Annotated in this window: 202 protein-coding genes, 14 tRNA genes and 3 pseudogenes; 127 read left to right on the top strand and 92 right to left on the bottom strand. The window is 66.5% G+C overall.

Annotation, left to right across the window (positions count from 1 at the left end):
• The 8 genes and pseudogenes from ABE463_RS06605 to ABE463_RS06570 form a co-directional block, all read right to left on the bottom strand.
• Positions 1–125 (bottom strand): annotated as a pseudogene (locus tag ABE463_RS06605) (IS3 family transposase); the annotation flags it as partial.
• A 114-nt stretch (positions 126–239) separates the two neighbouring features.
• Positions 240–1,118: a translation elongation factor Ts gene (gene tsf, locus ABE463_RS06600; protein WP_088433310.1), complete on the bottom strand. Its 879-nt coding sequence runs from the start codon at positions 1,116–1,118 to the stop codon at positions 240–242.
• Between the two features lie 127 nt (positions 1,119–1,245).
• The gene (gene rpsB / locus ABE463_RS06595) at positions 1,246–2,100 is read right to left on the bottom strand and encodes a 30S ribosomal protein S2 (RefSeq protein ID WP_346467597.1); all 855 of its coding nucleotides are present in this window, start codon (positions 2,098–2,100) and stop codon (positions 1,246–1,248) included.
• Between the two features lie 213 nt (positions 2,101–2,313).
• Positions 2,314–2,985 (bottom strand): fimbria/pilus periplasmic chaperone, encoded by a 672-nt coding sequence (locus tag ABE463_RS06590; protein ID WP_346467596.1) that lies wholly within the window; start codon positions 2,983–2,985, stop codon positions 2,314–2,316.
• A 382-nt stretch (positions 2,986–3,367) separates the two neighbouring features.
• Entirely contained in the window at positions 3,368–4,432 is a 1,065-nt protein-coding gene (locus ABE463_RS06585) for a spore coat U domain-containing protein (protein ID WP_346467595.1), read from the bottom strand.
• The gene (locus tag ABE463_RS06580; RefSeq protein WP_346467594.1) at positions 4,429–6,771 is read right to left on the bottom strand and encodes a fimbria/pilus outer membrane usher protein; all 2,343 of its coding nucleotides are present in this window, start codon (positions 6,769–6,771) and stop codon (positions 4,429–4,431) included. The genes ABE463_RS06585 and ABE463_RS06580 overlap by 4 nt, the downstream gene beginning before the upstream one ends.
• A 7-nt stretch (positions 6,772–6,778) precedes the next feature.
• Positions 6,779–7,525 (bottom strand): molecular chaperone, encoded by a 747-nt coding sequence (locus ABE463_RS06575; protein WP_259260153.1) that lies wholly within the window; start codon positions 7,523–7,525, stop codon positions 6,779–6,781.
• Positions 7,526–7,533: 8 nt separating this feature from the next.
• Complete coding sequence (locus ABE463_RS06570; protein ID WP_259260154.1) at positions 7,534–8,058, bottom strand: spore coat U domain-containing protein; 525 nt, start codon at positions 8,056–8,058, stop codon at positions 7,534–7,536.
• Positions 8,059–8,323: 265 nt separating this feature from the next.
• Between ABE463_RS06570 and map the strand changes: the two genes are divergently transcribed.
• The 6 genes from map to dapE are packed head-to-tail and all read left to right on the top strand — an operon-like array spanning position 8,324 to position 15,217.
• Positions 8,324–9,097, top strand: coding sequence for a type I methionyl aminopeptidase (gene map, locus ABE463_RS06565; RefSeq protein ID WP_123728774.1), 774 nt, complete (start codon positions 8,324–8,326; stop codon positions 9,095–9,097).
• Between the two features lie 2 nt (positions 9,098–9,099).
• On the top strand, positions 9,100–11,739 hold the full coding sequence (locus tag ABE463_RS06560; RefSeq protein ID WP_259260155.1) for a [protein-PII] uridylyltransferase: 2,640 nt from the start codon (positions 9,100–9,102) through the stop codon (positions 11,737–11,739).
• Entirely contained in the window at positions 11,739–12,818 is a 1,080-nt protein-coding gene (gene dapD / locus ABE463_RS06555) for a 2,3,4,5-tetrahydropyridine-2,6-dicarboxylate N-succinyltransferase (RefSeq protein WP_346467593.1), read from the top strand. Before ABE463_RS06560 ends, dapD begins: the two co-directional genes overlap by 1 nt.
• The gene (locus tag ABE463_RS06550; RefSeq protein WP_346467608.1) at positions 12,815–13,687 is read left to right on the top strand and encodes a hypothetical protein; all 873 of its coding nucleotides are present in this window, start codon (positions 12,815–12,817) and stop codon (positions 13,685–13,687) included. The genes dapD and ABE463_RS06550 overlap by 4 nt, the downstream gene beginning before the upstream one ends.
• 43 nt (positions 13,688–13,730) lie before the next feature.
• A complete protein-coding gene (locus ABE463_RS06545; RefSeq protein ID WP_346467607.1) occupies positions 13,731–14,093 on the top strand; it encodes an arsenate reductase in 363 nt (120 codons plus the stop codon).
• Entirely contained in the window at positions 14,090–15,217 is a 1,128-nt protein-coding gene (dapE, locus tag ABE463_RS06540; protein WP_346467592.1) for a succinyl-diaminopimelate desuccinylase, read from the top strand. The genes ABE463_RS06545 and dapE overlap by 4 nt, the downstream gene beginning before the upstream one ends.
• A gap of 35 nt (positions 15,218–15,252) precedes the next feature.
• On the opposite strand, the gene ABE463_RS06535 is transcribed toward dapE, so the two are convergent.
• Both ABE463_RS06535 and ABE463_RS06530 read right to left on the bottom strand, forming a co-directional pair.
• On the bottom strand, positions 15,253–15,936 hold the full coding sequence (locus ABE463_RS06535) for a pentapeptide repeat-containing protein (RefSeq protein WP_346467591.1): 684 nt from the start codon (positions 15,934–15,936) through the stop codon (positions 15,253–15,255).
• A 135-nt stretch (positions 15,937–16,071) separates the two neighbouring features.
• Positions 16,072–16,950, bottom strand: coding sequence for a tetratricopeptide repeat protein (locus tag ABE463_RS06530; protein ID WP_346467590.1), 879 nt, complete (start codon positions 16,948–16,950; stop codon positions 16,072–16,074).
• Between the two features lie 368 nt (positions 16,951–17,318).
• Here ABE463_RS06530 and asnB point away from each other — a divergent pair, with 368 nt between their 5' ends.
• Positions 17,319–19,010 (top strand): asparagine synthase B, encoded by a 1,692-nt coding sequence (asnB, locus tag ABE463_RS06525; protein WP_259260161.1) that lies wholly within the window; start codon positions 17,319–17,321, stop codon positions 19,008–19,010.
• Between the two features lie 89 nt (positions 19,011–19,099).
• The gene (locus ABE463_RS06520) at positions 19,100–20,482 is read left to right on the top strand and encodes a cation:proton antiporter (protein ID WP_346467589.1); all 1,383 of its coding nucleotides are present in this window, start codon (positions 19,100–19,102) and stop codon (positions 20,480–20,482) included.
• Between the two features lie 16 nt (positions 20,483–20,498).
• On the opposite strand, the gene ABE463_RS06515 is transcribed toward ABE463_RS06520, so the two are convergent.
• The gene (locus ABE463_RS06515; protein ID WP_346467588.1) at positions 20,499–22,841 is read right to left on the bottom strand and encodes a penicillin acylase family protein; all 2,343 of its coding nucleotides are present in this window, start codon (positions 22,839–22,841) and stop codon (positions 20,499–20,501) included.
• A gap of 154 nt (positions 22,842–22,995) precedes the next feature.
• Between ABE463_RS06515 and bfr the strand changes: the two genes are divergently transcribed.
• Positions 22,996–23,484, top strand: a complete 489-nt coding sequence (gene bfr, locus ABE463_RS06510) for a bacterioferritin (RefSeq protein ID WP_121041522.1) — start codon at positions 22,996–22,998, stop codon at positions 23,482–23,484.
• Between the two features lie 617 nt (positions 23,485–24,101).
• On the opposite strand, the gene parC is transcribed toward bfr, so the two are convergent.
• Together parC and ABE463_RS06500 are read right to left on the bottom strand one after the other, a co-directional pair.
• Complete coding sequence (gene parC / locus ABE463_RS06505; RefSeq protein ID WP_121041523.1) at positions 24,102–26,345, bottom strand: DNA topoisomerase IV subunit A; 2,244 nt, start codon at positions 26,343–26,345, stop codon at positions 24,102–24,104.
• 58 nt (positions 26,346–26,403) lie between these two features.
• On the bottom strand, positions 26,404–27,282 hold the full coding sequence (locus tag ABE463_RS06500; protein ID WP_346467587.1) for a helix-turn-helix transcriptional regulator: 879 nt from the start codon (positions 27,280–27,282) through the stop codon (positions 26,404–26,406).
• 143 nt (positions 27,283–27,425) lie between these two features.
• Between ABE463_RS06500 and ABE463_RS06495 the strand changes: the two genes are divergently transcribed.
• The 4 genes from ABE463_RS06495 to ABE463_RS06480 are packed head-to-tail and all read left to right on the top strand — an operon-like array spanning position 27,426 to position 32,131.
• Entirely contained in the window at positions 27,426–27,869 is a 444-nt protein-coding gene (locus ABE463_RS06495; RefSeq protein ID WP_346467586.1) for a MarR family transcriptional regulator, read from the top strand.
• A gap of 5 nt (positions 27,870–27,874) precedes the next feature.
• Positions 27,875–29,359 carry an efflux transporter outer membrane subunit gene (locus ABE463_RS06490; protein ID WP_346467585.1) on the top strand — a complete coding sequence of 495 codons (1,485 nt, stop codon included), beginning with the start codon at positions 27,875–27,877 and terminating at the stop codon, positions 29,357–29,359.
• 11 nt (positions 29,360–29,370) lie between these two features.
• On the top strand, positions 29,371–30,552 hold the full coding sequence (gene emrA, locus ABE463_RS06485) for a multidrug efflux MFS transporter periplasmic adaptor subunit EmrA (protein ID WP_123728786.1): 1,182 nt from the start codon (positions 29,371–29,373) through the stop codon (positions 30,550–30,552).
• A gap of 7 nt (positions 30,553–30,559) precedes the next feature.
• A complete protein-coding gene (locus ABE463_RS06480; RefSeq protein ID WP_121041533.1) occupies positions 30,560–32,131 on the top strand; it encodes a DHA2 family efflux MFS transporter permease subunit in 1,572 nt (523 codons plus the stop codon).
• A gap of 109 nt (positions 32,132–32,240) precedes the next feature.
• On the opposite strand, the gene ABE463_RS06475 is transcribed toward ABE463_RS06480, so the two are convergent.
• The 3 genes from ABE463_RS06475 to ABE463_RS06465 all read right to left on the bottom strand — a co-directional run bounded on the left by ABE463_RS06475 (position 32,241) and on the right by ABE463_RS06465 (position 32,895).
• Positions 32,241–32,327: transfer RNA gene (locus ABE463_RS06475), tRNA-Leu, on the bottom strand.
• A gap of 214 nt (positions 32,328–32,541) precedes the next feature.
• Positions 32,542–32,628 (bottom strand) — tRNA-Leu (locus ABE463_RS06470).
• A 180-nt stretch (positions 32,629–32,808) separates the two neighbouring features.
• A tRNA-Leu gene (locus tag ABE463_RS06465) sits at positions 32,809–32,895 on the bottom strand.
• A 250-nt stretch (positions 32,896–33,145) separates the two neighbouring features.
• On the opposite strand from ABE463_RS06465, the gene rnr reads away from it, so the two are divergent.
• The 3 genes from rnr to rlmB all read left to right on the top strand — a co-directional run bounded on the left by rnr (position 33,146) and on the right by rlmB (position 36,891).
• Positions 33,146–35,491 (top strand): ribonuclease R, encoded by a 2,346-nt coding sequence (gene rnr, locus ABE463_RS06460; RefSeq protein ID WP_259260430.1) that lies wholly within the window; start codon positions 33,146–33,148, stop codon positions 35,489–35,491.
• A gap of 79 nt (positions 35,492–35,570) precedes the next feature.
• Positions 35,571–36,047, top strand: a complete 477-nt coding sequence (locus tag ABE463_RS06455; RefSeq protein WP_346467584.1) for a GFA family protein — start codon at positions 35,571–35,573, stop codon at positions 36,045–36,047.
• 97 nt (positions 36,048–36,144) lie between these two features.
• Positions 36,145–36,891: a 23S rRNA (guanosine(2251)-2'-O)-methyltransferase RlmB gene (gene rlmB, locus ABE463_RS06450; protein ID WP_019184367.1), complete on the top strand. Its 747-nt coding sequence runs from the start codon at positions 36,145–36,147 to the stop codon at positions 36,889–36,891.
• 118 nt (positions 36,892–37,009) lie between these two features.
• Here the strand turns inward: rlmB and ABE463_RS06445 are convergent, their stop codons facing one another.
• Genes ABE463_RS06445 through ABE463_RS06435 form a run of 3 tightly spaced genes read right to left on the bottom strand, consistent with a single transcriptional unit; the run spans position 37,010 to position 41,669 of the window.
• Positions 37,010–38,449, bottom strand: coding sequence for a TolC family protein (locus ABE463_RS06445; RefSeq protein WP_346467583.1), 1,440 nt, complete (start codon positions 38,447–38,449; stop codon positions 37,010–37,012).
• Entirely contained in the window at positions 38,446–40,416 is a 1,971-nt protein-coding gene (locus ABE463_RS06440; RefSeq protein ID WP_121041543.1) for a MacB family efflux pump subunit, read from the bottom strand. The genes ABE463_RS06445 and ABE463_RS06440 overlap by 4 nt, the downstream gene beginning before the upstream one ends.
• Positions 40,413–41,669, bottom strand: a complete 1,257-nt coding sequence (locus tag ABE463_RS06435) for an efflux RND transporter periplasmic adaptor subunit (RefSeq protein WP_346467582.1) — start codon at positions 41,667–41,669, stop codon at positions 40,413–40,415. Before ABE463_RS06435 ends, ABE463_RS06440 begins: the two co-directional genes overlap by 4 nt.
• Before the next feature lie 172 nt (positions 41,670–41,841).
• Here ABE463_RS06435 and ABE463_RS06430 point away from each other — a divergent pair, with 172 nt between their 5' ends.
• The 3 genes from ABE463_RS06430 to ABE463_RS06420 all read left to right on the top strand — a co-directional run bounded on the left by ABE463_RS06430 (position 41,842) and on the right by ABE463_RS06420 (position 47,166).
• The gene (locus tag ABE463_RS06430; protein WP_123728792.1) at positions 41,842–42,570 is read left to right on the top strand and encodes a response regulator transcription factor; all 729 of its coding nucleotides are present in this window, start codon (positions 41,842–41,844) and stop codon (positions 42,568–42,570) included.
• The gene (locus tag ABE463_RS06425; RefSeq protein WP_346467581.1) at positions 42,567–43,985 is read left to right on the top strand and encodes an ATP-binding protein; all 1,419 of its coding nucleotides are present in this window, start codon (positions 42,567–42,569) and stop codon (positions 43,983–43,985) included. Before ABE463_RS06430 ends, ABE463_RS06425 begins: the two co-directional genes overlap by 4 nt.
• A gap of 208 nt (positions 43,986–44,193) precedes the next feature.
• Positions 44,194–47,166 (top strand): two-component regulator propeller domain-containing protein, encoded by a 2,973-nt coding sequence (locus ABE463_RS06420; RefSeq protein WP_346467580.1) that lies wholly within the window; start codon positions 44,194–44,196, stop codon positions 47,164–47,166.
• Between the two features lie 6 nt (positions 47,167–47,172).
• Here the strand turns inward: ABE463_RS06420 and rnt are convergent, their stop codons facing one another.
• The 15 genes from rnt to ABE463_RS06345 form a co-directional block, all read right to left on the bottom strand.
• Positions 47,173–47,760, bottom strand: a complete 588-nt coding sequence (gene rnt, locus ABE463_RS06415; RefSeq protein WP_121042195.1) for a ribonuclease T — start codon at positions 47,758–47,760, stop codon at positions 47,173–47,175.
• A 123-nt stretch (positions 47,761–47,883) separates the two neighbouring features.
• Positions 47,884–48,639: a putative DNA-binding domain-containing protein gene (locus ABE463_RS06410; RefSeq protein ID WP_346467579.1), complete on the bottom strand. Its 756-nt coding sequence runs from the start codon at positions 48,637–48,639 to the stop codon at positions 47,884–47,886.
• Positions 48,632–49,504, bottom strand: coding sequence for a DUF692 domain-containing protein (locus tag ABE463_RS06405; protein WP_346467578.1), 873 nt, complete (start codon positions 49,502–49,504; stop codon positions 48,632–48,634). The genes ABE463_RS06410 and ABE463_RS06405 overlap by 8 nt, the downstream gene beginning before the upstream one ends.
• A complete protein-coding gene (locus tag ABE463_RS06400) occupies positions 49,491–49,865 on the bottom strand; it encodes a hypothetical protein (protein WP_346467577.1) in 375 nt (124 codons plus the stop codon). Before ABE463_RS06400 ends, ABE463_RS06405 begins: the two co-directional genes overlap by 14 nt.
• A 368-nt stretch (positions 49,866–50,233) precedes the next feature.
• Positions 50,234–50,941: a phosphate signaling complex protein PhoU gene (gene phoU, locus ABE463_RS06395; RefSeq protein ID WP_070471813.1), complete on the bottom strand. Its 708-nt coding sequence runs from the start codon at positions 50,939–50,941 to the stop codon at positions 50,234–50,236.
• 30 nt (positions 50,942–50,971) lie between these two features.
• A complete protein-coding gene (pstB, locus tag ABE463_RS06390) occupies positions 50,972–51,802 on the bottom strand; it encodes a phosphate ABC transporter ATP-binding protein PstB (protein ID WP_070471812.1) in 831 nt (276 codons plus the stop codon).
• A gap of 19 nt (positions 51,803–51,821) precedes the next feature.
• Positions 51,822–52,688, bottom strand: coding sequence for a phosphate ABC transporter permease PstA (gene pstA / locus ABE463_RS06385; RefSeq protein ID WP_313211691.1), 867 nt, complete (start codon positions 52,686–52,688; stop codon positions 51,822–51,824).
• Positions 52,688–53,656 carry a phosphate ABC transporter permease subunit PstC gene (pstC, locus tag ABE463_RS06380; protein WP_121041561.1) on the bottom strand — a complete coding sequence of 323 codons (969 nt, stop codon included), beginning with the start codon at positions 53,654–53,656 and terminating at the stop codon, positions 52,688–52,690. The genes pstA and pstC overlap by 1 nt, the downstream gene beginning before the upstream one ends.
• Before the next feature lie 87 nt (positions 53,657–53,743).
• Positions 53,744–54,835 (bottom strand): phosphate ABC transporter substrate-binding protein PstS, encoded by a 1,092-nt coding sequence (gene pstS, locus ABE463_RS06375; RefSeq protein WP_259260177.1) that lies wholly within the window; start codon positions 54,833–54,835, stop codon positions 53,744–53,746.
• Between the two features lie 281 nt (positions 54,836–55,116).
• On the bottom strand, positions 55,117–56,136 hold the full coding sequence (gene pstS / locus ABE463_RS06370; RefSeq protein ID WP_070471808.1) for a phosphate ABC transporter substrate-binding protein PstS: 1,020 nt from the start codon (positions 56,134–56,136) through the stop codon (positions 55,117–55,119).
• Between the two features lie 123 nt (positions 56,137–56,259).
• On the bottom strand, positions 56,260–57,039 hold the full coding sequence (locus ABE463_RS06365) for a hypothetical protein (protein WP_346467576.1): 780 nt from the start codon (positions 57,037–57,039) through the stop codon (positions 56,260–56,262).
• 104 nt (positions 57,040–57,143) lie between these two features.
• Positions 57,144–58,355, bottom strand: coding sequence for an OprO/OprP family phosphate-selective porin (locus ABE463_RS06360; RefSeq protein ID WP_346467575.1), 1,212 nt, complete (start codon positions 58,353–58,355; stop codon positions 57,144–57,146).
• A gap of 180 nt (positions 58,356–58,535) precedes the next feature.
• Positions 58,536–59,210 carry an endonuclease III gene (nth, locus tag ABE463_RS06355; RefSeq protein ID WP_346467574.1) on the bottom strand — a complete coding sequence of 225 codons (675 nt, stop codon included), beginning with the start codon at positions 59,208–59,210 and terminating at the stop codon, positions 58,536–58,538.
• Positions 59,210–59,572: a hypothetical protein gene (locus tag ABE463_RS06350; RefSeq protein WP_313217762.1), complete on the bottom strand. Its 363-nt coding sequence runs from the start codon at positions 59,570–59,572 to the stop codon at positions 59,210–59,212. The genes nth and ABE463_RS06350 overlap by 1 nt, the downstream gene beginning before the upstream one ends.
• Before the next feature lie 3 nt (positions 59,573–59,575).
• Complete coding sequence (locus ABE463_RS06345; protein ID WP_346467573.1) at positions 59,576–60,358, bottom strand: enoyl-CoA hydratase-related protein; 783 nt, start codon at positions 60,356–60,358, stop codon at positions 59,576–59,578.
• A 168-nt stretch (positions 60,359–60,526) separates the two neighbouring features.
• On the opposite strand from ABE463_RS06345, the gene ABE463_RS06340 reads away from it, so the two are divergent.
• The 3 genes from ABE463_RS06340 to ABE463_RS06330 all read left to right on the top strand — a co-directional run bounded on the left by ABE463_RS06340 (position 60,527) and on the right by ABE463_RS06330 (position 63,006).
• Positions 60,527–61,228, top strand: a complete 702-nt coding sequence (locus tag ABE463_RS06340; protein WP_019185884.1) for an FKBP-type peptidyl-prolyl cis-trans isomerase — start codon at positions 60,527–60,529, stop codon at positions 61,226–61,228.
• Positions 61,229–61,315: 87 nt separating this feature from the next.
• The gene (locus tag ABE463_RS06335) at positions 61,316–62,119 is read left to right on the top strand and encodes a CoA pyrophosphatase (RefSeq protein WP_346467572.1); all 804 of its coding nucleotides are present in this window, start codon (positions 61,316–61,318) and stop codon (positions 62,117–62,119) included.
• Entirely contained in the window at positions 62,116–63,006 is an 891-nt protein-coding gene (locus ABE463_RS06330; RefSeq protein WP_346467571.1) for a sulfurtransferase, read from the top strand. The genes ABE463_RS06335 and ABE463_RS06330 overlap by 4 nt, the downstream gene beginning before the upstream one ends.
• Before the next feature lie 3 nt (positions 63,007–63,009).
• Here ABE463_RS06330 and ABE463_RS06325 read toward each other — a convergent pair whose 3' ends face one another.
• Positions 63,010–63,579, bottom strand: coding sequence for an N-acetylmuramoyl-L-alanine amidase (locus ABE463_RS06325; RefSeq protein ID WP_346467570.1), 570 nt, complete (start codon positions 63,577–63,579; stop codon positions 63,010–63,012).
• A 57-nt stretch (positions 63,580–63,636) separates the two neighbouring features.
• Here ABE463_RS06325 and ABE463_RS06320 point away from each other — a divergent pair, with 57 nt between their 5' ends.
• From ABE463_RS06320 to ABE463_RS06310, 3 genes are all read left to right on the top strand, one after another.
• Complete coding sequence (locus ABE463_RS06320; protein ID WP_346467569.1) at positions 63,637–64,164, top strand: hypothetical protein; 528 nt, start codon at positions 63,637–63,639, stop codon at positions 64,162–64,164.
• A gap of 107 nt (positions 64,165–64,271) precedes the next feature.
• Positions 64,272–66,416, top strand: a complete 2,145-nt coding sequence (gene rlmKL / locus ABE463_RS06315; protein WP_123729701.1) for a bifunctional 23S rRNA (guanine(2069)-N(7))-methyltransferase RlmK/23S rRNA (guanine(2445)-N(2))-methyltransferase RlmL — start codon at positions 64,272–64,274, stop codon at positions 66,414–66,416.
• 16 nt (positions 66,417–66,432) lie between these two features.
• Positions 66,433–66,969 carry a GNAT family protein gene (locus tag ABE463_RS06310; protein ID WP_346467568.1) on the top strand — a complete coding sequence of 179 codons (537 nt, stop codon included), beginning with the start codon at positions 66,433–66,435 and terminating at the stop codon, positions 66,967–66,969.
• 36 nt (positions 66,970–67,005) lie between these two features.
• On the opposite strand, the gene ABE463_RS06305 is transcribed toward ABE463_RS06310, so the two are convergent.
• The 4 genes from ABE463_RS06305 to ABE463_RS06290 all read right to left on the bottom strand — a co-directional run bounded on the left by ABE463_RS06305 (position 67,006) and on the right by ABE463_RS06290 (position 71,625).
• Positions 67,006–67,341, bottom strand: a complete 336-nt coding sequence (locus ABE463_RS06305; RefSeq protein WP_259260188.1) for a DUF3325 domain-containing protein — start codon at positions 67,339–67,341, stop codon at positions 67,006–67,008.
• The gene (locus ABE463_RS06300; RefSeq protein ID WP_346467567.1) at positions 67,338–68,954 is read right to left on the bottom strand and encodes a PepSY-associated TM helix domain-containing protein; all 1,617 of its coding nucleotides are present in this window, start codon (positions 68,952–68,954) and stop codon (positions 67,338–67,340) included. The genes ABE463_RS06305 and ABE463_RS06300 overlap by 4 nt, the downstream gene beginning before the upstream one ends.
• Positions 68,951–69,310 (bottom strand): DUF3649 domain-containing protein, encoded by a 360-nt coding sequence (locus tag ABE463_RS06295; protein WP_259260190.1) that lies wholly within the window; start codon positions 69,308–69,310, stop codon positions 68,951–68,953. Before ABE463_RS06295 ends, ABE463_RS06300 begins: the two co-directional genes overlap by 4 nt.
• Positions 69,311–69,393: 83 nt before the next feature.
• Positions 69,394–71,625: a TonB-dependent siderophore receptor gene (locus ABE463_RS06290; RefSeq protein ID WP_346467566.1), complete on the bottom strand. Its 2,232-nt coding sequence runs from the start codon at positions 71,623–71,625 to the stop codon at positions 69,394–69,396.
• A 393-nt stretch (positions 71,626–72,018) separates the two neighbouring features.
• On the opposite strand from ABE463_RS06290, the gene ABE463_RS06285 reads away from it, so the two are divergent.
• Complete coding sequence (locus ABE463_RS06285; RefSeq protein WP_346467606.1) at positions 72,019–74,379, top strand: TonB-dependent receptor; 2,361 nt, start codon at positions 72,019–72,021, stop codon at positions 74,377–74,379.
• Positions 74,379–75,674, top strand: coding sequence for an aminotransferase class V-fold PLP-dependent enzyme (locus ABE463_RS06280; protein ID WP_346467565.1), 1,296 nt, complete (start codon positions 74,379–74,381; stop codon positions 75,672–75,674). Before ABE463_RS06285 ends, ABE463_RS06280 begins: the two co-directional genes overlap by 1 nt.
• A 63-nt stretch (positions 75,675–75,737) precedes the next feature.
• Here the strand turns inward: ABE463_RS06280 and ABE463_RS06275 are convergent, their stop codons facing one another.
• The 3 genes from ABE463_RS06275 to ABE463_RS06265 all read right to left on the bottom strand — a co-directional run bounded on the left by ABE463_RS06275 (position 75,738) and on the right by ABE463_RS06265 (position 79,420).
• A complete protein-coding gene (locus tag ABE463_RS06275; protein WP_346467564.1) occupies positions 75,738–77,030 on the bottom strand; it encodes a DUF445 family protein in 1,293 nt (430 codons plus the stop codon).
• A gap of 67 nt (positions 77,031–77,097) precedes the next feature.
• Entirely contained in the window at positions 77,098–77,988 is an 891-nt protein-coding gene (locus ABE463_RS06270) for a plasmid replication/partition related protein (protein ID WP_346467563.1), read from the bottom strand.
• A 79-nt stretch (positions 77,989–78,067) separates the two neighbouring features.
• Positions 78,068–79,420 (bottom strand): aspartate aminotransferase family protein, encoded by a 1,353-nt coding sequence (locus ABE463_RS06265; RefSeq protein ID WP_346467562.1) that lies wholly within the window; start codon positions 79,418–79,420, stop codon positions 78,068–78,070.
• 114 nt (positions 79,421–79,534) lie between these two features.
• Between ABE463_RS06265 and ABE463_RS06260 the strand changes: the two genes are divergently transcribed.
• The gene (locus tag ABE463_RS06260) at positions 79,535–81,037 is read left to right on the top strand and encodes an aldehyde dehydrogenase (protein WP_346467561.1); all 1,503 of its coding nucleotides are present in this window, start codon (positions 79,535–79,537) and stop codon (positions 81,035–81,037) included.
• Between the two features lie 6 nt (positions 81,038–81,043).
• On the opposite strand, the gene ABE463_RS06255 is transcribed toward ABE463_RS06260, so the two are convergent.
• Positions 81,044–81,676 (bottom strand): hypothetical protein, encoded by a 633-nt coding sequence (locus tag ABE463_RS06255; RefSeq protein WP_346467560.1) that lies wholly within the window; start codon positions 81,674–81,676, stop codon positions 81,044–81,046.
• 173 nt (positions 81,677–81,849) lie between these two features.
• Between ABE463_RS06255 and ABE463_RS06250 the strand changes: the two genes are divergently transcribed.
• Positions 81,850–83,127, top strand: coding sequence for an MFS transporter (locus ABE463_RS06250; RefSeq protein WP_346467559.1), 1,278 nt, complete (start codon positions 81,850–81,852; stop codon positions 83,125–83,127).
• Here the strand turns inward: ABE463_RS06250 and ABE463_RS06245 are convergent, their stop codons facing one another.
• Together ABE463_RS06245 and ABE463_RS06240 are read right to left on the bottom strand one after the other, a co-directional pair.
• Positions 83,128–83,589: a bacteriohemerythrin gene (locus tag ABE463_RS06245; protein ID WP_259260204.1), complete on the bottom strand. Its 462-nt coding sequence runs from the start codon at positions 83,587–83,589 to the stop codon at positions 83,128–83,130.
• 70 nt (positions 83,590–83,659) lie between these two features.
• Positions 83,660–85,006 (bottom strand): diguanylate cyclase, encoded by a 1,347-nt coding sequence (locus ABE463_RS06240; protein ID WP_346467558.1) that lies wholly within the window; start codon positions 85,004–85,006, stop codon positions 83,660–83,662.
• 226 nt (positions 85,007–85,232) lie between these two features.
• On the opposite strand from ABE463_RS06240, the gene ABE463_RS06235 reads away from it, so the two are divergent.
• A complete protein-coding gene (locus ABE463_RS06235) occupies positions 85,233–85,670 on the top strand; it encodes a hypothetical protein (protein ID WP_346467557.1) in 438 nt (145 codons plus the stop codon).
• A 150-nt stretch (positions 85,671–85,820) separates the two neighbouring features.
• Here the strand turns inward: ABE463_RS06235 and ABE463_RS06230 are convergent, their stop codons facing one another.
• Together ABE463_RS06230 and ABE463_RS06225 are read right to left on the bottom strand one after the other, a co-directional pair.
• On the bottom strand, positions 85,821–87,398 hold the full coding sequence (locus ABE463_RS06230) for an MASE1 domain-containing protein (protein ID WP_346467556.1): 1,578 nt from the start codon (positions 87,396–87,398) through the stop codon (positions 85,821–85,823).
• A 415-nt stretch (positions 87,399–87,813) separates the two neighbouring features.
• Entirely contained in the window at positions 87,814–89,100 is a 1,287-nt protein-coding gene (locus ABE463_RS06225) for an FAD-binding oxidoreductase (RefSeq protein ID WP_346467555.1), read from the bottom strand.
• Between the two features lie 195 nt (positions 89,101–89,295).
• Here ABE463_RS06225 and ABE463_RS06220 point away from each other — a divergent pair, with 195 nt between their 5' ends.
• From ABE463_RS06220 to ABE463_RS06190, 7 genes are all read left to right on the top strand, one after another.
• Positions 89,296–89,676, top strand: coding sequence for a gamma-glutamyl-gamma-aminobutyrate hydrolase family protein (locus ABE463_RS06220; protein ID WP_346467554.1), 381 nt, complete (start codon positions 89,296–89,298; stop codon positions 89,674–89,676).
• Positions 89,673–91,070 (top strand): glutamine synthetase family protein, encoded by a 1,398-nt coding sequence (locus tag ABE463_RS06215; protein WP_121041625.1) that lies wholly within the window; start codon positions 89,673–89,675, stop codon positions 91,068–91,070. Before ABE463_RS06220 ends, ABE463_RS06215 begins: the two co-directional genes overlap by 4 nt.
• Positions 91,071–91,201: 131 nt before the next feature.
• On the top strand, positions 91,202–92,308 hold the full coding sequence (locus ABE463_RS06210) for a polyamine ABC transporter substrate-binding protein (RefSeq protein ID WP_346467553.1): 1,107 nt from the start codon (positions 91,202–91,204) through the stop codon (positions 92,306–92,308).
• A 122-nt stretch (positions 92,309–92,430) separates the two neighbouring features.
• Positions 92,431–93,564 (top strand): polyamine ABC transporter ATP-binding protein, encoded by a 1,134-nt coding sequence (gene potA, locus ABE463_RS06205; RefSeq protein WP_070426989.1) that lies wholly within the window; start codon positions 92,431–92,433, stop codon positions 93,562–93,564.
• Positions 93,561–94,472, top strand: a complete 912-nt coding sequence (locus ABE463_RS06200; RefSeq protein ID WP_259260210.1) for an ABC transporter permease subunit — start codon at positions 93,561–93,563, stop codon at positions 94,470–94,472. The genes potA and ABE463_RS06200 overlap by 4 nt, the downstream gene beginning before the upstream one ends.
• Entirely contained in the window at positions 94,469–95,314 is an 846-nt protein-coding gene (locus ABE463_RS06195; protein WP_121041633.1) for an ABC transporter permease subunit, read from the top strand. The genes ABE463_RS06200 and ABE463_RS06195 overlap by 4 nt, the downstream gene beginning before the upstream one ends.
• A 75-nt stretch (positions 95,315–95,389) precedes the next feature.
• Positions 95,390–96,754 carry an NAD-dependent succinate-semialdehyde dehydrogenase gene (locus ABE463_RS06190; RefSeq protein WP_346467552.1) on the top strand — a complete coding sequence of 455 codons (1,365 nt, stop codon included), beginning with the start codon at positions 95,390–95,392 and terminating at the stop codon, positions 96,752–96,754.
• Positions 96,755–96,890: 136 nt separating this feature from the next.
• Here the strand turns inward: ABE463_RS06190 and ABE463_RS06185 are convergent, their stop codons facing one another.
• From ABE463_RS06185 to miaB, 8 genes are all read right to left on the bottom strand, one after another.
• Complete coding sequence (locus ABE463_RS06185) at positions 96,891–97,889, bottom strand: magnesium and cobalt transport protein CorA (RefSeq protein WP_176989565.1); 999 nt, start codon at positions 97,887–97,889, stop codon at positions 96,891–96,893.
• A 15-nt stretch (positions 97,890–97,904) separates the two neighbouring features.
• Complete coding sequence (locus ABE463_RS06180; protein WP_346467551.1) at positions 97,905–99,164, bottom strand: DUF4105 domain-containing protein; 1,260 nt, start codon at positions 99,162–99,164, stop codon at positions 97,905–97,907.
• 8 nt (positions 99,165–99,172) lie between these two features.
• Positions 99,173–100,054, bottom strand: a complete 882-nt coding sequence (locus ABE463_RS06175; protein ID WP_123728832.1) for a transporter associated domain-containing protein — start codon at positions 100,052–100,054, stop codon at positions 99,173–99,175.
• A gap of 65 nt (positions 100,055–100,119) precedes the next feature.
• Positions 100,120–100,719, bottom strand: a complete 600-nt coding sequence (locus ABE463_RS06170) for a hypothetical protein (protein ID WP_346467550.1) — start codon at positions 100,717–100,719, stop codon at positions 100,120–100,122.
• 82 nt (positions 100,720–100,801) lie between these two features.
• Entirely contained in the window at positions 100,802–101,488 is a 687-nt protein-coding gene (locus tag ABE463_RS06165) for a hypothetical protein (protein WP_346467549.1), read from the bottom strand.
• A 55-nt stretch (positions 101,489–101,543) separates the two neighbouring features.
• Positions 101,544–102,029 carry an rRNA maturation RNase YbeY gene (ybeY, locus tag ABE463_RS06160; protein ID WP_019185849.1) on the bottom strand — a complete coding sequence of 162 codons (486 nt, stop codon included), beginning with the start codon at positions 102,027–102,029 and terminating at the stop codon, positions 101,544–101,546.
• A complete protein-coding gene (locus ABE463_RS06155; protein WP_088433024.1) occupies positions 102,026–103,012 on the bottom strand; it encodes a PhoH family protein in 987 nt (328 codons plus the stop codon). Before ABE463_RS06155 ends, ybeY begins: the two co-directional genes overlap by 4 nt.
• Before the next feature lie 237 nt (positions 103,013–103,249).
• Positions 103,250–104,713: a tRNA (N6-isopentenyl adenosine(37)-C2)-methylthiotransferase MiaB gene (gene miaB / locus ABE463_RS06150; RefSeq protein ID WP_346467548.1), complete on the bottom strand. Its 1,464-nt coding sequence runs from the start codon at positions 104,711–104,713 to the stop codon at positions 103,250–103,252.
• Positions 104,714–104,832: 119 nt separating this feature from the next.
• On the opposite strand from miaB, the gene ABE463_RS06145 reads away from it, so the two are divergent.
• From ABE463_RS06145 to ABE463_RS06120, 6 genes are all read left to right on the top strand, one after another.
• Positions 104,833–105,798: a lytic transglycosylase domain-containing protein gene (locus ABE463_RS06145; RefSeq protein ID WP_346467547.1), complete on the top strand. Its 966-nt coding sequence runs from the start codon at positions 104,833–104,835 to the stop codon at positions 105,796–105,798.
• A gap of 171 nt (positions 105,799–105,969) precedes the next feature.
• Entirely contained in the window at positions 105,970–106,590 is a 621-nt protein-coding gene (gene petA, locus ABE463_RS06140) for a ubiquinol-cytochrome c reductase iron-sulfur subunit (RefSeq protein ID WP_070426998.1), read from the top strand.
• A 2-nt stretch (positions 106,591–106,592) separates the two neighbouring features.
• Positions 106,593–107,852 carry a cytochrome bc complex cytochrome b subunit gene (locus ABE463_RS06135; protein ID WP_123728838.1) on the top strand — a complete coding sequence of 420 codons (1,260 nt, stop codon included), beginning with the start codon at positions 106,593–106,595 and terminating at the stop codon, positions 107,850–107,852.
• Between the two features lie 37 nt (positions 107,853–107,889).
• The gene (locus ABE463_RS06130; RefSeq protein WP_346467605.1) at positions 107,890–108,591 is read left to right on the top strand and encodes a cytochrome c1; all 702 of its coding nucleotides are present in this window, start codon (positions 107,890–107,892) and stop codon (positions 108,589–108,591) included.
• Between the two features lie 160 nt (positions 108,592–108,751).
• Positions 108,752–109,387, top strand: a complete 636-nt coding sequence (locus ABE463_RS06125; protein ID WP_019186262.1) for a glutathione S-transferase N-terminal domain-containing protein — start codon at positions 108,752–108,754, stop codon at positions 109,385–109,387.
• 151 nt (positions 109,388–109,538) lie between these two features.
• Complete coding sequence (locus tag ABE463_RS06120) at positions 109,539–109,982, top strand: ClpXP protease specificity-enhancing factor (RefSeq protein WP_121041657.1); 444 nt, start codon at positions 109,539–109,541, stop codon at positions 109,980–109,982.
• 32 nt (positions 109,983–110,014) lie between these two features.
• On the opposite strand, the gene ABE463_RS06115 is transcribed toward ABE463_RS06120, so the two are convergent.
• The 4 genes from ABE463_RS06115 to ABE463_RS06100 form a co-directional block, all read right to left on the bottom strand.
• The gene (locus tag ABE463_RS06115) at positions 110,015–110,371 is read right to left on the bottom strand and encodes a DUF3301 domain-containing protein (RefSeq protein ID WP_019186192.1); all 357 of its coding nucleotides are present in this window, start codon (positions 110,369–110,371) and stop codon (positions 110,015–110,017) included.
• 84 nt (positions 110,372–110,455) lie between these two features.
• On the bottom strand, positions 110,456–111,436 hold the full coding sequence (locus tag ABE463_RS06110) for a DUF2272 domain-containing protein (protein WP_346467546.1): 981 nt from the start codon (positions 111,434–111,436) through the stop codon (positions 110,456–110,458).
• 97 nt (positions 111,437–111,533) lie between these two features.
• Complete coding sequence (gene nadC / locus ABE463_RS06105; protein WP_346467545.1) at positions 111,534–112,391, bottom strand: carboxylating nicotinate-nucleotide diphosphorylase; 858 nt, start codon at positions 112,389–112,391, stop codon at positions 111,534–111,536.
• Positions 112,388–112,657 (bottom strand): Trm112 family protein, encoded by a 270-nt coding sequence (locus tag ABE463_RS06100; RefSeq protein WP_019186189.1) that lies wholly within the window; start codon positions 112,655–112,657, stop codon positions 112,388–112,390. The genes nadC and ABE463_RS06100 overlap by 4 nt, the downstream gene beginning before the upstream one ends.
• Before the next feature lie 59 nt (positions 112,658–112,716).
• Here ABE463_RS06100 and purE point away from each other — a divergent pair, with 59 nt between their 5' ends.
• Positions 112,717–113,220, top strand: a complete 504-nt coding sequence (gene purE, locus ABE463_RS06095; RefSeq protein ID WP_019186188.1) for a 5-(carboxyamino)imidazole ribonucleotide mutase — start codon at positions 112,717–112,719, stop codon at positions 113,218–113,220.
• Positions 113,217–114,341, top strand: a pseudogene (locus ABE463_RS06090) (5-(carboxyamino)imidazole ribonucleotide synthase); the annotation flags it as partial. The gene purE and the pseudogene ABE463_RS06090, both read left to right, overlap by 4 nt.
• A 93-nt stretch (positions 114,342–114,434) precedes the next feature.
• Here ABE463_RS06090 and ABE463_RS06085 read toward each other — a convergent pair.
• Positions 114,435–115,016, bottom strand: coding sequence for a Fe-Mn family superoxide dismutase (locus ABE463_RS06085; protein WP_346467604.1), 582 nt, complete (start codon positions 115,014–115,016; stop codon positions 114,435–114,437).
• Between the two features lie 162 nt (positions 115,017–115,178).
• On the opposite strand from ABE463_RS06085, the gene grxD reads away from it, so the two are divergent.
• From grxD to ABE463_RS06030, 11 genes are all read left to right on the top strand, one after another.
• Positions 115,179–115,499 carry a Grx4 family monothiol glutaredoxin gene (gene grxD / locus ABE463_RS06080; RefSeq protein WP_019186185.1) on the top strand — a complete coding sequence of 107 codons (321 nt, stop codon included), beginning with the start codon at positions 115,179–115,181 and terminating at the stop codon, positions 115,497–115,499.
• Complete coding sequence (locus ABE463_RS06075; protein WP_346467544.1) at positions 115,496–116,236, top strand: SDR family NAD(P)-dependent oxidoreductase; 741 nt, start codon at positions 115,496–115,498, stop codon at positions 116,234–116,236. The genes grxD and ABE463_RS06075 overlap by 4 nt, the downstream gene beginning before the upstream one ends.
• Before the next feature lie 383 nt (positions 116,237–116,619).
• Positions 116,620–119,871, top strand: a complete 3,252-nt coding sequence (locus ABE463_RS06070) for a carboxypeptidase regulatory-like domain-containing protein (protein ID WP_346467543.1) — start codon at positions 116,620–116,622, stop codon at positions 119,869–119,871.
• Positions 119,872–120,143: 272 nt separating this feature from the next.
• On the top strand, positions 120,144–121,532 hold the full coding sequence (gene ppnN / locus ABE463_RS06065; RefSeq protein ID WP_026070247.1) for a nucleotide 5'-monophosphate nucleosidase PpnN: 1,389 nt from the start codon (positions 120,144–120,146) through the stop codon (positions 121,530–121,532).
• Between the two features lie 105 nt (positions 121,533–121,637).
• Positions 121,638–122,210 carry a Tfp pilus assembly protein FimT/FimU gene (locus ABE463_RS06060; protein ID WP_346467542.1) on the top strand — a complete coding sequence of 191 codons (573 nt, stop codon included), beginning with the start codon at positions 121,638–121,640 and terminating at the stop codon, positions 122,208–122,210.
• Positions 122,201–122,671 carry a type IV pilus modification protein PilV gene (pilV, locus tag ABE463_RS06055; protein WP_346467541.1) on the top strand — a complete coding sequence of 157 codons (471 nt, stop codon included), beginning with the start codon at positions 122,201–122,203 and terminating at the stop codon, positions 122,669–122,671. The genes ABE463_RS06060 and pilV overlap by 10 nt, the downstream gene beginning before the upstream one ends.
• Positions 122,671–123,861: a PilW family protein gene (locus tag ABE463_RS06050; RefSeq protein ID WP_346467540.1), complete on the top strand. Its 1,191-nt coding sequence runs from the start codon at positions 122,671–122,673 to the stop codon at positions 123,859–123,861. The genes pilV and ABE463_RS06050 overlap by 1 nt, the downstream gene beginning before the upstream one ends.
• A gap of 7 nt (positions 123,862–123,868) precedes the next feature.
• A complete protein-coding gene (locus ABE463_RS06045) occupies positions 123,869–124,354 on the top strand; it encodes a PilX N-terminal domain-containing pilus assembly protein (RefSeq protein WP_259260239.1) in 486 nt (161 codons plus the stop codon).
• On the top strand, positions 124,351–128,934 hold the full coding sequence (locus ABE463_RS06040) for a PilC/PilY family type IV pilus protein (RefSeq protein WP_346467539.1): 4,584 nt from the start codon (positions 124,351–124,353) through the stop codon (positions 128,932–128,934). The genes ABE463_RS06045 and ABE463_RS06040 overlap by 4 nt, the downstream gene beginning before the upstream one ends.
• Positions 128,935–128,957: 23 nt before the next feature.
• Positions 128,958–129,374, top strand: coding sequence for a type IV pilin protein (locus tag ABE463_RS06035; RefSeq protein ID WP_259260242.1), 417 nt, complete (start codon positions 128,958–128,960; stop codon positions 129,372–129,374).
• Between the two features lie 70 nt (positions 129,375–129,444).
• Positions 129,445–129,521: transfer RNA gene (locus ABE463_RS06030), tRNA-Asn, on the top strand.
• A gap of 71 nt (positions 129,522–129,592) precedes the next feature.
• Here ABE463_RS06030 and ABE463_RS06025 read toward each other — a convergent pair.
• Positions 129,593–130,084 carry a GspH/FimT family pseudopilin gene (locus ABE463_RS06025; RefSeq protein WP_346467538.1) on the bottom strand — a complete coding sequence of 164 codons (492 nt, stop codon included), beginning with the start codon at positions 130,082–130,084 and terminating at the stop codon, positions 129,593–129,595.
• A gap of 198 nt (positions 130,085–130,282) precedes the next feature.
• On the opposite strand from ABE463_RS06025, the gene uvrB reads away from it, so the two are divergent.
• From uvrB to ABE463_RS05965, 12 genes are all read left to right on the top strand, one after another.
• Positions 130,283–132,313, top strand: a complete 2,031-nt coding sequence (gene uvrB / locus ABE463_RS06020; RefSeq protein WP_313211232.1) for an excinuclease ABC subunit UvrB — start codon at positions 130,283–130,285, stop codon at positions 132,311–132,313.
• Positions 132,314–132,420: 107 nt separating this feature from the next.
• A tRNA-Val gene (locus ABE463_RS06015) sits at positions 132,421–132,495 on the top strand.
• Between the two features lie 152 nt (positions 132,496–132,647).
• Complete coding sequence (locus ABE463_RS06010) at positions 132,648–135,056, top strand: DNA internalization-related competence protein ComEC/Rec2 (protein WP_346467537.1); 2,409 nt, start codon at positions 132,648–132,650, stop codon at positions 135,054–135,056.
• Between the two features lie 3 nt (positions 135,057–135,059).
• The gene (locus ABE463_RS06005) at positions 135,060–135,734 is read left to right on the top strand and encodes a MotA/TolQ/ExbB proton channel family protein (RefSeq protein WP_123728863.1); all 675 of its coding nucleotides are present in this window, start codon (positions 135,060–135,062) and stop codon (positions 135,732–135,734) included.
• A 3-nt stretch (positions 135,735–135,737) separates the two neighbouring features.
• The gene (locus tag ABE463_RS06000) at positions 135,738–136,160 is read left to right on the top strand and encodes a biopolymer transporter ExbD (protein ID WP_019183376.1); all 423 of its coding nucleotides are present in this window, start codon (positions 135,738–135,740) and stop codon (positions 136,158–136,160) included.
• A complete protein-coding gene (gene msbA / locus ABE463_RS05995; RefSeq protein ID WP_259260250.1) occupies positions 136,157–137,905 on the top strand; it encodes a lipid A export permease/ATP-binding protein MsbA in 1,749 nt (582 codons plus the stop codon). The genes ABE463_RS06000 and msbA overlap by 4 nt, the downstream gene beginning before the upstream one ends.
• On the top strand, positions 137,905–138,927 hold the full coding sequence (gene lpxK, locus ABE463_RS05990; protein ID WP_346467536.1) for a tetraacyldisaccharide 4'-kinase: 1,023 nt from the start codon (positions 137,905–137,907) through the stop codon (positions 138,925–138,927). The genes msbA and lpxK overlap by 1 nt, the downstream gene beginning before the upstream one ends.
• Before the next feature lie 66 nt (positions 138,928–138,993).
• A complete protein-coding gene (gene kdsB, locus ABE463_RS05985; protein ID WP_121041692.1) occupies positions 138,994–139,767 on the top strand; it encodes a 3-deoxy-manno-octulosonate cytidylyltransferase in 774 nt (257 codons plus the stop codon).
• 46 nt (positions 139,768–139,813) lie between these two features.
• A complete protein-coding gene (locus ABE463_RS05980; RefSeq protein ID WP_346467535.1) occupies positions 139,814–141,229 on the top strand; it encodes a hypothetical protein in 1,416 nt (471 codons plus the stop codon).
• Positions 141,226–143,073, top strand: a complete 1,848-nt coding sequence (uvrC, locus tag ABE463_RS05975) for an excinuclease ABC subunit UvrC (protein WP_121041696.1) — start codon at positions 141,226–141,228, stop codon at positions 143,071–143,073. Before ABE463_RS05980 ends, uvrC begins: the two co-directional genes overlap by 4 nt.
• 9 nt (positions 143,074–143,082) lie before the next feature.
• Positions 143,083–143,706 carry a CDP-diacylglycerol--glycerol-3-phosphate 3-phosphatidyltransferase gene (gene pgsA / locus ABE463_RS05970; protein ID WP_123728870.1) on the top strand — a complete coding sequence of 208 codons (624 nt, stop codon included), beginning with the start codon at positions 143,083–143,085 and terminating at the stop codon, positions 143,704–143,706.
• Between the two features lie 46 nt (positions 143,707–143,752).
• Positions 143,753–143,828: transfer RNA gene (locus ABE463_RS05965), tRNA-Gly, on the top strand.
• A gap of 90 nt (positions 143,829–143,918) precedes the next feature.
• Here ABE463_RS05965 and ABE463_RS05960 read toward each other — a convergent pair.
• Positions 143,919–144,272, bottom strand: coding sequence for a hypothetical protein (locus ABE463_RS05960; RefSeq protein WP_346467534.1), 354 nt, complete (start codon positions 144,270–144,272; stop codon positions 143,919–143,921).
• A gap of 205 nt (positions 144,273–144,477) precedes the next feature.
• On the opposite strand from ABE463_RS05960, the gene ABE463_RS05955 reads away from it, so the two are divergent.
• From ABE463_RS05955 to ABE463_RS05925, 7 genes and pseudogenes are all read left to right on the top strand, one after another.
• A tRNA-Gly gene (locus ABE463_RS05955) sits at positions 144,478–144,553 on the top strand.
• A gap of 146 nt (positions 144,554–144,699) precedes the next feature.
• A tRNA-Gly gene (locus ABE463_RS05950) sits at positions 144,700–144,775 on the top strand.
• Positions 144,776–144,852: 77 nt separating this feature from the next.
• Positions 144,853–144,926, top strand: a tRNA-Cys gene (locus tag ABE463_RS05945).
• A 126-nt stretch (positions 144,927–145,052) separates the two neighbouring features.
• Positions 145,053–146,558: pseudogene (locus tag ABE463_RS05940) on the top strand (ATPase domain-containing protein); the annotation flags it as partial.
• A gap of 13 nt (positions 146,559–146,571) precedes the next feature.
• Complete coding sequence (locus tag ABE463_RS05935) at positions 146,572–148,605, top strand: ATP-binding protein (protein WP_346467533.1); 2,034 nt, start codon at positions 146,572–146,574, stop codon at positions 148,603–148,605.
• A 151-nt stretch (positions 148,606–148,756) separates the two neighbouring features.
• Positions 148,757–149,215, top strand: coding sequence for a BLUF domain-containing protein (locus ABE463_RS05930; protein ID WP_346467532.1), 459 nt, complete (start codon positions 148,757–148,759; stop codon positions 149,213–149,215).
• 209 nt (positions 149,216–149,424) lie between these two features.
• Positions 149,425–149,673, top strand: a complete 249-nt coding sequence (locus ABE463_RS05925) for a hypothetical protein (protein WP_123728874.1) — start codon at positions 149,425–149,427, stop codon at positions 149,671–149,673.
• Between the two features lie 51 nt (positions 149,674–149,724).
• Here ABE463_RS05925 and ABE463_RS05920 read toward each other — a convergent pair whose 3' ends face one another.
• Together ABE463_RS05920 and ABE463_RS05915 are read right to left on the bottom strand one after the other, a co-directional pair.
• Complete coding sequence (locus ABE463_RS05920) at positions 149,725–150,747, bottom strand: 4Fe-4S dicluster domain-containing protein (RefSeq protein WP_346467531.1); 1,023 nt, start codon at positions 150,745–150,747, stop codon at positions 149,725–149,727.
• 68 nt (positions 150,748–150,815) lie between these two features.
• A complete protein-coding gene (locus ABE463_RS05915; RefSeq protein WP_259260261.1) occupies positions 150,816–151,109 on the bottom strand; it encodes a hypothetical protein in 294 nt (97 codons plus the stop codon).
• A gap of 182 nt (positions 151,110–151,291) precedes the next feature.
• Between ABE463_RS05915 and ABE463_RS05910 the strand changes: the two genes are divergently transcribed.
• The 9 genes from ABE463_RS05910 (at position 151,292) to ABE463_RS05870 (ending at position 161,649) form a co-directional block, all read left to right on the top strand.
• Positions 151,292–151,735, top strand: a complete 444-nt coding sequence (locus ABE463_RS05910) for a group III truncated hemoglobin (RefSeq protein WP_346467530.1) — start codon at positions 151,292–151,294, stop codon at positions 151,733–151,735.
• Positions 151,736–151,779: 44 nt separating this feature from the next.
• Complete coding sequence (gene hemN, locus ABE463_RS05905) at positions 151,780–153,189, top strand: oxygen-independent coproporphyrinogen III oxidase (RefSeq protein WP_346467529.1); 1,410 nt, start codon at positions 151,780–151,782, stop codon at positions 153,187–153,189.
• 64 nt (positions 153,190–153,253) lie between these two features.
• Positions 153,254–153,340, top strand: a tRNA-Leu gene (locus ABE463_RS05900).
• Positions 153,341–153,892: 552 nt separating this feature from the next.
• A complete protein-coding gene (locus ABE463_RS05895; protein ID WP_346467528.1) occupies positions 153,893–156,142 on the top strand; it encodes a methyl-accepting chemotaxis protein in 2,250 nt (749 codons plus the stop codon).
• 166 nt (positions 156,143–156,308) lie between these two features.
• Positions 156,309–157,364 carry a TraB/GumN family protein gene (locus ABE463_RS05890; protein ID WP_346467527.1) on the top strand — a complete coding sequence of 352 codons (1,056 nt, stop codon included), beginning with the start codon at positions 156,309–156,311 and terminating at the stop codon, positions 157,362–157,364.
• A gap of 107 nt (positions 157,365–157,471) precedes the next feature.
• Positions 157,472–157,927, top strand: coding sequence for a BLUF domain-containing protein (locus tag ABE463_RS05885; RefSeq protein WP_346467526.1), 456 nt, complete (start codon positions 157,472–157,474; stop codon positions 157,925–157,927).
• 305 nt (positions 157,928–158,232) lie between these two features.
• On the top strand, positions 158,233–159,519 hold the full coding sequence (locus ABE463_RS05880) for a nucleotide sugar dehydrogenase (RefSeq protein WP_346467524.1): 1,287 nt from the start codon (positions 158,233–158,235) through the stop codon (positions 159,517–159,519).
• Between the two features lie 31 nt (positions 159,520–159,550).
• On the top strand, positions 159,551–161,173 hold the full coding sequence (locus ABE463_RS05875) for an FMN-binding glutamate synthase family protein (RefSeq protein WP_346467523.1): 1,623 nt from the start codon (positions 159,551–159,553) through the stop codon (positions 161,171–161,173).
• Positions 161,170–161,649, top strand: coding sequence for a GNAT family N-acetyltransferase (locus ABE463_RS05870; RefSeq protein WP_346467522.1), 480 nt, complete (start codon positions 161,170–161,172; stop codon positions 161,647–161,649). The genes ABE463_RS05875 and ABE463_RS05870 overlap by 4 nt, the downstream gene beginning before the upstream one ends.
• Before the next feature lie 28 nt (positions 161,650–161,677).
• Here the strand turns inward: ABE463_RS05870 and ABE463_RS05865 are convergent, their stop codons facing one another.
• Positions 161,678–162,928 carry a TIGR03862 family flavoprotein gene (locus ABE463_RS05865; RefSeq protein ID WP_259260269.1) on the bottom strand — a complete coding sequence of 417 codons (1,251 nt, stop codon included), beginning with the start codon at positions 162,926–162,928 and terminating at the stop codon, positions 161,678–161,680.
• A gap of 10 nt (positions 162,929–162,938) precedes the next feature.
• Positions 162,939–163,379 carry an FKBP-type peptidyl-prolyl cis-trans isomerase gene (locus ABE463_RS05860; protein WP_259260270.1) on the bottom strand — a complete coding sequence of 147 codons (441 nt, stop codon included), beginning with the start codon at positions 163,377–163,379 and terminating at the stop codon, positions 162,939–162,941.
• A 67-nt stretch (positions 163,380–163,446) separates the two neighbouring features.
• On the opposite strand from ABE463_RS05860, the gene ABE463_RS05855 reads away from it, so the two are divergent.
• The 4 genes from ABE463_RS05855 (at position 163,447) to ABE463_RS05840 (ending at position 166,352) form a co-directional block, all read left to right on the top strand.
• On the top strand, positions 163,447–163,812 hold the full coding sequence (locus ABE463_RS05855; protein ID WP_346467521.1) for a DUF6164 family protein: 366 nt from the start codon (positions 163,447–163,449) through the stop codon (positions 163,810–163,812).
• Between the two features lie 49 nt (positions 163,813–163,861).
• On the top strand, positions 163,862–164,614 hold the full coding sequence (locus tag ABE463_RS05850; protein ID WP_346467520.1) for a sulfurtransferase: 753 nt from the start codon (positions 163,862–163,864) through the stop codon (positions 164,612–164,614).
• Positions 164,615–164,752: 138 nt separating this feature from the next.
• Positions 164,753–165,745 (top strand): LLM class flavin-dependent oxidoreductase, encoded by a 993-nt coding sequence (locus tag ABE463_RS05845; protein ID WP_259260273.1) that lies wholly within the window; start codon positions 164,753–164,755, stop codon positions 165,743–165,745.
• 97 nt (positions 165,746–165,842) lie between these two features.
• Positions 165,843–166,352: a pyridoxamine 5'-phosphate oxidase family protein gene (locus ABE463_RS05840; protein ID WP_259260274.1), complete on the top strand. Its 510-nt coding sequence runs from the start codon at positions 165,843–165,845 to the stop codon at positions 166,350–166,352.
• 151 nt (positions 166,353–166,503) lie between these two features.
• Here the strand turns inward: ABE463_RS05840 and ABE463_RS05835 are convergent, their stop codons facing one another.
• Together ABE463_RS05835 and ABE463_RS05830 are read right to left on the bottom strand one after the other, a co-directional pair.
• Entirely contained in the window at positions 166,504–167,163 is a 660-nt protein-coding gene (locus ABE463_RS05835) for an exopolysaccharide biosynthesis protein (RefSeq protein ID WP_346467519.1), read from the bottom strand.
• Positions 167,147–168,457 (bottom strand): hemolysin family protein, encoded by a 1,311-nt coding sequence (locus ABE463_RS05830; protein ID WP_123728891.1) that lies wholly within the window; start codon positions 168,455–168,457, stop codon positions 167,147–167,149. Before ABE463_RS05830 ends, ABE463_RS05835 begins: the two co-directional genes overlap by 17 nt.
• Before the next feature lie 282 nt (positions 168,458–168,739).
• On the opposite strand from ABE463_RS05830, the gene ABE463_RS05825 reads away from it, so the two are divergent.
• Together ABE463_RS05825 and ABE463_RS05820 are read left to right on the top strand one after the other, a co-directional pair.
• Positions 168,740–169,366 carry a DUF47 family protein gene (locus ABE463_RS05825; protein ID WP_121041743.1) on the top strand — a complete coding sequence of 209 codons (627 nt, stop codon included), beginning with the start codon at positions 168,740–168,742 and terminating at the stop codon, positions 169,364–169,366.
• Between the two features lie 13 nt (positions 169,367–169,379).
• The gene (locus ABE463_RS05820) at positions 169,380–170,501 is read left to right on the top strand and encodes an inorganic phosphate transporter (protein WP_259260276.1); all 1,122 of its coding nucleotides are present in this window, start codon (positions 169,380–169,382) and stop codon (positions 170,499–170,501) included.
• 105 nt (positions 170,502–170,606) lie between these two features.
• On the opposite strand, the gene ABE463_RS05815 is transcribed toward ABE463_RS05820, so the two are convergent.
• From ABE463_RS05815 to parE, 3 genes are all read right to left on the bottom strand, one after another.
• A complete protein-coding gene (locus tag ABE463_RS05815) occupies positions 170,607–171,179 on the bottom strand; it encodes a GNAT family protein (RefSeq protein ID WP_346467518.1) in 573 nt (190 codons plus the stop codon).
• Between the two features lie 41 nt (positions 171,180–171,220).
• Positions 171,221–171,664, bottom strand: a complete 444-nt coding sequence (locus tag ABE463_RS05810; RefSeq protein WP_346467517.1) for an acetyltransferase — start codon at positions 171,662–171,664, stop codon at positions 171,221–171,223.
• A gap of 107 nt (positions 171,665–171,771) precedes the next feature.
• Positions 171,772–173,661 (bottom strand): DNA topoisomerase IV subunit B, encoded by a 1,890-nt coding sequence (parE, locus tag ABE463_RS05805; protein WP_123728894.1) that lies wholly within the window; start codon positions 173,659–173,661, stop codon positions 171,772–171,774.
• A gap of 163 nt (positions 173,662–173,824) precedes the next feature.
• Between parE and ABE463_RS05800 the strand changes: the two genes are divergently transcribed.
• The 9 genes from ABE463_RS05800 (at position 173,825) to truD (ending at position 181,539) form a co-directional block, all read left to right on the top strand.
• Complete coding sequence (locus ABE463_RS05800; protein WP_088433184.1) at positions 173,825–174,064, top strand: hypothetical protein; 240 nt, start codon at positions 173,825–173,827, stop codon at positions 174,062–174,064.
• A 518-nt stretch (positions 174,065–174,582) separates the two neighbouring features.
• On the top strand, positions 174,583–176,247 hold the full coding sequence (locus ABE463_RS05795) for a CTP synthase (protein ID WP_346467516.1): 1,665 nt from the start codon (positions 174,583–174,585) through the stop codon (positions 176,245–176,247).
• Positions 176,248–176,314: 67 nt separating this feature from the next.
• A complete protein-coding gene (kdsA, locus tag ABE463_RS05790; protein ID WP_088433181.1) occupies positions 176,315–177,145 on the top strand; it encodes a 3-deoxy-8-phosphooctulonate synthase in 831 nt (276 codons plus the stop codon).
• Positions 177,142–177,558 carry a hypothetical protein gene (locus tag ABE463_RS05785; RefSeq protein WP_260232178.1) on the top strand — a complete coding sequence of 139 codons (417 nt, stop codon included), beginning with the start codon at positions 177,142–177,144 and terminating at the stop codon, positions 177,556–177,558. Before kdsA ends, ABE463_RS05785 begins: the two co-directional genes overlap by 4 nt.
• Before the next feature lie 69 nt (positions 177,559–177,627).
• Complete coding sequence (eno, locus tag ABE463_RS05780) at positions 177,628–178,914, top strand: phosphopyruvate hydratase (RefSeq protein WP_121041757.1); 1,287 nt, start codon at positions 177,628–177,630, stop codon at positions 178,912–178,914.
• A 4-nt stretch (positions 178,915–178,918) separates the two neighbouring features.
• Positions 178,919–179,269, top strand: coding sequence for a cell division protein FtsB (ftsB, locus tag ABE463_RS05775; protein ID WP_265310090.1), 351 nt, complete (start codon positions 178,919–178,921; stop codon positions 179,267–179,269).
• Positions 179,266–179,964 (top strand): 2-C-methyl-D-erythritol 4-phosphate cytidylyltransferase, encoded by a 699-nt coding sequence (gene ispD, locus ABE463_RS05770; RefSeq protein ID WP_265310175.1) that lies wholly within the window; start codon positions 179,266–179,268, stop codon positions 179,962–179,964. Before ftsB ends, ispD begins: the two co-directional genes overlap by 4 nt.
• A 37-nt stretch (positions 179,965–180,001) precedes the next feature.
• Positions 180,002–180,499, top strand: coding sequence for a 2-C-methyl-D-erythritol 2,4-cyclodiphosphate synthase (ispF, locus tag ABE463_RS05765; RefSeq protein WP_265310089.1), 498 nt, complete (start codon positions 180,002–180,004; stop codon positions 180,497–180,499).
• Positions 180,496–181,539: a tRNA pseudouridine(13) synthase TruD gene (truD, locus tag ABE463_RS05760; RefSeq protein ID WP_346467515.1), complete on the top strand. Its 1,044-nt coding sequence runs from the start codon at positions 180,496–180,498 to the stop codon at positions 181,537–181,539. The genes ispF and truD overlap by 4 nt, the downstream gene beginning before the upstream one ends.
• Before the next feature lie 29 nt (positions 181,540–181,568).
• Here truD and ABE463_RS05755 read toward each other — a convergent pair whose 3' ends face one another.
• Entirely contained in the window at positions 181,569–182,108 is a 540-nt protein-coding gene (locus ABE463_RS05755; protein ID WP_123728901.1) for a Smr/MutS family protein, read from the bottom strand.
• 186 nt (positions 182,109–182,294) lie between these two features.
• On the opposite strand from ABE463_RS05755, the gene surE reads away from it, so the two are divergent.
• Genes surE through ABE463_RS05735 form a run of 4 tightly spaced genes read left to right on the top strand, consistent with a single transcriptional unit; the run spans position 182,295 to position 185,161 of the window.
• On the top strand, positions 182,295–183,074 hold the full coding sequence (surE, locus tag ABE463_RS05750; RefSeq protein ID WP_123728902.1) for a 5'/3'-nucleotidase SurE: 780 nt from the start codon (positions 182,295–182,297) through the stop codon (positions 183,072–183,074).
• Positions 183,071–183,748: a protein-L-isoaspartate(D-aspartate) O-methyltransferase gene (locus ABE463_RS05745; protein ID WP_123728903.1), complete on the top strand. Its 678-nt coding sequence runs from the start codon at positions 183,071–183,073 to the stop codon at positions 183,746–183,748. The genes surE and ABE463_RS05745 overlap by 4 nt, the downstream gene beginning before the upstream one ends.
• Positions 183,749–183,767: 19 nt before the next feature.
• Positions 183,768–184,382 (top strand): YqaA family protein, encoded by a 615-nt coding sequence (locus tag ABE463_RS05740; RefSeq protein ID WP_259260287.1) that lies wholly within the window; start codon positions 183,768–183,770, stop codon positions 184,380–184,382.
• Positions 184,379–185,161, top strand: a complete 783-nt coding sequence (locus tag ABE463_RS05735) for a peptidoglycan DD-metalloendopeptidase family protein (protein ID WP_346467514.1) — start codon at positions 184,379–184,381, stop codon at positions 185,159–185,161. Before ABE463_RS05740 ends, ABE463_RS05735 begins: the two co-directional genes overlap by 4 nt.
• Before the next feature lie 52 nt (positions 185,162–185,213).
• On the opposite strand, the gene ABE463_RS05730 is transcribed toward ABE463_RS05735, so the two are convergent.
• Together ABE463_RS05730 and yhbY are read right to left on the bottom strand one after the other, a co-directional pair.
• Complete coding sequence (locus ABE463_RS05730) at positions 185,214–185,588, bottom strand: Mth938-like domain-containing protein (protein WP_123728906.1); 375 nt, start codon at positions 185,586–185,588, stop codon at positions 185,214–185,216.
• A 13-nt stretch (positions 185,589–185,601) separates the two neighbouring features.
• Positions 185,602–185,907 (bottom strand): ribosome assembly RNA-binding protein YhbY, encoded by a 306-nt coding sequence (gene yhbY / locus ABE463_RS05725; protein ID WP_123728907.1) that lies wholly within the window; start codon positions 185,905–185,907, stop codon positions 185,602–185,604.
• 65 nt (positions 185,908–185,972) lie between these two features.
• Here yhbY and rlmE point away from each other — a divergent pair, with 65 nt between their 5' ends.
• The 16 genes from rlmE to ABE463_RS05645 all read left to right on the top strand — a co-directional run bounded on the left by rlmE (position 185,973) and on the right by ABE463_RS05645 (position 201,444).
• On the top strand, positions 185,973–186,605 hold the full coding sequence (rlmE, locus tag ABE463_RS05720) for a 23S rRNA (uridine(2552)-2'-O)-methyltransferase RlmE (protein ID WP_123728908.1): 633 nt from the start codon (positions 185,973–185,975) through the stop codon (positions 186,603–186,605).
• 53 nt (positions 186,606–186,658) lie between these two features.
• Entirely contained in the window at positions 186,659–188,602 is a 1,944-nt protein-coding gene (gene ftsH, locus ABE463_RS05715; protein WP_184997060.1) for an ATP-dependent zinc metalloprotease FtsH, read from the top strand.
• A 100-nt stretch (positions 188,603–188,702) separates the two neighbouring features.
• On the top strand, positions 188,703–188,888 hold the full coding sequence (locus ABE463_RS05710; RefSeq protein ID WP_123728910.1) for a hypothetical protein: 186 nt from the start codon (positions 188,703–188,705) through the stop codon (positions 188,886–188,888).
• Between the two features lie 119 nt (positions 188,889–189,007).
• Complete coding sequence (locus ABE463_RS05705; protein ID WP_346467513.1) at positions 189,008–189,499, top strand: hypothetical protein; 492 nt, start codon at positions 189,008–189,010, stop codon at positions 189,497–189,499.
• A gap of 57 nt (positions 189,500–189,556) precedes the next feature.
• Positions 189,557–190,456: a dihydropteroate synthase gene (gene folP, locus ABE463_RS05700; RefSeq protein WP_346467512.1), complete on the top strand. Its 900-nt coding sequence runs from the start codon at positions 189,557–189,559 to the stop codon at positions 190,454–190,456.
• Positions 190,456–191,409, top strand: coding sequence for a tRNA (adenosine(37)-N6)-dimethylallyltransferase MiaA (gene miaA, locus ABE463_RS05695; protein ID WP_346467511.1), 954 nt, complete (start codon positions 190,456–190,458; stop codon positions 191,407–191,409). Before folP ends, miaA begins: the two co-directional genes overlap by 1 nt.
• A 107-nt stretch (positions 191,410–191,516) precedes the next feature.
• A complete protein-coding gene (gene hfq / locus ABE463_RS05690; RefSeq protein WP_123728913.1) occupies positions 191,517–191,798 on the top strand; it encodes an RNA chaperone Hfq in 282 nt (93 codons plus the stop codon).
• Between the two features lie 26 nt (positions 191,799–191,824).
• Entirely contained in the window at positions 191,825–193,135 is a 1,311-nt protein-coding gene (hflX, locus tag ABE463_RS05685) for a ribosome rescue GTPase HflX (protein ID WP_259260294.1), read from the top strand.
• Between the two features lie 84 nt (positions 193,136–193,219).
• Positions 193,220–193,714, top strand: a complete 495-nt coding sequence (locus ABE463_RS05680; RefSeq protein WP_019183317.1) for a CinA family protein — start codon at positions 193,220–193,222, stop codon at positions 193,712–193,714.
• Between the two features lie 36 nt (positions 193,715–193,750).
• Complete coding sequence (gene ubiB, locus ABE463_RS05675; protein WP_346467510.1) at positions 193,751–195,430, top strand: 2-polyprenylphenol 6-hydroxylase; 1,680 nt, start codon at positions 193,751–193,753, stop codon at positions 195,428–195,430.
• Positions 195,431–195,667: 237 nt separating this feature from the next.
• Positions 195,668–196,318 (top strand): transcriptional repressor LexA, encoded by a 651-nt coding sequence (gene lexA, locus ABE463_RS05670; protein ID WP_121041795.1) that lies wholly within the window; start codon positions 195,668–195,670, stop codon positions 196,316–196,318.
• A 204-nt stretch (positions 196,319–196,522) separates the two neighbouring features.
• Entirely contained in the window at positions 196,523–197,563 is a 1,041-nt protein-coding gene (gene recA, locus ABE463_RS05665) for a recombinase RecA (RefSeq protein ID WP_123728917.1), read from the top strand.
• Positions 197,564–197,673: 110 nt separating this feature from the next.
• On the top strand, positions 197,674–198,165 hold the full coding sequence (gene recX, locus ABE463_RS05660; RefSeq protein ID WP_123728918.1) for a recombination regulator RecX: 492 nt from the start codon (positions 197,674–197,676) through the stop codon (positions 198,163–198,165).
• A gap of 107 nt (positions 198,166–198,272) precedes the next feature.
• Positions 198,273–200,921 (top strand): alanine--tRNA ligase, encoded by a 2,649-nt coding sequence (gene alaS, locus ABE463_RS05655; RefSeq protein ID WP_346467509.1) that lies wholly within the window; start codon positions 198,273–198,275, stop codon positions 200,919–200,921.
• 145 nt (positions 200,922–201,066) lie between these two features.
• Positions 201,067–201,270 (top strand): carbon storage regulator CsrA, encoded by a 204-nt coding sequence (csrA, locus tag ABE463_RS05650; protein ID WP_019183311.1) that lies wholly within the window; start codon positions 201,067–201,069, stop codon positions 201,268–201,270.
• Between the two features lie 81 nt (positions 201,271–201,351).
• A tRNA-Ser gene (locus tag ABE463_RS05645) sits at positions 201,352–201,444 on the top strand.
• 58 nt (positions 201,445–201,502) lie between these two features.
• Here the strand turns inward: ABE463_RS05645 and ABE463_RS05640 are convergent.
• Positions 201,503–201,880, bottom strand: coding sequence for a VOC family protein (locus ABE463_RS05640; RefSeq protein ID WP_346467508.1), 378 nt, complete (start codon positions 201,878–201,880; stop codon positions 201,503–201,505).
• 167 nt (positions 201,881–202,047) lie between these two features.
• Here ABE463_RS05640 and ABE463_RS05635 point away from each other — a divergent pair, with 167 nt between their 5' ends.
• From ABE463_RS05635 to ABE463_RS05625, 3 genes are all read left to right on the top strand, one after another.
• Positions 202,048–202,749: an ankyrin repeat domain-containing protein gene (locus ABE463_RS05635; RefSeq protein WP_346467603.1), complete on the top strand. Its 702-nt coding sequence runs from the start codon at positions 202,048–202,050 to the stop codon at positions 202,747–202,749.
• Positions 202,750–202,862: 113 nt separating this feature from the next.
• The gene (locus ABE463_RS05630) at positions 202,863–204,011 is read left to right on the top strand and encodes an aldo/keto reductase (RefSeq protein WP_346467507.1); all 1,149 of its coding nucleotides are present in this window, start codon (positions 202,863–202,865) and stop codon (positions 204,009–204,011) included.
• A 292-nt stretch (positions 204,012–204,303) separates the two neighbouring features.
• Positions 204,304–206,442: a TonB-dependent siderophore receptor gene (locus ABE463_RS05625; RefSeq protein ID WP_346467602.1), complete on the top strand. Its 2,139-nt coding sequence runs from the start codon at positions 204,304–204,306 to the stop codon at positions 206,440–206,442.
• A 57-nt stretch (positions 206,443–206,499) separates the two neighbouring features.
• Here ABE463_RS05625 and ABE463_RS05620 read toward each other — a convergent pair whose 3' ends face one another.
• Complete coding sequence (locus ABE463_RS05620; protein ID WP_346467506.1) at positions 206,500–207,201, bottom strand: pirin family protein; 702 nt, start codon at positions 207,199–207,201, stop codon at positions 206,500–206,502.
• Between the two features lie 140 nt (positions 207,202–207,341).
• On the opposite strand from ABE463_RS05620, the gene ABE463_RS05615 reads away from it, so the two are divergent.
• Positions 207,342–208,268: a LysR family transcriptional regulator gene (locus ABE463_RS05615; protein WP_346467505.1), complete on the top strand. Its 927-nt coding sequence runs from the start codon at positions 207,342–207,344 to the stop codon at positions 208,266–208,268.
• Positions 208,269–208,391: 123 nt separating this feature from the next.
• Positions 208,392–209,537 carry an alpha/beta fold hydrolase gene (locus ABE463_RS05610; protein WP_346467504.1) on the top strand — a complete coding sequence of 382 codons (1,146 nt, stop codon included), beginning with the start codon at positions 208,392–208,394 and terminating at the stop codon, positions 209,535–209,537.
• A gap of 145 nt (positions 209,538–209,682) precedes the next feature.
• On the opposite strand, the gene ABE463_RS05605 is transcribed toward ABE463_RS05610, so the two are convergent.
• The 10 genes from ABE463_RS05605 to ABE463_RS05560 form a co-directional block, all read right to left on the bottom strand.
• Positions 209,683–209,759, bottom strand: a tRNA-Arg gene (locus tag ABE463_RS05605).
• An 82-nt stretch (positions 209,760–209,841) separates the two neighbouring features.
• Positions 209,842–209,918, bottom strand: a tRNA-Arg gene (locus tag ABE463_RS05600).
• A gap of 54 nt (positions 209,919–209,972) precedes the next feature.
• A tRNA-Arg gene (locus ABE463_RS05595) sits at positions 209,973–210,049 on the bottom strand.
• A gap of 62 nt (positions 210,050–210,111) precedes the next feature.
• Positions 210,112–210,951 (bottom strand): alpha/beta fold hydrolase, encoded by an 840-nt coding sequence (locus ABE463_RS05590; protein WP_346467503.1) that lies wholly within the window; start codon positions 210,949–210,951, stop codon positions 210,112–210,114.
• Positions 210,948–211,757 (bottom strand): bifunctional hydroxymethylpyrimidine kinase/phosphomethylpyrimidine kinase, encoded by an 810-nt coding sequence (gene thiD, locus ABE463_RS05585; protein WP_259260308.1) that lies wholly within the window; start codon positions 211,755–211,757, stop codon positions 210,948–210,950. Before thiD ends, ABE463_RS05590 begins: the two co-directional genes overlap by 4 nt.
• Positions 211,758–211,800: 43 nt before the next feature.
• A complete protein-coding gene (locus ABE463_RS05580; protein WP_346467502.1) occupies positions 211,801–212,472 on the bottom strand; it encodes a YoaK family protein in 672 nt (223 codons plus the stop codon).
• Between the two features lie 30 nt (positions 212,473–212,502).
• Positions 212,503–212,982, bottom strand: a complete 480-nt coding sequence (locus tag ABE463_RS05575; protein ID WP_346467601.1) for a hypothetical protein — start codon at positions 212,980–212,982, stop codon at positions 212,503–212,505.
• Positions 212,983–213,005: 23 nt separating this feature from the next.
• The gene (locus ABE463_RS05570) at positions 213,006–214,403 is read right to left on the bottom strand and encodes a PhoH family protein (RefSeq protein ID WP_123728929.1); all 1,398 of its coding nucleotides are present in this window, start codon (positions 214,401–214,403) and stop codon (positions 213,006–213,008) included.
• Positions 214,404–214,484: 81 nt separating this feature from the next.
• A complete protein-coding gene (locus ABE463_RS05565; RefSeq protein ID WP_152151540.1) occupies positions 214,485–214,964 on the bottom strand; it encodes a peroxiredoxin in 480 nt (159 codons plus the stop codon).
• 78 nt (positions 214,965–215,042) lie between these two features.
• Complete coding sequence (locus tag ABE463_RS05560) at positions 215,043–215,603, bottom strand: glycine cleavage system protein R (protein ID WP_019183297.1); 561 nt, start codon at positions 215,601–215,603, stop codon at positions 215,043–215,045.
• A gap of 164 nt (positions 215,604–215,767) precedes the next feature.
• Here ABE463_RS05560 and dapA point away from each other — a divergent pair, with 164 nt between their 5' ends.
• Positions 215,768–216,661, top strand: coding sequence for a 4-hydroxy-tetrahydrodipicolinate synthase (dapA, locus tag ABE463_RS05555; RefSeq protein ID WP_123729709.1), 894 nt, complete (start codon positions 215,768–215,770; stop codon positions 216,659–216,661).
• 26 nt (positions 216,662–216,687) lie between these two features.
• A complete protein-coding gene (locus ABE463_RS05550) occupies positions 216,688–217,215 on the top strand; it encodes a hypothetical protein (RefSeq protein ID WP_123728931.1) in 528 nt (175 codons plus the stop codon).
• Between the two features lie 70 nt (positions 217,216–217,285).
• Here the strand turns inward: ABE463_RS05550 and fdxA are convergent, their stop codons facing one another.
• From fdxA to ABE463_RS05520, 6 genes are all read right to left on the bottom strand, one after another.
• Positions 217,286–217,609, bottom strand: coding sequence for a ferredoxin FdxA (gene fdxA, locus ABE463_RS05545; protein WP_123728932.1), 324 nt, complete (start codon positions 217,607–217,609; stop codon positions 217,286–217,288).
• Between the two features lie 66 nt (positions 217,610–217,675).
• The gene (locus ABE463_RS05540; protein WP_346467501.1) at positions 217,676–218,554 is read right to left on the bottom strand and encodes a 2-dehydro-3-deoxygalactonokinase; all 879 of its coding nucleotides are present in this window, start codon (positions 218,552–218,554) and stop codon (positions 217,676–217,678) included.
• Positions 218,551–219,456, bottom strand: a complete 906-nt coding sequence (locus ABE463_RS05535; protein ID WP_346467500.1) for an SMP-30/gluconolactonase/LRE family protein — start codon at positions 219,454–219,456, stop codon at positions 218,551–218,553. The genes ABE463_RS05540 and ABE463_RS05535 overlap by 4 nt, the downstream gene beginning before the upstream one ends.
• A gap of 6 nt (positions 219,457–219,462) precedes the next feature.
• Positions 219,463–220,611, bottom strand: a complete 1,149-nt coding sequence (dgoD, locus tag ABE463_RS05530) for a galactonate dehydratase (RefSeq protein WP_123728935.1) — start codon at positions 220,609–220,611, stop codon at positions 219,463–219,465.
• Positions 220,608–221,228 (bottom strand): 2-dehydro-3-deoxy-6-phosphogalactonate aldolase, encoded by a 621-nt coding sequence (locus tag ABE463_RS05525; RefSeq protein ID WP_123728936.1) that lies wholly within the window; start codon positions 221,226–221,228, stop codon positions 220,608–220,610. Before ABE463_RS05525 ends, dgoD begins: the two co-directional genes overlap by 4 nt.
• Before the next feature lie 2 nt (positions 221,229–221,230).
• Positions 221,231–221,980, bottom strand: a complete 750-nt coding sequence (locus ABE463_RS05520) for an SDR family oxidoreductase (RefSeq protein ID WP_346467499.1) — start codon at positions 221,978–221,980, stop codon at positions 221,231–221,233.
• A gap of 241 nt (positions 221,981–222,221) precedes the next feature.
• On the opposite strand from ABE463_RS05520, the gene ABE463_RS05515 reads away from it, so the two are divergent.
• Positions 222,222–223,184 carry a LysR substrate-binding domain-containing protein gene (locus tag ABE463_RS05515; protein WP_259260318.1) on the top strand — a complete coding sequence of 321 codons (963 nt, stop codon included), beginning with the start codon at positions 222,222–222,224 and terminating at the stop codon, positions 223,182–223,184.
• The last annotated feature ends 77 nt before the right edge of the window (positions 223,185–223,261 follow it).

The following is a 223,261-nucleotide window of genomic DNA, read 5'->3' as shown; positions in this document are numbered from 1 at the left end:
CCTTGGATCCCGTATCGCTCCTGGGCCTTTTTGTAGGTCAGTTCCCCGCGCTCGACCTGGTCGACCACCGACAATTTGAAGGCCAGCGAGTAATCCCGCTGGCTGCGCCTGGGTGTTGAATCCATTGAACATTCCTCTTCCTGTGGGAAAAGGTGTCAACTCAATTCAGGACGGGTCAGGCAAAAAAAAGAAGCCGCGGAATCCGCGGCTTCTTTCGTACCACATTCGAGCGGTGAGGATCAGGCCAGGCCGGCCTGCTTCATCACTTCGGCGGCGTAGTCTTCCACCACCTTCTCGATGCCTTCGCCGACCGCCAGGCGCTGGAAGCCGACCACGTCGGCACCGGCGGCCTTCAGGACCTGCTCGACCGACTGGTTGGTGTCCAGCACGTACGGCTGGCCGTACAGGGTCACTTCGTTGACGATCTTGGCGATCTTGCCGCTGATGATCTTTTCCAGGATATCGGCCGGCTTGGACTTGTCCTTGTCGGACATCTTGGCCAGTTCGATTTCCTTTTCCTTGGCAACGAACTCGGCCGGCACATCGGCGGCCTTGTTGTGCGGCGGGTTCATGGCAGCCACGTGCATGGCCAGGCCACGGGCCAGCTCTTCGTTGCCGCCGGCCAGCTCGACCAGCACGCCGATGCGGCCGCCGTGCACGTAGGCAGCGACGTTGTTGGTCGATTCCAGGCGCACGATGCGACGCACGTCGACCTTCTCGCCGACCTTGGCGATGACGGCAGCGCGGGCTTCTTCGATCGTCTCGCCGGACGGCAGCTTGGCGGCCTTCAGGGTGTCGATGTCGGCAGCGCCCGAGCTCAGCGCGGTGGCGGCAACGGCCTTGGTGAAGTCCAGGAAGTTGCTGTCCTTGGCGACGAAGTCGGTTTCGGAGTTGACTTCGACCAGCACGGCCTTGCCGCCGTCCTGGGCCGCCACGATGATGCCTTCGGCAGCCACGCGGTCAGCCTTCTTGTCGGCCTTGGCCAGGCCGGACTTGCGCAGCCATTCGGCCGAGGCGTCGATGTTGCCGCCGTTTTCGACGAGTGCCTTCTTGCACTCCATCATGCCGGCGCCAGTGCGCTCGCGCAGTTCCTTGACCAGGGAAGCAGTGATTTCCACGGGATTTCCTCACGAAAGAAAGGGGTTGGGCCGGCATGGTGGCCGGCCCGTGTGACAGGTGTCCTGTCGTCGCGCCATCGGCAGCGGACAGGAACGGTGGGCGCGCTGCGCCCACCGTGGGCCTGGATCAGGCCTGGGCTTCGCCAGCGGCCGGAGCATCGGCAGCCGGGGCTTCAGCAGCCGGAGCGGCAGCAGCCGGAGCAGCAGCCTTCTTGGCCGGAGCGCGGCGGGCCGGCTTGGCTTCTTCGGTGGCAGCAGCGTCGGCGAACTCTTCTTCACGGACGGTGGCAGCGTGCGGAGCAGCCGCCTTGCCTTCCAGCACGGCGTCGGCAGCGGCGCGGGCGTACAGCTGCACAGCGCGGATGGCGTCGTCGTTGCCCGGGATCGCGTAATCGACCAGTTCCGGGTTGTAGTTGGTATCGACGACCGCGATCACCGGGATGCCGAGCTTCTTGGCTTCCTTGATGGCGATGTCTTCGTGGCCGATATCGATGACGAAGATCGCGTCGGGCAGACGGTTCATGTCCTTGATGCCGCCCAGCGAGGCTTCCAGCTTGTCGCGCTCGCGACGCAGGCCCAGCACTTCGTGCTTGACCAGCTTGTCGAAGCTGCCGTCGGTCTCACCGGCTTCCAGTTCCTTCAGGCGGGCAACCGACTGCTTCACGGTACGGAAGTTGGTCAGGGTGCCGCCCAGCCACCGCTGGTTCATGAAGGGCATGCCGCAACGCTCGGCTTCTTCACGGATCGACTCGCGGGCGCTGCGCTTGGTGCCCAGGAACAGGATGGTGCCGCGCTTCTGCGCAACGCTGGAAATGAAGTTCATCGCGTCATTGAAGAGCGGAACGGTCTTTTCCAGGTTGATGATGTGGATCTTGCCGCGAGCGCCGAAGATGTACTGGCCCATCTTGGGGTTCCAGTAACGGGTCTGGTGGCCGAAATGGACGCCGGCTTCCAGCATCTGACGCATGGTGACCTGGGGCATTGCAGTAACTCCTGATAGGGAACCGGCCGCCACGGGTAATAGTTGGGCGGTCCGCCGCAAGGCGGGTGGTTCCGGGGTTTGGCTTCCCTGTCGCTTCCGTGACCGAACTCCTTGCGGAGCACCCCGGCACGGATATGGGCGGCAGGTGTGGATTCACCGGTGACGTCCGGTGTTGACGTGTTTCACGCGAAAGGACGCGGGAAATCCAGTCGATTATAGCCCGGCCTGGACCGGCGCTGCAATCTCGGGCACCGCGCCGGGCAGGGCGGCCTCTGCTGCGTGGTCCAGGCGGGCCCTGAAACGGCCGCCGGCATAACCATCCGGGCGGGCCGGCAGGGCCCAGCTGCGGTGGCTGTGGGGCAGCACGTAGCCCGCCAGCCCATCGATCAAGGGCTGGCGCCGCCCGTGCTCATCCACGAACACCAGGTCAGCCAGGTGCGCGTGGGCGTCACCGTCATTATAGAGGCGCAGCCGGGGAAGGGCCGGGCTGCCTTCAGCAATGACGCGCAGGCGGGAGGTCGGGGGCGTGCCGGTGGCCGGCTCCAGGAAGACCGGCAGTGAGTAGCGGGGCTGCGCTGGGGCCGCGCCGGGCACGGGGGTGAGAATCAGTCGGTAGCCCTGCTGGGCATCGCGCGGTGCCGCGCCCAGCCGGACGACCCGCAGGCGCTGGCGCCGGCCAGCTGGGATAGCTAGGTGCGCCGGACTGACCGCCACCTCGGTGGCTGGCAGCAGGTGCTCTTCGTCACCCTGCTGGGTCCAGCGATACAGGCGGGCCTGTCCCGTCCACGCGGTCGGCTCGGGATTGTCCAGCCACAGCGCTGCATGCGCAGGGCCGGCCGGAACGGAGACACTGACCGGCCGGATATCCAGCGCGTATGCGGGCAAGGTGCATGCGCCTGCCAACAGGGCAGCCAGCAGCCGGCGCATCAGTAGGTCACGGTGATGGTGGCCGACGGTGCTCCAGTGGCACCGCCGATTGGCGGGCTCAGCGCCGCGACGTGTGCAGGCACGGGATGGTCGCCATCGCTGCGCTGCCGGGCCGGTTGACAGGCGGCGTCGCGCGCTCCGGCAGCGTGGCAATCGGCCATTATCCGTACGCCGATGCGCAGGGCGCCGGTGCCCGGCTGAGCGGCAGCGGGCGCCGTGGCGCAGGAAGCCAGCAGGCAGGCGAGGACGAGAGCGGGCGGTCGCGCGGGCATCGAACATCGGACGGCAGGGGATGCGACCGTTAGCGGCCAGGAGGGCGGGCTCTTGAGTGCCTGGCCCCTCAATAGGTGATGGTCACCGTGATCAGGTCGCTGTAGCTGCCTTGGGCAGGAATCGCCCCGGTCGTCGGTGGGGCCCGGCCGTAGACGGTGAGCGTCTGCGCGCTCCCGGTGCCGGTGCCGGCCTGGGTGTCGGTGTTGATTGTGTTGCCCCAGCGCTGCGAGCGCGCTGCGTCGCGGTACAACTCGTAGGGGATGTAGTACGCGCTGCTGTCCGGCGCGGTGAAGCGCATGCGCCGGACGTTGCCCAGCGCGTTCTGTCCGTTGCTCAGGCCGATGTTGTAGGCGGTGCGGTTGATGCAGGTCAGGCGGATCGTCGAGGTGCGATCGAGGTTGGCGGTGATCGCGCCGGCGTTGCTGCCGAAATCCATGTCGGTGGTGACGTAGGTGCTGCACTGGGGCAGCACGGTGGCGCTGGTGGTGAAGGTGAACGCATTGGTGGCGCTTTTGGTGCCCGTAACGCCGCTGGCGGCATTGCAGGTCGCCGGTGTTGGCGAGGTCAGGGCCAATCGCTCGTTGTAGGCGTACTGAAGGTTGACGTTGGCGCCGGCGTAGCTGCTGGAAAACGTACCCGCCGACAAGGTCTGGGCGGCCGGGATGCGTCCATACAGGGTCACGGTGGTGCTTCCCGAGCCGCCCAGCAAGGGGACCGCGTAGGTCAGATCCGCCACCACTGCAGCCGGGGTCCCCGCCGGTGCCAGGCCCCATGGCGTGGTGCGGTTGGGATTGCTGTAGAGCTGGTAGGCCAGCGTGTCACCGTTGCCTTGTGGTGGCGCGGCGCTGATCGCCATGCTCCGGCTCGGCAGCAGGGTGGTGCCGGTGGTGCCGGTCCCCAGCCCGATGCACATGCGTACCGATGCGGTGGCCAACAGGCTCAGCGCGGCGGTGGAACAGGTGATGGTGATGGTGATGCTGGCATCGGTGACGCCGGTTGCACCGTTGGTGATGGTGCCAAAGGGCAATGTGGTCGGTGCGCTGGCCGTGCAGGTGGTGTCCGCGCGTGCGACGTCGCTGCCCAGCAGCGCGATCAGAAACAGACCCGCCGACAGTAGTGCGCGCAGGCTCATCGGCCGGTACCTGGCAGGCAGCGCAGTGGCCCAATGCGCTGCGGGCCGGTGCTGTTCACGCGCTGCATGCTGAGGGTGACGCTGCAGCGGCCCTGGGGGGTGTCCACCTGCAGTTGGCTGCCGTTGGCCACATCCTCCATGTAGGCCTGGCCGTCGTAGCCGACAGTGACCTTGCGTCCGTCGGGCAGATGCACGTTGCTGCCCACTGCGACCGGGCGATCCTGCCCATCGTGCAGGATCACGTTCAGCGCCCGGGTGCGGCGCAGCCCGAAGCTGACCCCGGTGCCGGCGCTCTGTCGTGGCGTCACCCAGGTATCCACGCGGTCGGCGCGCATGTCCGCCGGCAGATCCAGCGTATCGATGGAGAGCCGGTTGCGCTGCCAGGACAGCAAGGGGGTCACCAGCAGCAGACCGTTCTTGTCGGTGCTGCCGATCAGCCGGTTTTCCAGGCGTACCGGAATGCCAGCGTACCCATCGGTGGAGACCACGGCGAAGGCATCGGGTACCTCGCGTGCGGCAAATACGTGTCCGCCCATCCAGACCACGCTGCCACTGGCGCTGGCGTAGCCGTAATCGAGATCACCCTGGCGCGCGTACCCCATCGAGTAGCGCCCGACCCGGTTGAGCCAGCCGAGTTCGGCCAGTCCGCCGGCACCGTCGTCACCGCCGCGCGCCTGCACCCGCCAACCATAGCCGCCCTGGCTGCCGTCGCCCGGCACGGGCTGGGACAGATCGGCGACATACGTCAGCCGATCGCCGTTGCGCTGCGCCGACAGGCTGCTCTGCCGGTTGCGCCCCAGGGCGGCCGAGACCGACAGATAGACGCTGCGGTCTTCGCTGTCGGCCAGGTTCTGGTTGAACGACAGGTAGGCCGACCAGCGATCGCCGAAGCTGCGCGACCAGAACAGGCTGGCGTAGCGGTTGTCCTCGCCGTCCGGGTAGCGCAGCCGCAGATAGCTGGCGCTGAGCGAGCCGGCGCGCTGCAGGTTCATGCCCAACGTGGCCTGTTCGCTGATGTCCGGAGGCAGGGTGTCCTGCAGTGCGCCCAGGTCACGGTAGGTGCCATGGGTCCGCCGGGTCAGCAGGTTGATGTTGAAGCGGCGGTTGTTCCAGCTGTAGCCCACGGCGTATTGGCCTCCCTGCAGACCATCGACCCGGCTGTGCGCATAGGCGGCGTTGACCACCCCGGCGCCGCCCAGCAACCACCAGCCCCCGGCGCCGCCATTGATCACGCCGCCACCGCCTTCCACGTGTGCCTCGGCGGTGAACCGGTCGCTGGCGCCATAGCGCCAGGTGGCGCTGCCGATCACCGGCGTTTCGTAGGCGAACGAGCGCAGGCCGTAGTCCTTCCGCATCCGGCCCACGCCGGCCGACCAGTCGGACAGGCCCTTGGCCAGCAGCTGCTGGGTGCCGTAGAAGGCAAAGTCCAGTGTCTGCATCCGGCCGAACGCATCGGTGATCACCACCTGTGCGTTGCCGGTGCCGTTGATGCCGGGCTGTGCGGCCAATTGGAAGGGGCCGATCGGCACCTCGCCGTTGTACTGGCGCAGGCCGTCCACATACAGCTCCACGTTGGACGGGACGACCGCTTCGCCCAGGAAGGTGGGGGTGGGGGTCAGGACGCGGTAAGGCTGCAGGGCATAGTTGCGGCCGATCTGCACACCGCCCATGCGGACCGGCCGACTCCAGTCGACAAAGCCACTGTAGAAATCGCCCACGGTCAGCGACACGGCCGATGCCGGAAAATCCAGGCGCCACGCGGTGTCCAGACGCACGCTCTCCCCGCGCCACTGCCGATCGGCGGGATCCTGGTAGGTACGCAGCAGCGAGCTGGTCTCCAGGACGCCTTCGCCCAGCCCGAACAGACGCAGTTCGTTGGTCAGGGCAAGGTTGCCGCCGCGCTCGTTGTGGCTGCCGTAGACGTCATAGTTGAGCACCATGCCGGGCGAGGCGGCCGCTGCCGGTGCAATGTCGGCCTCCCGTTCGAGCCGGGTGGTGGGCAGCGACAACTGCTCCAGCGGCACCTCCAGTGCCAGCGTCTGCAGCGCCGCGTCATAGCGCACGACCACCCCGCTGAGGTGCTCCAGCGCGACCGGCTCCTCGCCGCGGGCAGAAAAGCCGAGTTGGCGCAGCGTGGTGCCGGAGGCCATCAGCCGGCCCTGCAGTTCGGTGAAGGGCAGCAGTCCGCGCGGGGTCTGGTTGAGCGTCACCTCCAGGTACAGGGTCTGCGCGGCGGTCAGTGGCGTCGGCGGCGGCAGCATCGCATCGCCCGAGGCGCCAATGTCCGCATCGGCTGCCATCGCGGCGCACGGGGTCAGCGTCGCAAGCAGCATCCGCATGCAGGCCTCAGCGAGCCGGCGGCGCGGCAGGCAGTGGCGTCTGGGCCGACTCGCCATTGATCTTTGCCGAGAACGTGGCGCCCGCCAGGCGGGCGGCCGGAACGTCCAGTGGCCATCGCATGGTCTGTCCGCCAAGGACGTAACCGAGCAGGCCGGGATGGATGATCTGCGGGCGGTTGGCCGGGCCCAGGCCGATATCGGCCAGCTGCGCGTAACTGCTGCCGCTGTTGTGCACCTCCAGGGCCGGTCGCCCGTCATCCAGGCGTGTCAGGCGCGCCTGCAGGGTGTGTTGGAGCGGGGCATCCTTATCGGGTTGCACGAACACCGGCATCGAATAGCGCAGCACGAACTGCATGCCACTACGGCGCGGATCCACCGTGGGCAGCTCATCGACGATCACCCGGTAGGCGCGTTGCGAGGCGGGCGGGGTCGGTTCGCTGCGGACCACCCGGATCAGCTGCTGCTGGCCGGCAGCCAGCGACTGCATCGGGGGGCTCACCTGGAGATCGGTGGTGGGCAGCAGTTGGTCCTGGCCGGCGTCCTGGCGCCACTCGAAGACCCGCACCTGCACCTGTACGGGCGTGGTGCCGCTGTTGGTCAGCCAGAGCGCATCGGCATTCTGCCGCGGCGTCAGCTGCAGTGAGGTCGGGGCGACCTGCAGACTCGCGGCAGTGGCGCTCCCCATCAGCAGCCACAGCCAACCCAGCACCGCACACCCGAGCCGCCCAGGGCGACGCCCTGCGGAAATCGGCATGGCGGTCCTCAATAGGTGATGGTGGCGGTGATCGTGTCCTGATAGTTGCCCGCAGCGGCGTTGTTGACGCTGGGGTTGGCGATCTGGCCATAGACATTCAATGTCTGTGCCAGGCCTGTGCCGATGCCGGCCGTCGTATTGGTGCCAGCGGTGGCCCCCCACACATCGGTGTGCCCCGCATCGCGATAGAGCTGATAGCCCACGAAATTGTTGGCGGTCACGCTGGCGTCGGTGTTCTTCATGCGCCGGGTGGTCACGTCATTGGCGGTGCCCGCGTTGGAGCCGGCATTGAGTGCCACCGTGTAGGGGGTCAGGGCGGAGCACTGCGCGGTGATCGTGCCCTGCGCATTGGACGGGGTAGTCGCGGTAGACAGCGCCGAGCCGAAGTCCACGTCGGTCGCGGCGGCCGCGGTGATCGTGCAGGCCTTGGTGATGATCACCTTCACATTGAAGGTCGTGGTATCAGCCGCGAAGGCCGGGGTGGCGAGGCCGGTCAGGGCCAAGGTGAGCAGGGAAGGGCGGAAAAATCGCATGGGCATGCTCCTTGGACAAAAGTCCTTGCTGAACAACACGATGCTGCCGGACAGTGAAATCGTCTTCACTCTTTTATAGGTTCGGTCTTGTTTGGAGGCCGTGAGATTTGACGGAATCAATGGCCGTTTTCGGCACAAAGTCGCGTTCTGAGACGTTGGTCGCAGTTGTTCAGGGACCTGGCTGTGGGAGCCCGCCCAAACCGCGGCTGTCAGCGTTCCACCCGATCCCGTTCAGATTGGCCCCGGATCGGCGATAATGGCTCCCATGAGCGTGAATCTGAAAACCCCCGAGGAAATCGAACTGATGCGCATCGCAGGCCGTCTGGCCAGCGAAGTGCTCGACGTCGTCACCCCCCACGTCAAACCGGGCGTGACGACCGAAGAGCTGGACCGCATCTGCCACGACCACATCATCAATGTGCAGAAGGCGACGCCGGCCAATGTCGGTTACCGCGGCTTCCCGAAGACGGTCTGCACGTCGGTCAACAACGTGATCTGCCACGGCATCCCCAGCGAAGCCAAGGTCCTCAAGGACGGCGACATCGTCAACATCGATGTGACCGTGATCAAGGACGGCTGGCACGGCGATACCAGCCGCATGTACTACGTCGGCACGCCGTCGGTCATGGCCAAGCGCCTGGTCGATGCGACCTACGAAGCCATGTGGCGGGGCATCCGCGCGGTCAAGCCGGGCGCGACGCTGGGCGATATCGGCCATGCGATCCAGAGCTATGCCGAAGCCGAGCGCTTCAGCGTGGTACGCGAGTACTGCGGCCATGGCATCGGCAAGGTCTACCACGACGAACCGCAGGTGGTGCATTACGGCCGCCCCGGCCAAGGCCTGGTGCTGCAGCCCGGCATGACCTTCACCATCGAGCCGATGATCAACGAGGGCACCCGCTACAACAAGGTGCTTCCGGACGGCTGGACCGTGGTCACCAAAGACCGCAAGTTGTCGGCGCAGTGGGAGCACATGGTCGCGGTCACCGAGACCGGCGTCGACGTGCTGACCCTCTCGCCCGGCGAATCGCAGGTCTGAGCATGCTGCCGGCGAGCCCGATGCTGGACGCGCCGGCCGATTCCGTCGCCGACCCGGACTGGGCGGCGTTGGCGCGCCAGTCGCTGCAACAGACCGACGCGCGGCTGTACCGCCGCTTCGACCAGAACGACAATATCGAACGCCTGCTCGCCCTGCGCGCGCGGGCGGCCGATCACCTGATCCGGCTGGCCTGGCAGCGCTGCCTGCCCGCCGGTTCGGGGATGGCGCTGTTCGCGGTGGGCGGCTACGGGCGCGGTGAGTTGTTCCCGCGCTCGGATATCGACGTGCTGGTGCTGGGCACGCCCGAGCAGCAGCGCCGGCACGAGTCCGGGCTGGCGCGTTTCTTCGCCCTGCTGTGGGATTGCGGCCTGCCGGTCAGCCACGCGGTGCGTTCGCCGGCCGAATGCACCCAGGCCAGCGCCGACCAGACGGTGCTCACCGCGCTGATCGAGTCGCGCCCGGTGGTCGCCGATGACGCCGCGCGTCAGGCACTGAAGGCGGCGGTGAACGTGGAGGGCCTGTGGCCGCCACGCGAATTCTTCCTCGCCAAGCGCGAAGAGCTGCTGGCACGCCATCAGCGTTTTGGCGACACCGCCGACAATCTTGAGCCGGACATCAAGGACGGCCCCGGCGGGCTGCGCGATCTCAATACGCTGGGCTGGATGGCGCTGCGGGCGTTCGGCGTGCGCGACCTGGAAGCGCTGGTCGGCCTCGGCCACCTCGGCCCGGATGAAGCGGCCGCGCTCAAACGCGAACGGTGTGCGCTGGCGCGGCTGCGTTTCGGCCTGCACCTGGTCGCCAACCGGCCGGAAGAACGCCTGCGGTTCGATTACCAGAAGACACTGGCCGCCCGCTTGGGGTTCGAAGACGACATCGAAAGCCTGGCCGTGGAAAAGATGATGCAGGGGTTCTACCGCAGCGCCACCGTGGTGCGGCGGATCAGCGACCGCCTGCTGCAGCGCTTTGAAGAACAGTTTGATGGCGAAGCAGTCCCAGAACCGGTCAGCGTCGGTTTCTCGCTGCGCCGTGGCTATCTGGCTGCCAACGATCCGGCTTGGCCCCAGGGTGATATCGAACAGGTGTTCGCGCTGTTCTCCAGCTGGGCCTACAACCCGGATGTGCGCGGCCTGCACTCGCTGACCGCGCGCGCGCTGGCCGAATCGCTTCCGGAGCTGGCGGCGTACACCGACGCCAGCGCTGCGGCGCGTGAGCAGTTTCTGGCGCTGCTGCGCAGCCCGCGCGCGGTCGATACCCTGGCGCGGATGGCACGCCTGGGCGTGCTCGGCCAGTGGATCCCCGCGTTCGCGCAGGTCTCCGGGCGCATGCAGTTCGATCTGTTCCATGTCTACACCGTGGACCAGCACACGCTGATGGTGCTGCGGAACATCGGCCTGTTCGCCAGCAGCCGCGCCGATGAGCGCTTCTCGATCGCGCATGAAGTCTGGCCGCGCCTGCGCAAGCCGGAACTACTGCTGCTGGCAGGCCTGTTCCATGACATCGCCAAGGGCCGCGGCGGCGATCACTCCGAACTTGGTGCGGTGGACGCCCGCGAATTCTGCCAGGCGCTGGCGCTGAGCAGTTCCGATACGGAGCTGGTGGCCTGGCTGGTCGAGCAGCATCTGCGCATGTCGGTCACTGCGCAGAAGCAGGACATCTCCGATCCGGACGTGATCCATCGCTTCGCCACCCTGGTGGCCAGCCGCGACCGGCTCGACTACCTCTATCTGCTGACCTGCGCCGACATCGCCGGGACCAGCCCCAAGCTGTGGAATGCGTGGAAGGACCGTTTGCTGGCCGACCTGTATTTCGCCGCGCGGCGCGCGCTGCGCGACGGGCTGGAGAACCAGATGCCGGCCGCCGAACGTGTCGCCGAAGCGCGCGAATCGGTGCGCCAGCTGGTGCGCGAGCGCGGCTACGACGACGCGACGATCGAGCGCCAGTTCACCGTGATGCCCGATGAGAGCTTCATCCGGCTGCGGCCCGAACAGCTTGCCTGGCAGGCCGCCGCGCTGGTGCCGATCAAGCAGGGCAAGACCCTGGTCAAGGTGCGCCGGATCACCCCGGACGACCACGCGCTGGAAGTGTTCGTGCACTCGCCGGATCGCGATGGCCTGTTCGCCGCGATCGTGATGACGCTGGACCGCAAGGGCTACGGCATCCATCGCGCGCGCGTGCTGGACGGCCCGGTCGATACCATCTTCGATACGTTTGAAGTGACCCCGGCCGACAGCTTCGCCGATGGCGATGCGCTGCGCCTGGAGGCCGGCCTGCGTGAGGCGCTGGCCGGCGATCTAACCCGGCTGCGCCCGTCGCGCCGCGTCATTCCGCGCCAGCTGCGGCACTTCCGTTTCGCCCCGCGCATCGAGTTCCGCGATGTCACCGATGGTGACACCACCAGCACCCGTTTCAGCCTCGTCGCCCCCGACCGCCCCGGCCTGCTGGCCGACGTGGCGTTCGTGCTGCGCAACCAGCGGCTGCGCGTGCATGATGCGCGCATCGCCACCTTCGGCGAGCGCGCCGAAGACATGTTCGTGATCAGCGATGAGCATGATCACGCCCTGACCGAATCCGCCAGGCAGCAGCTGCAAGACGCGATGCTTGCCTGCCTGGACCCTGATCGAAACGCCGGAGACCCCCACTGATGGCCACCAAGCCTGCCAAGAAGACCGCCGCGAAGACCGCGGCGGCCAAGACCCCTGCTGCCGCGCCTGCGGCGAAGAAGACCGCTGCCGCAGCGAAAAAGTCGGCACCGGCAGTGAAGAAGGCCGCCGTGAAAAAGGCACCGGCCCGCAAGGTGGCAGCCACCCCGGCCGAGAGCGCCGCCAAGCGCAGTGCCAGCCGGGATGCCACCATCGCGCGCAAGTCGCTGCGCAAGCCGGCCACGCCGGGTGTGGAAGAACTTAAGTTCGGCATCGAGAGCGCGTTCGAGCGCCGTGCCACGCTGACCCTGCATGAGATCGAAGGCTCGACCAAGCCGCTGGTCGGCCGCGTCATCGACGGCCTGGAAACCGGTGAATTCCGCGTTGCCGAGCCCGATGGCCACGGTGGCTGGAAGGTCAACGAATGGCTGAAGAAGGCCGTGCTGTTGTACTTCCGCGTCAACGACATGGCCGTGGTCGATGCGCGCCCGGCGCCGTTCTGGGACAAAGTCGAATCGCGTTTTGCCGGCTTCGATGAAGCCAAGTTCCGTCGCGCCGGCGTGCGCGTGGTGCCCGGTGCGATCGCGCGTCGTGGCAGCTACTTCGGCAAGGACGTGGTGCTGATGCCGAGCTTCACCAACATCGGCGCCTACGTGGGCGAGGGCACCATGGTCGACACCTGGGCCACGGTGGGTTCGTGCGCGCAGATCGGCAAGCACTGCCACCTGTCCGGCGGCGCCGGTGTCGGTGGCGTGCTGGAGCCGCTGCAGGCCAGCCCGACCATCATTGAAGACCATTGCTTCATCGGTGCGCGTTCGGAAGTGGTGGAAGGCTTCGTGGTCGGCCATCACAGCGTGATCGGCATGGGCGTGTTCCTTGGCCAGAGCACGCGCGTGTACAACCGCGCCACCGGCGAGATCAGCTACGGTTCGGTACCGCCGTACAGCGTGGTGGTGTCCGGCCAGCTGCCGTCCAAGGACGGCTCGCACTCGCTGTACTGCGCCGTGATCGTCAAGCAGGTCGATGCCAAGACCCGCAGTAAGACCAGCGTCAACGAGCTGCTGCGCGGCCTGGCCGACTGAGCACCCCGCAGCCCGCGCTGGCGCAGGCGGCGCGCTACCGGCACCCGTTCGCGGGGTGGCCGGGACGCGCGCTGCAGCGTCTGCTCGGCTGCGCGCACCTGACCGCCGCCCGGCGTGCGCCGACCCGCGTGCTTCCGGTGCCGGCGTTGGTCAGTGATGTGCGTGAGGTGGTGTACCTGAGCTGGTGGGTGGACGTGCGTCATGCTCCGCCGCCGCCGCCCGGGCATCGCCTGTTCGAGCATGACGGGCGCACGCCCTACACGATCCTGACCTACCGCCACGGCCATTTCGGGCCGGCGCTGGCGGGGCCGTTGCGTGGCCTGTTTCCGTCGCCGCTGCAGAGCAACTGGCGCTGGTATGTGGTGCCGGACGATGCAGCGGCCGGGTCCGACACGCCGCGGGTCCTGTTTGATCGCAACGTAATCGACAGCGTGGCGCACGCGGTGGGTGCACGGCTGTGGAGCGATGCCATGCAACCGCATCTGGCCGCGCGTTTCGAGCATGCCGTGGATGCCGATGGTGGGCACACCGTGATCGAGCCAGGGCAGCGAAGTGCGCCCGCACTGCAGGCGCAGGTGCGTCCGGCAACGGCCTTGGCGGCGCTGTGGGCGGCCGGGGCGTTCACCGATGCAGCGCAGGCCATGACCTTTCTGGCCTGTCAGGAGGCCGCGTTCGCGGTCGCCCCGGAGGGTCGGTTGGCCCTGACCCATATCGATCTGCCGATCACCCAGGCCGAGCTGCAGCCGCTGCGGCTGGAGGGGGCGGTGTCCTGCCCGCACCTGGCCGCGATGGGCGTCGATCTGGCCGATGCGTTCTGTTTCCGGGTGCCGCAGGTGCCGTTCCGGGTCGTGTCCGAACGCCTGTTGTGACATCCTCATGGCGTCCTTCCTGATCGATGCTGCACGCCGCGCCATGACCACCACTCTGTACGGATTGAAGAACTGCGACACCTGCAAGAAAGCCACCAAGTGGCTGGACCGTTTCCAGGTGCCGTACACCTTCGTCGACTACCGCGACCACACGCCGACGCCGGAGACCCTGATCGACTGGGCCGGCCAGGCCGGTGGCTTTCCTGCGTTGATCAACAGATCCTCCACCACGTGGCGGCAACTGCCGGAGAACCGCAAAGCGGCCGACTCCGAGGCCGAATGGAAGCTCCTGCTGCGCGAGTACCCGCAGCTGATCAAGCGCCCGGTGGTGGTGAGCGCCGATGGCGTGATGACCCAGGGCTTCTCGGACAACGGCTTCAAGCAGCGGTTCGGAGTGGGCGCGTGAACGACGTCGTTGCCTTGACCTGCGACCTGATCGCGCGCGCCTCGGTCACGCCCGAGGATGCCGGCTGCCAGGCACTGCTGGCCGGCCGTCTCGAGCGTGCGGGCTTCCACTGCGAACACCTGCGCCTGGGCGAGGTCGACAACCTGTGGGCCACACACGGGCAGGGCGCGCCGGTGCTGGTGCTGCTCGGGCATACCGATGTGGTGCCGACCGGCCCGGTCTCGGCATGGACCAGTGATCCGTTCGATCCGCAGATCCGTGATGGCGTGCTGTACGGGCGTGGCGCGGCCGATATGAAAGGCAGTGTGGCTGCCTTCGTGGTGGCCGCCGAGCAGTTCGTGGCCGCCCATCCGGACCATCCCGGCACCTTGGCCGTGCTGCTGACCAGTGACGAGGAAGGCGATGCCATCGACGGTGTGCGTCGCGTCGCCGATATCTTCCGCGAGCGCGGCCAGGCCATCGACTGGTGCATCACCGGTGAGCCGTCCTCCACGGCCGTGCTCGGTGATCTGCTGCGCGTCGGTCGCCGCGGCAGCCTCTCGGCCACGCTGACGGTGAAGGGCGTGCAGGGCCATGTCGCGTATCCGGACAAGGCGCGCAATCCGATCCATCTGGCGGCCGCCGCGCTGGCCGAATTGACCGCGCGGCACTGGGATGACGGTTTTGAGAGCTTCCCGCCGACCAGCCTGCAGATCTCCAACATCCATGCCGGCACCGGTGCCAACAATGTGATTCCCGGCGAGCTGCAGGTGTTGTTCAATCTGCGCTACAACCCGCACTGGAATGCGCCGGCGCTGGAGCAGGAGATCGCCGCGCTGCTGCAGCGTCATGCGCTCGAGTACACGCTCAAGTGGCATCGCAGTGGCGAGCCGTTCTACACCCCGGAAGGCACGCTGCGCCGTGTCGCGCGTGACGTGCTCGGTGAGTTTGCCGGTGCGCCGCCGGAAGAGAGCACCGGCGGTGGCACCTCCGATGCGCGCTTCATCGCGCCACTGGGTGCGCAGTGCATCGAAGTGGGGCCGGTCAATGCGAGCATCCACCAGGTCGACGAGAACGTACGCGTCGCGGATCTGGAAGCGCTGCCGGCGTTGTACCAGCGGTTGATCGAGCGTCTGTTGGCCTGATGCGCAGGCTGCGCCGACCGTTGGTCGGTTCGCCCTTACGCCACGATCAACCCGAACGACGCCAAGGCGGCCGCTGCCTGGCGCTGTGAAATCACGGCCTTCTTGAACAGCTTGGCGTCCATCACCTGGAGCCCGCTGATGTCGGTGCCGCGCAGGTCGGCGCCTTCAAACCGCGTCAGCCGCGTCTGTGCGTTGCGCAGGCTGCCGCCGTTGAACACCGCATCGCGGAAATCGCAGCCGGACAGCTCGGCCTCGGAGAAATCCATGCCCTCCAGCTGCGCCTTGCGGAACGACATCCCGCGCAGGTCCGCACTGACCAGCAGGCAATCGCGGAATTCCAGCGCCCAGCCGGTCACTTCCTGCAGGTGCGCGCCGGTCAGCTTGCAGTCCTGGAACTGCACCGACGACAGCGTCGCGCGGCGCCAGTGGCTGTTGTTGAGATCGCAGTGCGAGAAGCGTGCATCGCTGAGCAGGGCCGAACTGAAATCGCACTGGCTGCCGCGGCACTTCGTCCACTGGCTTTCTTCCAGCGAGGCCGCCAACCAGCTCGTGCCTGTCACCGAGCACTGGTTGAACTGGAACCCATCCATGTCCAGCCGCGAGAAGTCGCCGTGATCGAACGTGCAGCTCTCGAAGATGGCCGCCCGCGGGTGCGCGGCGATGATGGCCTGCATGCGCTCGCGGGTGAGGGTTTCATCGCGGAAAGTGGCGGTGTTCATGCGGTCATTCTGGATGATGGGCGGCGCAGGCGGCAGTCTTGAAGGCAGCGGCGGAGTGTGTACAGCGTCACCGGCGCGCATGCCGCTGTTCGATCCGGCTCCACCGGATCGGGCGGAAATTTCGGGTATCCGGCGTCAGTCGAACGTCCAGAACGGCGCTTTGATCCGCTCGCGCCAATAGGTTTCGCCAGCCAGGTAGAACTTCTGCGCATAGGCCTTGGCAAACCAACCGGCGGCCGCGTCCAGATCACGCGTCACACCGGCGCGGCCGCGGCCGAGCAGCAGACCGCTGAAATACTGGCCATACACGTTGTCCTGGTCGGCCGAACGCCGATACCAGCGCAGCGCCTCGATACCATCGCGCGGCAGGCCCATACCCAGTTCGTACATCGCACCCAGATCCACCTGGGCATCGGCATCGCCCCGCTGCGCACGCCGCTGGAGGTCGACGACCAGCGGATGCAGAGTGCCATCCGGCTGCGCGGCGATTGCCTGCGGCAGCCGCGAGGATTCGGACGGCATGTGGTGGTAGATCGTCGCGCGCAGGTCCCAGCGCAGCGCGCTGGCCGTGTCACCGCGTTCGCGATGGAACTTGGCCAGCATCAGCATCGCCATCGGGTTGCCGTGCTCGGCGGCATCGCGGTACCAGCGTTCGGCCTTGCGTGGTGAGGCGCGCAGCGCAGTGCCCTGGAGGATCTTCGGGCCGGTGCCATGCAGCAGCTCACCGTGGGTCCAGATCCGGCCCAAGGCCTCTTCGGCCTGGGGGTTGTGGAAGCTCCACGGGGTGACCGCGGCGGCACGCTCGTACCAGGTCACGGCGCGTGGGTCGTTGAAGGTCTCGTAGGTCCTGGCGGCCTCCCAGGCACTGTCGAAGCGACCATCGGCCGCCTTGGCCTCGACCGACTGCACGATGCTCGCAGGCGTCCGTGATGGGGCGCTGCTGCAGGCGACGAGAGCGAAGGCGAGGGCGATGCCGCCCAAGCGTGAAGCGATGCGTCCAATGCGAGGGGTCATGCCAGCCAAGGTGTACAGAAGGGCGGTGATTATCGCCCGGCCCCGAAGCGCGGGGTTGTCCGCGGCGGTCGGTTTGGTTGCCATCGCAACAGTTGCACCGCCGCCCAAACCCGGTTACGGTCGGTCCATGTCCTCGTTCCCGGCCACCGCTGTCAGCAATACCAACCGCACTAATCTGCGCGCGAATAATCGTGCGCGGCCGATGCGGGACTGCGACCAGGGCTAGTACAAGCAACACGCCCGGACCCCAGAAAACCCGCATCGACCGATGCGGGTTTTTTTGTGGCCCGGGTTTACCCCTTCCGGGCCTAGGTGGCCGGTCGAATGCCTGCAATACGTGTATTCCCCCATCATCAGGAGCTGTTCCCATGTGTTCGATTTTCGGTATTTTCGGCCTCCAGGCGGGCGACGACCTCGCCGCATTGCGCCGCCACGCGCTGGACCTCTCGCAGCGCCAGCGCCATCGCGGCCCGGACTGGAGCGGGGTGTACGTCGATGACGGCGCCATCCTGGTCCACGAGCGCCTTGCCATCGTCGATCCCGCCGGTGGTTCACAGCCACTGCTCTCCGAAGACGGCGGCCTGGCGCTGGCGGTCAACGGTGAGATCTACAACCACCGCGAGCTGAAGGCCGAGCTGGCCCAGCCGTACGCCTTCCAGACCGGCTCGGACTGCGAGGTGATCAACGCCCTCTACCGCGAAGACAGCCCGGCCTCGTTCCTGAACCGCCTCAACGGCATCTTCGCCTTCGCGCTGTGGGACCGCGCCGAGCAGCGCGTGCTGATCGCCCGTGATCCGATCGGCGTGGTGCCGCTGTACTGGGGCCACGACAAGGACGGCCGCCTGGTGGTGGCCTCCGAACTGAAGTCGCTGGTGGACATCTGCGCCGACGCCGCGCAGTTCCCGCCGGGGCACTGGTACGACAGCGCCACCGACACGCTCACCCGTTACTACGAGCGTCCGTGGCGCGACTACGACGCAGTCGAAGGCGTGGAGGCGGACCGCGTCGAACTGCGTGAGGCGTTCGAGCGTGCGGTGCACCGCCAGCTGATGACCGACGTGCCCTACGGTGTACTGCTGTCCGGCGGTCTGGATTCGTCGCTGGTCGCAGCCGTCGCCGCGCGCTATGCCCGCCACCGTGTCGAAGATGGCGATCAGAGTGAAGCCTGGTGGCCGCGCCTGCACTCCTTCGCGATCGGCCTGAAGGGCTCGCCCGATCTGGCGGCCGCCGCCATCGCGGCCGAAGCCCTGGGCACCGTGCACCACGGTTTCGAGTACACCTTCGAAGAGGGGCTGGATGCGCTGCCGGAAGTGATCCGCCACGTGGAAACCTACGATGTCACCACCATCCGCGCCTCTACGCCGATGTTCCTGCTGGCGCGCCGGATCAAGGCGATGGGCGTGAAAATGGTGCTGTCCGGTGAGGGCAGCGACGAAATCTTCGGTGGCTACCTGTACTTCCACAAGGCGCCGAACGCGCGTGAGTTCCATGAGGAGCTGGTGCGCAAGCTCGATGCACTCAACAACTACGATTGCCTGCGCGCCAACAAGTCGATGATGGCGTGGGGGGTGGAGCCGCGCGTGCCGTTCCTGGATCGCGAGTTCCTCGATGTGGCCATGCGCATCGATGCCAAGCACAAGATGGTCGGGCAGGGCCCTGCCGGAACGCGACGTATCGAGAAGGCGGTGCTGCGCGAAGCCTTCGAAGGCTACCTGCCGGACTCGATCCTGTGGCGCCAGAAGGAGCAGTTCAGCGATGGCGTCGGCTATGGCTGGATCGACGGGCTCAAGGCACATGCCGAGGCCCAGGTCAGTGACCGCGTGATGGCCGCGGCGGACAAGCGTTTCGTGCACAACCCGCCGCAGACCAAGGAGGCCTACTTCTACCGCCACGTCTTCGAGCAGTACTTCCCGACCCAGGCGGCGGCGGAGACCGTACCGGGTGGCAAGTCCATCGCATGCTCCTCGCCAGCGGCGATCGCGTGGGATGCCAGCTTTGCCGCGATGGCCGATCCCTCCGGGCGCGCCATCGCCGGCGTACACGAACAGGCACTGGCCTGATCGGATGCGCCACACCGCCGCGTCTTCCGCGGTGGTGTGGCGACGCGTGCAGCCCGTAGAATCGCCCCTTCAATCGATGGGGATCGGTCATGGACTCTGACACCACCGGCATGCGCCGCAGCGGGCTGGCCTGGCGCTATCTGGGCTGGGTTGCGCTGCCGCTGCTGATCGGCCTGGGCCTGGCGCGGTTTGCCGGCCCGGCCGTGACCGCACAGGTGGCCCGTGCCGAGTCGTCGCTGGGGGCCGACTGGGCCGCGCATCTGCATGCGCCGCTCGGTCTGTTCCTGCTGCAGTTGCTGGTGTTGCTGATGGTCGCCAAGGGCGCGGGCTGGGTGTTCCGTCGCCTGGGCCAGCCGGGGGTGATCGGTGAGATGGCGGCCGGCCTGATGATGGGGCCGCTGGTGCTGGGCGCCGTGTTGCCGCAGGTACATGGCGTGCTGTTCCCTGCAGCCTCGCTCGGTTCGCTCGGTCTGCTCAGCCAGCTCGGCGTGCTGATGTTCCTGCTGGTGGCCGGTGCGGAGCTGGATCTGGGCGGGCTGCGGGGGCGACGTCGTTTTGCCTTCGTGGTCAGCCATGCGGGCATCGCGGTGCCCTTCGTGCTGGGCGTGCTGCTCGCGATCTGGCTCTACGGTGCGCACGCGCCGCCGGGCGTGGGCTTCACCGGCTTCGCGTTGTTCGTGGGTATTTCATTGAGCATCACCGCCTTCCCGGTGCTGCTGCGCATTCTGGCCGACCGGGGCATGACCGGCACGCCGCTGGGCCAGACCGCGATCGCCTGTGCCGCGCTCGGTGATGCCACCGCATGGTGCCTGCTGGCCCTGATCGTGGCGGCTGCGCAATCGCAGGGCTGGGTGCCCGCGACGATCAACCTGGTCTGTGTGGTCGCCTTCGTCGCGCTGATGCTGGGCGTGGTGCGCCCGTGGTTCTCGCGGTTGGTGATCGCCCCGGGCCAGGAAGGGCGCTGGCTGCTGATCATGCTGTTGATGGCGCTGGGCTGCGCGCTGGTCACCGAGATGCTGGGCATCCACGCCCTGTTCGGTGCCTTCGCGGCCGGCGTGGCGGTCTCCGGCAACGCCACCCTGCGGCATACCGTGGCCGAGCGCGTCGAGCCGTTCGCGGTCACCTTGCTGCTGCCGCTGTTCTTCGCCATGACCGGCCTGCGCATGCGCGCCGATGCCCTGCAGGCCAGCGACCTGGTGCTGTGCCTGATCGTGATCGTGGTGGCCACGCTGGGCAAGCTGATCGGCACCTGGAGCGCAGCGCGCAGTGCCGGCATGGGCAATCATGAAGCCTGGAAGCTGGGCGCCCTGATGAACACCCGCGGCCTGATGGAGCTGATCGTGCTCAACCTGGGCTACGAGCTGGGCTTCCTCGGCGACCGCCTGTTTGCCGTGCTGGTGATCATGGCCCTGGTGACCACGGCCATGACCGGGCCGCTGCTGAATGCGATGGAGCGGTGGAAGCGGCAGTAGGGCGTTGACCCCGTGATCATTCCACGGGGACCAGCGTCAGCGTGTACGCGGTCTTGCCCGGCAGGAACGGGGTGGGTGTTCCCTGCACCCAAGCGTCGTGTCCTGCGCCCCAGAACGGTGACAACGGGTGACCGCTCTGCCCACCGGGCATGTGGATCAATCCCTCGGCTTCGTGGCCGGGCGAGACCACCATCCGCTGCGACGCCCCGAACGCGGGCCCCTGCACGCGGGGCATGTCGCGGTCGCCGGGCAACGGATCGCCAGGCATGCACAGCCATCGTCGGGCGACGTTGGGCAGGGCGCGACTGACCGGGTGACAGATCGAGGCGGTGTTGCGTTCGCCCCACGTACGCGCGTCCAGCGGTCCCTGACTGCTCAGGTCTGCCTCCAGCGCCTTGGCGGTATCGGTCAACAGCGCATTCCAGCTGGCATACGGGGGCGGCAGCAGATGCGCCGGCCGCTCGTTCACCAATGGCCACAACACGCCTTCGAACTGCCCCAGCCGCGGCTCCAGATACGCGTCCCCGAGCTGTGCTTTCGCTGGCGCGAGCAGGCCTTCGCCAACGCGATCGATCAGCATGCCGCGGAAACCGCGGGTGATCCGGTAGCTGACCGAATCGACGGCCGCATGGCCTTCCCATTGCCGGGTTGCGACCTCAAGTCGCTGCAGGGCAGGGTCGTGGCTGGCGGTGACGACCTCGCGCAGCAGGTGCCACCAGCGCGTGAGCAACAGGGCGCGATCGTCGAGCTGGATCGCCAGCAGGTCGGCTTCGGTGAAGCGCTCCTTCGCCATCAGGCCATCGCGGATCTGCCGGCCGCGCGCACCGAGGTCGTAGCCCCCGTTCCCGGCGATGGCCAGCGCGTCCCCTTCGAGCACGCGGCCGTTGGCGGTCCAGAGCCGATGCGTGGGTGGATCGATCAATGCGGGCGCGCCATCGCTGCGGATCGCCCACGGCGTGCAGCTCGCGGGCGCCGTGATCGTGTTGCCGTCTGGCGGGCAGCCCGCAGCGCGGTCCGGGCGTGTGCCGATCAACCGCCAGGCGATGCGTCCGTTACGGTCGGCGATGACCAGATTCTGCGCGGGAATACCGCTGCGGTCGGCTACCTGGAACGCCTGGTCAAGATCCCTTGCGCGCGCCATCTCGGCAAAGTCCAGACGGACCGCACCGGGAAGCTGCGCCGTCCAGCGCAGTGCCTCGCCACTGCCGTCCGGCCGTTCGTGGAGTATCGGACCCCAGGCGGTCTCGCGCACGCGCAGCGTCACCGGCGCTTGACCGGCGACGCGGATACGCTCTTCATGCGTGGTGATGCCTTGGGCATCGGCGGGTACGCTGCGGAAATCGGCGGTGTCGATGTAACTGTTGGTGAAGCCCCAGGCAACGTGTCCGTTGCTGCCGACGACGATGGCCGGCAGGCCGGGCAGCGAGAAGCCGCTGACATCGACGCGCCCGTCGGGCGCCTGCGGATCGGGATAGCGCAGCCGTACCCGGAACCAGAGATTCGGCGCGCGCAGTCCCAGGTGCATGTCGTCGGCGACGATGGCGCGGCCGTCCGTGGTCAGTGCACCGGACACGGCGAAGTTGTTGCTGCCCAGCACGTCCGGGTCCAGATGACCGGCGGCGGCACCGGTCGCCTGCGCCGCATCGAGCCGTCGGAGATCGAGCGCCGTGGCGTCCGGTAGCGGTGCGTTGCCGCGCGCCCCGCCAAACAGGGGGGCATCCCATTCGCTGCCCTCGTGGCTGAGCAACGCATAGAGCGCCGGTGGCACCACCGCGCGGATCCGCGCCATCGCCAGTTCGTTCTGATTGGTGGGGTCCTGCAGGTCGGCATACATCGCCAGCCCGGTCAGCACGCTGTCTTCGGTCCGCCACGGTGCGGGCGTCTGGCGCAGCAGCAGATAGGGCCAAGGCCGTACCCGAAGCTCCGCGACGCCTTGGTTGATGCCGTCCACATACGCCTGCAGGGCAGCGGCGCTGCTGCCCGTGGCAATGTCCAGATGGGCCTTGGTGCGCGCCCGCAGTCTGTGCAGGCGCATGCGCTTGTCCATCTCGATCGCCGCCGGGCCGAACAGCTCGGCGAGCTCGCCAGCGGCAGTACGACGCATCAAGTCCATCTCGAAGTAGCGCTCCTGCGCATGCACCAGACCCAGCGCCCGCATCGCATCGGCCTGGGTTCCGGCCTCGATGGTGACCACGCCCACTGCGTCACGGGTGATGCTCACCGGCGCCGCCAAGCCGGTCATGGCCTGTTCGCCTTCCAGGCGGGGCAGGCTGCCACGCAGCAGCCACCAGACCATGAAGACCGTCGCCAGCGTCAGTATCAGCACTCCCCAGACCAACCGCTTCAGCCAATGCCGCATCCTGCGCGTCCCCCTGTAGGTGTGGTTCGATTGTAGGGGAGGCGTGAAAGCCCTGTGCACGCCGAACGAAGCGCAACTGCAACTGATTCCGATTAGATCACCGGAATTCCAGATAGGGCACCATGCGCGCATTGATTCATCAGGAGCACCCCCCATGAAAGGCAACCCGGACGTCATCGCCTGCTTGAAGGAGCTGCTGCGCGGCGAGTTGGCCGCGCGCGACCAGTACTTCATCCATTCGCGCCGCTACGAAGACCAGGGCCTGTTCGCGCTCTATGAGCGCCTCAACCACGAGATGGAAGAAGAGACCCAGCACGCCGACGCGCTGCTGCGCCGCATCCTCTTCCTCGGCGGCGACCCGGACATGCGCCCGCATGTGTTCGAGCCCGGCGTGACCGTGGAAGAGATGCTGCAGAAGGACCTGGAGACCGAGTACAGCGTCCGCGACAACCTGGCCGCCGGCATGAAGCTGTGCGAACAGCACCAGGACTATGTCAGCCGCGACATGCTGCTGGTGCAGTTGAAGGACACCGAAGAAGACCACGCCTGGTGGCTGGAGCAGCAGCTGGGCCTGATCAAGCGCATCGGCCTGGCGCTGTACCAGACCAGCAAGATGGATGCGAAGGGCACGGCTGCGCACTGAGTGCGGCTTCGGGTTCCGCACGCCAGCCAGCCTTCGCCAGCCAGCTGCTGAACCCTCGTCCGCCCGCCAGCCTCTGCCAGCCAGCCGACGTTGAGACGACCAGAAAGGCCGGGGAAGCCCGGCCTTTTCTGTGGGCAAAAAGGTTCTCCCTCCGTCCGCGTGGCAAGCCTGAAGCGCTCTGAACCTTTCAGTCGCGGCCGCAGGTGGGTCGAGCGCTGGGCCGCGATGCCCTTGCCGGCGAATGTCCCCCGGCGTCGGCCTGCGGCCGCCACCTCCTCCTTTATTTCGCCCACAAGGGCATCGCGACCCACGTATAGAGACCACCGGCGCTTCACAGCAATGCCCGATGTTACGCCTGCGCGCCGCGAGCCGAGCCCCGTAGCGGCCGGCAGGCTCCTGGGCAAAATCAAGGAGGAGGACGTCGCCGTCAGGCGGCGGCCGGGGGACATTTGCCGAGGGGCCTGCCGGTCGCTACGGGGCGCCTCACGGTCGCGGCAGACCCGAGCGGAGACACCGCCAGATCCAACATGCACGGCAGGCGCTCCCTTCGTTGGGAAAAGAACAAAAAAACGGCCGGGTTTCCCCGGCCGTTCCGATTCACGTCAACACCGCGACGCTTACTCCACCGCCAGCCCTTCCACCTTCTGCCAGCCACGCGGCAGCAGATGGCCACGGGTCGCGCGGGTGCCCAGGTAGGTGTCCAGATCCTTGAACGACAGGTTCATCGTGCGCTGGCCGCTGCGCACCAGCAGCGTGTTGCCCGGCGCTACCGATACCACCGCGACCACGCGCTCCGTGGCGAGCTTGGCCTTGGGGATGTCGATGATCTTGTTGCCCTTGCCCTTGTCCAGTTCCGGCAGGTCGCTGGCCGCGATCGCCAGCAGGTTGCCCGAGCTGGTCACGGCCACGATGCGGTCCGTCTCCGGATTGGCGACCACGGCCGGGGTCAGCACCTTGGAGCCGGAGGTCAAGTTGAGCATCGCCTTGCCGGCCTTGTTGCGGCCGGTGAGGTTCTCGAAGCGGGTCACGAAGCCGTAGCCGTGCGTGGACGCCAGCACAAAGCGCGTGTTGTTCTCGCCGCTGGCCAGCGTCATGAAGGCGCTGCCCGGCGCCGGCGAGAAGCGACCGGTCAGCGGTTCGCCGTTGCCACGGGCCGAGGGCAGGGTATGGATCAGGGTCGAATAGGCCCGGCCCTCGCTGTCCAGGAACGCCACCTGCTGCGTGCTGCGTGCGCGCACCGAACCGAGCAGCGCATCGCCATCACGGTAGGACAGGGTGGACGGGTCCATGTCGTGGCCCTTGGCCGCACGGATCCAGCCCTTCTCCGAGAGCACCACCGTCATCGGCTCGCTCGGCACCAGCTCGGTTTCATCGATGGCCTGCGCCGCGCCACGCTGCACCAGCGGCGAACGACGGTCATCGCCGAACTTCTTGGCATCGGCCACCAGCTCATCGCGGATCAGCTTCTTCAGCTTGGCCTTGCTCTCCAGGATGCCGACGATCTTGTCGCGTTCCTTGGCCAGCTCGTCCTGCTCGCCGCGGATCTTCATCTCTTCCAGGCGGGCCAGCTGCTTCAGCTTGGTTTCCAGGATGTACTCGGCCTGTTCCTCGCTCAGCGCGAAGCGCGCGATCAGCGCCGGCTTGGCTTCGTCCTCGGTGCGGATGATGTGGATCACTTCATCCAGGTTGAGGAAGGCGATCAGCAAGCCATCCAACATGTGCAGGCGGCGCTCGACCTTCTGCAGGCGATGGTTGAGGCGGCGGGTCACGGTGGTGCTGCGGAACTGCAGCCACTCGCTGAGCAGGGTCTTGAGGTTCTTGACCTGCGGGCGGCCGTCCAGGCCGATCACATTGAGATTGACTCGGTAGCTGCGCTCCAGATCGGTGGTGGCGAACAGGTGGCCCATCAGCTGCTCGGCGTCCACGCGGTTGGAGCGCGGCACCAGCACCACGCGTACCGGGTTGGCGTGGTCGGACTCATCGCGGATGTCCTCCAGCCACGGCAGCTTCTTGGCGCGCATCTGCGCGGCGATCTGCTCGATCACCTTCGACGGCGACACCTGGAACGGCAGCGCGTTGACCACGATGTTGCCGTTCTCCTTCAGGAAGGTGGAACGCGCCCGCACGCTGCCGTAGCCGGTCTCGTACATGGTGCGCAGATCGGCGATCGGGGTGATGATCTCGGCGAAGCTCGGGTAGTCCGGGCCTTTCACGTGCTCGCACAGGTCGGTGACCGTCGCATCGGGATCGTCGAGCAGGTGCAGCAGGGCGCTGACGATCTCGTTGAGGTTGTGCGGCGGCACGTCGGTGGCCATGCCCACGGCGATGCCGGTGGTGCCGTTGAGCAACAGGTGCGGCAGGCGCGCCGGCATCCAGGTCGGCTCTTCCAGCGTGCCATCGAAGTTCGGGGTCCAGTCGGTGGTGCCCTGGTTGATCTCGCCCAGCAGCACTTCGGCGATCGGGGTCAGCTTGGACTCGGTGTAGCGCATCGCTGCGAACGACTTGGGATCATCGGTCGAGCCGAAGTTGCCCTGGCCTTCGATCAGCGGGTAGCGGTACGAGAACGGCTGGGCCATCAGCACCAGCGCTTCGTAGCAGGCGCTGTCGCCATGCGGGTGGTACTTGCCGATCACGTCACCGACGGTACGCGCGGACTTCTTCGGCTTGGAGGACGCGTTCAGACCCAGCTCGCTCATCGCGTAGATGATGCGGCGCTGCACCGGCTTGAGGCCGTCGCCGAGGAACGGCAGTGCGCGGTCGAGCACCACGTACATCGAATAGTCCAGGTACGCCCGTTCGGCGTACTCGCGCAGGGGCAGCTGTTCAAAGCCGTGGAACGCGGGGCGGGCAAGATCGGTCATGCGGGATTGTTACCTGTGGCAAGGGACGGCGACGGCTGTCGCCCTCGCAGGCGGATGATTATCCGGATGCGGCCGGGGATGCCAAGCCGCGTGATGGGTTCAGGGGGTGTCCGCTGCGCGCCAGATAGCGCCCGGGCGGGCTGCCGAAGTGGCGGCGGAAGACAGTAACGAAGGCGCTGGGGCTGCTGAACCCCAGTTCGTGCGCGATATCGGACACGCTCTGGCCATCGGACAGCCGGCGCAGCCCCTCGGCCAGCCGGGCCTGCTGGCGCCATTGCGCGAAGCTGAGCGTGGTTTCATCGCGGAAGTGCCGGGTCAGTGTACGCGGCGACAGCCCGGCCCACCGGGCCCATTGCTCCAGGCTGCGGCCGTCGGCCGGGTCGGCGATCAGCTGCGAGGCGATCCGCAGCAGGCGCCGGTCCTGCGGCATCGGCAGGTGCATGCGCTGGCGCGGCGCATTGCGGATCTCGTCTAGCAGGACCTCGATCATGTGCTGCTGGCGCAGGCTCGGCTCGGCCGCGGGCACCCACGCGGTGACGCGCAGCGCGAGCGCCTGCAGGAGATCGGAAATGGCCAGCACGCAGGGTTCGTCGGGCAGATCGCAGGCCATCGGCGCGCTCACGATCACGCCCCAGCCACGCAGCGGCCCGCAGATATCCACCGTATGCGGCTCGCCCGGTGGCATCCATCCGGCACAGCCCGGTGGCAGCGACCAGGTGCCGTGGCGGGTGCGGGTGGTCAGCAGCCCGGCCTCCACGCAGATCAGCTGGGCGCGTCGGTGCTGGTGCCAGTCGATCTCGCGTTCCAGCCCCTTGGGGCTCTCGATGCGGAAGCCGAGCACGCCCAGTCCGTCATCCCGCTCGAACCAGTCCAGGACCTGGTTGCGGATCATCTGGGTGGCCTCGGTTTCCAGCGCTGGCCTGAAAGTGTTATCCATTGTCCAAATTGTAATACCCGGCCAGTGGCGGGCGCCATTAAGGTAGCGACCTCCCCATTGTTCTGATTGCTGCAACACAGCATTTGGTTCCAGATTGAATATTTCTATTGAGAAATATATTTTTTGGAAGAGAATGCTCACCCATGATCTGCCCTGATGCCCATCCCCCCAGCTTCGGACTCCTGCTGCGCCAAGTGCGCGATGGCCTGGTCCGTCAGCTAGACACGTCGATGGCCGAGGAAAACCTCGGTATTGGCTTTACCCACTATCTCGGCCTGAAGGTGCTCGCGGCGCGTGCCCCGTGCACCGCCAACGAGTTGGCCCAGGCCCTGGACCAGGTGCCCAGCGCGGTCACCCGCCTGCTGGACAAGCTGGAAGCCCTGGAATGCGTGCGGCGCGAGCCACATGCCCAGGACCGGCGGGCACTGCAGATCGTGCTGACCGAGCCGGGCCGCCAGTTGTGGGCCCGCCTCAAACAGCGGGGCGACCAGACCATCGACGACGCCATGCGTGATCTGTCTGCGGACGAACGCGCGCAGCTGCTTTCCCTCATGACCCGTGTACGCGACTCACTGGTAACGCCATGACTTCCATGTTTGAACGTTCTTATTCACTGCGCCCGCTGCGGCCGGTGCTGGTCTCCGCGCTGGCGCTTGCGCTGGCCGCGTGTGCCAGCAGCCGCGGCCTGGAGCCGCAGGGCCGCCTGCTCGATGCCGATAGCCTGCAGGCCCAGCGCACCCTGGCCGGCAACGGTCTGAGCCAGCCCGGCTGGCCGGCCACGGACTGGTGGCGCGCGCTGGGCGATCCCCAACTGGACGCCTTGATCGCTGAAGGCCTGCAGCGCAATCCCGGGCTGGACGCGGCCGATGCACGCCTGCGCCAGGCGCGTGCCCAGATCGGCACCGCCCGCGCCGACCGCCTGCCCAGCGTGTCCGCCTCCGGTGGCTACACCGGCGTACGCTTGCCCGAATCGATGGTCGGCGACGAACTCGGCGGCAGCTACGCCGGCAGCGGCCAGGCCTACCTGAGCTTCAGCTACGGCATCGACCTGTGGGGTGGCAAGCGCGCCGCCTGGGAAGCGGCGGTGGACAGCGGCCACGCCGCCGAAGTGGACGCCCAGGCCGCACGCCTGAATCTCTCGGCTGCCATCGCCGAGGCGTATGCGCAGCTCGGTTACGCGTGGACGCTGCATGACGTGGCCAGCGAAGAACTGGCCCGCTCGCAGAAGACGCTGGACCTGACCCGTCAGCGGCGTGCCGCCGGCATCGACAGCGACCTGCAGACCCGTCAGGCCGAAGCCCGTATTCCGGCCGCGCAGCAACAACAGCAGGCCGCGCAGCAGCAGATCGACGAAGCCCGTACCGCGCTCGCTGCGCTGGTCGGGCAGGGCCCGGACCGGGGCCTGCAGATCGCGCGCCCGCAGGTGTTGAACCCGCTGGCCCTGCAGCTGCCCGGCGTACTGCCGAGCGAACTGCTCGGCCGCCGCCCGGACATCGTCGCCGCGCGCTGGCGGGTGGAAGCGGCCAATCGCGAGATCCACGCGGCCAAGGCCGCGTTCTACCCCAGCCTCAACCTGACCGCCCTCGGCGGCGTGGTCTCCAGTGAAGTGGACCAGCTGCTCAAGAGTGGCTCGACGTTCGCTTTCCTCGGCCCGGCACTGAGCCTGCCGATCTTCGACGGTGGCCGCCTGCGCGCCAACCTGGGCAAGACCGACGCGCAGTACGACCTGGCCGTGGCCGATTACAACCAGTCCGTGCTCAACGCGCTGCGCGATGTCGCCGACCAGGTCAACGCGGTGCGCTCGCTGGCCGACCAGGCCAGTGCCCAGGCCCAGGCCGTCAGCACCGCACGTGCCGCCCATGACCTGGCCGAGCAGCGCTACCGCGCCGGCATCGGCAGCTACCTGGATGTGCTCAGCGTCGAAGAGCAGTTGCTGGTCTCCCAGCAGCGGCTGGCCGAACTGCAATCGCGTCAGATCCTTGTTTCGGTCCGCCTGAGCCAGGCGTTGGGCGGTGGTTTCACCCCGACCAGCGATGCCGCCACGGTCGCCGCCACCCCCGAATCCTCGCATTCCTGAGAGTCATCCCCATGAGTCAGACCTCCGCCCCCGCTGCCGAGAAGGCAGCTCCCTCCCGTCGCGGCAAGCTGCTGCGCGGCCTGCTGGTCATCGTCGTGCTGCTGCTGGCCGCGCTGGCCCTGTGGTACTTCATGTTCGGCCGCTGGTTCGAAGAAACCGACGATGCGTACGTGCAGGGCAACCAGGTCCAGATCACCCCGCTGATCAGCGGCACCGTGGTCGGGATCAACGCCGATGACGGCATGCGCGTCGAGCGCGGCCAGTTGCTGGTCCAGCTGGACCCGGCCGACACCGAAGTGGCCCTGCAGCAGGCCGAAGCCAACCTCGCCAAGACGGTCCGCCAGGTGCGCGGTCTGTACCGCAGCGTGGAAGGTGCCCAGGCCGAATTGAACGCGCGCCAGGTCACCCTCAAGCGCGTGCGCGAGGACTTCAACCGTCGTAAGGATCTGGCCAGCAGCGGCGCGATCTCCAATGAAGAACTGGCGCACGCCCGCACCGAACTGGCGGCTGCCGAAGCCGCCGTGGCCGGTTCGCGCGAGACCTTCGAGCAGAGCAACGCGCTGGTCGATGACACCGTGATCGCCACCCAGCCGGACGTGCAGGCCGCTGCCGCGCAGCTGCGCCAGGCCTACCTCAACAATGCCCGTGCCGGCATCGTCGCGCCGGTCACCGGTTACGTGGCGCGTCGTTCGGTGCAGGTCGGCCAGCGCGTGCAGCCGGGCAATGCCCTGATGGCCGTGGTGCCGACCGAGCAGATGTGGGTGGAAGCGAACTTCAAGGAAACCCAGCTGCGCCACATGCGCCTGGGCCAGGAAGTGGAGCTGCGTTCGGACCTGTACGGCGGCGATGTGACCTACAAGGGCCGCATCGACAGCCTCGGTCTGGGCACCGGTTCGGCGTTCTCGCTGCTGCCGGCGCAGAACGCCAGCGGCAACTGGATCAAGATCGTGCAGCGCGTGCCGGTGCGTATCGCCATTGATGCCAAGCAGCTGGCCGAGCATCCGCTGCGCATCGGTCTGTCGATCAAGGCCGAAGTCAGCCTGCGCGACCAGAAGGGCACCGTGCTGCCGACCGACATCGCCAAGGGCCAGGTGTTCGATACCGACGTCTACGCCAAGCAGCTGCACAGCGCTGACGATGTGATCCACCAGATCATCCAGCGCAACCTGCCGCAGCAGGGCAAGGCGAGCTGAGGCCACCATGTCCGCACAAGCTCCCGCCGCACCGGGCGCCCCCGCGGCCCCGGGCACGGCCTTTCGGCCGGCCAACGTCGCCCTGTGCACCGCAGGCCTGGCGATGGCCTCGTTCATGCAGGTCCTGGACACCACCATCGCCAACGTCTCGTTGCCGACCATCGCCGGTAATCTCGGCGCCAGTTCGCAGCAGGCCACCTGGGTCATCACCTCGTTCGCGGTCAGCACCGCCATCGCGCTGCCACTGACCGGCTACCTCAGCCGGCGCTTCGGCGAGACCAAGCTGTTCGTGTGGGCCACGTTGGCCTTTACATTGGCCTCGCTGCTGTGCGGCCTGGCCCAGAGCATGGGCATGCTGGTCGTCTCACGTGCGATCCAGGGTTTCGTTGCCGGCCCGATGTACCCGATCACGCAGAGCCTGCTGGTCTCGCTCTATCCGCGTGAGAAGCGCGGCCAAGCGCTGGCGTTGCTGGCCATGATCACCGTGGTCGCGCCGATCGCCGGCCCGATCCTCGGTGGCTGGATCACCGACAACTACAGTTGGGAATGGATCTTCCTGATCAACGTGCCACTGGGCATCTTCGCCGCGCTGGTGGTGGGCAACCAGCTCAAGGGGCGCCCGGAACAGATCGAAAAGCCGAAGATGGATTACGTCGGCCTGATCACCCTGGTGATCGGCGTGGGCGCGCTGCAGCTGGTGCTCGATCTGGGCAACGACGAAGACTGGTTCAGTTCGACCAAGATCGTCGTGCTGGCCTGTGTGTCGGTGGTGGCGCTGGCGGTGTTCCTGATCTGGGAACTGACCGACAAGGATCCCATCGTCGATCTGCGCCTGTTCCGGCACCGCAACTTCCGTGCCGGGACGCTGGCGATGGTGGTGGCCTACGCGGCGTTCTTCAGCGTGGCGCTGCTGATTCCGCAATGGCTGCAGCGTGACATGGGCTACACCGCGATCTGGGCCGGTCTGGCGACCGCACCGATCGGTGTGTTGCCGGTGATCATGACGCCGTTCGTGGGCAAGTACGCCTCGCGGTTCGACATGCGCATGCTGGCCACGATCGCCTTCATCTTCCTGTCGTTCACCAGCTTCCTGCGCTCGGGCTTCAACCTGCAGGTGGACTTCGGCCATGTGGCCGGCATCCAGCTGATCATGGGTATCGGCGTGGCGTTGTTCTTCATGCCGGTGCTGCAGATCCTGCTGTCGGATCTGGACGGTCGCGAGATCGCAGCCGGTTCCGGTCTTGCCACCTTCCTGCGGACGCTGGGCGGCAGCTTCGCCGCCTCGCTGACCACGTGGTTGTGGGCACGCCGTACCCAGGAGCACCACGCGCATCTGACCGAGCACATCTCCGGCTACACCCCGGGCATGCAGGACCAGGTGACCGCGATGGGGCAGGGCGACCTGCAGCATGGCGCGGCGGCGCTCAACAACATGATCAACCACCAGGCCTCGCAGATGGGCTTCAACGACATCTTCTTCCTGCTAGGCTGGATCTTCCTGGCCATCATCGCCTTCCTGTGGCTGGCCAAGCCGCCGTTCGGTGCAGGGGCGGGCGCTGCCTCGGCCGGTGGGCATTGAAATGCTTGCGGTGAGCTGAAACGAAAAAACCCCGCTGAAAGGCGGGGTTTTTTTCGATGCCCGGAAACGAAAAAACCCGCTTGCGCGGGTTTGATCATTTTCTGAGTCATGGTGCCCAGGAGAGGACTCGAACCTCCACGAAGTTGCCCCCGCTAGCACCTGAAGCTAGTGCGTCTACCAATTCCGCCACCTGGGCGACTCAGGAGGAGAATTCTGCGGGAGAACGGTGATCGTGTCAACAGGATCGCGTGGGAAATTTTTCGTCAGTCGTCAGTCGTCAGTCGCCGCGTCATCGTCGTGTTGATGCCACGCACCTCGTGCGTTACGCCCTACGCAGGGCAGAGCCGCGCATTGACGAACCGCAGAAACGAAAAAACCCGCTTGCGCGGGTTTGATCATTTTCTGAGTCATGGTGCCCAGGAGAGGACTCGAACCTCCACGAAGTTGCCCCCGCTAGCACCTGAAGCTAGTGCGTCTACCAATTCCGCCACCTGGGCGACTCAGGAGGGGAATTCTGCGGGAGAACCGCGAATGTGTCAACAGGATGTCGCAGGAATTTTTGTTCGTCGCTCGATGCAGCGTCATCGCCCACGGTGACGCGCGAATCGTGCGTGGCGGATGCAGGGCGCCAGAAACGAAAAAACCCGCTTGCGCGGGTTTGATCATTTTCTGAGTCATGGTGCCCAGGAGAGGACTCGAACCTCCACGAAGTTGCCCCCGCTAGCACCTGAAGCTAGTGCGTCTACCAATTCCGCCACCTGGGCGACTCAGGGGGCGAATTCTGGGCATGTCCCGGCGGGTTGTCAACGGTTTTGTGAAATTTCTTCACAATCCTGCACAGGAGCGCCGCTGACCGGTTCTGCACACGCGCAGCGGTTACTATTGAGGTCAATGAAACCAAAGAAACCGACCCAGGGCGCGAAAGCCCCCAAGTCCCCGGCGCCCAAGAAGGCAGCCGGTCCGTCGGGCAAGCCCCGCGCTGCCGCCAAGAAAGCCGGCAAGCTGCCCCCCTGGATGCCCGAATCCCTGAACACCGCTGAGCCGCCGCGTGGCAACAAGCGCGGCCCCAAGCCTGCGCATGCCGGGCCGATCCCGACCCGCCGCCGCCCGCATCCGACCCCGCTCGACGGTGAGGTCCAGGTCGACCCCTTCGCCGCCCGCGAGGCCGAGCGCTATGCGCAGCCGATCGCCAGCCGTGAGGCGATCCTGCAGCTGCTTGACCGCTGCGATGGCCCACAGACCGCCGAAGAGATCGCCATCCACCTCGGCCTGACCGAGCCGGACCGTGCCGATGCCCTGGGCAAGCGCCTGGGCGCGATGTGCCGTGACGGCCAGCTGGTGCAGAACCGCCGTGGCGGTTTCGCGCCGCTGCAGGCGGTCAACCTGATCACCGGCGTGGTGATCGCCAACCCGGAAGGGTTCGGCTTCCTGCGCCCGGTCGAAGGTGGCGACGATCTGTTCCTGCCGCCGTTCGAAATGCGCAAGGTGCTGCATGGTGACCGCGTACTGGTCAACGTGACCGGCATCGATCGTCGTGGCCGTCGCGAGGCGAGCATCTCGCGTGTGCTCGAGCGTGGCATGAGCCGCCTGATCGGCCGCTTCAGCGTCGAGTTCGGCATCAACTACGTGGTGCCCGACGACAAGCGCGTGCAGCGCAACGTGCAGATCCCGCCCGACCAGACCGGCGATGCCCGCGATGGCCAGCTGGTGGTCTGCGAGCTGACCCAGGCGCCGGACACCCGCCGCCCGCCGATCGGCCGCATCATCGCCGTACTCGGCGACAAGCTGACGGCCTCGCTGGTGGTGGAAACCGCCATCCACGGCCACGAGCTGCCGTTCGAGTTCCCGGCTGAAGTGTTGGCTGAAGCCACCGCCGTGCCGATGGTGGTCACACCCGAACAGATCGGCCACCGCGAAGACCTGCGCAATACGCCGCTGGTCACCATCGATGGTGAGGACGCCAAGGACTTCGACGACGCGGTCTACTGCGAACCCAATGCCGAAGGCTTCCGCCTGGTCGTGGCGATCGCCGACGTCTCCAATTACGTGCGTCCCGGTACGCCGCTGGACAATGAAGCGCAGAAGCGCGCGACCTCGGTCTACTTCCCCGGGTTCGTGGTGCCGATGCTGCCGGAGACGCTGTCCAACGGCATCTGCTCGCTGATGCCCAAGGTCGACCGCATGTGCTTCGTCTGCGACATGCAGGTGAACCGCGAAGGCGAGGTCATCCATTCGCGCTTCTACGAAGCGGTAATGAACTCGCACGCGCGCCTGACCTATAACCAGGTCTGGGAAGCGGTGGGCGAGAACGACCCGGCCGCGCGCAAGGCGATCGGTCCGCTGATGCCGCAGGTGGATCGCCTGTACCAGCTGTATCACGTGCTGGCCAAGGCGCGTAACCGCCGCGGTGCGATCGAGTTTGAAACCTCCGAAGTGCGTTTCGTGCTGGACAACACCGGCGAAGTCACGCAGGCCGGGATGATGGTGCGCAACGATGCGCACAAGCTGATCGAAGAATGCATGATCGCGGCCAACGTGCAGGCGGCGCGCTACCTGCTGGCCAAGCAGGTGCCGGCGCCGTTCCGTGACCATGAGCGTCCGCCGGAATCCAAGTACGCCGATCTGCTCGAGTTCCTGAAGGAATTCAAGCTGAGCCTGCCGCCGTGGTCGAAGGTGCAGCCGGCCGATTTCACCAAGCTGCTGAAGAAAGTGCGCGATCGCCCGGACGCAGCGCTGCTGGAATCGGTGCTGCTGCGCAGCCAGAGCCTGGCGGTGTACTCGCCGGACAACTTGGGCCACTTCGGCCTGGCGCTGGATGCGTACGCTCACTTCACCTCGCCGATCCGTCGCTACCCCGATCTGCTGGTGCACCGTGCGATCAAGCACGCGCTCAGTGGAGCCGCGCCGGAGAAGTTCACCTATTCGCCGCGTGAGATGGCTGCGCTGGCCCTGCAGTGCTCCGAGCGTGCACGCCGTGCCGATGAAGCCGAGCGTGAAGTGGACGAGCGTTACCGCGCCGCATGGATGGAAAAGCACGTCGGTGGCCAGTTCGAGGGCGTGATCAGTGGCGTGACCAGCTTCGGCCTGTTCGTGGAATTGGACGAATCCAAGGTCAACGGCCTGGTCCACGTCACTCAGCTGCCGCACGACTATTACCAGTTCGACGCGGTGCGCAAAACGCTCAACGGCGAACGCCGCGGCAAGATCTACCGCCTCGGTGACCGCGTGCGGATCCTGGTGCTCAAGGCCAGCATGGAAGAGCGCAAGATCGACTTCCGCCTGGTGGAAGAGAAGGACGATTCGCTGCCCGAACTGCCGCCGCGCGGCCAGCCGGCCAAGCGCCAGAAGCAGAAGTACTGATCGTCGCGTACCGGCCCACGGCCGGTACGCGGCAGGTGCCGACCGTTGGTGGGCACACGGATCCCACCGGAGCGATCCCATGCAGGCCCTCCCTGAATACAGCGGTGGTTGCCAGTGCGGCGCGATCCGCTTCCACGTGGTCGGTGCGCTGACCCACAGCTCGATCTGCCATTGCCGGATGTGCCAGAAGGCCTTCGGCGCGTATTACGCCCCCCTGGTGTCGGTGCGTGGCAGCGAGTTCCGCTGGACCCGCGGCGAGCCCCGGCGTTTCCAATCCTCCAACATGGTCAAGCGCGGCTTCTGCGCCGACTGTGGCACCCCGTTGACCTACGAAGCTCCGGATGGCGTGGCGGTCGCGGCCGGCGCCTTCGACGAACCGGCCCGCCTGCCGCCGACGATCCAGTACGGGATCGAGGCCAAGCTCCCGTTTGTGGATGTCCTGGGTTCGCTCAGCGCGCTGCGCAGCGAAGAGGACGCCGAGGCCGGCGACTTCCTGCTGCATATCGTCTCCCACCAGCACCCGGACCACGACACCGCGGAGTGGCCACCGGGCTGAAGGCGGTCTGTGAACGCCCCCCGTGAACGCCCGCCAGGGCAGGGTGGGCCTCGATGCTCTACCATTACCAACCCCTTTACCGGTCCCGCCCCCCGCAATGAGCAAGCAAAGCCAGTGGATCGTCGGCGTCAACGCCGTCGCCTCTTCGATCGAGAATGATGCCGAGAACGTCCGCGAGGTCCTCATCGAGGCCGGTGCGAAGAACCCGCGTCTGACCGAGATCGAGGAAAACGCACGCCGCAAGGGCATCGACGTGCGCAAGGTGAACACCCAGGCGCTGGACGGTGTGGGCGGTTCGGTGCGTCACCAGGGCGTGGCCGCGCGCTACCAGGCCGCACGGACCTGGGGCGAGAACGAGCTGGAAGGGCTGGTCGAAGCGGCCGAGGGCAAGGCCCTTCTGCTGATTCTTGACGAGGTCCAGGACCCGCACAACCTCGGCGCCTGCCTGCGCAGCGCGGCGGCAGCCGGTGCCACGGCGGTGATCATTCCCAAGGACAAGTCGGCCTCGGTCAATGCGACCGTGCGCAAGACCTCGGCCGGCGCGGCCGACCGTATCCCGGTGGTGCAGGTGACCAACCTATCGCGCTGCCTGAAGGACCTGCAGAAGCTGGGCGTGTGGATCTACGGCCTGGCCGGTGAAGCCACCGAGTCGTTGTACGCGATCGACCTCAAGGGCAACGTGGCGCTGGTACTGGGCGGTGAAGCCGACGGCCTGCGCCGCCTGACCCGCGAAAACTGCGATGGCCTGGTCAAGATTCCGATGCCGGGCGATATCGAGAGCCTGAACGTCTCCGTCGCCACCGGCGTGAGCCTGTTCGAAGCAGTGCGTCAGCGCGGGCTGTAAGCCTAAGCCGCGCGCTTGCCCCGAGGGTAGAGCCACGCCATGCGTGGCTGAGCGGCGTCGGATCCAGAGGCAGCCACGCACGGCGTGGCTCCACCTGTGATGCGCCTGGCGCGGGGGATCACCCCGCGCTGCCGCCCAGCGCCTTGAACAACGTCACATCGTTGATCAACTGCCGCTGGCGCACGGAGGCCAGTGACAGCTCGGCATCGCGCCGGGTCTGCTGCGCTTCCAGCCAGGTGCGCAGGTCGGTGGCGCCGACCCGGTAGCGCACTTCATACATCCGCTCGATCTCCACCGCTTCGTCGTAGGACGCCTGCGAGGCCGCCACCTGGGTGGCGAACTGGGTGCGCGCCGACAAGGCGTTGTCCACTTCCGACAGCGCGGTGTACAGCGTGCGGCGGAACCCGTTGGCCGCGATCTGGTAATCGGTGCCGGCCAGGCGGGTGTTCAACTGGGCCTGGCGCACATTGAGGAACGGCAGCGACAGCCCCGCGCCCAAGGTGGCGACCGGATTCTTCAGTACGTCCGATAGCGAGGTGGCGCCGGTGCCGATGCTGCCGGTCAGGCTCAGCGCCGGGTAGTACTGGGTGGCGGTGACCTTGATGGTCTTCAGGCTGTTGCGCAGGCGCAGCTCGGCGGCGCGCAGGTCCGGGCGGCGGCCGAGCAGATCGGCCGGCAGGCCTTCGGCCACGACCGGACTGCCCGCGCGCTGCAGCTGCTGCGGCTCATCGGCCAGGGCCAGCGGCTGCCCATCCAGCAGCACCGTCAGGGCATTGCGCGCGGCGACACGCTGCTGCTCCAGTGCACTCTGCGCGGCACGCTGCGCTTCCAGGCTCTGTACGGCCTGGCGTACTTCCAGGCGCGAGACCGCACCGGCATCGAAGCGCGCCTGGACCAGCTCGCGAGTGCGCTCCAGGCGCTCCAGATTGGCCTGGCCGGCGGTAATCGACTGGTTGAGGAAGGCCAGCGTCCAGTACTGCGTGGCCACGTCGCTGATCACCAGCAGCGCGGTGTTCTGCAGGTCTTCCTGGCTGGCCTGGGCTTCCCACTGCGCGATGTCACGCTGGGTGCGCAGGCGGCCCCAGAGATCGATCTCCCACTGCAGGGACACGCCGGCCGAGCTGCCGCGGTTCCAGTCCGCGCGCTGGTCGATGGGGCGGCTGCCGCTGCTGCTGACGCTGCCCGAGGGCTGCGGCCAGAGCGCGTTGTCGGCCAGACCGGCCTGAAGGCGCGCGCGCTGCACCGCCAACCCGGCCGAGACCAGGTCGGTGTTGGCGGCCAGGGCGCGATCGATCACGCGGTCCAGCCCGGTGTCGTCGAACTGGGTCCACCAGGCATCGCTGCGGACATCGGCGGCAGCCGCATGCGGCTGCTCCCTCACCGCCTCGGTGGGCGTGTTCAAGGTGGCATCGCCACGACCATAGGTGGCCGGTACTGCCGGCGCCTCGACCTGGTAGCGACCGGTGCTGACGCAGGCCGACAGGGCCAGTGCGGTCACGCAGGCCAGGGCCAGTGGACGCAGCGAAGTGGGGTGCAGCAGAGCAGGAGAAATCTTCATTCGCGCGCCAGCGCCTCCACGGGATCAAGTTGGGCGGCATTGCGGGCCGGCAGGAAACCAAACGCCACGCCGATCAGGCTGGAGCAGGCAAAGGCGGCCACGATGGATGCGGTCGAGAACAGCATCTGGAAGTCCGGCGCGAATCTGCCGAACAGCCAGCCGACCACCAGCGACAGGCCGACGCCGAGCAGGCCGCCGAGCAGGCAGACCAGCACCGCCTCGATCAGGAACTGCTGGCGGATATCGCTCTGCCGCGCGCCCACGGCCATGCGCACGCCGATTTCGCGGGTGCGCTCGGTCACCGAGACCAGCATGATGTTCATCACGCCGATGCCGCCGACCAGCAGCGCGATCGCGGCGATGGCGCTGATCAGCAGGGTCATGCTGCGAGTGGTCTGTTCAATGGTCTGGCGGATTTCAGCGCTGTTGCTGAGGAAGAAATCCTCGGTGCCGTGGCGCATGATCAACAGCTTGGAAATGGCTGCTTCGGCAGCATCCATCGGGGTCGCATCATCCACCCGCACCGTGATGCCGGACACGTGACTCTGGCCGAGCATGCGCGACATCACCGTGGTGTAAGGCACCCACACGCTCAGGCTGGTGCTGCCGCCAAATCCAAATCCTGGCCGCTGGGCGACGCCGATCACGCGTACTGGAACATTCCCGAGCAGGATCACCTGGCCGATTGGATCTTCGCCATTGGGGAAAAACTGGGTGCGGGTGTTCTCGTCGATCAGTGCCACCTGTGCCAGCCGCGTGACCGCGTCGCGGTCGAAGAAGCTGCCGGCGAGCAGCTTGACGCCCTTGACCCGGAAGAACTGCTCGCCGACGCCGCTCACCTGGGCCGTGGCCGACTGGTTGCGGTAGCGGGCGGTCACCGAGGAGGAGACGCTGGGTGTCGCGCTGTCGACGTAACTCTGGTTGGCCAGCGCATCGGCATCACTGGCCTTGAGGGTCTGCACGCGCGCCGAACGCATGTCGCCGAATCCGCGACCGGAATACACATCGATCGTGTTGGTGCCGAGCGAACCAATGGTCTGCAGGATCTGCTGCTGCGAGCCGTTACCCAACGCCACCACCGAGACCACCGAGGCGATGCCGATGATGATGCCGAGCATGGTCAGGAAGGTGCGCAGGCGATGGGCATTCATGGCCAGCAGGGCCATCCGGAACGCTTCGGTGAAGCGGTCGCGGGCGGCACGCCAGCTGTGGCCCTTGCTCGCGGCCACGGTTGGCTGGCGCTGTGCGCGATAGCTCGGCGCCGCTGGATTGGCGCGGTCGGCGATGATCTCGCCATCGCGGATTTCGATGATGCGCTGGGCGTGCTGGGCCACGCTCATGTCGTGGGTGACGATGATGATGGTGTGCCCCTCGGCATGCAGTTCGCCCAGGATGCCCATCACTTCCTCACCGGATTTCGTGTCCAGTGCGCCGGTCGGCTCATCGGCGAGGATCACCTCGCCACCGTTCATCAGCGCCCGTGCGATCGAGACACGTTGCTGCTGGCCGCCGGAGAGCTGGCCGGGGGTGTGGTTCATGCGGTCGCCCAGACCAAGCCGCTGCAGCAGCTCTTCGGCACGCGCGGTGCGCACCGGGCCGGGACTGCCGGCATACACCGCCGGTACCGCGACATTGCCGCGCGCATCCAGATCGCCGAGCAGGTGGTAGCGCTGGAAGATGAACCCGAAATGTTCACGACGCAGCTCGGCCAGGTCATCCGGTTCCATGCGGCCGGTCTCGCGGCCGGCGACCTGGTAGCTGCCGCGCGTCGGCCGGTCCAGGCAGCCGAGGATGTTCATCAAGGTGGACTTGCCCGAGCCGGACTGGCCGACGATGGCGACCATCTCACCGGCAGCGATGTCCAGATTGACGTCGCGCAGCACCGCGATGGTGTCATCGCCCGCCGGGAATTCCCTGCGCAGGTCGCGCAGCCGCAGCAGCGGCGTGCCCGTCGAGGCCGCGCTCATCGGCGCGGTCCGCCCATGCCGGGGCCGCTGATCCGCACGGCGCCACCGCGGCTGCCGCCGCCTGCGCCCTGTGCACCACCGCCTTCGCCGACGATGACCTTGTCACCCTCTTCCAGGCCGGACAGGACTTCGGCGTTGGCACCGTTGTTGATGCCGATCTTGACCTTGCGCGGGGCCGGCATGCCGTCGGCACCGGCCACGCGCACCAGATACTGCCCATCGCGACTCTTCGGGCCGAGCGCCACGGCGGGAATGAGCAGCACATTCTTGGCCTGCTTGAGCATCATCGAGACCTGGGCGGTCATGTCGATGCGCAGGGTGCCGTCCGGGTTTTCCACATCGAACAGCGCGTTGTAGTACACCGCGGTGGTGGTGGAGGAGTCGCTGGTGGTGGAATCCTTCTTGACGATGGTGGCCGGGGCCGGGTTGATCTGGCGCAGCGTGGCGTGATATTTGCGGTCTGGATCGCCCAGCGTGGTGAAGTACACCGGCATGCCCGCCCGGATCTTGACCACGTCTGCTTCGGACACATCGGCATTGACCGTGACCAGATCAAGGCGGGCGAGCATCACGATGGTCGGTGCGGTCTGGTTGGCGTTGACGGTGCGCCCTTCTTCGGTGACCACCGCGACCACGGTGCCGTCCATCGGCGCGATGATGCGGGTATAGGCGAGATTGGCGCGGGCCGTGCCCAATTCGGTTTCGCGCCCCTTGATCTGTGCGTCGAAGGACTGGATCTGGGCACGGGCGGTCTTGAGCTTGGCATCGGCCGCATCGAACTCGGCGCGCGAGGTGGCTTCGGCCGCCAGCATCTGCTGCTGGCGTGCGAACTCGAGCTCGGCTTCGCGCAGGCTGGCCTGCTGGACCGCGCGTTGTGCCTTGACCTGGTCCAGCGAGGCCTGGGCATTGAGCACCTGGTTCTGCTGGGTGGTGGCGTCGATCTCAGCGATCAGATCGCCCTCTTTGACGGTATCGCCGAGTTGGACCTTCAGCGACGTGACCTGGCCGGAAGCCTGCGCACCGACGCTGACCAGCTTGTAGGCGTCGATCACGCCGGTGGCTTCCACCGTCTGTTCGATGTCGCCGCGGCTGACCGGCGTGGTCGCCAGGGTGGGCGCGGCCGGCTTGCGCAGCATCCATGCCACAATCGCGGCGATCAGGGCGAGCACCACAAGCAACAGCAGGAGGCGAGCACGGCGGGTTCTGGGCAAACGGGGCTTCACGATGATCGTCAACTCGGCAGGCCGGTGCATCGGCGTTGTCAGCATTGTGAAGATCGTTCACCGCCGGCTCAATGCTCGCCGTGTACCAAGATGTATCCCTGCGGTGCTCAACACGTTTCGTTGTGTATCTGCATCACCCTTTGAAACAGACGTACGCAAACCAGGAGATGCGGTTCAGCTCCCGACAGGGGATGATCACCGCATGGAGACTGCCAACAGCATGCACAGACTGCTGATCGTCGATGACGACAACGATATCCGCCAGCTGCTCGCCGAGCAGCTTGGCCGCGCCGGTTACCTGGTGAGCACGGCCGGCGACGGCAATGGCATGCGCCAGCTGCTGGAGCGCGAGCACGTCGACCTGATCGTGCTCGACCTCAACCTGCCGCGCGAAGACGGCCTGACCCTGTGCCGCGACCTGCGCGCGCGCTCAAGCACGCCGGTGATCATGTTGACCGCGCGCAGCGAGCCGATCGATCGCGTGCTGGGCCTGGAAATGGGCGCCGACGACTACCTGGCCAAGCCGTTCGAACCGCGCGAGCTGCTCGCCCGCATCCGCAACGTGCTGCGTCGCACCGAAGCGTTGCCAGCCAATCTGGAGCCGCTGGCGATCCGGCGTGCACGCTTCTCCAGCTGGATCTTCGATCTCGAACACCGCCACCTGGTCGATCCCGATGGGCGCGTGGTGGTGTTGTCCGGCGCCGAGTTCCGGCTGCTGCGGGTGTTCGTCGGGCATGCCAACAAGGTGCTGTCGCGCGAGCAGCTGGTCTCGCTGAGCAGCGGCCGCAACTACGAATCGCAGGATCGCGCCATCGATCTGCAGGTCAGCCGCCTGCGCAACAAGCTGGCCGATGATGGCGGCAGCGATGGCCTGATCAAAACCGTGCGCAACGAAGGCTATGTGCTTGCTGCGGCAGTCACCTTGGAATGAAACGCCTGCGCCACTTCTTTTCCTCGATGGTGGGGCGGCTGTTCGTCATTCTGCTGCTGGGCATGAGCGTGGCCGCGGTCGGTGCGACCATGCTGGCCAGCACCAAGCGCCAGCAGGAGTTCGAACGGCAGAACCTCAACCGCATCGCTGATCGCCTGCAGGGCTTCGTGAACCTGCTCGACGGCAATCCGGAACTGCGCGAGCGCCTGCTCAGCAGCGGCGGGCCGAGCGTGCGACAGTTGCCGGAAGGCGCGCGGATTGGGCGACCGGATGCGGCGTTGATGGAAATCCTCGATGACCGCCCGGGCCCCGTCGCCAGCAGCCAGGTCGCCTTCACCTCGTTCCGGTCCTGCCTGCCGCGCCTGCCGGAGCTGCTGCCGCCGCCCCCGCGCGACAAAGACAAAATGCGGCATCCGCCGCGCGAACGCGACCCGGCCTTCATCCCGCCCAAGTGCCGCGTGGTGACCCTGCAGCTGACCGACGGCACGCCGCTGCGGCTGGCGCTGGATTCCCCTGCGGTGGCGCACAACGGTGTGCTCGCCGTCGACCCGCTGTTCCTGACCCTGCTGGTGATCGCGATCGCGATCCTGGCGTATATCGTGGCGCGCATGGCCAGCGCCCCGCTGCAGCGGTTGGCCGATGCCGCCGCGGCGTTGGGCGATGACCTGCAGGGTGCGCCGATGCCGGTGACCGGCCCGTTCGAAGTCCGCCGGGCTGCGGAGGCGTTCAACGCCATGCAGAAGCGCCTGCAGCGCCATCTTGGTGAGCGCACCCAGATGCTGGCGGCGATCACCCATGATCTGCAGACCCCGGTCACCCGGCTGCGGCTGCGGCTGGAGAACGTCACCGACGAGGCCCTGCGTGAGCGCTTGATCGGTGACCTCGGTGCGATGCAGGCGTTGATCCGTGAAGGGCTGGAGCTGGCCCGCAGCGCCGAGAGCGCCGAGCAGCGCGCCGCGCTGGACCTGGATTCGCTGCTGGAGAGCATCGTCGAAGATGCCGCCGAAGCCGGTGCCGATGTCCACTTCGAGCAGCCCAGTGGTGCGGTGCTGATGTTGCGGCCGCTGGCCATGCATCGCCTGTTCTCCAACCTCGTCGACAACGCGGTGATGTACGGGCAGACCGCCCGGGTCCGGGTCGAGCAGGCTGGTCAGGATGTGGAGGTACGCATCCGCGACAGCGGCCCCGGCTTGGCCGAGGACGAGCTCGAAGCGGTGTTCGACCCGTTCGTGCGGCTGGAGACCTCGCGCTCGCGCCAGACCGGCGGTGCCGGGCTGGGGCTGACCATCGCCCGGGCGCTGGCCGAAAAGGACGGGGCGACGCTCCACCTGCGCAACCATCCCCACGGGGGGCTGGAGGCGATCGTGCGCTGGTCCTCACCGGCACGCGCCGCGGCGGGGCCGCGCGGGGGCTGAGTCCAGCCCCCCAAGACGCCCGGTTTTGCCTACTATGGGCGTCTCTTTCCAGCGTCTCCCCCATGAGAGCGTACGACTCTGCCAGCCATCGCGCTGGTGCACGGCCGTTCCCCCCATGCGCACGGCGCCTGCCCAAGGCTGCTCCACACGGATGAGCGAGCGGGGGGGCAGGATCCGGTGGCGGCCGGTACAACTGAACGACTCCGGCATGCCAACCCTGCAGGCGGTAGCGCTGTGGCTGTTGCTGCTGTGCGTGCTGCCATGGTCGCTGGCGGCGCAGGATGGCCCGCCGCCGCTGCGCGATTACGCCATCGACGTGTGGACCTCGCGCAACGGGCTGCCGCACAACTCCCTGCGCGATATCGCGCAGACCCCGGAGGGCCACCTGTGGTTTGCCACCTGGGAGGGGCTGGTCCGCTACAACGGCCTGGACTTCACCGTGTTCGACCGCAGCACCACCCCGGGCCTGCGCGACAACGGGGTCGGGGCGTTGCTGGTGGACCGCAGTGGCGGCTTGTGGATCAGTGATTCGCGCGGCAACGTGACCCGCCGGAGTGCGGATGGCCGCTGGCAGGTGTGGGAACACCGCGCCGACACACCGCAGGTGCTGATCCAGGCCATGCAGATGGACAGCCATGGGCGCCTGTGGCTGCTGTACGAAGGCAAGGGGATTGCGAGTCTGGGCCCGGACGGCACCTTCGACTACCAAGCGCCACCGGCCGACGTACCGTTGGCGATGAGCTTCACCAAGCTGGTCGTGGATGCCCAGGACCGGGTCTGGGTCGGCACCCTGGATGGCCTGGTGGTGCGCGACAGCGATGGGGTCCTGCGCCGGGCGCCGGAAAGCTTCGGGCTGGGCCGTGGGCTGGTCTGGCCCTATCGTGCGCCGGATGGCGTGATGTGGGTGGTGGCCAGCGAGCGCATCTACCGCATGCAGGATGGCGTGCCGTTGCTGCAGCATCGCCTGCCCGGCGCGACCCACATCACCGCCATGCTGCAGGACCGCCACGGCGACCTGTGGCTGGGGACCGAAAACCAGGGCCTGCTGCGGCTGTCGCGGCACGGGCTGGAGCGGCTGCCGGCCGGGCTGTCCTTGCCCGGCGGGCGCGTGGTCAGCCTGCGCGAAGATGCCGAAGGCAGCATCTGGGTGGGTGCCAACGGCGGCCTGTATCGCCTGCGCGAAACCCTGTTCAGCAGCTACACCGAACGCGACGGGCTCAGTGGCGATTACGTCCGCACTGTCTTCGAGGATCGCCAACGGCAGCTCTGGATCGGCAGTGCGCGCGGGCTGGATCGCCGCGATGCCCAGGGAAACTTCAGTCCGGTGCCGCTGCGCAACAACGTCGGCAAGAGCCCCTCGGTGCTGAGCCTGGCCCAGGACCGCGACGGTGATCTATGGGTCGGCACCTTCGGCGATGGCATCTTCCGGGTCGGCGAGAACGGGCAACCGCGGCGGACGTACGGCAGCGCCGACGGCCTGCTCGGCGGCAACATCCGCGCGATCAGCATCGACCGTGACGGAGTGATCTGGGCGGGCACCCAGAAGGGCGTGGTCCGCATCGTCGCCGACAGGGCCGAGCCGGTGGCCTTTCCCGGCATGCCCACCGGGCTGACCACCGCGCTGGCGCACGATGCCCAGGGCGCCCTGTGGATCGGCACCATCGAGGGCATCCGCGTGTTGCGCGGCAACCGCGTGCAGGCGATCGATCTGGAGGCACTGGGGGGTGGCCGCAGCGTGTTCGGGTTCCAGCAGATCGGCGATGCGATGTGGGTCAGCACCGATCGCGGCCTGTACCGCTACCAGGAAGGCAAGCTGGCACGGGTCGGCCTGGAGCAGGGCATGCCGGTGGATACGGTCTTCCAGCTGATTCCCGATCGCGTGGGCAACGTCTGGATCAGCAGCAACCGCGGCGTACTGCGGACCGACATGGCCATGCTCAACGCCGTCGCCGACGGGCGTGCCGCACGGGTCGAGGTCGAGCATTACAACGAGATCGACGGCATGGCCAACTCACAGGCCAACGGCAGTTCCGGCCCCTCGGCGATCCTGCGCCAGGACGGCACCTTCTGGGTGGTCACGGCCGGCGGGCTGAGCACGGTCGATCCACTGCGCCTGCAGCGTTTCCGTGAGCGCCTGGCACCACCGGCGGTGATCGAGACCGTGCTTGTCGATGGCGCCCCGCTGCACTGGCAGGGCAGCAACCACAACACCATCCCGGGCGGGCGACGCCTGAGCGTGAGCTATGTGGGGCTGAGTTACCTGCTCTCCGAGCGCATCCGCTACCGCACCCGCCTGGAAGGGCTGGACAAGGGCTGGGTCGAGCGGGGGCAGCAGCGCAGTGTTGAGTTCATCGGCCTGCCGCCGGGCGAGTACACCCTGCATGTGTCGGCCGCCCATCCCGGTGGCGCCTGGAGCGACAGCGAAGCGGTCTGGGCGTTCACGGTGGAGCCGTTCCTGTGGCAACGACACAGCGTGCAGCTGATCGCCGCGCTGCTGTTGCTGGCCGGGCTGGTCGCGCTGTACCGGTATCTGATCAACCGCTACAAGGCCAGCAACGTGCGGCTGGCGCGCCTGGTGCAGGAAGCCACGCTGGATCTGCAGACCCAGACGGTCAACCTGCAGGCACTGAATCAGGAAAAGACCGAACTGGCCGATCGTCTGGCGGTGCAGGCCGAGGCGTTCGAGCGCCAGGCCCGCGAAGACGCGCTGACCGGGCTGCCGAATCGACGTGCCTTCGATGAAGCGTTGGCGCGCGATTTCGCCCGTTCGCAGCGCAGCCGCCACCCGTTGTGCCTGGTGGTGCTGGACATCGATCACTTCAAGGAAGTGAACGACCAGCACAGCCATTCGGTGGGCGATGTGGTGCTGGTGGAGGTAGCGCGGCTGCTGGCCTCGGCCTGCCGCGACTCGGACATGCCCGCACGTACAGGCGGCGAAGAGTTCGCGCTGCTGCTCAACGATACCCGCCTGGATGAAGCGGCCCAGGTCTGCGCGCGGCTGCGCGGGCTGTTCCATGATCATCCCGACTGGGCCGGTATCCCCGACCTGAAGGTCACCTTCAGTGCCGGTCTGGTCGAACTGGACGCTGCTGACCGCACCCCGATGCTGCTCTACCAGCGCGCCGATCGCGCGCTGTACCGCGCCAAGAGCGAAGGGCGTGATAGAACCGCTATCGGGTGATGCCCCTCAGGGGCGCGGCCAGCTGTTGGCGACCTTGCAGAACAGCTTTGCGGTCTGCTCGGTGTCGTACACCGCGCTGTGCGCTTCATCGGCATCCCAGCCCAGCCCGGCGGCGGTGGCGGCGCGTGCCAGAACGGTCTGCCCATAGGCGATGCCGCCCAAGGTGACGGTGTCGAAGACACTGAAGGGGTGGAACGGGTTGCGCTTGTGGCCGGTACGGTTGACCGCGGCATTGACGAAGCCCAGGTCGAAGTGGGCGTTGTGCCCGACCAGGATCGCGCGCTGGCAACCGTACTTCTTCATCGCCGCCCGGATCGGGGTGAAGATGTGGTCCAGCGCATCGCGCTCGACCTTGGCCAGCCGGAACGGGTGATCCAGGATGATCCCCGTGATCTCAAGCGATTTCGGATCGATCTCCAGGCCTTCGGCCGGCACCACGTGGGCGCTGGCGGTCTGGCCGGGATAGAGCAGGCCGTTCTCGTCCATCTCGATCGGAACGGCGGCGATCTCCAGCAGGGCGTGGCGATCAGAATCGAATCCACCGGTCTCCACGTCCACCGCCACCGGCAGGAAGCCGCGGAAGCGTGTTGCCATCAAGCGCTGGGCAGCAGCGGGCAGTGCGTCGGCAGCAGCCGGCACGTCGGAGCGGGGGAGGTCGTCAGTCATCGCCCCAGTTTAGCAGAGCGACCTGTACGCCCCCGCTGTCAGGTCGCGCGGTCAGGTCGCGGGCGCGGCGGGCCCGATCACGCCGTTGTCGTGGAACTGGCGCAGCAGGGCGGCGCCGGGCAGGTGCAAGGCATCGGCCGCCATGCCGTGCGCCTGCGCAAGCTGCTGCAGGTAAGCGGCCCCGGTACTGCCGGGGTGCTGGCCGATCAGATCCAGCAACTGCGCGGCCATCGGGCTGATCGCGGCGAAGCGGACCTGCCCATCAGGGTCGCGCCGGACCAGCAGCCCGGTCGGCTCCGGGGCCGGCTGCGAGGGCGCGTCATCGGTGCCGAGCCGATGCACCGGCCAGTGATAGAGCAGTGGCCAGGCCAGGGGGGAGCGCTGCAGCGCTGCGTGCATCGGGTCCAGGCTGGGCGAGGGCGGCAGGGGGGACGCGTCCAACTGGTAGAGGGCCGTTTCCACCCACTCGTAATGGGCCAGTTCGGCCAGCGCCGGATGCGGCAGCGTGGCCTGGTGCTGCAGCCACTGCACGAACTCGGCGGCCAGTTCGGTGAACAACGGGGTCTGCGCCGGGTGCGCTGCCAAGAACCGCCGGATGAGCGCAGACCACGCTGCCTCGCCAAGCAGGCGCACGCAGACCGGGAAGCCGTTGCCGAGCAGCCCGAGCACGTTGTTGAACACCAACCGCTGGTAGATGCCCAGCCGGCGTGGGTCCATGCCATCGGGTGCGGCGATATGGTCCGGGTCGCGCAGATGCGCGGTGAACGCTCTCTGCTGTGCGTGCAGGCGCGCTGGGACCTCAGTCATGTCCGTTCCCGGCATGAGCGGCCATCAGCTGGCGGATGTGCTGCAGTTCGCCGCGCAGCTCGGCATACGGCGGGAAATTGAAATCACGTTCCAGCAGCGTGGGGCGCGCACCGATGCGCGCATAGGTGCGGGCGAGCAGGTCCCAGACCGGATCGATCACCGCGCTGCCGTGGGTGTCGATCTTCAGATCGGGCGCCTCGTCCAGATGGCCGGCCACATGCAGGCACACGATGCGCGCGGCCGGCAGCCCGGCGATGAACGCATCGGCGTCGTAGCCGTGGTTACAGGCGTTGACGTAGACGTTGTTGACGTCCAGCAGCAGATCGCAATCGGCCTCTGCCAGCACGGCATTGGTGAAGGCCAGCTCGTCCATGGCCGGTTCCGGGGCGAGGTAGTAGGAGACGTTCTCCACTGCGATGCGCCGACCCAGCAGGTCCTGCACGCGGGCGATGCGTGATGCGGTATGGCGTACGGCCTCGTCGGTGAAGGGAATCGGCAGGAGATCGTAGAGGTGACCTTCATCGCTGCAGTAACTCAGGTGTTCGCTGTACAGCGGCACGTGGTGCCGCGCCAGGAAGCGTCCTACCTGTTCCAGCAGCACCGTATCCAGCGGCGCGGTGCTGCCCAGCGAGAGCGACAGCCCATGGCAGGTGAGCGGGTGGCGCGTAGCCAGTTCGGCGAGTGCGTCGCCGGCCGGCCCACCGATACCGATCCAGTTTTCCGGCGCGCATTCGAGGAAGTCGATATCGCCGGTGGGCGCGTCGCGCAGGTCCTGCAGCAGGGCGCGGCGCAAACCCAGTCCGGTCGCCGCCGCAGGCAGCGGCGACCGGACCGGGCCAGCGGCGAGCGCGTCAGTGCTTGGCACCGCACTTGCCTTCGCCGCATTTGCCTTCCGCCGTCTTCTTGTCGCCAGCGGTCGTTGCCTTGGTGCCAGCAGCCTTGCCCTTGTCGGCGCCGCACTTGCCTTCCCCACACTTGCCTTCGGCGGCCTTGGCGCCGGCAGTTGCGGCCTTGTCGCCCGCCTTGGTGCCGGCCTTGTCGCCATGCGCACCGCACTTGCCTTCGCCACACTTGCCTTCGGCCGCCTTGGTCGCCGCCTGGCCGGCCACCAGGTAGCCCTGGGCCAGCTCGGTCATGCTCAATGCGGACGCCGAGGCGGTGACGCCCAGGCCCGCGGCCAGCGCGGTGGCCGCCAACAACGACAGCGATCGGGTGGGTGTGCTCATCGTGTGGATCTCCTTGAAATGGGCGGGTGCCGGTTATGGCTGCGTGGGCAGGTGCGGCCATGGTGGCCCGGCCCGGCGCATCGAATCCTCACACAGGATTCAACGTTTCGTGAAGTGCAGCGCCGCATTCCTCAGCGGCAAGTGGGTCGGGCGCTGGGCCGCGATGCCCTTGCCGGCGAATGTCCCCCGGCGTCGGCCTGCGGACATTTGCCGAGGGGCCTGCCGGCCGCTTCGGGGCCCTACCGCTCGCGCCAAGGCTCGAACGGAGACACCTGCAGCGCCCTCACCGCGCCAGGACTTTCCAGCCACAAAAAGAAAACCGCCACCCGAAGGCAGCGGCGTTTGCTTTCCGTTATTGAAGCACGCGCTCAGACGTGATCGGTACTGCTCGTCTCGTCGCGCTTCTCGCGCGGCGGCAGCGCCTGCTCGCCATGCACCAGGAACCACACGTTCTCGGCGATGTTGGTCGCATGGTCGCCCACGCGCTCCAGGTTCTTGGCCATGAACAACAGGTGCGTGCACGGGGTGATGTTGCGCGGGTCTTCCATCATGTACGTCAGCAGCTCGCGGAACAGCGCGGTGTACTGCGCGTCCAGACGGGCGTCATCGTCGCGTAGCTCCAGCGCTGCGGCGGCGTCGTTGTCGCGGTAGGCCTCGATCGCACGGCGCACCTGCTGTGCGGCCAGCCGGCCCAGGGCGCGCAGGCCTTGGATCTGCGGCAGCGGCGGCACCTTGCTCAGCGCAATCGAGCGCTTGGCCACGTTGGCCGCGTAATCGCCAATGCGTTCGATATCGGCCGGGATGCGCAGGCCGGCCAGGATCTCGCGCAGGTCGCGTGCCATCGGCCCGCGCAGCGCCAGGCGCATCACGTCGTGGCTGATGTGCTGCTCAAGCTGATCGATGGCTTCATCGTTGGCGATGATGCGCTGGGCGGCGTTCTCGTCGCGCTTCTCGATGACGTCCATGGACGCCTCCAGCTGCGCGACCGCCATCTCGCCCATGCGCACGATCTCGGCGACCAGGCGCTGCTGTTCTTCGTCGTAGCTTTTGACGATGTGGTCGTTGGGAATGCTCATGCGGTTCTATCCAGGGTTCGTGGGCCGGAATCAGCCGAAGCGGCCGGTGATGTAGTCTTCGGTCTGCTGCTTGTTGGGCTGCGAGAAGATCACTTCGGTGCGGTCGTGTTCGATCAGGTCGCCCAGATACATGAAGGCGGTGTAATCGGACACACGCGCGGCCTGCTGCATGTTGTGGGTCACGATCACGATGGTGTAATCGTGCTTGAGCTCTTCGACCAGCTGCTCGATGCGGCTGGTGGAGATCGGGTCCAGCGCCGAGGTCGGCTCGTCGAGCAGCAGCACGTCCGGGCGCAGGGCCACGGCGCGCGCGATGCACAGGCGCTGCTGCTGGCCACCAGACAGGCCCAGCGCGCTCTGGTTGAGCTTGTCCTTCACCTCGTCCCACAGCGCGCCTTGGCGCAGGGCCTGCTCGACGCGATCGGTCATCTCCGACTTGGAGAGCTTTTCGTGGTGACGGATGCCGTAGGCCACGTTCTCGAAGATGGTCATCGGGAACGGCACCGGCTTCTGGAACACCATGCCGACCTTGCTGCGCAGGCGGTTCATCGGGTACTTCGGCGAGAGGATGTTCTCGCCGTCCAGCATCACTTCACCGCGCGCTTCCAGCTTGGGGTACAGCGCGTAGATGCGATTGAAGATGCGCAGCAGCGTGGACTTGCCGCAGCCGGAGGGACCGATCAGCGCGGTGACACGCTTTTCCGGAATCTCCAGGTCGATGCCCTTCAGCGCGTGGAACTTGTCGTAGTAGAAATCCAGCCCACGTGCGGCCAGCTTGATCGGCGCCGGGGTCTGCAGGCTTTCATGCGAGGCCGGGACCACGATGCGCTGCATCGGCACGGCGTTGGAGAGATCGTTCATGGCGATGTCCGTGGAAAGGTCAGTCATGGGAGATACGGTTGCGCAGCAGGATGCCGCGCGCGGAAAGGCTGACCAGCAGCACGAACACGGTCAGCACCAGCGCGCCGGCCCAGGCCAGCACCTGCCAGGATTCGTACGGGCTGCCGGCGAACTGGTTCATCACCACCGGCACCGACGCCATCGGCTGGAACACGTTGCTGTTCCAGTACTGGTTGCCGAAGGCGGTGAACAGCAGCGGGGCGGTTTCACCGGAGATGCGGGCCAGTGCCAGCAGGATGCCGGTCACGATGCCGGCGGCGGCGCTGCGGTACAGCACCTGCACCGTCACCTTCCACTGCGGGATGCCCAGCGACAGGGCCGCTTCACGCATCTGCGAAGGCACCAGGCGCAGCATTTCATCGGTGGTACGCACCACTACCGGCAGCACGATGAAGGCCAGCGAGAGCGCACCGGCGAAGGCCGAGAACTGGCCACCGGTCTGCATCACGTACAGCGTGTAGACGAACAGGCCCAGCACGATCGACGGCGCCGAGAGCAGGATGTCGTTGACGAAGCGGACCACCGTGCCGGTCTTGCGGAAGTTGCCGTACTCGGCCAGCCAGGTGCCGGCCAACACGCCGAGCGGCGTTCCGATGGCGATGGCCAGGCCGCACATCACCGCGCTGCCGAAGAAGGCATTGGCCAGGCCACCTTCCTGCATCGGCGGCGGGGTCATCTTGGTGAACAGATCCAGATTGATGCCGGCCAGGCCCTTGGAGGCCAGCGTCCACAGGATCCAGCCGAGGAAGAACAGGCCGAACAGTGCGGTCAGGCAGGACATCAGCAGCGCGACCACGTTGACGATGCGGCGGCGCAGGTACAGCGGTTGGGCGTTGGCGGTGGACATCAGTTGCCCTCCTTGCGGGCCAGGCGCATCAGCATCAGGCGGGCGATCGCCAGCACCACGAAGGTCACCAGGAACAGCACGAAGCCGAGCAGCAGCAGCGCCGAGCGGTAGGTTTCGGTGGCTTCGCCGAAGTCGTTGGCGATCAGGGCGGCAATGGTGGTGCCCGGTTCAAGCAGCGACGGCGACAGGCGCACGCTGTTGCCGATCACGAAGGCCACCGCCATGGTTTCACCCAGGGCGCGGCCGAGGCCGAGGAAGATGCCGCCGATCACCGCCGAGCGGGTGTAGGGCAGCACGATGTCCCAGCTCACTTCCCACTTGGTGGAACCCAGCGCATACGCCGATTCCTTCAGGCGGGTCGGCACGGTCAGGAACACTTCGCGCATCACCGAGGAGATGAAGGGGATCACCATGATCGCCAGCACGAAGCCGGCGGTGAGCACGCCGATGCCCAGCGGCGGACCCTGGAACAGCGGGCCGATGATGGGCAGCGTGCCCAGGTGATCGTTGAGGAACGGGGTGACGTACTCGGTCATCACCGGCACCAGGACGAACAGGCCCCACATGCCGTAGATGATCGAGGGGATACCGGCCAGCAGTTCGATGGCGGTACCGACCGGGCCACGCAGCCAGCGCGGGGCGACCTCGGTCAGGAAGAAGGCGATACCGAAGCTCACCGGCACCGCGATGACCATCGCGATCAGGGCCGTGACCAGGGTGCCGTAGATCGGTGCGAGTGCACCGAACTTGTTCTCCACCGGATTCCATTCGGAGGAGTAGAAGAAGCTCAGGCCCTGCTCCTGCAGGGCATGGCGACCGCCCCACAGCATCGAGAGCGCGGCGCAGGCCAGGGCGACCAGCACCAGGATGACGGTGGCGATCAGGACCCAGCGGAACAGTTTGTCGTTGCGGGCATCACGCAGGTCGCGGAGGGACGGTGCGGGAACAGGCTGGGCGATGGCATTCATGGCTGAGGCGGGGGCCCGAGTGGTGGTTCGGCAGGGTGGTGCGGCGAGGAAAGCGGGCCTGCGCTGTGCACAGGCCCGCTGTCTGGCTTACTTGAACTCGCTGGTCCAGTAGGCTTCGATCTGGGTGACCAGCTCGGCCGGCAGCGGCACGTAGTGCAGTTCGTTGGCCTGGGTCTGGCCCTTCTCGAAGGCCCACTTGAAGAACGCCAGGGTGTCCTTGCTGCGCTGCGCATCCTTGGGCTGCTTGTGCATCAGCATGAAGTTGGTGGCGGTGATCGGCCATGCCTGGTCGCCCGGGGCATTGGTGATGACCAGGTTGAAGTCCTTGGCGCTGGCCCAGTCGGCGCTGGCGGCTGCCGCGGCGAAGGTTTCCGCGCTCGGCTGCACCCAGTTGCCGGCGGCGTTCTGCATCGAGGCGTACGGCATGCCGTTCTGCAGCGCGTAGGCCAATTCGACGTAGCCGATCGAGCCCTTGATCTGCTTCACGTACGAGGCCACGCCTTCATTGCCCTTGCCACCCACGCCGTCCGGCCACTGCACCGAGGTGCCTTCGCCGACCTTGCTCTTCCAGTCCGGGCTGACCTTGGACAGGTAGTTGGAGAAGTTGAAGGTGGTACCCGAGCCGTCCGAACGGTGGACCAGGGTGATCTTGCCGTCCGGCAGTGTGACGCCCGGGTTGGCGGCGACGATGGCCGGGTCGTTCCAGGTCTTGACCTTGCCCAGGAAGATATCGGCCAGCAGCGCGCCGCTCAGGCGCAGCTTGCCGGCTTCCAGGCCGTCGATGTTGACCACCGGCACCACGCCGCCGATCGCCGACGGGAACTGGCCGAGGCCGGCCTGGGCCAGCTCTTCGCTGCTCAGCGGCTTGTCGGAGGAACCGAAGTCAACGGTACCGGCCTTGATCTGGGCGATGCCGCCACCCGAACCGATCGACTGGTAGTTGATCTTGGCGCCGGTGGCGGTGTTGTAGTCGGCCGACCACTTGGACACCAGCGGGAAGATGAAGGACGCACCGGCGCCGGAAATCTCGGCGGTCAGGCGGTCGCCAGCGGCCGGGGCAGCGGCAGGCGCGTCGGTGGCCGGCGCGGCGGCCTGGCCTTCAGCGCCCGGCTTGCAGGCGGAAAGACCCAGCGCGATGGCCAGGGAAAGGGCGGCGATGCTGGCCGTGTGCAGTTTCATGCGTCACTCCATAGCGGGATAAGGGCCGGGCTTTCCGGCGACGCGACTATGAAATGATGTTTTTGTTACAGCTTGATGACGCCGTGACCGAGCGCACGCAAAGCCTTGCGGCACAAGGGCCGGGTATTCTGCGGCAGGCAACAAAAAGGCGCGGAACCTTGCGGTCCGCGCCCGATGGCGCCGGAAGGGGAGAGAGGTCCCTCCGGCGCCATTGCTTCGTTGTGCGTACCGACCAAGGGTCGGTACCTACCGCCAGCTCACCACCGTGGGTGGTGGCTTCCTCAATACTTCAGGTTCTGCGACCAGTAGGTCTCGATCTGCTTGACCAGGGTGTCCGGCAGCGGAACGTAGTCGAGCTGCTTGGCCTGGGCATCGCCGCTCTTGTAGATCCAGCGGAAGAATTCCTGGGTGGCCTTGGCGTTGGCGACGTTCTTGGGCTGCTTGCGGACCAGGATGAAGTTGGTGGCGGTGATCGGCCACGCATCGGCGCCCGGGGCGTTGGTCATGACCAGGTAGAAGTCCTTCGCGCTGGCCCAGTCGGCGCTGGCGGCAGCGGCGGCGAAGGAGGTGTCGCTCGGCAGCACGATCTTGCCCGAGGCGTTCTTCATCGCAGCGTAGGACATCTTGTTCTGCAGCGCGTAGGACAGTTCGACGTAGCCGATGCCGCCCTTGATCTGCTTCACGTAGGCGGCAACGCCTTCGTTGCCCTTGCCGCCGATGCCGACCGGCCACTGGACCGAGGTGCCTTCACCGACCTTGGTCTTCCACTCCGGGTTGACCTTGGAGAGGTAGTTGACGAAGTTGAAGGTGGTGCCCGAACCGTCCGAGCGGTGCACGACGGTGATCTTGCCGTCCGGCAGCTTCACGCCCGGGTTCAGCGCGGCGATCGCCGGGTCGTTCCAGGTCTTGATCTTGCCGAGAAAGATGTTGCCCAGGGTCGGGCCATCGAGCTTCAGCGCGCCCGGGGCGATGCCGGCCACGTTGATCACCGGGACCACGCCGCCGATGACCGACGGGAACTGCGCCAGACCGGCCGCAGCCAGTTCTTCCGGCTTCAGCGGGGCATCGGAGGAGCCGAAATCAACGGTCGCGGCCTTGATCTGGGCGATACCACCACCGGAACCGATGGACTGGTAGTTGACCTTCTTGCCGGTGGCGGTGCTGTAGTCGGCCGACCACTTGGACATGACCGGGTAGATGAACGAGGCGCCCGCGCCGGTCACATCGGCGGCGTTGGCGGCGAACACGGACGACGCGGCGAGGACGGCAACGGCGGCGCGCGACTTGAAGGCGTGGATCACGGGGTGGCTCCTGGGATGGATGAAGGTGCGGGGTGTCCCGCCCGGTGCTCATTCCATAACGGTTCGATGACAGCGCAGCGACTGTCATATGACCACCTCGTGACACGCTTTCTGGGCACGGTGTCACAGCGGCTGCAGCGCCTCCGGGACCGCGTAGCGGCGGCCGTCGAAGCGCAGCACACGGCGCTCGCCGTCCACCGGCGTGTCCTGGTCGCGGCAGGTGTCGCCGTCCATCCAGCTGTGCGTGGTGACCCGGCGTTCGCGCAGGATGAGGTCGGCCAAGCCGTGTCTGCCCTTGGATCCAACGGCGACGGTGCGCGTTACGTCGGTGGATTCACCCGCGCAGCGCGTATCCCACTCGGCCTGGAAACGACGCAGCACCATCGGTGGGCCGAGCGTGCGCAGCGTGTCTGCCTGCACCGCCAGCAGATGCAACTGTTCTTCGCTGAACGGATTGGGCCCGGAGCCATTGCGCCGCTGCACACGCAGGCCGAAGGCGAGGGTGTCCGGCGCAAGCTGGTAGCGCGCGGTATCCAGGTGCATGCCGTCGAAGAAGATCGCATCGCTGTCGAGTGCGCCGGACAACACCGTCCATGCGCGCGTTGCGAGGGTGTCGGTATCGATCACCAGCACCTCCACGTCGCCATCGCGGGCGTCGTTGTCGCCGCCGTCGCGCCAGACCGGTGTGGCCACCAGGGTCAGCTCGGGGCGTGCCGGCCATCGACGGCAGACGCTGGCGGCGGTGTCGCGGGTGTAGCCGGCGCGGTCGGGCAGCACGTCGGGCGCTCGGACCGTGTACGCCTCCTGCGCCGCCGCCTGGGCGTCATGGCAGTCCTGCGCCTGGGCGGGCAGGGCGGCGGCACTGCACGCGACGGCCAGCAACAGCGAGAGTGCGATACGCATCGGGTTCCATCCATGGGGCAAAGGGCGCACAGCATACCGGCGCGCGGGCACGAAAAAAGGCGCAGCCGAAGCTGCGCCTTTGTGTCACACGCGTGTTGCAGGGCTTACCAGAAGAACTGCAGGCGCGCTTCGAGGATGTTCGGGTCGTCGTTGACGAACGTGCGCGCGGTCGAACTGTACTTCTTGCTGTCCACCATCACGTAGTTCAGCGCGAACTTGGTGTTGGAGCGCCAGTAGTAGTTCACGCCCACGGTCCAGATGTCCATCTTGCCGCCCAGCACACCATCGACGATCGGCGGGCGACCGGCCACCGGGTTCGCCGACAGGTTGCCGTCGTTGAGGTCCATGTGGTCGTAACGCGCACCCAGCTGCCACATGCCGCGGCCCGGCTCGTCCGGCAGGCCGGTGGTCGGGGTGCCGCCCTTGTAGCCCCAGGTCTCGCCGGTGATGTTCCACAGGCCGCTGACGTAGTAACCGTCGCTGCTGTAGTTGTCATGGGAGTAACGCTTGGCCTTGCTGGTGTAGTACTCGGCCTGGGCCTTGAACGGGCCGCCGATGTACATCGCTTCGGCGCCGATCGTGCTGACGCGGTCGGTATCGACCAGGTTGCCGCTGTCGACCAGGCGCACGGTGGCCAGATCCGCATTCGGGCGGGCACGCACGCGCAGGGTGTCGGCGTCGGTGTCGTAGTCGACGTAGCTCAGGCCGAAGTGCAGGACCTGGCCCTTCTCATTGATCGGAGCCCAGGTGCCACGCGCGCCGTAGCCGCTGCCGTGGGCGAGGTTGCGGGTCAGTTCGCGGCCGAAGGCGCTGGCGGTGACGGACCAGTTGTTGTCACCGATGCTGTACGCACCACCGAGGCGGCGGGCCACGGCGTAGGTGTTGGTGACCGCAGCCTTGGAGATGAAGTCGTTGTTCTTGGTGCTGGACAGTTCTTCCAGGCTGTTGGGCTGCTTGAACTGGCCGAACTGCACGAAGTGGTTGGCATTGCCGGACAGCTTGTACTTCAGGTTGGTGTCCAGGAACTTGTCGGCCTTGGCGTCGTAGCCCACCACCCATTCCACATTGCCCGGGCCCTTGCCCTTGAGCACCAGCTCGGCGCGGCGCAGCTCGAATTCGCTGTTCTTGCCGTTGCCGGCGTCACCGCCGTTGAGGTCGGCCACATCGTTGTCGAACCAGTTGCCGTCAGCCTGGACCAGGCCTTCGAACGTGATTTCCGAACCGCCGATCACATCGATGGCCACTTCAGCGTGAGCGGCCGGAACGAACAGCGCAGCCGCCACGGCCGCAGTAAGAAGTTGGCGATGCAGTTTCATGGAAGGAGCCTTGCAGGCAGGTGGGAAGATGCTGCGCAGGCTAATTAGTGAAGATTGCGTAAATGTGACAGTTTCGGACAAACCGTCATCGCCCGTATCCCAAGCGGCGTCAGGGGCTGCTATTGATGCCCGGCGCAGATGACCGCCGGGTTGCGTCCATATGGCAGTCGCGGCCCCCGTTCAGGCGGCGGTCTTTTCCTTGAAACGGCACAGGTCGCGGATGACGCATTGCGGGCAGTCCGGTTTGCGTGCCTTGCACACGTAACGGCCATGCAGGATCAGCCAGTGATGCGCGTCGAGCAGGAACTCGGCCGGGATCACCTTGATCAGCAGATCCTCCACCGCACGCACATCCTTGCCCGGCGCCAGACCGGTGCGGTTGGAGACGCGGAAGATGTGCGTGTCCACCGCCATCACCGGCTCGCCGAAGGCCGTGTTGAGCACGACATTGGCAGTCTTGCGGCCGACACCGGGCAGCGCCTCGAGTGCCGCACGATCACGCGGCACCTCGCCGCCGTGCTGTTCCACCAGCATCGCGCAGGCCGCAATCACGTTCTTCGCTTTCGCGTTGTACAGGCCGATGGTGGCGATGTACTTCTTCAAGCCGTCCTCACCAAGCGCAAGGATCGCCTGCGGGGTATTGGCGACCGGGAACAGTTTGCGCGTGGCCTTGTTGACGCCGACATCCGTGGCCTGCGCCGACAATGTGACCGCCACCAGCAGCTCGAACGGCGAGCTGTACTCCAGTTCGGTCCTGGGGTGCGGGTTGAGTTCGCGCAGGCGCGTGAACATTTCGATCACGTCGGCCTTGGGCATGCGCGCGGTGCGTGCGGCGGTTTTCTTCATCGTGGCCATCAGGATGTACGGCCCGCGGCCTTGGCCTTGGCGCGCGCGAGGATCGCGGCAGCGGCCGAGGGCAGGGCGGGTTTCTGGATCTCGGGTGTGGGGGGCGGTGCGCGGCGTGCATCGCGCTCGGCGGCGCGGCGCGCGAGCCGTTGCTGGCGCTGGCGGTAGCGCTCGCGTGCGGCCCAGGCGCGCTGCAATTGCTGCTGTGCGTGCTGAAGCCGCTGTGGAAGATCGGGATGATCGGGACGCAGCGCTTCGTCGCCCGGCTGCGGGACGTAGTCCATCAACCCGGCCGCCAGCGCAGCATCCCATTGATCGTCGAGGACGAGTGCCAGCAACTGTGCCGGCGAAGCGGTATCGGAAGGCGACATGGCTCAGCGGTTCTGGAACACCGGCGGCCGGCGCGCCAGGAACGCGCTGGTGCCTTCGCGCATGTCCTCGGTGGCGAACAACAGGCCGAACTGCACGCTCTCGTACTCCAGCCCCTCGCCGAGCGGACACTCGCCGCCGATATGGATCGCATCGAGGATGCCGCGCAGCGCGAGAGGCGCGGCCGAGGCCAATTGCGACGCCAGTGCCTGGACGCGGGCATCCAGCTCCGCAGCCGGGACCACCTCATTGACGATGCCCAATTGCGCGGCACGCGCGGCAGTGATCGGGGCGCCCAGCAGGCACAGCTCCAGCGCGGCGGCGCGGCCGCACAGGCGCAGCAGCCGCTGGCTGCCACCGAAGCCGGGCATCAAGCCCAGATTGATCTCCGGTTGCCCCACCTTGGCGGTCTCGGAGGCCACCCGCAGGTGGCAGGCCATGGCCAGCTCCAGCCCGCCGCCCAGCGCAAAACCGTTGATCTTGCCGATCACCGGCTTGGGCATGCGCGCGATGCGGCGCATCAAGCGCTGGCCCAGCAACGAGAAATCACGACCCTGAACCGCGCTGAGGCCGTTCATTTCAGCGATGTCCGCCCCGGCCACGAAGGCTCTGGGGCCTGCGCCGGTCAGCACAACCACCCGCACGGCCGGGTCGGCGGCTGCCGCGGAGAACGCGGTATCAAGGGCTTCCAGGGTCGCCCGGTTGAGGGCGTTGAGTTTGTCCGGGCGGTTGACCGTCACGGTGCGCACAGCCGCATCGTCCATAATCGAGATAAGGGCGTCGGCCACGGCAGGACTCCTGAAAACGTTAAAAAAAAGTGATTGTTGAACTCTTGAAACGAAGTCAGGTCAGAGCCTGCGTCGTTAGTGGCGGTTCAACGTTGCGGCGGCTATCCTAACCCGTCGCCTCAGGGCGGCCCAACGCGTCCTGAGTTACCACCCCTGGAGAAAAGTTTGATGAAGTTGCGTTCTATCGCGGTCGCCGTCGCGGCCCTGGCCCTGACGGGCAATGCCTTCGCCCAGGACACCTCGTCCGAAAAGGGCAAGCTGAGCTATTACTTCGGTTACGACTACGGTAACAACCTGGCTGAACTCACCGCACGCGGCGAGCAGCTGGACATCAACTCGGTGGTGAAGGGCCTGCAGGATGCCTACGCCAAGAAGCAGCCGTCGATCACGGCCGAGCAGTTGAAGCCCGCCGTCGAAGCCTTCCAGAAGCGTGAGCAGGGTCGTGCGCAGGCCGCCAAGGCCGAGTACGACAAGGCTGCCGCCGAAAACAAGACCAAGAGCACCCAGTTCCTGGCCGCCAACAAGGCCAAGGCCGGCGTGCAGTCGCTTCCGAGCGGCGTGCAGTACCGCGTGATCGAAGCCGGCAAGGGCGCCAAGCCGACCCAGGCCAGCACCGTGCAGCTGGAAGTGGCCGGTCCGTACCCGTTCGGCACCCGTCCGGCCGAAGCACGTCCGGCGCAGCAGATTCCGGGCATCAAGGTCAGCGAAGTCGAAATGAAGGCCATGCGTGAAGCCCTGCTGCAGATGCCGGCCGGCTCCAAGTGGGAAGTGACGCTGCCGCCGGATCAGGCCTATGGTGCCGATCCGCGCACGCCGTTCCCGCCGAACGTCGCGGTGCAGTTCGAAATCAAGCTCGTCAGCGTCAAGTAATTTCTGCAACATCAAGAACGCGCCGGTGGAAACACCGGCGCGTTTTTTGTTTCCGTGCAATCGCGGTACTGTTGACCGGTGCAATCGATGGAACACTCCCCGCATGCCGTGCCCACTCCCTGCATCGGAATCTGCGCGCTGGACCGCGCCGATGTCTGCACGGGTTGCCTGCGCACCGTGGATGAAATCACCCGCTGGCGAACCATGAGCCGACCCGAACAACATCACGTCATGCAGCACACGCTGCCCCTGCGCGAACAACTGCGGCAATCGCTGCGCGGCTCGCTGGCCGAACACAAGCGCCTGCTGCGCGCGCTGCATCCGCTGGACCAGCCGCCGCCCGGTGATGGCTGGAACCGGAGTGAACTGATCGACCTGTTACCGCCCGGTCCGCCGGTTGAAGCGGCCGTCCTGGCCGGCATCATTCCGCGCGAGGGCGGCGCCCAGGTGCTGCTGACCCGGCGCACCGACACGTTGCGTCATCACGGTGGGCAGGTCGGTTTTCCCGGTGGCCGCAGGGAGCCGGAGGACCGCGATGCCGTCGCGGCCGCGATCCGCGAGAGCGATGAGGAAATTGCTCTCAAACCGGACCAGGTGCAGGTATTGGGGTATCTGGATCCGTTCGTGACGATTACTGGTTATCGGGTCATGCCGGTGGTGGCCGTGATCGATCCCGCCTTCGTGGCCGTGCCCGAGCCGGGCGAGGTCGCGGAAGTGTTCGAAGTGCCATTGTCCTACCTGATGGATCCAGCCAACCTGCACCATGTCGAGATCGACCACCGCGGTCGCATCCGCCACGTGCTCGAATACGGCTGGCCCGGGCAGCGGATCTGGGGTGCGACCGCCGCCATTCTCTACAACCTGCGTCGCCGCCTGGAGCAGACCGCATGACCACGCCGTTGATCGATGTCACCACCCTCGCACAGGCGTTGGACGACGGCGCGACGCGCCTCATGGATGCACGTGCGACGGCCAGTGCCGTCCCCACGCTACGGGTGGTGGATGCGCGCTTCTCGTTGGCCGATCCGCAGTCCGGTGCGGCGTTGTATGCACAGGGCCATCTGCCCGGTGCGCTGTACGTCGATCTCAACCGGGATCTGTCCGATCTTGGCCGCACCGGCCATGGCCGTCATCCGCTGCCGGACAGCGATGCGTTCGCCGCGCGCCTGGGTGCGTGGGGCATCGGGCCGCAGACCGATGTCGTGATCTACGACGCCGGCGACGGCAGCATGGCGGCCGCGCGTCTGTGGTGGCTGCTGCGGCTGATCGGGCATGCACAGGTACGCGTTCTCGATGGCGGATTTGCGGCGTGGCAGGCCGCCGGTCTGCCGGTCACCGCAGCGCTGCCGCAGGTGACGGCATTGCCGCCGTACCCGGGGCAGTTCGACCGCAGTCAGATCGCCTCGGTCGAGGAGGTACAGGCACGTCTCAAGCACGCGCCGGGCTGGCTGATCGATGCGCGGGCGGGCGAGCGTTTCCGGGGCGAAGTGGAACCCTTGGATCCGGTCGCCGGCCACGTGCCTGGCGCGGTGAATCGGCCGTTCGCGTTGAACGTGCATGAGGGACGGTTGCGCCCTGCGGAGGATCTGCGCGCCGCGCTGCAGCCGCTGATCGGCACGCACGCTCCGGACGAGGTCGTGCTGATGTGCGGCTCGGGCGTGACCGCCTGCCATCTGCTGCTGGCGATGGAAGCCGCCGGGCTGGAAGGGGCGCGGATCTATGCGGATTCGTGGAGCGGCTGGGTCAGCGACGCTTCGCGTCCTGTCGCAACCGGCTGATCATCACCCACGCAGTTCCTGCAACGGCACCGCCGCCAGCACGCGTGGCCACGGGAACATCGGACCGGGATCACGCTTGCGCGGCACCCGCCGCTCCGGATCATCGCTGGCCACTTCCTCGCGCGTATCCAGCCACTCATGCCCGGCGATATGTGCCAACGCGGGCAGCCTCCCGCACAGGTGTTGCAGCAGGTCGATCAGCGCCGCGATCTGCGCATCCGGGTAGGGCTCGTCCATCGCCTGGTGGCGGGAATCCCACCAGTGTGGGTAGCGCCCGGTGTTGACCAGTTCGATGCCGATCGAGCGCGGGTTATAGCCACTGACCTGATGGGCGACGCGGTCCACGGACACGTACTGCACGATGCGCCCATCGCGGTCGATGTAGTAATGGCCACTGTTGCCGGTGCCGCTGTCATACAGCACGCGCTCGCCGTACTCGCGTGCCATCGCAAGGTCCGGCAGTTCGGTGCAGTGGATGACCACCAGATCAATCTCGTCGTGCGTGCGGGGCAGCAGCCTGTCCTGGTAGGGCAGGGGCTGTGCATCGATGGCGGGCGGGGCGCGGTCGGGCATGCGGCGATGCTAGCATTCGGGCATGAACGCTCCTATCGATTTCCGCGCGGTATGCGCATGAGCCGCGGCCACTGCATCCTCTCCCATGGCTTTGAAAGCGGCCCGGACGCCATCAAGGTGACCGCCCTGGCCGAGGTGGCCGAGCGCCTGGGCTGGACCCACGAGCGCCCGGATTACACCGACCTGGACGCCCAGCGCGAGGTCAGCAGCCTGGGCGATGTTCGTGCCCGCCTGCTGCGCCTGGTCACCCTGGCCACCGCCCGTGCCGCGCAGGGCCCGGTGGTGCTGGCCGGTTCCAGCCTGGGCTCGTACATCTCGGCCATCGCCTCGCTGCAGGTGCCGGTCCAGGGCCTGTTCCTGATGGTGCCGCCCACCCGCATGGGGCCGATGCCGGCGCTGGATGCCGCCCGCGTGCCGACCAGCGTGGTGCATGCCTGGCACGACGAGCTGATCCCGCCGGCCGAGGTGATCGCCTGGGCCCAGGCCCGCTCGGCCCGCCTGCTGATGGTGGACGACGGGCACCGCCTGACCGATCACGTGGAGGCCTCGAGCCGAGCCTTCGAGGAACTGCTGGCCTCGCTGTAACCGGGCGTTCCAGCCCACCTCACGTACAATGGCCCCCCGGACCCCGTGCCCGGCTGCTTGCCGTGCCCGTGGGCACCCCCTCTCCGCTGACCTGCGATACCGATTCCGTGAAATTCTTTGTTTCCTGCGCCAAGGGCCTGGAGTATCTGCTCGCCGACGAACTGTTGGCGCTCGGCCTGGACAAGGCCACCGCCACCATTTCCGGCGTCAACGCCGAGGGCGAGCTGGCGCAGGCGCAGCGCGTGGTGCTGTGGTCGCGCCTGGCCAGCCGGGTGCTGTGGCCGCTGGCCGAGTTCGAGTGCCCGGACGAGGGATCGCTCTACCAGGGCGTGTCGGCGATGGCGTGGGAGCAGCACATCAGCCCCGAGCTGACCCTCTCGGTGGACGCGCATGTGTCCGGTACCGAGATCACGCACGCGCGCTTCGCCGCGCAGCGGGTCAAGGACGGCGTGGTCGACAGCCTGCGCGCGCAGGGCCTGGAGCGGCCGTCGGTGAACGTGGAGTTTCCGGACGTGCGCATCAACCTGTCGCTGCGCAAGGGCCGGGCCACGATCTCGATCGATCTCGGCGGTGGCCCGATGCACCGCCGCGGCTGGCGCATGGCGCAGAACGAAGCGCCGCTGAAGGAAAACCTGGCCGCTGCCGTGCTGCTGCGCGCCAACTGGCCGAAGATCCACAGTGAAGGCGGTGGTCTGCTCGACCCGATGTGCGGCAGCGGCACGCTGCTGATCGAAGGTGCGCTGATGGCCGCCGACGTCGCCCCGGGCCTGCAGCGCCACGGCAGCATCCCACCAAGCCGCTGGTTGGGCTTTGACCGCGAGAGCTGGAACACCCTGATGGCCGAAGCGCGCACGCGCGAAGAAGCCGGCCGCGGTGCGCTCAAACAGGTCATCCACGGCAGCGATATCGACCCGCATGCGATCCGCGCGGCCAAGGAAAATGCCGAGACCGCCGGCGTCTCGCACGCGATCTGGTTCGGGGTGCGCGACGTGGCCGATGTGCAGGTGCCCCTGCAGGAAACCGGCTGCGTGGTCTGCAACCCGCCGTACGACGAGCGCCTGGCCGCCGATGCCCTGCTGTACCGCCGCCTGGGCGACGCGCTCAAGCGCGCGGTGCCGCAGTGGCGTGCCAGCCTGCTGTGCGGCAGCGCCGACCTGGCTTTCGCTACCGGCCTGCGCGCCAACAAGAAGTACCAGCTGTTCAACGGTGCCATCGAGTGCGCGCTGATCGTCTGCGACCCGATCGCGGTGCCGCAGCGCGAGAACACCGGTCAGCCGCGCGAGCTGAGCGAAGGCGCGCAGATGGTGGCCAACCGCCTGCGCAAGAACATCAAGAAGTTCAAAACGTGGCGGACGCGCGAGAGCATCACCTGCTACCGCGTTTACGATGCCGATCTGCCCGAGTACGCGGCCGCCATCGATGTCTATGAGGAAGACGGCGGTGCCCGCCGCACGTTCCTGCATGTGCAGGAATACGCGGCCCCGGCGACCATTCCGGACGTGGATGTGCGTCGCCGCCGCAACGAGCTGCTCTCGGCCGCGCGCGAGGTCTTCCAGGTGCCGGCCGAGCAGGTCGCGCTGAAGTCACGCGAGCGTGGCAAGGGCGGCAGCAAGTACGGCCGTTTCGAGCAGCGCGGCGAGTTCGTGCTGGTCCGCGAGAACGATGCGCTGTTGCGTGTGAACCTGTTCGATTATCTGGACACCGGGCTGTTCCTGGACCACCGTCCGCTGCGCTGGCACATGGCGCAGGAAGCGCAGGGCAAGCGCTTCCTCAACCTGTTCTGCTACACCGGTGTCGCCTCGGTGCAGGCCGCCGTGGCCGGTGCCGCGACCACCACCAGCGTGGATCTGTCCGGCACCTATCTGCAGTGGTGCGCCGACAACCTCGCGTTGAACGGCAAGGGCGGCAGCCAGCACCAGCTGATCCAGGCCGATGCGCTGGCGTGGCTGGAAGCTGAACGTCACCGCTTTGACGTGATCTTCTGCGATCCGCCGACGTTCTCCAACTCCGCCCGCGCCGATGACTTCGACATCCAGCGCGAACACGTGCGCCTGCTGCGTGCGGCCGTGGCGCGCTTGAGCCCGGAAGGCGTGCTGTATTTCTCCAACAACTTCCGCCGCTTCAAGCTGGACGATGAAGCGATCAAGGAATTCGCGGAGTGCAAGGAGATTTCGCCCGAGACCATCGGGGCGGACTTCGAACGCAACCCGCGCATCCACCGCGCGTGGGAACTGCGCCGCTACGGCGCCTGACCGGACGGGGGCTGACATGGACGACAGCCCGCTCCACGCCGACGGGCTGCTGCTGCGGCCGTTCGAGGATGCCGACGCCGCCTCCTTTGCGGCGGCGGTGCGTGAATCGGCCGAGGGCATGCGGCGCTGGATGCCGTGGAGCTCGGTCGACTACCGCGTCGAGCAGGCGCTGCAATGGTTCCAGGCCTGCCGGGACGGCTGGGCGGCAGGCACGGCCTGCGAATACGGAATCTTCGACCAGGACACGGCCGCCTTCGTCGGCGGCGCGGGATTGAACAAGATCCAGCACCACCCCCGGTTCTGCAACCTGGGCTACTGGGTGCGGCAGTCGTGCCGTGGCCAGGGTGTGGCGCCCCGCGTCGTGCAGGCGCTGGCTGCCCAGGCGTTCGGGCCGCTGGGCCTGCATCGGGTGGAGATCGTCGTGGCCGTGGGCAATGAGGCCAGCGAACGGGTGGCGGTGAAGGCCGGCGCCCTGCGTGAAAGCGTGGCGCGCAACCGATTGGTCATCGACGGCCGTCCTGTTGCCGCGCATATGTTTTCACTGGTGCCCTGATCGGCGATCGCGATGCGGCTGCGCGTGGCTGCTCCCTCAGCGCGCGACGAGCGCCACCGCCAGCCCCACCACCGGCAACGCCCATGCCAGCGGCGCGATCCAGCGCGGGCGGTACGGGTACAGCCCGAACGCGATCAGCACGCCGCTGATCGTCAGCGCACCCAGCCACAGCACCGGGCCGATCGCCCAGCCGTGGTCCATCACGCACAGCGCGAACGTGACGGTCAGCAACGTCCACCCCACCCAGCGCCACACCCGCATGCGCGATGCGCTGGCGCCGGCTTTGCCGTGCAGGTCCAGCTGGTGCTTGTCCATGGCCAGCGACAACGCCGTGAACGCGGAGAAGGTCAGCGTGATTGCGAGCAGCATCATGCCGTCGCCCCCGCAGCAGCGGCCTGCTGGCGGCGCTTCTTCTCGGCCGCACTCAGCGGTGGCTGCCAGCGCTGCATGCGATGACCGCAGTAGGCCAGCATCGCGCCGAACGCGAGCATGGTCAGATCGAACCCGGCCAGCACCCAGTCACCGGTGCGCAGGGTGACGCCCAGATGCGCATGCGTGGTGACTGCATTGACCACGGGAATCAACGCAAACAGCGCGCCGCCCAGGTACAGCTGCCACGTCCACATCATCCGCTTGGGCCAGAGGAAACCGGCCAGCAACGCGGCGGCCCAGGCGTAGAAGAACGCATTGACCTCGGCGGAGGAGCGCTCGGCCATCTGTACCGGCAGCAGACGGTTGGCCAGGAAGTAGGTGGCGAAGGCGATCGGCAGGCCGGCCACCGCGCCGATGTTGAGCGCATCGACCAGGCGCAGGCCGAAGCCGGTCTTGCCGGACTTGGCATGCTTGGGTCGTTCCTTCACCGCCCACAGCACCACGCCGCTGGCGACCATCAGGCAGCCAATCAGACCGGACAGGAAGAACAGCGCACGCAGGCCCCAATCGGCGAACCGCGCCAGGTGCAGGCCGTACATCACGCCGCGGGTCTGGGTGGCGCCGCCCGAGGCCGGGCTGGCCTCGAGCAACTGGCCGGTGATCGCGTTGAAGCGCAGCGACGGGGTATCCACCGACAGGCGCTTTCCATCGCGCTGGGTGATGTCCACGATCGCGTTCGCCGCGCCCGGGTGGTACATGGTGAAGCCAGCCACATCCGCACCCTTCCATTCGGCGCGCGCGCTGTCGAGCAACTGCTGGATCGGCAGCGGCGTGGCGCGTCCTTCAGCCGGGGTGTCGATCTCGGCCAGGCGCGCGAAGGCCTCGCTGAAGAACGCCTCCTCATCCTTGGGATAGGCCACGCTCACGCCCCATGGCAGGTACATGAACATCAACGTGACGATGCCGGTGTAGGTGATCATCGCGTGGTACGGCAGCGCCATCACCGCGCTGACGTTGTGGAAATCCAGCCACGACCGCAGGCCCTTCTCCGGCCGGAAGGTGAAGAAGTCCTTGAAGATCTTCTTGTGCGTGATCACGCCGGTGATGATCGCCACCAGCATGAACATCGCGCAGAAGCCGACCAGATAACGCGCCCAGTACACCGGGATGTAGTGCAGGTCGAAATGCAGGCGATAGAAGAAGTCCCCGCCGCGGGTTTCGCGCGCGGCGATTTCCTCGCCGGTGTTCGGATCGACGGTGGCATCGCCGAAGCGGCCACCGCCGCGCCGGCGGCGCTCGCCTTCCACCGGCGGCTTGACCATCGATTCGGGGTTGCGCCAGAACATGCGCATCGCCGGGTTGCGCGGGTCGGGCAGGGTGACGTTCCAGCTCTCGGCCTGCGGCGCCTTGTGCTGCAGGAAGGTCAGGGCGCGCTCGGCCGCCACGTCGGCGGTCACGCTGCTGCGCGGCAGCTCCGGGCGCATCCAGCGGCTGATTTCCTCGCGGTAATAGCTGGCCGTGCCGGCCATGAAAATCAGCAGCAGCAGCCAGCCGACCAGCAGGCCGGTCCAGGTGTGCAGCCAGGCCATCGACTGGCGGAATCCGTTCTTCATGCGACCCCCTGCAGCAGGCGGGTGCCGATCCAGAACAGCGCGGTCGGGATCAGGATGCCGACCCACGCGCGCAGCGCGGTACGGGTAGCGAACGCCCACAGCGCCGCGCAGGCGCACAGCACGATCGCCACCAGCATGCCGGTCAGCACCGCTTGCCCGCGCGCGATCGGCAGCGCGACCGCGAAGAACATCGAGCAGGTCGCGGCCAGCGCGTAGCCGCCGAAGATCGCGGCGAGCGAGCGTGACAGGACACCCAGCCAGGGGCGGGTGAAGAAGGAACCAAGACGGTTGAACCTGGCGCTGGCGTGCGGCGTGCTGTCCACGGAAACCTGCTGATCGATCGGGGAAACGGGCATCACCGGCCGCAGCCGGTGATGAATGATAGTGGCCATCCCTGGCCGTGTTCACTGCGCGTCGCAGTGGTCCCTTGGAGCCGGTGTCAGAGCTTCCAGCGCAGGTTCAACATCACATTGCGCGGTTCGCCCCAGTACACGCCGTTGTAGAAACCGACGTTGCCGAAGTATTTCTTGTCGAGCAGGTTGTTGACGTTGAGCTGCGCGGAGAAATTGTCATTGAAGCGGTAACCGGCGAACACATTGACCAGGTAGAACGCGTCCTGGCTCATCACCGCCGATTCGGTACGGCCGCTGGTCGCGTAGTCGGCGCGCGGCTTGGTGCTGTTGCGGTAGATCCGGCTCTGCCAGGTCACGCCGCCGCCCAGCGAGAGGCGGTTCCACTCACCGCTCGGGCGCCAGCTGGTGTTGAGGCGGAACGTGTCCACCGGGTTGGCGGTGTTCTGCGCCACGCCGGCCTGGTTGCGGATGGTGGTGTGCGCGAACCCGGCCGACAGGTTCCAGTTCTCGGTCAGGCTGCCCTGGGCTTCCAGTTCCCAGCCCTTGACCTTGTTGCCCTTGCCGGTGGACCGGTAGGCACTGCCGCCATCGGGCAGCGAGGCGGCCGGCACTGAATCGTCGAGTTCGGCGACATTGTCCTTCTCGCCCTTGAACACGGCGGCGGAGGTGTTCAGGCGGCCACCGAAGAATTCACCCTTCAGACCGGCCTCCCACATGTCGCCGACTACCGGCTCCAGGTAATCGTTGTTCTTGTCGCGGTAGTCCTGCGGCTGGAAGATATCGGTGTAGCTGGCATAGGCGCTGAACTGCCTGCTGAAGTCGTAGACCAGGCCGAAATAGGGCGTCAGCGAATCGTCCGGCTTGTAGCCGCCGCGGGTGGTGCCGGTGCGGTTGCCGGCCGCATCGTTGGTGTAGCGCCAGCTGCGGGTCTCCCAGCTGCCATAGCGCGCGCCGAGCACGGCCAGCAACGGATCGGCCAGCTGCAGGCGGGCGGCCACGTAGGCGGCTTTCTGCGTCAGCTCGTTCTCCGAGGCCAGCCAGTCATGCCGGGTGAGCGGCAACGGGGCGACGTCACCGGTCCAGGTGCGCCAGTCCGGTACCACGTCGTAGCCCGGCGGCTGCGTGAATTCCGAGGCAGGCGATTCGCCCTTGCGAACCGACTGACCGAGGCCGAACACCAGCTCATGCTCGCGGCCGAACAGCTGGAACGGGCCGCTGGCGTTGAGGTCGAACACGTTCATTTCGCTGCGTTCGGCGAAATGCGAGAGGTAGGCGCGCACACCGGTACCATCCGGCGCCGGATAGCCCTGCGCGCCGTACCAGACGTCACCATCGGTGTTGCGCTTGGCCTGGGTCGCGCTGGCCTTCAACGACCAGCCATTGCCGAGCTGCTGCTCCAGACGCATGAAGGTGGTCTTTTCCACGATCGGCCAGCTGCTCCAGCTTGCCGACAGGTTGGTCGAGCGCGGCAGGTTGGCCGGCGTGCCGTCCGGGCCCCAGTACGGCACGACGCCCCAGGTCACGCCCTTGGTTTCCGGCGACTGGTAGTCATAGCCGACTTCGAACAGGGTGCTGTCGGTCAGGTCGGCCTGCACGATGCCGTAGAACACATCCTTGTCCAGACGGTACACATCGCGGAAGGAATCGCTCTGCTGCTTGGCGGCGACGAAGCGCGCGCGCACGCGGCCATCCAGCGCGACCGGGCCGCCGATGTCCGCTTCCAGGCGCTGGTTGCCCCAGCGACCCAGGGTCAGGCCGGCGCTCATCGCCATCTCCTGGGTCGGGCGCTTGCGGACCATGTTGATGGTGCCCGACGGGTCACCGGCACCGGTGGTCAGGCCGGTCGCGCCGCGGACCACTTCGATGCGCTCGTAGATCGCGCTGTCGGTGTTGGTCTTGAGCGAGCCACCAAACGTGTTGAGCATCCCGTCGATCTGGAAATTGGTGATGCTGTAGCCACGTGAGATGTAGTTGATGCGCTCCGAATCGGTGACCGATACATGCACGCCGGTGACCTGGCCCATCACATCGGACAACGCGTACAGGCCCATGTCGTCCAGGCGCTGGCGGGTCAGCACGGTGACCGACTGCGGGGTGTGGCGCAGCGACAGGTTCAACTTGGTGGCGGTGCTGGCCTGCTTGACGGTATACGAGTTGGGAATCTCGCCATCGGCGGTCACCTTGATCGTGTCCAGCGTGGTCGCATCATTCGGCGCGGCCTCGGCGAAGGCGGGCAGTGCCGGCCCGGCGAGGGCGGCGACAAGCGCGATGGCCAACAACGATGGCCGGGACAACGGTGACGCGGACGAACGGGACATGGCAACACTTCCAGTGTGAGAAAACGGCAGCACGCACGCGCAGCGACGCTGCCGGAGGCAGCAGGGCAGGCAAGGCAGAGCGGATCAGGGGGTGTACACGGGGCGTTGCGCGGGGAAGGCGTGGTGCATCCGGGCGCTGGTTGGCTAGGCGTACAGCCGATCAGTGAATGATAGTCATTATCATTTCGTTAGACAAGCGCCAAGTCGGTGTCCGCAGCGGGTAAACGCCGTGCGCTGGCGTATGTGGGGCAGGCGATAAGACCGTCGCCTGGGTGTCACTGCGGGGCAATATCGCGTCAACAGACTGTGAGGATGTCGTGACACGCCGTCACGGCATCCCTCATCTGTTCGTTTGCGGAGTCGTCAGTGAATCGTTGTGTGCTTGCTGTAGCGGTGTTGTCCGTCCTTACCTTCGCCACGGCCGCCGATGCGCGTGCCGAGGCCGCCCCGGCAGGGACTGCCGCGGCCCCCGCCACCCTGGACACGATGATCGTCACCGGCACGCGCGGCAGCAACCGCACGCAGTTCGACACGCTGGCCCCGGTGGACGTGTTCTCGCAGGAAGAGATCCAGGCGATCGAATCCTCCGACCTCAACGACGTGCTGGCCCAGCTGGTGCCTTCCTTCGTGGTCCAGCGCATGCCAATGAACGACGGCTTGGTGTTCGTGCGGCCGGCCACGCTGCGCGGCCTTTCGCCGGATCAGACGCTGGTGCTGGTCAACGGCCGCCGCTTCCATCGTTCGGCACTGTTGGGCGCGCGCGGTGCGCAGGGCCCGGACCTGGCGCAGATTCCGGTGCATGCGATCCAGCGCATCGAAGTGCTGCGCGATGGCGCGTCGGCGCAGTACGGCTCGGACGCCATCGCCGGGGTGATCAACATCATCCTGGATGACCGCGTCGGCGGGGAACTGTCGGTGGGCCTGTCCGAATACAGCGAAGGCGACGGGACCGGTCGCAAGATCGGCGGCCGCCACGGTTTCGCGCTGGGTGACAAGGGCAGCCTGTCGCTGTTCGCGGACTGGGACAAATCCGATGCGACCTCGCGCAGCCGCCAGCGCGCCGATGCGATCGCCTTCCAGAACGCCCATCCGGATCTGGTCGTGCCCGATCCGGTGCAGCGCTGGGGCCAGCCGGACCTGGAAAACCGCCATTTCGGCTTCAACCTCACCCTGGCCTTGAACGACAGCGTCGATCTCTACGGTTTCGGTCTGTACGGTCACAGCGAGGGCGTCAGTGATTTCAACTGGCGCAATCCCGATGGCACTGCCTCGGTCTACAACCGCAGCCGCGTGTTCCCCGGCTGGGATGCGCGCAACCTGTACCCGACCGGTTTCAGCCCGAAATACGGCAACGAACAGGACGACCTGCAGGGCGTACTCGGTCTGCGCGGCTACTGGGGCGAACGCTGGCGCTGGGATGTGAGCGGCTCCTACGGGCGCAACCGCATCGACTACACGCTGGGCAATTCGATCAACGCCTCGCTCGGTCCGGACAGCCCTACCTCGTTCTACCTCGGCCGCCTTTCGCAGGAGGAGAAGAACCTCAACGCGGATATCGTCTACTCGCTGCCGGTCAGCGCGCTGGCCGCACCGATCAACATCGCCTTCGGTGCGGAAACGCGTGAGGAAACCTACGGGGTGGATGCCGGCGATCCGGCCTCCTATGCGATCGGCCCCGGAGCGGTGACCGGCCTGGCCGGGGGCGCCAACGGTGCGCCGGGCTTCAGCGCGGCCAATGCCGGTCGCTGGAGCCAGCGCAGCCGCGCGGCGTACATCGATGTCGAAGCCCCGTTGACCGCCCGCTGGACCGTCGGCGCGGCGACCCGTTACGAGCACTTCTCGGCCTTCGGCGAGAGCGTGGACGGCAAGCTCTCCAGCCGCTTCGAGTTCACTCCGGCCCTGGCCGTGCGCGGTTCGCTTTCCACCGGCTTCCGTGCGCCCACGCCGGGTCAGCTGTACACGCAGAGCACCCAGCAGGGCCTGGATACCGTGACCTTGCAGGTGTTCACCACTGGCCGCCTCGCGCCCAGCGATCCGCTGGCGATCCAGCTCGGCGCCCAACCGCTCAAGCCGGAGCAATCGCGCACCGCCTCGCTCGGCCTGACCTGGAAGAACGACCTGGGCTTCTCCGGCTCGGTGGACCTGTACGACATCAAGGTCACCGACCGTTTCAGCCAGTCCGCCGCGTTCGCGGTGCCGGCCGGCGTGCCCAATCCACTGGCATATACCTCGGTGAGCTTCTACACCAACGATTTCGACACCACCACGCGCGGTGTGGATGTGGTGGCCAGCCACACCACCGCACTCGGCGCGGGCCGGCTGAGCACCACGCTGGGCTACAACTACAACCAGACCCAGGTGGACAGCGGTGCCACCGGCGTGGCCACCAATGACAGCCAGCGCCGCATCTTCGAAGAGCGCCTGCCGCGGCAGAAGGCCACGCTGAGCAGCACGTATGCGTGGGGTCGCTTCAGCGTACTTGGCAAGCTGCGATACTACGGGGCATGGACAGACTCTTCGGGCAATGCCACCGGCGATATCTTCCAGCGCTTCGGGGCGATGAGCTTCGTCGATCTGGCGGTGAGCTGGAACGTCACCGAGCAGCAGACGCTGCGGATCGGCGCGGACAACCTGTTCAACCGCTATCCGGACGAGGCCAGCTTCCAGGCCAGCCGTGGCCTGATCTACTCGCGGAACGCGCCGTATGACACCGACGGGCGCAACCTCTACGCCGAATACCGGATCCGCTACTGATGGACCGGCAACGACGCTCTCTTCTGCGTGGCGCACTGGCGCTGCCAGTCGCCGCGGCACTGTCCGGTGCGACCGCCATGGGCGCTGAGCCGATGGCCCTGCCGGCAGTGGGCACGCGCACGCCGGCCGAGCTTGCGGCCGACGAAACCTGGTGGGCCCAGGTGCGCGCGCTGTACGACCTCACCGACGAGGTCGTGATGCTGGACAACGGCTACTGGGGCGCGATGGCGCGCCCGGTGCTGCAGGCCTACCAGCAGGCCACCGCCACGGTGAATGCCGGTAACGCCTGGTTCGGGCGGCTCGCGTTTCCACCGCTGTTTGAACAGGCCCGCGTCCGTCTGGCGCAGGTGCTGGGCGTGGAGACCGACGAGATCGTGCTCACCCGCGGTGCCACCGAGGCGATGCAGGTGTTGATCGGCAGCTACCGCGGGCTGTCGCCGGGCGATGCGGTGATGTACGCCGACACCGACTACGACAGCATGATCAGCGCGATGCAGTGGCTGCAGGCGCGGCGCGGCGTGCAGCCGGTGGCGATCACGCTGCCTGAGCCATTCGACCATGACAGCATCGTGGAGACCTACCGCCGCGCGCTGGCGGCCAACCCGCGCGTACGCCTGCTCCTGCTGACCCACGTCAACCACCGCAACGGCATGCTGCTGCCGGTGGCCGAGATCGCCGCGCTGGCCAGGGCGGCCGGCGTGGAGGTGGTACTCGACGCCGCGCACGGCATTGGCCAGGTGGACACGCCGCTGCGCGCGTTGGGCGTGGATTTCATCGGGATCAACCTGCACAAGTGGATCGGCGCGCCGGTCGGTGTCGGGGCGGTATATGTCCGCCGCGGGCGGGTGCGTGACCTGGATCCGTACATGGGGGAGCAGGACCACGACGACATCCGCACCCGCGTGCACACCGGCACGGTCAATTTCGCCGCTTACATGGCGCTGCCGGCCGCACTGGAGCTGCACGAGCGTATCGGCGTGGCCAACAAGCGGGCGCGCCTGCTGCGCCTGCGCAATCAATGGATGGACGCGTTGCGCGGCGACGCGCGCATCCAGCTGCTCGGCTCGGACGACCCGCGCCTGTCCAGTGCGATCACCTCGTTCCGGCTGCGTGGGCAGACCACGATGCGCGACAACACCGCCACCTCGCAGCGGATGGTGAAGCAGTCCGGCGTGTTCGTGGTGCCGCGCGAAGGGCTGGCCTCGGGCGCCTGCCTGCGGGTGACGCCGGGCATCTTCAGCACGCCGGCGCAGATGGACGCACTGGTGGCGGCGGTACGCGCGGTCGCCGGCTGACGTACCCAACGACGCTGGCGGTGTTTCCGCCAGCGTCGCCAGTCGATGCCAGCGGTTATCGCGCTACCAGTGGAACCACACCGTCAGCGCGTGCAGGATCACGCCGATCAGGCCACCGACCAGCGTGCCGTTGAAGCGGATGAACTGCAGGTCGCGGCCAACGCTCAGTTCCAGCTGCTCGACCAGATGGCGTTCGTCCCAGCTTTTGACGGTCTGTGCGATGTGCTCGGTCACGCCGCTGCGCAGCCGCGTGGTCAGGCGCTCGGCACCGTCCATCAGGTGCTGGTTGAGCGCTTCGCGCAGCGACGGGTCGGCCTGCAGCGCCTCACCCACCGAGGCCAGGCTGCGGCGCAGATGGCCGGCCAGTACGGAGTCCTCGCTGGCCAGGTCGGCTCGCAGGCTGGCATGGATGCGCGCCCACAGGCCCTGCACGTACTCCTGCACGGCCGGGTGGTCGATCACCTGCTGCTTGAGCTGTTCCACCTTCTCGGCCAGGGCCGGGTCTTCGCGCAGCCGCTGGATGTAATCGCTCAGCCAGGTTTCGTAATCGCGCCGCAGCGGATGCTCGGGCTGGGCCAGGATCTGCTGCAGTTCTTCCAGCACCGCATGCGCCAGGCGCTCGGCGAGGGTGTCGCCGATCTCATCGATCGGTTTGACCCAGTTGACCGTGCTGGCCAGCTTGGGCCACTCGCGCTGGATGTAGCCCACGATCAACGTGGACGCGCGATCTTTGACCTTCTCGTTGCCCAGCCATTCGCTGATCCGGGTCAGGCCTTCGTCCAGCACGCGCTGGTGGCGGTTGTCGGCGGTGAGCAGGCCGAGCAGTTCCCCCGCGGTGGCCGCCGCATTCCACTGCCGCAGCTGCTGGATCACAAAGCCCTGGATGCTGCGCCGGACGGCGGCCTCATCCAGGAAGTCCAGCGCCTGCAGTGCCCAGCCGCGCGCCATGTCGGCCAGCATACGGGCCCGGGCGGGTTCAGCCAGCCAACTGCCCAGGCGGCTGGCCGGATCGAACACCTGCAGCCGGGCCAGCAGCGCCTTCGGTTCCAGGAACTGGTCGCGCACGAACAGCGCCAGGCTGTCGGCAATGCGGTCCTTGCTGCGCGGGATGATCGCGGTATGCGGGATGGGCAGGCCGAGCGGCCGACGGAACAGGGCCACCACCGCGAACCAGTCGGCCAGCGCGCCGACTGCGGCAGCCTCGCAGAAGGCCGAGACCCAGGCCCAGATGCCGCGTTCGCCGTGCCAGTGGCTGACCGCGAAGCCGGCCAGCATCGCCACCAGCATGGCCAGGGCGATCAGTTTGAGCCGACGCAGCTGGGCGCGGCGCGGGTCGGGAGGGGAGGTGGGCGTCATTGCGGCAGTTTAACGACCCCGGCATGAGCAACAGGTAGTGCCGGCCAGCGGCCGGCACTACACCGGATCAGGCGTCGGCCATCCCGCTGTCCGCCACCTGCTTGCGCAGCGCGGCCAGCTGCTGGCGCAGGGTGTCGTTTTCCAGGGTCAGCGCGATGATGCGCTGGCGCAGCTCGGCCGGGCCTTCGCCCAGTGCGTTGAGCGCATCGGCGATCTCGGCGGCGCGGCTGGGGTCGACCTCGGCGTCGCCATCGGCACTGTGCAGTACCTCCTGGGCGGGCTTGCGCGGCTTGCGCTTGGATTCGCGCACGCGCTTGGCGGCCTGCTTGAGCTCGTCCTTGCCGGCGGCGGCCGCGGCGCGCTGTTCCTCTTCCGGCAGATCGGCCACGGCGGCCGCGGCACTGATCGAGATCACCCCGGTCTTGACCGCCTCCACCAGCTCCGGTGCGGCCTGCTTGTGGATGCGCTCGATCATCGTCACCTGGCTGCTGCTCAGGCGGGCTTCGCGGGCCATGTCGGCGCGGCTGACCTTCGGCGCGGCCGCCCACGGCGGGCTGTCCTCGTCACCGGCATCGGCCGGGCCGCTGATCTCGCCGTCGCTTTCTTTCTGCAACTGGGCCTGATCGGCGCGGTGGCGCTCGGCCAGGATGTCGCGCTTGCGCAGCGCCAGCACGCCGCGCTGGAAATCGGAGACGCTGCGGCGGCCCAGGTGCTGTTCGATCATCCACAGGTGGACGTCGTCCATCGACTGGAAGCGGGTGTTCTGGATCGTCTGGAACGGCAGGCCGTGCTTCTGGCAGATGCCGTAGCGGTTGTGGCCGTCCACCAGCACCTCGCCCCACAGCACCAGTGCGTCGCGGCAGCCTTCGGCCAGGATGCTGCGCTCCAGCGCGTCGTGCTCGTCCGGGGTCAGCGGGTCGATGTAGGCCTTGAGTTCTTCTTTGACGACAATGTCCATGCAATCCGGTACGCGAGCGAAACGTGACCGACCATTGTAAGGATCGCGGCGGTCGCCGTCGTCGCCGGCGGATTCAGCCTCAGCCGGTGGCGCGGATCATCTCGCCCAGCACGTCCACGATCCGGTCGATGTGGCTGCGCTCCAGGATCAGCGGGGGCGACAGGGCGATCACATCGCCGGTGCAGCGCACCAGCAACTGGCCATCGCGGAAGCAGCGCTCGAACACCTCGTAGCCGCGGGCACCCGGAGCGTCCTTGCGGGGCATCAGCTCGACCGCGCCGATCAGCCCGAAATTGCGGATGTCGACCACATGCGGCAGCCCGCGCAGGCTGTGCAGGCGTTCCTGCCAGTAGTCACCCAGCTCGAGGGCGCGCTCGAACAGATGCTCCTCGGCGTAGGTATCCAGCGCCGCCAGGGCCGCTGCGCAGGCCAGCGGGTGGCCGGAATAGGTATAGCCGTGGAAGAACTCGATCGCGGCTGGTGGGCCCTGCATGAAGGCGCCGTGGAGCGCGTCGCTGGCCAGCACCGCGCCCATCGGCACCGCGCCGTTGGTCAGCCCCTTGGCCAGGGTCATCAGGTCCGGGGTGACCCCGAAGCGCTGCGCGGCGAAGGCGTTGCCGACCCGGCCGAAACCAGTGATCACCTCATCGAACACCAGCAGGATGCCGTGCTGGTCGCAGATCTCGCGCAGGCGCTGCAGATAGCCCGGTGCAGGCAGGATCACCCCGGCCGAGCCGGCAATCGGTTCGACGAACACCGCCGCGATGGTGGACGCATCGTGCAGCGCGATCAGGCGTTCCAGATCCTCGGCCAGTTCGGCGCCGTGGCGGGGTAGGCCAGGGCTGAAGGCATTGCGCTCCAGATCCAGCGTGTGGCGCAGGAAATCGCTGCCGGCCAACAGGGGTCCGAACGTTTTGCGGTTGTTGGGCAGGCCGCCGATCGACAGGCCGCCGAAGCCGACGCCGTGATAGGCCTTCTCGCGGCCGATGAAGCGGGTGCGCTGGCCCTCGCCGCGCAGGCGGTGGTACGCCAAGGCGATCTTCATCGCGGTGTCGACCGCTTCGGAGCCGGAGTTGGTGAAGAACACGTGGTTCAAGCTCGCCGGTGCCAGCGCGGCGAGGCGTTGGGCCAGCACGAACGGCAATGGCGAGCCCATCTGGAAGGGCGGCGCGAAATCCAGCGTGGCCGCCTGCTGCTGGATCGCCTGCACGATCCGCGGCCGCGCATGGCCGGCGTTGCAGCACCACAGGCCGGCTGCGCCGTCCAGGATCGGACGGTCGTCGACATCGTGGTAATACATGCCCTCGGCGCGCACCAGCAGGCGCGGGGCGGCCTTGAACTGGCGGTTGGCGGTGAACGGCATCCAGTAGGCATCCAGGTCTGCGGGTACCTGGCTGGCCAGGGTCGACAACGACGGTTCGGGACGAGGCATGAGGCACTCCGCAAGGGCGCGATGGTCACGACTTTATCGCACTCGCCTCACGTCATCCCGTGACGGCGACGGGTATAACCGCCTTACCCGACTGAGTGGATGAGGACGATGCCGATGACCACCGCACGCACCCGCGACGACTGGCAGCGCCATGCCGATGCACTGACCTTCCAAGGCCAGGCGTTCATCGATGGGCGCTACGTCGATGCGGCCAGTGGCGCGCGCTACGACTGCATCAGCCCGATCGACGGGCGCGTGTTGGTGCAGGTGGCCGATGCCGATATGGCGGACGTCGACCGTGCGGTCGCGGCGGCGCGGCGCAGCTTCGACGCGGGCGACTGGTCGCGGGCCGCACCCTCGCACCGCAAGCAGGTGCTGCTGCGGCTGGCCGATCTGGTTGAACAGCATGCCGATGAGCTTGCGTTGCTGGAAACCCTGGACATGGGCAAGCCGGTGCGGGACGCACGCCAAGGTGATCTGGCCGGTGTGTTGCGTTGCCTGCGCTGGACCGCCGAGGCGGTGGACAAGGTGTATGGCGAAGTCGCCCCGACCGCGCTCGACACGTTGGGCCTGATCACCCGCGAGCCGGTGGGCGTGGTGGCGGTGATCGTGCCGTGGAACTTCCCGCTGCTGATGGCCTCGTGGAAGATCGCGCCGGCCTTGGCGGCGGGCAATTCGGTGGTGCTCAAACCCTCCGAGCGCTCGCCACTGAGCGCGATTCGTCTGGCTGCGCTGGTGGCGGAGGCGGGGGTGCCTGATGGTGTGTTCAACGTGCTGCCGGGCCACGGCGAGCGCACCGGCGAACCGTTGGCGTTGCATATGGATGTGGATGCGCTGGCGTTCACCGGGTCTACCGCCGTGGGCCGCCGGTTGCTGCAATGCGCCGGGAAATCGAATCTCAAGCGCACCTGGTTGGAGTGCGGCGGCAAGAGCCCGAACCTGGTGTTCGCCGACGCGCCCGATCTGGACAAGGCTGCGCAGGCGGCAGCCACCGCGATCTTCTACAACCAGGGCGAGGTGTGCACGGCTGGCTCGCGTTTATTGGTGCAGCGCTCGATCAAGGACGCTTTCGTGGCCCGGGTGCTGGCGCATGGCCGGCATATGCAGCCGCAGCATCCTTTCGAGCCGGACGCCGCGATGGGCGCACTGGTCGATGAGGCGCATGCAGGCCGCGTGCTGGACTACGTGGCACGCGGCGAGGCCGATGGTGCGCGCCTGCTGCTGGGCGGCAAGCGGCTGGAGGTGGTGCCCGGCGGCAGCTATGTGGAGCCGACGGTGTTCGACGAGGTCGATCCGCAGCACACCATCGCCCGCGAGGAAATCTTCGGGCCGGTGCTGTCGGTGCTCACCTTCGATCACGAAGACGACGCACTGCGCATGGCCAACGATTCCATCTACGGCTTGGCCGCCGGGGTGTGGACGCGCGATCTGGGCCGCGCACATCGGGTGGCACGCGGGCTGCGCGCGGGCAGTGTATGGGTCAATCAATGGGATGGCGGCGACATGACCGCCCCGTTCGGCGGCTACAAGCAGTCCGGTATCGGCCGTGACAAATCCCTGCATGCCTTCGACAAGTACACCGAGCTCAAGGCGACCTGGATCCATCTGGGCGGGTAACGCCGGTCAGCAGTCCTGGTCTTGACGGATCAGTGACTCGCGCAGCAGGTCGCGGTCCATCTCATCCACGGCGTTGCGCAGATAGTCGATCTGCTGCCGGGTCAGGCGACACTGGTCCACCGTATAGCCCGGTGGCCATGCGCCGATCAGCTGGAAGATGCCGTGCACCATCTGCTCCGGGGTCATCCCGGCCTTCATGCGGAAGCGCTTGGGTCTGGGCTGGAATGCCGGGTGCACCTCGCGGTCGCCCAGCACGCGCGGAACCAGCGAGGCGGCATCGATACCGCTGCCCGCCAGCGAGCCCGGCACGCTCAGGTCCAGTGCGGCGCGTGGTGCCTGCGGATCCACCGCCGCAGCAGGCGATGCGATGGTGAGCGTTGCCACGCGTGGCGCAGGCAGGCGCGGCGACGCCGGGGGCTGCGGTGCGGGTAGCGAAAAAGTCACCGAGGGTGGGGGAGCCGGCGCAGGCAGCGGCCGCGGCAGCCAGTACACCGCCAAGCGGGTTTCCTCGGCGGTGCCGTTGGGGGCCGGTGAACGCAGCAGCACGCCCAGCATCAGCCCGTGTACAACGATCACCACGGCGACGGCGGCGGGCTGCGCCCAGCGCGAGGCGGTGGCACTCTTCCGTGAGGCTGACATCCGGGACCGTCCTGGTGGGGTGACCGCGTTGAGACCTTGCGGTGCAGAGGAAGTTCCTGTCGGATGCGCAGGCCGCCGACCGGATCACAGGCTGACAGTCTCGTCTGCAACCATCGCGGCAGCCATGGGGTGGGCATGGCAGAATCCGGCAGCTGCCCTTTTCTGCGTACCCGATGCCCACACCTGCTGTCACCCCTGCCGTGAACTCTCCCCGCCGCATCCTGCTGGCGAGCCTGATCGGCACCACCATCGAATTTTTCGATTTCTACATCTACGCCACCGCGGCGGTGCTGGTGTTCCCGCACCTGTTCTTCCCGGAGAGCAGTGATGGGGCGGCGATGCTGCAGTCACTGGCGACCTTCGCGGTGGCCTTCATCGCGCGGCCGGTCGGTTCAGCGGTGTTCGGTCACTACGGTGACCGCATCGGGCGCAAGGCGACGCTGGTTGCTGCGCTGCTCACGATGGGCATCTCCACCGTGGCGATCGGCCTGCTGCCCACGCATGCCAGCATCGGGCTGGTGGCACCGGCCCTGTTGGCGCTGTGCCGCTTCGGCCAAGGCCTGGGGCTGGGTGGGGAGTGGGGCGGCGCTGTGCTGCTGGCCACCGAGAATGCGCCGCCCGGCAAGCGCGCCTGGTACGGCATGTTCCCGCAGCTGGGCGCACCGCTGGGCTTCCTGCTTTCGGCCGGCATCTTCCTGCTGCTGGGCCGCGCGATGAGTGAGGCCGATTTCCTGCAGTGGGGCTGGCGCGTGCCGTTCCTGGCCAGTTCGCTGCTGGTCGGTATCGGGCTTTGGGTGCGCTTGAACATCCACGAGACCCCGCAGTTCCAGGCCGCACTGGACCGCAACGAGCGGGTCAAGCTGCCGATGTGGACGGTGCTGCGCGAACATCCGCTGACCCTGGTGCTGGGCACCTTGGGGGCCTTCGCCACCTTCGTGCTGTTCTACCTGATGACGGTGTTCACGCTCGGCCATGGCACCACCGTGCTGGGCTATTCGCGCGAGCAGTTCCTGCTGCTGCAGATGGTCGGCATTCTGTTCTTCGCCGCCGGCATTCCCATTTCCGCGCTGTACGGCGACCGCTGGGGCACGCGCCGCACGATGATCGTGGCCAGCGGCCTGATCCTCGCCTTCGGCGTCGTGTTCGCGCCGCTGTTCCAGGCCGGCAGCCCGTGGCTGGTGCTCGGCTTCCTGGCACTGGGGCTGTTCCTGATGGGCCTGACCTACGGCCCGTGCGGCACTTTCCTGGCCGAGATCTACCCGGTGCAGGTGCGCTATACCGGCGCCTCCTTGTCGTTCAACCTGGCCGGCATTCTCGGTGCCGCACCGGCACCCTATGTGGCGACCTGGCTGGCCGAACGCTACGGCCTGGTCGCGGTCGGCTACTACCTGTGCGTGACCGCACTGGTGACCATCGTCGCTTTGCTGGCGATGGGGCGGCGCGGACGCTGATCAGCGGAAGAAGCGCTTGAGCGTGCGGCCCAGCCAGCTGCCCTGCTGATGCTCGCGCGCGAACTGGTTGAGGTGTTGTTTGACCTGCGGCGCGTACGCCTTGTCATCGCCGCGGATATGGTTGAACAGCCAGCGCGACAGCATCGTGCGCAGCTCTTCGGTGATGTCTTCGCCCGCCTGGAAGCGCAGCCGGTACTCGCTTACGCGCTTGCCGAAAATCTCGTGCACGCGCTTGTGCGCCGAGCAGAATGGATAGCCAGCTTCCTCCATCAGCTCTTCTTCGAAGGCGAAATGGGACATGGTGTAGTCCACCAGCTCGTCGATCACTTCGGCCACCGCCAGGCGCTCCAGGCTCTTCTGGGCGACGTGCAGGTGGTTGAGCATCTCCACGATGCGCATGTGCTGGTGATCGATGACATCGATACCGATGTTCAGATCGTCCTGCCAGACCAGAAGTGCCATGGTGCGTTCCCCGCGCTGTTCAACTGGGGGCGACTCTAGGCACTCGATCCGGCAGCCGCGTTGATCTGGATCAAAGCACCGGTTCGGGCTCGCGGGTGAGCGCGCTCGTAGCGACGGTCGCGCAGTGGACCCGGTTGCGGCCCCCGGCCTTGGCCAGGTACAGCTGACGGTCGGCCTCGGAGATCAAGCGGTGCAGCGAGTCGTGCTGCGGGCGAAGGCAGCACAGGCCGATGCTGACGGTCATGCGCAGCGTGGCAGGGCCGACATCCACCGCCAGCGCCGCGATGGTCTGGCGCAGCTGTTCGAAATACGCCACGGCCCGATCGGTGTCCAATCCCGGCACCAGAAGGCAGAACTCCTCGCCGCCGAACCGCGCCACCAGATCCTCATGGCGAGCATGGCCCGCTACCGCCGCGGCCACCGCGCGCAGCGCATCGTCGCCGGCCTCGTGGCCGTGGGTATCGTTGATGTGCTTGAAGTGGTCGATGTCGATCATCGCCACCGCCACCAGCTCGCCGTCCAGCTGCAGCTGCGGCAGCTGGCGCTGGCTCTGCTCCAGGAAGCAGCGCCGGTTGGGCAGGCCGGTCAGGAAATCGCGTGTGGCCAAGTCCTGCAGCGTACCGATCAGCTCGAGCTGGTCCACGTTCTGCGACACGCGGCAGAAGAACTCTTCGCGTGAGAAGGGTTTGCGCAGGAAGTCATTGGCGCCGTTCTTGAGGAAGCGCGGGATCAGCGACGGATCGGAGTTGCCGGAAATCCCGATCACGGCGAGTTTGTCGCGCGACCGCATCGTACGCAGGCGACGGGTGAACTCCACGCCCTCCATGCCGGGCATTTCCTGGTCGACCACCGCGAGCCGGATGGCCGGGTGCGCTTCGATCGCCTTGAGTCCCTCGGCGCCGTCGGCGGCCTCGTAGACATCATGGCCGTACATGCGCAGCAGCGAGGCTGCGTACATCCGCGCCGACATCGAATCATCCACGACCAGCGCGGCGATGCGCCGGTTGCGCTCCAGTCGCTGCACCAGCCACACCAGATAGTCGATGCTGCCAGGGGTGTTCTTGAGCACGTAATCGATGATCTGCTGCTGCAGCACGCGCTTGCGCAGGTCCTCGTCGTATACGCCGCTGACCACCACGGTGCGCAGGCCGCGCGAGAGGAAGTAGTCCACCACGGTATCGCGGTCGCCATCGGCCAGTACCAGCCCGGTCAGGACCAGGAACCAGCCCTGTTCCTCATCCAGCAGGCGACCCGCCTCGGCCAGGCTGGTCGCCACCGAGACCGGCAGCTCCAGCCGTTGCTCGATCGCCTCGCGCAGCATACTGGTGAAGGTCCGCGAGTTTTCGACCAGCAGGATCCGCTGGGGCAGGGCATCACCGGGGTCGCTGAGAACAGCGCCCTGCAACAGTGCCGGCATGAGGCGTACGCTCGGTTCCGAGGAGGTCGGGACAGATAGCGGCGGTTTCACACGCAACTTTAGGGGGGCGGGTGCAGCGAAGTGTCGCATCCTGCGCCGGTCGGTAAGACCGCCATCCTGTTCTGGCTCGCTCGCATGGGACGAACGGCTGTCATTGTTCGTTGCGTGACGGCTTACGGTTACTATCGCTGGAGTTCCCCTCATTGAACTTAATCAGGAGGTTAATGTGCGCATTTCAGGTATTCGTGGTCTCGTCGGTATCGTGATTCTCGCGTCGATGCCCATGGTCGGGCTGGCGCAGTCGGACAATCATGGTTCGCCATTGGCAAAGCGCGGGCTGGGGCAGGCCCAGCCACTCGCTGCCAATGTGAGCCAGGATGCAAACTGGCTGGTATATGGATTCGAGCGGGAGGGGATCACCTATTTTCAGGTGAACGATCTTGCCGGACGTGTACACGTGATCATCGGAAATGCGGATGACGTGTTCTGGGTGCTGCCAGCGGGCGATGTTGCGGCCAAGGTTTCATTGCCGGCGCAGCGTATCCAGCTCCCCCGCAACGCACGACGATCCGAGGTGTATCGAGGCGCGCGATTCTCGCTGGTGCGCTACGGCAACGGTAGCGATGCCGTGTGGTCAGTCGAGCCGGTCGGTGGCGGTCGCTAGTGACCGGAAGCACATCCTCTGCATGAAATGACATTGGGGACCTGCAGGTGGCCCTTACCACCTGCAGGTCCATGCTGTCATTGCGGTCCAATGGCGAGCGGTGGTAATAAGCCGTCCGGCAACCTCATCGTTTCGACGCAATGATGCAGGTCAGGTGACCGCTTGATTGCTGCCACGATCGGGTGCTTCGAAACGATTGCTCCAGCCATCGCACGCAGACTCACGCGCCGATCGCGTGTGGGTTTCTGTCAGCAGCAACCTGACCCGATTGCGCCGACACTGTACGACGCCACCATAGGCCAGCGCCCGCCCGGCCAGTCGTTCAACGGCCGTGATCATGGTCGCTTCTGACAGAGGGCGTTCGGCGTCCAGTAAGCCTATCGTCACAAGTATCCCGCGCGACGGTCCATAACGACCACAGCGAGCGCGCACTTGGATTTGTCCGGACTCACTTTCCAGAAGTAACGAAACGGCATCGGTCATTGCACGGTAGGCGGCCAGCTGCAAGTCAACGCTCAACTGGCATGGGTCCCCCTCCAGCCTGGGTCGGGTAACCCGATGGGTGAGATCCCAGGTCTCGCGTACACCGCCAGCCTGCAGCGCGACATACAGGCCGAGCTGATCCAGTGCCGTCGGGTAAACCATGCTGGCCTGGGCCCGGAACTGGCGCGAATGTACAAGTGAGGTATGTAGCAGGCTGCCGGCAATGTCGTGGTGTCCTTGCAGCTTCAGCCAGTTCACAACTTCATTGAGAGATACATCCATGCCATCGCCGATTTTCCTTAGATGAAGTGCTCGCTCGCGTAGCCCCATTTCGCTTGCGACGTGTGAGCTTCTGGCGAGTTTGATGGCGATCTTTTCGCTATCGTCCCGGAGCCTGGAATGGTAGTAGAAGTGAGTAATGCGCGAGCCGAGGACAAGGAGTGCAATACCAGCGGTGGCCATGATTAACTGGGTGGTGAAGGTCGCAGGGTCGAAGGATGTCGGGTAGGGCTTTGGTGTAGTGAGCCCAATGACGAGGTTAAGAGCCGGCACCGCGATGGCGGCACCTCGCCATCCGAGCAGGCACGTCAGTGCGGTGGCAGGAAGCGCCATCAGGACGTGAAGGCTGGTTTTCACCGTGGTCGATTCTGCGGAGACCAGCGCTGCAGAGAAACCCAGGAAGGCCATCAAACTGAGTGCGGCGACTACTGGCTTGAAGAAGGTAGCTGTCCAGTCGGGCGCGCTGTGTCGGGTTGCCCAGAGCATGGCAAGCGGTGCCACCGTCAATATGCCGATGAAATCGCCCACGATGTAGCGTGCCAAGGCGGTGAGCACTGGCATCTCTGGTGGTATTGGCCAGAGCAGTTCGGATAGAAAGATATTGAGGGTCGTGACGACGACAGCAGATACAGCGCCAATCGAGATCAGCCAAACTTGTCTGGTCTCGGTCATCATCCTGCGGTGCAGTCGAACGACAAGTGCTACGGCGGGCATCAGGCACGCAGAGGCAACCACTACCCATGCCCAACCGTACTTCTCCACCAAGGGATAGCGCATCTGGGCGAAGTAGGCGTACTCACCCAGGATCAGATAGGGCCACAGTCGCGGCGGGCACAGAAGCAGGGCGGCGACGCGAACGCCGGCAGGCAGATAGAACTGATCCAGTGATACCTTGCGCGCGCCCCAGCAGGCGATGGCATAGATAACCGCGAGAACGAGCCCGATCGGCTCGATGCGCAGATTCAACTGAAGCCCGTCTTTCCACCAGTCCCTTAGCACCCGATCCCCCTGTTCGTGCCCTGCCGACGTCCCTGTGGAGCAATGCCGCGATCAACTTGGACGGTATCCATACGCGCGGGAATATGCAATTACGCAAAGGGCCAAGCGCGATGCCGAATACGCGTCTTCGAAGCAACTGCACGCTGGTTTAGCGTCCGATGCGTGATCGTTGTCCCACTTTGATCTTGGCATTGGTTAAGTCGCGGCTATGACGCAATTTCCACTCCTTGAAATTGCGTAACGTGTTAATAGCGCCGTGTGAAGGGCGGTTCCATCGGGTTGCCCGGACATTGGATGAGCGGCGCATGTCGTATCCGGTTCAGAGAGACAGCTGAATTGGCCCCGCTCCATGTCGCATTTCCACCGAATGCCCGTTAATCCCTCACCACAATGCGTCCCGCAGTTTGTACCAGGACATCGCCGCCACCAGCAGCGGCGTCCGCAGCATCCGTCCCCCAGGGAACGGCCGGTGGGGAATGCGTTCAAACACATCCAGGCGTTCGGCCTGCCCGGCGATGGCTTCGGCCAGCACCTGGCCCGCCAGGCCCGCGGCAGCGACACCGTGTCCCGAGAAGCCCTGCGCGAAATAGACATTCGGCGTCAGCCGGCCCCAGTGCGGGGCGCGATTGCGGGTAATGTCCACATACCCGCCCCAGACGTACTCCAGCTCCACATCGGCCAGCTGCGGGAACACCGCGCGCATGCGCCGGGTCATGACCCCGCGCAGACCCGGCGGGGGCAGGGCGGAGTAGCTGGCCTGGCCGCCGAAGAGCAGGCGGTGGTCGCGGCTGAGGCGGAAGTAGTCCAGTGCCCAGCTGACGTCGGCCACGGCCATGTCGTTACGGATCAGCGATTGCGCCCGTGCTTGCCCAAGGACCGCACTGGCACCGATATAGGTGCCGACCGGCATGATCCGCGATTCGAGCTCCGGCGCGATGCCCTCCAGCCAGGCATTGCCGGCGATCACCACGTGGTCGGCGCTGACCGTGCCGTGCGCGGTGCGCAGCTGCGGCCGGGGCCCGCGGATCAGCTGCAGGACCGGGGACTGCTCGTGGATCACCGCGCCGGCCGCTTCCGCGGCACGGGCCAGGCCCTGTGCGTAGGCCAGCGGATGCAGATGGCCGCTGTGGGGATCGAACATCGCCCCGCGATAGCGGGGGCTGTCCAGCTGCCCGCGCAGCTGCGTGCGGTCCCACCATTGCAGCGGATAGTCGTAGCGCTGGGCCAGATCGATCAGCCCGGCGCGCAGCACGCGCTCCTGACGGGGTTTGATCGGCACGCTGGCGTGGCCGTCGCGCCAATCGCAGTCGATCTGATGCCGGGTGATGCGGTCGCGCAGCAGGCGCATGCCGTCGCGCGAAAACTCGAACAGTGTCCGCGCGTCCTCGGCGCCGACCAGGTGTTCGAGCGTGTCCACTTCACAGCCATAGCCGACGATGGCCTGGCCCCCGTTGCGCCCGGAGGCGCCCCAACCGACCCGGTGGGCCTCCAGCAGCACGACGCGATAGCCACGCTCGGCCAGGGTCAGCGCGGCGGACAGGCCGGTGTAGCCGGCGCCGAGCACACAGACATCGGCCGTCAGGTCACCGCTCAGCGGCGCGCGCAACGCAACGGCAGGCACGCTGTCGGCGTACCAGCTGGGCGCATGCGCCTCGCCGGCGGCGGTCATGCCGGGCACCGGCGGGAAGAGGACAGGACAACAATCATGGACAAAGAATGCCAGCAACCGGCGCGCGGGACAGGGGGCAGTCTGTCGCAGCGGCTGCCGCCTGCGTGTGAGGGGCACGCGCGGCCGATGTGGCGCCGTGTTGCGCGACGTCTGCGCGGAGGGGTAACGTGGCTGCAGGTCATCCGAGCATGACGCATGGTCCCGCCCCCTTGGGTCGGTCTGCCCACCGACAGCACGATGCTGGGCCATCACCGCTTTGCGGCGGCAGGTGAAAAGTACATCCACGCGCTGGTCCAGGCGGCCGGGGTCACCCCGGTGCTGCTGCCCAGCCTGCGGCCGCCGTTGCCGGCAGCGCCTTGGTTGGACCGCCTGCAGGGCCTCCTGCTGACCGGGGCGGTGAGCAATATCGAACCGCATGGCCTGATCGAAGCCGCCCGCAGCACCGCGCATCGTTTCGTGCTCGGCGTGCAGTGGCATCCGGAGTGGCGGGTGGCCGACAATCCGTTCTATCACAGCATTTTTCACGCTTTCGGCGATGCTTGTCGCCGCAACTCTCTTACAGCAGACCGGTCATGACCACCCGAACGCGTTCGCGCAAAGCCGCCGCCCCCAAGCCTGTTCCCCAGGAGAGCACGCTGCTGCGCTGGCTCAAGGACCGGCGCATCACCGAGGTGGAGTGCCTGGTGCCGGACATCACCGGCAACGCGCGCGGCAAGATCATTCCGGCCGACAAGTTCTCGCACGATTACGGCACGCGCCTGCCGGAGGGCATCTTCGCCACCACGGTCACCGGCGAGTTCCCGGACGACTACTACGAGCTGACCTCACCGTCGGATTCGGACATGATCCTGCGCCCGGATGCCGACACCGTCCGCATGGTGCCCTGGGCGACCGATCCGACCGCGCAGGTCATCCATGACTGTTTCACCAAAACCGGCGAGCCGCATGAGCTGGCCCCGCGCAATGTGCTGCGGCGGGTGCTCAATGCCTATGCCGAACTGGGCCTGCGCCCGGTGGTGGCACCGGAGCTGGAGTTCTTCCTGGTCCAGAAGAACACCGACCCGGATTTCCCGCTGCTGCCCCCGGCCGGCCGCTCCGGGCGCCCTGAAACCGCGCGTCAGTCGTATTCCATCGATGCGGTGAACGAGTTCGATCCGATCCTCGATCTGATGTACGACTACTGCGATGCGATGAAGCTGGACGTGGATACGCTGATCCATGAATCCGGCGCGGCGCAGCTGGAGGTCAACTTCACCCACGCCAATGCGATGGATCTGGCCGACCAGGTGTTCCTGTTCAAGCGCACCATGCGTGAGTCGGCGATGCGCCACGGCATCTACGCCACCTTCCTGGCCAAGCCGATGGAGAACGAGCCGGGCAGTGCGATGCACATCCACCAGAGCCTGCTGCGGATCAGCGACGGTAGCAATGTGTTCACCGGTGAGCACGGCGGTGAGGATTTCAGCCCGTTGTTCGGCCATTACCTGGCCGGCCTGCAGAAGTACGTACCGGCGGCAATGGCGTTTTTCGCCCCGAACGTGAACTCCTACCGCCGGCTGATGTTCGGCGAGGTCTCCCCGAGCAACGTGCACTGGGGCTTCGACAACCGCACCTGCGGCTTGCGCGTGCCGCTGGATACGCCGGAGAACATGCGGGTGGAAAGCCGGTTCGCCGGCTCCGATGCCAACCCCTATCTGGCGATCGCCGCGACCCTGGCGGCCGGGCTGCTCGGCATCCGCGAGCAGGGCTCCCCGACTGCGCCGATCAGTGGCAGCGCCAAAGAGCTCGGTTATGACCTGCCACGCTCGCTGGGTGAGGCGCTGGACGGGTTGGAAGCCTGCCCGGAACTGCGCGAGATGCTGGGCGAGCGCTTCTGCCGTGCCTATGTGTCGGTCAAGCGCAAGGAATACGAGACCTTCTTCCGGGTGATCAGCTCTTGGGAGCGCGAGTTCCTGCTGCTCAACGTCTGACCCCGGGCGCCACGCCCGGCATGGCCGTGAGGGCCATGTGTGGGAAAATGAGGGCATGCCCGGTAGGCTGGCACCCGTTGTGCCGGTCCGGCCGGTTCCCCCCAACTCGCACCTGACCTGTGGAGAGTCCGATGAAGCTGCGAATCCTCACCCTCGGCATTGCCGTATCCGTGCTGACCGCCTGTGGCGGCGGTGACAAGCAGGACGACGCCAAGGTGCTGAACGTCTACAACTACAGCGATTACATCGCCGAAGACACCATCCCGAACTTCGAAAAGGCCACCGGCACCAAGGTGACCTACGACGTGTTCGACAGCGATGAGATGGTGGAGACCAAGCTGCTGGCCGGCAACAGCGGCTACGACGTGGTCGTGCCGACGCTGAACTTCTTCGGGCGCCAGATCAAGGCCGGTGTGTTCCTGCCGCTGGACAAGAGCAAGATCCCGAACCTGGCCAATCTCGACCCGAGCGTGATGCAGCGCATCGCACAGCAGGACCCGGGCAACGAATACGGTGTGCCGTACATGATCGGCACCACCGGCATCGGCTACAACGTGGAGCTGCTCAAGCAGCGCTTTGGTGGCAGCACCGACATCGCCAACAGCTGGGATCTGATCTTCAAGCCCGAAAACATCGCCAAGATGAAGGACTGCGGGATCACGATCCTGGATACGCCTTCGGACATGATCCCGATCGCGCTGCATTACCTGGGCGAAGATCCGCACAGCCAGGACCCGGCCACGCTGGAGAAGGCCGCCGCGCTGCTCAAGACCATCCGCCCGTACGTGCAGAACTTCCACTCCTCGCAGTACGTAGGCTCGCTGGCCAACGGCGGTACCTGCCTGGTGGTGGGCTGGTCCGGTGACATCATCCAGGCCCGTGACCGTGCGGCCGAGGCGTCCAACGGCGTGACCGTGGCGTACTCGATCCCGCGCGAAGGTGCCCCGCAGTGGTTCGACATGCTGGCCATCCCCAAGGATGCCAAGCACCCGGAGGAGGCCTACGCCTTCATCAACTACCTGCTGGAGCCGAAGGTCGCCGCGGCCAACACCAACTTCATCCACTACGCCAACCCGGTGACCACGGCCACGCCGCTGGTGGACGAGGCGATCCGCACCGACCCGACCATCTACCCGCCGGCCGATGTGGCGGCGAAGATGTTCACCTACTCGATCAACACGCCCGAGGTGGACAAGCTCTACACCCGGCTGTGGACCGAGGTGAAAACCGGGCGCTGACCGCCTCTGCGACGCCGGCCCCGTGCCGGCGTCGTCGTTTCAGGGGGTAGGACATGACGCGGCCACCACCGGTAAAATGGCATTCTCCCCCCGTCCCGCCGCCGCTCCCGGAGCCGCTGACCATGCCATTTGAAGCCAAGCCGGAAGGCGCGGTCCTGCCGGTCCTGGAACCGGGCTACCTGTCCATCCGCGCGCTGCGCAAGGAGTTCGACGGCTTCGTCGCGCTCGATGACGTCACCCTGGACGTGCGCAAGGGCGAGATCTTCGCGCTGCTCGGTGGCTCGGGCAGTGGCAAATCGACGCTGCTGCGCTGCCTGGGCGGCTTCGAGACCCCCACCCAGGGGACCATCGATCTGGACGGCCAGCGCATCAACGCACTGCCCCCGTACCAGCGCCCGATCAACATGATGTTCCAGTCCTATGCGCTGTTCCCGCACATGACGGTGGAGCAGAACATCGCCTTCGGCCTCAAGCAGGACGGCATGGCCCGCGATGCCATCAACCGCCGGGTCGGCGAAATGCTGGAGCTGGTGCAGCTGGGCAAGCTGGCCAAGCGCAAGCCGCATCAGCTCTCTGGTGGCCAGCAGCAGCGCGTGGCGCTGGCGCGGTCGCTGGCCAAGGGGCCCAAGCTGCTGTTGCTGGATGAACCGATGGGCGCGCTGGACAAGAAGCTGCGCTCGCAGATGCAGCTGGAGCTGGTCAACATCATCGAGACCACCGGGGTGACCTGCGTGATGGTCACCCACGATCAGGAAGAAGCCATGACCATGGCGACCCGGATCGCGGTCATGGATGCCGGCTGGATCCAGCAGGTCGGCAAGCCGGATGAAATCTACGAGCAGCCGGCCAACCGGTTCGTGGCCGAGTTCATCGGCTCGGTGAACCTGTTCGATGGCGTGCTCGATGAGGACCTGCCCGAATACGTCACCGTGCGCACGCCGCTGTTCCCCGCACCGATCTACGTCGCCCACGGCATCACCGGTTACGAAGGCCAGCCGGTGGCGTTCGCGCTGCGCCCGGAAAAGGTGATGATCGGCAAGGACGAGCCGGCCGGGGATACCAACAAGGCCCAGGGCGTGATCGAGGAGATCGCCTATTTCGGCAGCCACTCGGTGTTCCATGTGCGCCTGCCGAGCGGGGCCAAGGTGCTGTCCAATTTCGCCAACTCCCAGCGCTGGGCCAGCGATGGCCTGACCTGGGGTGACACCGTCTGGGTGCACTGGCGCGACAACGATGGCGTGGTGCTGACCTCATGACCGCGACCGGCTGGAAGCGCTGGCTCCCGGGCACGCGCGCCGGCGTGATCGCCGCGCCGTACCTGTGGCTGCTTCTGTTCTTCGCGGTACCGTTCGTGATCATCCTGATGATCTCGTTCGCGCGCACCCAGGTCGGCTCGCCGCCGTACACCTGGCTGCTGGAGTACGTGGATGGCGCCTTCTCGCTCAAGCTCAACCTCGGCAGCTACGCGGCCCTGGTCAAGGACAACCAGTACGCGCTGGCGTACCTGAGCTCGATCAAGATCGCGGTCATCTCGACCCTGCTCACGCTGCTGATCGGCTACCCGATGGCGTACGTGATCTCGCGGATGAGCCCGGCCGCGCGCAACGTGGCGATGATGCTGGTGGTGCTGCCCTCGTGGACCTCCTTCCTGATCCGCGTGTACGCCTGGATCGGCATCCTGGACCGTAACGGCCTGCTCAACCAGCTGCTGCTCAAGCTCGGCCTGATCGATGCGCCGCTGCAGATTCTGTACACCCCGACCGCCGCCTACATCGGCATCGTCTACTGCTACCTGCCGTTCATGGTGCTGCCGCTGTATGCCAACCTGGTCAAGCTGGACAACCGCCTGCTGGAAGCTGCCTACGACCTCGGCGCCAAGCCGTGGCAGGCCTTCGTGCGGATCACGCTGCCGCTCTCGCGCACCGGCATCATCGCCGGCTGCATGCTGGTGATGATTCCGGCGGTGGGGGAGTTCGTGATTCCGGAAATGCTCGGCGGGCCGGATACGCTGATGATCGGCCGCGTGCTGTGGGGCGAGTTCTTCAACAACCGCGACTGGCCCACGGCCTCGGCGGTGGCGATCGTGATGCTGGCCCTGCTGCTGGTGCCGATCCTGCTGTTCAACCGCATGCAGCAGCGCGAGCTGGAAGGAAAGCTGGCATGAGCATGGTGCGCAGCAACCGCTGGCTGGGCTGGAGCCTGCTCGGGCTGGGCTTCGCCTTCCTGTACCTGCCCATCCTGTTGTTGATGGTGTACTCGTTCAACGCCTCCAAGCTGGCCACGGTTTGGTCGGGCTTCTCCACGCGCTGGTACGGCGAGCTGTTCAACAACCGGCAGATCCTGGATGCGCTGTGGATCAGCCTCAAGGTCGCGTTCTGGACGGCCTGCGCGGCCACCGTGCTCGGCACGATGGCGGCGATGGTGATGACCCGCATGCGCCGCTTCCCGGGCAAGACCGTGTTCGGTGCGTTGATCACCGCGCCGCTGGTGATGCCCGAAGTGATCCTGGGCTTCTCGCTGATGACCCTGCTGGTGGCGATGGGCGGCATTCCCGGGTTCCCCAGCCGCGGCGTGACCAGCATCTGGATCGCGCATGTCACTTTCACCCTGTCCTTCGTGACGGTGGTGGTGTCCTCGCGCCTGCAGGAGCTGGACCGCTCGCTGGAAGAGGCCGCGATGGACCTCGGCGCAAGTCGGCTCAAGGTGTTCTTTCAGATCACCCTGCCGATCATCGCCCCGGCGCTGGTGGCCGGCTGGCTGCTGGCGTTCACGCTGTCGCTGGATGACGTGGTGATCGCCAGCTTCGTGGCCGGCCCGAACTCGACCACCCTGCCGATGAAGGTGTTCTCCTCCGTGCGGATGGGCATCAAGCCGGAGATCAATGCCTTGGCCACCTTGATGGTGCTGGCGGTGTCTATCGCGGCGGTGGTGGGCTGGTACATCACCTCCCGCGCCGAGAAACGCCGCCAGCGCGACATGCAGATGGCGCTGCAGGACCCCAGCTGAACGTCATCCCGATCCGGCAACATCCGGATCACGGGGCCGGGCGCACACTGCGGGTCTGACTTTTGGAGACCCGCGATGACCGCTGACATCATCAATCCCGCGACCGGCCAGATCACGTATCGCCATGAACTGCTCACCGCCGAGGGGGTCGAGCAGCGCCTGGCCGCGGCCGCCGAGGCGTTCCCGGCCTGGTCTGCGCGTTCGCTGCAGGAGCGCGGGGCGATCCTGCGCGCCATCGCTGCCCAACTGCGCCAGCGCAAGGGTGACATCCAGCAGGCGATGACCACCGAGATGGGCAAGCTGAAGGTGGAAGCGCTGGGCGAGATCGACAAATGCGCCGAGGCCTGCGAGTTCTATGCCGACCACGCGGCGGATTACCTGAAGCCGCAGCTGATCGACACCGAGGCCCAGCGCAGCTACGTGCGCTACGAGCCGATCGGCTGCGTGTTTGCGGTGATGCCGTGGAACTTCCCGATCTGGCAGGTGTTCCGCTTCCTCGCGCCCGCGTTCATGGCCGGCAATGTGGCCCTGCTCAAGCACGCCAGCAACGTGCCGCAATGTGCTGACCTGATCCTGGCGGTGTGCCGCGATGGCGGCCTGCCCGAGGGCGTGTTCGATGTGCTGCACATCGACAACGACCAGGCCGCCGAGGTGCTGCGCGACAAGCGGGTCAAGGCGGTCACCCTGACCGGCAGCGAGCGCGCCGGGCGGTCGATTGCGGCCAACGCCGGTGACCAGCTCAAGAAGTGCGTGATGGAACTGGGCGGCAGCGATGCCTTCGTGGTGCTGGACGATGCCGATCTGGACAAGACGGTGGCCGCAGCGGTGAAGTCGCGCTTCGACAACAGTGGCCAGACCTGCATCGCGGCCAAGCGCTTCATCGTGGTCGATGCGATCGCCGATGCGTTCGTGGAAAAGTTCGTCGCCGCCGCCGGCAAGCGCGTTTACGGCGATCCGCAGGACGAAAAGACCACGCTCGCGCCGATGGCGCGCGCGGACCTGCGCGACGAGCTGCACAAGCAGGTGCAGGACAGCATCGCCAAGGGCGCCACGCTGCTGCTCGGCGGTGAGCCGGTGGCCGGCTCGCACGCGGGTTACCCGGCCACCATCCTGGACAACGTGACGCCCGGCATGCCGGCCTATGACGAAGAACTGTTCGGCCCGGCCGCCGCGATCCTGCGCGTCCGCGATGACGCCGAAGCGCTGCGCGTGGCCAATGACACCACCTTCGGCCTGGGTGGCAGCGTGTGGACGAGCGATGCGGCGCGCGGCGAAGCCATCGCCCAGCAGCTTGAGTGCGGTGCCGCCTTCGTCAACGCCATCGTCAAGAGCGACGTCCGCCTGCCATTCGGCGGCAGCAAGCGCTCCGGCTTCGGCCGTGAACTCGCAGAACATGGCATCCATGAGTTCATGAACATCAAGACCGTTTACGTGGCTTGACTGCGTCTGGAGCCATAGCCCCCTTGGAGTTCAAGGGGGCGCGCCGACAGGCGCGGGGTTGTGGTGATGATGAGCCGGGGCCCGCGGTTTGCGCAGCAAAGCGTGGGGTGGATGCGCGAATGCGCAGCCGCGCTACCTACAACCAGCGCGCGCGCTTGAACAAGCGGTACAGCCCCACGCACACCGCACCCACGCCGATGATCATCGCCGGGTAGGCCCAGGGCTTGTCCAGCTCGGGCATGTGGGTGAAGTTCATGCCGTACCAGCTGGTGATCAAGGTCGGGGCGGCCAGCAGCGCCGCCCAGGCGCCCAGGCGCTTCACCGTCTCGCCCTGGGCCAGGGTCACCAGCGACAGGTTCACGCTCAGCGCGGTGCCCAGCATCTCGCGCAGGGTATCGATCACATCGCTGATCCGCACCGCGTGGTCGTGCACGTCGCGCAGATACAGCTTTACTTCGTCCGGCACCAGGTCACCCTGGTAACGCTTGATCTGCGAGAGCATGTCCTGCAGCGGCGCGACCGCCATGCGCATTTTGTTGAGTTCGCGCTTGAGCTCGTACAGCCGCACCACGGTGTGGCGCTTGTAGTTGTCGGAGAAGATGTCCTTCTCCAGCAGCTCCAGTGTGTCGCGGTAGCGCTGGGTGATCGGCAGGTAGTTGTCGACCACGAAATCCAGCACCGCATACAGGCAGTACGACGGGCCCATCGTGCGCAGCAGCTCCGGCTCGCGCTCCACGCGGGCGCGCGGCGCGGCGTAGGACAACGAGGCGCCATGGCGCACCGTGACCAGGAAGCGCGGCCCGAGGAAGGCGTGCGTCTCGCCGTACTGGATGCGCTCGTCCACCATCTGCGCGGTGGTCACCACCACGAACAGCGAGTTGCCGTAGGCCTCGACCTTGGGCCGTTGATGGGCGTTGCGCGCGTCTTCGATGGCCAGCGAATGCAGGCCGAATTCTTCCTGCAGCTTCAGCAGCACGCTGTCCTGGGGTTCGTACAGCCCCACCCACACGAAGCCGTTGTCGCTGGCGATCACATCGCTGATCGCATCCAGGCTGATGTCGTGGCGCTTGCCCTGGTCATCGTAGTGAACGCAGTTGATGACGCAGGCGGGGTTTTCGGGTGTGACGGTATCCATGGCGGGCATCGTGCGTCAGCGGCCCGTGACGGGCAGGTCACGGCGGCCCAGCATCCATGCCAGCGCTACGTGGATGGGCAGCAACAGCACGATCCACTGCAGGTTGTACTGCGCCTGCAAGGTCAGCCAATGCAGCACCAGCCCGAGCAGCGACACGCCGGCGACCGCCCACAGCACGATCCGGAACCACGCGCGCGGCGCGCGGCCGCGCAGCAGGGTGATCGCAGCGGGAACGAGCAGCAGGCACAGCGGCGAGAGCTGCAGCAGGTTGCGGTTGGCCCAGGCAGCCTGGTGCGCACTGAAGCCCCACAGGTAGGTCAGCAGGGCGCCACCAATGCCGCAGAACAGCCAGAACGGCAGTGCCAGGCCACCCAGCAGGCGGCGTCGGCGGCGCAGTGCAACCACACCCGCAGCGGCGATCAGGCCGCACAGCAGCCACGGCCACCAGCTGCGCGGGGACTCGGTCGGCTCCGGGGCGATCCGGTGCGGCAGCAGTTCCTGCTCGGCCTGCACCAGCGGGCGGCCTTCGCTGTTGCGCACCTGGCGCAGCGCATCGGCCAGGCGCATCGGCACGAACGCTTCCTGCCAGCGCGACAGCGGCTGGTCGGCGAACGGGCCCAGACCGATATCGAAGCCCAGCCACATCCACGGCGAAGGCGAGGCCAGGCGCACCGATTCACTGCGGTAGGTGTTGCCGCGCGAGCGCCCGGAGAGCTGTGAATGCAGCCCGCCGCCCAACGCGCCATCGATCGCATCGCGGACCATGGTGGCGCAGTTGGCGGTGTAGTAATCGTAGTGATAACGCGCGTTCTCGGGCTTGGCGCGCTCGGCCAGTGACGCGGCCAAGGTGCGCGCCTGCGCGGGCGTCAGGTCCAGCCACTGCACGCTCGCACCGCGGCCGCTCTCCTGGTAGTACGACAGGTCCTGCCCGAGCGGCAGCGCGACCAGGTAATACATCATGTCGCCGCGCACGAAGTTGCCGATGAAATCGGACTCGCTCGGGTCGAAGTAACCGAAGTTGTAGGAGGTGGCGTCGCCGGTGACCGGATCAACCACCACCAGCGCGTCATGCCCGAAGCGCTCGAAGAAGATCTCGCCCGGCTGCATGGTGACGACGCCGATGCGCGGTGCATCGGCGACGGTGGACGTGGGCGCATCAACAGCGGGCGCGGCATCCTGCGCGGCCAGCGCCCCGAAGGGCAGGCTGGCCATCGCAAGCAGCGACAACACGAACAACAGGCGGCACAGCGACCACCGATTCAAAGGGGGCCGCATGGCGTGGGTCAATCCTCGTTGTGGGTGTCGGGCGGCAGCACGGTCACATGGAACGCCTGCACACGGCGGGCATCGGCACGCGCCACCCGGAACACGAAGCGGTCCAGGGTGAGTTCGTCGCCGGTTTCCGGCAGGTGCCCGATCGCTTCGGTGACCAGGCCACCGATAGTGTCGTAATCGTCGTCGGGGAACGTGGCACCGAAGCGCTCGTTGAAATCCTCGATCGCGGTCAATGCATCGACCACGTACTGGCCGTCGGCCTGGATCGCGATCTGCGAGGTGTGGTCCTCGGCCTCGTCGTGCTCGTCGTCGATCTCGCCGACGATCTGTTCCAGCACGTCTTCGATGGTGACCAGGCCGGCGACACCGCCGTACTCATCGACCACGATGGCCATGTGGTTGCGCGAGAGCCGGAACTCCTTCAGCAGCACGTTGAGCTTCTTGGCTTCGGGGATCAGTACCGCCGGGCGCAGCAGCTCACGGATGTTGGCCGGCCCGTTGTCGGCGACCACGCCGCGCAGCAGGTCCTTGGCCAGCAGGATGCCGAGGATGTCGTCTTTGTTGTCGCCGTGCACCGGGAAGCGCGAATGGCCGGATTCGACCACCTGCTTCATCAGTTCAAGGAAGGGGGCTTCGACCGGCAGGGAGACCATCTGCGAGCGCGAGATCATCACGTCGCCGACGGTGAGCTCGGCCACCGAAATGGCGCCTTCCATCATCCGAAGCGTGTCAGCGGCAATGAGGCCGTCTTCGTGCGCGGTGTGCAGGACCGCCACCAGCTCGTCGCGGGTGTGGGGTTCGCCGGAGAAGGCAGCGGTCAGGCGTTCGAGCCAGCTGCGCTTCTTTTCATTGTGCTCCTGGGTGGAGCTACTACTGTCGTCTTCAGACATCTCTGGAAAAAAAGGCACCCGGCGTGCCGGGCGTTGGATTTAGTCTATCAGGATGCGGGCGCCTGTCAGCGCCCTGCCGAGGGCGGATTCACGCCCGGCAAGGGGGCGGGGGCGGCGCCCGGCGGCGGGGTGTCTTCCTCCGGCGGCAGGTCCAGGCTGTAGGTACAGCCGGCCAGGGTCTTGCCGGGGTGGGTCTTGACCGTGGACAGGCTCAGGATCACCGATTCGATCAGGGCCTCGCCGGTACGCGGGTCGGTGACATCGCGGCTCACCAGCTCGCGCCCGGCCATGAACTTCTCCGGCGTATCCACGCCGTCCTCCAGCGCCAGGCGCTTGGCCAGCGGACGCGGGTCGGCCAGGTCCAGGATGGCCATGATGCTGGCCCCGGCCACCGTGATGTACTCGGCGCGCTCGCCGAACACCGTGATCGGGGCGGCCAGGCGGAACTCGGTCATGAACGGGTTGGTCTGCGGCAGCGGTTGCAGGCCGTTGGCGACCGCCTTGAGCGGGTCGGCCACCACCGGGGCGACCGCATCGTAGTCACCAACGCTCTGGCGGCATTCGATCAGGGCGGTCAGATCCAGCGGACGTGCAGGGGCGTCGGCAAAGGCAGGGGCGGGCAGCAGGCCCAGCAGGCCAAGGCAGGCAAGTCGCAACGGGGTCATCGAAGCAGATCCATCAACGGGGGCGTGCAGCGCACGGACACGGTGACGATCATAGCGGGCGCCGGTCGGCCGTGGCAGGGCGTCACCGGCGGCGGAACAGCCAGCGCAGGGTGGTGGTGAAGGTGACCACGGCGATTCCGGCCGCCCACAGCACCAGTGCAGCGGCGCCCAGATGCAGCGCGCCCGGTCCGTCGGCGGAGGCCACCAGCAGCGCGCGCCCGAATACCAAGGCAAACGCCGCGGCAAGGACGAACAGCAGCGCGACCTGCACCGGCCGCGCGTGGAAGGTCGATGACTGTGCCGGCGAGGCCCCATCGCGACGTGACCAGCGGTACAGCGTGCGCCAGCCCAGCGGGGCCGCCAGCGCGGCCGCCAGTCCCGACCAGATCGCCACGCTCAAGCCGGCCGCGCTAAGAGTCGCTTCGCCAGAACCGGCCAGCAGACGAGGCAGGATCAGGCCCGCCAGCACGCAGGTCAGGATGCCCACTACGAACACCCCGGCGGCCAGGCCGGACAGACGCCCGGCCCACGCCGCAGACAGGGGCGCGCGCTGCTGCCGCGCCGCCCACCAGCTTCGCGCGGGCGCCAACGAGAGCGCTGCGATGACGGCAGACAGCCCGAGCATGCCCAGCTGCAGTGCGCCGGGGTCACGGCCGGCCGGCGTCAGCGCGGTGAGGCCGGGGGCTCCGATCGCGGTGTACAAAAACCCCACCCAGGACACTGCAAGCAGCACGGGGCCCAGTGCGGAACGACGATCAGGAATCGGCATGGCGGCATACGTCCTTGTATGGCAGGGCAATCAACACAGGTTGCGAGAGTAGCGCTCAGCGCTCGCCGGCATACGGATCGGCAATGCCCAGTTCGGCCAGGATGTCACGCTCGAGCTGCTCCATGGCATCGGCCTCTTTCTCGTCCTCATGGTCCCAGCCGAGCAGGTGCAGCACGCCGTGCACGGTCAGGTGCGCGTAGTGGGCGTTAAGTGCCTTGCCCTGTTCGTCCGCCTCGCGGGCGACCACCGGGGCGCAGATCACCAGATCGCCCAGCAGCGGGAACTTCACGCCCTTGGGCAGGCCCTCCGGCAGTTCGGCCGGGAAGCTGAGCACGTTGGTCGCGTAATCCTTGCCGCGGTAATGCCGGTTCAACGACTGGCCTTCCTTGGCATCGACCAGACGGATCGCCAGGTCGGCCTCGCGGATGCGGCCCTTCAGGGCGGCGGCCACCCACTTGCGGAAGCTCACCGCCGAGGGCAGCCCGGCGCGGGGCAGGGCATAGTTGATCGCGACGTCCAGTCGCACGGGACCACGGGTCATGGGGTCGCTCCGGGTTGGACCTGCTGCAGATCGCGGCGGTCGTAGGCGCTGACGATGCGGGCCACCAGCGGGTGACGGACCACGTCGCGTGCTTCGAAGAAGGTGAAGCTCACGCCCTCGACATCACGCAGCACATCGATCGCATCGCGCAGGCCGGACTTCACGTGCTTGGGCAGATCGGTCTGGGTGAGGTCGCCGGTGACCACGGCCGTGGAGCCGAAGCCCAGCCGGGTCAGGAACATCTTCATCTGCTCGACGGTAGTGTTCTGCGCTTCGTCGAGGATCACGTACGCATCGTTGAGCGTGCGGCCGCGCATATAGGCCAGCGGCGCGATCTCGATGACGTTCTTTTCCAGCAGCTTGAGCACCTTCTCCACGCCGAGCATTTCGTACAGCGCGTCGTACAGCGGCCGCAGATACGGGTCCACTTTCTGGCTCAGATCGCCGGGCAGGAAGCCCAGCTTCTCGCCGGCCTCCACTGCCGGGCGGACCAGGATCAGGCGCTGCACGCGCGCTTCATTGAGCGCTTCCACCGCGCTGGCCACGGCCAGGAAGGTCTTGCCGGTACCGGCCGGGCCAATGCCGAAGTTGATGTCGTGGGTAGTAATCTGATGCAGGTAGCGGGCCTGGTTGGCACCGCGGCCGCGCACGGTGCCGCGCTTGACCTTGATCGCTACTTCCTGGGCCTCGTAGGCGCGCTCGACCACATGCTCCACGTTGGCCTGGTTCAGCCGCAGGTGGATGGCATGGCTGTCGAACACCACATCGCCGGCTTCGGCGTACAGCGCTTCGATCAGCGCCTGCGCATCGGCGACCACGGCCTTGGGGCCGGTCACGCGGAACACATGCCCACGGTTGGCGATTTCCACGCCGAGTTTGAGTTCCACCTGGCGGAGATGCTCGTCGAACGGACCGGCCATGTTGGCCAGGCGCTCGTTGTCTTCCGGGGTGAGGGTGAAGTCGCGTTGTGCGAGTGCGGTCATTGCGTCCGGCGGCCGCCGGTCCAGCCGACCGGGCCGCAAGCAGGGAAAGGGAGAACAGGGTAGCGCGGGTGTGGGGCGGCCGCTACAGCACGGGCGGAAAGCGGTTTTCCACAGGGGCTGTGCAACGCCGGTGCAGCAACCTGTGGATAGGTGGCGCCAGCCTTACTGCGGCAAAGGGTTCAACTGCGTGGTCAAAAAAGCGTCAACGATGGCCGCACCGTGGTCCGGCCATCCCGCTCAGTCTTCCGTCACCATCCGCGCGCGCAGCGAGTTGCTGTACGCCTCGGTGATCACCACATCCACGAACTGGCCGATTAAACGCGGGTGCCCCGGGAAATTCACCGAGCGCATGTTCTCGCTCTTGCCGGTCAGCTCGTTCGGGTTGCGCTTGGACGGGCCTTCCACCAGCACGGTCTGGACGGTGCCGACCATCTTTTCCGAGATGGCTGCAGCCTGCTCGTTGATCCGGGCCTGCAGGCGCGACAGGCGCGCGTGCTTTTCCGCATCGGTGGTGGTGTCTTCCAGATCGGCGGCGGGCGTGCCCGGGCGCCGTGAATAGATGAAGGAGAAGCTCTGGTCGAAGCCTACGTCCTCGATCAGCTTCATGGTCTTCTCGAACTCGGCGTCGGTCTCGCCGGGGAAACCGACGATGAAATCCGAGCTGATCGAGATGTCCGGGCGCACCGCACGCAGCTTGCGGATCTTGGATTTGAATTCCAACGCGGTGTAGCCACGCTTCATCGCCGAGAGCACGCGGTCGCTGCCCGCCTGCACGGGCAGGTGCAGGAAGTTGGCCAGCTGCGGCACATCGCGGTAGGCATCGATCAGCGAATCGCTGAACTCCAGCGGGTGCGAGGTGGTGAAGCGGATCCGGCCGACGCCGTCGATCTCGGCGATGGTCCGGATCAGCAGCCCGAGGTCGGCGAACTCGCCGTCGCCATACGGGCCGCGGTAAGCGTTGACGTTCTGGCCGAGCAGGTTGATCTCCAGCACGCCCTGGGCGGCCAGCTGCGCCACCTCCACCACCACGTCCTCGAACGGGCGGCTGACCTCGGTGCCGCGGGTGTAGGGCACCACGCAGAACGAGCAGTACTTCGAGCAGCCTTCCATGATCGAGACGAACGCGGAGGCACCCTCGGCGCGCGGCTCGGGCAGGGCGTCGAACTTCTCGATTTCCGGGAAGCTGATGTCCACCTGCGATTTGCCCGATTCGCGGCGCTGGCGGATCAGCTCCGGCAGGCGGTGCAGGGTCTGCGGGCCGAACACCAGATCCACGTGCGGCGCGCGCTTGATGATCGCCTCACCTTCCTGTGAGGCCACGCAGCCGCCGACGCCGATGATGACCCCGCGGCCGTTGTTCTTCAGCGCCTTCCAGTAGCCCAGCTGGCTGAACACCTTCTCCTGGGCCTTCTCGCGGATCGAGCAGGTGTTCATCAACAACACGTCGGCCTCGGCCGGGTCGTCGGTGAGTACCAGCCCTTCCGAGGCGGCGAGCACGGCGGCCATCTTGGTCGAGTCGTACTCGTTCATCTGGCAACCGTGGGTCTTGATGTACAGCTTGCCGCGCACCGGACCGGTCACCTGCGGCTTGGCGCCGGGCAGGGGGAGCAGATCGGGGCGGGGGGCGGAGCTGGGCGGAGCAGAGGCAGGCAAGGCAGAACCGGCCGAAGTCGGCGCGGTCGAAGCTGGCGTCCCGGTCATGGCGCTTATTCCAGTCGGGTGGGCGGGCAGGCAGCCGGATGGCTGCGGTGAGCAGGCCATTGTAGCCGGGTCGGGCTCCCCCCTTGGCAATCCCCGGCGAATTGGGGACACTCCCGCTCATGAAGGGGATGTTGGGGATCGCTGCGCTGGCCTTGGCTGCGCTGACCGCTATGCCGGCCAGTGCGGGCACGCTGTACAAGTGTGTTGGTGCCGACGGCATTCCCAGCTATGTGAGCAAGCGCGTGGGCGGGGCCAGCTGCAGCGTGATCAGCAGCTACCGGCCCGACCGCAGCGCGCCCCGCCGGGCCCCGACTGCGCCGCCCGCGCCGACCCCGGTCGCCCAGATCGCCAGCGCCACACCTGCAGCGGGGGGCGCCGCCGCGCCGGCCCGGGCCGATACCGCCACGGTCGCCACCGCGATCACGCCCGCTCCGGTTCCGGCTCCGGCCACCGTGCTGACCGCGCCGCCCACCCGGGCCCCCGCAGCCGGCAAGGCTGGGCAGGTCCGCAGCGGTCAGCTCTATTCGTATATGAAGGACGGCGTGCGCCATTACACCAGCGCACGCCCGGCCCAGATGGCCAGCCTCGGGCAGGTCCGCACCATCCATTACACCTTCATCGAACGCTGCTATGCCTGTGGCGCGAACCCCTCGGTCAACTTCGGCTCGGTCCGCCTCAACACCACGGCCTATCAGAGCGAGATCGCCGCGGCCGCCCGGGAGTTCGGGGTGGAAGAAGCGATCGTGCGCGCGATCATCCATGCCGAGTCCGCCTACAACCCGCTCGCGCTGAGCCGGGCCGGCGCGCAGGGCCTGATGCAGCTGATGCCGCCCACCGCGCGTCGCTTCGGGGTCAGTGATTCCTATGATGCTTCGCAGAACATCCGCGGCGGCGTGCAATACCTGTCCTGGCTGCTCAAGCGCTTCAATGGCGACCTGACCCTCGCCGCCGCGGGCTACAACGCGGGCGAGGGTGCGGTAGCCCGCCATGGCGGCGTGCCCCCTTACAGCGAGACCCAGTATTACGTGAAGCGGGTGGCCGTATTGGCCGACCGCTATCGAAGTGCGGTCGCCACCCAGCAATAACCGATGGCGCCGGGAGTACCTGATGCCGTACTGTCGGGGTAATGTCGTTCCGTAGTACCGCGTTGTGTGGCCGACTTCGGTTCAGCTACACTCGCGGCTGATTCAATGTGGACTGGCCCCCACCGGTCTGCTGGCAGCCTCAAGCTACCTAAATCAATATCGGAGTGCCGGATGGCCAACGATGGGGTAAACGATCCAGTCAATACTGGACGTCGACGGTTTCTCTCAGCAACCACTGCGGTGGTCGGAGCGGTCGGCGTCGGATTTGCAGCGGTACCGTTCATCAAGTCCTGGAATCCCAGCGCCCGCGCCAAATTGGCCGGTGCCCCGGTGATTGCCGACATCAGTGCGCTCCAGGAAGGCCAGCGTCTGGTCATGGAGTGGCGTGGACAGCCGATCTGGATCGTCAAGCGCTCCAAGGCCATCCTCGATGCGCTGCACGGGCTGGACGGCCGCCTCAAGGATCCCGGCTCGGGCGAGAAAGAACAGCAGCCCGAGTACGTGCTCAAGCAGAATCCCGAATTCCGTTCGATCAAGGCCGAGGTCTCGGTGCTGGTCGGGCTGTGCACCCATCTGGGCTGTTCGCCGGAAATGGTCGCCGAGATCCGCCCCGAGCCCTACGACCCGCAGTGGAAAGGCGGCTATTTCTGCCCCTGCCACAAGTCGCGCTTCGATATGTCCGGTCGCGTGTTCAAGGATGTTCCGGCACCGATCAACCTGCTGGTGCCGCCGCACCATTACCAGGACGACAACACCATCATCATCGGCGTTGATCCGCAGGGGGCGGCTTGATCATGGCCAATATCCTTTCCCGCACCGCCACCGGCCTGGCCGACTGGGTCAACGCGCGCGCGCCCGGGCTGATGCCGGTCTACCGCAAGCATGTCAGCGAGTATTACGCGCCGAAGAACTTCAACATCTGGTACTACTTCGGCTCGCTGGCGCTGCTGATCCTGGTCAACCAGATCGTCACCGGCATCTTCCTGACGATGCACTACAAGACGAACGCGGCCGAAGCGTTCGCCTCCATCGAATACATCATGCGGGATGTGGAGTGGGGCTGGCTGATCCGCTACATGCACTCCACCGGTGCCTCGCTGTTCTTCATCGTGGTCTACCTGCACATGTTCCGCGGCCTGCTCTACGGCAGTTACCAGAAGCCGCGCGAACTGGTCTGGATCCTCGGCATGCTGATCTACCTGGTATTGATGGCCGAAGCCTTCATGGGCTACGTGCTGCCATGGGGCCAGATGTCGTTCTGGGGTGCGAAGGTGATCATCTCGCTGTTCGGCGCGATCCCGGTGATCGGCACCGGCCTGACCGAATGGATCATGGGCGATTACCTGCCCAGCGACGCCACCCTCAACCGTTTCTTCGCGCTGCATGTGATCGCGCTCCCGCTGGTGCTGTTGCTGCTGGTGGTGCTGCACCTGGGCGCGCTGCATGAAGTGGGCTCCAACAACCCGGACGGCGTGGAGATCAAGAAAGGCCCGAAGGGCAACCGCTGGTCGGCCACCGCGCCCACCGACGGCATTCCCTTCCATCCGTACTACACGCTCAAGGATGCGGTGGGCGCCGGCTTCCTGTTGATCATCGCTGCCTTCATCATCTTCTTCGCCCCGGCCTTCGGCGGGCTGTTCCTGGAGCACGACAACTTCACCGAGGCCAACCGCCTGGTGACGCCCGAGCACATCAAGCCGGTCTGGTACTACACCCCGTACTACGCCATGTTGCGCGTGGTGCCCAACAAGCTCGGCGGCGTGATCGTGATGTTCTCGGCGATCGCCATCCTGTTCCTGGTGCCGTGGCTGGACCGCGCGCGGGTCAAGTCCTACCGCTACCGCGGCCTGCTCTCGCGCGGCCTGCTGGGCATGTTCGCGGTGTGCTTCGTATGGCTGGGCGTGATCGGCTCCGGCCCGGGTACGGATGCGCACGAGACCTACATCGGGCGCGTGCTGACCTTCCTGTATTTCGCCTTCTTCATCACCATGCCGCTATGGACCAAGCTGGACAGGACCAAGCCGGTACCGGACCGGGTGACCACGCATGACTGACCACTGGATTGTCCGGCTGGCCTGCGCAGCGGCCCTGATGTTTGGCGTAGCGGTGGCCGATGCCGCCGAAGGTGCCAAGACCCTGCAGGCCGGTAATGACCTGAGCGATCGTGCTTCGCTGCAGCGCGGCGCGCAGCTCTACATGAACTACTGCTCCGGCTGCCATGCGCTGAAATACCTGCGCTACTCGCGCATGGCCGCCGATCTTGGGCTGAGCGAAGAGGAGGTCATGAACAACCTCAACTTCACCGGCACCCCGGTGGGTGAGCCGGTCCCGGTGACGATGCCCAAGGCGCAGGCCGAGAAGTGGTTCGGCAAGATGCCGCCGGACCTGAGCCTGATCTCGCGCGTGCGGGGCAGCGACTGGGTCTACACCTACCTCAAGTCGTTCTACCTGGATCCCACGCGGCCGCTGGGCTGGAACAACACCGTGTTCCCCAATGCCTCCATGCCCAATCCCCTGTGGGAGATGCAGGGGCTGCAGCATGCGGTGCACGGCAAGCCGGAGAACCCGGGTGAAGATCCGCCGGTGGTCGGCCTGAAGATCGAGCAGCCGGGCAACATGGATCCCGGCCAGTACGATCAGGCGGTGCGCGACATCACCAATTTCCTGGAGTACGCCGGCGAGCCGGCTGCGCTCAAACGCCAGAAGCTGGGCGTGTGGGTGATCCTGTTCCTGGCGCTGCTGACCTTCCTGGCCTATCTGCTCAAGAAGGAATACTGGAAGGACGTCCACTGAGCCGTCGGGCGCCGTCCAGTGGCGATCGTTCCACGCGTGGGACCATCGCCCTATTGGCTTTTGTGATGTGCGGTTGCACACTCGGGTACTGTGACGACCGTCGGCAATGGGCTGGCGGCGCCGATACGACCGGCGGTTACCGGACGTTGGAGAGCCTTTGATGGCGGCGAGCGTACGCATGCGGAATACCCTGACGCTGTTTTCCTCGAACGACGATGTGCTGTGCCATCGCGTGCGGCTGGTACTGGCGGCCAAGGGCGTCACCTATGACTCGGTGCCGGTCGATCCGCAGAACCCGCCCGAAGATCTCATCGATCTCAACCCGTACCACTCCGTGCCCACCCTCGTGGAGCGCGAGCTGGTGCTGTACGCGGCATCGGTGGTCAGTGAGTATCTGGACGAGCGCTATCCGCACCCGCCATTGATGCCGGTCGATCCGCTCTCGCGGGCACGCATCCGCCTGGCGATGCTGCGCATCGAACACGATTGGGTACCGCAGGTGCAGGCCATCCAGCTGGGCAACAAGACCCAGGCCGAGGCGGGCCGCAAGCGGCTCAAGGAACTGCTGACCAGCGCGGTGCCGCTGTTCAAGGCCAGCAAGTTCTTCCTCAACCCGGAAATGAGCCTGGCCGATTGCGCGATGGCGCCGATCATCTGGCGGCTGCAGGCGCTGGACGTGCCGCTGCCGAAGGATGGCAAGTCGATCGAGGATTATGGCAACCGCATTTTCCGGCACCCCGGCTTCATCCGCAGCCTGACCGACCAGGAAAAGAAGCTGCGCGATCTGCCGGTCTGATCGGCGGGACGTGTGCCGCGTGCGGCACCGGTGGACTGAACGAAATCGCGGTGCCGGTACGCGCCATGGCTGACCTGCGGGTAGGCGGGCGCGTACACTTGCACCAGGCAATCCGGATCAAGAGCAGCCGAGCACGGCTCGGCTCTACCACATGACTGAAGACACTTTTCGCATGACCAGCCACCGTCCGTACCTGTTGCGGGCCCTGGTGGAATGGATCAATGACAACGACCTGACGCCGCATATTCTGGTCGACGCCGGCCTGCCTGGCGTGCAGGTGCCGCAGAGCGCGGTCAAGGACGGCCGCGTCGTCCTGAACATCGCCGAGCGCGCCGTGGTGCGCCTGCATATCGATAATGACAGCGTGAGCTTCTCGGCCCGCTTCTCCGGCACCAGCTACCCGGTGCAGGTGCCGATCTCGGCCGTGCTGGCGGTGTATGCCCGCGAGACGGGGCAGGGCATGGCGCTGCCGGATGACATCCCGGGCCATGAGCCGGGTCCGGACGATGAGCTGCCGCCGGACGATTCACCGACCCCGCCGGATGACGCACCGCCCAAGCCCAGCGGTCGCCCGCATCTGCGGGTGGTCAAGTAAGACTCAATGGCCGCCGCAAGGCGGCCATTTCATCAGACGTCCTCGGCATCGCGCGTATCGATATCGCGGCGGATCTCGCTGATCCGCGCCGCCGATGGCCCGACGAACGTGATCAGCTGATCACCGCGCAGCACCATGCGCCCGCTGTGCCGGTCCACGCCATCGTGCGAGTACTCGAACTTGAAGGTACGCTCCCAGCCCAGCCAGCCGTTGTCCTTGCGGCACACGCGCAGGCCGGTGGCGTGCACGCTCTGGTCCAGCCACTGCACATCGGCAGCGCGGCAGGCATTGCGCCCGAGCACGCCGGCACGCTCGGCGGCGGCACGCGAGGAATTCCAGAAGGCGTAGGCGAACGCGCCGGCAATCATCAACAGGATCAAACTGGGCATCGGTGACTCGGCGCGGTCAGGGAGGTCGGTCCCCCCAAGATGGCGACGAATGCGGCGCGGATCAAGCCATCCGCGCGTTTGGCATCACGGCGTGCGCGATGGCGGTGGGGGCGGTGTCATCGAATTGGGCAACGGCATGCCGGTCGGAACGGGCGCATCCGTCGGCATCGTCGCCGGCGCGGTCGCCACCAGCTTCAGCAGTGCGGCCCAGTCCTGGCGATTGAAGCTGCATTCCTCTTCGCGGCCCGGGGTGCAGCCCAGATCCACCCCATCGCCCGCGCTGGCCTTTGCGGGCGGCAGCTCGATGCGGCCGCTGCGGTCCAGCGACAGCTTGCGCAACGCCACGGTGTTCATGACATTGCCGCCGATCAGATACAGCGTGCGGTCGCCGCCCATGTTGGCCGCGATCACCACCTCGCAATGTGATTTCCAATGCGTCACCGCGCCGCTGCCCAGCGACTGCACCAGCCCGCTGTAGCTCAGTGTCTCGCGCCGGTCGCGCAGGTAGCACAGCAGGTCGCCGGGCGCGGGTTTCTCCTGCGCCGGATCGGTCATCCGGTACGGCCCGCTGTTCTGGTACGCGGCGCGGATGTAGTCGATATGCCGGGGCGACCGGGTAAAGCCGGGCACGGAGGCGCGGGTCATCACCCAGGAAATGAAGGCGGCTGACCACGGGTTGTCCACCAGGAACGCACGGCAGTCGGTGTCGGTGTAGCGCGTGCCCGGTGGGGCCATGCAGCTTGATGCGCCGGGTTGGCTGCCCATCGGCGACAACGTGCCGCTCTGCCGCCAGTAGCCGACCACCCGCTGCCAGGCGACGAGGCCGTTGTCGGCCAGGTGGACATCTTCGGCTTCGGTCACGCTGAGGCTGGCCGCGCGGCCATCACGGTCGATGAAGGGCCGATACCAGAGGCGGTGTTCGTTGCAGGCGGTCTGCACGATGGCCACGGCCAGCGGACTCAGCCCGAACCGCGGGGGCACATTGCAGACCTCGGCGGCGGACGCCTGCAGCGGCAGCAGCGCGAGCAGGGGAGACAGGCAGGCGAGAAGCGGCAGGCAGCGCATGCGTGCATTCCAGGTGGGGGCAGACGCAGCCTCGCAGACCGCATCTGCCCATACCGTGAAAGTGCGGCTGGGCGTTGATCGTGGATCGGCGCGCGCGTCAGCCCGGGGGCGGGCCCAGCTTCAATGACAGATCGATCGCCTGCACATGCTTGGTCAGCCCGCCAATGGAGATGCAGTCGACGCCGTCCTCGGCGATCGCGCGCAGCCCGTCCAGACCGACACTGCCGGACACCTCCAGCGGAATCCGCCCGGCCGCGATGCGCACCGCTTCGCGCCGCGTGGCGGCGTCGAAATCGTCGATGAGGATGCGGGTGCAGCCCACCTCCAGCGCCTCGCGCAGCTGGTCCAGGTCTTCGACCTCGACCACCAGCGGCAACGCCGGCCAATGCGCACGCGCCGCCAGCACCGCAGCGGTCAGCGAGCCGGCCGCGCGGATGTGGTTTTCTTTGAGCATCACCGTGTCGAACAGGCCCAGGCGATGGTTGTCGCCGCCGCCGCAGCGCACCGCGTATTTCTGCGCGACACGCAGGCCGGGCAGGGTCTTGCGGGTGTCCAGGATCCGGGCGCCAGTACCGGCCACCGCCGCGACGTACTGCGCGGTGGTGGTGGCCGTGCCGGACAGTGTCTGCAGGAAGTTCAACGAGGTCCGCTCCGCGCTCACCAGGCTGCGGTTGCGGCCCTGCAGCAGCGCCAGCACGGTGCCGGCGGCGACGCGGTCGCCCTCGGCCACCCGCCACTCAATCCTGACTTCCGGATCGAGCGCCCGATGGGTCGCATCGAACCAGGGGCGGCCGGCGATCACCGCGTCCTGCTTGCACAGCAGGTAGGCGCTGTCGGGGCGGTCCGGGAGCAGGGCGGCGGTGACATCACCGCTGCCGATGTCCTCGGCCAGCGCACGGGCCACATCGGCGGCCACCAGGGCGGCCTCGGGGGCCGGCACGGGGAGGTGGCTCATTTTTCCGGGAAATCGGCGATCTGGGCGGTGGCGATGGCCTCTTCGGCCAGCAGCACCGGGATGCCGTCGTCCACGCGGAACACCTGCTTGCGGTCACGGGTCAGCAGGGCCTCGCGCAGCGTCTGCGCCTGCGGGCTGCCATCGGCCTTGAGCACGGCACCGCTGCCGATCGCGCGGTTGAGCGCGTCCAGGCCGGTGGCGTCGAGCAGGGACAGGGGCTGGCGCGTATCGGGCGAGCACAGGAGGTCGAGCAGCTTGCGATCCATGGATTCTTCGTCTTGCGTGGAAGACGGCTAGAATACGTCTTTAAGGCAGGTGACGGCCAATGACCCTCAACCAAACCGCGCCGCTCGTCGGCATCGTCATGGGATCCCGCTCGGATTGGGAAACCATGCAGCACGCCGCCCAGAAGCTGGATTCGCTGGGCGTTCCCTATGAAGTGAAAGTGGTCTCGGCGCATCGCACGCCGGACGTGCTGTTCACCTACGCCGAGCAGGCGGGCCAGCGTGGCCTGCGCGCGATCATCGCCGGTGCCGGCGGGGCCGCGCACCTGCCGGGTATGATCGCCGCCAAGACCGCCGTGCCGGTGCTGGGCGTGCCGGTGCAGTCCAAGGCCCTGAACGGCATGGATTCGCTGCTCTCCATCGTGCAGATGCCAGCCGGTATTCCGGTCGCCACCTTCGCCATCGGCAACGCCGGCGCCTCCAACGCGGCGTTGTTCGCAGCCGCCATGCTGGCCTCGGACCAGCCGGCGATCGGTGAAGCGCTCGAGGCCTTCCGCGCCCGCCAGACCGAAGACGTCATGGCCCACGACGACCCGCGTCAATGACCACCAGGACCGTTGGGATTCTGGGCGGCGGTCAGCTCGCCCGCATGATGGTCCTGGCCGGTGCGCCAATGGGGCTGCGCTTCGAGCTGTTCGACCCGGCCGCCGATGCCTGTGGTGCCCAGGTGGCACCGCTGCAGGTGGCCGCGTTCGAGGATGAGGCCGCCCTGGCTGCCTTCGCCGCGCGCGTGGACGTGGTGACCTTCGACTTCGAGAACGTGCCGGCACGCAGCGCGAAGTTCCTGGCCGAGCGCGTGCCGGTGTATCCCAATCCGGATGCGCTGGCCGTGGCCCAGGATCGGCTCAGTGAGAAGACCCTGTTCCAGTCGCTCGGCATCCCGCTGCCGGCCTTCGCCGATATCCGCAGCCGCGACGAACTGGCGGCCAAGGTCGCCGAGTTCGGCATGCCCTGCATCGTCAAGACCCGCCGGCTGGGCTATGACGGCAAGGGCCAGTTCCGGATCCGCAGCGCGGCCGACATCGACGCGGCCTGGGACACCCTCGGCAGCCAGGTCGACAAGACCGGGCTGATTCTGGAAGGCTTCGTCGCCTTTGATCGCGAAGTCAGTGTGGTGGCGGTCCGCGGGCAGGATGGCGAGTTCCGCGCCTGGCCGATCACCGGCAACTGGCACGTCGATGGCGTGCTCTCGGCCAGCCTGGCCCCGGCGCAGCTGCCGGCGGCGCAGCACGAGGCGGCCATCGGCTACGCCCGTACGCTCGCCGAGCGCCTGGACTATGTCGGCGTGTTCGCGCTCGAACTGTTCTGCCGCGGCGATGAGCTGCTGGCCAACGAGATGGCGCCGCGCGTGCACAATTCCGGCCACTGGACCATCGAGGGCAGCGAGACGTCGCAGTTCGAAAACCACCTGCGTGCCGTGCTTGGCCTGCCGCTGGGCGACACGCGCATGCTCGGCCATGCCTGCATGCTCAACTGGATCGGGCAGATGCCCGAGGCTGCGGCCGTGCTCGGCCAGGCCAGCGGCCATTGGCACGATTACGGCAAGCAGGCGCGGGACGGCCGCAAGGTCGGCCATGCCACGCTGCGCGACGATGATGCGGCGGCGTTGGCCGGTGCATTGGAAAGCGTCGGCGGGCAGCTGGATCGCGCCGACCAGGTCGCGCCGTTAAGCACGAGCCGGCGCGGTGGAGGGCGTGGGGGGCCGGCCCGCGGCGGCCACTCCCTGGCCGCACGACCACGGGTCGTGCGCTACCGGACCTCAATCGCGCAATTGCGCGGTAACGAAGTCCCAGTTCACCAGCTTCCAGAACGACTCCAGATAGCGCGCGCGCTCGTTCTGGTAGTCGATGTAATACGCGTGTTCCCACACATCGCAGGCCAGCAGCGGGGTGCTCTCGCCGGTCAGCGGCGTGCCCGCGTTGCGCGTGACCTGGATCGCCAGCGCACCGTTGGAGTGCTGCACCAGCCACACCCAGCCCGAGCCGAACAGGGTCAACGCCGCACGGTCGAAGGCCTCGCGCAGCCGCTTGGCGTCGCCGAAATGACGGGTCACCAGTTCACCCAGCCGGCCCTGCGGATCGCCCCCGGCGCGTGGATGCAGACACTGGAAATAGAACTGGTGGTTCCACGCCTGCGCGGCCGCATCGAACAGGCTGCCCTGGCTCTGCCGGACGATCTCCTCCAGTGGCAGCTCGGCCAACTCCGTGCCTTCAATACGCGCGTTGACCGTGTCCAGGTAGCCACGCAAGTGCCGCCCGTGGTGCAGGTCCAGCGTCTCCGCGGAGAGGTGAGGCTGAAGGGCGGCGCGGTCGTAGGGAAGGCGAGGCAGTTCGAGGGGCATGGGCACGACAGATTGGGAAGGGAGAGCGCCGATCCGTGGCGGATTGTCATCAGTGTGGCGGATGGCAGGGTGCCCACCACGCGAAGGTAGGGCATACAATGGCGGCCAGGGAAGTCTATCCGACCGGTGAGGCCGGGTTGTCCCATTGGAGGGAGAGTCGTTGTGGCGGTGATGCAGCAGATCCAGTCCGAAGTCGAACGTTACCCCCTCGTGTTGTTCATGAAGGGCACCCCGCAATACCCCATGTGCGGCTTTTCAAGCCGTGCCATCCAGGCATTGATGGCCGCCGGCGCGATCGCGCTGCGCACGGTCAACGTGCTGGAAGAACCCGAGATCCGCGCCAATCTGCCGCGCTTCTCCAACCTGCCGACGTTCCCGCAGCTGTTCATCCACGGCGAGCTGATCGGCGGCTGCGACATCGTGCTGGAGCTGTTCGAATCGGGCGAGCTCAAGCGCATCGTCGAAGAGGCGTCCCAGCCGTGAGTGCGGTCCCGTCCGTGGTGGTCGGGACCGGATCGCTCGCCGATCGCGTCATTCTCATCGCCGGAGCCGGGGGAGGCTTTGGCAGCGCCGCGGCCGTCGCCTGCGCACAGGCCGGGGCAACCGTGGTCCTGCTGGGGCGCAAGCCACGTCGGCTGGATCGGGTCTACGCAGCGGTCGAAGCCGCCGGCCCGGAGCCGCTGCTGTATCCGCTGGATCTGGAAGGGGCCACCCCCGACGACTACGTCACCCTGGCCGAGCGCCTGCACTCCGAGCTCGGCCATCTCGATGGTGTTCTCTATTGCGCAGCTGATTTCGCCGGGCTGACCCCGTTCGAACTGGCCGACCCGGCCGCCTTCGCCCGCGCAGTCCACGTGAACCTGACCGCCCCGGCCTGGCTGGCCCAAGCCTGCCTCCCGCTGCTGCGCCAATCCGAGGATGCCGCCCTGGTGTTCACCGTGGATGACCCGGCGCGGGTGGGGCAGGCTTATTGGGGCGGCTACGGTGCAGCCCAGCACGGCGTGCGCGGCCTGATCGCCTCCCTGCACGACGAACTCGGCCGCAGCCCGGTACGGGTCACTGGCCTGCAGCCCGGCCCGATGCGCACCGCGCTGCGCGCCCGTGCCTTTTCGCTGGATGAGGACCGCAGCGCCCGTGACCCGGCCGAGTGCGCCGCGGCGGCGGTGCTGCTGCTGTCCGCTGCCGGCGCTGCCCATCGCGGCCAGATTCTCGAGGCTTGAGCGCGGGAAGGGCGTCACCGTTGGGTGACCGTGCTCAGGGCCGTCCCACGGCTGTCAGGTAGTGCCGGCCGCTGGCCGGCTCCCAGTGAACCTTGAAAACCCCGCGGAGACCCTCCCGAAACCGCTGGCGGCGCCAAATGGCCCGCATTCAGCCGGTCACAATCAAATGTGAAGATAGCGTCACGATCCCGTTGTGATGGCGTGTGTTTTGTCGCCAAACCGTCACAATCCGAGGTTACCGTGTTAATCTAGTGTTAACCGTTGCGGCTGAAACCAGCTCGCGGCTAGGGAACCCAGATAAAAGTCCAGTCAGCCGCCAGCAAGGCTGCTTGGGCGCGTTTTTTTCTCCGCCATCGCCAATCTCGCATCGAGGCTACTCCCCAATGACCCACTCCCGTTGTCTCCGGATGTCCAAGCTGACGCTTGGTCTCGTGGCTGCACTTGCCGCCGCTCCCGCCTTCGCCCAGAGCACCTCTGCCGGTGTCGGCGGTCAGGTTACGAGCGCTGCAGGCGCGCCTGTCGCTGGTGCCGAAGTCACCATCACGCACACCGAGTCGGGCACGGTCAGCCGCGCTACGACCGATGCATCGGGTCGCTACAACGCGCGCGGCCTGCGCGTGGGTGGTCCGTACACCATCACCATCAACAAGTCCGGTGAAGGTACCAAGACGGAAGAGGGTGTGTACCTCAACCTGAACCAGGTGAACACGATCAACGCCAACCTGGCGGGTGACATCGCGGCCACCAACCTGGATGCCGTCAACGTCGTCGCCGTTGCTGGCGGCCTGGATGTCTTCAGCGCGACCAAGATGGGCACCGGCTCCAACGTGACCCGCGAAACGATGGACGCGCTGCCGTCCGCGAACCGCAACATCCAGGATTACGTGCGTCTGGACCCGCGCATCTCGCAGGTCAGCAAGGCTGACGGCGCGATCTCGGCTGGCGGCCAGAACACCCGTTACAACGCCATCCGCATTGACGGCATCAGCGCCTCCGATCCGTTCGGCCTGGGCTCCAACAACCTGCCGACCGAGCGTCAGCCGGTGTCGATGGACGCCATCCAGGAAATCAACATCGACCTGGCCAACTACGACACTACCATCGCCGGCGGTACTGGTGCGGTGATCAATGCCGTGACCAAGTCGGGCACCAACGAATTCCATGGCACCGTCTACGGTTCCTACCGCGACAAGGACATGGTCCGTTCGCGTCTGGAAGGCGACAAGGAGGACTTCAACGGCTTTGAAGACGAGAAGACCTATGGCATGACCTTCGGCGGCCCGCTGGTCAAGGACAAGCTGTTCTTCTTCACCAACTACGAGAAGTATGAGCGTAGCGGCGGTGGTGTCAGCCTTGGCGAAAGCCCGTATAACAAGACCGGCGGCATCAGCGATGCAGATATCGCTCGTGTCCAGAAGCGCATGTCTGATCTTGGCTATCAGGTCGGCGGCGTAGGTGCGCTGAACAACAAGACCGAGATCGAAGAATACGCGGTCAAGCTGGACTGGAACATCAACGAAAATCACCGTGCGGCCCTGCGCTACAACAAGATGCAGCAGGACGTGGTGCGTTTCCCGAAGGTCAGCAGCAGCGAAATCTCGCTGAGCGACTTCTGGTACACCCAGCCGACCGAGTATGAAACCTGGATGGGTGAGCTGTTCAGTGACTGGTCCGAGAACTTCTCGACCGAGTTCAAGGTCTCCCACAAGGACTATTCGTCCAACCGCGTCGCAGCTTCGCACCTGCCGCAGATGCGCGTCCGCTTCGGCAGCAACTCGCTGTACCTGGGTACCGAGCAGAACACCCACACCAACCTGGTCGAGTCGAAGGAGCTGAGCGCCTTCGGTGCCGGCACCTGGTATGTCGGCGACCACACCGTCAAGTTCGGCTTCGACTACACCGACAACGACCTGATGAATTTCTACGGCCGCAACCTGTACGGCGCGTACGAGTTCGCCAATTTGGCTGCGTTCGAAGCGGGCACCCCGTCCGCGTATCAGGTGCGTGTGCCACGTGATGGCGGCAGCCTGGCGGACATTCCGGCGAAGTTCCATCTGAAGAATACGGGTCTGTTCATCCAGGATACTTGGGCGATCAACTACAACCTGAGCCTGATGTTCGGCGTTCGCGTTGACATGCCGGACTTCAGCACCCAGCGCCTTTACAACCCGCGTATCGAGCAGCTGTACGGCTTCAACAACACCAAGCTGGTGGACAAGGAGCTGTTCCAGCCGCGCGTCGGGTTCAACTACACCTTCGATAGCGATCGTCCGACCCAGCTGCGCGGTGGCGTGGGCCTGTTCGGCGGCGCGGCCCCGAACGTATGGCTCGCCGGCGCGTACCAGAACACCGGTCTGAACTACGCCGAGTACAATCTGACCCGCAACCCGGGTGGCTTCAGCTTCGATGCTGACAATCCGTTCATCCCGGACCCGTCGCTGGCCTCGGCCCGCCAGAACGTCGACCTGATCGCTCCGGGTACCCGTTTGCCGTCGGTTTGGAAGGCCAACCTGGCCTTCGATCATGAGCTGCCGTGGTACGGCATCGTGGCCTCGGCCGAGCTGCTGGTCACCAAGGTCAAGGATGGTCTGTACTTCGATCGTCTGGACGTCATGACCCCGAACACCAACCGCTCAGTTGGTCAGGACGGCCGTGCGCTGTACTGGAACGACTTCGGCATGAATGGTGCCAATGCTGGCAGCAACGGCATGCAGGCTGGCCAGAAGAATGGTCGCGCCTGCGAGGTCACCGATCAGACCTGCCCGGGCGACCGCGTCAACCGTCCGGGTGATATCGGCGACGTCATCCTGCTGCGCAACACCGACAAGGGGCGTGGTTCCCAGGCGACGTTCGCGCTGGCCAAGCCGCTGACCGAGAACTGGGGCTGGTCGCTGGGTTATACCTACACCCAGGCGAAGGAAGTGAGCCCGCTGTCCAGCTCGCAGAACACCTCGAACTGGAACAACACGCTGAGCCTGAACGCCAACGACAACGTTGCGTACAACTCACGCTACGCGATCAAGGACCGCATTACCGGCACCATGGAGTGGAAGCACAACTTCTTCGGTGACAATGCCACCCGCGTCGGCTTGTTCTATGAAGGCCGTTCGGGTCGTCCGTACAGCTACGTGTTCTACAACGATGTGAACGGCGACGGTGCAGCTACCAACGATCTGTTCTACGTTCCGAAGGGCCCGGGTGACGTGCTGTTCACCGGCGGCGCGGCGATGGAGAAGCAGTTCTTCGATTGGCTGGCGAAGAATCCAGAGCTCGATGCCTACCGTGGCAGCGTGGTTCCGGCAAATGAGCACCGTGCCAAGTGGGTCAACAGTTTCGATGTTCGTATCAGCCAGGAGTTCCCGGGCTTCGTGAAGAGCCACAAGGGCGAGATCGCGCTGGACATCATGAATGTCGGCAATCTGCTCAACAAGAAGTGGGGTCTGATCGACGATTACGGTTTCTACGCCACCCGTCGCGTTGCCAACTACTCGGGTATCGACCCGGCTACCGGTAAGTACCTGTACAACTTCACTGGGCGTACCGACAACTCGTCGATCCAGGAAAACAACAACGACAAGGGCAACACCGGTGTGTCGCGCTGGTCGATGCAGGTGACCCTGAAGTACAAGTTCTGATCCGTCAGCACCTGAAGCAGTAAATGGACGCGGCCGGGGAAACCCGGCCGCTTTCTTTTTGGGCGCCTGGCGCCGTGTTGCATCGGACCCCTTGCCAAGGCTGCAGCCAGAATGTATCTTCAATGGGTTGAGCGGAAATCAGCGCAATTGCGACGGCCCAGTGCCCCTGTCGCGGTCAGGACACATCCAAACGGTCGGGTTTCCCGGCCGTTTTGCTTTTTAAGGGGGCAGCGGTACAGTCGGTAACCTTGAGGAAAGCGAACAAGATGGACATGACGATCAACGAAAAGCCGGCGCGTACGCTGCCGGTGCAGGACGCGCGGATCTACCCGCGCGGTGGGCTGGATGTGTTGTCGCGCGCGGAAGTGGCGCGCCTGCGTGATGCGTCCGGTGGTGGCATGCACGAGCTGCTGCGCCGCTGCGCGCTGGCCGTGCTGACCAGTGGCAGCGCCTCGGACGATCCGCGCGCGGCGCGCGATCTGTATCCCGATTTCGATATCCAGGTGGCCCAGCAGGACCGCGGCGTCCGCATCGACCTGGTCAACGCCCCGGCGATGGCCTTCGTGGATGGCGAGATCATCCGCGGCGTGGCCGAGCTGCTGTTCGCCGTGGTCCGCGACCTGGCCTACATGGCCATCGAGATGGGCCCTGCGTACGCGGCGGAGCTGGAGTCGTCCGAGGGCATCACCAACGCGGTGTTCGGGCTGCTGCGCAACGCGCGCATCCTCAACCCGGGCGACCCGAACCTGGTCGTCTGCTGGGGCGGCCACTCGATCGGCCGCGATGAGTATCTGTACACCAAGCAGGTCGGCTACGAGCTGGGCCTGCGCGGGCTGGACATCTGCACCGGTTGCGGACCGGGCGCGATGAAGGGGCCGATGAAGGGCGCCACCATCGCCCATGCCAAGCAGCGCAAGACCACCACGCGCTACATCGGCCTGACCGAGCCGGGCATCATCGCCGCCGAGTCGCCGAACCCGATCGTGAACCACCTGGTGATCATGCCGGACATCGAGAAGCGTCTCGAAGCGTTCGTGCGCATCGGGCACGGCATCATCGTGTTTGCCGGCGGTGTCGGCACGGCCGAGGAGATCCTGTATCTGCTGGGCATCCTGCTGCGCGAGGAGAACAAAGACCTGCCGTTCCCGCTGATCCTGACCGGCCCGACCGTGGCGGCGCCGTACTTCGAGCAGATCGACCGCTTCATCCGCCTCACCCTGGGCGAAGAGGCGGCCAGCCGCTACGAGATCATCATCGGCGACCCGGTCAACGTCGCCCGCAAGATGGCCCAGGGCATCAAGCGCGTGCGCGAGCACCGCCTGGCGCAGAAGGACTCGTTCTTCTTCAACTGGTCCATCGAGATTCCGTGGGAGTACCAGCAGCCGTTCGTGCCGACCCACGAGGCGATGGCCTCGTTGGATCTGCACCACGGCCGTCCGCCGCATGCCCTGGCCGCGGACCTGCGGCGCGCGTTCTCCGGCATCGTGGCCGGCAACGTCAAGGAAGACGGCATGCGCCGCATCGAGCAGTTCGGTCCGTTCGAGATTCATGGCGATGCGGACATGATGCAGGCCCTGGATGAGCTGCTGCGCGCCTTCGTCGAGCAGCGCCGCATGAAGATCTCGGGCGAGTACCAGCCCTGCTACAAGGTCATGGCCTGAGGCCCTGACCGGGCTGGCGGCGGGCAGGGGGCCTGCCGCCGGCTGTGTTCTGTGTCAACGGATTGACGCCTGTCGCCTCCGGGCGACCGTTCGTCCTGCCGCTGCTTGCTGACCGGCGGCAGGACGTTCATCGTCTGTGTCATCAACGCTGGGGAGCGTTTCATGTCTTTGCGCCGGTCCAACGGCTTCACACTGATCGAGTTGATGGTCACCATCGCGGTGCTTGCCATCCTGATCACGCTTGGCATGCCGAGCTTCCAGGGGGTGCTGCGCTCAAACCGCGCCGCCACCACGACCAATGAACTGATGGCTTCGCTGGCGCTGGCGCGTAGCGAGGCGTTGAAAAACACCCGCGGCGCCGGGGTATGCGCCTCCTCCGACGGCAGTGCATGCAATGGCGACAGCTGGGGCGCCGGCTGGATGGTCTGGTCCGATGCCGATGGCAGCGGCACCTTCGACGCCGAGGAGCCGGTCCTGCGCTATTCAGCCGGTTCGCCCAAGATGCTGGGCAGCGAGGACAACCTGACGGTGGCCTTCGATGGCCGCGGTCGCAACCGCGCCGCGACGGCGCTGGACATCACCCTCAAGCCCGACGAATGCGGCGACCAGCCCCTGCAGCGCACGCTGCGGCTGTCGGCCATCGGGCAGGTTCGCGTAGAGCGGGAGAGTTGCAAGTGACGCGAAGACTTCTTCGGGCACCGCGCGCGGGGCAGGGCGGTTTCACCATGATCGAGGTGTTGATCGCGATCGTGGTGATGAGCATCGGCCTGCTCGGGTTTGCACTGCTGCAGACCATGAACGTGCGGTTCGTGCAGAGCGCGAACTTCCGCACCCAGGCAACCAACCTCAGTTACGAGCTGCTGGATCAGATCCGCATCAACCGGATCACCGCCGACGGCTTCGTAGGCACCTACGCGGCAACGACCAAGGCCGCCGATTGCGTTTCGCCCACCGGTGCGGACATCACCAAGGACATGTACATGACCGATTGGCGCTGCCGGCTGGGGAAGGCGCTCGGCGATGAGGCCAGTGCCAGCGTGACCCGCAATGGCGACGAGATCACGGTCAACGTGAGCTGGGGTGACGAGCGTTGGCTCGATGCCGCCGATACCACCTTCTCGGCGAGGACCCGGCTGTGATGCGCCCGCCTGCTTTTCAACGCACCAGCGTGGGTCTGTCGCTGGTTGAACTGATGATCGCCATGGTCATCGGTCTGGTGTTGTTGCTGGGGCTGATGCAGGTATTTGCTGCGTCGCGTACTGCTTCGCGCCTGTCCGAAGGTCTGGCGCGCGTGCAGGAGAACGGGCGCTTCGCCATGGATTTCCTGCAGCGCGATCTGCGCATGGCCGGCCATTTCGGCTGCGTGAATGACCAGAGTCACAACACCCGGAATCCCGGCTCGTTGCACACGACATTTGCCGCGGCGGGGCACCCGGCGCTGGACTTCGCGCAGTCCATCCAGGGATTCGAGGCCATCGACACCAAACCGGGCGACCCGCTGACGCTGACCGCGACACCGACGACCGGCAGCGTGGATTACAGCCCTGCACTGCCGTCCGAATATGCCGACGCGCTCACCAACCGTGTCGACGGCAGCGACATCGTTGCGTTGCGTTTCCTCGTTCCCGATGGTGTGCCGGTGACTGCGATCACCGGTACCGATGACAAGCCCGGGTTCTCCTTCGACAGTACGCGGTGGGCTGTTCTGCAGAGCGGAGTGAAGGAGCCGGGGCTGTTTGGTGTCGCCGACTGTACGTCGGCCACGTTGTTCCAGGCCAGTGCCGTGAGCGGCACCGGCGGCTCGGTCACCTTCAACACCGCGCCCAACAACACCACCAGCTTCACCTCGATCTACACGGCTGGCCAGGCCGTTCTGTATCGGGCCGAGAGCGTGGTCTATTACATTGGATACGATGCGACGACGCGGCAGAGTTCGCTGTATCGGGTGCGCTTCAGTGCCAAGCCGGGTGCTGCACTGGTCGCAGAGGCGCCGGAGCCGTTGGTTGAAGGCGTGCGCAACATGCAGCTGCTCTATGGTCAGGATCACTCGCTGAGTGCCACGGCGGCGCCCAGCGGCTTCATCGACCGTCAGGGCACCGCAGCGGACGTGCAGGATTCGCTCGCGCCAGCGGATGCAGCCTGGCGCCGCGTCGGTGCGGTGCAGCTGGGGCTGTTGCTGGAAAGCCCGGACCCGTCGGCAGCTGCGCAGGCCACGGCCGATGCGGCGCTCACCGCCGTGGGCGTGACGTTCACGACCCCCAGGGACGGCAGGTTCCGTACGGTTTACCAGACCACGATCGCGGTACGTAACCGCCTCTATGGCAACTGAGGTCATCATGGCATCGCGTCGCAAGCCTTTCACCGCACCTCGTCGTCAGAACGGCGCCGTGCTGTACGTGGCCCTGATCATCCTGATCCTGCTGGCCCTGCTCGGGATTGCCGGGATGCAGGTGACCGGCATGCAGGAGCGCATGGCCGCCAACTATCTGCGTACCAACCTGGCCTTCCAGAATGCCGAAGCGGATGCGCGCTCGATGGAAAGCACGATCGAGACGCAACTGGCGGCAGGTGGAACCTACAGCGCCGATCAGGAAGAGTGCAGCCCGATTTTCGATCCGCTGACCTGGGCCGACGGCACTACCGATGCGCAGGCCAGCTACACCCGACGCATGGACAAATGCGTAACCGCGGGCAGTGGCGGCGGCCTCGGTGGTCGCGAGAACGAAGACACCGGCAACATCTATCAGATCACGGCGCTGGCCAGTGATGACCCGGACAATCCCTCGGCCAGTGCGGTCGTCGACACGATCTATATCCCATGACTTCTGACCGCTTCCCTCTCAGCAAGCGCGCCATCAACGGATTGCGCATCGGCTTCGTCGTGCTCGCGGTGGGCTTCCTGCTCAGCCGCGTGGTGCCCCTGCGCGCCGCGCTGGGCGACTATGACATCGCGCAGGAGCCGCTCTATACCAAGCAGAGCCAGCCACCGTTGATGATGATGGTGATGTCGCGCGACGAGCAGCTGTTCAACAAGGCCTACAGCGATTACAGCGATCTGGACGATGACAAGATCATCGATACCACCTACCAGGACAAGTTCTCATACTCCGGCTACTTCGATTCAAACCTTTGCTACGGCTACGCGAGCAGCGTGTTCAAGGCGTCGGGTGAAGCGACGGGTACCAACAAGCATGAGTGCGGTGGTGCGTGGTCGGGGAACTTCCTCAACTGGGTCACGATGAGCCGGCTGGACGTCATGCGCTACGTGCTTTATGGCGGACAGCGTTCCACCGACGACGCCAACAAGACCGTGATCGAGCGTGCGCAGATCCCCAATGACCTGCATGCGTGGGTCAAGGTCTACACCGGTTCGGACATCGGCAAGTTCACGCCGCTGACCGCGAGCGCCTCGTTCTGCAACGCCAGCATCAGTGCCGGTGGGGCTCCATTGATGCGTGTGGCCGGCGGCAACTGGTCCGAATGGGCGTCGACGGCGTCGTATCAGTGTGGTGTCAACCGCAGTGGCGAGGGTAGCGCGGATACGCCCAAGGCCGTGGTGGATTACACCGTGCGCGTGGAAGTCTGCGATCCCGGCCAGAACAGCCATCGTGAGAGCTTCTGCCGCAAGTACAACGACGGCACCACCGATCATTACAAGCCCAGTGGATTGCTGCAGACCTATGGTGAAAGTGGTCGCCTGCGCTTCGGCCTGGTGAGCGGCACCTACTCCAGCCCGCGCGATGGCGGCGTCCTGCGCCGGAACATCGGCAAGATCGCCGGCAATGGCGCCAAGCTGTGCGATACCGGTGATGAAATCAATCTCGCCACGGGTCAGCTGTGTCTGGCGCGCAACAGCGGCACCGAGGGCATCATCAATACGATGTCCAATTTCCGCATTGACCAGTGGAACTGGAGCAATAACTGGAACGACTGCAACGACTACAGCATCCTCAATCGCCAGGGCTTCGGCGACCGCGGCAATCTGCTGGATCCCGGTGCAACGGGCGACAAAGCGAAAAAGTGCAGCGCCTGGGGTAACCCGCTGGCCGAGATGTACGCCGAGGCACTTCGCTACGTGGGCGCCGGCACCAAGGTGTACGGCGACACCGGCGATCTGTCCGGGCTGCCGGTGGGCGTGACGTGGAAAGATCCGTACCGCAGCCCTGCAGAGGGTGGCAACTCGTACTGTGCAACCTGCAACATTCTGGTGATGTCGTCGGGCCTGCCGTCCTTCGACAGCGACAACGTCGGAGCCGTGCCCCACCTTGCTACGGCGGAGTCGGCCACCGATGCGCTGGGCGCGGCGGAGGGCATCAATGGGAAAAGCTATCTGGCCGGTCGCGTCGGCGCCACCGCCCGCTATGCCTCCATCAATACCCACGAAGACATCTGTCAGGCGCTGACCGTCAACCAGCTCAGTCTGGTCCGCGGCATCTGCCCGGACATTCCGTCCACGGAGGGCAGCTACCTCCTCGCCGGTCTGTCCAAGGCGGCGGCAGAAACTGATCTGCGTCCGGGCCTGGCCGGCAAGCCGGCGGACTACAAGGTCACTGCGACCACGTACACCGTGGCCATGGCCGAGAACCTGCCCAAGTTCGACATCAGCGTTGCCGGCGGCACCATCTCGCTGTCGCCGCTGTGCCAGGCCAACAACACCGGTGGCGCCAAGGCGGCCGATGCCGGGTGGCGCAGCTGCTTCCTCGGCTCGGTTGGCATCGGCACCAAAGAAGCGTCGGTCGCGCCCAAACACATCTATGGCCGCCCGTACCGTGCCGATGGCAAGTCCGGCAGCTTCTCGCTGGTCTGGGAGGATTCGCTGTGGGGCAACGATCATGACAATGACGTCGTGACGATGATGAGCTACTGCGTCGGCGCGGCGTGTGGCGACAAGGCCGGCATCGCCGACATGTGCTGGCGTTCACCCAACAACGCGGTCTGCTCCAACCAGTTGTTGAATGCGACCATCGGTGAGGACGAGGTACTTGTCCGCCTTGAGAATCTGTCGGCGTATGCGGGCAATGCGATGCTGACCGGCTACACCATCGTCGGCTCCAACGCGGCCAGCAACGTGCAGCGCCTGCTGCTGCGTCCCGGCAACAGCAACGGGTCTGTGATCAGCTCCACCGAGAATCCCCCCAATGACTGGACCAAGCCTTCGGTGGTCCGCTACAAGCTCAGCGGCGCCCAGGCCAATCAGTTGCAGAGCCCGTTGTGGTACGCGGCCAAGTACGGCGTGCCCAGTGGCAAATGGGACACCCGGGAGGCCGGCGTGCCGGACAATTACTTCCTGGCCCGCAACCCGGCCAAGCTGAAGGCGGCGCTGGAGGCGATCTTTGAAAGCGCCGCCGAGGGCGACGCCCCGGTCGGCGGTGGTGGCACCGGTTCGCGCATCAGCACCGGCTCGTTCACGGTATCGGCCAGCTACAAGGTTCCCTCGGGTACCAACGACTGGACCGGCGATGTAGTGGCCACCAAGGTGGGCGCGCTGGGCGCCAATGGTGATGTGCTGTGGCGCGCGTCGACCAAGATGAGCTCCAGTGGTCGCAACATCGTCATGGCTACCGCGCCGACCACGGTCAATGGCAGTGGCACGCTGGTGCCGGTGGCGGCGGCCCCGTTCGAGGCCAACAACATCCCCGGCGCCGATCGAGAAGCGCAGTTGGGCAACCTGGGCTTCAGCAGTTCCGTGCCCAACTGGTTCGGCTCGCATACCGTGGCCGATCTGGTGAACTACCTGAAGGGCTCGGCCATCAGTGGTTTCCGTTCGCGAAGCGCCATCTTGGGCGACATCGTCAACTCCACGACGGAGATCGTCTCCACGGCCGATAATTTCGGTTACGGATCCTGGACCACCACGCCGGCGTGGAAGGCGACGCTGGGCACTCGCTACCGCGCCTACCTGACGGCCAAGAAGAGTGCGGGCGGTCCGCCGACGATGCTGTACGTGGGCGCCAATGACGGCATGTTGCACGGCTTCGACGCGTCCACGGGCGCCAGTGCAGGCAGTGAGGTGTTGGCCTTCATCCCGTCGTCGTCGCTGCAGCACATGGCGGAACTGGCCAACCCCAGCTACTCGCATCGGTATTACGTGGATGGCGCGCTGGCCTCGTCCGACGTCTATTACGGTGATGCCTGGCACACCGTGCTGGTCGGTTCGACCGGTGCGGGCGGCGCCAACCGCGCGCCGAATGCGGCCGCAGTGGGCAACGGGTCGATGTTCGCACTGAACGTGAGCAACCCCACCGGATTCACCAAGGACAATGTGCTGTGGGAGCTGTCAGGCAAAACCGATTCTGATATGGGCTTCGCACTGGGTAAGCCGATTATCGTTCCAGTCAGCGGGGCGAATGCCAATGCCGCACCGCGCTTCGTGGCGATCTTCGGTAACGGCGTCAACTCGTCCAGTGGCAAGCCGGTACTGTTCGTGGTCGACATTCAGACCGGCGAGGTGCTCAACCGTCTCTCGCCAAGCGGTGGGGGCTACGCGCTGCGCAACGGCCTGATGAATGTCGTGGCGGTGGCGGCCAGCAACAACAACCGCATCGCCGATACGGTCTACGGTGGTGACATGCAGGGCAACCTGTGGAAGTTCGACCTGCGCGATCCCAACCCCGCCAACTGGGGGGTTTCCTACAGTGGCGCACCGTTGTTTACCGCCACGCGTAATGGCGTGGCCCAGCCGATCACCGGCGGATTCGAGATCTCCCGGGCAGCCGGTCGTGGCTACAACATTGTGTTCGGGACCGGACAGTATTTCGCCAGCGACGACAACGCCGTCAGTTCGAGTTCGCCGATCCAGTCGATTTACAGTGTCTGGGACAACCTGGTTGCCCCCGTGGGGGGGCGGGATGATCTGGTCGGCCAGCAGATATCCGAGGCGGATGATGGCTTCCGCTATGTCAGCGCCAACGCGGTCAGCTATGTGAGCAGGCGCGGCTGGTATTTCGATCTGATCGTAAGTGGGGCAGTGGATGGGGAGCGCTTCGTTGGCAACCCACGTATCCAGAGCGGCTCGGTGATCTTTAATACTTACGTGCCCGGCCAAGCGATCTGCGGCGGCGGTGGTGGCATCAACTGGCGATATTCCGTGGACCTGCTCACCGGCGCCGGTGCATTGGGCGGACTGAGCGATACACCAGGGGGCGATCCGCTCTGCACGGGCAACTGCGCGGGTGCGAAGTTGACCAGTGGCGGCCAGGTCACCAACGGGCCACCTATGGATGGCAACGACATCTTCGTGCCGAACAACAAGCTGCAGAAGTGCGACCCGGCCGATGCCGACTGTGGTCTGGACGACCTGCTCAAGAGCGACATATGTACCTACGTGCTGCGCACGGGCAATGCCGATCCGCTGTACATGCCGCGCCCCTGCGGACGCCAGTCCTGGCGGCAGGTGCGCTGATGACCTTCATGACGAGAGCACCCATGCAGACAGCCTACCGCCGCCGCGTCACCGGCTTCACCCTGATTGAGCTGATGATCACGGTGGCCGTGGTGGCCATCCTGGCGACCGTGGCGCTACCGGCGTACCAGGAATCCGTACGGAAATCCCGACGCGCTCAGGCGAAGGCGGATCTGGTCGAACTGGCCCAGAACCTGGAGCGCTATCACACGGTGCAGAATACCTACGCCGCCGCCACGCTTGCGTTTGCCCAGTCGCCGCGCGAAGGCACGGCACGTTACACGCTGGGTTTCGACAAGGATCCCACGGCCAGCACGTTCGGTATCCAGGCTGTTCCGGTCGAGGGCGGCAGCCAGGCCAACGACAAGTGCGGCACGTTGTCGCTGGATCAGGCGGGGCGCAAGACACCGGCTGAAACGGTGGTGTCAGGTTGCTGGTGACGCCTCTCGGCGAGCGCGCGTCGTGGACTACTTGCATCCCACCGCAGATGCTGGCTAGAATGCGCACCCCGCCCGAATAGCTCAGCCGGTTAGAGCACTTGACTGTTAATCAGGGGGTCGTTGGTTCGAGTCCAACTTCGGGCGCCAGATCTGCAAAAGCCGCGAGCAATCGCGGCTTTTGTCTTTTCTAGGATGCGGATCCCAGGTCCGGGGTGGATTCAACAGGCCGTGGGCCGCCGCGGACGCTCGCTCCGCACCCGGCCCGTCCGGCTGACCACGACCTTGCCCTGGGAGAGACCTTCCAGGCAGAAAATGACCGACTGGTTGCTGCCGTTCAATTGACCATCCGGTCGGAACTGGATCGTGGGTTTATGGGCGCTGCCAAAGGCGCTCAGCCGTGTGCGCGTGTGCTGATGTACCAGAATCGGCGCGGGTGGCGGGGTCTGCCCCGTGGCGCCCTCGACATGCCGATACAGCATCCAGCCCCGGCTCCAGTCGCGTCCGCAACGGACACCGTCCTCGGTCGGGCAGACCGCGATCCGGCGCCGCTCGGTGATCGCCGTGTTGCGAGCCGTGGCCAGTGCCGAGGCCAGTTGCATGCGCAGGCTGTCAGCCTGGAGGCGGTCCCGGGTCTGCTGCAAGGCCGGCAGCGCCATGCCGGTCAGGATGGCCAGAACGGCCATCGCGATCAGTGCCTGGATCAGTGTCACGCCGGCGCAGCTGGCCGGGCGGGGCAGGGGGCGGGGGTGGTCCACGAAGAGGATCCGTCCGTGCGGGCGAGCTTCACTGTGGCCGCCTGACGATCCCGAGGCTGCCGGTTCATGCCGCGTTTTGGTGTCGGCCCTTCCCTCAACCGGCCGTCACCAACCCGGCCGTTATACTGGAGGCTTCCCGGCAGTGGCGGCATCATGAGCGATCGTTTCCAACTTGAATCCCCGTATTCGCCGGCGGGCGACCAACCGGCGGCCATCGAGAAACTGACCGCCAACTTCGAGGCGGGCATCGCCAAGCAGACCCTGCTCGGCGTTACTGGTTCCGGCAAGACCTACACGGTCGCCAACGTGATCCAGCGGGTGCAGAAGCCCACCCTGGTGATGGCGCCGAACAAGACCCTGGCGGCGCAGCTGTACGGTGAGTTCAAGTCGTTCTTCCCGCACAACGCGGTCGAGTATTTCGTCAGCTACTACGATTACTACCAGCCCGAGGCGTATGTGCCTTCGTCGGACACCTTCATCGAGAAGGACAGTTCGATCAACGAGCACATCGAGCAGATGCGCCTGGCGGCGACGAAGACCCTGCTGTCGCGCCCGGATGCGATCGTGGTGGCGACGGTGTCGGCGATCTACGGCCTCGGCGCGCCCGAGGATTATCTGTCGATGCGCCTGATCCTCTCCACCGGTGAGCGGATCGACCAGCGCGAGCTGATCAAGCACCTGACCCAGCTGCAGTACACCCGCAACGAGTTCGAACTGCACCGTGGCACCTTCCGCGTGCGCGGCGAAGTGATCGATGTGTTCCCGGCCGAATCGGACAGTGAAGCAGTGCGTATCGAACTCTTCGAGGGCGAGGTCGAGCAGATCAGCATGTTCGATCCGCTGACCGGCGAAAGCCTGCGCAAGATGATGCGCTACACGATCTATCCCAAGACCCACTACGCGACCACCCGCGAGCGTGTGCTGTCGGCGGTGGACACGATCAAGGCGGAATTGAAGGTCCGCCTTGAGCAGTTGTACGAGCAGAACAAACTGGTGGAAGCGCAGCGCCTGGCGCAGCGTACCCAGTTCGATCTGGAGATGATGGCCGAGGTCGGCTACTGCAACGGCATCGAGAACTACTCGCGCCATCTCACCGGCAAGAACGCCGGCGATCCGCCGCCAACGCTGTTCGACTACCTGCCGCCGGACGCGCTGCTGGTGATCGACGAATCGCACGTGACCATTCCACAGATCGGCGCGATGTTCAAAGGCGACCGCTCGCGCAAGGAAACCCTGGTCGAGTTCGGTTTCCGCCTGCCGTCGGCATTGGACAACCGCCCGCTGCGTTTCGAAGAGTGGGAAGAGCGTTGCCCGCGCAGCATCTATGTCTCGGCCACGCCGGGGCCGTACGAGCTGCGCGAAACCGAAGGCGAGATCACCGAACTGGTGGTGCGCCCGACCGGCCTGATCGATCCGGTGGTCGAGATCCGTCCGGTCGGCACCCAGGTCGATGACTTGATGTCCGAGGTCAACGAGCGCATCAAGCTCGGCGACCGCGTGCTGGTCACCACGTTGACCAAGCGCATGGCCGAAAACCTCACCGAGTACCTGACTGAACATGGCATCCGCGTGCGTTACCTGCACTCGGATATCGACACGGTGGAACGTGTGGAGATCATCCGCGATCTGCGTCTGGGCAAGTTCGATGTGCTGGTCGGCATCAACCTGCTGCGCGAAGGCCTGGACATGCCGGAGGTATCGCTGGTGGCGATCCTTGACGCCGACAAGGAAGGTTTCCTGCGTTCGACCGGTTCGCTGATCCAGACCATCGGCCGTGCCGCACGCAATCTGCGCGGCAAGGCGATCCTCTATGCGGACAAGATGACCCGCTCGATGCAGGCGGCGATCGACGAGACCGACCGCCGCCGCGCCAAGCAGGTCGAATACAACGAACTGCACGGCATCGTGCCCAAGTCGGTGCTGCGTCCGATCACCGATGTGCTCGAAGGTGCGCGTTCGGAAGCGGCAGAGAAAGAGTCGCGCGGCAAAGGGAAGGGCAAAGGCAAGGGCGGGCGCGTGGCCGAAGAGTCCACCGACTACCGCACGATGGAGCCGGCCCAGATCGCCAAGCGCCTGCAGGCGCTGGAGCAGCAGATGTACCAGCACGCCCGCGATCTGGAGTTCGAAGATGCCGCCCGCGTGCGCGATCAGATCCGTCAGTTGAAGGAGGCCAGTCTGGGCTGAACAACGCGTTGTGAAATATCTTCACAAAAGTGTTGCGCTTTCCAGGGGGCGTCCGTAATATACGCGGCCTGCACCGACGCATTCGCAGCGGGGCAGGGAAGCAAAACGGGCGGTTAGCTCAGCGGTAGAGCACTACCTTGACATGGTAGGGGTCACAGGTTCGAACCCTGTACCGCCCACCACATCAGTCCCGGAGACTGTCGTGGCACAACAGAAAAGCCAGCCCTCGGGTTGGCTTTTTTGCTATGTGCATTTCCTGACAGTGCCCTGCATGCCGCACTGATACCGCGCCTCGCGTCCGCCGCCGACACTCAGGGTTTGCCGGGTGCTGCCCATGCGACGAGTGCGACACACCGGCACCATGGCTGCACGCACGCCTCTCCCGATCTTCGGCAAGGCATGTGTCGTCGCTCTGCTGGCGGGCATCTGCACGATCGTCTTCTCGCCCCGGCTGCTGCCACTGGGGTGGGGCGTTGCCGCGGCAGCGTCCGGCATCCTGTTCTGGATCCTGCCCTACCGCCTCCGCCTCCTCGGCGCTGCCCTCGTCGGTCTCGGCTGGGCCGCCGTACATGCCCACACCGGGCTGGCGCAGCAGCTGCCCCCCGGTGGTCCGCCGGTGGACCATGCGCTGCACGGGCGCGTGATCAACCTGCCTCACCACGGCCCCGGCGGTACCCGCTTCCACTTCCGTGTGGACGATGGTCCGGCACTGCCAGCCGAACTTCGCGGCCGTAACCTGGCGCTGGGCTGGTATGACGGATTCCGTGGTGCAGCGGATGATCGGCGGCGCACGCTCCAGGCCGGCGAACGCTGGTCGCTCACGGTCCGTATCCGGCCGCCGCGCGGGCGGGTGAACCCGGGCGGGTTCGACGCCGAGGGCTATGCGTTGCGGCAACGGGTGGCTGGCAGCGGGTACGTGCGGGAGCCTGCCCAGGCGCATCCGCTGGGTGAGCCGACCGGATTGCCTGCGTGGCGCGAGCGGATGGCCTACGCGATCGCCAGGGCGGTCCAGAGCGATGGTCGTCGCTTCGTCCAGGCGCTGGCACTGGGCGATACCCGCGGCCTGAGCCAGGCCGACTGGGACGACCTGCGCGCGCTGGGGGTGACCCACCTGGTGGCGATCTCCGGCTTCCATGTCGGCGTGGTGGCCGGCGTCGCTGCTCTGTTGGCGGGCGGGGTCTGGCGGTGCCTGCCGATGCTCGGCCTGTACGTACCGCGCCCGATGGGGGCCGCGGCGGCGGCCGTCGCAGGCGCGGCGCTGTACGCCGCAGCGGCCGGTTTCGCGCTGCCGACGGTGCGCACGGTGCTGATGATCGCGGTGGTGGCCGCCGCGCGCTGCAGCCGGCGGCGGGCAACCGTGGCGCAGTCGCTCTCCCTGGCGGCGCTGGCCATGCTGCTGTTCGACCCGCTCGCCGTCCTTGCACCCGGCTTCTGGCTGAGCTTCGCCGGCGTGCTGTGGCTGATCTGGTGCCTGCCAGGGCGTGAGCAGGGCTGGTTGCGGGGGTTCCTGGGCGCGCAGGGCGTGGCGACCGTGGCGCTGCTGCCGTTGACCGTGGCGCTGTTCGGGCAGGCCTCGCGTGCGGGGCCGCTGGTGAACCTGGTGGCGATTCCCTGGTGGACGATGGTGGTCGTGCCGCTGGCCCTGCTGGGCACTGCATTGGAGGCGCTGATCGACGGCGCCGGACGCTGGCCGTGGCAGCTGGCCGCGTGGTGTTTCGAGGCGAGCTGGTGGCTGTTCGGGTATGCCGCGCGCAGCGAGCTGTCGCTGTGGTGGCTGCCGCAGTCCAACCGCTGGGCGCTGATCTCGGCCGTGTTCGGCGTGTTCTGGCTGCTGCTGCCGCGTGGCAGTGGTGGCCGGGTCCCCGCACTGCTGCTGTGCCTGCCGCTGCTGTGGCCGGCGCGGCATGGGCCGGCTGAGGGCGAGGTGGAACTGCTGGTGATGGATGTGGGGCAGGGCCTGGCCGTAGCGGTGCGCACGCGCCGCCACACGCTGCTGTATGACACCGGGCCGGGGGCCGACGATGGCTTCGACGCGGGCGAGCGGATCGTGGTACCCACCCTGCGTGCGCTGGGGCAGGGGCGGCTGGACCGGATCATGATCAGCCATGACCATCGCGACCACACCGGTGGCCTGCGCGGCGTGCGTCGCAGCTTTCCTGGCGCGACGCTGCAGGCGCCGCCCGGCGCCCTGCGTGGCCGCGCATCGACCTGCCATGCCGGGCAATCCTGGCAGTGGGACGGAGTGACGTTCCGGGTGCTGCATCCGCCGCGCGACGAACCGCAGTCGACCAACGACAGCAGCTGCGTGCTGCGGCTGGAAACCAACCAGGGGGCGATTCTGCTGGCCGGGGACATCGAGAAGCGCAGCGAGGCCCTGCTGGTCCGGCACACAGGCGCGCTGCTGGCGGCCCAAGCGGTCGTGGTTCCGCACCATGGCAGTGCCAGTTCGTCCACGCCAGCCTGGGTGGCGGCCGTCGCGCCGCGGCTGGCGATCGTCTCGACCGGTCACCGCAACCGGTTCGGCCATCCGCGTGCCGAGGTGGTGGAGCGCTGGCAGGCCGTGGGGGCCGAAGTGCTCAACACGGCCGAGAGCGGCGCGGTTCGCGTCTGGCTCGGGCGTGAAGGCCTGCAGGTGCGTGAACAGCGGGTTTTCGAGCGGCGTTGGTGGGATGCCGCGGAGCGGAGCCGGCCGGCTGCTATCCTATCGGCGATCAAACAGGCGGCCGCTGGGCCGGAGGATTGAAACGTGTGGGAACTGGTCAAGGCCGGTGGCTGGCCGATGCTGCCGCTGCTGCTGTTGGGCGTACTGGCTTTGGCAATCGTCCTGGAGCGTTTCTGGACCCTGCGGCGCAATGAAGTCCTGCCCCCCGGGCTGGGTCAGGAAGTGCGCAACTGGGCCGCGCGCGGGAAGCTCGATCCGAGTCATATCCAGTCGCTGCGCGGCAACTCGCCGCTGGGCGCGCTGCTGGCGACCGCGCTGGAAGCGCGCAACCGCCCGCGCGACCAGATCCGTGAGCGCATCGAAGATGCCGGTCGGCATCTGGTTCACCGCATGGAGCGGTTCCTGAATGCCCTCGGCACGATCGCCTCGGCCGGTCCGCTGCTGGGCCTGCTCGGCACGGTGGTCGGCATGATCCAGATGTTCATGGGCATCCTCGACCACGGCGTGGGCGATGTGAACCAGCTGGCCGGCGGTATCGGCAAGGCGCTGGTCTGCACCGCAACCGGCATGATCGTGGCGATCCCCGCGCTGATGTTCCATCGCTACTTCAAGGGCCGCATCGCCGGCTACGTGATCGAGATGGAGCAGGAGGCTTCGGCCCTGCTGGATGCGCTTGATGGCCGCCCCGGCGTGATGAACAACGCACCGCGCGGTGCGGGTGCGCCGTCGGGTGCGGCACCGGTCACGGTCAAGGGCTGACGGATGCGCATCCGCAATGACCGGATCCAGGACGAGCCGCATATCGATCTGGTTCCCCTGATCGATGTGATCCTCGTTCTGATCATTTTCTTCGTGGTCACCACCACCTTCGATGCGCGTTCGACGCTGCAGCTGCAGCTGCCGACCGCCAGCCAGCAGGACACCACCGAGCCGCCGCGCTCGCTGAGCGTGCTGGTCAATGCCGAAGGGCGTTACTTCATCAACGACCAGGAAGTGCTGCGCACCGACGTTGAGTCGGTCAAGCAGACCATTGCCGCCGTGGCCGGCAGCGATCGGGAACAGACCGTGCTGTTGCGCGCCGACGCGCGCACGCCTTACCAGGCTGTCGTCACGGCCCAGGATGCTCTGGGCCAGCTGGGCTTCCGCCGCATCGCCATCGCTACCGCGCCGGAGGTGCGTCCATGAGCAAGAAACATTCCCCCGTCTGGCCGATCTACAAGCGCCTGCTCGGGTATACCGGTGCCTATTGGGTGTTCATGGTCGCGGCCGTGGTCGCGATGGTGGTCGAGGCCCTGGCCGGGTACAGCTTCACCAAGCTGATGGAGCCGCTGGTCAACCGCGGGTTCGTCAACCCGGAGCCGCGCATGGCGGTGATCCTGCCGCTGACCATCCTCGGGTTGTTCATGATGCGCAGTCTGGCCACCCTGGTCAGCGATTACGCACTGGCCCGCACCGGCCGCAGCGTCGTGCGCGATCTGCGTGAGCAGGTGCTGGAAAAGTACCTGCATCTGCCGTCCTCGCATTTCGATGCCGAGGCCACGCCGGTGATGGTCAGCCGCCTGAACTTCGATACCGAGCAGGTCACCCAGGCCAGCGCCGATGCGCTCAAGACCCTGGTGGCCGATACCCTCACCATCATTGCGATGCTGGTGGTGATGCTGCAGATGAGCGTCAAGGTCACCATGGCGATGCTGGTCGTGGTGCCGCTGATCGGCGTGATCGTCTCGATCGTGGGCAAGCGCTACCGCCGGATCAGCCGCGGCATCCAGGACGGCATGGGCGGCATGGCGCAGACCGCCGAACAGTCCCTGGCTGCGCAGCAGGAAGTGAAGGTGCATGGCACCCAGGCGCACGAGATTTCGCGCTATTCCAAGCTCGCCAACCGCATGCTCGGCCTGAACATGAAGGTCGAAACCACGCGCGCGCTGGCCTCCAGCACGGTGCAGTTCCTGGCGGCCCTGGCGCTGGCGGTGATCGTGTGGGTGTCCACCCGCGAGGCGCTGGCCGGCAAGCTCAACGCAGGCCAGTTCATGGGCCTGATGACCTCGATGATGGCGATCATTCCGTCGCTGCGTCGCCTGACCAGTGTGCAGACCTCGATCTCGCGCGGTGTGGCCGCGGCCGAGCGCCTGTTCGGGATTCTCGATATGCCGGTCGAGCGGGATCAAGGCATCCAGCGGATCGGCCGCGCACGTGGCGAGCTCGCGTTCGAGCACGTGATGCTGCGCTATCGCGAAGACACCGGCATCGCGCTGGACGACATCAGTTTCGTGGCCAAGCCCGGCACGGTGACGGCGATTGTCGGCCGTTCCGGCAGCGGCAAGACCAGTCTGATCCGGCTGGTCCCGCGCTTCTACGAACCCAGCGGTGGCCGCATCACGCTGGATGGCGTGGCGTTGGATGATTACCCGCTGGCCGACCTGCGTCGCCAGGTGGCGATGGTCGGGCAGAAGGTCATGCTGTTCGATGACACCGTGGGCGCCAACATCGCCTACGGCATGGATGCGACCGAAGCGCAGATCCGCGCTGCGGCCGAAGCGGCCAATGCGTGGGAGTTCATCGCGCGCATGCCGCAGCAGCTGCAGACCCCGGTCGGCGAGAACGGTGCGCTGCTCTCCGGCGGCCAGCGTCAGCGCCTGGCGATTGCCCGCGCGATCCTGCGCGATGCGCCGATCCTGATCCTGGATGAAGCCACCGCCGCGCTCGACAACGAGTCCGAGCGTCTGGTGCAGGATGCGTTGCAGCGGCTGATGCCCGAGCGCACCACGCTGGTGATCGCGCACCGTCTGTCCACCATCGAACATGCCGATCAGGTACTGGTGATGGACCATGGCCGCATCGTCGAGCGCGGTACGCACAACGAACTGCTGGCGCTGGGTGGCCTGTACGAGCATCTGCACAAGATGCAGTTCCGCGAAAGGCAGCCTTGATGGCCGGCAAGGGTACGCACACGCCGTCGTACTGGTATGACGGCAGCGCGATTCCGTTCCTGGCACGCCTGGCGTCGCCGCTGTACGGCGCGGCGATCGCGCTGCGCCGGATGGCGTATCGGCGTCGCTGGCTCAAGCGGCATTCGCTGCCGGTGCCCGTCGTGGTGGTTGGCAATGTCACCGCCGGTGGCACCGGCAAGACCCCGCTGACGATCGCGCTGGTCAACCGCCTGCGCGAAGCGGGCTGGAAGCCGGGGGTCGCCAGCCGTGGCTATGGTCGCGACGATGCGGGCACCCCGCGCTGGGTGCTGGCCAGTACCGATACCGCCGTCGGCGGCGACGAGCCGGTGCTGATCGCCTGGAAAACCGGCGTGCCGGTGCGGGTGGATGCGGACCGTGTGGCGGCCGGCAAGGCGCTGGTCGAGGCGGGCTGCGACATCATCGTCTGCGACGACGGCCTGCAGCACTACCGGCTGGCGCGCGACATCGAAATTGAAGTGGTCGACGCCCAGCGCCGCTACGGCAACGGCCGGCTGATTCCTGCCGGGCCGCTGCGCGAGCCGGCCAGCCGTGCGCGCGACTGCGATTTCCGCGTGGTCAACATGGGCCAGGCCAGCGATGGCACCGAAGCGCAGACCGCCTGCGGCTTCGGCGAATGGCCCATGCAGCTGCGTATCGACAGCGCACAGCCGCTGCAGGGCGGCCGCGCGCGGCGCCTGTCGCATTTCCAGGGCCAACGCGTACATGCCGTGGCCGGTATCGCCCATCCGCAGCGCTTCTTCGACATGCTGCGCGCGCATCGCATCGGTGTGGTGCCGCATGCCTTCGCCGATCACCATGCCTACCAGCCAGCGGATCTGCGCTTCGGCAGTGAACTGCCGGTGCTGATGACCGAGAAGGACGCGGTCAAGTGCAAGGCCTTCGCAACCGAATGGCACTTCGCCGTGCCGCTGTCGGCCGAGTTGCCGGCGGCGTTCTGGATCAGCCTGCTGGACCGCGTCGAGAAGCTCGGCAAGCGTTGACGGGTCCGGTGCCGGTTGCGGCACACTGCGTCACTGACTGCATCCCTTTCGTACAGGTCATCCCCCATGAGCGCTTCCGTCGAGTTCGTCGTCGCCATTCCCGCCCGTTATGCCGCTTCGCGGCTGCCGGGCAAGCCGCTGCGCCTGCTCGGCGGCGAGCCGCTGGTGCTGCGCGTGGCGCAACGCGCGCTGCTCGCCGGCGCGCGCGAGGTGTGGGTCGCCACCGACGATCAGCGCATCGCCGAGGCCCTGCAGGGCCTGGCCGAAGTGCGCGTGGCGATGACCTCCACCGAGCACGCCTCCGGCACCGATCGGCTGGCCGAGTGCGCCGCACAGGCGGGCTGGTCCGATGACACCCTGGTGGTGAACCTGCAGGGCGATGAGCCCTTCGCCCCGGCCGAAGGCATCCGCGCGGTGGCCGAAGCCCTGGTCTACAGCGGTGCGGAGATGTCCACGCTGGCTACGCCGGTGGAAGACGCTGAAACCCTGTTCGACCCGAACGTGGTCAAGGTCGTGCGCAAGCAGAACCTGGATGCGCTGTACTTCAGCCGCGCGCCGATCCCGTGGCACCGCGATGCCTTCGCGCGCTCGCGCGACACGCTGTCCGGTCCGCACTGGCTGCGCCATATCGGCATCTACGGTTACCGCGCCGGCTTCCTGCGCCAGTTCGCCGCGTTGCCGGCCGGCACCTTGGAGCAGCTGGAGTCGCTGGAGCAGCTGCGTGTGCTCGAAGCGGGGCACCGCATCAGCGTGGCGCTGACCCCGGCCGAGTTCCCGCCCGGTATCGATACTCCGGACGATCTGGCGCGCGCCGAGGCCTGGTGGGCAGCACACCCGTGACCGTGGCACGACGGTTGCATGACGCCGAGTCCGGCATAATCGGGGCATGAACGTCCAGCCCGTCCAGGATCTTCCCGAATTCGCCACCTGGCTCAACGCCAAACCGACCACCCTGGCCGAGTTGCAGGGTCGGCCGGTCGTGCTGGCCTTCGTCAACGCCGCCTCGGTATGGTGCGCGCAGCGGCTGGCCGAGCTGGCCCAGTGGCAGTCGCGCCACCCGGGCAAGATGCAGCTGCTGGTGCTGCAGGTGCCACGTTTTGATGGCGAGCGCGATCCCGATCAGTCCCTCAAGCTGCTGCGCCGCCAGGGGCTGGACGCACCGGCCCTGTTGGACGCGGAATGGGATGGCTGGCGACGCTTCGGCGTGACCGCATGGCCGACCCTGGTCCTGCTCGATGCCCAAGGGCGCGAGCGCGAGCGTCTGGTCGGTCTTGGCGGGGAACTGGAACGCTCCCTTGCTGCGCTGTGCGAAGGCAGCTCGCGGCCGTCCGATGAGGACCTGCACGGCGCCCGTGAGCTGAGCCCCGAGCCGCGCCTGCCACTGCGCTTCCCGACCGGGTTGGCGGTGACCACCGAGCGCCTGTACATCGCCGACACCGGCCATCACCGCGTGCTCGAGTGCAGCCATGGTGGCCGCGTGCTGCGCCAGTTCGGCATGGGCACCGCCGATTTCATGGATGGGGACCAGGCCCAGGCGGCCTTCCACCATCCCCAAGGCCTCGCGCTGGAGCGCGAATGGCTGTACGTGGCCGACACCGGCAACCATGCCCTGCGCCGCATCCATCTGCTCTCCGGCCAGGTCGACACGCTGTGCGGCACCGGCCGCCCCGGTGAGCCCATCGAAGGGCCGGTCGCCGACCCGCGTCGTACCGCGCTCAACCATCCGCAGGGGCTGGCGGTCGCCGACAACCAGATCCACATCGCGATGGCCGGCGACAACCGCATCTGGAGCTATCACCTCGGCCAGCGCAGTCTCCAGTGGCGCGCGGGCAGTGGGGCGATCGACGAGCGCGACGGCAGTGGCCACATGGCCGCGTTCGCGCAGCCGTGCTCGGTCGCCGCGGTCCAGCAGGTGCTGTACGTGTGCGATGCGCTGGGCTCGTCGATCCGGGCCATGCAGCTGCGTGGCGATCTGGTGCAGACGCTGGTCGGGCAGGGCCTGTGGACCTTTGGCGAGCAGGACGGCGCACGCGCGTCTGCGCTGCTGCAGTACCCGCAGGCGATCGCGCTGAGTCCGGATGCGCCGCTGCTGTGGATCGCCGATGCCGGCAATGGTCGCCTGCGCACGCTGCGCCTGGGCGGCGGCGAGCTCAGCACGCTGGAACTGCCACGCCGCCTGCACGGCCCGGCTGGCCTGGCGCTGGGCGGCGGCGCGGTCTGGATTGCCGAGACCGACGCCCATGCCGTACTGCGGTTCGACCCCGTCAGTGGTGTCCTGAGCGACGTGCCGATCAACGAATGACTGTTTCTTCCGCCCCCGCCTTCGATGGCAAGGCATTTGCGGCCCACCTGAGCACCGCCCCCGGCGTATACCGCATGTACGCCGCCGACGACACCCTGCTGTACGTTGGCAAGGCGCGTGCGCTGCGCAACCGCGTGGGCAGCTACTTCAACGGCACGCCCAAGACCACGCGGATCATGTCGATGCTGTCGCAGGTCGCGCGCATGGACGTGACCGTGACCCGCTCGGAGGCCGAGGCGCTGCTGCTGGAAAACCAGCTGATCAAGTCGCTCTCGCCGCGCTACAACGTCTCCCTGCGCGACGACAAGACCTATCCGCACGTGCTGCTGACCCGCGAGCAATGGCCGCGCATCGCGCTGCACCGTGGCCCGCGTGCGGTGCCGGGGCGGTACTTCGGTCCGTACCCGGGCGTCACCGCCGTGCGTGAAACGCTCAACCTGATGCACAAGCTGTTCAAGCTGCGCAGCTGCGAAGACAGCGTGTTCCGCAACCGCTCGCGGCCCTGCCTGCAGTATCAGATCGGCCGCTGCAGCGCGCCGTGCGTGGAGCTGGTGGCGCCGGAGGATTACGCCGAGTCGGTACGCCGCGCCTCGATGTTTCTGGAAGGCAAGAGCGACCAGCTTGCGCGCGAGCTCGGCACCCAGATGCAGACCGCCAGCGAAGCACTGGAATTCGAGCAGGCCGCACGCCTGCGCGATCTGATCGCCTCGCTGCGCAGCATGCAGACCCGCCAGTACGTGGATGGCCGCGCGGCCGATCTGGACGTGCTCGCCTGCGCGACCCAGGGCGCCAGTGCCTGCGTGCTGCTGCTGGCGTTCCGTGATGGCCGCAACATGGGCACGCGCCCGTTCTTCCCACGCACCAATGGCGAAGAGAGTGCCGATGAAGTGCTGGGCGCGTTCGTGTCCCAGTACTACGCCGAGCACGCGCCGCCGCGCGAGATCCTGCTCGACCGCGAGATTCCCGATGCCAGCCTGATCGAATCGGCCTTGAGTGCCTCGGCCGAGCACAAGGTGCAGCTGCGCTGGAACGTGCGCGGCGAGCGCGCGGGCTACGTGGAACTGGCCGCACGCAACGCGCAGATCACCCTGGTAACCGAGCTGGGCAGCCGTACCGCGCAGCACGCGCGCAGCGAAGACCTGCGGCAGATGCTCGGCCTGACCGAGCAGGTCAAGCGCGTGGAGTGTTTCGACATCAGCCACACCATGGGTGAGGCCACCGTGGCCTCGTGCGTGGTGTTCGATGCGGCGGGCCCGGTGCGCAGCCAGTACCGCCGTTTCAATATCAGCGGCATCGAGCCCGGCGATGACTACGCGGCCATGCACCAGGCGATCGAGCGGCGCTTCCGCCGCGCGGTGGAAGAGGACGGCGTACTGCCGGATCTGCTGCTGATCGACGGCGGCGCCGGCCAGCTGGCCCAGGCGCAGTCCGCGCTGGCCGATCTGGGCGTGGAAGGGGTGATGCTGGTCGGCGTGGCCAAGGGCGTGGAGCGCAGGGCAGGGCATGAAGCCCTGGTCATGCCGGACGGCCGCGAGCTGCGCCCGGGCGCGGCCTCACCGGCGCTGCAGTTCATCCAGCAGGTGCGCGACGAGGCCCACCGCTTCGCCATCACCGGCCACCGCGGGCGCCGCCAGAAGGCCCGGATGACCAGCAAACTCGAAGATATTCCTGGCATCGGCCCGCGCCGGCGCGCCAGCCTGCTCAAACATTTCGGCGGCCTGGTCGGCCTGAAAGCCGCCGGCGAAGCGGAAATCGCGAAAGTGGACGGCATCAATGACGCCCTCGCTGCGCGTATCTACGCTAACCTTCATGGACTGCCCACGCCCGACGCGGCGGGCGAGTAGAGAGACGCAATGAAGTTGACCCTCCCCACCTGGCTGACCCTGCTGCGGATCGTGATGATCCCCGTCCTGGTGCTGGTGTTCTATCTCCCCTACAAATGGACCAATTTCGCTTCGGCGGCGATCTTCGGCCTGGCTGCGCTCACCGACTGGCTCGACGGCTGGATCGCCCGCCGCTACGACCTGCAGTCCGCATTCGGCGCTTTCCTCGACCCCGTCGCGGACAAGCTGATGGTGGCCGTGGCGCTGTTCCTGATCGTGCAGGGCCATCCCACCGCGTGGATGGCGGTCTGGGCGGCCGTGATCGTCGGCCGTGAAATCGCCGTCTCGGCACTGCGTGAATGGATGGCTGAAATCGGCCAGCGCGCCAAGGTGCGTGTGGCGGTGATCGGCAAGGTGAAAACCACCGCGCAGATGGTCGCGCTGCTGTGCCTGCTGTACTCGGTCGCACCGCACACCCCGATGCAGGACATCTGGATGGGCACCGAGGTCTTCCACATCGGCGACTGGACCTTGGCGATCGCCTCGATCCTGACGCTGTGGTCGGGCCTGCAATACCTGCACGCCGCGTGGCCGAGCCTGCGCGAAGACGAGCGCCTCGCGCGTGAGAATGCCAAAGCAAAAAAGAATGCGTGAGGGCTGTTGACAGGGATGCATTTGGCTGTAGAATTTCGCCTCCCAAGCGGGAATAGCTCAGTTGGTAGAGCGCAACCTTGCCAAGGTTGAGGTCGCGAGTTCGAGTCTCGTTTCCCGCTCCAGATACCGCATTCCATCGTGATTCGTCCCGATGCGATGCAACGAAAAAAGCGACCTTCCGGGTCGCTTTTTTCGTTTGTGCGCTTCGACGGTCAGTGGCGCTTCCCGATCCGGACGTTGCACCAGGTGTGGATGTTCCGCTGATCGAACCCGGGGCATGTGTTGCTGACCGGCACGTACACGTAGAGCGCCTGCTCCGTATGTGCGAAGTGGTAGTAGTTCGTGCGGTCTTTGCCGTACAGCCAGTAGTTCGATGAGCCCTGGTTGATGACGTAGGGTTCGAACGACACGATCGACGATTCAGCAGGAAGGATGTTGCTTCTGTCGGTCAGCATCAACCAGGCGTTGGATAAGGCAGGGGTGGTCGTGCCGACGACAGCGAAGGCTGCGATCGCGAAGAGGGCACCGGCGATGGCAAAGCGGGCGATGCGGAAATGGCGTGGCATGGCGGCGAATTCACAGGGGGCGAAGGGGCCGAGCTGCTGCCGCCGCGGGCCGTTGGGCGTGATGCGGCAGCGCTCTGACAGGGTGCGAAAAGGATGTTGACGACGTGAAGGAATTCCGACAGAATAGCGCTCCTTCGACGCAGGTCGAGGGGCCGACAGCCTCCAGCGCCTCAGGGTGCGGTGCCGTCGGGGCAAGCGAAAGTCTGCGGGAATAGCTCAGTTGGTAGAGCGCAACCTTGCCAAGGTTGAGGTCGCGAGTTCGAGTCTCGTTTCCCGCTCCAGATTTCGACAGGGCCCCCTTGGGGCCTTGTTTTTCTCCGCGGTGGCACGCGGGCATCCGGTCCGGACGCATCGGCCGGGATGTGAAAAAAAGTGTGAAAAAGCTGGTGTGTTTCGAGTGGTTTCGGTAACATACACGCTTGATTTTGCGGGAATAGCTCAGTTGGTAGAGCGCAACCTTGCCAAGGTTGAGGTCGCGAGTTCGAGTCTCGTTTCCCGCTCCAAATCCTGACCAGACCCCGTTCTCGGGGTCTTGTTTTATCGGGGCACGCAACACGCCTTCGATGATCGTAGGGTCACCGGCCTGGTGGCAGAGTGGTCATGCAGCGGACTGCAAATCCGCGTACGCCGGTTCAATTCCGACCCAGGCCTCCAAATAGAAAGTAGCCCAGAGCCCGCGAAAGCGGGCTTTGTGCGTTGTGGGCCTCCATTCAGTTTCGGAGGCCATAGCCGACAGGACCTACACAACGCGCTTCGTATGCTGCGGCCGTCCACTTTGGCAGCCTTATGCAGACACAAAAAGCGCGCGTAGCAACCGGGATCGAAGGGCTCGACAGCATTCTTGGCGGAGGCTTTCCCCAGGGGCGGCTTTACCTGCTCGAGGGGCCGCCGGGATCGGGCAAGACCACGCTGTCCCTGCAGTTTCTGCTGCATGGCCTGAGCAAGGGGGAGCGCTGCCTGTACATCACGCTCTCCGAGACGGCTGACGAGCTGCGCGAAGTTGCCAATGCGCACGGCTGGTCCCTGGATGGGCTGGACCTGTTCGAGCTGGCCTCGGCCGAGGAAGCGCTGGGCGACGGACGGATGCAGTCGGTACTGCACTCCTGGGAAGTCGAGCTGGACGAAACGGTCAAGCTGATCCTCGGCGAGGTGGAGCGCATCAAGCCGCACCGGGTGGTGTTCGATTCGCTGTCCGAACTGCGGCTGCTGTCGCAGGATCCGCTTCGGTACCGTCGCCAGATTCTGTCGCTCAAGCAGTTCTTCGCCCCGAAGAGTGCAACGGTCGTACTGGTGGACGATATGACCGCCACCGGTGAAGAGCGCGATGGCCAGTTGCACAGCCTCTGCCACGGCGTGGTGTCACTGGAACGCCTGACGCTGGATTTCGGTCCCGCGCGCCGCCGCATGCATGTGCAGAAACTGCGTGGGGTGAACTTCACCGCCGGCTATCACGACATGACCATCCGCGAAGGCGGCCTGGAGGTCTTCCCGCGGTTGGTTGCTTCGGACCACCATGCCAAGTTCGTCGGTGCGCCCATCAGCAGCGGGGTGGCCGAGATCGACAGCCTGCTCGGCGGAGGCCCGCTGCGGGGCACCAGCACCCTGCTCACCGGCCCCGCCGGCAGTGGCAAGACCAACGTGGCGCTTCAGTATGTCTGGGCCGCCTGCGAGCGCGGTGAGCACTGCTGCATCTTCGAGTTCGATGAGCGCATCGGTACCCTGCTGGCGCGCGCCGAATCGCTGGACATCGATCTCAGCAAACACCTGGCGTCGGGTCTGCTGGAAATCCAGCAGGTCGATCCGGCCGAAATTTCGCCAGGTGAGTTCGCCTGGAACATGCGGCGTGCGGTCGAGGAGCGTCAGTGCCGGCTGCTGGTGATCGACAGCCTCAACGGCTACGTCACGGCGATGCCGCAGGAGAAGCAGCTCATGCTCCAGCTGCACGAGATGCTGTCCTATCTCAACCAGAAGGGCGTGGCGACCATCCTGATCAATCCGCAACACGGGTTGGTCGGCACCATGTCGACCGGCAACCTCAACGTTTCCTACATCGCCGATTCGGTCGTGCTGTTCCGCTTCTTCGAATCGCAGGGGCGCATCCGCAAGGCGATCTCGGTCATCAAGAATCGCGGCGGTGCGCACGAGAACACGATCCGCGAGCTGAAGATCGACGGCAAGGGCATTTCGCTCAGTGCGCCACTCAATGAGTTCAAGGGAATCCTGACCGGCACGCCAGAGTTCGTCGGCAACACGGCGCACCTGCTGGGCCACACCAGTGCGCAGTGACTCGGTTTCCGGCGTGGTCCACATCTTTGCGCCGTTTGGTCGTGATGCGCAGAGCATCGCCACCGTGCTCAACGCCTCCGGCCTGAGGACCACGATCCAGGACAGCCTGTCGCGGTTGGCCGATGCGCTCGATGATGACGTGGGCGCGGTGGTGATGACCGAGGAGGCGGTCGCCAAGGGCGCAGGTGCGTTGCTGGAGCCACTGGCCCGGCAGCCGTCCTGGTCGGACATACCGTTCATCCTGCTGCGGTCGCCCCGCTCGAAAAAGCGGCCGCTGGCCGACCCCGACCTGCAACTGGCGATCAACACCATCGAGCTGGATCGCCCGCTGGGTCGCAGTTCGCTGCTCAGTTCCGTGCTCAGTGCACTGCGTGCGCGCGACAAGCAGTTCCTGGTCCGTGATCAGATGCGGGCGCTGGCCGACAGCCGTGCAGCCCTGGAGCGCAGCGACGCCGAGCTGCGCCTGGTCGCCGACGCGATGCCGGTCCTGATCGCTTTCATCGACCGCGATCTCCAGTATCGCTTTGCGAACAAAGCGTATGAATCGTGGTTCGAGCGTCCCGTCTCGGAGGTGATCGGCAAGCGCGTGCCGGAGGTATTCGGAGAAGACGTATGGGCGACGCGCCGGCCGATGATCGAGCGTGCAATGGCGGGTGAACACGTCGTCTTCGAGGTCAATTGGCCCTTCAGTGACGGCCGCCGGCGCGACAGTGAAATCCGCTACTCGCCGCGCTTCAATACCGCAGGCGAGCCCGACGGCTTCCATGTGTTCGTGACCGATATCACCGCATCCAAACTCGCCCTGGAGACCAGCCAGCAGCACGCGCAGGATCTGGAAGCGATGGTGGCCGAGCGCACCGCCGAGTTGGAGCGCCAGATGGCCGCACGCGAAGCCAGCGAAGCGGCCCTGCGTCAGTCGCAGAAAATGGACGCGATCGGACAACTCACCGGCGGAATCGCGCATGACTTCAACAACATGTTGACCGGCATCCTGTCCTCCTTGGATATCGTGCGCATGCGCCTGGAGATGGGACGGATGGATGGCCTGGAGCGTTTCCTCGATGCGGCCACCGCCTCCAGCCAGCGTGCAGCGGCCTTGACCCAGCGGCTGCTGGCGTTCTCCCGCCGGCAGTCGCTGGATTCCAGAACGGTCGATCTCAACGAACTGGTCGGCTCGACACAGCATCTGCTGCGCAGCACGCTGGGCGAGACGATCCGCATCCGCACCGCACTCAGCGACACGCCGTTGCGCGCCAACCTGGACAGCAACCAGTTCGAGAGCGCGCTGCTCAACCTGGCCATCAATGCACGCGACGCGATGCCCGATGGCGGCGAGCTGATCCTGCAGACCTCGCAGGTGCACGTTGCAGAACACCAGATTCTTGCGGTGCCGGCGGGTGAGTATGCCGTCGTCGCCGTGTCCGACTCTGGCACCGGCATGCCGCCGGAAGTGGTCGAACGGATCTTCGAGCCGTTCTTCACCACCAAGCCGATCGGCAAGGGAACGGGGTTGGGCATGTCGATGATCTACGGCTTCATGCAGCAGTCCGGCGGCCACATCACCGTGGATTCCACGCCGGGGCAGGGCACCTCGGTGTCGCTGTATGTGCCCGTGGTGCATGACGCCGCCACCGATGAAGAGGTCCCCGCTGTGCAGCCGGTATCGCTGGGTGCGGGTCAGTCGATCCTGGTGGTGGAGGACGATGAGCAGGTGCGGATGCTGGTCACGGTGGTGCTTGAAGACCTGGGTTACACCGCCGAGGTGGTGGAGGATGCCGATGGCGCCATTCCCATCCTTGCTTCATCGAAGAAGATCGATCTGTTGATCACCGACGTCGGGCTGCCGGGGCTCAATGGCCGCCAGTTGGCAGAGATCGCGCGTCAATCCCGCCCGACGTTGCCGGTGCTGTTCATGACCGGCTATGCGGAGAAAGCCCAGGAGCGGTCCGCCTTTCTCGACAACGGCATGGCGATGATTGCCAAGCCGTTTCTGCTGGATGCCTTCAGCGAGGCGGTACGCAGTGCCATGGCAGCGTCGCGACCGTAATCCCGGGGCGGGTCGTGGCGCACGCAGACGAAAGAAAGCGGCACGGTTCCTTGCGATTGCCCGTGATGTTCTGAACGCTTCAGGCAACAGATTTTATTTATATACCTGAAAGTGCCAGCATATTCACTTTGCACCCGTTGGAGTTTGTCCCATGCCCCTCTGCGCAGTCGCGTATGTCAGCGACGTTGCGGGCCCGCTGTCCGCCGAACAACTCGATGCACTGGTCGATGATGCGGTGAGATTCAACAGCCTGGCGGGTGTCACCGGCGTGCTTCTCTTCGATGGTGGCCGCTTCCTGCAATACTTCGAAGGGCCTGATGACGGCGTATCGGCGGTGCACGAGCGGGTGCTGCAGGCACGCAGCCACAGAGCCATTGTGGCGTTGGGTCACGCGCGCGTGCCCAAACGGTATTTCCCCTATTGGAGCATGCGCTGGCTGGGCGTGGAGCCGGCAATGATCGAACAATTGGCGTCCGGCGATTGGCAGGCATTTGCCGATCCGGTGCAGGGCGGCCCACCCCCGCACGGCGGCATGGAGCGACTGCTGCGATTTGTCGCGCCACATCAGCCTTCGATCAGTGCAGGCGATGCCGCAGAGCGCCTGACATAACGCCTGACATGGTGCTGTCATCACTGCGATCGCATGATGCGATTGAATGTGCAGGGCTTTGCTGAACCATTCAGCATTAGTTGAATGCGGGTTGTTTCAGTAATTGACTTACTGCGAAGACCGTGCAAATTTTAAGTGAACCCGAAGTGAATCATTATCGCCGAGGGTGTCTGTCGTCCCTGAAGCAGAGCAAGTCCCACGGAGGTCGTATGGAATACGGCGAACATGACTTGGCTGACGGAGTGCGAACCGAGCTGGAAGCCAGTTACGTGAAGCATGGCTGCGGCCCGGAATTCTGGTCCACCTACCAGCGTGTGCTCGAGCGATTGGTACCGCCTGCTCAAGGCACCGCGCGAACGCGTGTCACCAATGAGTTGGCCCTGGTCATCGAACAGCTCGGCATCGTGCGGCGTGCGCAGCTGGTGCCGCCCAGGAGTGCGCGCACCCGCATGCGCTGAGACCGGTCGGGGGGATCGGGTAGCGGCAGGGCGCCGTTGGGGACACCGGCATTACATGATGTGATGAACACCGATACCCAGCAGCACCAGCAGGGTGCCGGCGGCTGCGAGTGTGCGCGGCCGCAGCCAGCGGCGGGAGCGCTGCTGCAGGGCATTGTCGCTGGCGTAGCGCAGCAGCCCCGTCGGGAACTGCCAGGCCTGCAAGCGCGCATCGCAGGCCTCCACGCAGGCACCGCAGCCGATGCAGTCCGGGTACGGCCCTGCGCGCACGTCCAGGCCCATCGGGCACGCGCTGGCGCATGCGCCACAGTCCAGGCAATCGCCGAGGCGATCAGCGCTGAAGTGCGGCATCGGCCCCGCGATGTCTTCGTGCGCGGCCCGGAAGGCGTAGTCGCTCGCACTGGTCGGGTCGAGCAGGCCACGCCCCCGCGCATCGATCCCGCCGAGGCCGGCCACGCGCGGACCGCGCGGCTCGCCGCGCCGGGCGTGGTACTGCATGCGCGGCGTATCGCTGTCGCAGAACGCGCCGTGGATGCGCGCATACGGACAGAGATCGCGGCACACCTGCTCGCGCAGGAAGCCGGCATTGCCCCAGGTGGCTGCCGCATAGAACACGATCCAGAACGCTTCCCCGCCGCTCCAGGCCAGGGGCCAGAGGTTGCCGACCAGACTGTGCATCGGGCTGAAGAACCCGACGAACGTGATGCCGGTCCATCCCGCCACGAGTGCCCACAGCGCGTGCCTGGCGAGCCGGGCGGGACCAGGCGAGGGCAGCCAGCGCGTAGTGCCTTGCTCAATCCAGCGGAACAGCCGGCTCCATAGCGTCTGCGGGCAGCCATACCCGCACCACACCCGGCCGGCGAGGTTGGTCAGCAGCACCAGCGCGGTGGCCAGCACGGCGATCAAGCCCAGCAGCACGCCCACATCCTGCGGCCACAGCGTCCAGCCGAACAGATCGAACCGGCGTGCCGACAGATCGAACAGCAATGCCTGGCGGCCGTCCCAGCGCAGCCACGGCAGCAGATAGAAGCTGGCCAGCAGCACGGCGGACAGCCACGCTCGCCAACGCAGCACGCGTCGCTGCCGGGCAGGCTGCGGAGGCGGTGGTGGGACCAGATGCAGTGACAGACGATCCGCCATGCTCAGCCCAATGGCACATCGTCATCATCACCGGGCATCGGGCGCAGCAGATACCAGGTGATGGTGCTGGCGGCGGCGGTGACGCCCCAGAACATGAAGAAGCCGAGCGTATAGCCGAGCTCGCGACTGATCGCATGCTGCGGGAAGCTGATGTCGCGCAGGCGCAGTGGATCGACGAACGCGAAGAACACCACGCTGGCCAGACCGGCCGCGACGAAGCTGGGCCACAGAATGGCGCCCCATTGCTGGATCAGCCGTCGGCGGCTGCCGTCGGGCGGGTCGTGCAGGTCGTTCATTGCGGCCACGGTCAGGAGGGAGGGGCAGGGCGCGGCTATACTTCGCGCCGACCGGGGGCCGGAATCGCGGGTGCGCACGTCCTGTCGAGCGCCCAGACTAGAAGGCTTCGCCACCGGCTTCATTGATCCTGATCAAGGCAGCGGCAGGCGCTGCCGCCGATGCTGGGCATTGCCGCCCGAGGATGTTCATGCCCGACCCCACCGACAACGCGCTTCCGCTCCCTGCGCCTGACCTGTGCAGCGAAGACGAGGTCACCCGGCTGGTGCACGACTTCTACGCGCGGGTGCGCGAGGAGCCGCGGCTGGGACCGGTGTTCACGGCACGGATCCACGACTGGGAGGCGCATCTGGCACAGCTGGTCGACTTCTGGTCGGCGATGCTGCGCGGCACGCGGCGCTTCAAAGGCGCGCCCATGCCCAAGCACATGGCCATGGACGAGCTGGACCGGGACCTGTTCGACCGCTGGCTGGCGTTGTTCCGGCAGACCACGGCCGAGGGCGGCAACGTACCGATGCAGCGGCTGGCCGATGATGTCGCTGAGCGGATCGCCGATACCTTCTGGCGTCGCTTCCAGATGCTTCGCTGGCCGAGCCTGCCGATGGCGGGGCGCCCGGGCCTGAATTGATCTGACGCAATGCGCGCGCACGCGTGCACGCGCAAGCTGGCGTCATGGATACCTTCTCGCCTGCCGCCGCCGGGCTCGCCTGGCACTTCGATCCCGAGCTGCTGCGTCGGCACGACCGACCCGGCCCGCGCTACACCTCCTATCCCACCGCGCCGCACTTCCATGACGGCTACGGTGAGCCTGCGCTGCGCCAGGCGATTGCGGACAGCAATGAGGTGGGCCGGCCGCTGTCGCTGTACGTGCATGTGCCCTACTGCAGCAGCCCGTGTTTCTACTGCGGCTGCAACCGGGTCATCACCCGCGACCACCGCAAGGGCATCGGTTACGTGGCACGCGTGCTGAGCGAGGCCGACCTGATGGCCCCGCAATTTGATCCGGCGCGCGAGGTGATCCAGCTGCACCTCGGCGGCGGTACACCGAATTTCCTCGCCCCGGCGCAGATGCGCGAGCTGATCGATGGGCTGCGCCAGCGCTTCCATTTCAGCACGGCCGCCTCGCGCGATTTCTCGATCGAGCTGGATCCGCGCTTTGTCACGCGCGCGGACATCGCCGTGCTCGCCGAGCTCGGTTTCAACCGCGCCAGCCTCGGCGTGCAGGACTTTGATCCGGACGTACAGAAAGCGATCAACCGCGAGCAGGGCGTGGAAGCGACGCTGGACATCCTGCGTGCGTGCCGCGAGTACGGGCTGCGGTCGGTCAATGTCGATCTGATCTATGGCCTGCCCAGGCAGACGCTCACCGGGTTCGCCCAGACGCTGGAGACGGTGCTGCGCGAGCGGCCGGATCGCCTGGCGGTGTATGGCTATGCGCATCTGCCGCATCTGTTCCGCGCGCAGCGCCAGATCGCCGATGCGGAGCTGCCCAGCCCCGAGCAGAAACTGGCGCTGCTGGGTCTGGCGGTGCAGCGCCTGTCCGATGCGGGGTATCAGTACATCGGCATGGACCATTTCGCCCTGCCCGAAGAGGACCTGTCGCGCGCGCAGCGTGCCGGGCAGCTGCACCGCAACTTCATGGGATACACCACCCACGCCGACACCGATCTGGTCGGCCTCGGTGCCAGTGCGATCAGCCATATCGGGAGCACCTACAGCCAGAATCCACGCGAACTGCCGGCATGGGAAGCGGCGGTTGATGCCGGCCGGTTGCCGGTCTGGCGGGGTCTGCAACTGGACGAGGATGATGTGCTGCGCGCCGAGTTGATCGGCCAGTTGATGTGCCAGGGCGAAGTGGACGCTGCCGCATTGGCTGCGCGCCACGGTGTGGAGTTCGAGCACTACTTTGCCGACGCGTTGCCGGCGTTGGCGGCCCTGCAGGCCGATGGCCTGGCCGAATACGAACACGGTGTGGTGCGCGCGAGTGCGCACGGACGGCCGCTGCTGCGCCTGTTGGCGATGTGCTTTGATCGGTACCTGGCCCGTCCTGACCAGCCGGTGCGCTACTCCAGAGCGATCTGAGCGGCGCGCGCGGTGCGTGCGCATTCCAAATTCGAGCGCGATCAGGCACCCTATGCCCGCCGTTGCCCGGGTGGCGAAACTGGTAGACGCATCGGACTTAAAATCCGCCGGGGGCAACCCCATGCCGGTTCGATTCCGGCCCCGGGCACCAAGGCGTTCAGCCTGCCATCCCCTCCTGCACAGGATGTAGCCTGTGCAGTGTCTGTGCAGTGCACATGGGTCAGGCGGGACTGCTGATCGCATCGACGCCGCTGCGTAACCCGCAGGACGCGCACGCGTGGCCGCCCACGCGATTCCCAACGCTGGTCGTTGCCGTTCATGACGGTGAGGGTGGGTAGCGCCGTGCGCACGTACGCAGGCGCATGGCGCTACGGCCTGGAATTTGGAACTGGGTCACATAACTGAGATGTCAGTGAGAAAAATGTCTCGGAAGTGAGCGTGGACGGTCGTCACAGTGTCGGTTCGCTGACGGTTTCTGTCGCCGGTGGACATCTTGCTGCGCCGCAGCAAAAAAGGGTGCCCTGTGTCAGCCGCCGGAAGTTTGGCGCGGGCTGCTGCTCAGCACCTTGCCTCGCGCGTTTCGCAGCGAACTGGGTCACGTATTTGCTCACTCGACACCGCAAGTTATTGACTCAAGCAATCGATCATGCCGCCGTCATTGGGTTCCGGTGTCACAACGTGACGATATAGCGGATGCAATGAAATGGAATACGTCAGAAACATGAACGTCGGTTCGAAGCTCGGCGTGGGCTTCGGGATTCTTCTGGTGCTGCTGATCGGCTCATCCTCGCTGGCGTTGTATCAGGCGTCTGCGATTGGTCGGCAGGTGGCGGAGATCGAATCCAATGGCAAAAAGCTGTCGTTGTTGACGACGATGCGGGGGTCCAATTTCCAGAACGAGCGGAATCTTCGCGATCTGATCCTGGATGGAACTGACAACGGCCCCTTGATCCTGGAACGGATCCAGAAGACGCGTGCTGGCTACGCCGAAGCGCGTGCGGCGCTGGACGCGCTTCCCAGCAATGCGGAAGGCAAGCACGCCCTGCAGGCTATTGCCGATGCACAGGCCGCCTCGGTGGCCACGCACAACCGGATCATCGAGCATGCGACCGCCAACGATGACGCGGCCGCCATCGGCCTGCTGTACGGCGAAGCCGAGCCGCTGATGGACGCGCGCGCTGTGGCACTCCAGGCCGCGGTGTCGCTGCAGGAACGGCGTAATGCAGAAAGCGCGGCCATGATCGATGCATCGATCCGGACCTCGCGGACGCTGTTGATCGGGTTCGCGCTGCTGGCCTTGGTGGCCGGCGGGTTGCTGGCCTGGTTGATCACGCGCAGCCTGGTGGACCCGTTGCGCCGGGCCATGGACGTCTCGCGCGCGATTGCCGACGGCCGCTTCGACACCAGCGTGGGACGCCCCTGCCGTGATGAGACCGGCCAGCTTCTGGCCAGCATGGATCAGATGGGCGCGCGCCTGCGGTCCTTCTCCGCCGCACAGCAGGACATGGCGCACCGTCATGATCTGGGTGAACTGGCCTACCGTATCGATGCATCGGCATTCCCCGGTGATTTCGGTCGCATCGCTGCGGGCACCAATGCACTGGTCGGCAGCAGCATCGCGCTGACCCAGAAGATCATCGATGTGGTGCGCAACTATGCGGTCGGCGATCTGGCCGAGGATCTGGAAGCGCTGCCGGGTGACAAGGCGCGCTTCACCGAGGCGATGGCCATCACCAAGCAGAATCTGGCGGCGATCAACGGCCAGATCCACCGCTTGGCCTCTGCGGCTGCGGCAGGTGATTTCAGCCAGCGAGGCGATGCGGGTGCCTTCGATCACGAGTTCAAGGTGATGATCGAGCGCCTGAACACGATGATGCAGATCAGCGACGAGAATCTTCGCCAGCTTTCGGAACTGCTCAAGGCGATTGCCTCGGGCGACCTCACCGTGCGCATGGAAGGCGAGTTCCAGGGCGTGTTCGCCCGGATGCGCGACGATGCCAATACCACGGTCGGCCAGTTGACCGGCATCATCGGCAGCATCCAGGTCGCGGCGGGCAGCATCAACACCGCGGCGGTGGAAATCGCCAGCGGCAACAATGACCTGTCGCGGCGTACCGAGCAGCAGGCTGCCAACCTGGAGGAGACGGCGGCTTCGATGGAGGAGCTGACCTCCACCGTGCGGCAGAACGCCGAGCACGCGCGCCAGGCCAACCAGCTGGCGATCGGTGCCGGTGCGGTGGCCTCCGAAGGCGGCCAGGTGGTGCAGGACGTGGTCGTCACGATGCGCGGCATCGAAGCCTCGTCGAAGAAGATCGCCGACATCATCACGGTGATCGACGGCATCGCGTTCCAGACCAATATCCTGGCCTTGAATGCTGCCGTGGAAGCGGCACGCGCCGGGGAGCAAGGCAGGGGCTTTGCGGTGGTCGCCAGTGAAGTGCGCACGCTGGCGCAGCGCTCGGCCGGCGCGGCCAAGGAGATCAAGGAGCTGATCGAGGACTCGGTGGACAAAGTGGCCATCGGTGCGGGCCTGGTCGACAAGGCCGGCGTGACCATGACCGAGATCGTCACCTCGGTGCAGAAAGTCACCGACATCATGGCCGAGATTTCGGCAGCGTCGCAGGAGCAGTCGGCCGGCATCGAGCAGGTCAGCCAGACCGTGGTGCAGCTGGACGAAACCACCCAGCAGAACGCGGCGCTGGTGGAAGAGGCAACGGCCGCGGCGCGCTCGATGGAGGAGCAGGCCATGGCCCTGACCGGTGCGGTGGCGCGCTTCCGCCTGGCAACCCAGAGCGGCGTGCAGACGCAGCCGATGGCCGCACCGCGTGGTGCCGCCTCGCCACTGAAAGCATCGATGCCCGCGGCCGCCAAGCCGCGTGCCGGCAGCAGTACGGTGACCCCGCTGCGGCAGGTGCCGGCGGCCACGGTGGACGGTGACTGGCGCGAGTTCTGAGCAGGCAACTCGCCTGATCAAGGTGAGCGGCGATGAGACGGGGGCAGCCATGGGGCTGCCCTCGTTCGTTGTCGCTGCCGGAGCGGTGAGCCGGGCAACGCAAACTTTACGCATTTCTTTGCGCGCCGCCCTACGCTGCGCCCCATCCCGGACAAAGACAAGTGACATGGCGAACTCGGTACGTGCACGGACAGCACTGATGGTGAGCATGGCGCTGCTGCTGAGCGGCGCGGCACAGGCACAGGCGCAGGCGCCGACGCCGACGCCGACGCCGACGCCGACGCCGGCGTCCGCGGCGGGGGACGTGATCGATCTGGCCCCGGTGGTGGTCTCCGGCGAGCAGCCTGGCCCGGGCATGTGGCAGGTCCGCAACAGCGCCGGCCACACGCTGTGGATTCTGGGCACGGTGTCGCCGCTGCCGGCCAAGCTGGAGTGGCGGGCCGACGAAGTGCAGGCCGTGATCGGCAGTGCGCAGCAGGTGCTGGGATCACCCGGGTGGGGCTTGGATGCTGATGTCGGCTTCTTCGGCCGGCTGACGCTGGTGCCTTCGGCGTTGAAGGCCGCCCGCGATCCGGACGGGCGAACACTGCGCGAGGTGCTGCCGCCGGATCTGTACGCGCGCTGGGAGCGGCTCAAACAGCGCCACATCGGTCGCGATGGCGGTATCGAGAAGGATCGCCCGCTGGTGGCGGCCACACAGCTGTATGCCGCCGCGCTGAAGGATGTCGGCCTGGGCCGTTCCTCCCCGGTGTCCAAGGTGGTGGAGAAGGCCGCCAAGGCGCACGGCCTGAAGCCGGTGCCGACCCGGGTCGAGATCAAGATCGCCGACCCCCGGCAAGCGCTCAAGGAAGTGCGCGGTACGGCACTGCAGGACCTGGAGTGCTTCCGCCGCACGTTGGACGTGGTCGAGCACGGGCTGCCGCTGCTGGCCGAACGCGCCAACGCCTGGTCGGTGGGGGATGTAGAAGCGTTGCAGCGGCTGGCCGTGGAGGGGCAGTACGTGGCCTGCGTGGATGCAGTCGCCAACAGCGACTTCGGTCGCCGCCGTGGACTGACCGACGTGGATGCCCAGGCGCAGCGAAAGTGGTTGGGCATGGCCAGCGATGCACTCGGGCGCAATGCAGTGACGTTCGCCACCGTGCCTGTGTCATCCCTCGTCTCTCCAGGCGGCTACCTGGAGCAGCTGCGCGCGCGGGGCTATGAGGTGCGGGCGCCTGATTGAGCAGTGAGTCACACTAGACCGTGGTAGGCACTGCAGCCTGACGCCACGGCTACCCACTGCGATTTCTTCATGGCATAGTCAGTTCCGGTTCACTATGGAAAGCCTCCATGCCGCTGCATGCGGTCGCTTACGTCAGCGACGCTATCGAAGGAATCGAGACGTCTGACATTGATCAGATTCTGCGTGCGGCAATGGGCTTCAACAAAGTGGCCGGCGTGACCGGCGTGTTGATGTTCGACGGGCGTCGTTTCCTGCAGTACTTCGAAGGCCCGGAAGACGGCGTGGATTCGGTGTTCCAGCGCGTCCTCAATGCGCGCATCCATCAGGGGCTGCGTGAGCTGGCCCGCGATAAGGTGGAGGTGCGGCACTTCGCACGCTGGACGATGGCGTCAGCCGCCGTTGAACCGGACGCGCTGGCGCGACTGATCAACCTGCCGTGGGAAGGCTTCGCCTTGCGGTTGTCGGTGGACGGTACGTCGCCCACCGGATTTGCGGCGCTGCTGGATGCGTGGACCGGTGTCTCCGGCGAGTTGGAACCGGCGGCAGTCACGTTGGGTTCGTAACGCAAAACACCGTTGGCCGTAACACAATGATCACGGTTGTGCGCCTATCCTTTGCCTACCAGCTGTGACCAGTCTTGCGGGGTTTGCCCTTGGAGGCTGTCTGAAAGGGTAGTAACCGCAGCTGGACCATCATTCCTTTGGCCGTCGTCCGTACTCTCCGCGGGCGGCGGCTTTGTTCTTTGTGGGGCGGCGCCCGGCGCGTTAGGCTTGCGTCACCTGTATCCCCGGCGCCTGTATCGCATGAAACCCTCCCTGATGACGCCCCGGCTGATCGCCGGCCCGGTTCCGCTGCGTGGAGCGCAGCGATGACGCGCGCCATTTCCGCATCGGCAACGCCGCGCATCGGTGTGATCGGGCTGGGGTACGTCGGGCTGCCATTGACGGTGACCTTTGGTCAGCAGCAGCCGACCCTGGGGTATGACATCGACCACACGCGCGTCGCCGAGCTGCAGCGCGGCCATGACCATACGCTCGAGCTGGATGCCGACGAACTGACTGCCGCCGTGCATGCGCGCTACAGCGCCGACCCCTCGGATCTGGCCGAGTGCAACGTCTACATCGTGACCGTGCCGACGCCGATCGATGCGCATGAGCAGCCCGATCTGGGGCCGCTGCGCAGTGCAAGCACGCTGATCGCCGGACTGCTGGCGCCGGGCGACCTGGTGATCTACGAATCCACCGTGTACCCCGGCACCACCGAGGAAGTCTGCGTGCCCTTGCTGGAGGCTGGATCGGGGCTGCGCTTCAACGAAGATTTCTACTGCGGTTACAGCCCGGAGCGGATCAACCCAGGCGACCGCGAGCGCCGGCTGCCGGACATCCGCAAGATCACCTCCGGCTCGACGCCCGAGGCGGCGGCCGTGGTGGATGCGCTGTACCAACGCATCATCACCGCCGGGACCTGGCCGGCGCCGTCGATCCGCGTGGCCGAAGCGGCCAAGGTGATCGAGAACATCCAGCGCGACGTCAACATTGCCTTGGTCAACGAACTCGCGCTGATCTTCGATCGGCTTGGCATCGATACCCAGGACGTGTTGGCTGCGGCGGGCAGCAAGTGGAACTTTCTGCCTTTCCGCCCCGGCCTCGTCGGCGGCCACTGCATCGGGGTGGATCCGTACTACCTGCTGCACAAGTCCGAGAGCATGGGGTATCACCCCGATCTCATCCACACCGCGCGCCAGGTCAACAACCGGGTGGGTGAGCACGTCGCACAACGCGTGCTGGCGTTGCTGGCATCGCGCAACATCGCCGTCGCCCAGGCACGCGTCCTGGTGCTGGGCGTGACCTTCAAGGAGAACTGCCCGGACCTGCGCAACAGCCGCGCGCTGGAGCTGGCGCAGCGCCTGCAGGCCACCGGGGCGCAGGTGGACGTGCAGGATCCGTGGGTCGGGCCGGCGGCGTTTGCCGATGCGGATGTACGGTGGGTCGCCTCGCCCGATCCGGACGGCTATGACGCCGTGGTGCTGGCGGTGGCGCATGATCGTTTCCGCGCCTTCGATGCGGCGCAGGTGCGCGCGCTGCTCAAGCCGCAGGGCGTGGTGTACGACGTCAAGTCCGTGTGGCCCCGGGAAGTGGTGGACGACCGCCTGTAGACTCGGGGGCAGCTATTGATTGAGGAACGCCATGCATCGCTATCTCGCGTATCTGCTCGCCATCCTGTTGTTCCCGGTCTGCGTGTGGTTGGCCACGATCTGGCCCGCCTGGTACTGGGGCGTCGGCGTGACGGCGTTGCTGGTGGTGCTGGGCACCTGGGATCTGCTGCAGAAGCGCAGCACACTGCGACGCAATTATCCGGTGATGGCGCACTTCCGCTACGGGCTGGAATCGATCGGACCGGAGATCCGCCAGTACTTCGTGCAGAGCGATCTGGAGGATGTGCCGTTCTCGCGCCAGCAGCGTGCGCTGATCTACCAGCGCTCCAAGAATGAAATGGACGTGGTGCCGTTCGGCACGCTGCGCAGCACCTATGCGGTGGACTACGAGTGGATCAACCATTCGCTGGCGCCGACCGAGATCGGCCACCACGATTTCCGCATCCAGATCGGCCCGAACTGCGCCAAGCCGTATTCGGCCAGTGTGTTCAACATCTCCGCGATGAGCTTCGGCTCGTTGTCGGCGAACGCGATCCGCGCCCTCAATGAAGGCGCGCGCCGTGGCAGCTTCTATCACGACACCGGCGAAGGCTCGATCTCGCCGTATCACCGCGAAATGGGCGGCGACCTGGTCTGGGAAATCGGCTCGGGCTACTTCGGGTGCCGTGACGATGCCGGCGGTTTCAGCGAAGAGAAGTTCGTCGCCAACGCCACCCATGATCAGGTCAAGATGATCGAGATCAAGCTCTCTCAGGGCGCCAAGCCCGGCCATGGCGGGGTGCTGCCGGCGGCGAAAGTGAGCGAAGAGATCTCGATCACCCGTGGCGTGCCGATGGGCGTGGATTGCGTATCGCCCTCCAAGCACAGCGCGTTCAATACGCCGGTGGAGCTGCTGCAGTTCGTCGCGCGGCTGCGGGAGTTGTCCGGCGGCAAGCCGGTCGGGTTCAAGCTGGCCATCGGCCATCCCTGGGAGTGGTTCGGTATCGCCAAAGCGATGCAGGAAACCGGGCTGCTGCCGGATTTCATCGTGGTGGATGGCGCCGAGGGTGGTACCGGTGCGGCGCCGGCTGAGTTCATCGACCACGTGGGTGTGCCGATGCACGAAGCACTGTTGCTGGTGCACAACACCCTGGTCGGGCTGGACCTGCGCGATCGCATCCGTGTGGGCGCGGCGGGCAAGGTCACCAGTGCCTTCGAAATCGCACGCACCATCGCGCTGGGTGCGGACTGGTGCAATGCCGGGCGTGGCTTCATGTTCGCGCTGGGCTGCATCCAGTCGCTGAGCTGCCACAGTGATAAATGCCCGACCGGCATTGCCACGCAGAACCCGCATCGATGGCGTCACCTGGACGCGGCCGACAAGGCCACGCGCGTGCACAGCTACCACGAGAACACCCTGCGCGCGCTGCGCGACCTGCTGTGTGCGGCCGGCTTGAACGATCCCTCCGAGCTGGGCCCGGAGCACATCCTGCGCCGCGTCTCGCCGGTGGAGATCCGCTCACTGGCCTCGCTGTACCGCTATCTGGCCCCGGGCGAGCTGCTGCGCAAAGTGCCGGACCACGCGGTCTTTCACGACTACTGGGCCGATGCGCGCAGTGATTCGTTCCAGCCACCAGCGCGCATCCAGGCGCTGCGGTCGAGCAAATCGCGATGACCGCAGCGCGCGACGTGCGCTTGCGCATTGGCCGTGCCGAGGAGGCGGACAGACTGTGGGAGCTGCGCACGCGGTGCGTTCGTGAGCTGTGCAGCGTGGCCTATCCGCCGGAGGTGATCGCCCCGTGGTCGGCCTCACCGCCGCCGGAACATTACCGTACGCTGTTGGCGGCCGGTGGCTGTGTGATTGCCGAAGACACTGGCGGCGTGCTGTTGGGCTATGGCGTGATCGATCTGGCCGGCAACGAGATCGATGCGCTGTTCGTTGATCCCGACTGCGGTGGCCGTGGCATCGGTCTGACCTTGATGCAGGCGATGGAGGCGTTGGCCGACCCGGCGCGGCCGCTGGTGCTCTTGGCCTCGCTCAACGCGGTCCCGTTTTATCGTCGCTGTGGCTTTGAAGCGCTGCGCGAGGAGAGCTACCCGCACCCCAGCGGCGTTTCGCTCGCCTCGGTGCGGATGCAGCGCAGGCGCTGATGCCGGCCAGCGGCCGGCACCGCGTGATTCACGCCTGCGCCAACCACGCGACCACGCCACGCCCGGCGCGCAGCCCGCTGGCATAGCAGGCCGTCAGCAGGTAGCCGCCCGTCGGCGCTTCCCAGTCCAGCATCTCGCCGGCGCAGAACGTGCCGGGGCGCCCGCGCAGCATCAACTGCGCGTCCATCGCCTCCAGCCGCACGCCACCGGCGGTGCTGATCACTTCATCGATAGGACGGGCTCGCTGCAGAGCCAACGGCAGCCGCTTGAGCCCATGCGCGATCTGGTCCAGCGGCAATTGCCCGGCCTCGCGACCCATCACCTCGAACAGCAGGGCCGACTTCACGCCACCCAGGCCCAGCTGGCGGCGCAGGACCTCGCCGAAGCTGCGACCCTGGCGTGGCTTCTGCAGTTTCTCCGCTACCTGCGCTTCGGTCTGGCCCGGCAGCAGATCCAGCTGCAGGGTCACCTGGCCGTCGCGGGCCAGGCTGTCGCGCAGATCGGCCGACAGCGCATAGATCAGGCTGCCTTCGATGCCGGTCGCGGTGATCACGCATTCGCCCTGCAGCGAGCGCGGCTCACCCTGCAGGTCGGTCCAGTGCGCCACCACCGGCTTGAGCGGGGCACCCGCCTGGCGCTCGCTGAAGTAGGGCGTCCAGCCGATGTCGAAGCCACAATTGGCCGGCTTCAGCGGGGCGATGTCGACGCCGCTGGCGGTCATCGGTGCCACCCACGCACCGTCCGAGCCGAGCTCAGGCCAGCTGCCGCCCCCGAGCGCGAACACCACCGCATCGGCCGTGATCGTGGTCGTGCCCTCGGGCGTCTCGAAGCGCAGCGCGCCCGCGTCATCCCAGCCGGTCCAGCGGTGCTGTACGTGGAAACGCACCCCCTGTTCCTTGAGCCGGCGCACCCAGCCGCGCAGCAGCGGGGCGGCCTTGCGGTCGACCGGGAAGACACGCCCCGAACTGCCCACATAGGTGTCCACGCCGAACGCCAGCGCCCAGGCACGCAGCGCCTCACCATCGAAATCGGCCAGCCAGCCGCCCACCGCGTCCGCGCGCTCGCGGTAGCGCGAGACGAACACCTCACGCGCATCGGAGTGGGTGAGGTTGAGGCCGCCTTTGCCGGCGATCAGGAACTTGCGGCCGGGCGATCCCTTGGCTTCGTACAGATCGACGGTGTGGCCGGCAGCGCGCACGGTCTCCGCCGCCATCAGACCAGCGGGGCCGCCGCCGATGATCGCGACCCGGCGTGGTGGGGTGTTCAGGGCAATGCTCATGCAGGCAGGATCAACGCGGCTTGACGTCGAGCAGTTCGACATCGAACACCAGCGAGGAATTCGGTGCGATCGGCCCTGCGCCACGCGCGCCATAGCCGTACTCGGCCGGAATCATCAGTGTGCGCTTGCCGCCCACCTTCATCCCGGCAAAGCCTTCGTCCCAGCCCTTGATGACCTGGCCCTGGCCGAGGTTGAAGGTGAAGGGCTCGCCGCGGTCGACCGAGCTGTCGAACTTGTCGCCATGCTTGTCGGCGGTGCGCTCGTCATAGATCCACCCGGTGTAGTGCACGGTGACCTTGCTGCCGGGCGTGGCCTCGGCGCCGGTGCCCGGCTGGGTATCGATCTTCTCGAACTGCGCGATGCTGCCACCGGGCGGCGGGCCGGGCGGGGTGCAGGCGGCCAGCAGCGACAACATCAGGGGGACGAGCAGGTAACGCGGCAGACGGCGCATGGGCGGGCTCCGGATCCAAAAAACGGGGACGCAAGGGTAGCGCATCGCCGGGCGCTATCATGGGCGCATGTCGAAACTGCTGCTCAACCTGCGCAATGTCGCGGACGATGAAATCCAGGATGTCACCGCCCTGCTGGACAAGGCGGGCATCGCCCATTACCGCACCGAGCCCAGCCCTTGGGGGATCTCCTTTGGCGGCATCTGGGTCCGCGACGACGCCGATCACCCTCGGGCCAAGGGCCTGATGGGCGAGTACCAGCAGGCACGTGGCGAGCGCGTCCGCGGTGAGCGTGAGGCCGCGCTGCGCGAAGGCACCGCCGAGACCTTCGGCAGCCTGATCCGGCGGCGCCCGGTGTTCGTGGTGGCGGTGCTGCTCGGCATGGCCGTCGCGACCGCGCTGGTGCTGCTGCCGTTCGTGCTGCTGCGCGGCTGATTCCTGGGCGGGTCAGGCGCAGCGCCTGCCCTGCGGCTAAAATGGCGGGATGATCGCCAATACCGCCGCCTACCACTTCACCCCCGTCGCCGACCCGGACGCGCTGTGCGCGACCCTACTGGAGCGGGCGACCGCCGCGCAGCTGCGCGGCACGATCCTGGTGGCGGGCGAGGGCATCAACCTGTTCCTCGCCGGCCCCGAGCCGCAGATCGACGGCTTCTACGCCGCCCTGCGCGCCGATGCGCGGTTTGCCGGGCTGCGCGTGAAGACCAGCTACAGCCACATGCAGCCGTTCGCCCGGCTCAAGGCCAAGGTCAAGCCGGAGATCATCAGTTTCCGCATCGACGATGGCCAGCCGCTGGCCTACCCGCGCGCGCCGTCGGTCGATCCGCTCACGGTGCAGCGCTGGCTGCGCCAGGGCCACGATGACGCCGGCAAGCCGGTGGTGATGCTGGATACGCGCAACACCCAGGAAATCGAGTTCGGCACCTTCCAGGATGCACTGGTGCTGCCGATCACCAAGTTCACCGATCTGCCCGAGGCCCTGGCCCCGCATCGCGAGGCGCTCAAGGACAGCACGGTGGTCAGCTTCTGCACCGGCGGCATCCGCTGCGAGAAGGCGGCGCTGTGGATGCGCAACGATGGCATGGACAACGTCCTGCAGCTGGACGGCGGCATCCTGGGCTATTTCGAGGCCGTGGGTGGTGAGGGCTATGACGGCCGCTGCTTCGTCTTCGACGAGCGCGTGGCGCTGGATGCGGCCCTGCAGCCGCTGGTCGACCAGGACGCCGACGCCGCCTGAGCCGTCTTCACGGCCTTGATTGTCCTGAATCGTCGCGAGACGGAAATCAGCGTCTTGCCACCTGCGCCTTGTGGGCGGTGGCAAACCGGCCGCCCAGCCCCATCTCAGTGGGATATCTCCTGGTTGGAACGAGCATTCATGATGCAGCTGTCGATTCTTGATCTGGCGCCGGTCTGCGAAGGCAGCGACACCACGCAGGCCTTCGCCAACATGCTGGACCTGGCCCAGCACGCCGAAGGGTGGGGCTTCCACCGCTATTGGCTGGCCGAGCACCACAACATGCCCGGCATCGCCAGCGCCGCGACCGCGGTACTGATCGGCCATGTGGCCGGGGGCACGAAGCGCATCCGCGTTGGTGCCGGCGGCATCATGCTGCCCAATCACTCCCCGCTGCAGGTGGCCGAGCAGTTCGGCACGCTGGCCTCGCTGTACCCGGACCGCATCGACCTCGGCCTGGGCCGCGCGCCCGGCACCGACCAGCCGACCGCCCGCGCATTGCGCCGCTACTTCGACAGTGCCGACCAGTTCCCGCAGGACGTGCGTGAGCTGCTGCATTACTTCGAGCCGGCCCAGAAGGGCCAGGCCGTGCGCGCCGTGCCCGGTGCGGGCATTCCGGTGCCGGTGTGGCTGCTCGGCTCCAGCCTGTTCAGTGCGCGGCTGTCGGCGGCGATGGGCCTGCCGTTCGCCTTTGCCTCGCACTTCGCCCCGGACGCGATGGATGAAGCGCTGGCGGTCTACCGTCGCGAATTCCGTGCCTCGCAGTATCTGCAGGCGCCGTACGCGGTGCTGGGCTTGAACGTGGTCGCCAGCGATTCCGAAGCCGAGGCCAAGCGCTTGTTCACCACCCAGCAGCAGAGCTTCGTCAATCTTCGCCGTGGCCTGCCGGGTCTGATCCCGCCGCCGATCGACGACATCGAAGCGTTCTGGCAGCCGCACGAAAAGGCCGGCGTGCAGAACGCGCTGGCCTGTGCGGTGGTCGGTGATGTGCAGCAGGTGCAGGAAGGTCTCGCCGCGTTCGTGGCGCGACACACGCCGGACGAAGTGCTGGTCACCGCGAACATCTACGATCACGCCGCGCGCAAGCGCTCGTTCGGGCTGGCGATGCAGGCATGGCGCGCGCTGCAGGTGTGACATCGGCGTGGCGTGCGAAGAAGGCGTGACCGCGCGGTTCACGTCGCCGTAGCCGCCGATCGGCTGTGATGGGGGCTCCCCTTACAGGAGCCACCTCATGGCCGAACTCGATCGCCAGCAGCACATCAAACAACTGGCCGAACTGATCCGCGATGTGGACATCGCGATGTTCACCACGGTCGGCGCGGACGGGCGCTTGTTCAGTCGTCCGCTGGGCACGCAGGAAGTCGAATTCGATGGCGACCTGTGGTTCGCCACCGGGGCCGACAGCCCGAAGATCGCGGAAATCACCGCCAACCCGCGCGTCAACGTGGCCTATGCCTCGCCGTCGGGCAACACCTATGTGTCCGTCTCGGGCACCGCGCGCGTGGTCCATGACCGCGCCAAGATCGATGAGCTCTGGTCCCCGGCGATGAAGATCTTCTTCCCCGGCGGCAAGGACGACCCGAACCTGCGCCTGATCCATGTCAGCGCCGAATCGGCCGAGTACTGGGATGGCCCCGGTGGCCTGCTCGGCAAGGCACTGTACTTCGTGCTGTCGGCGGTCACCGATGATCCGGGCGCCATGTCCGACACCGGTACGGTGGATCTCAAGCCCGGCGTTTAAGCAGGTTCAACGCATCGGCCACGCGCCGGATGCTGTTTGCTCCGCAAGAACGGCGCTCACCCCGAAAAGGGGCAGCGCCGTTTTTGTTGAAGGTCTCTTGCCTTGCTTCGCTCGGTCAGTCGAGCCCCGCGCTCGACGCGGCCCCGCCTGCTCAGCCAAACCAGCGCTGGAACAGATCCACGGTATAGCCCACCAGCTGCCCCGAACTGACGCCGAAGAACAACACGGCGGCGACCGCGCCGATCCAGTTGAGCAGCATCAGCACGCCATCGCGTTCCAGCAATGCCAGCGCGAACAGCAGCAGCTGGAAGCCGAACAGATAGTTGGTGAGCGGGATCGGCAGCGACAACAGGACGCCGATCAGGATCAGCAGCAGCCCGGTGAACGCATGCGCGGGCAGCGGTACCAGCAGGCCGGGCATCCGCGGCTTGAGCAGGCGGTCCAGCCGCCGCAGTGGACGGTCGATGCGCTCCAGGAACCGATGCATGGTGCCGCGCTTGGGTCCGCGGTTGCGGATGAAGCCGGGCAGCCAGGGCCGGCGCATGCCGCACAGCATCTGCGCGCCGATCAGCACCACCAACGGTCCACTGACCGCGCCGCCCAGCCCGGGGATCGGGATGAAGGCCGGCAGGATCGCCACGAACAGGAACACACCGAACGCGCTCTGCTGCAGATCCTGCAGGATCTGGCCGAGCAGCAGCCGTTCCTCCGGGTCACCGTGGTCGAACATCGCCAGCAGGGTACGGATACCCTCGTTGCGGTACTGGGGCCGCGTCGGGTCCGGCGGCGTCGGCTCAGCCGGTGATGTCATCGGTCTCGTCTTCGCTCAGGGTGCGCAGCAACAGCTTGTCGACACGGGCACCGTCGAGATCGACGATCTCGATGCGCCAGCCGGCCCAATCGAAGTACTCGCCCGCATGCGGGATGCGGCCGAAATAGTGGATGCACATGCCGGCCAGCGTGTAGTAGTCGCCATCATCGGCATCGGGCAGCTCGGCGTTGCCCATCAGTTCGCGCAGGTCTTCGATCGAGAGCGAGCCATCGACCAGGAACGAGCCGTCCTCGCGGGTCACGACCAGCGCGTCCTCGTCCACGTTCTCCACCGACTGCAGGCGGCCGACCACCGCGCCCATCAGGTCGCTGATGGTGACCAGGCCCTGGATCTCGCCGTACTCGTCCACCACCAGCGCCATCGACTGCTGTTCCTCGCGGAAAATCTCCAGCAGCTTCATCGCATGGGTGGACTCGGAGACGTACAGCGGCTCGCGCAGGTTCTGGAACAGCGAATGGTCATCGCGCACCAGACGCGTCACCAGGCTCTTGACCTCCAGCACGCCGACGATGTCCTGGTCGTTGTCGCGGAACACCGGGTAACGCGAGAACTCGTTCTCGCGCATGGTCGCGATGTTCTTCTCCGGATCGGCCTGCGTATCCAGCCAGGCAATCCGGTTGCGGGGGGTCATCAGGCTGTCGGCGGTGCGGTCGCCCAGGCGCATGACGCGGTTCATCATGTCGCGCTCATGGGCATCGATCACGCCGGCCTCGTGGCTTTCGGCCACCAGCATGCGGATTTCCTCTTCGGTGACCGAGGCGGCCTCGTCCTTGCCCAGGCCCAGCACGCGCAGCACCAGTCGGGTGCTGTGCGAGAGCAGCCACACCGCCGGGAAGGCGATACGTGACAGCCAGCCCATCGGCCACGCCACCAGTCCGGCGATATCCTCCGAACGGGTGATCGCCAGGCGTTTGGGGACCAGTTCGCCGAAGATCAGCGTCAGGAAGGTGATCAGGGCGACCGCAAGCGCCTTGCCGACTTCCGCAGAATAGGCGAAGGCCGGCACGATGCCGTGCAGCCACTCGGCGATGGCCAAGCCGATCGCCTCACCGCCGAACACACCGGTCAGGATGCCGATCAGGGTGATACCGATCTGGACCGTGGACAGGAAGCTCTCCGGCTTCTCGGACAGGGCCAGGGCGCGCTCGGCGCGCTTGCTGGAGCCTGCCATCTGCTTCAGGCGGCTCTTGCGCGAGGTCATGACCGACATCTCGGACATGGCGAAGAAGCCGTTGAGCAGGATCAGGGCGAGGACAATAATCAGTTCAAACACGGGCGGCTTCCCCGGTTGGTGGCAGGGAGGGCGTGTTCAAGCGATGTCGGCTACCGGAGGGCGCGTAAGCGCGGCGGTGCGGCGGGGGGTAAGGGTCGTCGTCCATAGAGTGCACCCGAAGGTGCCCGCGCATCTTAACAAAAGGCCGGGGCAGGGGTGCAAACAGAGTCGTTCAGACGGGGCCGTCCCGGCGTGAAGAAGGGGGGGAGTACCCGGAACAGACATCAAACCGTCATAATTCCGCCCGGTGCCGTCCTTCCTCGACGGCGAATAGGTTTCTCAATGTTCTCTCTGCAGACCATTTTTGGCTCCGGCAAACAGTTCTATACCCTGCTGGACGAGGCTGCCCAGGCCGCCCAGGACAGTTCCAAGGCGCTGCACTCCATGCTGCGCGAAGCGGACCGCCAGCCGGCGCTGGACGCCTTCAAGCTGGCCCGCCTGCGCGAGCGCGCGGCCTCGGACAAGATCAGCCAGGCGCTGGTCGACAGCTTCATGACCCCGATCGAGCGCGAAGACATCGAAGCGCTGGGCTCGGCGCTGTACAAGATTCCCAAGCAGATCGAGAAGTTCGCCGATCGCTATTCGCTGGCCACCCAGCATCTGGAGCACATCGATTTCGCGCCGCGCGCGGCGATGCTGGAACAGGCGGCCAGCGTGGTGGTGGAAATGGTCAACGACCTGCGCCACATGAACCTGGACCGGATGACCGCGCTCAACGAGAAGCTGCGTTCGCTGGAAAACGAAGCCGACCGCCTGATGCTCGAGCTGTACCGCGACATCTACTCCGGCCGCCTGGACAGCCTGCAGATGTTCCTGCTCAAGGAATTCTTCGAGATCCTGGAAAAGGCCATCGATCGTTGCCGCGAGGCCGGCGTGGTGGCGTACCAGATCGTCTTGAAGAACAGCTGACGGACGCCACAGCATGCTGACCCTTGTCCTGGTGGTGATCCTGGCCGCGCTCGTTTTCGAGTTCATCAACGGCTTCCACGACACCGCCAACTCCATCGCCACCGTGGTGGCGACCAAAGTGCTCTCGCCCGGCTGGGCGGTGATGCTCGCCGCGTTCATGAACTTGATAGGTGCGCTGACCGGCACCGCCGTCGCGCTGACCATCGCCTCGGGCCTGCTCAACACCAACGTGGTCGATGTGACCCCGCAGGTGATCCTCTGTGCGCTGCTGGGCGGCATCATCTGGAACCTGATCACGTGGTGGAAGGGGCTGCCGTCCTCGTCCTCGCACGCGCTGATCGGCGGCCTGTGCGGCGCTGGTCTGGCCGCTGCCCACAACAACTGGGATGCCCTGATCTGGTCCGAGCGCATCGGCACCTGGGCCCAGAACAAGGGCCTGCTGTGGAAGGTGTTCCTGCCGATGATCACCTCGCCGATCGCCGGCTTCCTGCTCGGCATCGCGGTGATGCTGCTGCTGTGGGGCATGATCGCGGGCATGGCGAAGATCGGTGGCTTCCTGGGCCGTCTGGCCCGCCCGCGCATCGTCAATGCGTTCTTCGGCAAGGCGCAGATCGTGTCGGCGGCCTACATGGGCTTCGCCCACGGCCACAACGATGCGCAGAAGACCATGGGCATCATCGCCATGACCCTGATCGGTGCCGAGGCAACCGGTGCGCTGAACGACCTGCCGTCCTGGCTGGCCTTCATGCACCCGGACGCGAGCGCCGGTGACGGCATCGCGATGTGGATCGTGCTGACCTGCGCCGTGGTGATGGCCGCCGGTACTGCCTCGGGCGGCTGGAAGATCATCAAGACGCTGGGCCACAAGATGGTCAAGCTGCATCCGATCCACGGCTTCGCCGCGGAAACGAGCTCGGCCACGATCCTGACCGTGGCGGCGCACTTCGGCATGCCGGTCTCGACCACCCACAGCATCTCCACCGCGATCATGGGCGTGGGCTTCGCCAAGAACCCGCGCTCGCTGCGCTTCGGCGTGATCGAGCGCATCGTGTGGGCGTGGATCCTGACCATCCCGGCTGCCGGCGGGTGTGCGTACCTGATCCTGCGTCTGTTCGAACTGTTCGGCTGGGCCTGATCGGTCCGCACGGTTGAACATCGAAAAGCCCGCCGGAAGGCGGGCTTTTTCGTGGAGCAAGGCGGAGGCCGGGGCCGGAATGGCCGGCGGTGTTTCGTGTGTATGTCACCCCGGTGCTGCGCTGCCTGGCCCCTGCCAGTCCCGTGCCAGCAGCCCATACACGGCCGAATCGGATAGCTCGCCGGCGACCCGCCAGCGCTCGCGCAGCAGCCCTTCGCGCAGGAAGCCGAGCCGCTCCAGCACCTTCGCCGAGGGCCCGTTGCGCGGATCGATCTCCGCCTCCAGGCGCCGCAGGTGCAGCACATCGAACAGATACGCCACGAACCGTGACAGCGCCTCGTGCATGTAGCCCTTGCCCTGTGCCGACGAGGCAAGGTGATACCCGATCTCCGCGCGCCTGGACGTTTCGTCGATCGCGAACACCACCACGATCCCCAGCAGCGGCCCGTCCACACGTTCACGGATCGCCAGTTTGAGTTGCGTGCCGGCGTCGATCGCGGCCAGATCGTCGAGGATCTGCACGTAGGCCTGTTTCAGGTCGGTCCACGCCGGATGGTTCCAGTAGCGCATGCCGGCACGGTCGGACTGGATTGCGAACATCGCCTGCGCGTCCGTCGCGCCGATCGGGGTCAGCACCAGGCGCGCGCTCTCCAGTTGCAGGGTGGGATCGAACGGCATGACTGAACTCCGGGGATGTAGTGCGCTGCCGTGATGATGGGTCAGTGAGGGGCCAGGCGCATGTGCAGCAGTGGGTAGGGCTGGCCCTGTCCGTCCAGCGCTGAGCGACCGGTCACCACGAACCCTTGGTGTTGATAAAAGCCGACCGCCTGGTGATTTTGTTCGTTGACGTCCAGCGCATCGGCACCGAGTACCTCGATGGCATGGCGCAGCAATGCCTTGCCGATTCCGGTGCCCCTCGCGCGCGGCTCGATGAACAGCATTTCGATCCGATCATCGGCGACGCCGACGAAGCCCTGAATGACGCCATCGGCATCCTTGCATACGCGCAACGTCACGGCCGGCAGGTACTGCTCGCGGATGAGCGGACGCAGTGCGTGGATCGCCGCCTCCGGCAGGAAGCCGTGCGTAGCGCGTACCGAGGCTTCCCAGACGACGGTGATGCGGTCGTGATCGGTGGTCAGCGCAGGCTGGATATCGTACATGCGGGACGTCCTGATGCAGGTTGCCCCGATTATCACCGGTACTGCGCGGCGTCGCCCAGGAAAAAACCCGCCGGAAGGCGGGTTTTTCCAGTGTCACAACCGGTCGATCAGACTTCCAGCGAGGCCAGATCGCCCTTCTTCTCCAGCCAGCCCTTGCGGTCGCTGGCGCGCTTCTTGGCCAGCAGCATGTCCATCAGCGAATGGGTCTGCTCGCCGTCATCGATGGTCAGCTGTACCAGACGGCGGGTATCGGGATGGATGGTGGACTCGCGCAGCTGCTGCGGGTTCATTTCACCCAGGCCCTTGAAGCGGGTCACGCTGATCTGGCCCTTGATCTTCTCGCGCTCGATCTTGTCCAGCATCGTGCGCTTCTCTTCCTCGTCCAGGGCGTAGAACACCTGCTTGCCCACGTCGACACGGAACAGCGGCGGCATCGCCACGAACACGTGGCCGGCATCGACCAGCGCCGGGAAGTGCTTGAGGAACAGCGCGGTCAGCAGGGTCGCGATGTGCAGGCCGTCCGAGTCGGCGTCGGCCAGGATGACCACCTTGCCGTAGCGCAGGCCGGCGATGTCGTCCTTGCCAGGGTCGCAGCCGATCGCGATGGCCAGGTTGTGCACTTCTTCGGAGGCCAGCACGCTGCCCGAGGACACTTCCCAGGTGTTGAGGATCTTGCCGCGCAGCGGCAGGATCGCCTGGAAGTCCTTGTCGCGGGCCTGCTTGGCACTGCCGCCAGCGGAGTCGCCTTCGACCAGGAACAGCTCGGTGCGCGACAGGTCCTGGCTGATGCAGTCGGCCAGCTTGCCGGGCAGGGCGGGGCCCTGGGTGACCTTCTTGCGGGTCACCAGCTTTTCGGTCTTCAAACGCGCACTGGCGCGCTCGATGGCCAGCTGCGCGATCTGCTCGCCCAATGCGACGTTCTGGTTGAGCAGCAGGCTGAAGGCATCGTGCGCGGCGCCTTCGACGAACCCGGCGGCCTGGCGCGAGGACAGGCGTTCCTTGGTCTGGCCGCTGAACTGCGGGTCGGTCATCTTCAGCGACAGCACGAACGACACGCGGTCCCAGACATCTTCCGGGGCCAGCTTGACGCCACGCGGGAGCAGGTTGCGGAAGTCGCAGAACTCGCGCAGCGCCTCGGTCAGGCCGGTGCGCAGGCCGTTGGCGTGGGTGCCGTGCTGGGCGGTCGGGATCAGGTTGACGTAGCTTTCCTGGACCAGTTCGCCCTCGGGGATCCAGGCCAGGGCCCAGTCCACGATCTCGTTTTCTTTCTTGAGGTGACCCACGAACAGGTCGGCCGGCAGCATCTCGCGCTCGCCGAGTTCGGCCTTGAGGTAATCGCTCAGGCCATCCTCGTAGTACCAGGTGTCCTGCTCGCCGGTGGCTTCATCGAGAAGCTTCACGGTCAGGCCCGGGCACAGCACGGCCTTGGCGCGCAGCAGGTGGCGCAGCCCACGCAGGTTGTACTTGGGTGTGTCGAAGTACTTCGGGTCGGCCCAGAAGCGCACGCGGGTACCGGTGTTCTTCTTGCCGACGCTGCCGACCACTTCCAGCGGGGTGGCGCGGTCGCCGTTGCGGAAGGTGATGCGGTGTTCGCTCCCCTCGCGCTTGATGTGCACTTCGACCAGGGTGGACAACGCGTTGACCACGCTGACGCCAACGCCATGCAGGCCGCCGGAGAAAGTGTAGTTCTTGTTGTTGAACTTGCCGCCCGCGTGAAGGCGGGTCAGGATCAGTTCGACGCCGGGGATCTTCTCCTCGGGGTGGATGTCCACGGGCATGCCACGGCCGTCATCGCTGACTTCGCAGCTGCCGTCCTTGAACAGCGTGACGTCGACCGTGTGGGCGTGTCCGGCCAAGGCTTCGTCGACGGCATTGTCGATGACTTCCTGCGCCAGATGGTTCGGGCGCGCGGTGTCGGTGTACATGCCGGGGCGGCGCTTGACCGGGTCCAGGCCGGACAGGACTTCAATATCGGCGGCGTTATAGCGGGCGTTCATCTGTCTTCATAAAGCGCAATGCGACGGCGAAGTTTGCGGTCTGGACGGGTTTTTTGCACGCCACACGTTCAGGGGGCGGCCGACCGGGGCGCGATAGACTGTGCTGGATGGGAAACCGGAGCCTCCGGCGCCCCATTCCATGCCATACCGCGAGGAGCACCCCATGAAGAAGTTGCTGACCATCGTTGCCATCGCCGCCGCCGTCGTGGCCGTGCCCATGGCACTGGCCCAGAACGCCGGACAGGGCCAGCCCACGCCGCAGCAGGGCGAACAGGCCGACAAGGCACAGGCTGAGGCGGATGCCAAGGCCAAGCGCCGCGCCGCCGCCACGGCCGAAATGAAGGCCAAGGGCGAGCAGGCCCCGCAAAAGGAAGAGGAAGAAGAAGCGCGGAAGAAGCGATAAGCGCTTCGCGCTGACGCTTCCCCACGGTTTGCGCGGCAAACCGTGGGCCCCGCTCACCCTCTCCTCCACATCCCCGCGCCTGTCGGCGCGCCCCCTTGAACTCCAAGGGGGCTCTCCACCAGAGAGACCTGGGGATCTGAAAAAGTATCCAACATGAGCCCCGGTATCGCGCCGGGGCTCTTCTTTTTATGTGAAGACCGTCATCCGCCCCTTGGGCTGGAGGCCGTCAATCTGTAAACTATGGCTTTCCGGGAGTAGTGCGTGTCATCCATCAGCGAATGGACTGGCCTGATCGTGCGCGATCGCCAGCAGGGTAGGCAGGAGGTGACGGTCCAGACAGCGGCCGGCACGGCTGACCCGACGTCGCTGACCCACTCCCGCACCGCATCCCCCCTGATCCCGGTCCTGGCGCGTGAAGACGCCGCCGCCAGCCGGATCCTTTCGATTTCCCCCTTTACGTCGTCCGTCGCCCCGCGCGCCGGCGCCGTTTCCCCCTTCCTGACAGGACACCCCCAGCCATGACTCCCTTGATCTTCGTAACCGGCGGCGTAGTGTCCTCGCTCGGCAAAGGCATCGCCGCCGCGTCGCTTGCCGCCATCCTCGAGGCCCGCGGCCTGCGGGTGACGATGATGAAGCTCGATCCGTACATCAACGTCGACCCGGGCACCATGAGCCCGTTCCAGCACGGTGAGGTCTATGTCACCGACGATGGCGCCGAGACCGATCTGGACCTGGGCCATTACGAGCGCTTCGTGCGCACCCGCCTGAGCCGCAAGAACTCGGTCACCACCGGTCGTATCTACGAGAACGTGATCCGCAAGGAGCGCCGCGGCGACTACCTCGGCGCCACCGTGCAGGTCATCCCGCACATCACCGATGAAATCCGCCGCTGCATGGACGAGGCCACCGAAGGCTTCGACGTGGCGCTGGTGGAGATCGGCGGTACCGTGGGCGACATCGAGTCGCTGCCGTTCCTGGAAGCGATCCGCCAGGTGCGCACCGAGCGCGGCCCGGAGAAGGCGCTGTTCATGCACCTGACCCTGGTGCCGTACATCGCCGCCGCTGGCGAACTGAAGACCAAGCCGACCCAGCACTCGGTCAAGGAACTGCGCTCGATCGGCATCCAGCCGGACGTGCTGCTGTGCCGTTCCGAGCAGGTCGTGCCGGATTCGGAGCGCCGCAAGATCGCCCAGTTCACCAACGTCTCCGAGCGCGCCGTGATCAGCGTGTCGGACGTGGACGTGCTGTACCGCATCCCGATGGGCCTGCACGCGCAGGGTCTGGACGACATCGTCGTCAACCAGCTCAAGCTCGGCGACAAGGCCGGTCCGGTCGATCTGGCCGAGTGGGAAGCGGCGGTGGATGCCACGCTGCACCCGCTGGACGAGGTCACCATCGCGGTGGTCGGCAAGTATGTCGATCACCAGGACGCCTACAAGTCGGTCGGCGAGGCGCTCAAGCACGGCGGCCTGCGCCAGCGCACCAAGGTCAACCTGAAGTGGCTCGAAGCGCAGGAGCTGGAAGACAGCGACCTGGCCGCACTCAAGGACGTTGACGGCATCCTGGTGCCGGGCGGCTTCGGCGATCGTGGCTTCGAAGGCAAGGTGCTGAGCTCGCAGTTCGCCCGTGAGCAGAATGTGCCGTACTTCGGCATCTGTTACGGCATGCAGGCCGCGGTGGTCGATTTCGCCCGCCACGTGGCCGGCCTGGAAGGCGCCAACAGCACCGAGAACGATCGCCAGTCGCCGAACCCGGTGATCGGCCTGATCACCGAATGGCGCACCGCCACCGGCGATGTCGAGAAGCGCGACGACAAGAGCGATCTGGGCGGCACCATGCGCCTGGGCCTGCAGGAGCAGCGCCTGAAGCCGGGCACGCTGGCCCGCGAGCTGTACGGCAAGGATGTGGTCTCCGAGCGTCACCGCCACCGCTACGAGTTCAACAACCGCTACCGCACCCAGCTGGAAGATGCGGGCCTGGTGATCGCCGGCAAATCGATGGATGACACTCTGGTGGAAGTCATCGAACTGCCGCGTGATCAGCACCCGTGGTTCCTGGCCTGCCAGGCGCACCCGGAGTTCCTGTCCACGCCGCGCGAGGGCCACCCGCTGTTCATCGGCTTCATCCGTGCCGCGCGCGAGCGCAAGGCCGGTGGCAAGCTGGCGCAGGACGCAGCGGCCTGATCGCCGCCTCATTAATCACCCACGGCGGCTGGCCTGGCCAGCGTTCGCCGGACAACAAGGAAATGCCATGAAACTGTGTGGATTCGACGTCGGGCTGGACCAGCCCCTGTTCCTGATCGCCGGCCCGTGTGTGATCGAGTCGATGCAGCTGCAGCTGGACGTGGCGGGCAAGTTGAAGGAAATCACCGATCGCCTCGGCATCAACTTCATCTTCAAGTCGAGCTTCGACAAGGCCAACCGCACCTCGGGCACCGCCTTCCGCGGTCCGGGCATGGAAGAAGGCCTGAAGGTCCTGGCCGAAGTGAAGAAGCAGATCGGCGTGCCGGTGCTGACCGACGTACACGAATACACCCCGATGGACGAAGTGGCCTCGGTGGTGGACGTGCTGCAGACCCCGGCGTTCCTGGTGCGACAGACCGACTTCATCACCAAGGTGTGCGCGACCGGCAAGCCGGTGAACATCAAGAAGGGTCAGTTCCTGTCCCCGTGGGACATGAAGCCTGTCGTGGAGAAGGCCAAGGCCACCGGCAACCAGGACATCATGGTCTGCGAGCGCGGTGCCAGCTTCGGCTACAACAACCTGGTCAGCGACATGCGCTCGCTGTCGGTGATGCGCGATACCGGCTGCCCGGTCGTGTTCGATGCCACCCATTCGGTACAGCTGCCGGGCGGGCAGGGCAACAGCTCCGGTGGCCAGCGCGAGTTCGTGCCGGTGCTGGCGCGTGCGGCGGTCGCTGTCGGTGTGTCGGGCCTGTTCGCCGAGACCCACCCGGATCCGTCCAAGGCGCTGTCCGATGGCCCCAACGCATGGCCGCTGGACCGCATGGAAGAGCTGCTGGAAACCCTGATGGAGCTCGACGCGGTCACCAAGAAGCACGGGTTCTCGCGCTTCGCATGATGGGTGACGTTCCGGCGTCACCCGCGGTGCGCCGCGGCTGGCGTGGCTGGGCCTGGGGCTGGATCGCGCTGGGCGCGGCGATCGCGGTCTGGTGCGGGGTGTTCCTGCAGGTGGTGCTGATGTTCGCCAGCGTCGGTTCGCCCGGCGATGGCGACAACGCATTGCGCTCGGTGATGCCGATGCTGCTGGTGACGCTGTCGCTGACCGGCACCGCCGCGCTGTCCTGCGTGATCGCCAGCGTGCTGGCGTTCCGGCTGCGCCGGCAACCGGCCGGTGGCGGCGTCGCGCTGGCATTGCTGGCGTTGCTGCTGGTGGTGTTGGTGATCCCGTCGCTGGTTCCGAGCAACTCCAGTGTGGTTGGCAGGCTGTCCGCGCCCACGCCGATTTGGCAAGTGACGGGTGTGCAGGGATAATCACGCGGCATGTTTGTTTCGGCGCTGCATTGGCGGCGCCTCCCCTCTCTGACTGGTAACCGGCCCGCTATGACCACGATCCGCAGCATCCACGCCCGTGAAATCCTCGACAGCCGTGGCAACCCCACGCTGGAAGCCGAAGTCATCCTCGAGGACGGCTCCTTCGGTCGTGCCGCCGTGCCCTCGGGTGCCTCGACCGGCACCAAGGAAGCCGTGGAGCTGCGTGACGGCGACAAGACCCGTTACCTGGGCAAGGGCGTGCGCAACGCCGTGTCCAACGTCAACACCACCATCGCGACCGCGCTGAAGGGCTTTGATGCCGCCGACCAGGAGGGCCTCGACCGCCGCCTGATCGATCTGGATGGCACCGAGAACAAGGGCCGCCTGGGCGCGAATGCGCTGCTGGGGGTTTCGCTGGCCAATGCCCACGCCGTGGCCGCCTCGAAGAAGCAGGCGCTGTGGCAGCACCTGGCCAACGGCCGCGACGTCACCCTGCCGGTGCCGATGATGAACATCATCAACGGCGGCGCGCATGCCGACAACAACGTCGATTTCCAGGAATTCATGGTGCTGCCGGTCGGCTTCACCTCGTTCTCCGAGTCGCTGCGTGCCGGTACCGAAATCTTCCATTCGCTCAAGTCGGTGCTCAAGGGCCATGGCCTGAGCACGGCGGTGGGCGACGAAGGCGGCTTCGCGCCGGACTTCCGCAGCAACGTCGAGGCACTGGACACCATCCTGGAAGCCATCGGCAAGGCCGGCTACACCGCCGGTGAAGACGTGCTGCTCGGCCTGGACGTGGCCTCCAGCGAGTTCTACGAGAACGGCAAGTACAACCTGGTCGGCGAGAACAAGCGCCTGACCTCCGAGCAGTTCGTCGACTTCCTGGCCGACTGGGCCGCGCAGTACCCGATCGTGACCATCGAAGACGGCCTGGCCGAGAACGACTGGGCCGGCTGGAAGCTGCTGACCGACCGCATCGGCAACAAGGTGCAGCTGGTAGGCGACGATCTGTTCGTCACCAATCCGAAGATCTTCAAGGAAGGCATCGAGTCCGGCACCGCCAACGCGATCCTGATCAAGGTCAACCAGATCGGCACCCTGACCGAGACCCTGGAAGCGATCGCCATGGCGCACGCGGCCAACTACGCCTCGATCGTCTCGCACCGTTCGGGCGAAACCGAAGACACCACCATCGCCGACATCGCCGTGGCCACCACCGCCACCCAGATCAAGACCGGCTCGCTGTGCCGCAGCGATCGCGTGGCCAAGTACAACCAGCTGCTGCGTATCGAGGAAGCCCTCGGTGCCGGCGCGCGTTACGCCGGTCGTGACGCGTTCGTGTCGCTGAAGCGCTGATCCCATGCGCAACTGGCGCTGGCTGCTGCTGGTGCTCGCGCTGCTGCTCGCATGGCTGCAGTACCGCTTCTGGTTTGGACCGGGCAACTCGGGCGAAGTGATGATGCTCGAGGCCCAGGTCGAGAACCAGAAGCGGGACAACGCCGGCCTGCAGCAGCGCAACGATGCGCTCGCTGCGGAGGTCAAGGACCTCAAGGAAGGCGAGGCCGCCATCGAAGAACGCGCGCGCAGCGAGCTGGGCATGATCAAGCCCGGCGAGAAGTTCTACCGCGTGGTCGAAGACGCGCCGGTACCGCCGCCGCGTGCGCCGACGGCCGTCACCGATCCGGATGCGCCGCACCAGGATGTGCCCTGATGGCGGGCATCTGGGCGGTGGTGCCTGCTGCTGGCCGTGGCACCCGCTTCGGCGGGCCCACGCCCAAGCAGTATCTGCTGGCCGGCGACCGCGTGTTGCTGGCCCATACTCTCGAGGCGCTGCTCTCGCACCCGGTCGTGGCCGGGGTGATGGTGGTGGTCGCCGAGAACGACGCCGACTGGCCGGGCTGGCAGTCACTGGCGGACAAACCCATCCTGACCTGCATCGGCGGTGCGACACGCGCCGGCTCGGTGCTGGCCGGCCTGCATGCGTTGCCCGATGACGTGCGCGCCGATGATTTCGTGCTGGTGCACGACGCCGCACGCCCGAACCTGGCCGCTGCCGATCTCGGTCGCCTGCTGGAAGTCGGCCGTGCCGACCCGGTCGGGGCGATCCTGGCCGCGCCCGTGCGCGACACGCTCAAGCGTGCCGGCGATGACGGCGGTATCGATGCCACCGAGCCGCGTGAACGCCTGTGGCGTGCGCTGACCCCGCAGCTGTTCCGCCGCTACCAGTTGGCGCGCGCGCTGCAGGAGGCGGCCGACGCCGGCGTGGAGGTCACCGACGAGGCCATGGCCATGGAGCGCCAGGGGCTGCGCCCGCTGCTGGTGGAAGGCAGCGAAGACAACTTCAAGGTCACCACCCCGGCTGACCTGTCCCGTTTCGAATTCGTGTTGTCGCGTCGCGACCCCTGACGTCCGCACGCACCACACCCAACCGCAGGTTCTTGCAATGACCACGCCCCAGTTTCCTCCCTTCCGCATCGGACAGGGCTACGACGTCCATGCCTTCGGCGAGGGCGACCACATCATGCTCGGCGGTATCCGCGTCGCGCACAGCTGCGGCGTGCTCGCGCACAGCGACGGCGATGTGATCCTGCATGCGCTGTGCGATGCGATGCTCGGTGCGCTGGCACTGGGCGACATCGGCGTGCATTTCCCGCCGACCGACATGCGCTGGAAGGGCGCGGACAGCGCGCACCTGCTGGATCATTGCAACGGGCTGCTGCGCGAGCGCGGCTGGCAGGTCGGCAATACCGACATCACCGTGATCTGCGAGCGGCCCAAGGTCGGTCCGCACGCGCTGGCCATGCGTGAGCGCATCGCTGCCGTGCTCGGCATTGCGTTGGACTGCGTGAGCGTGAAGGCCACCACGTCCGAGAAGCTGGGCTTCACCGGCCGCAGCGAGGGCATCGCCGCCCAGGCCAGCGTGCTGTTGGTGGCCCTGTGATCCCGTTGCCGCTGGCGTTCGGTGCGCCGCTGCTCAGCGCGAAGATCCGCACCACGCCCGAGGATTTCCAGGTCGACGAACTGTCGGCGTTCGAGCCGAGCGGCGAGGGCGAGCACCTGCTGTTGACGATCCGCAAGCGCGGGGCGAACACGGTGCACGTGGCCAAGGTGCTGGCCAAGTGGGCCGGCCTGCCGGACATGGCGGTCAGCTACGCGGGCATGAAGGATCGCCACGCGGTCACCACGCAGCGCTTCAGCGTGCACCTGCCCAAGCGCGTGGCGCCGGATCCGGCGCTGCTGGCCTCGGATGAGATCGAGGTGGTCGAGTCGACCTGGCACAACCGCAAGCTGCAGCGCGGTGCGCTGGCTGGCAACCGCTTCAAGCTGGTGCTGCGCGAAGTGCGCGGCGATGCCGCAGCCATCGAAGAGCGCCTGTCCCATATCGCCTCGCGCGGCCTGCCGAACTGGTTCGGTGAGCAGCGCTTCGGTCGCGATGGTGGCAACGTACCGGCCGCACTGGCGATGTTCGGTGGCCGCCGCATGCGGCCCGATCAGCGCTCGCTGCTGCTCTCGGCCGCGCGCTCTGCACTGTTCAACCAGGTGCTGGCGGCGCGCGTGGAGCAGGGCAACTGGGACACCCCGCTGGACGGCGAGGTCTGGATGCTCGATGGCAGCCGCAGTGTCTTCGGCCCGGAGCCGTGGACCGATCTGCTGGCCGATCGCCTCGGTCGCTTCGACATCCACCCCAGCGGCCCGTTGTGGGGCGAGGGTGAGCTGCGCAGCACCGGTGCCGCCGCGGAGCTGGAGCTGGGCGCTGTCGCCGATGAACAGTCGCTTGCACTGCGTGCCGGCCTGGAAAGCGCCCGCCTGAAGCAGGAACGCCGCGCGCTGCGTCTGCGTCCGGCCATGCTGCAGCACCAGTGGCTGGCCCCGGACGTGCTGGAACTGAGCTTCGCGCTGCCGCCGGGCTGCTATGCCACGGCGGTGCTGCACGAGCTGGGTCCGGTGGACGACGCCAGCCAGGCCGCACCGGAGGCGTAGAGCCACGCCATGCGGGTGTGCGGGTGGCGCTACCGGTTCGCCAGCAGCACCAGCACCGCGCCAGTCCCACCTTGGCCGGCGGGCGCGGAATGAAAGGCCAGCACATCGTTGCGCAGGCGCAGCAGGCGATCGACCAGATTCTTCAACACCGGTGCGCCGCCATCGGACTGCAGCCCCTTGCCGTGGATGATGCGCACGCAGCCGTACTCATGGGCATGCGCTTCCACCAGGAACTGCCGGACCAGCGCCTCGGCCTGGGCCACGGTTGCACCATGCAGGTCCAGTTCGTCCTGCACGGAATACTGGCCGCGCTTGAGCCGCTGGAACATCCGCGGCGGCAGATTTTCACGCCGGTAGCTCGCCGTATCGCCAGCCTCCAGAGGGCTGCTGTCGCGCAGCAGCCGGGCGAACTCCCCGCGCGCCTCCTGTTCATCCTGCTCGGCCATCCGCGCGCGCGGCTTCGGCCGCGGCGTGGCCGGCGGCGGCGTGACCACCTTGCGCAGGGGCGTGACCTCGCCGATGGCGGCCCGGAACAGGGCAGCGGGATCTTCGTCTTCAGGATGTGACATGCGTACAGCCTAATGGGCAGGAGGGGCGATGCCTACCGTTATCGGGGTAGGACGATCTGTCCGCTTGCGGCACAATAGCTGACGCACTTGCGCGGTCGTCATTCCCCGGAAGGGGCTGGGCCACCGCCGCCAACAGTGGGAAGTGATGGAATCGAAGTCTTGAAAAATCAAGCGGTTAAATCGCAGATGCGGATTCTGGTCAGCAACGACGACGGTGTCGATGCACCGGGCATCAAGATGCTCGCCACGGTATTGCGTGACGCTGGTCATGAAGTGACCGTGGTCGCGCCGGATCGTGATCGGTCCGGTGCCAGCAATTCGCTGACTCTGGACCTGCCGATCCGCATGAAGCGCATCGACCACTACACCTGCTCGGTGGCCGGCACGCCCACCGACTGCGTGCATCTGGCCTTGACCGGCATGCTCGAGTACGAGCCGGACATGGTGGTGTCGGGCATCAACAACGCGGCCAACCTCGGCGACGACGTCATCTACTCCGGCACCGTTTCGGCGGCGATGGAAGGACGCTTCCTCGGGCTGCCGGCGGTGGCGATGTCGCTGGTCACGCATAACCACGAGCCGCGCCATTTCGAGACCGCCGCGCGCGCCGCGGTCGAGATCGTGACCCGCCTCAAAGCCGATCCGCTGCCCGCCGACACCATCCTCAACGTCAACGTGCCGGACCTGCCGTGGAGCGAGGTGCGTGGTTTTGAAGTGACCCGCCTGGGCAACCGGCATCGCGCCGAAGGCTGCATCGCCCAGCGCGACCCGCGCGGCAACCAGGTGTTCTGGATAGGCCCTGCCGGGCGCGAGCAGGATTCGGGCCCCGGCACGGATTTCCATGCCGTGCGCAACGGCTACATCTCGATCACCCCGATCCAGGTCGACCTCACCCGCTACCAGGCGCTGGAGAAGGTGGCCAGCTGGGTCGGGGGGCTGACCGCCGCACTGGATCGACCGGCATGAGCCCACGCCTGCGCCTGCAGCCCGAAGCCGTCGGTATCGGCATGACCTCCCAGCGTGTCCGCGATCGTCTGGTCGACCGCCTGCGCGACGCCGGCATCACCGACGAAGCCACCCTCAATGCGATCCGTGTGGTGCCGCGTCATCTGTTCATCGATGAAGCGCTGGCCTCGCGCGCTTATGAAGACACCGCGCTGCCGATCGGCCACGGCCAGACCATTTCGCAACCGTGGGTGGTGGCGCGCATGACCGAAGCAGTGCTGCAGTCCGCGCCGAAGACGGTGCTGGAAGTGGGCACCGGCTCGGGTTACCAGGCCGCCGTGCTGGGCGCGATCGGGCTGGAGGTCTACACGGTCGAGCGCATCGGCGATCTGCTGCGCCAGGCGCGCAAGCGCTTCCGCGCGTTGGGCATGAACATCCGCAGCAAGCATGACGATGGGCGTGTCGGCTGGGCCGAGCACGGTCCTTACGATGCGATCGTGGTGACCGCGGCCGCACCGGCGCTGGTCGATGCGCTGGTCGAACAGCTCGCCGTCGGCGGCCGCCTGGTCGCCCCGGTCGGTGGCCCCGGGGCGCAGTCGCTGATCCAGTTGACCCGTCGCGAAGACGGCAGTGTTGAACAGCAGGTATTGGCACCGGTCACGTTCGTGCCGTTGCTGTCTGGCATGCTGGACTGATTCCAAGGAGCGTTGCGTCATGAAGATTTTTGGTCCGCTGTACGAGCGGGCAATGAAGTGGGCCGCGCACGAGCGCGCCCCGACCTATCTCACCGTGTTGAGTTTCATCGAGGCGATCATCTTCCCGGTAATGCCCGAGGTGATGCTGGCGCCGATGTGCGTTGCCCAGCCCAGACGCGGCTGGTGGTTCGCCACCCTCAGTCTGACCGGCTCGATGGCCGGTGCGCTGGTGGGTTATGCGCTGGGCCATTTCGCCTTCGAAGCGCTCAAGCCGGTATTTGCCGCGCTGGGCATGCTGGGCAGCATCGAAGGCGGCATCGCCATCGTGCAGGCCAAGATGGCCGAGTCGCCGTGGGCGGTGTTCACCTTCCTGGTGCTGGGCGGCTTCATGCCGATCCCGATGAAGGTCTTCACATGGGCATCGGGTATCGTCGGCGTGCCGTTGCCGCAGTATTTCCTGAGCATGTTGATCGGCCGTGGCAAGCGCGTGTACGTGCTGGCGGCGGTCATTCGTATTGGCGGGCCGCGCGCGGAAGCTGCGCTGCGCCGTTGGATTGAACCGCTGGGCTGGATCGCGACCGCGCTGGTGGTCGTGCTGGTGGCCTGGCTTGTATGGAGAGCGAAGTTCGCATGAGTGCTGATCGTTTGAGCAAGGGAGTGCGCACCGGCGCGCTGCTGCTGGTGGTGTCGGCGCTGAGCGCCTGTGGCACCGCCACCGTAGTGCGGCCTTCGGGCTCGGGCGGCAGTGTGGCCCACAGCACCCCGCAGACCTCGGTGGCCAAGCCCGGCCAGACCGCTGTCGTCCGTCGTGGCGACACGTTGTATGCACTCGCGCGCATCCACAACATCACCCCGCGCGATCTGGCCGCCTGGAACGGGCTGGCCGAGCCGTACACAATCTATCCGGGGCAGTCGCTGCGGCTGTTCCCGGGCGGCAGTGGTGGCAGCCCGGCCCGCGCGCCGACCACCGTGGTCACCGCGCCGCGCCCGGGCAGCACCGCGCCGCCCGCAACCCCGTCGCCGACCACGGCGATCAAGAGCAACATCAGCTGGCGCTGGCCCGCGGACGGCGCGATCGTCGGCCGTTTCGTCGCCGGTGAGGCGACCAAGCAGGGCGTGGACATCGCCGGCACCAGTGGCCAGCCGGTGCGCGCGACGGCCGCTGGCGTGGTGGTGTATTCCGGTGCCGGCCTGGTCGGTTTCGGTGAGTTGATCATCATCAAGCACAGCGACCAGTGGTTGTCGGCGTATGGCCACAACCGCAAGCGCCTGGTCAATGAAGGCCAGAGCGTGAAGGCCGGCGAGCAGATCGCGGAGATGGGCCGCACCGGCGCCGCACGCGACATGCTGCACTTCGAGATCCGCTACAACGGCAAGCCGGTCGACCCGCTGCTGTACCTGCCGCCGAAGTAAGAACGAAAAAGGCCGCCTCAAGGGCGGCCTTTTCTGAACGGAAATCCGGATCTCACCCCTTCAGGATGAACGCCGCCGCCACCTTGCGACCCTCGCTGGCGAGGATGTTGAAGGTCCGCGCGGCCGCCGGGTTGTTCATCACTTCCAGGCCGATCCCGCGGGTCAGGCACGCGGCCATGACCGCCGCCGGCGGGAACACCTGGGTGTCGCCCGTGCCCAGCACCACCAGCGCCGGATTCAGCGCCAGCACCGGCTGCAGGTCTTCCGGGGTCAGCTGGGCAATATCGGCCACCGGCCAGGCTTCGATCAGCGTGTCCGGGGCCAGGATGAAACTGGCGGCCAGGGTCCGGTCATTCACCTTCGCGCTGCGGCCATCGGCGGCACGCAGGGCGTAGGCGTAGTCGGGGATTTCGTGGCTCAGCTGCATGGGCGTTCCGGGATCAGCCGCGCGGCAGGACGATCTGGCGCTGTTCCTTGCTCGGGCGGTACAGCACGGCCACGTGGCCGATACGCTGCACCAGCGCGCTCTCGCTGGCACTGACCAGCTCGGCGATCAGGGCGTCACGGGCGTCGCGGTCTTCGGCGGCAACCTTGACCTTGATCAGCTCGTGGCGCTCCAGCACCTCTTCCAGTTCAGCCAGGAAGGCCGGTGTCACCCCCTTGCCGCCGATCTGGAGCAGGGCTTTCAGATCATGCGCGTGGCCGCGGAGGAAACGGGTTTGGGAAGAAGTCAGGGCGATAGCCATTCAGGAACAAGCGGTTAACTGGGGCGATCAGGGTATCATGACCTCCCCATCCGACCCGCATCTCAATGGCAACCCGTAGCAAAAGCAGTCAACGCTGGTTGAAAGAGCACTTCGCCGACCCCTTCGTGAAGAAGGCCCAGGCCGAGGGCATGCGCTCGCGCGCGGCCTACAAGCTGGAGGAGTTGCTGCAGCGCGATCGGCTGCTGAAGCCGCACATGGTCGTGGTCGACCTGGGCGCCGCCCCGGGCGGCTGGTCACAGCAGGTCCGCCGCCAGATCGGGGATACCGGCCGGGTGCTGGCCCTGGACATCCTGGAGATGCCGCCGCTGGCCGGCGTGGAGTTCCTTCACGGTGACTTCAGGGAGCAAGCCGTCCTATCGGAGTTCGAAGCCATGGTGGGGGATCAGCCGGTAGACCTTGTGCTCTCGGATATGGCCCCCAATAAGAGTGGAATGGACGCGGTGGACCAACCGCGGATGATGCACCTGGCGGAGTTGGCGTTGGATTTTGCCGACAACCATCTCAAGCCCGGTGGCGCGTTCCTGATCAAGCTGTTCCAGGGCGTGGGCTTTGACGACTACGTGCGCGAAATGCGCCGCCGGTACGACAAAGTGGTGATCCGCAAGCCTGAAGCGTCCCGCAAGCGCTCGCCCGAGGTGTACGCCTTGGGGCAGGGAAAACGCGCGCAGATCAAGTAAGCTCAACCATACGAATCGCGTCAGGAATTAGAGGAACACCGGAGCCAATGAGGATGAACGACTTGACCAAGAACCTCCTGCTATGGGTGGTCGTCGCCGTCGTGCTGATGGTGGTCTTCCAGAGCTTCTCGCCAAAGAGCAGCGGAGCCGGCGCGCAGGGGGCGACGTACTCGCAGTTCCTGGACCAGGTGGACAGCGGCAACATCCAGAAAGTAGTGCTGGGCGAAATGCGCGGCGGTGCCAATGATGTGACCTACACCACCCGCAGCGGCCAGACCAGCACCATCACCGCGCCCTACGATCGCGACCTGATCAATGTGCTGCGCGGCAAGAAAGTGGAATTCGAGCAGGCGCCGCCTTCCAGCGGCATCTCGCTGGGTGCGATCCTGATGAACTTCCTCCCGGTGATCCTGATCATCGGCTTCTGGATCTTCATCATGCGCCAGATGCAGGGCGGTGGCGGCGGTGCCAAGGGCGCGATGTCCTTCGGCAAGTCGCGCGCCAAGCTGCAGGGCGAGGACCAGATCAAGGTCACCTTCGCCGACGTCGCCGGCTGCGACGAAGCCAAGGAAGAAGTCGGCGAGCTGGTCGACTTTCTGCGCGATCCGACCAAGTTCACCAAGCTGGGCGGCAAGATCCCCCGCGGCGTGCTGATGGTCGGCCCGCCGGGTACCGGCAAGACCCTGCTGGCCCGTGCGATCGCCGGTGAAGCCAAGGTCCCGTTCTTCTCGATCTCCGGTTCGGACTTCGTGGAAATGTTCGTCGGCGTCGGCGCAAGCCGCGTGCGTGACATGTTCGAGCAGGCCAAGAAGCAGGCGCCGTGCATCATCTTCATCGATGAAATCGACGCCGTCGGTCGCCACCGTGGCGCCGGTCTCGGCGGCGGCCATGACGAGCGCGAGCAGACCCTGAACCAGCTCCTGGTCGAAATGGATGGCTTCGAGGGAGGCGAGGGCGTGATCGTCATCGCTGCGACCAACCGTCCGGACGTGCTCGATCCGGCGCTGCTGCGCCCGGGCCGTTTCGACCGCCAGGTCGTGGTCGGCCTGCCGGACGTCAAGGGCCGCGAGCAGATCCTCAAGGTGCACATGCGCAAGCTGCCGCTGGCCGACGATGTCGAGCCGATGGTGATCGCGCGCGGTACCCCGGGGTTCTCCGGTGCGGACCTGGCCAACCTGGCCAACGAAGCGGCGCTGTTCGCGGCGCGTGGCGGTGAGAAGGAAGTCCGCATGGACCACTTCGATCGTGCCCGCGACAAGATCCTGATGGGTGCCGAGCGCCGTTCGATGGCGATGAGCGAAGAAGAAAAGACGCTCACCGCGTATCACGAAGCCGGTCACGCCATCGTCGGTCGCCTGGTGCCCGAGCACGATCCCGTCTACAAGGTCACCATCATCCCGCGCGGCCGTGCGCTGGGCGTGACGATGTACCTGCCGGAAGGCGACAAGTACTCGATGAACCGCGTGGCGATCGAATCACAGCTGTGCTCGCTGTACGGCGGCCGTGTTGCCGAAGAGCTGATCTTCGGCACCGACAAGGTCACCACGGGTGCCTCCAACGACATTGAGCGCGCCACCAAGATGGCCCGCAACATGGTCACCAAGTGGGGCCTGTCCGATGAGCTTGGCCCGATCGCCTACGGCGAAGAGGACGATGAAGTGTTCCTCGGTCGTTCGGTGACGCAGCACAAGAGCGTGTCCGACGACACTGCCCGCCGCATCGATGAAGTGGTCCGCAGCATCCTGGACAAGGCCTATGCCCGTACCACCGAGCTGCTGACCGCCAACCTGGACAAGCTGCACACGATGTCCCAGCTGCTGCTGCAGTACGAGACCATCGATGCGCCGCAGATCAACGCCGTGATGGAAGGCCGCGATCCGCCGCCGCCGATGGGCTGGGACAAGTCCGCCAGCAACAAGGATGGCGGCAACAACAACGACAAGGGCGGCGATGCCCGTCCCGTGTCGCCGATCGCCGGTCCCGCCGAGCAGATCTGAGTGTTGCCCACGTAAGTGACGAAGGCCGGGGAAACCCGGCCTTCGTCGTTTCCGGCAGGTCATAATGACGCTCCGTTTTCGTTCCTGTTCTGGAGTCGCCATGTCCGCACCCCCACCGCCGCCGGTCTCGCACACCACCGAAATGGTGATCGCCACGATCGTTGGCGTGGCCATCGGCCTGACCCGCGACAACTTCCTGCTCGGCGCCGGCATCGGCATCGCGGTCGGCGTGCTGATGAGCATCGCCAAGACCGTCTACGTGGAGCGCAAGCGCCGCCAGCGCTGAGTGCTTGCGCGCGCGGCCGGCAATGGGCACGATGCGCTTGCCCGCGCCGCATGCTGCGGTGGGGCATGGCCGGGGGATCGGCCGCCACACTTTCCAGGGGGATTTTCATGCGTCATTCGATGCGCGCAGCCGTTGCTGCGCTGCTGTGCTGTGCCACGCCGGTCATGGCGGCCGAGATCCACGTGCAGGATCCAGTGCCGTTCAATGAATCGGCGATCATCGCCGAGAACATCAAGGCCGAGTGCCGGATGGGCGCGCAGCTGGCGACCGCGCTGGGCAAGAGCGCCCCGGCCCATGGCAACACCATCGTCTTCGGCAGTGATCCGGTGAACACCGGCAGTGGACACGCGTTGAAGCTGGAGCTGTTGGAGGCGCAGAGCGCAGGCAATGCGTTCACCGGCCACTTCAAGTCGGCCGCCGTGCGCGGCGTGCTGTTCGAGAACGGCCAGCAGGTGGCCACGGTCACCGCACGCCGCGTGTCGCGCGGTGGCGCGTTTGCCGGCTTCAAGGGCTCCTGCGACGGGCTTGAACGCACCGTCAACGCGATCGGCAACGATCTGGCGATCTGGCTGGCCAAGCCGGTCGATGGGGCCCGCCTCGGCGACCTCTGACGGCCGGTCCGGTGCGCCAGCGTAAACTACGCGCTGGCGTACTTCGTGGATCTGCCCATGTTCGATATCTCCCCCCAGCTCGATTGCGGCGGCCGCCTGCTGCGGCTGGATCGCCCGCGGGTCATGGGCATCGTCAATGTCACCCCGGATTCGTTCTCCGACGGCGGTGACCACGACAGCGTCGAGGCCGCGGTCGCACACGGCCTGCAGCTGGTGGCCGAGGGCGCGGACCTGCTCGACATCGGCGGCGAATCGACCCGGCCAGGTAGTGCGCCGGTGCCGCTGGATGAAGAGCTGCGCCGGGTCATCCCGGTGATCGAGCGCCTGGCACGCAAAACCACCGTGCCGATCAGCATCGACACCTTCAAGCCCGAGGTGATGCGTGCCGCTGTCGCCGCCGGTGCCGGCCTGATCAATGACATCCAGGCGCTGCGCCGGCCCGGTGCGCTGGACGCCGCTGCCGACCTCGGCGTGCCGGTGGTGCTGATGCACATGCAGGGCGAGCCCGGCAGCATGCAGGACACCCCGCACTACGATGACGTGGTCGCCGAGGTGCATCGCTTCCTCACCGAGCGCATGTTCCAGGCCGAGATGGCCGGCGTTGCCAAGAAGCACCTGATCATCGATCTGGGCTTCGGGTTCGGCAAGACCACCGAACACAACATGATCCTGCTCGCACGCTCGGACCGCTTCCTCGAGCTGGGCGTGCCGATGCTGGCCGGCCTGTCGCGCAAGCGCAGCATCGGTGAACTGACCGGCCGTGAGCAGCCGCGTGATCGCGTGGCGGGTTCCGTCGCCGCGCACCTGATCGCCGCACAGCGTGGTGCGATGTTGCTGCGCGTGCACGATGTCGCCGCCACGGTCGACGCCTTGAAGGTGTGGGCCGCGGTCGATGCCGTGCCGATGCCGCGGGTGTCGGCGGCCCCGGCGATGCCGCGCTGGCCGGACGAGGACTGATGGCCGTCGATCAGCGCCCGCTGGCGATCGCCGTGATGGGCCCGACCGCCTCGGGCAAGACCGCCACCGCGATCGCGCTGGCCCAGCAGCTCGACGGCGAAATCGTCAGCGTCGATTCGGCCCTGGTCTACCGCGGGCTGGATATCGGCTCGGCCAAGCCCGATGCGGCCGAGCGCGCGCAGGCGCCGCACCATCTGCTCGATGTGCGCGACCCGTGGCAGACCTATTCGGCGGCGGAGTTCGCCAGCGACGCGGCACGGGCTGTGCGCGACATCATCGCGCGCGGTCGCACGCCCATTCTGGCCGGTGGCACCGGGTTGTATTTCCGCGCCCTGCTGCAGGGCCTGTCGCCGATGCCCGAAGCCGATCCGGCGGTGCGCGCACAGATTGCTGCCGAGGCGGCCGAGCAGGGCTGGGCGGCGATGCATGCCCAACTGGCCGGCATCGATCCGGCAGCGGCAAAGCGCATTCACGCAACCGACCCGCAGCGCATCCAGCGGGCGCTGGAAGTCCATCGGCTGACCGGCACCCCGATCAGCGAATGGCAGAAGCTGCCCGGCGTGGACCGGCTGCCGGTACGGGCGCTCAAAGTGATCCTCGCGCCGCGCGAGCGCACGGTGCTGCACCAGCGCATCGAAACCCGTTTCGACACGATGCTGGTCCACGGGTTCCTTGACGAAGTCCGCGCGCTGCGGGCCCTGCCGGCGATGGCCGAGGTGGCCGCGCCGCTGGATCTGCCGGCCGTGCGGGCAGTGGGCTACCGGCAGGCCTGGGAGTATCTGGACGGGCAGGGCACGGCCGAGGCCTTCCGTGAGCGCGGCATCCAGGCCACCCGCCAGCTCGCCAAGCGCCAGCTGACCTGGCTGCGCGGGGAGCTTGATGCGCGCTGGTTCGATCCCCATCTAGACAGGGCTTCCCTGGCGGATGCGGTGTCGACCTTCGTCGCACGCTGAGTCCACGCCTTCACCCGCCCACCCCGTGTACCATCAAGGGTTCCGGCGGGCGGCGGGGGCCGTGGCAACTGCCGGAAAACCATAAAAACAATAATGAGGAGTGTGCAATGTCCAAGGGGCAATCGCTGCAGGATCCGTTTCTGAATGCACTTCGGCGCGAACGTGTGCCGGTGTCGGTGTATCTGGTCAATGGCATCAAGCTGCAGGGGACGATTGAATCGTTCGACCAGTTCGTGGTGCTGCTGCGTAATACGGTGAGCCAGATGGTGTACAAGCACGCCATCTCGACCGTGGTGCCGGCGCGCAACGTGAAGGTCGGGCCCGGAGGTGGTTATGTGCAATCCAATGATGGCGCCGATGGCGTCCAAGGTGATGACGACGTTGAGTGACTGCGTGAAAAATTCTGGAGAACTGCGTGTTTGACCGTTCCAAGCGAGGCGAACACGCACTCCTGATCCAGCCGCATGCCGGCCGGCTCGAAGATGACGTGCTTGAAGAGTTCACCGATCTGGCCCGCTCCGCCGGGGCCAGCATCGCGGCCACGCTGACCGCGCGCATCGATCGGCCCAATCCGTCGATCCTGATCGGCAGCGGCAAGCTGGATGAGGTCAAGGCGGCGGCCGATGCCACCGGCGCCGACCTGATCCTGGTCAACCACGCGCTGTCGCCGGGGCAGGAGCGCAACCTGGAGCGGTTCCTGGAGCGGCGCGTGATCGACCGTACCGGGCTGATCCTGGACATCTTCGCCCAGCGTGCGCGCAGCCACGAAGGCAAGCTGCAGGTGGAGCTGGCGCAGCTGCGCCACATGTCCACGCGGCTGATCCGCGGCTGGACCCATCTGGAGCGCCAGCGCGGCGGTTCCATCGGCCTGCGCGGCCCGGGTGAAACCCAGCTGGAAACCGATCGCCGCCTGCTGCAGAAGCGGGTCGAGCAGCTGCAGAAGAAGCTGGAAAAGGTGGAAGTGCAGCGCACCCAGATGCGCCGTGCCCGCCTGCGCAGCGAGCTGCCGCGCGTGGCGCTGGTGGGCTACACCAACGCCGGCAAGTCGACCCTGTTCAATGCGTTGACCGGTGCCGAGGCCTACGCCGCGGACCAGTTGTTCGCCACGCTGGACCCGACCGTGCGCCGCATCGCACTGCCGGGCGGCAGCGTCGTGCTCGCTGACACCGTCGGCTTCGTGCGCGACCTGCCGCATGATCTGGTGGCCGCGTTCCGTTCGACGTTGTCCGAAGCCCGCGAAGCGGACTTCCTGCTGCATCTGGTCGATGCCGCCGATCCGCACCGCGAGGAGCGCATCGCACAGGTGGATGAAGTGCTGACCGCGATCGGCGCGGGCGATCTGCCGCAGTTGCTGGTGTTCAACAAGATCGACCGCATCGACGGGGCCGAAGTACGTCACGATGGCCAGGACGGCATCCCGGACAACGCGCGCCGCGAGCGGGTCTGGATTTCCGCCCGCGACAATGTCGGCCTGCCGCTGCTGCAGTCCGTCCTGGGCAAGCGCCTGGGCCTGCAGCACGTCAGCGGCGAGCTGCGGTTGCCGCCGAGTGCCGGCCGCCTGCGTTCGCGCCTGCATCAGCTGGAAGTTGTGCGCAGCGAAGCCACCGACGAAGACGGTTGGTTGCTCCAGGTCGAGATCCCGATCGCCGAGGCCGAGAAGCTGGCGGCCGGCGAGGGCGGCGAACCGATCCGCGCGATGCTCCCGGAGAAGCTTCCGGAGTGGTGAGGGGTGCGCCGGCAACACACGACATCCCCCGCGATTTCGGCTAAAACAGGGGGCGTTCGTCCCCCCGTTGATCCAGGATCCCCCATGACCGTTCCTTCCGACGCCGAGCTGGGCGCCCTTGCCAGTGACGTGGGCCAGCGCCTGCAGCAGGCCTCGCTGCAGCTGGTGACCGCCGAAAGCTGCAGTGGCGGCTGGATCGCCAAGGCGATGACGGATATCGCCGGCTCCTCGGCGTTCTTCGATTGCGGCATGGTGGTCTACAGCTACGAAGCCAAACAACGCCTGCTGGGCGTGCGTGCACAGACGCTGGAACAGTTCGGCGCCGTCAGCCGCGAGACCGTGCTGGAAATGGTCTCCGGTGCGCTGATCAATTCCGGTGCCGGCATCGCCGTGGCGGTGACCGGCATTGCCGGGCCGGGCGGCGGCAGCGAGGACAAACCGGTCGGCAGCGTCTGGATCGGCTGGAAAGGCCGTGGCGGCTATGCCCGTGCGCAATTGTTCCAGTTCGATGGCGACCGCGAAGCCATACGGCGGCAGACCGTGCAGCAGGCGCTGACGGGAATCTTCCCGCTGTTGTGACATCCTGACCGGGTGTGCTGACAGGAGAGTGGGCCGATGTGGGAAACGCTGGGTACCGTGCGTGACCTGGGGCGATTGCAGGAAATCGCGTCGGTCCTGATCCGCTATGGCTTCGGCGACCTCGTGCGCCGGATCGGCCTGGCCGATGTGCTCGAGCGTGCCGGTCGGCTGCTGCACTGGAACGACACCCAGCAGATGCTGCGGATGACCGCGCCGGTGCGCGTGCGCCGGGCGATGGAAGACCTGGGCCCCACCTTCGTCAAACTGGGCCAGGTGCTGGCCACCCGTGTGGATCTGTTCCCGCCGGATTGGATCGCCGAGTTCTCCGAACTGCAGAATGCCGTGCCTGCGCTGCCCTACGCACAGGTGCGTGATCAGCTCGAACGCGATCTGGGCGCACCGGCGACCGAGGTGTTCGCGTGGCTCGATGAAACGCCCATGGCCGCCGCCTCGCTGGCACAGGCGCATCGCGCAACGCTGCATGACGGCACCGCCGTGGTGCTGAAGATCCGTCGTCCGGGCATCCGCGAGGTGATCGAAGCCGACCTGCGGCTGCTGGCGCGGCTGGCTGAAATCGTCGAAGCGCGCTTGCCCGACATGCAGCGCTACCGCCCGGCCGAGGTGGTACAGCAGTTCCAGGTGTCACTGCGTCGGGAGTTGGATTTTGCCGCCGAATGCCGCAATGCCGAGCGCATCGCGCGCAACTTCGAGGGCCGCGATGACATCCTGATTCCCAACGTGCACTGGCAGTGGACGTGCGAAAGCCTCAACGTGCAGGACTTCGTCGACGGCATCCCCGGCCGCGATCTGACCGGTGTCGATGCGGCCGGTCTTGACCGCGTGCGGCTGGCCCGCACCGGGGCGCGCATCGTGCTGAAGATGGTGCTGGAGGACGGCTGCTTCCACGCCGATCCGCACCCCGGCAATATCATCTACCTGCGTGACGGCCGCATCGGCGTGATCGATTTCGGCATGGTCGGGGCGATCTCCGAGCAGCGCCGTTTCCAGGTCGCCCAGCTCCTGCATGGTCTGGTCACCCAGGAGCCGGAGCAGGTGGCCGACGTGCTGCTGGACTGGGCCGGTGGCGTGGAGGTGGACGAGTCCCGGCTGCAGCAGGACATCAGCACCTTCGTGGACCAGTACAGCGGGGTGCCGCTGAAAGACCTGCACATGGGCCTGATGCTGGGCAACATCACCCAGCTGCTGCGCCAGTACGCGCTGACCCTGCCGGCCGATCTGGCGCTGATGATCAAGACCTTCCTCACCCTGGAAGGCATGGGCCGCCAGCTCGACCCGCAGTTCGACATGGCCAGTGCCGCGCGTCCGTATCTGGAGCGGGTGATGTGGCAGCGCTACTCGCCCGGCGCGATGCTCAAGCGCGGCAAGCGCAGCCTGGTCGGGGTGATGGATCTGGTCGGCGACCTGCCGCGCGACGTGCGTAGGCTGCTGCAGATGGCGCGCCGCGGCCGGCTCCAGCTCAAGATCGAAACCACTGCGCTGCAGGGTTTCGGCGACCAGGTCAACCGTGCCGCCAACCGGCTGGTCATGGGTATCGTGACCGCCGCGCTGATCATCGGCTCCTCGATCGTCATGCACAGCGTCGGCGGCATCTCCAGCCGCTGGTTGCTTGCGCTCGGCGTGGCCGGCTTCATCGGTGCCGGCTTCTGTGGCGTGTGGATCCTGTTCTCGATCTGGCGCAGCGGCAAGAACCCATAGGGTTCCTGCCGCTGGGATCCGAAGGATCCCCGGAATCTCCCGCGTAAGCGGGGGATTCCGTGCAGGTCCGACCGTTGGTCGGACGCCATTGCCGCGCGTTCGCGCGGTCACCGACCAACGGTCGGTGGCGACAGGCATTGCTGGAGGCTTCGACCGCTGCCGGACAGCCCTTCCTTTATGGGCTCTTTCTCTGCGGGCACTTGCGTGCCTGCATCGTTAGTAGTAATACTACTAACCATGGACCTGACCGATACCCAGCAGGCGATCCTGCAGTTGATCGCCGAGCGTATAGAGACCGATGGCGCACCGCCGTCGCAGACGGAAATCGCCCGTGCGTTCGGCTTCAAGGGCGTCCGCGCAGCCCAGTACCATCTGGAAGCGCTGGAGCAGGCCGGGGCGATCCGTCGCATCCCGGGCCAGGCCCGCGGCATCCGGCTGGTCCAGGCACCGGCGCTGCAGAACGGCCTGCCCGAATCGCTGCCCGCCTCGGCGCTGCCGGACCACGTCCTGCGCCTGCCGGTGCTGGGCCGGGTCGCGGCCGGCCTGCCGATCGGCGCGGATATCGGCTCGGACGACTTCGTGGTGCTCGACCGGGTGTTCTTCTCGCCCGCGCCGGACTACCTGCTGAAAGTGCAGGGCGACTCGATGATCGACGAGGGCATCTTCGACGGCGACCTGATCGGTGTGCACCGCACCCGCGACGCGCGCTCCGGGCAGATCGTGGTGGCCCGCATCGATGACGAGATCACGGTCAAGCTGCTGAAGATGGGCAAGGACCGGATCCGCCTGCTGCCGCGCAACCCCGATTACAAACCGATCGAAGTGCTGCCCGACCAGGACTTCGCCATCGAAGGCCTCTATTGCGGGTTGCTGCGGCCCAACCGCTGACCCTGTTCCCCCTTGAATCACGCGCGGTCTTTTGTGGCACATCTCTGGTTTTGCTGAGGTTGGTACGGATGTCCGATAATTTTTTTCCGAACGCCGGGCAGAATCTCAGCCCGTGCGATACGCCAGCCTTAAAGTGAACCCATGGCCAAGAAGACTTCCAAAGACAGCACCTCCACCGATACGACCTCTGCAAGGACCACTCCGATGGACGAAAACAAAAAGCGCGCCCTCACCGCCGCGCTGAGCCAGATCGAAAAGCAGTTCGGCAAGGGCGCCGTGATGCGCATGGGCGACCGTGTCGTCGAAGCGGTCGAGGTCATCCCCACCGGTTCGCTGATGCTGGATATCGCTCTCGGTATCGGTGGCCTGCCCAAGGGTCGTGTCGTGGAGATCTACGGTCCGGAATCCTCGGGCAAAACCACCCTGACCCTGCAGGCGATCGCCGAATGCCAGAAGAAGGGCGGCACTGCGGCCTTCATCGATGCCGAGCACGCGCTGGATCCGATCTACGCCGCCAAGCTGGGCGTCAACGTGGACGACCTGCTGCTCTCGCAGCCCGATACCGGTGAGCAGGCGCTGGAAATCGCCGACATGCTGGTGCGCTCCAGCTCGGTGGACATCGTGGTGGTCGACTCGGTCGCCGCGCTGACCCCCAAGGCCGAAATCGAAGGCGAAATGGGCGACCAGCTGCCGGGCCTGCAGGCCCGTCTGATGAGCCAGGCGCTGCGCAAGCTGACCGGCAACATCAAGCGCTCCAACACCCTGGTGGTCTTCATCAACCAGCTGCGCCACAAGATCGGCGTGATGATGCCGGGCCAGAGCCCGGAAGTGACCACCGGCGGCAACGCGCTGAAGTTCTACGCCTCGGTCCGCCTGGACATCCGCCGCATCGGCGCGATCAAGAAGGGTGACGAGATCATCGGCAACCAGACCAAGATCAAGGTCGTCAAGAACAAGCTGGCGCCCCCGTTCAAGCAGGTCATCACGGAGATCCTGTACGGCGAAGGCATCAGCCGCGAAGGCGAGCTGATCGACATGGGCGTGGAAGCCAAGCTGGTCGAGAAGGCTGGCGCCTGGTACAGCTACGGCGAAGAACGCATCGGCCAGGGCAAGGACAACGCCCGCGGCTATCTGCGCGACAACCCGCAGATTGCCCAGCGTCTGGAAGCCGAGCTGCGCGAGAAGTTCCAGCCGGAAGAAGCCGTGCGTGAAGGCGGCGACGAGGCTGAAGACGACGCCGAGTGAGTTTCCTGCGGGGCAGGGCAGCGCCGTCAGTGACGCTCGCCCTGGCCTGCAGTTTCAAGAATCCCCGACGGGATGGCGCCAAGGACGGCGCACTGTAATGGACCGCTGCCATGCAAGACTCCGAAGCCCCCGCACCCCGGCGCAAGCGCCGTGTCCAGGAACAGACGCCGGTCCAGCGGGCGTTGGGGCTGCTGGTGCGCCGCGAACACTCGCGTAAAGAGCTGACCCGCAAACTGCAGGCCCGCGGCATCGAGAACGAGGCCGCCGAAGCTGCGGTCAGCAAGCTGGCCGAGGCCGGCTGGCAGGATGACACCCGCTTTGCCGAGAATCTGGTCCGGATCCGGGCCAACACCGGCTATGGGCCGATCCACATCCGCGCCGAACTGGGCACGCATGGCCTGGACAGCGACCAGATCGCTGCCGCCATGGACACCTTCGAAGGTGATTGGACCGAGAATGCCCGCGACCTGGTCTGCCGCCGTTTTGGCGAGGCCGGCCCGCAGGAACTGCCTGCACGGCGCAAAGCCGCCGATCTTCTGGCCCGCCGGGGGTTCCCCGGCGACAGCATCCGCCAGGCCACCCGTTACGACCCTGAGGACTGAGCGGCCCGGGCCTGATACCCTTTGTGGTTTCGGCGGTCCTGCAATTGACACCCGGCCATTGGGGCTGCGTGCCAGGGACTGACCGGCCCGCACAAAGCCAGCCCCCCATGAACGCATCCGTCAAATTCACTACCTCCCAGATCCGCAGCGATTTCCTTGAGTTCTTCAAGGGCAAAGGCCACACGATCGTGCCGTCGGCGCCGCTGGTGCCGGGCAATGATCCGACCCTGCTGTTCACCAACTCCGGCATGGTGCAGTTCAAGGACGTGTTCCTTGGCGCCGAGAAGCGCAGCTACGTGCGCGCGGCCGACGTCCAGCGCTGCCTGCGCGCCGGTGGCAAGCACAACGATCTGGACCAGGTCGGTTACACCGCGCGCCACCACACCTTCTTCGAGATGCTGGGCAACTGGTCGTTCGGCGATTACTTCAAGAAGGACGCCATCGCCTGGGCCTGGGAGCTGCTGACCCAGGTCTGGAAGCTGCCGGCCGAGCGCCTGCTGGTCACCGTGTATCAGACCGATGACGAAGCCTACGCGCTGTGGCGCGACATGATCGGCATTCCGGAAGAGCGGATCGTGCGCATCGGCGACAACAAGGGGGCACCGTTCGCGTCGGACAACTTCTGGCAGATGGCCGAGACCGGCCCGTGCGGCCCGTGTACCGAGATCTTCTATGACCATGGCGACCATATCGCCGGTGGTCCGCCGGGCTCGCCGGATGAAGACGGTGATCGCTTCATCGAGATCTGGAACCTGGTCTTCATGCAGTTCGACCGCCAGCCCGATGGCACGCTGGTGCCGCTGCCGGCGCCGTGCGTGGATACCGGCATGGGCTTGGAGCGTCTGGCCGCGATCCTGCAGCACGTCCACACCAATTACGAAATCGACCTGTTCCAGGCGCTGATCCGCAAGGCCAGCGAACTGACCGGCATGGCCGATCTGGAGAACAAGTCGCTGCGCGTGATCGCCGATCACATCCGCGCCTGCTCGTTCCTGATCGTCGATGGCGTACTGCCATCCAACGAAGGCCGCGGCTACGTGCTGCGCCGGATCATCCGCCGCGCCCTGCGCCATGGCTGGATGCTCGGTGTTCGCCAGCCGTTCTTCAGCAAGCTGGTGCCGACGCTGGTCGAGCAGATGGGCGTGGCCTATCCGGAATTGCCGGCGCAGGTCGACACGGTTGTGCGCGCCCTGCAGGCCGAAGAAGAGCGTTTCGCGGAAACGCTGGATTCGGGCATGAAGATTTTCGACGACGTGGCCGCAAAGGTGAGCAACGGCGTGATCCCGGGCGCGGATGCGTTCCGTCTGTACGACACCTACGGCTTCCCGGTCGATCTGACGGCCGATATCGCCCGCGAACGCGATATGACGGTGGACATGGTCGCCTTCAACGCCGCGATGGACACCCAGCGCGAGACCGCGCGCGCGGCCGGCAAGTTCGGCGGCGGCGTGACCCTGTCGGCCGATCTGGTCGCCACGCTCAAGCCGACCGTGTTCCTCGGGTATGACCGCCTGCAGGCCGACGACCTTACCGTGGTCGCCATCCTCAAGGACGGCCGCCCGGTGGAGAGCGCTCAGACTGGCGATGACGTCATCGTGCTGACCAACCAGACCCCGTTCTACGCCGAGTCCGGCGGCCAGGTCGGTGACAACGGCACGTTGTCCGGCGCGGGCGTGCAGGTGGACATCAGCGACACCCAGAAGTTCGCGGGCCAGTTCCACGGCCACGTGGGCAAGCTCACGGCGGGCAGCCTGAAGGTCGGCGATGTGCTGTCCGGCCAGGTCGATGGCCAGCGCCGTGGCGCGACCATCCTCAACCACTCGGCCACCCACCTGCTGCATGCCGCCCTGCGCGAAGTGCTGGGCACCCACGTGCAGCAGAAGGGTTCGCTGGTCGCGCCTGATCGCCTGCGCTTCGATTTCTCGCACTTCGCGCCGATCAGCGCCGAGGACCTGGCGATCATCGAACGCAAGGTCAACGAGCAGGTGCGTGCCAACAACGCCGCTGAAGTCCACAACATGGGCATGCAGGAAGCGCTCGACTTCGGCGCGATGGCGCTGTTCGGCGAGAAGTACGGCGAGCACGTGCGCGTGCTGAAGATGGGCGATTACTCCACCGAACTGTGTGGCGGTACGCATGTGTCGCGCACTGGCGATATCGGCCTGTTCAAGATCACCTCCGAAGGCGGCGTGTCCTCGGGCGTGCGTCGTATCGAAGCGGTGACCGGGCAGGGCGCGTTGGATTACGTGGCCCACGAAGAAGCGCAGCTGGGCGAAGCCGCTGCACTGCTTGGCGGCAATGCCGGCGACGTGGTCGACAAGATCCGCCAGCTGGGCGAGCGCCAGAAGAAGCTCGAGCGTGAGCTGGAATCGCTGAAGGCCAAGCAGGCTGCCGGTGCGACTGCCGATCTCGGTGGCGCCGCCGTCGAGGTCAACGGCATCAAGATCCTGGCCGCGCGCCTGGAAGGCTTCGATGCCAAGGCGCTGCGTGAAGCGATCGACCGCCTCAAGCAGCAGTTCGGCGATGCGGTGATCGTGCTGGCCGGTACCCAGGACGGCAAGGCGGCCCTGGTCGCGGGCGTGAACGGCAGCGCAATGGGCAAGGTCAAGGCCGGGGAACTGTTGGCCCATATCGCCAGTCAGATCGGGGGCAAGGGCGGCGGCCGCCCGGACCTCGCCCAGGGTGGTGGTGAGGACGGGCCCGCCCTTGCTTCTGCACTGGCCGCGGTCGTCGACTGGGTCACCCCCCGTATCTGAACAGCCTGAGGCCTTCTGCTCCTTGAAGGGGCGGGAGGCCTGACGGTACTATGGCGAATCTTTTCCCGTTGTCGTGGGGCGCTCTTGCCGGGGCGCCAAGCCGGTGGGGAAATGCCACCACCGGTTCCCCTGGAGACTTGAACAAATGTTGATCCTGACTCGCCGTGTAGGCGAAACCCTGATGATCGGTGACTCGGTCAGCGTGACCGTGCTCGGCGTCAAGGGCAACCAGGTGCGTATCGGTATCACCGCTCCGAAGGACGTGGCCGTGCACCGCGAAGAGATTTACCAGCGGATCCAGCGCGGTGATGAGCCGAATGCATCCGGAAGTGAAAATTCTTCGGATTAAGGCTTTACCTGAGGGCGCGGAAAACGTTATTATTCGCGCCCCCGCTGAGATGATTCATCGCAGCGGCGGACCAAGAACACTGGAGCGGTGCCCGAGTGGCTGAAGGGGCTCCCCTGCTAAGGGAGTATAGGGCTTAAAACTCTATCGAGGGTTCGAATCCCTCCCGCTCCGCCAGTTGTAGAAAAGGCCTTCGTACGCAAGTACGGAGGCCTTTTTCTTTGTGCGATCCGGGTCAAACGACCGACTTGCACACCGCTTCGATCCGATGCCCATCCGGATCGATCAGGAAGGCGGCGTAGTAGTGATCGCCATAGTCCTCGCGCAGCCCCGGCGCCCCGTTGCAGATGCCGCCAACCGCCAGTGCGTCGCGATGGAACGCGTCCACGGCCTGGCGTGAGGGTGCGCCGAACGCCAGGTGGAATCCCGCGCCCGGCGGCGACGCATCGGCCCGCAGCTTCAGGCACAGCAGATCCTCGTCCTCGACATAGCCATAGCCGATGGCCTCGTCGTCTTCGAAGGCGCGGCGCATGCCCAGCGCACCGAGCGCGGCATCGTGGAAGGCGGCAGCACGCGCAAGATCGCGCACGCCCAAGGAAATGTGATGCAGCATGGTGAGGTGCGTCCGTGTCGAATGTCGCGCGCAGCGTCGCATGAAACAGGCGGGCGGCGCTGCGGCCGACGCATTCGGATGGCGCATGCAGTCGATCCCCACTCTTCATTGGTGCCGACGCGGCGGCTCGGCTACGGTCGTTGTCCAGCGGCGTCCCACCGGGCGCCATCCGTGTAAGGAGCAGGAACATGTCGATGGGACGGAGGTCACTGCGTGGCTGGGTGGTCGTGAGCATGCTGATGGGCATGGTCGTGCCGGTCAGTGCGGCGTCGTTGGATGAGCGCCTGCATCGGGCGGCGGAAAAGGGCGATGCCGCGGCGGTGCGTACGCTGCTGGGGCAGGGTGCACAGGTGGATGCGCGCGGCGCGGCGAAGGCGACCCCGTTGCTGGTCGCGACCCACCGCAACCACGTAGAGACCGCGCTTGCGCTGATCCAGGCCGGTGCCGACGTCAATGCCAAGGATGCGATTCAGGACAGCCCCTACCTCTATGCCGGTGCCCGCGGGCATCTCGAGATCCTGCGCGCGACGCTGGCTGCCGGTGCGGACCTGAAGAGCACCAACCGCTACGGTGGCACCGCACTCATTCCAGCGGCCGAACGCGGTCACGTGGAGACCGTGGCGACACTCATCGCAGCCGGTGTCGATGTGGATCACGTCAACAACCTGCAATGGACCGCGCTGTTGGAGGCGATCATCCTGGCCGATGGTGGCCCACGACATGTGGAGATCGTCCGTCAGCTCCTCGCGGCCGGGGCCGACGTGACCCTGCCTGACGGCGAAGGCGTCACCCCGCTGCAGCATGCACGCCAGCGCGGTTACCGCGAGATCGAGACGCTGCTTCTCGCCGCAGGCGCTGGGCAGGGCTGAGCAGCCGCACGGTGGGAAAGGGCAATGTTGCCGCCGCCTTGACGCGCCACAGGCATGCTCTGCACCGCCCCTCTGCGAAGGTGTGCGCTTTCCCCGAAGAAACAGGAGTCGCCGTGAACACACGTCGCCACTTCCTCTCCGTTGCCGCCGCCGGTACCGCCGCTTTCGCCGCCTCGCCGTTGATGGCGCAGTCGGCTGGGCCGGGCAGTGTCCTGCCCACCCGCGGCCAGGCCTCGGCGAAGCCCTTGCCGGGCAACCCCGCACAGCAGGGCAGGCGCTATCGTCCGCAGACCCGTCTGGGCCTGGGCGGTGTCGCGATCGGCAATGGTTTCGCGGCCGCGACCGATGCGCAGAGCGAAGCCACCCTCGCCGCCGCCTATGCGGCCGGGGTGCGCTGTTTCGATACGTCGCCGTGGTACGGGCTTGGCCTGAGCGAGCGCCGTTACGGCCACCATCTGCACAACCATCCCGCGCGCGAGTACACGCTGTCGACCAAGGTCGGTCGCCTCCTGACGGCCACCGCCGGTGAGCTGCAGGACGTGATGTGGAAGGACCCGTCGCCGTTCCATTACCGCTACGACTACTCTGCCGACGGCACGCGGCGGTCGGTGGAGGACAGCCTCAACCGGCTCGGCGTATCGCAGTTGGACGTGGTGTTCATCCATGATCTGTCACCGGACAACGAAAACGACCTCGGGATGCCGTGGGAGCAGCGCTTCGCCGAGGCCGCAAAGGGCGCGATGCCGGCGCTGACACGCATGCGTGAGGAGGGGCTTATCAAAGCCTGGGGGTTTGGCGTCAATCGACCCGAGCCGGCGCTGCGTGCGGTGGCCGAGTCCGACCCGGACATCTTCCTGCTGGCCTGCCAGTACTCGCTGCTGGATCACGAGCAGGCCTTGCATGACACCTTCCCGAAGATCGCCGCGCATGGCGCGTCGGTGGTGGTCGGGTCGCCGCTGTTGGCGGGCTACCTGGCCGGGCGGGACCGGTATCTCTATGACGGCAAGGTGCCGTCCTGGGCGCCGGAAAAGCGCGCCAGGGTGCAGGCCATCTGCGATCGCCATGGTGTGGACCTGCGCACGGCGGCGCTGCAGTTCGCCGATGCACCCGAGGTGGTATCGGCGGTCATTCCGGGCGCGCGCACGCCCGAACAGGTCCTGGCCAACGTCGCGTCGATGTCGGTGGCGGTGCCGGGGGCCTTCTGGGCCGAGCTCAAGCAGGAGAAGCTGATTGCCTCGGATGCGCCGGTGCCACGTGGTTGATCCGGTCGGTGGACCGGCGGATCACCTGACCTGATCGCCACCGGCCAATGACCTGCGGCGCCCCGGCTGCAGCCGGAGCGTCGCCTGTCTGCAGGGCTCTCCACCCGGTCGCCTGCCGCGATAGTCTTTCGCTATAGCCCAGGATGCGGCATCATGCCGCCCATTCGTTCCCTCCAGCCGCCGCCAGAGGAGTCCCTTCCTGCCTGGAGGCGTTGCCGTGTCCGTCGTTCCGTTCCGTGTTGCCCCGATCCATTCGGGTCGCCGTCGTGCTGTTCCCGCGTTCTCTCCGTTGATGCAGGCGATGGCCTGCGTGCTCGGCCTTGCCCTGTCCGCCTCGGCGGTGCAGGCCGAAGAGGCGCCGGCGGGTGACGCACCTGCCAAGGACGGCGCACAGACCCTGCAGACCGTGCAGGTCACCGCCAACCAGCTCGGCACCGTGACCGAAGACAGTGATTCGTATACGCCCGGCACGATCGCCACGGCCACCCGGCTGGTGCTCAGCCCGCGCCAGACCCCGCAGTCGATCAGCGTGATCACCCGGCAGGAAATGAACGACTTCGGCCTCAACGGCATTGATGACGTCATGAAAGTCACGCCCGGCGTGAGCATCGTCACCTACGACAGCGAGCGCACCGAGTACTACGCGCGCGGCTTCGCGGTGCAGAACTTCCAGTACGACGGCATCCCGATGGCGCGCGATTCGGCTTACTCGGCCGGCAACACGCTCAGCGACATGGCCATCTACGATCGCGTGGAAGTGCTCAAGGGGGCCACCGGGCTGCTGACCGGCATGGGCGACCCGGGCGCGACCATCAACCTGGTGCGCAAGAAGCCTACCCGGGAGCTGGCCGGCAGTGCCACGCTGGGTGTCGGTTCGTGGGACAGCTACCGCGCCGAGGTCGATGTCGGCGGGCCGCTGACTGAGAGTGGCCGCGTGCGCGGCCGCGTCGTGGGTGCCTACCAGGACAAGCATTCCAATGCCGACCACTACCAGCGCAGCAATGAGGTGTTCTACGGCATCCTCGAAGCCGACCTCGGCGAGAGCACGCTGCTGACCGTCGGGGCCGATTACCAGGACAGCGATCCGGAGGGCTCCAGCTGGGGCGGTATTCCCCTGCTGGACAGTGCAGGCAACTTCAACGACATGCCGCGCTCGTTCAACAACGGCGCGCGCTGGAGCCGCTGGGGCCAGTACGCCCGCACCGGCTTCGCCACGCTGGAGCACACCTTCGCCAATGACTGGGTCGCCAAGTTGCAGCTCAATCACCAGGTCAACGGCTATGACGCGTCGCTGGGCGCGGCGGCCGGTGGCAATCCGGATCCGGTGACCGGTGAGGGCGTGAGCATGTGGCTGGGCCAGTACATCGGCAAGACCACCAGCAACGCGGCCGATCTGTACGTCAGCGGCAAGTTCGAGTGGTTCGGCCGCCAGCATGAACTGGTGGTCGGTGGCAGCGTGTCGCGCAAACGCTGGGTCAACAACGGGTACTCGCCGCAGCCGGGCTACGTGAGTGACGTCGCCAACTACTACGCCTGGACCGGCGACGTGCCCGAGCCGGACTGGCAGTGGGGCTACGGTGACAACCAGGTCACGCGCGAAAGCGGTGCCTACGTGGTGGGCCGTTTCGACTTGGCCGATCCGCTCAAGCTGATCGTCGGCAGCCGCATCGCCAACTATACATCTCCGGATACCGACGAGAGCGGTGTGGTCGTGCCATACGCCGGCCTGGTGTACGACCTCAACCGCAATGTTTCGGTGTTCGCCAGCTACAGCACCATCTTCAAGCCGCAGGGCAACCAGGACGAGCAGGGTCGCGTGCTGGATCCGTTGGAAGGGCGCAGCTACGAAGCGGGCCTGAAGGCGGAGTTCTACGACGGTCGCCTCAACGCCAGTGCGGCGGTGTTCCAGCTGGAGCAGGACAACTACGCCCAGCCGACCGGCGGCAGGACGCCCAGCGGCGGGATCGCCTATGAAGGCCTGATGGGGGTGCGTACCAAGGGCTATGAGCTGGAGGTATCCGGCCAGCTTGCGCCGGGCTGGCAGATCCAGGGTGGCTACGCGCACAAGATCGCGCGGCAGCAGTCCACCAAGGTCTCCACGCTGGAACCGGAAGATCAGTTCAGCGTGCACACCAGCTACCGCCTCACCGGTGCGGCTGACGGCTGGAGCGTCGGCGGCGGCGCGCGCTGGCAGGGCAGCACGTTCGGCACCATCACCAATCCGGCCACTGGCGGAAGCCAGCTCCACCGCACCGAGCCCTACTGGCTGCTCGATGCCATGGCGCGTTACCAGTTCAACGATCAGCTGTCGGCAACGCTCAACGTCAACAACCTGCTGGACAAGCACTACTACACGATCTTCAGCTGGTACAGCACCTACACCTGGGGCGAGCCGCGCAACGTGCGGCTGACGCTGAACTACCGGTTCTGATCCACGCAACGAACGACACCCCGGGCAACCGGGGTGTCTGCGTTTGAGGCCGGGGGATTACAGCGCCAGCTCGAACACGATGACTTCCGCCTCGTTGGCGTTTTCCAGCGTCAGCTGCGCCTCGTCGCTGACCTGCAGCGCATCGCCGGTTTCCAGGGTGATGCCGTTGACCTGCAGCTGCCCGCGGGCCACCTGCACATAGGCGCCGCGACGCGGGGCCAGCGGCAGGTGGACGCGGTCGTTACCGTCCAGGATCGTGGCGTAGATGTTCGCGTCCTGGTGGATCAACAGCGAGCCGTCCCGGCCATCGCGCGAGGCGATCAGGCGCAGCTGCCCACGCTTGGTTTCCGGCGCGAAATGCGTTTCCTGGTAGCTCGGGGTGATGTTCTCCTGATCGGGGAACAGCCAGATCTGCAGGAAGTGCACCGGCTCACTGGCTGAGTGGTTGAACTCGCTGTGGCTGACGCCGCTGCCGGCGCTCATGCGCTGCACATCGCCGTAGCGCAGCACCGAACCGGTGCCCATCGAGTCCTTGTGTTCCAGCGCGCCGCCGAGCACATAGGAGACGATCTCCATGTTGCTGTGGCTGTGCGTGCCAAAGCCCTGGCCGCCCTGCACGCGGTCTTCGTTGATCACCCGCAGCGGACCGAAGCTGGTGTAGCGCGGGTCGTAGTAGTTGGCGAAGGAGAAGGTGTGCATGGAGTTCAGCCAGCCATGGTCGGCCTTGCCACGGGTGTTGCTCTTGCGGATCTGCAGCATGGTGAATCTCCTCGGTGTTCGATGGTTTCGATGGCGGTTCGGGGCGGCGTTCGCTGCCCCTTTCCTGTTGCGGCCAGTATCCGCTTGCTCCGGCGGGTTGAAAAACGGATAGTTTTGCAAGCCATCATCGAAAAATTCGAATGCTCAAGCTCAGCCTCGATGCCCTGCAGATCCTGGATGCCATCGACCGCCGCGGTTCGTTCGCCGCGGCCGGCAAAGCGCTGCACAAGGTGCCCTCGACCATCTCCTACACGGTCTCCAAGCTGGAGGAGGACCTGGGCGTGCAGCTGTTCGATCGGGTGGGCCCGCGCGCGCACCTGACCCCGGCCGGGGAAGCGTTGCTGGAGGAGGGCCGCCATCTGCTGCGGGCGGCGCGGGAGCTGGAGATGCGGGTGCGGCGGGTGGCGTCCGGCTGGGAGGCGGAGCTGACCGTGGCGGTCGATTCGATGTTCGTGCCGGCGCTGCTGGCCGAGGATATGCGCGCCTTCAATGCGGTGGCCGAACAGACCCGGATGCGGCTGATCAGTGAATCGCTGTCCGGCACCTGGGAGGCACTGCTCGACCGGCGCGCGGACCTGCTGGTCGGCGCGGCGGGCGAGGGCCCCAGTGGCGGGGGCTATGTGGTCGAGCCGATGGGTGTGGTGCGTTTCGTGTTCGCGGTGGCGCCCTCGCATCCGCTGGCGGCCGCGTCCGAGCCGCTGGGCCGTGAGCAGCTGGCCACCCACTGCGCGATCGCCGTGGCCGATTCGGCCCGGCGGATGCTGCCGCGCACGGTCGGGCTGCTGATGGGGCAGGAGACCGTGACCGTGCCGGACATGGTCAGCAAGTTCCGCCTCCAATGTGCCGGGCTCGGTTTCGGTTTCCTGCCCGAGCCGTACGTGCAGCAGGCGGTGCGCGATGGCCGGCTGGTGATCAAGCAGGTCGAGGAGCCCAAACCGGACGAGACGTTCTGGCTGGCCTGGCGCACTGGCGAGGAGGGGGCCGCGCTGAAATGGTGGCGCGAGCGCATGCAGCGGCCGGCGGTGTTGGCGGGGTGGTGGCCGACCATGGAAGGCTGGCTGGGCTAGCCAGCCGCCGGGGCCAACCTGAATCCTGGCCTCGCTGTCATCGGATGGTCATACGGATGCGATAGAGCGGCGCGGAGCGGATCGGTAACCTGCCCGACTCGATTGGTTTTTCCGACTCTGCCCATGAAGCGCTTGCTGCTGTTGCTGCTGGCCGGGGCTGGCCTGTGGCTGGCTGCCTGCTCCTCCTTGACCTCCACCGCCGCCTCGACCTCGTTGAGTGATCGGCTGATCGCGCCCGGTGGTGTGTCCACCCTGCTGGACATGCCGCGCATCGCCGAAGCGGTGGACAGCGTCCCCAACCGGCATGGCCGGGTGACCGGCCGCGCGGGCGTGCCGATCTTCTGGCGGGCCTTCGACCCGGGCCAGTACGGGGTGCGCTACCACTACCTGCCCCAGCACCATGACAACGGCGAGCCGCTGCGCACCGGCATGGCGCTGGACCTGCCGCATCCCTTCCAGCCACAGGCGCCGCGCGGCACGGTGGTGCTGTTGCACGGCTGGATGATGAACGGTGATGCGATGCTGCCGTGGTCGCTGCAATTGGCGCAGTCGGGCTACCGCGTGGTCACCATCGACCTGCGCAACCATGGCCATTCCGGCGCCGGTCCGTCCGGCTACGGCACGTTCGAATCGGACGACGTGGTCGATGTCATTGCTGCGCTGAAGGCGCGCGGGGAGGTGGTCGGGCCGCTGTATCTGTTCGGCGTCTCCTACGGTGCAGCCACCGCGCTGTTCACCGCCGACAAGTTGGGCGACCAGGTCACCGGCGTGGTGGCAATGGAGTCCTTCGCCAATGCCGGCGATGCGATCCGCAGCATGATCCCGCACCTGATGTCGCTGCAGCCGACGGCGTGGAAGGCGCAGGCCATGGCCGCCTATGGGCGCTGGCGCTACGGCGGGCAGGATATCGACCAGGTGATCGCCGCCGCCAGCCAGCGTCTGGATCTGGACCTGGACCGCGTCGATGTCACCCGCGCGCTGGCCGACAGCCGTACCTGCGTACTGCTGCTGCATGGCCAGGATGATCAGCATGTGCCGGTCGGGCAGGGCCGTCGTCTGGCTGCTGCCAGCCCGCGCGTGCACTACATCGAGATGCGGGGCGAAGACCACATCACCCTGCCGCTGCGCGTGGATCTGTTGGGCGGTGTGGTGGATGACTGGCTGGCGCACGACGCCCATGCCGGCGGTGACTGCCCGGCGCCGGAACTGCCGGGCGAAGCGGATCTCATGGCGATGCGGGCGGTGCAGGCGCACGCACCGCAGGGGTGACCTCCCGGTAGTGCCGGCCGCTGGCCGGCTCCACGCGATCGTCCAGCATCCATGAGAGCCGGCCAGCGGCCGGCACTACCTGGTGACAGCCGGCGACAACGCAAAAAAAAACAGCAACCGGGGGTTGCTGTCTTCGTCGATGCAATGGTGCGCCCGGAGAGATTCGAACTCCCGACCGCCTGGTTCGTAGCCAGGTACTCTATCCAACTGAGCTACGGGCGCATTTGCATTGTCTGGTTGTGTGTCCTGCCGCGCGTGTTGCCACGTTCGACGGGAAGGCAAGCAGGCTTGCCGTTCGATGTAATGGTGCGCCCGGAGAGATTCGAACTCCCGACCGCCTGGTTCGTAGCCAGGTACTCTATCCAACTGAGCTACGGGCGCATTTACATCGAATTTTCATTACTGATACCGACGGCGAAATCGATACCCTGTTGATGGTGCGCCCGGAGAGATTCGAACTCCCGACCGCCTGGTTCGTAGCCAGGTACTCTATCCAACTGAGCTACGGGCGCGTCAACAGGAGCGGAATTATGCGGATCGGCGTCGCATTCGTCAACGGTTTTTGTGAAGGTCTTCATTCAAATGAACGAAGAAGCTGCTCCACCACGGCTTCCGGCGTTTTCATCCAGGCGAAGTGATCGGCACGCGCACCCAGCATCTGCGCACTGACCACGCTGAGCTGCGCACGCATGCCCGGCATCTTGGCCAGCAGGCCCTGCATCGAGTCCGTCGGTGCCAACCAGTCGTGGTCCATCACCACAGCGGTCGCCTGGCCGCGTAGTTCGCGCATCCCGGCCTCCAGATCGGTCGCCATGCCAGCGGCCGCGTAGTGGTTGTTGAGCCCCACGCGCGACCAGTCGCGGATCAGCCCGCGCGCCTCGGTGCCACCGAAGCCAAGCTTCCTGCCGTGCAGGACCCCTTGGCGCTGGGCCAACCAGGGCAGGAAGCGATACACCAGCGGCAGGGTCCAGCCACGCGGGGCCGGGAAGGTGCGCCAGTAGGGCGTGCCGCTGGCGACCAGCCACACGCGGGCAAAGCGCCGCGGATGCAGCCCGGCGAAGCAGCAGGCCAGCTGACCGCCGAGACTGTGGCCGCCGATGATCAAGGGCGTGTCAGCATCTCCGGGCACGTTTGCCAGGCTCGCTGGCAGGTCCTGCGCGAGGATTTCGCGATAGCCCCAGTCCTGCGTGCGCGACGGGCGCAGGCTGCTGCTGCCGTTGCCACGCCACTCGTGCAGGTACACCGCGATGCCACGCGCAGCGAACGCCTCGGCGAACGGCAGGTAATGGCGCGCGGCCACGCCCAGCGCCGGCAACCACAGCAGGTGTGCGCGCGGCTGTGTGGGCACGCGCGCCAGCAGTTCGAAGCGATGGCCGTCTTCGGCCTGCACAGGCAGAGGCGAGGCGTCGATCATGCCGGGCGTGCCGCACCGAAATGGTCGATCACCAGCACCTCGCTGCGGCCCGGGTAATAACCGCTCTGCAGGCCGCGCGCGACGTAGTCGATGGCCGCTTCGCAGGCATTGGGCAATGACAGTCCCTGGCACAGCTGCGCGGCGATCGCCGAGGCCAGCGTGCAGCCGGTGCCGTGCGCATCCACCGGCAGGCGGGTATGGATGAATTCTTCGCGGGTCACACCGTCGAAGTAGCGATCGATCACGCGGCTGCCTTCGTCCAGATGCCCGCCCTTGAGCAGTACCGCGCCGGCGCCCAGTTCAAGCAACGCGTCGGCGGCATCTTCGGCATCCTCGGCGGTGAGGATGCGGCGGCCGAGCAACAGCTCTGCTTCGGGTGTGTTGGGCGTCAGCAGCGTGGCCAGCGGGATCAGGCGCGTGCGCATCGCCTCCAGTGCGCTGGCTTCGAGCAGCCTGGCGCCGCTGGTGGCGACCATCACCGGATCCAGCACCACGTGCGGTGGGCGGTGCTTTTCCAGCGCGTCGGCCACCAGTGCGATCACCTCGGCGTTGGCCAGCATGCCCAGCTTCACCGCATGGATATCGAAATCGGCGAAGCAGGCATCGATCTGCGCCTGCAGGAAGTCCAACGGCGGCACGTGCACGGCGGTAACGCCGCGGGTGTTCTGCGCGGTCAGCGCGGCGATCGCGGACAGGCCATGCACGCGATGGGCGGCAAAGGCCTTCAGATCGGCCTGGATGCCGGCGCCACCGCCGGAATCGGAGCCGGCGATGGTCAGGGCGGAAACGGGGCTGGAGGGCGTCATACGCCGATTGTGCAATGTTTGTCGCGGCAGTGCTGCCGCGCCGTCAGCGCGACCGCAGCAGTGCACACTGCCGGTACAGCACGTAGCCCAGCCCGGTGCCGCCGGTCAGCAGCGCGGGGGCGAGCAGGGCGTCGTAGCCGAAGCGCAGGAACAGCAGGGCGCCGATCACGCCGCCAGCCAGGAAGCCGCTGACGATCAAGCCGCTCAGGGTCAGCCGTCGGATCGGCAGTGGCAGCCCGCGCAGCAGGTGGCCCAGGCCGATCCCCAGGTCGGTGAACATGCCGCTGAGGTGGGTGGTGCGCACCACTGCGCCACTGAAGGTGGTGGCCATTGCGTTCTGCAGGCCGCAGGCCATCGCCGCGGCCAGTGCGCCCCAGATCTGCTGCTGTTTGAACAGCGGAATCGCGACCAGCAGCAACAGCGATTCCAGCGCCAGCACCACGCCATAGCGACGGCCCAGCTGCAGGCCGCTGTCCTGGATGATCACGCCGCTCAGCGTAGCGCCCACGCAGAACGCGATCAGCAGTCCCCACAGGTGCCCGACCACGCGCCAGTCGCGCTGGGCCAGTGCCATCCCGAGCTGGCTGGTGGTGCCGGTCATGTGGCTGACCGCCTGGTGTTCGAAGCCCAGGAAGCCGACCACGTTGACCATCCCGGCGACGCAGGACAGGGCGATCGCCCCGATCCAGACCCAGGTGGGCAGCCGGATGCTCATCCGGCGTGCGCGGTGATGGTCACGGCACGATCAACGGCCCGCGGGCGGGCCGTTGAACTGCACATCCGAAAAACCGCCGCTGCCCGGATCGAACACCGCGCCCCAGAACTGCGCGCCGCCATCGCAGACCCGGATCGCATCGCGCGCGGGATCGATGTCGGCATCGTCAGGCAGATGGAAGGCGTTGAGGTAGATCAGCTTGCGCGCGTTCATCTCGATGCCGACGTACTGGCGATCGAAATCGGCGGCCTTGGGCACCTGCGCCTCCAGCGTCGGCAAGGCGGCTTCGAGCTGCTCGACATCCTTGCGGCTGGGCGCCCAGTAACCGGTGACCCGTCCGGCCTCGCGGCCGGGACTGTCGCGCGAGCAGGTATCGAGCACCTGGGCGGCGACGATCGGTCGCGTCACCACCCAGGACTGGCCGGTCTTGATCGCGGTCGGGACGCTGGCGCCCGGCCGCGTGTTGGCGGGCGTGCAGGCTGCCGCCAGCGCAGCAAGCGCCAGCGGCAGGACGGCACGGGACAGGGAACGGCTCACAACACCTCCGAAGCGTAATCGGCCAGGCGCGAACGCTCGCCACGGCGCAGCGTGACGTGCGCGCTGTGCGGCCAGTTCTTGAAACGGTCCACCGCGTAGGTCAGGCCCGAGGTGGTCTCGGTGAGGTACGGAGTATCGATCTGTTCGACGTTGCCCAGGCAGACGATCTTGGTGCCCGGGCCGGCACGGGTGATCAGGGTCTTCATCTGCTTGGGGGTGAGATTCTGCGCTTCATCCAGGATCAGATAACGCGACAGGAAGGTGCGGCCACGCATGAAGTTCAGCGAGCGGATCTTGATCCGGCTGGCGATCAGGTCGTTGGTGGCTGCACGCCCCCACGCGCCGCCTTCCTGGGTATGCGTGAGCACTTCCAGGTTGTCGGTCAGCGCGCCCATCCACGGCGTCATCTTTTCTTCTTCGGTACCGGGCAGGAAGCCGATGTCCTCGCCAACGCTGACCGTCGCACGGGTCATGATGATCTCGCGGTAGCGCTGCTGGTCCATGGTCTGGGCCAGGCCGGCGGCCAGCGCGAGCAGCGTCTTGCCGGTGCCGGCGGTGCCGAGCAGGGTGACGAAATCGATCTCCGGGTCCATCAACGCATTGAGCGCGAAGTTCTGCTCCCGGTTGCGCGCGCTGATGCCCCACACCGCGTGGCTGCCGTGGCGGAAATCGTTGACCAGCGACAGGGTGATCTTGTCGCCGTCCACCTTGGCCACGCGCAGTTCGACTTCATCGTCGCCCGGCAGGTAGGCGTACTGGTTGGGGTGCCAGTTCTCGTCTTCGCTGGCGATGATTTCGTAACTGGTGCGGCCCTTGTCGCTCCAGCTGCGCAGGCTGTCGGTGTGCTTTTTCCAGAAGTCTTCCGGCAGCTCGGTGGCGCCGGTGTAGAGCAGGCTGAAATCGTCCAGCGCGCGGTCGTTCTCGTAATCCTCGGAGACGATGCCGGCAATCGCCGCCTTGATCCGCAGATTGATGTCCTTGGACACGAACACCACCGGAATCTCGGGCACCTGTTCCTTCAGCGCCAGGATCGCGCCGAGGATGGCGTTGTCCGGAATCACCGCGCCGAAGCTCTTGCCCGCATCGAAGTGACTGGTCTGGAAACGCAGCAGGCCTACGCTCTGCTTGCCACGCAGCTGCAGCCCGTTGGGACGCTGCAGCGGGATGCCATCGGCCAGGTTGTCCAGGCCCGAGGCCTGCACCAGCTCATTGAGGAAACGGCTGACCTGGCGCGCATTGCGGCTCGCCTCGGTGGTGCCCTTCTTGCCGTTGTCCAGCTCTTCGATCACCTGCATCGGCAGGTAGACATCATGCTCCTCGAACTTGAACAGCGCGGTCGGATCGTGCATGAGCACGTTGGTATCCAGTACGTAGATGCGCTTGCCTCGGGTCATCGTCAATTCCTGGTGGCAGAACAGGGACAAGCCATCACGACCTGCGGGGCAGGGTGATGGCCATTGGGGGTGCCGGGGTGATCACTGGGTTTTCGCGGCCTTCAGGGCTTCAAGGACGGTGTCTGCGTGGCCGGCCACTTTGACCTTGCGCCACGCCTGCACGATACGACTGTCCGGCGAAATGAGGAAGGTGCTGCGCTCGATGCCACGCACCTGCTTGCCGTACATGTTCTTCAGCTTGATCACGTCGAACGCGGTGCACAGCGCTTCGTCGCCATCGCTGATCAGCGGGAAGGCGAAGCCCTGCTTGGCGCAGAAGTTGTCGTGGGATTTGACCGAATCACGGGAGACGCCGAAGACGCGGGCGCCGGCCTTCGTGAACTGCGGGAGCAGCGCGTTGAAATCGATGCCCTCGGTGGTGCAGCCCGGGGTGCTGTCCTTGGGGTAGAAGTACAGCACCAGCCACTGGCCGGCCAGCTCGCCGAGGGTGGTGGTGTCGCCGCCGGACAAGGCCAGCGGAAGCGCGAGGGTGGTGCTGTCCAGGGTGTCGCCGTCGTTCATGGGTTCCTTTCCGGATCCTGGGGTAGATCTACTACAACTGCATGAAACCCCGCGCGCCCGTGACGAACGCGCGAAACATCAGAACTTCATCGGGTCCATGATCGCATCGAGGTTCAGGTGATCGCAGAACTCGAGGAAATCATCGCGCAGCGCGGCAATGTGCATGTTCGCCGGCACCCCGATCGTGACCTGCGCGGAGAACATTTCCGCACCGGTCTGCATCGCGCGGTAACGCGTGCTCTGCAGGTTTTCGATGGTGATGCCCTGGCGGTCGAAGAAATCGGCCAGCTGGAACAGGATCCCCGGCTTGTCGGCGGCAATCACTTCCACGATGTAGGGCAGCAGATTGGACTGCGCCTGCTTGGCACCGGTGCGGTACCAGACCAGCTTCAGGCCTTCCTCACGCTCCAGCCGGGTCAGCATCGCCTCCAGCTTGGCCACCGAGTCCCACGAGCCGGTGGCCAGGGCGGTGACGGACACGTCGCGCCCGACCGTGGCCAGGCGGGCATCGACCAGATTGCAGCCACTGTCGGCGATACGCCGGGTCACAGGCAGCAGGGGGGACTCCGGATGCGTCGTATAGGCGTTGATCAGGAGGTGGTTTTCGGTCGGCGCAGGCCGCGGCGTGGTGTCGGTCAAGATGGTTCCGGGTGATGCAAGGTGAGTCTGAACGGCCGGACGACGGCACGTTCGCCGGAGTCCAGCATACTTGCCCGCGCTTTCGACCCGCAAGTAACATGCAACGTACATCTGGCCGGCGTTTACGCAGGCGGGGTGCCCCCTTTCTTCCGAGCACGATGTCCTTGTCCCTTTCCGGTCTCATCACCGCGCTGGCGACGCCCTTCCAGGCGAACGGCGCATTGGATCCCGACGGTTGGCAGCGCCTGCTGCACCTGCAACTGGAGGGTGGTGTTCACGGGGTGGTGGTGGCCGGTTCGACCGGTGAAGCCGCGGCCCTGTCCGACGACGAATACGATCAGCTGCTGCGCAGTGCGGTCAAAACCGTCGCCGGGCGCATCCCGGTGCTGGCCGGGACCGGCCTGTCCGGGACGGCCAAAACCATTGAACAGACCCGTCGTGCGGCCGCCAACGGCGCGACCCATGCGCTGGTGGTGACCCCGCCGTACGTGCGCCCGACCCAGGCCGGCCTGATCGCACATTACCGCGCGGTGGCCGACCAAGGCGGCCTGCCGGTCATCCTGTACAACGTGCCCGGCCGCACCGGCTGCGACATGCTGCCCGAGACCGTGGCCGAACTGGCCCGGCACCCGAACATCGTAGGCATCAAGGAGGCGGTCGGCGATGTGGGCCGCGTCAATGCCCTGCTGGCGCTGCGTTCGCCGGACTTCGCCATCCTCAGCGGTGACGACGGTACGGCCGCGCGCTCGATCCTGTCCGGCGTGGATGGCCTGATTTCGGTGGGCTCCAACGCCCTGCCGGGCGCGTATCGCCGGATGTGCGACCTTGCGGCGGCCGGGGAGCGCGAGGCGACCGAGGCGTGGGATGCGCGCCTGGAACCGTTCCATGAATTCTGCGGCGTGGAGTCCAATCCGATTCCGGTGAAGGACCTGCTGCGCCGGATCGGCATTGGTGACGGCCTGCGCCTGCCGCTGCTGCCCTTGTCTGCGGCCCATCACGCCGCTGCCGAACACCTGGCCACCGATATCGGTGCGCTGGAAGCACTATCCAACCACTGATCACAGTGGTCACTCAGGAGATTCCCATGCGTCAATCCGTTTCCGCCTTCCGCGTGCTGTCCTTCGCGATCCTGGCCACCGCCACCCTCGTCGGCACCACCGGTTGCTTCAAGCGTGGCGCCAAGGGCGACTATGCCCTGGCCCCGGAAGTGCGTCCGCTGGAAGTGCCGCCGGATCTGAACGTTCCGGCCGGTCAGGCCGCTGCCACCGCCGCCGTTGCCAGTTCGACGCTGGCCTCGCAGGCCGCGCGTCCGGCCCCGGCCGCGAATCCGGCCGCCGCCAACAACGCTGGCTTCACCGTGCCGGGCACCAAGGAAGAGGTGTTCGCCAAGGTCGGCACCGCCCTGGAGACCGTTGACGGCGTGAAGATCGCCAGCAAGGCCCAGCTGCTGGGTTCCTACGACGTGGCCTTCGAAGGCAGCGACTTCCTGGTCCGCGTGGTTGCCGTCGATGCGGGCGCCTACGTCTCGGCCGTGGATCCGCGTGGCATGCCGGCCACCGCCGCCGCCCCGACCAAGCTGCTGGGTGAGCTGAAGGCGAAGCTGGCCCCGTAACCGGGACGGGTCAGAGAAACGAAAAGGGCGCCCTCGGCGCCCTTTTTCGTTGCTGCCAGAGCCGGGAGGCTCAGCGTTCCAGAAGCTTCAGCTTGTCCGGTTTGCCGTCCCATTCGCCGGCATCGGCGGGCGGGTCCTTGCGCACGGTGAGCACCGGCCAGGCCTGGGCCAGCTCGGCGTTCAGGGCGACGAATGCTTCCTGCCCGGCGGGCACGTCGTCTTCGGGGAAGATCGCGTTGACCGGGCACTCCGGTTCGCACAGGGTGCAGTCGATGCATTCATCCGGGTCGATCACCAGGAAGTTGGGGCCTTCGTGGAAGCAATCCACGGGGCACACTTCCACGCAATCGGTGTGTTTGCACTTGATGCAGTTTTCGGTGACGACGAAAGGCATGGGGAAATCCGGCGTTAAGCCGCGTAATTCTAGAACAGGTTGTGCCTGAATGCTGGGGCGATGCGCTCAGCCAAGCAGGCCGCGCTGCTGCGCAAGGCGGTACAGGCCCCGTGCTGCAAGGTTTTCAGGGGCATTCACCGGGGTGATGCCGAGCAGCTGGAGGGCGTGGCCATAGCGCGCCGTCAGCGCGGCACTGCCCACCAGGTGGACCTTGGCGCCGGTATCGGCGAGCGCACGGATTTCATGGCCGAGCAGCACCCCGGAGAGGTAAGAAGGCGCTGCGAGGGCGGGCAACCGTTCAAACAGGCCCAGCGCACGCACGCCGAACAGATGGTGCAGCAGGCCCCCGGCGTCCCCGCTGCGCTGCACGCCCTGCGCGAAGGCGGTGCCGTCGAAGGTGTCGCTGTCGCCCATCAGGCGGCCAAGCAGGCTGTGCTGGCGCAGCAGGGCGAACAGCTCGCCGGTCATGGCGGTCGCAAAACCGGTGATCGCTCCATCGTGCAGCCTTGCCCACTTGCTGTGGGTACCGGGCAGGCAGACCTGCGCCACGCCGGCACCGGCGTCCAGACCGACCAACTGCGTCTCTTCGCCGCGCATCACATCCGGCGTTTGGCCAGCACCTTGGACGGCCGCGCCCGGCACGAACCAGATATCGCGGCCGGGTAGCCGTTCGTCGTGATGCAGGTGCAGGGCCGCAGCGAGATCGGCGAGTCTGGCCGGGCAGGGCAGGTAGGCCTGCTCGATCCAACCGTTGCGGCTGCCGATCATGCCGCTGAGCAGGATCGTACGGTCCGGCCAGCCATCCATCAGCTCGGCCAGCACGTCGGCGAAGTTGTCCTCGCAGTGCAGGATGCCGCGCCCGCTGGCGCGTTGCTCGATGATCGCGCCGGCATCATCCAGCCAATAGCCGCGCAGGCTGCTGCTGCCCCAGTCGACCGCGATCATCCGCGGATCCGGCTCTCGGGCAGGCCCGGCTGCGCCTGTCGTGCGCTGAACAGGCTGCCGGCGTGCGTGCTTGCCACCAGTTCCTCCGGCGTGTGGTCCAGCCGTGAGCTGATCACATACAGCGTGCGCAGATCGCTGCCGCCAAACGCGACGCAGGTGGGGTGTTTGACCGGCACCGGCTGCACCTGCAGCAGCGTGCCATCGGGTGCATAGCAGCTCACCTGGCGTGCACGCCATTGCGCGTTCCAGACCCGTCCAGCGGCATCCACGGCCGAGCCATCGGGTTCGGCGGCGGTATTGGCCAGCGCGGTGAATTCGCGCACGTTGGTGGTGTGGGCCTGCTCGGGGTCGTAATCGCAGGCCATGATCCGCGGCGATACCGAGTCGCACCAGTACATCGTGCGGCCATCGAGGCTGAAGCTGATCGCGTTGGAAATCACGATGCCCGGCAGCGGCAGCTCGCGCAGGCCATGGCGGGTGGAGTACTGGTAGAAGCGGCCATCGGCAGCGCGTCCGGGGTGCTCGTTCATGGTGCCGAACACGAAGTTGCCGTCGCGGTCGGCGCGGCCATCGTTGCTGCGCGTGTACGCGTTGAGCGGATCCACGTCGGCCAGCCACTGCAGCGCCAGGGTGTCGTCGGTGGCGGTGGCCAGATCGGCGCGGTGCAGTGAACTCACCAGCGCCACCAGCAGCGTGCCATCCTCGAACAGGCCGATGCAGCCGGGCCGATCGGGAAGATTCCAGTGCCTCGTGGTGCCACGCTCGGGGTGGTGTTCCCACAGCCGGCGTTCGGCGATGTCGATCCACAGCACGCTCTGCCGCTGTTCGCACCAGAGCACGCCTTCGCCATGGGTGCAGCGGCTGTCCACCACCAGCGTGGCCGGGGCCAGTTCAACGCTCATCGCGGCTCACCACTCGGCAACGGAGCCGTCGGCGTGGCGCCAGACAGGGTTGCGCCAGTCAGGCGGATTCTCATGGGCATGGCGCAGGCGCTCCTCGTCGATTTCCACGCCCAGCCCGGGTTTGGGCAGGGCGGCGATGCTGCCATGGTCGCAGTGGAAGTCGTCCTTGTTCAACACGTAATCGAGCAGATCGGCGCCCTGGTTGTAGTGGATGCCGATGCTCTGTTCCTGCAGCACCGCGTTGTGCGAGACGAAATCCAGCTGCAGGCAGGCGGCGAGCGCGACCGGGCCGAGCGGGCAGTGCGGTGCGAGCGCGACATCGTAGGCCTCGGCCATCGCGGCGATCTTCAGGCACTCGGTGAGGCCGCCGGCATGCGACAGATCCGGCTGCAGCAGCGACAGTCCGCCGTTGGCGAGTACCTGCTTGAATTCGAAGCGCGAGTACATGCGCTCACCGGCCGCCAGCGGAATCGAGGTGGCCGCGGCCAGGCGCGGGTAGTACTCGGCCTGTTCGGGCAGCACCGGCTCTTCCACGAACAAGGGCCGGTAGGGCTCCAGCTCCTTGAGCAGCACACGTGCCATCGGCGCGCCGACCCGGCCGTGGAAATCCACGCCGAAATCGATGCTGTCGCCGAACGCATCGCGCAGCGCGGCCACCTTGGCGATGGCGGCATCCACGCGGCGTGGGCTGTCCAGCAGCTGCATTTCTTCGGTGCCGTTGAACTTGAACGTATCAAAGCCGAGTTCGCGGTAGCGATGCACCTGCTCGACCAGATCGGCCGGGCGGTCGCCGCCGACCCAGCGGTAGGTCTTCATGCGGTCGCGCACCAGACCGCCGAGCAACTGGTACACCGGCACGCCGAGCGCTTTGCCCTTGATGTCCCACAGTGCCTGGTCAATCCCGGCGATGGCACTCATCAGGATCGCGCCGCCGCGGTAGAAGCTGCCGCGATACATCGTCTGCCACAGGTCGTTGATCCGGGTCGGGTCCTGCCCGATCAGATACTCCGACAGTTCATGCACGGCCGCGTCCACGGTGCGCGCGCGGCCCTCGATGACCGGCTCGCCCCAGCCGGTGATGCCCTCGTCGGTCTCGATCTTCAGGAACAGCCAGCGCGGTGCGGCGTGATAGGTAACCAGTCGGGTGATCTTCATCCGTGCGTAGTCCGGTAGGCCTGGAGGAACGCCTGGGCCTGCTCGCGGGTACGCTGCAGCGGCTGGGCGGGTTGATAGAGATCGCCCCCGATGCCGGCACCGACCGCACCGGCGGCGAGGTAGCTGGCGAGGGAATCCGGGGTCACGCCGCCGACCACGTACAACGGCAGCTCGCGCGGCAGCACCGAGCGCAGGGCGCGCACGTGGCCGGGACCGTAAGTGGCGGCGGGGAACAGCTTGAGCATCTGCGCGCCGGCGTCGATCGCGTCGAACGCCTCGCTGGCGGTGGCGAACCCGGCCATTACCTGCAGACCGCGATCCACCGCGTGGCGGATCAGTGCGGGCCGGGTGTTGGGGGTGACGATGAAGCGCGCACCGATCTCCACCAGCGCATCCACCTGCTGCTCGCGCAACACCGTGCCGCCGCCGATCCAGGCGTGCGCACCGAAGGCCTGCTGCGCGCGGGCAATGCTGTCTTCCCAGCGCGGCGAATTCAGCGGCACTTCGATCGCATCGAAGCCGGTCTCCACCAGCGCACCGACATGGGCGAGGGTGTCATCGGGGGTGATGCCGCGCAGGATCGCGACGAGGGGCAGTTGGAAGATCGGGGCGCTCATGATCACTCGTGATAAAGCTGGGAACGGCCACCGTCGATCAGGATGTCGGTGGCATTGATGAAGCGTGCTTCGTCGCTGGACAGGAACAGCGCGGTATGCGCCACTTCGCTGGGCTCACCGATGCGCTTGCAGGGCAGCAGCTGCTCCTGCGCGTGGCGCGTGGCGGCCGGATCGGCGCTGTTGGCGAACCAGGCCTCGATCCGGGGGACCAGGATCAGCCCGGGCGAAATCGAATTGACCCGGATGCCCTGCGCGGCGTACTCGATGCCGAGCGCTTTGCTCAGCCCGATCAGGCCATGCTTGGCGACCGGGTAGGGGAAGGCATGCGGGATGATCCGGTGGCCATGCACCGAGGCGATGTTGACGATGGAACCGGCCTGCTGCGCCAGCATCGCCGGCAGCACTGCCCGGCACACGTTCCACGCGCCCTTGAGGTTGAGATCCAGGCAGCGTTCCCACTGCGCGTCTTCGAGCTGCAGCGGGTCGGCGAAGACATCGGCGCCGGCGTTGTTGACCAGCACATCCACGCGGCCATGCTCGGCGCGTACCGATTCCACGAGGGTGCCAATCGCGTCGGCATCGGTGATGTCGGCCAGGCGATGGTCGATCCGCGCGTCAGGGGCACGCGCCGGGTTCAGATCCAGCCCGATCACCCGGGCGCCGTGCTCGGCGAACAGCGCGGCGGTGGCCGCGCCGATGCCGCTGGCCGCGCCGGTGACCAGCGCGATCTTGTCCTGCAGTCGTTTACTCATCGAACAGTGTGTCCAGGGACGGAGCCAACGGCAGACGGTACGACAAAGCGGATGCGGACAAAGCAGGCTCCAGAAATCGGCGGGCGCGGGGGGCGCTGGCGGGCTGGCAGCCGGGGGCGGCGCAGCCATACGGTCAGGGTTGCGTGCGAAGGTATTCTTATCAAATGAAATTTTTCGGGATATCTATTCCCCCGGCGAATACCGTGATTCAATGCGGCGATCAACGCAGAACGGATGTGTGATGACGACCGCACCTGGCCCTTGGACGAATGCCTCCCGGCTCAAGACCCGGCATTTGATGTTGTTGTTGCACCTGCACGAACACGGCTCGGTGCTGCGCGCCGCCGAAGCCGCCGCCATGACCCAGCCGGCCGCCTCCAAGCTGCTGGCGGAGATGGAGGACATGCTCGGGGTGAAGCTGTTCGAGCGGCACGCCCGGGGCGTGGAGCCGACCTGGTACGGGCAGGTGCTGATCCGGCGCGCGCGCTCGGCGATGTCGGAGATCGGCCGGGCGACCGAAGAAATCGCCGCGCTGCGCAGCGGGCATATGGGGCAGGTCTCGATCGGTACCGTGGTCAACCCGGGTACCAACCTGGTGCCGCAGGCGATCGCCGAGGTGAAGCGGGAGTTTCCGGACATCCTGATCCGGGTCGAGATGGACTACAGCCGGCCGCTGGTGGCGCGGCTGCTGGATGGTCAGCTGGATCTGGTGATCGGCCGCATCCTGGGGCCCGAGGGTGCGGCGGACCTCACCTTCGAAGCGCTGGCGGACGAGCCGCATTCGGTGATCGCCCGCGCCGGCCATCCGCTGGCCAGCCGCGACGATCTGCACTATGCCGATCTGGCCAGGCATGGCTGGATCCTGCCGCCGGCCGACAGTGTGCTGCGCGCGCGGCTGGATGCGCTGTTCCTGGAGCAGGGCCTGCCGATTCCGCAGAACATCATCGAGACCAGCTCGCTGCCGGTGATGACCAGCCTGCTGCGCGGCAGTGATCTGCTGGCCGCGTTGCCGGTGGAATCGGTGGCGCCCTACATCCAGGCCAAGCTGCTGACCGTGCTGCCCATCGATGTGGGCGTGCGCATGGAGTCGTTCGGGATCATCTACCGGCGCGGCCACGTGTTGCCGCCGGCCGCCGAGCGCATGCTGCTGGCCCTTCGAACGACCGCGCGCTGGCTGTATCCGGGGCTGCGCGGCAGCGGCTGAAGCGGGCCGGGCCACGGCTGGTATAGGCGGCGTGAATGGTATTCTCCGAAGGAATACATCCAGCCCAATATTTTATT

Source organism: Stenotrophomonas sp. TWI819 (assembly GCF_039673075.1).
GTDB classification, from domain to species: domain Bacteria; phylum Pseudomonadota; class Gammaproteobacteria; order Xanthomonadales; family Xanthomonadaceae; genus Stenotrophomonas; species Stenotrophomonas rhizophila_B.
This window is presented reverse-complemented; position numbering and strand designations above follow the sequence as displayed.

Bases quoted from the DNA above. Each gene is read 5' to 3' on its own strand.
- ispF (WP_265310089.1), top strand. From the start codon at position 180,002: ATGACCACGCCCCAGTTTCCTCCCTTCCGCATCGGACAGGGCTACGAC.
- ABE463_RS06560 (WP_259260155.1), top strand. From the start codon at position 9,100: ATGCTGCCGGCGAGCCCGATGCTGGACGCGCCGGCCGATTCCGTCGCC.
- ABE463_RS06585 (WP_346467595.1), bottom strand. From the start codon at position 4,432: ATGAGCCTGCGCGCACTACTGTCGGCGGGTCTGTTTCTGATCGCGCTG.
- ABE463_RS06500 (WP_346467587.1), bottom strand. From the start codon at position 27,282: ATGGATAACACTTTCAGGCCAGCGCTGGAAACCGAGGCCACCCAGATG.
- ABE463_RS05785 (WP_260232178.1), top strand. From the start codon at position 177,142: ATGATGGGTGACGTTCCGGCGTCACCCGCGGTGCGCCGCGGCTGGCGT.
- ABE463_RS06085 (WP_346467604.1), bottom strand. From the start codon at position 115,016: ATGCCCCTCGAACTGCCTCGCCTTCCCTACGACCGCGCCGCCCTTCAG.
- ABE463_RS06050 (WP_346467540.1), top strand. From the start codon at position 122,671: ATGCGCCCGCCTGCTTTTCAACGCACCAGCGTGGGTCTGTCGCTGGTT.
- hemN (WP_346467529.1), top strand. From the start codon at position 151,780: ATGGATACCTTCTCGCCTGCCGCCGCCGGGCTCGCCTGGCACTTCGAT.
- ABE463_RS05915 (WP_259260261.1), bottom strand. From the start codon at position 151,109: ATGAACGACCTGCACGACCCGCCCGACGGCAGCCGCCGACGGCTGATC.
- ABE463_RS06400 (WP_346467577.1), bottom strand. From the start codon at position 49,865: ATGAGCACACCCACCCGATCGCTGTCGTTGTTGGCGGCCACCGCGCTG.
- ABE463_RS06040 (WP_346467539.1), top strand. From the start codon at position 124,351: ATGACTTCTGACCGCTTCCCTCTCAGCAAGCGCGCCATCAACGGATTG.
- ABE463_RS05925 (WP_123728874.1), top strand. From the start codon at position 149,425: ATGGAATACGGCGAACATGACTTGGCTGACGGAGTGCGAACCGAGCTG.
- ftsB (WP_265310090.1), top strand. From the start codon at position 178,919: ATGCGCAACTGGCGCTGGCTGCTGCTGGTGCTCGCGCTGCTGCTCGCA.
- miaB (WP_346467548.1), bottom strand. From the start codon at position 104,713: ATGACCGGGACGCCAGCTTCGACCGCGCCGACTTCGGCCGGTTCTGCC.
- ABE463_RS05745 (WP_123728903.1), top strand. From the start codon at position 183,071: ATGAGCCCACGCCTGCGCCTGCAGCCCGAAGCCGTCGGTATCGGCATG.
- ABE463_RS05710 (WP_123728910.1), top strand. From the start codon at position 188,703: ATGTCCGCACCCCCACCGCCGCCGGTCTCGCACACCACCGAAATGGTG.
- ABE463_RS06225 (WP_346467555.1), bottom strand. From the start codon at position 89,100: ATGACCGCCGCCGGCGAGGCGCATGCGCCCAGCTGGTACGCCGACAGC.
- ABE463_RS06270 (WP_346467563.1), bottom strand. From the start codon at position 77,988: ATGGACATTGTCGTCAAAGAAGAACTCAAGGCCTACATCGACCCGCTG.
- hfq (WP_123728913.1), top strand. From the start codon at position 191,517: ATGTCCAAGGGGCAATCGCTGCAGGATCCGTTTCTGAATGCACTTCGG.
- ABE463_RS05860 (WP_259260270.1), bottom strand. From the start codon at position 163,379: ATGCGCCGTCTGCCGCGTTACCTGCTCGTCCCCCTGATGTTGTCGCTG.
- ABE463_RS05800 (WP_088433184.1), top strand. From the start codon at position 173,825: ATGAAGAAGTTGCTGACCATCGTTGCCATCGCCGCCGCCGTCGTGGCC.
- ABE463_RS05840 (WP_259260274.1), top strand. From the start codon at position 165,843: ATGGCCGAACTCGATCGCCAGCAGCACATCAAACAACTGGCCGAACTG.
- eno (WP_121041757.1), top strand. From the start codon at position 177,628: ATGACCACGATCCGCAGCATCCACGCCCGTGAAATCCTCGACAGCCGT.
- kdsB (WP_121041692.1), top strand. From the start codon at position 138,994: ATGAGCGCTTCCGTCGAGTTCGTCGTCGCCATTCCCGCCCGTTATGCC.
- pstA (WP_313211691.1), bottom strand. From the start codon at position 52,688: ATGTCCACCGCCAACGCCCAACCGCTGTACCTGCGCCGCCGCATCGTC.
- ABE463_RS06435 (WP_346467582.1), bottom strand. From the start codon at position 41,669: ATGCACCGGCCTGCCGAGTTGACGATCATCGTGAAGCCCCGTTTGCCC.
- rnr (WP_259260430.1), top strand. From the start codon at position 33,146: ATGCCCGAATCCCTGAACACCGCTGAGCCGCCGCGTGGCAACAAGCGC.
- ABE463_RS06440 (WP_121041543.1), bottom strand. From the start codon at position 40,416: ATGAGCGCGGCCTCGACGGGCACGCCGCTGCTGCGGCTGCGCGACCTG.
- ABE463_RS06135 (WP_123728838.1), top strand. From the start codon at position 106,593: ATGGCCAATATCCTTTCCCGCACCGCCACCGGCCTGGCCGACTGGGTC.
- ABE463_RS05820 (WP_259260276.1), top strand. From the start codon at position 169,380: ATGCTGACCCTTGTCCTGGTGGTGATCCTGGCCGCGCTCGTTTTCGAG.
- ABE463_RS06295 (WP_259260190.1), bottom strand. From the start codon at position 69,310: ATGCCCGTTTCCCCGATCGATCAGCAGGTTTCCGTGGACAGCACGCCG.
- yhbY (WP_123728907.1), bottom strand. From the start codon at position 185,907: ATGGCTATCGCCCTGACTTCTTCCCAAACCCGTTTCCTCCGCGGCCAC.
- potA (WP_070426989.1), top strand. From the start codon at position 92,431: ATGCCATTTGAAGCCAAGCCGGAAGGCGCGGTCCTGCCGGTCCTGGAA.
- ABE463_RS05705 (WP_346467513.1), top strand. From the start codon at position 189,008: ATGCGCGCAGCCGTTGCTGCGCTGCTGTGCTGTGCCACGCCGGTCATG.
- ABE463_RS06215 (WP_121041625.1), top strand. From the start codon at position 89,673: ATGACCACCCGAACGCGTTCGCGCAAAGCCGCCGCCCCCAAGCCTGTT.
- ABE463_RS05980 (WP_346467535.1), top strand. From the start codon at position 139,814: ATGAACGTCCAGCCCGTCCAGGATCTTCCCGAATTCGCCACCTGGCTC.
- ABE463_RS06310 (WP_346467568.1), top strand. From the start codon at position 66,433: ATGGACGACAGCCCGCTCCACGCCGACGGGCTGCTGCTGCGGCCGTTC.
- ABE463_RS06335 (WP_346467572.1), top strand. From the start codon at position 61,316: ATGGAACACTCCCCGCATGCCGTGCCCACTCCCTGCATCGGAATCTGC.
- lpxK (WP_346467536.1), top strand. From the start codon at position 137,905: ATGGCCGGCAAGGGTACGCACACGCCGTCGTACTGGTATGACGGCAGC.
- nadC (WP_346467545.1), bottom strand. From the start codon at position 112,391: ATGAGCCACCTCCCCGTGCCGGCCCCCGAGGCCGCCCTGGTGGCCGCC.
- ABE463_RS06155 (WP_088433024.1), bottom strand. From the start codon at position 103,012: ATGACCGCACTCGCACAACGCGACTTCACCCTCACCCCGGAAGACAAC.
- surE (WP_123728902.1), top strand. From the start codon at position 182,295: ATGCGGATTCTGGTCAGCAACGACGACGGTGTCGATGCACCGGGCATC.
- ABE463_RS05880 (WP_346467524.1), top strand. From the start codon at position 158,233: ATGACGCGCGCCATTTCCGCATCGGCAACGCCGCGCATCGGTGTGATC.
- ABE463_RS06190 (WP_346467552.1), top strand. From the start codon at position 95,390: ATGACCGCTGACATCATCAATCCCGCGACCGGCCAGATCACGTATCGC.
- ABE463_RS05580 (WP_346467502.1), bottom strand. From the start codon at position 212,472: ATGAGCATCCGGCTGCCCACCTGGGTCTGGATCGGGGCGATCGCCCTG.
- ABE463_RS06480 (WP_121041533.1), top strand. From the start codon at position 30,560: ATGTCCGCACAAGCTCCCGCCGCACCGGGCGCCCCCGCGGCCCCGGGC.
- kdsA (WP_088433181.1), top strand. From the start codon at position 176,315: ATGAAACTGTGTGGATTCGACGTCGGGCTGGACCAGCCCCTGTTCCTG.
- asnB (WP_259260161.1), top strand. From the start codon at position 17,319: ATGTGTTCGATTTTCGGTATTTTCGGCCTCCAGGCGGGCGACGACCTC.
- ABE463_RS06125 (WP_019186262.1), top strand. From the start codon at position 108,752: ATGGCGGCGAGCGTACGCATGCGGAATACCCTGACGCTGTTTTCCTCG.
- ABE463_RS05870 (WP_346467522.1), top strand. From the start codon at position 161,170: ATGACCGCAGCGCGCGACGTGCGCTTGCGCATTGGCCGTGCCGAGGAG.
- ABE463_RS06035 (WP_259260242.1), top strand. From the start codon at position 128,958: ATGCAGACAGCCTACCGCCGCCGCGTCACCGGCTTCACCCTGATTGAG.
- ABE463_RS06000 (WP_019183376.1), top strand. From the start codon at position 135,738: ATGCGCATCCGCAATGACCGGATCCAGGACGAGCCGCATATCGATCTG.
- ABE463_RS05815 (WP_346467518.1), bottom strand. From the start codon at position 171,179: ATGCCGTTCGATCCCACCCTGCAACTGGAGAGCGCGCGCCTGGTGCTG.
- dgoD (WP_123728935.1), bottom strand. From the start codon at position 220,611: ATGAAGATCACCCGACTGGTTACCTATCACGCCGCACCGCGCTGGCTG.
- alaS (WP_346467509.1), top strand. From the start codon at position 198,273: ATGAACGCATCCGTCAAATTCACTACCTCCCAGATCCGCAGCGATTTC.
- ABE463_RS06320 (WP_346467569.1), top strand. From the start codon at position 63,637: ATGAGCCGCGGCCACTGCATCCTCTCCCATGGCTTTGAAAGCGGCCCG.
- ABE463_RS06185 (WP_176989565.1), bottom strand. From the start codon at position 97,889: ATGGATACCGTCACACCCGAAAACCCCGCCTGCGTCATCAACTGCGTT.
- ABE463_RS06410 (WP_346467579.1), bottom strand. From the start codon at position 48,639: ATGACTGAGGTCCCAGCGCGCCTGCACGCACAGCAGAGAGCGTTCACC.
- uvrB (WP_313211232.1), top strand. From the start codon at position 130,283: ATGAGCGATCGTTTCCAACTTGAATCCCCGTATTCGCCGGCGGGCGAC.
- ABE463_RS05640 (WP_346467508.1), bottom strand. From the start codon at position 201,880: ATGCTGCATCACATTTCCTTGGGCGTGCGCGATCTTGCGCGTGCTGCC.
- ABE463_RS05740 (WP_259260287.1), top strand. From the start codon at position 183,768: ATGAAGATTTTTGGTCCGCTGTACGAGCGGGCAATGAAGTGGGCCGCG.
- ABE463_RS06305 (WP_259260188.1), bottom strand. From the start codon at position 67,341: ATGATGCTGCTCGCAATCACGCTGACCTTCTCCGCGTTCACGGCGTTG.
- map (WP_123728774.1), top strand. From the start codon at position 8,324: ATGAGCGTGAATCTGAAAACCCCCGAGGAAATCGAACTGATGCGCATC.
- ABE463_RS06195 (WP_121041633.1), top strand. From the start codon at position 94,469: ATGAGCATGGTGCGCAGCAACCGCTGGCTGGGCTGGAGCCTGCTCGGG.
- parE (WP_123728894.1), bottom strand. From the start codon at position 173,661: ATGAACGCCCGCTATAACGCCGCCGATATTGAAGTCCTGTCCGGCCTG.
- rlmE (WP_123728908.1), top strand. From the start codon at position 185,973: ATGGCAACCCGTAGCAAAAGCAGTCAACGCTGGTTGAAAGAGCACTTC.
- ABE463_RS05845 (WP_259260273.1), top strand. From the start codon at position 164,753: ATGATGCAGCTGTCGATTCTTGATCTGGCGCCGGTCTGCGAAGGCAGC.
- ABE463_RS06210 (WP_346467553.1), top strand. From the start codon at position 91,202: ATGAAGCTGCGAATCCTCACCCTCGGCATTGCCGTATCCGTGCTGACC.
- ABE463_RS06360 (WP_346467575.1), bottom strand. From the start codon at position 58,355: ATGAAACTGCATCGCCAACTTCTTACTGCGGCCGTGGCGGCTGCGCTG.
- thiD (WP_259260308.1), bottom strand. From the start codon at position 211,757: ATGACGCCCTCCAGCCCCGTTTCCGCCCTGACCATCGCCGGCTCCGAT.
- uvrC (WP_121041696.1), top strand. From the start codon at position 141,226: ATGACTGTTTCTTCCGCCCCCGCCTTCGATGGCAAGGCATTTGCGGCC.
- ABE463_RS06200 (WP_259260210.1), top strand. From the start codon at position 93,561: ATGACCGCGACCGGCTGGAAGCGCTGGCTCCCGGGCACGCGCGCCGGC.
- ABE463_RS06130 (WP_346467605.1), top strand. From the start codon at position 107,890: ATGTTTGGCGTAGCGGTGGCCGATGCCGCCGAAGGTGCCAAGACCCTG.
- ABE463_RS05890 (WP_346467527.1), top strand. From the start codon at position 156,309: ATGGCGAACTCGGTACGTGCACGGACAGCACTGATGGTGAGCATGGCG.
- dapD (WP_346467593.1), top strand. From the start codon at position 11,739: ATGGCCACCAAGCCTGCCAAGAAGACCGCCGCGAAGACCGCGGCGGCC.
- ABE463_RS05795 (WP_346467516.1), top strand. From the start codon at position 174,583: ATGACTCCCTTGATCTTCGTAACCGGCGGCGTAGTGTCCTCGCTCGGC.
- csrA (WP_019183311.1), top strand. From the start codon at position 201,067: ATGTTGATCCTGACTCGCCGTGTAGGCGAAACCCTGATGATCGGTGAC.
- ABE463_RS06430 (WP_123728792.1), top strand. From the start codon at position 41,842: ATGGAGACTGCCAACAGCATGCACAGACTGCTGATCGTCGATGACGAC.
- ABE463_RS06445 (WP_346467583.1), bottom strand. From the start codon at position 38,449: ATGAAGATTTCTCCTGCTCTGCTGCACCCCACTTCGCTGCGTCCACTG.
- ABE463_RS05535 (WP_346467500.1), bottom strand. From the start codon at position 219,456: ATGAGCGTTGAACTGGCCCCGGCCACGCTGGTGGTGGACAGCCGCTGC.
- ABE463_RS05835 (WP_346467519.1), bottom strand. From the start codon at position 167,163: ATGACATCACCGGCTGAGCCGACGCCGCCGGACCCGACGCGGCCCCAG.
- recX (WP_123728918.1), top strand. From the start codon at position 197,674: ATGCAAGACTCCGAAGCCCCCGCACCCCGGCGCAAGCGCCGTGTCCAG.
- bfr (WP_121041522.1), top strand. From the start codon at position 22,996: ATGAAAGGCAACCCGGACGTCATCGCCTGCTTGAAGGAGCTGCTGCGC.
- ABE463_RS05730 (WP_123728906.1), bottom strand. From the start codon at position 185,588: ATGCAGCTGAGCCACGAAATCCCCGACTACGCCTACGCCCTGCGTGCC.
- ABE463_RS06120 (WP_121041657.1), top strand. From the start codon at position 109,539: ATGACTGAAGACACTTTTCGCATGACCAGCCACCGTCCGTACCTGTTG.
- purE (WP_019186188.1), top strand. From the start codon at position 112,717: ATGACCCTCAACCAAACCGCGCCGCTCGTCGGCATCGTCATGGGATCC.
- ABE463_RS06115 (WP_019186192.1), bottom strand. From the start codon at position 110,371: ATGCCCAGTTTGATCCTGTTGATGATTGCCGGCGCGTTCGCCTACGCC.
- recA (WP_123728917.1), top strand. From the start codon at position 196,523: ATGGACGAAAACAAAAAGCGCGCCCTCACCGCCGCGCTGAGCCAGATC.
- ABE463_RS05680 (WP_019183317.1), top strand. From the start codon at position 193,220: ATGACCGTTCCTTCCGACGCCGAGCTGGGCGCCCTTGCCAGTGACGTG.
- ABE463_RS06010 (WP_346467537.1), top strand. From the start codon at position 132,648: ATGCGACGAGTGCGACACACCGGCACCATGGCTGCACGCACGCCTCTC.
- rnt (WP_121042195.1), bottom strand. From the start codon at position 47,760: ATGGCAACACGCTTCCGCGGCTTCCTGCCGGTGGCGGTGGACGTGGAG.
- ABE463_RS05865 (WP_259260269.1), bottom strand. From the start codon at position 162,928: ATGAGCATTGCCCTGAACACCCCACCACGCCGGGTCGCGATCATCGGC.
- ABE463_RS06180 (WP_346467551.1), bottom strand. From the start codon at position 99,164: ATGCGGCCCCCTTTGAATCGGTGGTCGCTGTGCCGCCTGTTGTTCGTG.
- ABE463_RS05885 (WP_346467526.1), top strand. From the start codon at position 157,472: ATGCCGCTGCATGCGGTCGCTTACGTCAGCGACGCTATCGAAGGAATC.
- ABE463_RS05625 (WP_346467602.1), top strand. From the start codon at position 204,304: ATGCAGGCGATGGCCTGCGTGCTCGGCCTTGCCCTGTCCGCCTCGGCG.
- ABE463_RS06420 (WP_346467580.1), top strand. From the start codon at position 44,194: ATGCCAACCCTGCAGGCGGTAGCGCTGTGGCTGTTGCTGCTGTGCGTG.
- ABE463_RS06265 (WP_346467562.1), bottom strand. From the start codon at position 79,420: ATGCCTCGTCCCGAACCGTCGTTGTCGACCCTGGCCAGCCAGGTACCC.
- ABE463_RS05540 (WP_346467501.1), bottom strand. From the start codon at position 218,554: ATGATCGCGGTCGACTGGGGCAGCAGCAGCCTGCGCGGCTATTGGCTG.
- ABE463_RS06250 (WP_346467559.1), top strand. From the start codon at position 81,850: ATGCCCACACCTGCTGTCACCCCTGCCGTGAACTCTCCCCGCCGCATC.
- ABE463_RS06490 (WP_346467585.1), top strand. From the start codon at position 27,875: ATGTTTGAACGTTCTTATTCACTGCGCCCGCTGCGGCCGGTGCTGGTC.
- ABE463_RS05620 (WP_346467506.1), bottom strand. From the start codon at position 207,201: ATGCTGCAGATCCGCAAGAGCAACACCCGTGGCAAGGCCGACCATGGC.
- miaA (WP_346467511.1), top strand. From the start codon at position 190,456: ATGGCCGTCGATCAGCGCCCGCTGGCGATCGCCGTGATGGGCCCGACC.
- phoU (WP_070471813.1), bottom strand. From the start codon at position 50,941: ATGAGCATTCCCAACGACCACATCGTCAAAAGCTACGACGAAGAACAG.
- emrA (WP_123728786.1), top strand. From the start codon at position 29,371: ATGAGTCAGACCTCCGCCCCCGCTGCCGAGAAGGCAGCTCCCTCCCGT.
- ABE463_RS06255 (WP_346467560.1), bottom strand. From the start codon at position 81,676: ATGTCAGCCTCACGGAAGAGTGCCACCGCCTCGCGCTGGGCGCAGCCC.
- folP (WP_346467512.1), top strand. From the start codon at position 189,557: ATGTTCGATATCTCCCCCCAGCTCGATTGCGGCGGCCGCCTGCTGCGG.
- ABE463_RS05855 (WP_346467521.1), top strand. From the start codon at position 163,447: ATGTCGAAACTGCTGCTCAACCTGCGCAATGTCGCGGACGATGAAATC.
- ABE463_RS05910 (WP_346467530.1), top strand. From the start codon at position 151,292: ATGTTCATGCCCGACCCCACCGACAACGCGCTTCCGCTCCCTGCGCCT.
- ABE463_RS06545 (WP_346467607.1), top strand. From the start codon at position 13,731: ATGACCACCACTCTGTACGGATTGAAGAACTGCGACACCTGCAAGAAA.
- ABE463_RS05525 (WP_123728936.1), bottom strand. From the start codon at position 221,228: ATGAGCGCCCCGATCTTCCAACTGCCCCTCGTCGCGATCCTGCGCGGC.
- ABE463_RS05550 (WP_123728931.1), top strand. From the start codon at position 216,688: ATGCGTCAATCCGTTTCCGCCTTCCGCGTGCTGTCCTTCGCGATCCTG.
- ABE463_RS06220 (WP_346467554.1), top strand. From the start codon at position 89,296: ATGGTCCCGCCCCCTTGGGTCGGTCTGCCCACCGACAGCACGATGCTG.
- ABE463_RS05895 (WP_346467528.1), top strand. From the start codon at position 153,893: ATGGAATACGTCAGAAACATGAACGTCGGTTCGAAGCTCGGCGTGGGC.
- rlmB (WP_019184367.1), top strand. From the start codon at position 36,145: ATGAGCAAGCAAAGCCAGTGGATCGTCGGCGTCAACGCCGTCGCCTCT.
- ABE463_RS05570 (WP_123728929.1), bottom strand. From the start codon at position 214,403: ATGACCCGAGGCAAGCGCATCTACGTACTGGATACCAACGTGCTCATG.
- ABE463_RS05850 (WP_346467520.1), top strand. From the start codon at position 163,862: ATGATCGCCAATACCGCCGCCTACCACTTCACCCCCGTCGCCGACCCG.
- ABE463_RS06330 (WP_346467571.1), top strand. From the start codon at position 62,116: ATGACCACGCCGTTGATCGATGTCACCACCCTCGCACAGGCGTTGGAC.
- ABE463_RS06515 (WP_346467588.1), bottom strand. From the start codon at position 22,841: ATGCGGCATTGGCTGAAGCGGTTGGTCTGGGGAGTGCTGATACTGACG.
- ABE463_RS05755 (WP_123728901.1), bottom strand. From the start codon at position 182,108: ATGTCACATCCTGAAGACGAAGATCCCGCTGCCCTGTTCCGGGCCGCC.
- ABE463_RS06300 (WP_346467567.1), bottom strand. From the start codon at position 68,954: ATGAAGAACGGATTCCGCCAGTCGATGGCCTGGCTGCACACCTGGACC.
- ABE463_RS05515 (WP_259260318.1), top strand. From the start codon at position 222,222: ATGACGACCGCACCTGGCCCTTGGACGAATGCCTCCCGGCTCAAGACC.
- ABE463_RS06245 (WP_259260204.1), bottom strand. From the start codon at position 83,589: ATGGCACTTCTGGTCTGGCAGGACGATCTGAACATCGGTATCGATGTC.
- fdxA (WP_123728932.1), bottom strand. From the start codon at position 217,609: ATGCCTTTCGTCGTCACCGAAAACTGCATCAAGTGCAAACACACCGAT.
- ABE463_RS06425 (WP_346467581.1), top strand. From the start codon at position 42,567: ATGAAACGCCTGCGCCACTTCTTTTCCTCGATGGTGGGGCGGCTGTTC.
- ABE463_RS06495 (WP_346467586.1), top strand. From the start codon at position 27,426: ATGATCTGCCCTGATGCCCATCCCCCCAGCTTCGGACTCCTGCTGCGC.
- ABE463_RS05810 (WP_346467517.1), bottom strand. From the start codon at position 171,664: ATGTACGATATCCAGCCTGCGCTGACCACCGATCACGACCGCATCACC.
- nth (WP_346467574.1), bottom strand. From the start codon at position 59,210: ATGGCCACGATGAAGAAAACCGCCGCACGCACCGCGCGCATGCCCAAG.
- ubiB (WP_346467510.1), top strand. From the start codon at position 193,751: ATGTGGGAAACGCTGGGTACCGTGCGTGACCTGGGGCGATTGCAGGAA.
- ABE463_RS06045 (WP_259260239.1), top strand. From the start codon at position 123,869: ATGGCATCGCGTCGCAAGCCTTTCACCGCACCTCGTCGTCAGAACGGC.
- ABE463_RS06325 (WP_346467570.1), bottom strand. From the start codon at position 63,579: ATGCCCGACCGCGCCCCGCCCGCCATCGATGCACAGCCCCTGCCCTAC.
- rpsB (WP_346467597.1), bottom strand. From the start codon at position 2,100: ATGCCCCAGGTCACCATGCGTCAGATGCTGGAAGCCGGCGTCCATTTC.
- ABE463_RS06580 (WP_346467594.1), bottom strand. From the start codon at position 6,771: ATGCGGATGCTGCTTGCGACGCTGACCCCGTGCGCCGCGATGGCAGCC.
- ABE463_RS06455 (WP_346467584.1), top strand. From the start codon at position 35,571: ATGCAGGCCCTCCCTGAATACAGCGGTGGTTGCCAGTGCGGCGCGATC.
- ABE463_RS05735 (WP_346467514.1), top strand. From the start codon at position 184,379: ATGAGTGCTGATCGTTTGAGCAAGGGAGTGCGCACCGGCGCGCTGCTG.
- ABE463_RS06275 (WP_346467564.1), bottom strand. From the start codon at position 77,030: ATGACGCCCACCTCCCCTCCCGACCCGCGCCGCGCCCAGCTGCGTCGG.
- msbA (WP_259260250.1), top strand. From the start codon at position 136,157: ATGAGCAAGAAACATTCCCCCGTCTGGCCGATCTACAAGCGCCTGCTC.
- ABE463_RS06170 (WP_346467550.1), bottom strand. From the start codon at position 100,719: ATGACCCCGTTGCGACTTGCCTGCCTTGGCCTGCTGGGCCTGCTGCCC.
- ABE463_RS06110 (WP_346467546.1), bottom strand. From the start codon at position 111,436: ATGCGCTGCCTGCCGCTTCTCGCCTGCCTGTCTCCCCTGCTCGCGCTG.
- ABE463_RS06350 (WP_313217762.1), bottom strand. From the start codon at position 59,572: ATGTCGCCTTCCGATACCGCTTCGCCGGCACAGTTGCTGGCACTCGTC.
- ABE463_RS05960 (WP_346467534.1), bottom strand. From the start codon at position 144,272: ATGCCACGCCATTTCCGCATCGCCCGCTTTGCCATCGCCGGTGCCCTC.
- ABE463_RS05930 (WP_346467532.1), top strand. From the start codon at position 148,757: ATGCCCCTCTGCGCAGTCGCGTATGTCAGCGACGTTGCGGGCCCGCTG.
- ABE463_RS06340 (WP_019185884.1), top strand. From the start codon at position 60,527: ATGAAGTTGCGTTCTATCGCGGTCGCCGTCGCGGCCCTGGCCCTGACG.
- ABE463_RS05610 (WP_346467504.1), top strand. From the start codon at position 208,392: ATGAAGCGCTTGCTGCTGTTGCTGCTGGCCGGGGCTGGCCTGTGGCTG.
- ABE463_RS06365 (WP_346467576.1), bottom strand. From the start codon at position 57,039: ATGCGTATCGCACTCTCGCTGTTGCTGGCCGTCGCGTGCAGTGCCGCC.
- ABE463_RS05615 (WP_346467505.1), top strand. From the start codon at position 207,342: ATGCTCAAGCTCAGCCTCGATGCCCTGCAGATCCTGGATGCCATCGAC.
- ABE463_RS06520 (WP_346467589.1), top strand. From the start codon at position 19,100: ATGGACTCTGACACCACCGGCATGCGCCGCAGCGGGCTGGCCTGGCGC.
- ABE463_RS06070 (WP_346467543.1), top strand. From the start codon at position 116,620: ATGACCCACTCCCGTTGTCTCCGGATGTCCAAGCTGACGCTTGGTCTC.
- ABE463_RS06240 (WP_346467558.1), bottom strand. From the start codon at position 85,006: ATGCCGGCACTGTTGCAGGGCGCTGTTCTCAGCGACCCCGGTGATGCC.
- ABE463_RS05825 (WP_121041743.1), top strand. From the start codon at position 168,740: ATGTTCTCTCTGCAGACCATTTTTGGCTCCGGCAAACAGTTCTATACC.
- ABE463_RS05565 (WP_152151540.1), bottom strand. From the start codon at position 214,964: ATGAACGACGGCGACACCCTGGACAGCACCACCCTCGCGCTTCCGCTG.
- ybeY (WP_019185849.1), bottom strand. From the start codon at position 102,029: ATGACCCGTGGTCCCGTGCGACTGGACGTCGCGATCAACTATGCCCTG.
- ABE463_RS05520 (WP_346467499.1), bottom strand. From the start codon at position 221,980: ATGAGTAAACGACTGCAGGACAAGATCGCGCTGGTCACCGGCGCGGCC.
- pstB (WP_070471812.1), bottom strand. From the start codon at position 51,802: ATGAACGATCTCTCCAACGCCGTGCCGATGCAGCGCATCGTGGTCCCG.
- ABE463_RS06575 (WP_259260153.1), bottom strand. From the start codon at position 7,525: ATGCCGATTTCCGCAGGGCGTCGCCCTGGGCGGCTCGGGTGTGCGGTG.
- ABE463_RS06165 (WP_346467549.1), bottom strand. From the start codon at position 101,488: ATGCCGATTCCTGATCGTCGTTCCGCACTGGGCCCCGTGCTGCTTGCA.
- pstS (WP_259260177.1), bottom strand. From the start codon at position 54,835: ATGAAACTGCACACGGCCAGCATCGCCGCCCTTTCCCTGGCCATCGCG.
- ABE463_RS06175 (WP_123728832.1), bottom strand. From the start codon at position 100,054: ATGTCTGAAGACGACAGTAGTAGCTCCACCCAGGAGCACAATGAAAAG.
- petA (WP_070426998.1), top strand. From the start codon at position 105,970: ATGGCCAACGATGGGGTAAACGATCCAGTCAATACTGGACGTCGACGG.
- lexA (WP_121041795.1), top strand. From the start codon at position 195,668: ATGGACCTGACCGATACCCAGCAGGCGATCCTGCAGTTGATCGCCGAG.
- ABE463_RS06290 (WP_346467566.1), bottom strand. From the start codon at position 71,625: ATGTCCCGTTCGTCCGCGTCACCGTTGTCCCGGCCATCGTTGTTGGCC.
- parC (WP_121041523.1), bottom strand. From the start codon at position 26,345: ATGACCGATCTTGCCCGCCCCGCGTTCCACGGCTTTGAACAGCTGCCC.
- ppnN (WP_026070247.1), top strand. From the start codon at position 120,144: ATGACGATCAACGAAAAGCCGGCGCGTACGCTGCCGGTGCAGGACGCG.
- ABE463_RS06145 (WP_346467547.1), top strand. From the start codon at position 104,833: ATGAAGGGGATGTTGGGGATCGCTGCGCTGGCCTTGGCTGCGCTGACC.
- ABE463_RS06280 (WP_346467565.1), top strand. From the start codon at position 74,379: ATGGACCGGCAACGACGCTCTCTTCTGCGTGGCGCACTGGCGCTGCCA.
- ABE463_RS05590 (WP_346467503.1), bottom strand. From the start codon at position 210,951: ATGATCGACGCCTCGCCTCTGCCTGTGCAGGCCGAAGACGGCCATCGC.
- ftsH (WP_184997060.1), top strand. From the start codon at position 186,659: ATGAACGACTTGACCAAGAACCTCCTGCTATGGGTGGTCGTCGCCGTC.
- ABE463_RS06100 (WP_019186189.1), bottom strand. From the start codon at position 112,657: ATGGATCGCAAGCTGCTCGACCTCCTGTGCTCGCCCGATACGCGCCAG.
- ABE463_RS06260 (WP_346467561.1), top strand. From the start codon at position 79,535: ATGACCACCGCACGCACCCGCGACGACTGGCAGCGCCATGCCGATGCA.
- ABE463_RS05875 (WP_346467523.1), top strand. From the start codon at position 159,551: ATGCATCGCTATCTCGCGTATCTGCTCGCCATCCTGTTGTTCCCGGTC.
- ABE463_RS06530 (WP_346467590.1), bottom strand. From the start codon at position 16,950: ATGACCCCTCGCATTGGACGCATCGCTTCACGCTTGGGCGGCATCGCC.
- pstC (WP_121041561.1), bottom strand. From the start codon at position 53,656: ATGAATGCCATCGCCCAGCCTGTTCCCGCACCGTCCCTCCGCGACCTG.
- ABE463_RS06570 (WP_259260154.1), bottom strand. From the start codon at position 8,058: ATGCGATTTTTCCGCCCTTCCCTGCTCACCTTGGCCCTGACCGGCCTC.
- pgsA (WP_123728870.1), top strand. From the start codon at position 143,083: ATGAAGTTGACCCTCCCCACCTGGCTGACCCTGCTGCGGATCGTGATG.
- ABE463_RS06535 (WP_346467591.1), bottom strand. From the start codon at position 15,936: ATGAACACCGCCACTTTCCGCGATGAAACCCTCACCCGCGAGCGCATG.